Below are 227,823 nucleotides of genomic sequence, written 5' to 3'. Positions count from 1 at the left end.
CGGCCACGTCCAATCCGTTCGCCGGCCTCGGGGCGCTGCTCAAGCGCGACGGTTGAATCAGCCGCGGCGCGGTCGGCCGGCCGCGTCGACCACCAGCCGCGCGCGCCGGGTGCCAAGGTAGAAACTCGCGCGATAGAGCCCGGCGTCCTCGCCGGTGCCGCGCTCGCACAGCACCGAGATCTTCCCGTCCGCCATGAGCTGGCGGAATGCCTCGACCTCGAGCTCCAGTTCACGCGCAACGAGCGCGGCATCGATCTCGACGGATGGATGGCTCATGGTCCGTCACTCGCTTGGGGTGTACAGTCTCGCGCAGGTGGCGCGCATCCGCCTTGACCACGATCAGGCCGGGGCGACCGGCTGCTAAGGTGCCGGCATGTCCGTCCACAAGCCGAATGCATGCTCATGACCACATCTCCCTATCCCATCGGTACTCCCGGCGAGCCCTGGGGCGACCGTGAAAAAGCCGCGTGGCGCCAGCGACAGCAGGTCGTGCGCAGCTACGCCGGGGACGTGGCCACCGCCATCGATCGCCTCCGCGACCGCTTCGACGTGGAGCAGTACGGCACCCTGGACTACCGGGCCGATGGCCGGTATCCGCTGTTCGCCGTGCGCAGCCGCGACTGGGACGAGGCGCTGCCCGTCATGCTGGTCACCGGCGGCGTGCATGGTTACGAGACCAGCGGCGTGCAGGGCGCACTGCAGTTCCTGCAGCAACGCGCCGCGGATTACACAGGCCGCGCCAACCTGCTGGTGGTGCCGTGCGTCAGCCCCTGGGGTTACGAGCGCGTGCAACGCTGGAATGCCGATGCCATCGATCCCAATCGCTCATTCCGCGTCGACAGCCCGGCGCAGGAATCCGCGGCGCTGGTCGCGCTGCTGGCGCCGCTGCGCGACCGGGTACTGATGCACATCGACCTGCACGAGACCACGGACAGCGACGAAAGCGAGTTCCGTCCAGCGCTGGCCGCCCGCGACGGCAAGCCGTTCGAACCCGGCGGTATCCCGGACGGTTTCTACCTGGTGGACGACAGCGTGGAGCCGCAGCCGGCGTTCCAGCAGGCGGTGATCGATGCCGTGGCGCAGGTCACCCATATCGCGCCCGCCGATGACAACGGGGAAATCATCGGCTCGCCGGTGGTGGCGCCCGGTGTCATCCGCTACCCGCTCGCGTCGCTGGGGCTGTGCGCCGGCATCACCGACGCACGCTATACGACGACCACCGAGGTCTATCCCGACAGCCCGACCGCCACGCCGGCGCAGTGCAACGCTGCCCAGGTGGCGGCGGTGTGCGCGGCGATCGGATTCGCGTTGTCGCACGCAGGCTGACCGCGAGCCGTGCCCCCGGGCGCACGGCGCGGGGGCAGGCTAGCGTCCGGCGGCGTCCAGCTTGGCGATGGCATCGGCCGGCAGCCACAGCGTGGCGGCACCCATCAACTCGTCGAGCTGCGCCACGCTGGTGGCGCTGGCGATGGGCGCGGTGATGGCCGGGCGGCCCATCACCCAGGCCAGCGCGACCTGTGCCGGCGTGGCGCCCAGGTCGCCGGCGACTTCGCGCAGCACGTCCAGCAGCTTCAGGCCGCGCGCGTCGAAATAGCCCTGCAGGAACCCGGCCCGCGCGCTGCCCTGGAGATCCTCGACAGTGCGGTACTTGCCGGTCAGGAAGCCGCTGGCCAGCGAGAAGTAGCTCACCACGCCCAGTGCGTGCTCGGTGGCCAGACCGGCCAGCCCGGACTCGAAGTCGCTGCGGTCGTAGAGGTTGTAGTTCGGCTGCACCACTTCGTAGCGCGGCAGCCCCTGCGCCTCCGAAACCGCCAGCGCCTGCGCCAGGCGCCCGGCGCTGTAGTTGGAGGCACCGATGGCGCGCACCTTGCCGGCCTGCACCAGCCTGGCGAACGCGCCCAGCGTTTCTTCCAGCGGCACGTTCGCGTCGTCCATGTGCGCGAAGTACACGTCGAGATAGTCGGTACGCAGGCGCCGGAGCGAATCGTCCACGGCCCCCTCGATGTTGGCCGCCGACAGTCCCTCGCGCGGCGCCCACTTGCCGACCTTGGTCATCAGCACGATGTCGTCGCGGCGCCCGCGCCGGGCCAGCCAGTTGCCGAGCACGGTTTCCGATTCGCCGCCGGTCAGGCCCGGGCCCCAGGACGAATAGACATCAGCGGTGTCGATGGCGTTGAAGCCGCGTTCGACGAAGCGGTCGAGCAGCGCGAACGACGTCGGCTCGTCGGCGGTCCAGCCGAAGACATTGCCGCCGAACACGAGCGGGGCGATTTCAAGGCCGGAACGACCCAGTTGACGCATTTGCATGATGGTTTCCTTGTACGGGTCTGGTCGCGGTGCGCGCGGCGGCCTCAGGCGATGCTTTCGACGATGCCGCCTTCGACCCGCAGCGCCGCGCCGCTGGTGGCGCTGGCCTGCGCGGACGCGGCGTAGACGCACATGTTGGCGACTTCCTCGGGCGTGGCGAAGCGCTTGAGCAGGCTGGACGGGCGGTTCTCGGCGAGGAACAGCGCTTCCATCTCCGATGCCGGCACGCCGCGTTCGGCGGCCAGGTCGGCCATCATCGCGATCGCGCCCTCGGTGCGCGTGGGCCCCGGCAGGATGGTGTTCACGGTGACTCCGGTGCCGGCCAGCACCTTGGCCAGCCCGCGAGACAGGCCCTGCAGCGCGGCCTTGCTCACGCCGTAATGCACCATCTCGGTGGGGATGTTGAGCGCAGACTCGCTGGAGATGAACTGGATCCGCCCCCAGCCGCGGTCGCGCATGCCGGCGGCGTAATGGCGCGCCAGGCGCACGCCGCTGAGCACGTTGACTTCGAAGAACTCGCTCCACAGCGCGTCGTCGATGGCGAAGAATTCCTGCGCGCCATAGATGCCGAGGTTGTTGACCAGGATGTCGGCGTCCGGCCGCGCGGCGATCAGCGTCGCACAGCCGTCCGCCGTGCCGACGTCGGCGACAACGCCGCTCACTTCGGCACCGCCGGCGTGCGCGCGCAGCGTGGCCAGTGCGTCATCCACGCGTGCCTGCGTGCGGCCGACGATGGTGACGCGCGCACCGGCGCCCGCCAGGCCGCTGGCGATGGCCAGGCCGATGCCGCCGGTGGACCCGGTGACGATGGCTGACTTGCCGGAAAGTTCGATCTTCATTGCATGCTCCTCGTGTGCCGCGGCGATGCTCAGCCGAAGCGGAATGCGGAAATGGTGGTGGCCATGACGGTCTCCGAATAGACCTTGCGGCCTTCGGAGCCGGCCGCCGCGCCGGCAGCAACCAGCAGCGGAAGCAGGTGCTCCTCGGCGCGGGGCGGATGGCACAGCCGCGCGTGCGGCGCCTGCGTCCAGTCGGCGAGCAGCGCGTCGCGCTGCGCGGGTGCCTGTTCGACCGCCGCGGTCAGCCAGTGGTCGAATTCGGCGGAGATGGGCGTGAAGCGCGGATCGCCATAGCCGCGCATGTTGTGGAAGCTCATGCCGCTGCCGATGATCAGCACGCCTTCGTCGCGGAGCGCCGCCAGCGTGCGGCCCGCCTCGAGGTGGGCGCGCGGATCCAGGTCGGCGCGCAGCGACAGCTGGATCACCGGGATGTCCGCCGCGGGAAACATCAGCTTGAGCGGAATGAACACGCCGTGGTCGAAGCCGCGGTCGCCGTCCACCCGCGCCGCGGCGCCGTCCTGGCCAAGCAGCCGCGCGATCTGTTCGGCCAGCGCGGGGCTGCCCGGTGCGGGATACGCCAGCTCGTAGGTGTGCGGCGGAAAGCCGGAATAGTCGTAGATGAGCGGCGGGCGGGCGCTGCCGGTGACGCTGAAGCCCGGCTCCAGCCAGTGGCCGGAAACCAGCACGATGGCCTTGGGCCGCGCCGGCAGCGTCGCGGACACGCCCTTGAGGAAGGCGGCCATTCGCGTCCAGGTATCGGCCGGATTCCAGTCCATGAAGAAGCACGGGCCGGCGCCATGCGGAATGAAAAACACCGGCATCCGGGCGTGCTTGCCGGCATCCGGGCGGTTGTCAGTGGTCATCGTGGGTACCTTCGCCTGAGTCATGACGCCAGTATGGGTCGCGACTTGATGGTGGAGAACAGGCTAGGATCGACCAAGACTTCATACCAAGGGTAGGAGCTGGAATGGATCGCATCACCAGCATGCGGGTGTTCGTCCGCGCCGCCAGCGCCGGCAGCCTGTCCGCAGCGGGGCGCCAGCTGGGCATGTCGGCCGCCATGGCAACCAAGCATGTCAACGCGCTGGAGGCGCGGCTCGGCGTCAAGCTGTTCCACCGCACCACGCGCCGCCTCGGGCTGAGCGAGGCGGGCAGCACTTACCTCGAGGCCTGCCAGCGCATCCTTGCCGAGATCGACGAGGCCGAAGCCGAGGCCGCATCGCAACGCGTCAAGGCCAGCGGCCTGCTGCGCATGAACGTGCCGCTGTCGTTCGGCAGCCGCTTCATCGCGCCGCTGATGCCGGCGTTCGCGCGGCTGCATCCCGAGGTGCGGGTCGAACTCGGGCTGAGCGATGCGCAGCTCGACGTGATCGCCGACAACTGGGACCTGGCGATCCGCATCGGCCGGCTCGCGGACAGTCCGCTGCAGGCGCGGCGCCTGGCCGGTTGCGCGATGCGGGTCTGCGCCGCTCCGGCCTACCTCGATCGCCGCGGCGTGCCGCGTCGCGTCGCGGAACTGGCGCAGCACAATTGCCTGAGCTACACGCTGTCGGCCATGCAGGACGGCAGGCAGTGGGCGTTCGGCGCACGCGGCGAATTCCGCGTGGCTGCGTCGGGCGACCTGCTGGCCAACAACGGCGACGCGCTGCTGGCGGCGGCGGTGGGCGGGCAGGGCATCATCTACCAGCCGGATTTCATCGTCGCCACGGCGCTGGAGCGCGGCGAGCTCGTAGTGCTCGAACTGGACCGGCCTGTCGTCGAGCTTGGCGGCATCAACGTGCTGTATCCGCCGGACCGGCGCCCGCCGGCCAAGGTGCGGGTGATGATCGACTACCTGGTCGAGGCGTTCGCCCAGGCCCCGCGCTGAAGGGTCTGGCGGGAAGTCAGCCTGCGTCCCGTACCGTCAGGGTGCCGGGCGTGTTCGCGCCGGTATCGAGGGTCAGCCCGAGCAGTTCGAAGCCGAGGCCCGCGGCATGGAAGTCGTTGGCGACGACCTGGAATACCGCGTCGGGCGTGTCGGCCAGCGCCAGCCGCTCGATGAAGTTGGTGCCGCCCATGTCCTGCGATTCCAGCGCTTCCAGCCGCTGGCTGCGGTAGTCGTCGCCCTGCATGAACTCGCGCGCATTGGCGCGCAGCGCCATCAGCTGGCTTTCGGTGAACTCCAGGCGCACGTGCTGGTCGCCATCGAAGCGCGCCTGCTGCACGTCCTGCAGGTTGTCGGCATCGATCCGGTAGCTGTCCTGCAGCGAGCCCGCCGATGACGCGTCGTAGTTCGCGAGCACCAGGCCATAGTTCAGGCTTCCGGGCACGCGCTCGCCGGACGGATCGGTGGACCAGCTCACCTGGGCATGGTGGTCGTCGCCCATCTGCGCGGAATTGGTGAACTCGGCGCTGCCGTCGGCCCAGCGGGTCTCGACCAGGTTGAAGCCGCTGCTGTTGAGTTCGGTGCCCCAGCTGAAGCCGCCGAGCTCCACGCCGATGCGCGCGCTGTGGTCGCCGCTGAGGACCTGCGTGGTGCCCGACTGCGACACGCCCGGCGGCGACCAGCCCGGCACCTGGCCGGTGCTGATGAACGCCTGGTAGGCGGCCTGGCCCTCGGCGGTGCGCAGGTCGATGCGCGCCACCGACATCGAGCGGTCCTCGAGGCTCTTGTCGACGCTCACGCCCACCGAGGCCATGCCGCGGTAGCCGAGGCCGGCGAACATGTCGTTCTCGACCGTGTCGATGTCGCCCGCCACCACCTCCACGGTGTGCGCGTCGATGCGCTGCACGCCGAAGCCCTGGCCCTGCAGGTCGCGCGATTCGCCGCTGAGGTGGAACGCCTTGTAGTTGGCCTCGAACTGGCTGCCGGTAAGCGCCTGGCCGCGGATCAACACGCCCGTGCCGACGTCCATCGCCATCGGGTCGAGCGGGTCCGGCGCGGCCGACAGGTCACCGGCGGCGATGCGCGTGCCCTGTTCGGGCGAAACCACGGCTTCATAGGTGAGTCGGGTGCCGGCGAACTCGCTGTAGCTGCCGGCCACCGGGATCGGCAGGCCCTTCACCACGTTGCGCAGCAGCGGAGAGCCGTTGACCATGTCCTGCGCGCCCTGCGCCAGCGCGCCGAGCTTGCCGGCCCATTCGTACATGCGGTTGAGCGGGGTGCGGCCGAACGCCGCGGTGGCGGCCGACTGCAGCTCCACCGACATCTCGAAGGTCTGCGTCTGCGCGAAGTCCATGCCGGTCTGCACCCCGGACATGTCCACCTCGCCGATGACGCGGATGTCGGCGCTGCCGCGCACCGGCGTGGGCAGGGTGGCCACGCCGGCCAGCGGCGTCTCGAAGCGCACCTGCTGGCCTGGGTTGATGGCCCAGGCAAACACGCCGTCGGGCAGGGTGCCGAGGATGTCGTAGCCCGCCTGCACCTGCCCGGCGGTTGGATTGGCCGGAAGCTCCACGCCGAGCACCGCCAGCGCGTCGCTCACCTGTCCGAGGTCGAGCCGCGCCGCATCCTGCGCCACGCCGCCACCCGACGCCAGGTAGGCGGGCAGCACCTGCGGCGAGGTCGTGGCCTCGTCGACGACGCGGCGCAGCTCCTGCACGTAGGGATCGTTGTTGAAACCGCTCAGCGCATCGCGATGCTCCATCGACGCGGTGGCGCCATTGAGCGACGCGAAGTCGGACAGCTGCGGCTGCATGCGGTCGAGCACCGCCTGCGCCTGGGCCGCGCGGCGCTCGTTGAAGCCTTCGACGCGCGCGCTGAAGATGTCGGTGCGGTCGGAATCCGGCAGCCCCCGCGGCAGGTCGCCCGAGGTGGGCAGCGGAAGCGAATGGATCGCGTCGACCGCCTGTGCCGGCGTTTCGGCGTTGGCGAACGTCAGTGCCTCGGGCGCTTCCGCGGCCGGGGCGGGCGCTTCGGGTTCGGCCTGGGTCTCTTCAAAGCTCGCGCGCACCGCCTGCTGGTCTTCCGGCGGCAGGCTGCGATAGGTCTGCGCGTTGATGCCGTAGATCTCGGACATGGGAGTGCCTTGCAGGTGACCGGTGCGGTCACGTTAGCCACTCCCTCTTGCTGGCGGCACCCGGGCGCGCCCTAGGTCACCGCGACGCCGTCCCTGGCGCCGCGGAGAACGCACGCGCGTCAGCCGACGCTGATCGTGCCCTTCATCATTGCCGCATGCCCCGGGAAGCTGCAGAAGAACACGTATGGCCCACCGCTCTGGAGCTTGGCCACCGGGAACGTGACGGACGTGCTCTGGCCGCCGCCGACCATCTCGGTGGCTGCGATCACCCGCGTGTCGCCGGCCTTGATGTAGTGCGCCCCCGCCCCCGCGGCAATGCCATCCGCGTTCACGCCCTGCATGTCGGACTGGCTGCTGATCACCACGTTGTGGCCCATGGCGGCGATCGGCAGCTTGCCGACGTGATTGAGGGTGATGGTGAATTCGCTGCACGAGGACGGTACGGCGATCGAGCCGACGTTGTACTGCATGGCGTCGTTGCCTTCGATCGTGGTCTTGCAGTTTTCCACCATGGCTGCCGGCTTGCCGCTCGTGTCCGCCGCGGCAGGCGCATCGGATGCAGCCGGCGGCATGTCACTGCCGTAGGTCCCGGCGTCGGTCGCCGCCGGGGGCGTTTCGGCCGGAGTGGGTGCGGGCTCAGTCGATGCGGGCGCGGGTGACGGGCTCGGCGTCGCGGTGGAATCCATGGCCGGTTCGTTGTTGCCGCACGCGGCCAGCGACAGGACGCAGGCGGCGGCGAGCAGGGCGATCGGAGTCTTCATGTTCATCCTCGTTGGCGTACAGGTGTGCGAATGGTCCCCCCGCGCGTGGACAATGCGTGTGAAGGAACTTGCGGGCCCGGACACGGCAGATCGCCCGGGTCGCCCCGGCGCGTGAAACGGTGGGTTCCGGGCGCGCGTCGGGGGCGGTGTACCTTTGTTGGCCCCCATTTCCGGAGCACGCGGATGTCCGACACGATGACCGCCATTGCCATCCCCGGCGGCTCGGGCCCCGCCGAGGCCCTGCATGCGGTGACGGTGGCGCGCCCGCGGCCACGCGAAGGCGAGTTGCTGCTGCGCGTGCGCGCGGCCGGCGTGAACCGCCCGGACGTGCTGCAGCGCGGCGGGCGCTATCCGCCACCGCCGGGTGCGCCCGACACGCTCGGGCTGGAGGTCGCCGGCGAGGTGGAGGAAGCCGCTGGACGCTGGAAGGTGGGCGACCGCGTCTGCGCCCTGCTGGGTGGCGGCGGCTACGCCGGGTATGCGGTGGTGGACGCGCGCCACGCCCTGCCGATCCCGGCCGGGCTGGATTTCGTGCAGGCCGCGGCGCTGCCGGAAACGGTATTCACCGTTTACGCGAACGTGTTCGAGCACGGCGCGCTGCAGCCCGGCGAGACGCTGCTGGTGCACGGCGCGACATCCGGCATTGGCGTGGCCGCGATCCAGATGGCGAAGGCCGCCGGCGCGCGCGTCGTCGCCACCGCGCGTGGAGCGGAGAAAGCCGCCGCGGCGCGCAAGCTTGGCGCCGACATCGCGGTGGACACCAGTCGCGAGGAATTCGGCGCGGCGGCGGTGGCCGCGGGCGGCATCGACGTGGCCGTGGACATGGTCGGCGCGCCGTACTTCGCCGCGACCCTCGACGCACTCAACACCGGCGGCCGCATCGTCTATATCGCCGCCCAGGCCGGCAACGAGCTGCACGTGCCGGTGGCCACGCTGATGCGCAAGCGCGCGGTGATCACCGGGTCCATGCTCCGCCCGCGCAGCGCCGACGAAAAGGCGCGGCTGGCGAGCGAAGTGGAGCGCGTCGCGTGGCCGTGGATCGAGGCCGGGCGCGTGCGCGCGGTGGTCGACCGGACGTTCCCGCTGGAGCAGGCGGCCGAGGCGCATGCCTGGCTGGAGAGTGGTCGGCACACCGGCAAGCTGGTACTGGTGGTGGCGTGATCGTCGTCGACACCCTGTGTCCGGCGTGACGCCCGCATTGTCGGACGACGTGGCCGCTAGCCGGCTGCAGCTTCCGCCAGGTCCCTGGACGACGGTGCTCGACGCCCTGTGCGACCGGTTTCCCGCGATCGATCGCACGACCTGGGTGGACCGGTTCGCGCGCGGCCGCGTACTCGATGTCGACGGCCAGCCGCTTGCGGCGACCGCGCCGTACCGGACCGGGGCCGAGATCCGCTACTTCCGCGAAGTCGTCGACGAGCTGCGCATCCCGTTCACCGAGACGGTCCTGCATGTCGATGCGCACCTGGTAGTCGCCGACAAGCCGCACTTCCTGCCGGTCGCACCTGCCGGCGCCTACGTGCGCGAAACGCTGCTGGGGCGGCTGGTGCGGCGGCTCGGAAACCCGGATCTGGTGCCCCTGCACAGGATCGATCGCCTGACCGCGGGGCTGGTGCTGTTTTCGGCCAGCCGCGACAGCCGCGCGCGCTACCAGGCGCTGTTCCGCGAGCGGTGCATCGACAAGGAGTACCTGGCCGTCGCGCCGCCGCTGCCGGCGCTGGCGTTTCCGCTGGTGCGTTGCAGCCGCCTGGAACGTGGCGAGCCGTTCTTCCGCATGCGCGAGGTCGCCGGCGAGGCCAACAGCGAAACCTGGCTCGACGTGGTTGAACGCGGCGAGCATGCGTGGCGTTACCGGCTGCGCCCGGTCAGCGGCCGCAAGCACCAGCTGCGCGTGCACATGGCCGCGCTCGGTGCGCCGATCCTCAATGACGCGTTGTATCCGGAGCTGCGGGATGCCACGGCCGACGACCACGCACGGCCCCTGCAGCTGCTCGCACACGCGCTTGCGTTCGATGATCCGCTCGATGGCCGGCGCCGCGAATTCAGGAGCGCGCTGGCGCTCGCCGACCAGGGATTCACGCGCTGACGGCCACGGCCCGGCTACCTTCACGGCATGCCAGGTGACGCACCATCTGACGACGCCGCCACGATCTGGACGATCGGCCATTCGACGCTGGCGTTCGATGACTTCGTGGCGCTGCTTGCGCGTCACCGCATGGGGGCGATCCTCGACGTGCGGCGCTTTCCTGGCTCGCGCCGCTATCCCTGGTTCGCGCGTGAGGCGCTCGCCGCGAACCTGCCGGCGCACGGCATCGAATACGCCTGGTTGCCGCAACTGGGCGGGCGCCGGCGGGCGCGTGCGGGATCGCCCAACACCGGCTGGCGGAATGCCTCGTTCCAGGGCTACGCGGACCACCTCGAGAGTATCGAGTTCGCCGAAGGCCTGGCGGCCACGCTGGCGATGGCGTCGCGCCGGCGCAGCGCGCTGATGTGCGCCGAATCGCTGTGGTGGCGCTGCCACCGCGCGCTGGTGGCGGACGTGCTCAAACTGCGCGGCATCCAGGTCCTGCACATCCTCGGCGCCGGCGCACCCACGCCGCATCCGTGGACTTCGCCCGCGCGGGTGGTGGATGGACGCCTGGCGTATCCGCCGGCGCAGGAATCGTTGTTCGGGGAAGGTGGGTGAGGGGGAAGCCCATCGCCGGCCGTCACTCCCCCGGCTTGCGCGCGATCGGCAGCTGCCATCCGCGCCTGATCGCGATGAAGCGCAGTACGAAGCACAGCGCCGCGCCGACCACCATGGCGGGGCCCGGCCGAAGGCCCAGCGCCACGCCCACCACCACGCAGGCTGCGCCGAGCACCGCGGCCACGGCATACAGTTCGCGGTGCAGCACCGCGGGGACTTCGGCCACCAGCACGTCGCGCACGATGCCGCCGCCGATGCCCGACATCATGCCCAGCAGTACCGCGCCCGTGCCGCCAAGCCCGAAGGCGAGCGCCTTGGCCGCGCCGGTGACCGCGAACAGCGCCAGGCCGACGGCATCGAACAGCTGCACCGGGTTGCGCATGCGCTCCACCTGCTCATAGCCGAAGAACACGGTCACGCCCGCCACCGCCGACACCGCCAGATAGCGCCAGTCGGCGAGCGCGATGGGCGGGGTGGCGCCGAGCAGGGTGTCGCGCGCGATGCCGCCTGCGGTGGCGGCGGCAAACGCCAGCACCATCACGCCGAAGAAATCCAGCCGCTTGCGCACGCCCATCGTGGCGCCGCTGATGGCGAATGCAAAGGTGCCAAGCAGGTCCAGCAGTACCACCAGCCACGGCGTCATCGCGCGCCTCCGTTGTCCCCTGGCGCACATCATGCCCCAGCCCGCAGCGTGCGAAGGGCGCGTGGCGATGGCGGCCGGAACGCCATGGCACGATGGCACCCCTGATGCCACGCCAACCGCCCACGACGTGCCCGGCATGACGCGCCTGCCACGGAGCTTCTTCGATCGCGATGTCCTCGACGTGGCGCCGGAGCTGGTGCACCGGGTACTGCGCGTGGCCGACGGCCGCGCCGGCCGCATCGTCGAGGTCGAGGCCTATCGCGGGCGCGACGATCCGGCGGCGCATTCTTTCCGAGGCCCCACGAAGCGCAACGCCACGATGTTCGGCCCGCCGGGCCACCTGTATGTGTATTTCAGCTACGGCATCCACTGGTGCTGCAACGCGACCTGTGGCAACGGCTCGGGCGTGCTGATGCGCGGACTGCTGCCGCTGGCCGGCATCGAGGCGATGCGTGCGGCGCGGCCACGCGCGTCACGCGATGCCGATCTCGCCAACGGGCCCGGCAAGCTGACCCAGGCGCTGGGCATCGACGGCACGTTCGACGGCGAGGACCTGGTGGCCAGCGCGCGCGTGGGCATCTTCGACGACGGCTTTCGTGGCGAGGCGCCACCCCGGGCCACTGCGCGGATCGGCATCTCCAAGGCCGTGGACCTGCCATGGCGCTGGCTGGCGCGCTGAGTGCATGGTGCGGCGCCGCGCGCAGGTCAGGCAGGTGAATCACCGAAACGCGAAGGGCACCGCTGACGCGGTGCCCTTGCGTATTGCGGACTGTGCGGAAGTGACCGATCAGCGGGCTGCCGGCATCGACAGGTCGGTATCCGGACGGATCGGGCCCGTCCTGGCCGGCTGCGTCATCAGGTCGTGATCCCAGCGGTCACCCGCGACCTGCACGTGTCCCGCCGCACCCAGTTCCACCGCCTCGATCAGGTTGTGGTTGAGGTACACGTGCAGCCCCGGCTGCAGGAACGTGTACAGCGCCGCGCCCGCCGAGCCGCCGCGGATGAACCAGGTCTCGAGATCCTTCATCGGCGCGTTGTCGAACTTGCCTTCCTCCCAGACGTAGTCGCCGTGGCCGCCGATCAGGTGCGGACGCGTGTCGCGGTTGGCCTGCGAGTGCACGAACAACACCGTTTCACCGACTTTCGACGTCATCGCGTTCTTGCCCGTCAGCGCGCCGACCGCGCCGTTGAACACGATGTGCGAGGGCGTGAGCGTGCGCATCGTGGCGAGCGTGTCGGGCAGCGATTCCGCGGGGCTGGCATAGGAGCGGAAGTTGCCGTCGGCGTCGCGCGGGATGTAGAAGTCGGTCTCGCCGACGTAATAGGCGCGGTCGTAGCGCAGCGGCTTGCCGTCGCCGTCCTTCAGGCCGTCGCGCGGCAGCACCATGATCGTGCCGTGCATGCCCTGCACCACGTGCCACGGCGTCATCGAGCCACCCGGGGCGCAGTGGTAGATGAAGGTGCCGGAGCGCGTCGCCTTCCAGCGCAGCGTGACTTCCTCGCCCGGGGCGACGACGGTGAAGTCGCCGCCGCCCAGCGCGCCGGTCGCGGCATGGAAATCGATGTTGTGCGGCATGCTGTTGCTGGCCAGGTTGATCAGCTTGAGTTCGACGTAGTCGCCCTCGTGCACCACCATCATCGGGCCGGGGATCGAGCCGCCGAAGGTCATCGCATGCATGCGCGTGCCCTTGTCGTCGATGACGATTTCCTTTTCCTCGATCGGCAGGGTGAACTTCACCAGCCGCGGGGCGCCGGGCGCGACCTGGTCGTGCTCGTGCACGAACGGCGGCCGCACCAGCTGCACCTTGTGCTCGGCGAGCGCCGACAGGTCGGGCGCCTGGTCGACGGTGGACTGCATGAGTTCAAGCGCATCCACGGCGTAGGCCGGCGGGGCGGCGAATGCGCCGCAGGCAAGTGCGATGGCCGCAGAGATCAGCGTGGTCTTCAGGACATTCATTTCCAGCTCCATGGGGGCCTTTCCCCCGTTGCCGAAAATTTTGCATGTGCCGCGACGCGCACGCCTTGACGCCAATCAAGTGTTTGAATGCATATCGTGGAAGGATCCTCGACACGCAAACAAACATGCCGGCGCGAGGCCGGCATGTCCGTTGTGGAGCGAAGCGCGTGCGGTCAGGGCTTGACCACCAGCTTGCCGCGCATCAGCGCCGAGTGGCCCGGGAACGAGCAGAAGAACGCGTAGTCGCCACCGGCCTTGAGCGTGCGGCCCGGGAAGGTGATCTTGGTGCTCTCGCCGCCGCCCAGCATCTTGGTGGCGGCGATGATGCGCTTGTCGCCGGCGGGCACGTAGCCGTTCGCGGCCCCTGCCTTCACCGCGGCCTGCGCCACCGGCGTGGCGTCGGCTTCGGTGGTGATCACCACGTTGTGGCCCATCGCCGTCTTCGGCAGCTTGCCGCTGTGCTTGAGTTCGACGGTCACCGTCGCGCAACCGGCCGATACTTCGATGCTCTTCTGGTCGTACTGCATGCGGTCGTTGCTGTCGAGCACGATGCTGCAGTTGGCGGCGCTGGCCAGCCCGCCCGCGGACAGGAGTGCGAGGCCGACAAGGACGGGGATGGACTTCTTCATGACGATCTCCAGTGACGTGGTTTTTCGTGATGCGTGCAGTGTGCCCGGCACGCGCCGGTGCCTCCTTGACCTGCGTCATCCGGCGCCACGAAAAACGGTCGGGTCCACTTCCGGCTCATTCGCGGGTGGCGTGGCGGAGCGCCACCGCCGCGGCCCGCGTATCATCGTGGCGGCATCATGCAAGGGCACCGACATGCGCAATCCACTGCAGGAACAGCTGCTCAAGGCCGGACTGGCGAAGAAGTCCAGGGTCGACCAGGTGGCGCGCGAACAGACGCGCCAGCGCCATGCGAAATCACCGCCGCCCGTCGATGAAAGTAAGGCCGCGCTGGAACGCGCACGGTTGGAGAAGATCGAGCGCGACCGCGCGCTGTCCGCCGAACGCAACGAGCAGGCGAGGGCGCAGGAGCTGCGCGCGCAGGTGCGGCAGATCGTGGAGCAGAACCGGCTGGCCGTGGACGGCACGATGGACTACCGGTTTACCCATGCTGGCGTGATCCGCAGCCTGCTGGTGACCGATGCCGTGCGTCGCCAGCTCGCGTCCGGCAGCCTGGTGGTCGCCTGCCACGACGCCGGCTACGCCATCATCCCGCGCGCCGCCGCGGAGAAGGTCGAAGCCCGTGATCCCGCGATGATCGCGCTGGACCATGCGCGTAGCGCGCCGCCGCAATCCGATGCCGCCGACGATGACTGGTACGGCCGCTTCAAGGTGCCCGACGACCTGGTCTGGTAGGCGTTCATGGCCGGCGACCGGGTAATGCGAGAATGGCCGGCTTCGGCGCCATCCCGCGCCACGTCCCCAGGAACTGAATGAGAACCCCAGCCCCGCTGCAGGCGCTGATAGACGACGGCGTCATCGACGAGGTCGTGCGCCCCCTCAAGAGCGGCAAGGAGGCAGCGGTGTACGTGGTGCGCGCCGGCGGCGAACTGCGCTGCGCGAAGGTCTACAAGGACATGGCGCAGCGCAGCTTCCAGCAGCGCGTGCAGTACCAGGAAGGACGCAAGGTGCGCGGCAGCCGCGAGGCGCGCGCGATCGGCAAGGCTTCCCGCTACGGCCGCCGGCAGCAGGAAGAGGCGTGGAAGAACACCGAGGTCGATGCGCTGTACCAGCTGCGCGACGCCGGCGTGCGCGTCCCCGAGCCGCACGGCTTCCACCATGGCGTGCTGGTCATGGAAATGGTCACCGACGCCGACGGATTCGTGGCGTCACGGCTGGGCGAGGTCGAGCTCACCGCGGAGCAGGCGCGCGCCTACCACGCGGTGCTCGTGCGCCAGGTGGTGCTGATGCTGTGCTGCGGGCTGATCCACGGCGACCTGTCGCCGTACAACGTGCTGGTCGGCCCGGACGGCCCGGTGGTCATCGACTTCCCGCAGGTGGTCAGTGCGGGCGGCAACAATGCCGCGCGCACCATGCTGCTGCGCGACGTCAACAACCTCACCGCGGGCCTGGGCCACTGGGCGCCCGAGCTGCTGGATACCTGGTACGGCGAGGAGATGTGGGCGCTGTTCGAGGCCGGCGAGTTGCAGCCGGACTCCGTGCTCACCGGCACCTTCGTGCACGATGAGCGCGTTGCCGACCTGGACAGCGTGCGCGAGGCGATCAACGACGCGCGCGAGGAAGCCCTGATCCGCCAGCAGGGTCGCGAGGCGGCCGCCGAAGTCGACTGACCCGGCGCGGGCGCTCGGCCGTCAGCCGGCCGATTTCTTGGTGGCGGAAGGCGCGGCCGCGGCCGCGGCGCGCTTCGGCGTGCTCTTGGCGGCGCTCTTGGCAGTAGTGCTCTTGGAGCGGAACGCCGGGCCCTGGGCCTGCGTGCGGAGCGGGGTGGTGCCGAGGACCTCGATGCGGCCCCCGTGGGTCTTGAAGGCCGCGATATCGGCCGCGATGGTGTCGCTGCTGAGGCTGGCGTTCTGTGCACCGCGGGAGCTGGCGGCGAACACGCGTGAAGGGGTCGTTGGCTTGACTGCGGTCGGGGTGGGCTTGCTGGACATGCGTCTCCTCGTGCTGGTGGGTCCGCGTGGTGCAGACGTGCGGCCACGCCCCGTGAGGAGTGGCGGCGGCGGAAGGAGCGGCATTATACGATAACTGGTGGGAAACCGCCAGTTACGCCGCCGAAGTTCGGCCAACGTGCAGTGTTTGAACGTGGCTTGCTGGTAATTCGCGGGGTGCGAGGTGGCTGTCGCCGTTGCGTCGGCCACTTTGCGGGACCGCTTCCAGCGCAGACATCTGTTTGCGCGCGCGCTTGTTAGCATGCGGTGGCCATCGCCAACACCGGAGACCGCCATGTCCGCTCCGCGCAAGACCGCAGCCGACTTCCATCCCGCCGTACTCGGGCTGTTCGACCGCTACGTGCATGGCGACATCGACCGCCGCGCGTTCCTGGCTGGCGCCGCGCGCTTCACTGCGGGCGCCACCACGGCGGCTGGCCTGCTCGCGGCGCTGGCGCCGCAGTTCGCCCTGGCGCAGCAGGTCAAGCCCGACGACGCCCGGCTCGCCGCGCGCCTTCTCGAGTTCGATTCACCGCAGGGCTATGGCCGCGCCCGCGGCTATCTGGTGCGCCCGGCGGGTGCCGCAGGACCGCTGCCCGCCGTGTTGGTGGTGCACGAGAACCGCGGGCTCAACCCGCACATCGAGGACGTCGCCCGGCGCCTGGCGCTGGCGGGGTATATCGCGTTCGCGCCGGACGCGCTGTTTCCGCTTGGCGGCTATCCCGGCGACGAGGACGCCGCGCGCGCGCTGTTCCAGGGCCTTGACCAGGCGAAGACGCGCCAGGACTTCATTGCCGCGGCGAAGCTTCTCGATGGCATCGAGGGTGGCAACGGCCGGATCGGCGTGGTCGGCTTCTGTTACGGCGGCGGCATGGCCAACTACCTGGCGACGCAGCTGCCGGAGCTCGCCGCCGCCGTGCCGTTCTATGGCAGTGCGCCGGCGCTGGAGGACGTTCCGAAGATCCGCGCCGAGTTGCTGGTCGTGCTTGCCTCCGAGGACGAGCGGATCAACGCCGCGTGGCCGGCATACGAGCAAGCGCTGAAGGCGGCCAACGTGCGCCATGCGCTCTACCAGCCCCCCGGCACCCAGCACGGCTTCAACAACGACACCACGCCCCGCTACGATGAAGCGGCTGCCAGAGAGGCGTGGGCGCGGATGCTGGCCTTGTTCCAGCGCACGCTGCGGCAGGCCGCTTGAGTCGCCCGGACTCGCAGGTGGAGGCGCCGTGGGATTGCATCGTCGTGGGGGCGGGGCCGTCGGGATGGTCGGCTGCGCTGTACCTGGCGCGCTTCCGGCGCCGCGTGCTCGTGGTGCATGACGGACGCTCGCGCGCCGCGCGCATTCCGCGGACCCACAATGCACCGGGATTTCCCGACGGCGTAGCCGGTCCCGAACTGCTGCAGCGCATGCAGGCGCATGCCGAACGCTACGGTGCCGAGGTCCTCGAGGCCGAGGTCGTGGCGGCCGGGCACCAGGGCGAAGGCCGGGGGCAGGGATTCACGCTGGCACTGAAGGACGGCCGGTCCCTTCACGCACGCACGCTGGTGCTCGCGACCGGGCTGCGCCTGGAGCAGATCCCGCTGCCGGATGATGTCCACGAGGCTGCGATCGCGGCCGGGGTGCTGCGCTATTGCCCGGTCTGCGACGGCTACGAGCACATCGGCCACCGCGTGGCGGTGATCGGCTGCGACGGGCAGGGCGCGGCGGAAGCGCTGTTCCTGCGCACGTTCAGCGACGACATCACCCTGCTGCCGCGCAGGTACGACGAACTCACCGATGACGAGCGCACGCAGCTCGCCGCCGCCGGGATCACCATCGTGGACCGGCCCGTGGTGCGGTATGACCCCTCACCGGGCCGCTTCGACATCCATGTCGAAGGCGTCGAATCGCCCCTGGCGTTCGACGTGGTCTACCCGGCGCTGGGTTGCCGCCAGCGTACCGAGCTTGCGGTGATGCTGGGGCTGGAGGTCGACGAGAACGGCAGCACCGACGTGCGTTCACCGTTCGGGACGCAGGTCCCGGGGCTCTACTGCGTCGGTGACATCGTCGATGGCCTCGACCAGATCAGCGTGGCCATGGGCCACGGTGCGATCGCAGCTACCCGCGCCCACAACTGGCTGCGCGAGCGGGATGGCAGCAGCCTCGACTGACCGGGATCGCTCGCCTCAGGTCGACTCGGGCGGTGCGTCTTCCGCAGACTGCTCCGGGGCGTCCGGCGCCTGCGGCTTGGCCGCCTCGCGCGCGGCGCGCTTGCGGGCGTCCTTCTCGTCCTGGGCTTTCTTCTTCGCCAGCTCGCGCTGGCGCTTTTCGAACGAATAGTTTGGCTTGGCCAAGGGATTTCCTTTTGCTGGGATTCCCGACAGTGTAAGCCCTGGCGCGTGCGGCTACCTGCCGTCGAGCGCGGCCACCGCCGCCAGCGTCTCCGCAACGTGCCGGTTCGGGTTGGAGTCCGAGTAGGCGTGGACGATCTCGCCGGATTTTGAGATCACATAGGACGTGCGGCTGGACATGTCCGGCCTGCTGTCCATCACGGCGTCGTACTTCGCGGCGATCACCGCGCCCTGGTCGGCGGCAACCGGGAACTTGCCGGCGCAGGTTTCAGTGTCCGCCGAGAAACCCGCCAGCTGCTCGATATTGCCGGCGGTGACGCCGATCACCGTGGCGTGGTGCGCCGCGAAACGATCGATCGCCTTCGAGAACAGGCTTGCCTCCAGGTTGCAGCCGGGTGTGCGCGCGGCCGGGAAGAAGTACACGACCACCGGGCCCTTGCGCAGCGCATCGGCCAGCTTGAAGGTGAACGGCTCGCCGGCCATGAATGCCGGCGCGGTGAAGTCGGGGGCCGGATCACCAGCCTTGAGCGCGGCCATCGACGGCGCGGCCAGCAGCACGGTGGCCGCGAGTGCAAAGGCAGCCAGCCTGGACAATGCGTTCATTGCGCCGCTCCTGAAGATGTGGGGACCTGCGTTATACACCGCAGGCGCCGGCGGCGCGCTCAGGCCTTGCCGCGGCGCGGGGGCTTCACGGCGGGCGGGTCGGCCACGACGGCGGCCGGGGCGGCATCGCCGCCGATGCGCGTGAGCAGGCGGGTCGTGCCAAGCACTTCGATGTGCCCGCCGGTGGCGTGGAATTCGGCCATGTCGGACGCGATGCGCTCGCGCGTCATGCTGGCGCCGCGATCGCCCGCCTTCGGCGTCTTGCCGACGGCGAAGATGCGGCTGGTGGCCGAGCTGGAAGAAGGTGGTGGCTTGCTGGACATGCGTGGCTCCGGTTTCAGTACATGACCAGGGGAATGCCCTGCGCCCTGCTCGCACTGTAATCCTCGCGGATCGCGCTGCAGTACGGGGCGCCCATGACGAAGCGACGGCACACCTCCGGTCGCGTTTCGTAGATCGAGCAATGCATGTGCGCGGGATCCACGGCCACGCACCAGCCTTCCTCGTCGCGGGCCATCACGTGCAGGCCAGCGCTGGTAGTGGCGGTGAGGTAGGCGGGTATGCGGTCTTCCGGCTGCAGCACGACCGTCAGGCGGCAGCAGACCGCGTCGCAGCGGGCACAGTCGTCGTCGCGCGCGCTCATGCGGCGCGCCGCGACGCGAGGGTGCGCCGGAAATGCAGCAGGCGACAGCCGGGCGTGCCGTCCCCGTCCCCGGTGGCGGCAGGTTCGTCGCCGGCCGTGGGCAGGAATCCGAGCGCGCCGAGCGCGCGGGTAAACGCGGCACCGTGGCCGCGGCCGGCATCGCTGACGATCACTTCGGCCTCGGGGAGCGTGTGCCGCGCGACCACTTCGGACAGCAGCGTGGCGTGGCCGCGCTCGTAGAGCACGTCACTGGCGATGATCAGGTCGAACATGCCGAGCGACGGCAGCGGCTCATCCCAGCGCATGTGACGGTAGTGCACGGCGGGCAGGGCGTTCAGCGCGGCGTTGTAGGCCAGGAACGCATCGGCCAGCGGGTGGATGTCGGAGGCGACCACATCGGCGCCGCGACGTTGCAGCACCAGGCTCGCCAGGCCTATGCCGCAGCCGAGCTCGAGGATGCGACGGCCGGCGATGTCGACATGCTGCATGGCGCCTGCCAGCAGGCGGCCGGCCGGCCAGAGGTGGCCGAACAGGCTCCATTGCGCGGAGGAAATGCCGAGCGCGTCGGCATGGCCGTCGGGATCGGCGTATTGCTGGAGGTCGCTGAGCACGCGCAGCTGGAATGCCACGCCATCGACGTGGGTCACGAGATTGCGTGTGAGGTATCCGGGCACGGGCGCATCCATGGGGCGTCGCTCCGGGAGCGGAGCGGTGACGCGTGAGGGAGCGAGGCGGGCGACCGGGAGTCGCGCGGGACGCGCGTGCGGCGCAGGTTGGCCGATGCCGGCATCTTAGCAGGCGGCAGGCACGGGGCCCTGAACGGCCCGTGCCTGCCGCTGCGGTTCAGCGCTTGGCGAGTCGCGTGACCAGGTCGACGAAACCGTCCACGTAGGCCTGCAGGAAGGCGCGCGTGCCCGGATCGGTGAAGTCGCCGTCGGCGCCGATGAGGTCGGGCTTGAACTGGATGTAGGCCTCGCCGCCCTGGACCACGGCGCCGAGGATGCCGAGGATCTGGCGCAGGTGCTGCTGGCCGACCGCGGTGCCGATCGCGCCCGGCGTGGTGCCGGTGATCGAGGTGGCCTTGCCGCGCCAGACGTTGGCGTCCATCGGCTTGGAGCCCCAGTCGATCGCGTTCTTCAGCACCGCCGGGAGCGAACGGTTGTGTTCCGGCATGACGACGGCGACGGCATCGGCGGCGGCGACTTCGTCGGTGAAGCGCGTCACCGACGCGGGGCGCCCGCCTTCGAGGTCCATGTTGTACATGGGCAGGTCGTCGATGCGCGGATAGCTGACTTCGAAGTTGGCGGGCAGCAGCCGCGCCATGGCTTCGGCGAGCTTGCGGTTGATAGATTCGCGACGGTTGCTGCCGACGATGATGGCGAGGCGGTAGGTGCTCAAGGGACGTCCTGCTATTGGCTGGGGAGGAAGGAACTGGTGCGAGAGTAGCGATGCTTCAAGCAACGGGAAGGCGCTGCCGCCGTTTTCGCGCGGAACGATGCATCCCGACGCCATTGCACGAACGAAGCGTCCCATCGCCATGCCCGGAGCGGCACGTTGGCGGCCCATGGCAAGATGCGCGCATGCGCCTCATCCATTCGCCGGCGGTCCGCATCGGCCTCTCGATCGCCTTCGCCACCGGCTTGTACGGCCTGTCGTTCGGAGCACTCGGCGTCGCCGCGGGCCTCGACCCGTGGCAGGTCGTCGCGTTGAGCACGCTGATGTTCACCGGCGGCTCGCAGTTCGCGTTCATCGGTGTGCTGGCTGGCGGCGGCAGCGGCTCGGCGGCGTTCGGTGCGGCCACCCTGCTCGGTGTCCGCAACGCGGTCTATGGCATGCAGATCAACCGCATGCTGCGTCCGCGCGGCTGGCGGCGCTGGCTTGCGGCGCAGGTCACCATCGACGAATCGGCGGCAACGGCCGCGGGTCAGGTCGAGCCGGACGAGCAGCGCCGCGGATTCTGGACCGCAGGCCTCGGCGTGTACGTGCTTTGGACGCTGTTCACCGTCGCAGGTGCGCTGCTTGGCGATGCGCTTGGCGATCCGCGCCGCTGGGGACTGGATGGCGCGGCCGTGGCCGCGTTCCTCGCGCTGCTGTGGCCGCGGCTGTCGGCGCGCGAACCGGTTGCACTCGCCGTGGTCTGCGCGCTGGCCACGGTGCTGGCGGTGCCCGTGGCCCCGCCGGGTGTGCCGATCCTGGTCGCTGCGCTGGTCGCCGCGCTCTGGGGATGGTTCAGCCGTGGGCCGGCTGACGAGGGCCTCGAGCCTGATGTCGATCCAGCCGCGCATGCCGACGGCGCGCCACGGGGCATGTCGACGGGGGAGTCGCGCTGATGTCGATGTGGGCGTGGATCCTGCTGGCGAGCCTGGCCGCCTACGCGATCAAGCTTTCGGGCTACCTGGTGCCGGCGCGCTGGCTGGAAGCGCCGCGCATGCGGCGCGTCGCCGGCACGCTCACGATCGGCCTGCTGGCGTCGCTGACGGCGATGAACGCCTTCGCCAGCGGCCAGGTGCTGGCCTTCGATGCGCGCCTGGCAGCGCTGGCCGCGGCCGGCCTGGCGCTGCTGCTGCGCCTGCCGTTCCTGGTGGTGGTGCTGGTGGGTGCCGCGGCGCCGGCCCTGCTGCGCGCCTGGCTGCAGTAGCCCGCACGCCGGTCACGGTGCAGGCACGCTGGCTCCGGACCGGTGTCAGTCGTCGAGTTCGCGCTCGCGGCGGGGCCGTCGCATCGACCACTTCAGGCGTTCGTCTTCGCTGCGCCAGCGGCGCACGGTGCGCTGGAAGAACAGGCTGTTGGGGACGCGCAGCACGCTGCCCTGCGGCTCGCCGTCATCTCCGGTTTCCAGCAGGGTGGTGTAGACCAGGTTGATGTCGGTGACGCGGCCGCCGAGACCGGGCTTGTCGCCGCCTTCCAGCACTTCGATGTGGTCGTGCAGGCGGAACGGCCGGGTGGCCAGGATCAGCATCGCGCAGAAGATGTTCGAGAGCACGCTCCACGCTGCGAAGAACGCCACCGCGGCGACCGCGGCGAAGCCCGTGAACGCGGTCCACAGCACCATGCCGGACACGCCGAAGCGCTCCAGGATCAACAGGAACGCGGCCGAGGAGATCAGCAACGTGATCACGCGCCGCGCACCGATGGCGAGCTCGGCCGGCGCGTTGTAGCGGGCGCAGATGCGCTCGGTCACGCGTCGCGCGAGCATTCGCAGCAGCGCGGCGACGAGCACGATCAGCACCACCTGGCCGATCGGCACGATCAGTCCCAGCCAGTCCTGCATCCAGGGAGGAAATCGTTCCTTCATGCGGACCCCGTCCCGGCACCGCGCCGGATCCGCGGGAAGTGTGTCAGATCGCGGTGTTCGAAGCGCTTGCACGCCAACGCGTGCGCCGGGCCGCGGCGGCGTGCGCGCGCGGCTTTCCGATGTGTCTTCATGACTTGCGGGTGAGCGCTGTCGAGACGTCCCACAGCCGCCGCGCCATGGCCGCGTCGCGCTGGTGCACGCCTTGTGCTGCCGCGCGGAAATCACGGAGGTAAGCGCCGCTGACGCCGGTCATCGCCGGATGTACGGCCGCATAGCACGGCGTGGCCGCGCCCACCTGCGCGGTGCGCGCGTCGTCGCGGTAGGCATTGCCGACGTGGCGCAGGATGTTGGTGTGGGTATGTCCCGGCGTCACGCAGTTGGCGGTGGCGGACGTGCCGCGCAGGCGGCGCGCGAGTTCCAGCGAGAACAGGCCATTGGCGAGCTTGGAGTGGCTGTAGCGCCCATCCCAGCCCGCCCCGGACAGATCGTCGAACTGGATGCCGCCCGCTGGTGCACGCTCATGGTCGCCGCTGCCGAGCACCACCACGCGCCCTTGCGGCGCCGCGCGCACCTGCGCCAGCAGTTCATTGACCAGCAGGAAGTGGCCGAGATGGTTGACCACGAACTGCTTCTCGAGTCCGCGCACCTGCTCGAGCCGATCCAGCACGATCCCGGCATTGCAGACCAGTGCGTCCAGCCGCGGTGCCAGCGCGCGGACCTGCGCGGCGCAGGCGCGTACCGAATCGAAATCCGCCAGGTCGAGGACCACCGGAGTGATGCGTCCACGCATGCCCTGGCGCGCGGCCTCACCCTTGTCGCGCGAGCGTGCGGTGGCGATGACATGCGCGCCGCGCAGGGCGAGCACGCGCATGGTCTCCATGCCGATGCCGGACGTCGCGCCGGTGACGAGCACGGTCCTGCCTGCGAGGTCGAGCCCACGGGTGGCCGCTGCGGCCGTGGTGGAGGTGCCGAAGCCGGCGGGTGGTTCAGGCACGACGTCCGCAGCGTTGGCGATCGCACGGGCGGGACTCAACGCCGGTGCCAGCAGGGCAAAGCCGACGGCCTGCACGATGTGGCGGCGCGAAAGGTCGATTCGCATCGAGGAACATTCCGATGGCAGGCGGGCCGTGGATGGTCCAGCCCTCGCCAACCATGCGCAAGCGGCGGTTGCGGGGACGTGGCGGCACACCGTCCGTCACGGCTTCGCAATGCCTGTTCGGGCAGTCTGCCGCCAGCTTCAGGGAGGACACGACATGCCCGGAGAGACCATGCTGACCGGCGAGGTTTCCAACAGCAAAGTGGTCGCCGTGTTCGCCAGTGCGACCGCCGCCCGCGAGGCTGCGGCGAGCGTGCAGGCCACGCTTGGCCTGCAGCCGACCCAGGTGGATCTGCTGCTGCCCGGCGAAGCCCACCCGCGGCGCAAGCTCGAGCCGGAAAGCCAGGGAATCTGGAAGACCATCGTGCGTGCGCACATCCGCCTGGGCATCGTCGGCGCGGTGCTCGGCGTGGTGGCGTTCGCCGTGCTCTATTTCGCCGGCCTGCAGTTCGTCGTGCGCTCGCCGGTCGCCTCGGTGCTGGTGCTGCTGTTCTTCGGCACGACGGCGGGGTTGATGCTGGGCGGTCTGGTGGCGCTGCGGCCCGACCACGACCGCTTCGTGCAGCATGCGGTCACCGCGCTGGACGAGGGGCGCTCATCGGTCGTGGTGCATGCCTTCTCGTCCGAGCAGCGCGCGCTGGCGGCGCAGGCGCTCGAGGCGCTCGGCGGCGAGACGACATCCACGCTGTAACCCGGTTGACGGAATTTCCTGCTACCCCTTCCCCGCGGCCGGGTTCCGTGGCGTAATCGGGCGCTCGCAGAGCGCGAAGGGGACGGCATGAGGTCGGAAGCGATCAGCCAGGAGTTCGGCATCACCGAGGAGCGGGCAAGGGAGATCATCGGTAGCGAGACGCGGAGGGCTCTGCTGCGGCGCTGGCAGGCCTGGGCGTGGTTGCTGGTGATGCTCGGCGCGGCCGCCGCGCTGTACGTGTGGCAGCCGGGCAATGCGCCGGGCGCCGTGGTCATCGGTGGCGGCGCGCTGCTGGTGTGGTACCAGATCGGCCGCTATTTCGCGGACCCGGCGGTACGCGTGGCGGCCCGCGCCACGTCCCCGATTCACGACGGGCGCACGCCGCATGCGTGAACCTGCTTGTGCCGCATCCGCGGCGTGCAGGGAGTCGACATGATCAAGTGGGCCATCATCCTGGCCGTCATCGGCCTGATCGCCGGCGCGCTGGGATTCAGCGGTGTTGCCGGCGCCGCGATGGGCATCGCCAAGTTCCTGTTCTGGGCCGCGATCATCATTGCCGTGGTGCTGCTGGTCCTCGGCCTGACCGTGTTCAAAGCGGTCACCTGAGCGCCGCCCGCGCAGGCGAACCTGTGGCGTGCCAGGGCAGGGCACGGTGGGGCGGGCGGCTACAATGGGCGGCCCCGACGCATCATGGAGCGCCCCATGCCAGCCATCCCAGCCTGCCCGCAATGCGGCCTCGAGAACACCTATGCCGATGGCGCGCTGTGGACCTGCGCCGACTGCGGCCATGAGTGGGCCGCCGGCGACGCCGACGGCGGCGTGACCGCGCTGGTGGTGCGCGACAGCAACGGCAACGTGCTTGTTGCCGGCGACACGGTGGTGGTGATCAAGGACCTGAAGGTGAAAGGGTCGTCGATCCCGCTCAAGCAGGGTTCGGTGATCCGCAACATCCGCCTGGTCGAGGACGACGCCGAACATATCGAGGGCCACTCGGACAAGATCCGCGATCTGGTGCTCAAGACCTGTTTCCTGCGCAAGGCCTGACGGCGGCATGTGTCCGCAACCGGCAGCCGCGGACACGCCGGCAATCCGCCGCGTGGCCGTGGTGGGAGGCGGCCCCGCCGGACTGATGGCGGCGGAAGTGCTGCGCGCGGCGGGCGCGGACGTGGACGTGTTCGAGGCCAAGGGCTCGGTTGGCCGCAAGTTCCTGATCGCGGGCAAGGGCGGCCTGAACCTCACCCATTCCGATTCCCCCGCGGTGTTCGCCGGGCGCTATGGCGCACGCGCCGAAGAGGTCGCGCGCTGGCTCGCGACGTTCGATGCCGACGCGCTGCGCGAGTGGGCGCGCGGCCTCGGCGTGGAGACCTTCGTCGGATCGTCCGGACGCGTGTTCCCGGCCGACCTCAAGGCCGCGCCCCTGTTGCGCGGCTGGGTGCGGCGGCTGCGTACCCAGGGCGTGGCATTCCATGTCCAGCACCGCTGGTGCGGATGGGATGCGGACGGCGCGCTGCGCTTCGAAACGCCGGATGGCGCGCGCGCGATCAATGCGCACGCCGCGGTGCTGGCCCTTGGCGGCGGCAGTTGGCCGCAGCTCGGCTCCGACGGCGCCTGGCAGGACGTGCTGCGGGCGGCCGGCGTGGCGCTGGCGCCACTGCAGCCATCCAACTGCGGCTTCGACATCGCCTGGTCCGCGCATTTCAGCGACCGCCACGCCGGAGCGCCGCTGAAGCCGCTGGTCCTGCATTGGCTGGACCTGGACGGCACGCCGCGTGCGCTGCAGGGCGAAGCCGTGGTCTCGGCCCACGGCATCGAGGGCAGCGTGGTGTATGCCGCTTCGGCCACGCTGCGCGACCTTATCGCGCGCGATGGCCGTGCAACCGTCCACCTCGACCTGACGCCCGACCGCGACGAAGCACGGCTTCTGCAGGAACTGTCGCGCCCGCGCGGCAAGCGCAGCATCGGCGAACACCTGCGCCGCACGGTCGGCATCACCGGTGCCAAGGCCGGGCTGCTGCGCGAAGTGCTGGGCGCCGACGCCATGCACGACGCTGTCGTGCTGGCCGCGGCGATCAAGCGCCTGCCGCTCGTGTTGCGATCGGCGCGCCCGCTGGAGGAAGCGATCAGCAGTGCCGGCGGCGTGCGCCTGGAGGCGGTGGATGCGGCATTGATGCTGGATGCGCGCCCGGGCACGTTTGTCGCCGGCGAGATGCTCGACTGGGAGGCGCCGACCGGCGGCTACCTGCTGACAGCGTGTTTCGCGAGCGGGCTGCTCGCCGCACAGGGTGCGCTGCATTGGCTGGGGATGGGCGCCGCGGAGCCTGCTTCCTGATCACGCGACGGGGCCGGGCTTCATGGCATGGTGCCGGCGACGTCCGAGGCGCGCGCCGGTCACGCGGGTGCCGGGACCTACCGGAAGGCATCTCGCCATGAACAACCGATTCCTGCCGCTGCTCCTGGTGTTGGCGCTGCCCGCGGCCTGTGACCGCCCGGCGGTGCCGCCGGCTCCCCCGGAGGTGCCCGACGCGCCCGAGGCGCCACCGGCGCCGGTCGTCTCCGACGCGTCGGCGGGGTCCGCACCCGACGCCGCCGGTGCGGGCCGGGGCGGGTCGACCGTCACTGGCGCTGACGCGGACCAGGGCCTGCCGGACGCCTTCGTGGTTTCGACCAACGAGCCGTTCTGGAATGCGCGGGTCGAGTCGGGGCACGTCGTGCTCAACGGTCCGGATGTGTCCGACCGCCGCTTCACCGTGGCTGGCGAGGAGAATTCGTCCGACGCACGCGCAGTGCGCGCCCGCGACGACGCGGGGCGCACGATCGAAGTGCGCATCGCCGCAGGGCGCTGCGAGGATTCGATGTCGGGGGCGGTGTTTCCCTATCGCGGGTCGGTCGCGGTGGAAGGCGGCGCCGCGGCCAGCGGATGCGCGCGCCCCGCCGGCATGCCGGCGCCGGTCCCGAGCGGCCAGTAACGGCATCGTGGGGCCGGGGCCCGACCAGCTGTCGCTGTCTCTTCCGCGGGGCATCGGTGGACAGGTCCTGGAGCGTTTGTGATGTGCCGGCCGCTCCAGCGTCGTACGGACCGGTCAGGGCCGGCGTGGCTCGATCAGGATGCTGTCGCCCCAGCCCTCCGGGAACACGATGGCGACCGCGCTGCCGGTCGCGGTGGCATCGCCCAGCGCCACGGCGTGAGCGGCCATCATCGCCTTGAAGCGGCTGTTGAACGTTTCATCGAAGCTTGACCCGCGGACGTGGAAGCCTGCGTCTACCAGCGTGATCTCGACCAAGGTCCTGCTCCGGCGGAAGGGTGCCCCGGCCCAGCTTTACGACTTGCTCAAGGTCGCGGCCATTCCTCTGCTGAGCGGCATCCGTGACCGGTGCAAGGCCGTGCTGCCGGGGCAGCGGCAATCTTGCCGGTCCAGGCCCGGCCCGGCCGTCGGTGGGGACCTTGCACCTTTGTAGGATTCGACCCACCCACCGCCGGCAGACGGCTCGCGTGGGCGGCCGCGCTCAGGTCGTCGCCGGGCGCTCGTCGGTGATCAGGTCTTCGTCGGCGTGCGCGAGCTGCTCCGCGGCCACCTGTGCGTCGATGTCGCGATTGACTGAGGTGTCCGCCGGCAGGCTGGTCGAGCCGGCCACCGGCATCGCAGCATCCTGCGGAAGCGGGCCCACGTAATACACGGTGCGCGGGCCTTCGATGCCGGCCTCGGCCAGCGCGGTGCGCACCACGTGGAGCGCTTCGCTGCGCACCTTGCCCGGATCGGCCTCGCGCTGGTCGACCCAGGCGAAGAATCGCAACGTGAGGCCGGAGGCGTCGTAGCTGCTGACCGTCCACGACGGCGCCGGATCTTCCAGCACGCCCGGGACCACACAGAGTGCATCCATGGCCACCTGCTGGGCGGTGCGGATCGACTCGCTCCCGTCCAGCGGGATGGTGAAATCGATCCGCCGGCGCGGGTTGCGGGTGTAGTTGAGCACCACCGACTTGAACACCAGTGCGTTGGGCAGGGTGAGCCGGTTGCCGTCGAGCGTCACCAGGACCGTCGCCCGCGAGGTCAGCGCCGCGACCTTGCCCTCGTAGCTGTCGATGCGCAGCATGTCACCGGGTGCGAAGGGCCGCCGCAGGCTGAGGAGGATGCCGGCTACGTAGTTCTCCGCGATGTCCTTGAACGCGAAGCCCAGCACCAGGCCGACCACGCCAGCCGAGCCCAGCACCGCCCCGACCAGCGCCGAGGCGCCGAGCAGGTCCAGCGCCACCAGCAGCCCGGCGAGCAGGGTCAGCCACTGCGCGAGACGCTGCACGAGGCTGGCGAAATACGGATTGTCGCTCCGCCACTGGCGGCGGCCGAAGCGGGCACCCACCAGCTTGCCCAGCCACCACGACAGCATCACCACCGCGATCGCGACCACCAGCAGCGGCAGCGCCGCCACCAGCCGCATCAGCTTGTCGACCGCGAGCCGGGTGGCGGTGTCGAAGCGGTCGGACAGCCGCGTGCTGAGCGCAAGCTGGTTGTCGACGGCGGAGATCCCGTCCTGCTGCCCGGCCACCTGTTCGGCGAGCGTGCGGTCGCCGAGGTCGATCACATCGCCCTGCAGCCGCGCCACGCCGCCGCTGACGGTGACCGTGACGTCCTGCAGGCCGTCGACTTCGCGCAGGCGCTGCGCCAGGCGCCTGCTGGCGACAAGATCGGCACCGGCGCCTGGCGTGCCTGCGGTCGCGTCCGCCGGGGTCGCATCCTGAGTGCCGGCAGCGTGGCTCGGGGCGATGGTGAGAAGGAGCGCCAGCACCAGGCTGGCAAGCAATGAGGGGGGCGAGGGGCGGCCGTGCATGCCGCAATCCTCGCATGGCGCAGTGGCGACGGCGCATGCAGAGGCGCTGCGATTTCGGGCATGGCGCGGATCTGCGCCGGCCCGGGTCAGCGCGTGAATCCCGGCGCCACCGTGCCCGAGTGCAGCACCCGCGCGCAGTCCTCGCCGACGTCGGCGGGCGCGGCGCCCGCGAGCAGCGCCTGGACCCCGGTGCGGTCGGGGTGGGGCCCGGGCACCACGCCCACCCAGGCATCCTTGGTGCCGCGCTTGGCGGCATACAGGCAACGGTCGGCAAGGCCAACGCAGGCTTCCCAGTCGCCGACATCCGGGCACTCCGGCGCGAACGGCCACGGCGCGAAGCCGATCGAGCAGGTGAGCGGCAACACCAGCCCGGGTGCGACCCGGATCGGCTGGCCGGCGATCGCCTCGCGGATGCGCTCGGCAAGCTGGGCGGCATCGGCGACGCGGGTGAAGCGGGTGATCAGCAGGAACTCCTCGCCGCCCCAGCGCACCAGCAGGTCGTAGTCGCGGCTGAGCAGCCGCAGCCGGTCCGCGAAGTGCACCAGCACTTCGTCGCCGGCCTGGTGGCCATGGCGGTCGTTGACCTGCTTGAAGTCGTCGATGTCGATCATGAAGAACACCAGCCGCTCAAGCGGGCCGCCGGCCTGTTCGATCGCGGTACGCAGCGCACCAGCCTCGCGGCCAAGCCAGTCCTGCAGGTCGCGGCGGTTGGAGATGCGGGTCAGCGGGTCGCGGCGGGTGGCGATGTCGAGCTGGGCGTTGGTGGTGCTCAGGCGCAGGTTGGCCTCCTGCAGCTGCGCGGTGCGCTCGGCCACGGTGCGCTCAAGCAGCTCGACCTGGCGGCGCTCGCGACGCACCGCCGAGCCGGCGCGGCGCGCCACCAGGGCGGCCAGCAGCAGCGCCGCCAGCACGTAGCCGGCGTAGGCGAACGGGTGGCGCCACCAAGGCGGCGCCATGTGCAGGTCGAGGCGCCGCGTATCGCCATAGCGGCCATCACGCCCGGCCGCCTCGACCTCGAGCACGTAGTCGCCGGGCGGCAGGCGGCTCACCGAGAACTCGGCGCGTGGTGCGCGCGGATAGACCCAGGCCTCGTGCAGCCCGCGCATCCGGTAGCGCAGCTGCGCCACTTCGGCGGCGCCGAAGTCGATCGACGTCATGGCGATCGAGAAGACCCTGTCGCGCCACGCCAGCGACACGCTGTCCGCATACACGATGTCCGATTCCACCGGCCCGGATTCGTCGCCGTTGGATTCGCCAGGCGAGAGGCTCAGCGTGGTCAGCACCGCGCGCGCCGCCGGGCTCTGCAGGGGCAGCTTGTCGGGATCCAGCACGTCCAGGCCACGCGTGCCGCCGAAGTACAGCAGGCCGTCCTGGTCGCGGAACGCCGAGCCGCTGTTGTATTCGCGGTTCTGCAGGCCGTCGCGCGGGCCCAGCACCTGGATGGAATCTTCGCCCGGGGCGAGCACGGACAGCCCGTTGTTGGTGCTCAGCCACAGGCGCCCGACGCTGTCGCCGAGGATGGCGTAGACGACGTTGTTGCCCAGCCCGTCGCGGTCGCTGTAGTTGCGGATGGCGCCGCTGTCGCGGTCGATCCGGTACAGGCCATGGCTGTAGCTGCCCACCCACAGCGCCTGGTCGTCGGCTGTCAGCGACCAGAGCGAATGGTGCAGGCCGGTGTGTTCCGATGGCGCGGCGTCCGCGCCCGCGTCGAGCCGCCAGAGACCGGCGGCGTTGGTCGCGATCCACAGCGGGCCGTCGCGGTCACGCAGCAGCGCGGTGACCTGGCGGCCCGCCAATGGTGCGAGTGTCGGGTCCGCCACCAGCTTTCCGTTGCTGACGCGTGCCAGGCCACCGCGGGTCGCGACCCACACGGTGCCGCCCTCGACCAGCATGGCGTCGATGCGCGGGTCGGGCAGGCCGGGGATGCGCCTGGGCGCGCCGGTGCCCGGCCAGTGCCAGAGGCCGTCCTGGGTGCCGATCCACCAGCCGCGATCCTCCGCACGGGCGATGGCGCGCACCGACTGGCCTTCGAAACCGGCGACCTCCGTCCAGTCGCGGCCGGCCGTGCGTCGCTCCATGAGGCCGTTGTCGGTGCCGGCCAGCAAGTGCTCGCCGGCGCGCCAGAGTGCACGCATGCTGACGCTCGGCCAGCCTTCCATGCGCCCGGCGTCGGAACGGCCGAAGCGGATGACGTCCGACAGCGGACGTGCGAAGTACAGGCCCGACGTGTACGTGCCGATCCACAGCGCGCCGGACGCGCCTTCGTACAGGGTCACGACCGGATTGCCGAGGTCGCGATCGAGGTGCAGTGGGGCGGGCGTGGCGCCCGCGGCAGCCAGCCGCGTCACGGAGCCGTTGCCGAAGCCGGCCAGCACGCTGCCGTCGCGCCTGCGCAGCAGGGCGGTGAGCACGCTGGCATCGGGCTGCAGTTCGCTGATCGCGTACCTGCGCAGCAGGCGCCCGTCGGCGGCATCCACCAGAGCCAGGCCGCCGCGTTCACTGGCGACCCACGCACCCTCGGGTCCGGATTGCAGTGCGATGCAGGCGCTGCCGTTGTCGCCGCCGCGCCGTGGCAGGGCCGTCATCGCCTCGCGCGTGGCGTGCCACAGGCGGCAATCGCGGCCCAGCGCGAGCGCGCCGCCCTGCGGCAGCGGTGCCAGGCCGACGATCTCGCCGCCGCCCAGCTTGCGCACATGGCGCGGTGCGATGCCGACGTGGTCGAGTCCGCCCGCGGTCCCGATCCATGCACCGCCCTCGGGGTCGACTAGGATCGCTGTGGTGCGGTCGTCGGACAGCCCGTCGCCGCGGTCGAGGCGGATCCGTTCCCAGCTCGGAAGATGGATGATTTCAACGCCGGTGTCGTCGGTGCCAAGCCAGAGCCTGGTCGCGGCGCGATCGAAGGCGAGGGCGTCGATGCTGCTGCTGGCAAGGCCCAGGTCGTTTCCGCGTTCGCGCCGCCACGACTGGAAACGATGGCCGTCGAAGCGCGCCAGTCCGTCCTGCGTGGCGACCCACAGGAAGCCCTGGTCGTCGCCGGCAAGCGCATTCACAGTCGATTGCGGCAGGCCCTCGTCCGGGCCGAACGCTTCCAGGCGCTGCGGGGTGGACGTGTAGGCCGCCAGTGCGGGCCATGTGCACAGCAGCAACAGGAGGCCCGCGATGGCGTTCGTGCTCAGGCTGGTGGCTGGTCGCGGCATTCCCTGTGGGCATGCAAGATGCGTGCCACTGTGGCTGCCGCCACTGCGTCTTGCTTGACCGCGATCAAGGCCGGCGCCGCCTGCACGGCCGACGATGGCCGCATGGCGCGATGGGCGCCTGCGACTGGACAAGACCATGGAATACGAAATCGCGCTGCGCGGCCGGGTGGCCAACCTGGCGGCCGTCAACGAGGCACTGCGAGCCGCCGATCCAGCGGCACTGGCCGACCTGCACGCCAGCGGCTCGCCGCTGCGGGTCTCCACGTCCCTGGGCGTCGCCGAAGTGGCCGCCCTGGTGAGTTCCGCCGGCCTGGAAACGGCCGCGGCTGCCGTCGAGCAGCAGCCTTCGACCTGCTGCGGCGGCTGCGGCGGCTGACTGCCGCGGGGGGCTTGCGTTAAGGCACGCCGTCCCGATAACTCCCGGGACGGCAACCACGACGCGGGGCACGACCATGGCCACAGGCTGGGCTGGAGACGGAGCGGTGCAGGACCAGATCGATGCCACCGTGAAGGATGGCATCGAACGGGCGCGCAGCCGGTTGCCGCAGGGCCCGGGCCTGGCGCACTGCGAGGAGTGCGAGGCGGCCATCCCGGATGCGCGCCGGAAGGCCGTGCCCGGGGTGCGGCTGTGCGTGGCATGCCAGTCCGCGCACGACGAGGAAGACAGTGCGCAGGGTGGCTACAACCGCCGTGGCAGCAAGGACAGCCAGCTGCGCTGACGCAGCCGGATCAGTGGATCTGCTGCAGTACGAGGATCGTCGTCAGCACCGCCGCCAGGATCAGGTAGTCGCCGTCGTCGCCGCGGCGGCCGTAACGGCTGCGGTCGTAATAGCCATCTTCGTAGCCGCGTCGGAAGCCCTCGCGGAAGTAATAGCTGTACTCGTCCCGGTCGACATACCAGCCGTTGTACCCGTAGCTGGCATCCTCGTAGGCGTAGCTGTTGCGGTAGTCGGGCCGCCAGCCATCGTCGCTGTCCGCGCGTCCGGCGCGCCGGCCTTCGCGGTAGCCCAGGTCCACCGCCTGCTGCAGGAGGTCCGCAGCGTAGCGGCTTACCTGGTGGTACCGGCCATCGCGGTAGTAGCGGTGGCTGAGCGGCGCGCCGTACCACGCGTTGGTGTTGCGATACCCCTGTGCCTGCCACACGAGGTGCTGCTGCTGCAGGCGGCGGTGGTAGTCACGCATGTAGCGCTGCTGCTGGGCGCGCTGCTGCTGCACCAGGCGCTGCTCGTGGCGGCGCTCGATGGCGCGCAGTTGCGCCTGGTGGCGCGCGTAGTCGGCTTCACGGCGGCGCTGGTCCTGCATCCGCTGCTCGCGCAGCCCGGCCTGGCGGCCGTCGTCGCGGAAGCGATCCTCGCGGATGCGCTCGCGTGCCTGCGACGGCCCAGGATTGCTGGCTTGGCGTCGGTCGTCCCGCAGGCGTCGTTCGCTGTCGCGGACGCTTGCCTGCTCGCGCGCCGTGCGCGCGCGCGCTTCCGCCTGGATGCGCGCGCTGTCATCGCGTTGCCGCTGCAGGCGCTCCCGGGTCTGGCGCTGCACGTCATCGCCCCGTTGCCGGGCCTGGCGCCGCACGTCGTCGCCCCGTTCCCGGGCCTGGCGCTGCACGTCATCGCCCCGATTCCGATCCCGCAGCGCCGACCGGGATTCCGGCCGGGGTTGCTGCTCGCTACGCGGCTGACGCACTTGCGCCTCGCGGGGGCGCGACAGCTCCTCCATGCGCGGCCGGACCCTTGACCGGGGCTGCTGCTCCTGGCGTTGCCCGGCCAGCTCCCGAGGCTGTTGCTCCCGAGGCGGCCGGGCCTGTGGGCGGTCCTGCCGGCGTTGCCCCTGCCGCGCCTCTCGATGCTGCTCGTCGCGCTGGGTGCGCTGGTCGCGCTCGGTGCGCGTCGCGTCGTCTTCGTCACGCTGCTGGCGCGATTCGCCGCGCGGACCACGTTCCTGGGCATGGCCCGCGACCGGAGCGAGCAGGCTGGCCGCGAGGAGGATCGAAGCGACAAGGTGGAATCGGCGCAGGCTCATGGCAGGCTCGTCGGAAGTCGGTACATGCGCACTTCAAACGATGGCGGCTTAACCGGTTCTGAGAATTCCGAGGGTGGCGACGGGACGTTCAGCAGGCGGTGTACGTCGCATCGGTGCTGACTGGTGAACCACTGCTGCGCTAGGCTGCCCGCGTCTTCGCAGGTGGAACGTGCGTGCAGTTGGATGACGGCCGATTCGGGCAGCGGATTGCGACCTGGCTTGCCGGTCTGCGGCGCCGCGTGCGTCCACTTGACCCGACCGGGCTGCCGCTGCGTCCGGCCCGGCTGCGGCAGGTCGGCGATTACACCGCGCTGCAGTTCACCCGCGGCCAGACGCAGAGCCGGATGCTGGGGGGTTCCCCGGACCAGCTGCTGATCGACTACACCCGCACCATGCTTGCGGCGTTGCTGTGGCAACCGCGGCCGGGTTCGATCTGCATGGTCGGGCTGGGCGGCGGATCGCAGGCGAAGTTCATCCACCGGCACCTGCCGGAGGCGCGGCTGGAGGTCGTGGAGAACCATCCCGGCGTGATCGCGCTGCGCCGGGAGTTCCGCATTCCCGACGACGACGCCCGCCTGCAGGTCGTGCTGGATGACGGCGCGCGGTTCGTGGCGGCGCGCACCGCGCGCTACGACATGCTGCTGGTGGACGGCTATGACGCCGGCGGCATACCCGCGGCGCTGTCCACGCCGGCCTTCCACGATGCCTGCCGCGACGCGCTGCGCCCCGGCGGGGTGCTCGCCACCAACCTGTTCTGTGCCGATCCCGCGCCGCATGTCGAGCGGCTGCGACGCAGTTTCGGCGCGGGCAACGTGCTGGTGGTGGAGGAGGCGCGAATGAGCAACCTGGTCGTGTTCGCGTGGACCGGCGCGGCACCTGCCGGCGACGAGGCGAGCCTTGCGCGCGTGCGCGCGTCCCTGCCGGCCGCGGCGCAGGCGGCGCTGTCGGCGTCGTTCGAGCGCGTCGCGCACGCCCTTCGCCTGCGCAAGGGGCACGGCGATGCATGAGCGCGTGCCGCTGCCTCCGGGGCAACTCGACGCGCTTCGCGCCGCGTACGCCACTCCACCACGCGCTTATCACGGCTTTGACCACGTCGAAGCGGTGCTCGCGCGTTTCGACGAAGTGGCCGACGGCCCCGGCTGGCATCGCCCGCGCGAGGCCTGGTTGGCCGTCCTGTACCACGACGCGATCTACGAGGCCGGCCGCAGCGACAACGAGTCGCGCTCGGCCGTGCTCGCCATCGACGCGATCGCGCGCTGGATGGCGGATGCGGGCATCGATGGCGCTCGCGTCGCCAGGCTGATCGAACTCACCGCGCGCCACGGGCACCTCGCGCCCGCGGACCTCGGTGACGGAGACGATGCCGACGACGCCCGGCATTTCCTCGACTGCGACATGGCCGTCCTGGGCGCGGCGCCCGCGGACTTCGATGCCTACGACCGCGGGATTGCCGAGGAGTACCGGGGAAGGGTGCCCGGATGGATGTTTCGCCGCGGGCGCAGGAAGTTCCTGGAGTCGCTGCTCGCCAGCGAGCGCATCTTCCTGAGTGACTATTTCCATGCGCGCCTCGACGCGCAGGCACGCGCGAACCTGCAGCGCGTGCTGGCCGGGCGGCGCTGAGTGCGGCTTGCCGCGCCTGTGGTCGCTGGGACGCCGCTGCGGGTGCTGCAGGCACGGGATGAAGCGTTGTATTGCGCGCTGTATGGCGATCCTGAAGCGATGCGCCACGTCGGCGCGGTGCTCACCGTCGAGCGTGCGCGCGCGGCGTTTGCACGCGTCATGGACCAGCTCGCCGCGCGTCCGCCGCGAGTCGCGTACTGGCTGCTTCCGCGGCGCGTCGATGCCGGCGTCGACGTGCCGCCCGCGGGACTCCTGGCGCTGCAGGCCGGCCCGGACGCTGACGACCACGCCGAAGTTGGCGTCCTGCTGCCGCGCGACGCACAGGGGGCCGGCGTTGCCAGCGCCGGCATCGCCGCATTGGCGGACGTGGTGTTCACCTCCACCGCGCTGCCGGCGTTGTGGACGCGCCATGCGCGAGGCAACGCGGCGGCGGGTGCGCTGATGCGGCGCCTGGGGTTCCAGGTCGCAGTGCAGGACATTGCCGGAGAATGCCGCTGGCAGCTGACGCGGGCGCGCTGGGCGCAGCTGCGTGGGAACCCGGCGGTGCAGGCCGGACGGGCGACTGGTACGGGGCGCGGGATGCAGGAGACGTGGTGATGTCGAAACGGGGAAGCCTGGCCTGCGTCGGCATCGGGATGATGCTGGGCGCCCACATCGGCGCGCGCGCGCGCGCCACGATCGAGCGTGCGGACGTGGTGTTCATGGCGGTGTCCGATCCGCTGGTCGAACTCTGGCTGCAGGGCATGCACCGCGACGTGCGCAGCCTGCAGCCCTGCTACGGCGGTGGCCGTTCGCGGCGCCAGGCCTATGCGGAGATGGTCGCGCTGCTGCTGTCCGAAGTACGTGCCGGGCATCGCGTATGCGCCGCGTTCTACGGGCATCCGGGCGTGTTCGCCGTGGCGCCGCACCAGGCCATCGCCCAGGCACGTGCCGAGGGTTACGAGGCGCACATGGAGCCCGGCATCTCCGCCGAGGATTGCCTGTATGCCGATCTCGGGCTGGATCCTGGCGCGACCGGTTGCCAGCATTTCGAAGCCGGGCAGTTCCTGCAGTACCGGCGCCACGTGGACCGCGGCGCATTGCTGGTGCTCTGGCAGGTGGGCATGGCCGTTTCCGGCCCCGGAGGACGTCAACTCCCCATGGGCGCGTGGCAGCGCCTGCTCTTGCAGCGCCTGCTCCAGGACTACCCGGCGGACCATACCGTGACGCTTTACGAAGCTGCTACGCTCGCCATTGCACGGCCGCGCATCGAGGGGATGCGGCTGTCCGGCCTCGAGGGAGCGGGGCTGCGTCCGCAGACGACGCTGGTGCTGCCGCCTTGCGCGGCGCTGCAGCCCGATCGCGCGATTCTGGAAGAGATCGCCGCGAGCGAACCCGCCGAGTCACGTTGCGCCACCATCAAATCCACTGTGTGAGGGGACCCACCGATGTCGAATGCGATCCGTATCCTCGAGGCGCTGGGCGAGTGCCCGGTGGCCATGGCCGCCGATGAGCTTGCACGCGTGTCCACGTCGGGCCTCGGCCCCGCCGAGCGTGCCCTGCTGCTGTCCGGCGACGGCACGGGCCTGGCCGTCTTGCTTGGCGCCCCCGAGCACGTGATGATGCAGCTCTGGTCACCCCAGGAAGACACGCCGGCGCAGCCGCAGCGCGATCGTCCGGACGACGACGACAAGCGCGACCCCCCGGACGAGTCACCCGAAAGCTAACTCCCACATACGGGGTCGGCGCAACGATGCGCACGCAGTGGCTGATGGTCTGCCTGTTGGCGAGTCTCCTGTCGGGAGGGCTGGTGGCGAACGTCGCCCATGCCGCACCGGCGGCAACCTTCGATGCCCTGCTCGAACAGGCAGACACGCTCCGCAGCGCCAATCCGGCCAGGTTCCGCGAGCTCCTCGCCGGACTCAACGCCAATACGCCCGACGACCTGACCGTGGGGCAGGGCGAGCGCCTCGACTACCTCAACGCGTACGCGCTCGCGCTCGGCGGTCGCTACGAGGAGAGCATCGCCGCGGCGACCGCGCTGTTCGAGCGCGCGCAGGGTGCGAACATGAAGGTCCGCGCCGGCGCGCTCGTGGTCAATACGCGCGCCATCACCCGCGATTTCGCTGGCGGCCTGCGCATGCTCGGCAAGGTGCTGCCGTTCACACGCGACGACATCGACGAGGCCAATCGCGAGCACGTGTTCGGCGTGGCGGCGGTGATCCACAACCAGGCCGGGCAGTACCGGATCGGGCGCGAGTACGCCGAGCGCGTGCTGGCCATCACCGAGGCGCCGCGCGCCCGGTGCTTTGCGGGCCAGACCCGCCTGCAGGCGATGCAGGAGTTGAAACAGGTCCCTTCCGAGGACCGCGAGTTCAACCTGCTGATCGACGGGTGCGACGCAGAGCGCGAGCCGGTGGTGGCCAACCTGGTGCGCGCCATGCTTGCGCGCAAATGGGCGGGCGAGGGCAGCCGGTCGCGGGCGGTCGCGCTCCTCGAACGTCATCTCCCCGAGGTCGAGCGCACCGGCTACCCGCCGCTGCTCGGCGAGTTCCACTCGCTGCTGGCGGAGTACAAGCTGGCCGCCGGCGACCCCGCCGGGGCCGATGCCCACGCGCTGGCCACGATCGATCGCGGCGGTGGCGATTTCACCAAGCCGCTCGTCGCTGCATACCGCATCCGCTACCTCGTGGCCGAGGCCCGCAACGACCCCGTCCAGGCGCTGGCCCACCACCGCCTCTACGCCGAAGCAGACAAGGCGCAACTCGACGAAGTGAAGGCGCGCGAACTGGCCTATCAGATCGTCAGCCACGAGACGCTGCAGCAGACCCAGCAGATCGAGTTGCTCAACCGCCAGAACGAAGTGCTGCAGCTGCAGCAGCGCGTCCAGGAGCAGTCGGCGCAGAATTCACGCCTGCTGGTGCTGATGCTGCTGTTGCTGCTGGCCTCGATCGCGTTCTGGGCCTACAAGACCAAGCGCGTGCAGGTTTCGCTGCGGCGCCTGGCCGAAACCGATGCCCTGACCGGCATCAGCAACCGCCACCACTTCAACGAGCGCGCAGCGGCCACGCTGGCGCGCAGTGCGCGCATGGGCGAGGACGTCGCGCTGGTGATGTTCGACCTCGACCGGTTCAAGTCGATCAACGACCACTACGGGCATGGCGTCGGTGACTGGGTACTCCAGCGCGTGGTCGAGGCCTGCGCCACGTCGCGCCGCGACGTCGACTGGTTCGGGCGCCTGGGTGGCGAGGAGTTCGCGCTGCTGGTGGCCGGCGCGGACGGCGCCGAGGCGGTGCGTGTCGCAGACGAGTGCCGGCGCTGCATCGCTGCCATCGACAGCCGTGAAAGCGGGCACGCCTTCACCATCACCGCGAGCTTCGGCATCAGCACCACCGCGCTTTCCGGATACGACCTGACGCGCCTGCTGACCCACGCCGACCGCATGCTCTATCGCGCCAAGCGCGGCGGTCGCAACCGCGTCTGCCTGTACGAGATCCCCGTGCCCGCCGCGCTGCAGGTGGCCGACGCCCACCTGGCGCCAGCGCACCTGGACGCCCCCGTGTCGATGCGTGCCGGCGAGAGACGCCGCGTGACCGCGTTCTGAGACATCCGCGCCGGGTATCCTTGCGCCCATGGCCAAGCTGCTCCTCAACATGCGGATGGTGCCCGACGACGAAGCCGACGACGTGCGCGCGTTCCTCGAGGCGCACGCGATCGCGTTCCACGAAACACTGCCCAGCCGCTGGGGGATTTCGTACGGCGGCATCTGGGTCAGCGACGACGCCGACTTTCCGAAGGCGCGACGGCTCATGGACGAATACCAGGCGCGGCGCCAGGCGCAGGCGCGGGAAGCGCGCGCGCTGGAGCTTCGCGAAGGCCGTGCGGAGACGCTCCGCGACGTCGCACGCGCCGAGCCGCTGCGCGTGCTGGTGACCGCGATCGGCATCGTCCTGTTGCTCGCGCTGGTCGCCCTGCCGGTGATGTTGCTGTGGCGCGCCTGGACGTGAGCGGCAAGGCGTCCCGGCAGCCACATTGGCCGGATCGCGCCGCCCACCAGCGCCGGCGCCGTGCCCGCAAGGTGTTCTGGGTGGTCGTGGTCCTGCTGGTGGTGCTGCCGTGGCTCGGCTACCGCAGCGTGCGCGACTGGATCGGGCCGGGAGCCGCCGATCCACCGGCTGCGCCGGTGGCATCCGTGCCCTTCGCATCACCCGTTGCCGTCGCGCCGTTTCCGGCCCCGCCGCACGCGACGGCGGACGTCGCCGCTGCCGCCGAGCCGATCGCCACGATCGGTGGTGGCGCCGGACCCGGCAACGATGGCCAGGACGTGGCGAGGCGTGCCGACCTCGATGCCGGTTCGCACCGCGACGCGATCCTGGCCGACCGCGGCAGTGCGATCCGCCGCGAGGCCGCGCGGCGCGAGGTTGAAGCGATCCCCGGGGTGCGCGCGGCAGGCTGGGTGGATCGGATGAGCATGGTGGTGGTGACGTCCGGCGCCGGCATGAGCGGCTACCAGACGATTTCCGAGGCCTGTCGCCGGCTTGGCGCCCATGGTGATGTCACAGGCGTGGCGATCACCGTGCAGGACGTCGCGGCCGGCGGCGGCCGCCCGGCATCGCCACTCGCTGCCGAGTGTGCGGCCAACGTGCCGGGCGACGCGTTACTGCAGGCCGCCGGCGGCAGGGTGCTGCCGGGACGCGCCCTGCACCCGGCCGCCGTCGCGGACGCGACGGACGCGGCGGAGCTGGAACAGCGCCGCATCCGCCAGGCTGAAAGCCTGCGCATCCTCAGCGAAAGCACGCCCGCGCTGCCCGAGGCGCAATAGCGGCAGGTGCGCAACTAACGCGAGTCGAACGCCACGCGTTTATGATCGGGCGTCGCTTCCCGCTCCCTGGCATCTCCTTGAATCCACGACCCACGTTCGCCCTCGCGCTGATCGCGCTCGCCCTGGTCGCCTGCGGCGGCAGCGAAGCCCCCGTCACCACCGCCGGCCAGCCTCCCGCGACCAGCGCGCCGCCGCCCGTGCCGCGCGAAGCCCTCGAGCCCGACACCGCCAACGCCACCATCGAGCGCGCCGCGCCGCCCACCCTGCGGCCGTTGGCGCTGGGCAGGTTCGAGCCCGGCAACCCGGTGGCCGAGGCCATGACCGGCGTTGTCGAGATCGAGGACGGCCGCATCACCGGGGCCAATGGCGCGAGCTTCCTCACCGAACGCGTGGCGATCGTGCGCGGCGGCGACGAGTTCGCCGCCGGCCAGCGCTATGCGGACGTGATGATGATGGACGCCGGCCAGCCCGTGGAGCTGCGCCGGGTGATCGACGAATCCCGCCCGACCACGCGGCCGGACAACGCGTTCTGCGGCCGCAACGCGACCGGCTACCTTGCGCTGGCCAGCTACATCGAAGGCGACTACCGGCTGGTCAAGCTGCTGGCGCTGGAAGGCGGCGGCATCCCGGCCGCCACCGCCACCGATACGGCGCTGTGCGCCTCCACGTTCTACCTCGCCAAGCCCTGAGGCCGGGTCAGGCGACCTCGCCGGCTGCGTGTCCTGACGCCCACGCCCACTGGAAGTTGTAGCCGCCCAGCCAGCCGGTGACGTCGACCACCTCGCCGACGAAGAACAGGCCGGGCACGGTGCGCGACATCATTGTCGATGACGACAGTCCGTCGGTGTCCACGCCGCCCAAGGTGACCTCGGCGGTGCGGTAGCCCTCGGTGCCGCTGGCGACGATCGGCCAGTTCGCCAGCGTTGCCGCCAATGTGGCCAGTTCGCGATCGCTGTACTGGCGCAGTGGCCGGCTCTCCATCCAGTGCTCGCACAGCCGCTGCGCGAAGCGCCGCGGCAGGTGTTCGGACAGCAGCGTGCGCAGTTCGGTCGCAGGCCGCTCGGCGCGCGCGGTGCGCAGCAGGGCGGGTGCGTCGACTCCCGGCAGCAGGTCGATGGCCAGCGCCCCGCCGGGCTCCCAGTACGACGATACCTGCAGCATCGACGGCCCGCTGAGGCCGCGATGGGTAATCAGCATGGCATTGCGGAAGGCCTGTCCGCGGCTCGCCGCCTCGACCGGCAGCGAGAGGCCGCTCAGGCCATCGAGGCGTTCGGCGTGCACGCCACTGAGCGTCAGCGGCACCAGGCCGGCGCGCGTGGGCAACACCGCATGGCCGAACTGGCGCGCCAGCGTGTACCCGAAGCCGCTGCCGCCAAGGCTCGGGATCGACAGCGCGCCGCTGGCCACGACCAGCGACTGCGCGGTGATCCGGCCGCGATCGGTCTCGACCACGAAGCCGTCGCCCGCGCGCTGTACGGCATGCACGTCGCAGCCCACGTCCATCGCCACGCCGGCCTGCGCGCACTCGTCCAGCAACATCGCCACGATGAGCTTCGAGGACTCGTCGCAGAACAGCTGGCCGAGTTCCTTCTCGTGCCAGGCGATGCCATGGCGGTCGACCAGGGCGATGAAATCCGCCGGCGTGTAGCGCGCCAGCGCCGACTTGCAGAAGTGCGGGTTGGCCGAGAGAAAATTGGCCGGGGTGGTGCCGGTGTTGGTGAAATTGCAGCGCCCGCCGCCCGACATCAGGATCTTCTTGCCGACCTTGTTGGCGCGCTCGACCACGCGCACGCGGCGGCCGCGCTGGCCGGCAGTGGCCGCGCACATCAGGCCGGCGGCGCCGGCGCCGATCACCAGCACGTCGCAGGCGTCGCTCATGCCGCGCGCAGCCGGTGAGGGTGGATGGTGTGTCGGATCGCGTCGCCGTCGACGCTGGCGCGGTGGCCCGGGAAGCTGCTCATTGCGGCAAAGGATAGCTTGGCGAACGTAGAATGCCGCGATGTATACGAGCATTGCCGCCTATCACTTCGTTGCCATCGACGACCCTTGCGTGGTCGCCGACCGCGTGCGCGCGCGCGCGATTTCCGATGGCCTGCTCGGGACCGTGCTGGTCGCGGGCGAGGGCATCAACCTGTTCCTTGCCGGCGCCGGAGGCGCGGTCGATGCCTTCCTCGGCGCGCTTCGCGAGGACCCGCGTTTCGCCGCGCTGCACGCCAAGCGCAGCCACAGCGCGGACGCGCCGTTCGCGCGCCTGAAGGTCAAGGTGAAGCCGGAGATCATCAGTTTCCGCCGCGAGGATGCCTCGCCGCTGGATGGGCGCGCGCCCTCGGTCGCGCCGCACACGCTCGCGCGCTGGCTGGATGCGGGGTGCGACGACGCCGGTCGCCGCGTGGTGCTGCTCGATACGCGCAATCGCGAAGAGGTCGGCCACGGCAGCTTCAGAGGCGCGCTCGCGCTGCCGATCGACAACTTCACCGACCTGCCGCAGGCCCTGGATGCGCATCGCGATGCGCTCGCCGACGCCACCGTGGTCGGCTTCTGCACAGGCGGCATCCGCTGCGAGAAGGCGGTGCCGTGGATGCGCGCGAACGGTTTCGCGCATGCGGTGCAGCTGGAGGGCGGGATCCTGGGGTATTTCGACGAAGTCGGCGGCCACGGCTACGACGGCAACTGTTTCGTGTTCGACGCACGCATCGCGCTGGATCCTGCGCTGCGGCCCATGAAGGCCACCGCATGAGCTGGCTTGGCCTGATGGCCGTGATCATCGGCCTCTACCTGCTGTTCAAGGTGGTCGGCGTGGTGATGAAGATCGTGCTGTGGATCGTGGTGGTGGTGGCGGCGTACTGGTTCCTGGCGCCGCTGTTCGGCTGGCCGGAGCTGGCCGAAGTGATCCACGTCCTGGGCCCCTGAGCCGCCCGCCGACGCGCGGCAGGCCACGCGTCGCCGGGTGCGGGCAAACCGCCCGCCGAACTCAGCCTTCGCCGCGCGGCGGACCCTTGCGGTGCGGAGTGCGCGGCGGGAACGGCGGGCGCGGGCCGCGCGCGCCGGCAGGCCGCGGACGGTCACCCGGCGGACGCGGCGAGAACGGGCGCTTGCCCGGACGGCCTGCGTTGCCACCGGCGGAATCGGCGGGCTCGGCACGGCGGATCTTCAGCGGCTGCCCGCCCACGTACACCTTTTTCAGATGTTCCATCAGCTCGTGCGGCATGCCCTGCGGCAGGTCGACCAGGCTGTAGTCGTCGCGGATGTCGATGCGGCCGATGTAGCGGCTCTCGAGGTCGGCCTCGTTGGCGATCGCGCCGACGATGTTGCCCGGCTGCACGCCATGGCTGTGGCCCACCTCGATGCGGAAGGTCTCCATGCCGACGTCGGGCGCATCGCGCGGCGGGCGCGGTGCGCGGTCGAAAGAGGCCGCGCCGGGCTCGCCGCCGGCGGCGGAATGCGGGGCACGCTCATGACGAGGCGCCTGCTCGCGGCCACGCGGCGCGTAGCTGTCGTCGCGCGGCGGGCGCGGGCCCTGCGAACGCTCGTGTTGCGGGCGCTCGTACTGGGCGCGCTCGGGCGGGGCCACCAGCAGCAGCGGCGTGTCGCCCTGCACCATCTTGGCCAGCGCCGCGGCGATCTCCACCATCGGCACGTTGTGTTCGCTTTCGTAGCGTTCCACCAGGCCGCGGTACATCGCCAGGTCGGCGTCGGACTCCAGCGCCTCGCCGATGCGGCCGAGGAAACGCGCGACGCGCTGGTCGTTGACCATGGCCACGCTGGGCAGCTGCATCGGCTCGATCTTCTGCCGCGTGGCGCGCTCGATCGCGCCCAGCATGCCGCGCTCGCGCGGCGCCACGAACAGGATCGCCTCGCCGCTGCGCCCGGCCCGACCGGTGCGGCCGATGCGGTGCACGTAACTTTCGGTGTCGTAGGGAATGTCGTAGTTCAGCACGTGGCTGATGCGGTCGACGTCGAGCCCGCGCGCGGCGACGTCGGTCGCCACCAGGATGTCGATGCGCCCGTCCTTCAGCGACTGCACCATCTTCTCGCGCTGCTTCTGCTCCACGTCGCCGTGGATCGCGGCCGCGGACAGGCCGCGCGCCGCGAGCTTCTCGGCCAGTTCCTGGGTGCCGAGCTTGGTGCGCGCGAACACCAGCATGCCGTCGAAGGGTTCGGCTTCGAGGATGCGGGTGAGCGCATCGAGCTTGTTGGTGCCGCTGACCATCCAGTAGCGCTGGCGGATATTGGCCGCGGTGGTGGTGGTCGCCTTGATGGCGATCTCCACCGGGTCCTTCAGGTAGGTCTGCGCGATGCGCCGGATCTGCTGCGGCATGGTGGCCGAGAACAGCGCCACCTGGCGCGTCTCCGGGGTCTTCTTCAGCACGGCCTCGACGTCGTCGATGAAGCCCATGCGCAGCATCTCGTCGGCTTCGTCCAGCACCAGGCAGCGCAGCTCGGACAGGTCCAGCGATCCACGGTTGAGGTGGTCGATGACGCGGCCGGGCGTGCCGACGATCACCTGCACGCCGCGCTTCAGCGCCGACAGCTGCGGTGCATAGCCTTGGCCGCCGTAGATCGGCAGGACCTGGAAGCCGGGCAGGTGCGCGGCGTACTTCTGGAACGCCTCGGCCACCTGGATCGCCAGTTCGCGGGTCGGCGCCAGCACCAGGACCTGCGGCTTGCGCTGCGCGGGGTCGATGCGCGCCAGCGCGGGCAGCGCGAACGCGGCGGTCTTGCCGGTGCCGGTCTGCGCCTGGCCAAGCACGTCGCGGCCGGCCAGCAGCGGCGGGATGGTGGCCGCCTGGATGGGCGAGGGCGTCTCGTAGCCGACTGCGGTCAGTGCCTGCAGCAGCGAGCCGGGCAGGCCGAGGTCGGAGAATGTGGGGGTAGCGGGGGTAGCGGCGTCGGTGCTCATCAGTCGGCCTTGGGCGGGGCCGGGACGGCCTTGCAGGGGGCGCATTCTACGCGCCCTGCAGCGAGCCTGAGTAATGCCGTCGCGAAGGAGCCTTCAGTCGAGGCGCGTCGCCAGGCGCTCGCCAAGCCGCACGGGGCCTTCCGGAACCAGCCCGGGGGCGAGTTCCGCCACGCCCGGCGGCAGCAGCACGATCACCGTGGAGCCGTAGTTGAAGCGCGCCATTTCCTCGAACCGGCGCAACTCCACCGCCTTGCCGCCGTATTCCTTGCTGGTGACGGCGTGGCCATAGGCCGGGATCTCCTCGCCGCTCCAGACGGTCTCCACGCCCGACACCAGCAGCGCGCCGACCATCACCACCGCCATCGGCCCGAAGTCGGTGTCGAAGTGGCAGACCAGGCGCTCGTTGCGCGCGAACAGGCGCGGTACGTGCGCGACCGCGGCCGGGCCGACGCTGAACAACCGGCCGGGCACGTGCACGGTGCGCATCAGGCGCCCGCTCCAGGGCATGTGCACGCGGTGGTAGTCGCGCGGCGACAGGTACACGGTGGCGAACAGGCCGTCGCGGTAGGGCGCGGCCGCCACGGCATCGCCCAGCAGCTCGGCGGCGGTGAACGACTGCCCCTTGGCCTGGAAGATGCGGCCGCCCTCGATGGCGCCGCACTGGCTGATGCGGCCATCCGCCGGCATCACCAGCGCCGCCGGGTCGGGATCGGCCACGCGCACGCCCGGGCGCAGGGCCCGCGTAAAGAATGCGTTGAAGGTCGGGTAGGCGGCCGGGTCGGGCTGCGCCGCTTCATCCAGGTCGACCTTGAAGCGCTCGACCACGGTGTCGATCAGCCAGCGGCTGACGCGCGGGTGGTCGGAGTACGCCAGGCGGCGCGCCAACGACGACGCCAGGCGGTGGGGAAGCAGGTAGGTGAGCCGCGTGAAGAGGCTCATCGCGCCTGCGCGCCGGTCAGGGCGGCGAGGTCGGCGGCGATCGCGGCCGGGTCGAACGGCGGCTGCACCACGCCGGCCATGCGGCCTTCGGCGTCGAGCACGGCCATCGCAGCGGAGTGGTCGATGCTGTACTGGTCGGCCGGCGCGCCGTCGGCCACGGGCGCCTTCATGAACACCAGCGACAGCGACCGCGCGAACGCTTCCAGTGCGGGGATGTCGGCGGTCGCGGCCAGCGTGTCGCGATGGAAATGGTGCGCGTACTCGCCGATCCGGTCGGGCGTGTCGCGCTCCGGGTCCACCGACACGAACAGCACCCGCGGGCGCACGCCGTCCGGCAGCACTTCCCACTCGGCCTGCGCACGCGCCAGCTCCGCCAGGGTCGTGGGGCAGACATCCGGGCAATGGGTGAAGCCGAGGAACACCAGCGTCCAGTGGCCGTTGAGTTCGCCCGGTACCAGCTGCGTGCCGTCGGACTGCTGCAGCGCGAACGCCGGCAGCTCACGCGGCTGCGGGAACATGCGCACGGCCTGCAGCTCGGGGCCGGCGACCGGTTTGGGCGCGCCTGCAAACCAGAGCTGCGACGCGAGCAGGCCGAGACCGGCGGCAAGCGCGACGGCCAGCACGAGGAGGGTGGTGCGATTGAACATGGAGGACCGACACGGAAACCCGGGGGCCGCCATCATAGCCGGCCCTTGGCGGAGCATCCCGGGCCACGCCCGCGGGTGCCGCGGAAGCTTCGCCTATACTGCGAAACCGCGCCGAAAGCGCCGTGACCACGCACCATGACGACCCAACAGCTCCAGACCATCATCGACCTGATCCGCTATGGCGCCAGCCGCTTCAACGCGGCCGGGCTGACCTTTGGCCACAGCTACGACAACGCCCTCGACGAAGCCACGCACCTGACCCTGCATGCGCTGCACCTGCCGCACGATCTGAGCCCGGTGTATGGCCAGGCGCGGGTGACCGAAGCCGAGAAGGAAGACGTGCTGGAACTCTTCATCCGCCGGATCGAAGAGCGCACGCCGGTCGCGTACCTCACCGGCGAGGCCTGGTTCGCGGGGCTGAGCTTCAAGTCCGATCCGCGCGCACTGGTTCCGCGCTCGCCGATCGCCGAGCTGATCGAAGGCGGCTTCGAGCCCTGGCTGGGTGGCCGCGATGTCCACCGCGCCCTGGACCTGTGCACCGGCTCCGGTTGCATCGCGCTGGCGATGGCGCACTACAACCCCGAGTGGCACGTCGACGGCGTGGACCTGAGCGACGACGCGCTGGCGCTGGCCGCCGAAAACGAGAAGCGCCTGCTGGTGCGCAACGCGCGCTTGCTGAAGTCGGATCTGTTCTCGGCCCTGCAGGGCGAACACTACGACCTGATCGTCAGCAACCCGCCGTACGTGACCAACGCCGAGACCGATGCCCTGCCACGCGAGTACGCGCACGAGCCCGAGCTCGGCCTGCGTGCCGGCGATGACGGCCTGGACCTGGTGCTGCGCATCCTGCGCGACGCGCCGCTGCACCTCACCGACGACGGCGTACTGGTCTGCGAGGTCGGCGAAGCCGAGCACGCCCTCGCCGCGCTGCTGCCCGAGCTGCCGCTGATGTGGGTGGAGTTCAAGGTGGGGCAGATGGGCGTGTTCGTGGTCGAGCGCCACGACCTGGTCACCCACAATGCGCGGATCCGCGTGCTGGCCGATGCGCGTGGTTAAGATGCTCCAGCAACCCGGTTGAACCTGCGTCGCCAGCGCGTGGGGACGATCTTGCCGACGACCTGGGCCAAAACGGAGCGAGCGACGCCAATGAGCCGCAACGAAGTCATCCTCTCGATGGTGGACAGGCGCGGCAATGGCCTGGAGATCGGCCCGTCACACAGTCCGGTCGCGCCAAAGCGCGACGGGTTCAATGTCCAGGTGGTCGACCACGCCGACCGTGCCGGCCTGGTCGAGAAATACCGGGCGCATGGCGTCGACCTCGACAGGATCGAAGAGGTCGACTTCGTCTGGAATGGCACCAGTTACCTCGAGCTGACCGGCAAGCCGAACCACTACGACTGGATCATCGCGTCGCACGTCATCGAACACGTGCCTGACATGGTGGGCTTCATCAGGGGCTGCGATTCGGTGCTGCGCCATGGTGGCGTGCTCGCGCTGGCGGTACCGGACAAGCGTTATTGCTTCGACCGCTTCCGTTCGATCACCGGCATCCACAGCCTGGTCGATGCGCACCTGGAGGGCAGGCGGAACCATTCCCCCGGACGGGTCGCCGACTATTTCCTCAACGTGGTGACGCTGTCGGGCGTGATCGGATGGGCGCCCGAACACGCGCGCAACCGGTCGATGGCGGATGTCAGCTTCGTGCACGGCCTGCAAGACGCAAAATCAGGCATGCAGGCGGTCGTGGAAGCGGATGCCTACCTGGATATCCATGCCTGGTGTTTCACCCCGAGTTCGTTCCGGCTGCTGGTCGAGGACCTCTACCAGTTGGGCTTGAGTCCGCTGCGCGAAGCGCGGTTCCAGGGCACCGGCGGCAGCGAATTCTTCGTCGCGCTGTCGCGCGAGGGCACGGGGCCGGGCATCGACCGCTTCGCGCTGCTGCACGCGATCGACGAGGAACTGGCCGACGTCAGGCTGGCGCTCGCCGGTTGAAGTCCCACCAACGCTGAGGCGCGAGGTTCCATGGCTGGCAATTCGTTTGGCGCACTGTTCCGCGTCACCACCTTTGGCGAGTCGCACGGGCCGGCGATCGGCTGCGTGGTCGACGGCTGCCCGCCCGGGATCGCGCTGGCGGCGGATGATTTCGCCGTCGACCTCGCGCGCCGTGCCACCGGGCGCACGCGTCATACCTCGGCGCGGCGCGAAGACGACGCGGTCGAGGTGCTGTCCGGCGTGTACGAGGGCGTCACCACCGGCACCCCGGTCGCATTGCTGGTGCGCAATACCGATGCGCGCAGCAAGGACTACGAACGCATCGCGACGCAGTTCCGGCCGGGGCACGCCGACTACACCTACTGGCAGAAGTACGGCATCCGCGATCCGCGCGGCGGCGGGCGTTCGTCGGCGCGCGAAACCACCATGCGCGTCGCCGCCGCGGTGATCGCGAAGAAGTGGCTCGCGGCTCGCCACGGCGTGCGCGTGCGCGGTTTTCTTGCACAGATCGGCGAGGTGGTGCCGCGTGGCCACGACTGGAGCGCGGTCGACGCCAACCCCTTCTCCTGGCCCGATGCCTCGCAGGTCGGCGAGCTCGAGGCGTACATGGACGCGTTGCGCAAGTCGGGCGACTCGGTCGGCGCGCGCGTCACCGTGGTCGCCGAGGGCGTGCCGCCGGGGTGGGGCGAGCCGGTGTACGGAAAGCTCGACGCCGAACTCGCCGCGGCGATGATGTCGATCAACGCCGCCAAGGGCGTCGAGGTCGGCGCGGGCTTCGCCAGCATCGTCCAACCCGGCAGCGTGCATCGCGACGTGATGACGCCGGAGGGCTTCCTGTCCAACCACGCCGGCGGCATCCTCGGCGGCATCAGCACCGGCCAGGACGTGGTGGTCTCGGTGGCGTTCAAGCCGACCTCGAGCCTGCGCCTGCCGGTGCAGGGCGTCGATGTCGACGGCAATTCGGTCGAGGTGGTGACCACCGGCCGCCACGACCCCTGCGTCGGCATCCGCGCCGCGCCGATCTGCGAGGCGATGCTGGCGCTGGTGCTGATGGACCAGGCCCTGCGCCACCGCGCGCAGTGCGGCGACGTCGGCGCGGTGTCACCGCGCATTCCTGCCAGGGTGCCCGGCGACGGCCATGGCTGAGCGGCGCCCGAAGGTCTGGGTCTCGCAGCCGCTGTTCGACGACATCGTGGCGCAGCTGGACGCGTGGTTCGACGTTACCCGGGTGCCGGAGATCAGCGACCACGCACCTTCGGCCATCGCGGCGGCGCTCGGTGCAGTGGATGGCGCGCTGGTCACGCTCAATGACCGCATCGGCGAGGCCGAGGTCGCGGGGGCGACGCGCCTGCGGGCAGTTGCCAGCGTCGGCGTCGGCTACGACAACCTGGATGTCGACGCGCTGCGTGCCCGCGGCATCGTCGCCACCAATACCCCGGGCGTGCTCACCGAAACGACCGCCGATTTCGGCTTCGCGCTGATGATGGCCGCGGCGCGACGCATCACCGAGGCCGAGCACTGGCTGCGCGCCGGCCAGTGGCAGGGGTGGGGATTCCACAAGCTGCTCGGCGCCGAGATCCACGGCACCACGCTGGGCATCCTCGGGATGGGCCGGATCGGGCAGGGCATCGCCCGGCGCGCGCGCGGCTTCGGCATGCGCGTGCTCTACCACAACCGCAGCCGCTTGCCGGGCGACGTCGAGCGTGACTGCGCCGCGACATATGTCGACCGCGACACGCTGCTGGCGCGCTCCGATCACCTCGTGCTGGTGTTGCCGTACTCGGCCGCCAGCCACCACGTCATCGATGCGGACGCGCTGGCCCGCATGAAACCCGGCGCCACGCTCACCAACATCGCCCGCGGCGGACTGATCGACGAGGACGCGCTGGCGGACGCGCTCGGCGCGGGCCGGCTGGCCGCCGCGGGGCTGGATGTGTTCGAGGGCGAGCCGGCGGTCAACCCGAGACTGCTGGCCTGCCGCAACGTGGTGCTGACTCCGCACGTCGCCAGCGCCAGCCTGGCCACGCGGCGCGCGATGGTGGCCCTGGCAGTCGAGAACCTGGTTGCCGCGCTGGGCCGGGGGCCCGACGCGGGCCGGCCGCCGACGCCGATCGCGCCACCACCGGACGCAGGCCGCCACCGACTGCGATAATCCCCGGCCCCGCGGCCCGGTCGCGGGACACACGTGGAGCGACAATGGGCAGGCAGTACAAGGTGGCAGTGGTCGGCGCGACCGGCGTCGTGGGCGAAGCGATGCTGGCGCTCCTGGCGGAGCGCGGGTTCCCGGTGGGCGAACTGGTGGCGCTGGCCAGCGAACGCTCGGCGGGTGGCACGATCGATTTCGGCGACGACGAAGTGGTCATCCGCGATCTCGCGGGCTTCGATCCGGCGGGCGTGGACATCGCACTGTTCGCCGCCGGCGGCGCGGTGTCGCGCGAGTTCGCCCCGCGATTCGCCGCGGCGGGCGCGGTGGTGGTCGACAACAGCTCGGCGTTCCGCCTGGACGACGACGTGCCGCTGGTGGTAGCCGAAGTCAATCCGGAAGCGGTCAAGCAGCGCCCGCGCGGCATCATCGCCAACCCCAACTGCTCGACCATGCAGATGCTGGTGGCGCTGGCGCCGATCCATCGCAGCGTCGGCATCGAGCGCATCAACGTGGCGACCTACCAGTCGGTGTCGGGCGCCGGACGTGGCGCGCTCGAGGAACTTGGCCGGCAGACCGCCGGACTGCTCGGCTTCCAGGAAGCCGATCCGCAGCGCTTCCCGGTGCAGATCGCGTTCAACCTGATCCCGCACATCGACGAGTTCATGGACAACGGCTATACCCGCGAGGAGATGAAGCTGGTCTGGGAGACGCGCAAGATCCTCGGCGACGCCTCCATCCAGGTGAACGCGACCGCGGTGCGGGTGCCGGTGTTCTACGGCCATTCCGAGGCCCTGCACATCGAGACCCGCGGGCACATCAGCGCCGCAGACGCGCGGGCGCTGCTGGAAGCCGCCCCGGGCGTGGTGGTGGTGGACGAGCGCGAGGCAGGTGGCTATCCGACGCCGGTCACGCACGCCTCCGGTCGCGACGGCGTGTTCGTCGGCCGCATCCGCGAGGACATCTCGCATCCGCGCGGGCTGGACCTGTGGGTGGTGTCGGACAACATCCGCAAGGGCGCGGCGCTGAATGCCGTGCAGATCGCCGAGCTGGTCGCATCGGAAGGGTGAGGCCGCACGTGGCCATCGTCGGCGCTGCACGGCGTTTCGAGACCACGCGCATTGCCAATCGCGCCTCCGCGCGGCTAGAGTCGACGCGGATTTGCCGGGGAAACGCGTGACCACGAAGCTGCGAACAAGAAGTCCGATCGCGTGGGCGGTGGCATTGGGGCTGGTGCTGGCGATGTTCGCCAGCCAGGCGCTGGCGCTCGGGCTCGGCCGCATCGAGGTCAAGTCGCAGCGCGACCAGCCGCTGCTCGCCGAAATCCAGGTCATCTCCAGCGACCCGGCCGAGCTTGACCGCCTTCAGGCGCGACTCGCCTCGCCCGACACCTTCGCCCGTATCGGGCTCGAACCGCCGCGCGGGGTCGTGTCCGACCTGCAGTTTGCGGTCGCGCTCGACGCCCGCGGCAATCCGGTGATCCGGGTCACCAGCCGCGCGCCGGTGACGGAGTCGCTGCTGACATTCCTGGTGGAAGTGGACTGGGGGCAGGGCCGGCTGGTCCGCGAGTACTCGGCTCTGGTCGACGCGCCAAGCACGGTCTCCGCTCCGGCACAGCCGGTGATCCAGGCGCCGAGTGCCGCGCGCACGGACACCATCGTGCGACCCGCCGAGGTGCCTGTCGCCCAGGCCGCGGAGCCTGCCGACCCAGAGCCCGCCGACACTGCACAGGTTGCCGGGGAAGACGCGGAGCCCGCGCCCGTCGCGGCGGCACCGGCCCCCGCAACCCGGGTGGCCCGCGCCTCGGCGCAGGCATCGCCGGGCGAATACGGGCCGGTCCAGGCCGGCGAGACGCTGGGCGTGATCGCCCAGGTGCTGGTGGGTGATGGTGTCAGCCGCGAGCAGGCGATCGTCGCGCTGTTCCGCGCCAATCCCGCTGCGTTCATCGGCGGGAACCTCAACCTGATCCGCAAGGGCGCCGTGCTGCGCATGCCGTCGCGCGACGAGGTCGCCGGGCAGGACATGGCGGAGGCGCGCGCGGTGTTGCGCGAGCAGGTGGCGCAATGGCGCGACATGCGTCGCCCCGCGCCGCAGCCCGTTGCCGCCGCGGCGGATGCCGCGCCCGTCGCCGCGCAGGCGCCAGGCGAAGGCGCGGACGCGTCCGCGACCCGCACCGCGGCCGCGCAGGCGCCGGGTGCCAGGCTTGAAATCGTGCCGCCGGCCGCCTCGGGCGGCCAGCAGGCAGGCGTACGATCCGGCATCCAGGCCGGTGGCGAGGGCGAGATGCTGCGACAGGAACTGCAACAGGAAGTGCTCCAGGGCCGAGAGACGCTGGCCGCGCGCGAGGCCGAAGTGGCCGAACTCAAGGCCCGGGTCGCCGACCTCGAGCGCCTGCAGGCGCAGCAGCAGCAGCTGATCAGCCTGAAGGACAGCGAGCTCGCGGCAGCCCAGGACCGGCTTGCCGGCTCCAACGCCGAGCCCGGCACAACCACCAGTACCGCGGTTGACGGCGCTGCGCCGGCCCAGCCCCCGCAGGGTGGCGGAATGCCCTGGGCCTGGATCGGCCTTGGCCTGCTGGCGGCGGCGGTCATCGCCTGGCTGCTGGCCCGCCGCCGGCCCGCGCCGGCGAAGCGTCCGCGCTTTGTCATGGCGCCGCCAGTTGCCTCGCCGGAACCGGTTGTCTCGCCGGAAAGCGCCGGGGCGCCAGTCGGCGCCGCACCCGCGTCGATCGTGCAGGCGGGCCGTGCCGACCGCGGGATCGAGACGGCGACCGAGGCCAGGACACCGGCCGGAGCGCCGACGTGGCACGCCGGCAGTTCCCCGGGCCCGCGCAATGATGTGGATGGCTCCCGCCCCGAGGCGTCGGAACCGTCCGCGGGCGGCGTGGAACGCCTTGAGCTGGCTCGTGCCTACCTCGATCTGGGCGACGTGGATACCGCGCGCGGCCTGCTGCACGAGGTCGCCAGCGGCGGCGAATCCGCGCACCGCGCCGAGGCGCTGCGCCTGCTGGACGGGATCGCCTGACGCCGTCTCCGCCGCCGCGGCCTGCCGCGGCGCGGGTCGGTCACCGCACGCCATGCGCTACGCCTTGGGCATCGAATACGACGGCAGCGGGTTTTCCGGCTGGCAGCGGCTGAGCCGCGCCGGCATTGAAAGCACCCCGACCCTGCAGGGGGCGCTGGAAAAGGCACTCTCGCGGGTGGCGGACGCACCGGTCTCCACTGTCTGCGCCGGACGTACCGATGCCGGCGTGCACGCGCAATGCCAGGTGGTCCATTTCGACAGCGCTGCCGAACGCGACCCGCGCAACTGGGTGCTGGGCACCAGTGCGCTGCTGCCGCCAGCGATCTGCGTGCGCTGGTGCCGGCCGGTGGCCGACGACTTCAGCGCGCGGTTCTCCGCGCGCGCGCGGCACTACCGCTACAGCATCCTCAACCGCGCGGTGCGTCCGGCGCTGGGGCGCCAATACCTGTCATGGGTGCGGCGCCCGCTCGACGCCGACGCCATGCACCGCGCCGCGCAGGCGCTGGTCGGCGAGTTCGACTTTTCCGCGTTCCGAACAGTGCACTGCCAGGCGCCGCATGCGCGGCGCGATCTGCAGGCGATCCGCGTCCGGCGCGAAGGCGAGCAGGTGGTGGTGGAGGTGCGCGCCAACGCGTTCCTTCATCATATGGTGCGCAACATCGTCGGCTCGCTGCTCGAAGTCGGCCATGGCGCCCGCCCGGAGGCCTGGATTGCCGAGCTGCTGGCCGGCGCCGACCGCAGCGTCGCCGGCGCCACCGCGCCGCCCGACGGCCTGCTGTTCCTCGGCCCGCTGTACCCGGCCGAGTGCGGCCTGCCGGCCGAGGTCACGCTGCAACCCGCCCCCGAGGCGCATGCTGTCCCCCTGTATTGATAAAGCGAATGACATGTCCCGCACCCTGTACCGCACCCGCATCAAGTTCTGCGGCCTGACCCGCGCCGGCGACGTCCGCCTGGCCAGCGAACTTGGCGTCGACGCCATCGGCTTCATGTTTGCCCACGGCAGCCCGCGCCAGCTGCACCACGCCGAGGCGCGCGCATTGCGCCAGGCACTGGCGCCGCTGGTCGACGCCGTCGCCGTGTTCCGCGACAACCCCGCCGACGAGGTGCGCGAGATCGTCAAGCAGGTGCGGCCGAGCCTGCTGCAGTTCCACGGCGACGAGGATGACGCGTTCTGCCGCAGCTTCGGCGTGCCTTACATCAAGGCCGTGCCGATGGGCGGTGGCGCGACGCTCGACCCGCGCGCCATCGAGGGGGGGCATCCGGCTGCGATAGCGTTCCTGTTCGACAGCCATGGCGGCGGCCACACCGGTGGCAGCGGCCGCACGTTCGACTGGACGCTGCTGCCGCGCATCGGCAAGCCGGCCCTGGTGTCGGGCGGGCTGCATCCCGGCAACGTCTTCGATGCGGTCCTGGCAACCCTGCCCTGGGGCGTGGACGCCAGCACCGGCATCGAGTCGGCGCCTGGCATCAAGGACGGCGAACGCATGCGCGCCTTCGTCGAAGAAGTGCGCCGCGCCGACTGCCACGTGGATCCGGACAAGGACGCCGTGGCCCGGGAGGCCGCGCGATGATCGACATGCCCGATGATTTCCACGCCTTCCCCGACGCGAAGGGTCACTTCGGACGCTACGGCGGCCGCTTCGTGGCCGAGACCCTGGTCGGCCCGCTGGAGGAACTGGCCGCGGCCTACGATGCGGCACGCGTGGACCCGGCGTTCATCGCCGCGTTCGAGGACGACCTGCGCAACTACGTCGGGCGCCCCAGCCCGATCTACGAGGCCACGCGCCTGGCACGCCACGTCGGCGGCGCGCGCATCCTGCTCAAGCGCGAGGACCTGAACCACACCGGCGCGCACAAGATCAACAACACCATCGGCCAGGCGCTGCTGGCCAGCCGCATGGGCAAGACGCGGATCATCGCCGAGACCGGCGCCGGCCAGCACGGCGTCGCCAGCGCCACCGTGGCCGCGCGCCTCGGCCTGGAATGCGTGGTCTACATGGGCGCCACCGACATCGAGCGGCAGAAGATCAACGTCTACCGCATGAAGCTGCTCGGCGCTTCGGTGGTACCGGTGCACAGCGGCTCGGCGACGCTCAAGGACGCGCTCAACGAGGCGATGCGCGACTGGGTGACCAACGTGCGCGACACCTTCTACATCATCGGCACGGTGGCCGGCCCGGACCCGTATCCGCGCATGGTGCGCGATTTCAACGCCGTCGTCGGTCGCGAGGCGCGCGCGCAGATGCTCGCGGGCCACGGCCGCCTGCCGGACGCGATCACCGCCTGCGTCGGCGGCGGCAGCAACGCGATCGGCATCTTCCATGAATTCCTCAACGACCGCGGCGTGCGCCTGGTCGGCGCCGAAGCGGCAGGGGACGGCATCGACACCGGCCGCCATGCCGCGTCGATCGCCGCCGGCCGCCCGGGCGTGCTGCACGGCAACCGCACCTACCTGCTGTGCGACGACGACGGCCAGGTGATCGAGACGCACTCGATCTCCGCCGGGCTCGACTATCCCGGCGTCGGGCCCGAACACGCCTTCCTTGCCGACACCGGCCGCGCGGAGTACGTCGGCGTGACCGACGACGAGGCGCTGGAAGCGTTCCACCTGCTGGCGCGCACCGAGGGCATCCTGGCTGCGCTGGAATCCAGCCACGCGGTCGCCCAGGCCATGAAGCTTGCGCGCTCAATGCCCAAGGACGCGATCGTGCTGTGCAACCTGTCCGGTCGAGGCGACAAGGACGTGCACACCATCGCCGCGCGCGAAGGAGTGGAGGTTTGAACGCCGGCCTCGTCGGCATCGCGCGCATCGACGCGCGCTTCGCGGCGCTGCGCCAGGCGGGCCGCAAGGCGCTGATCCCGTTCATCACCGCCGGCGATCCCGGCCTGGCCGACACCGCGCCGGTGATGCATGCGCTGGTTGCGGCCGGCGCCGACGTGATCGAGGTCGGCGTGCCGTTCTCCGACCCGATGGCGGATGGACCCACCATCCAGCGCAGCTCGGAGCGCGCACTCGCGCGCGGCGCGGGCATGGCGTGGGTGCTGGAGCGGGTGCGCGAGTTCCGCGAGGTCGACACCGCGACGCCCGTGGTCCTGATGGGCTACCTCAATCCGGTCGAGGTGCGTGGGCCCGAGGTGTTTGCCGCCGCGGCGGCTGCGGCGGGCGTCGACGGGATGCTGCTGGTCGACCTGCCGCCAGAAGAGGCTGCCGACGTACGCGCCGGCTTCGCCGCGCATGGCGTGGCGCTGGTGCTGCTGGCGTCACCCACCACGGCGCCGGCGCGTGTGGAGCTGCTTTGCGCACAGGCGCAGGGCTACCTGTATTACGTCAGTTTCGCCGGCGTGACCGGCGATTCGGCGCGCCTCGATGCCGATGCCGCCTCGCGCCAGCTGCGCGCCATTCGCGCCGGAAGCACGGTGCCGGTGGTGGTGGGGTTCGGCATCCACGACGCCGACAGTGCCGTGGCCATGGGCCGCGATGCCGACGGCGTCGTGGTCGGCAGCGCACTGGTCCAGGCCATGGCCTCGGCGGGCGAGGGTCGTGGTGCCGAAGCGGCCTCCGCCTTCCTCGCGCCGCTGCGCCGGGCGCTTGACGCGGCGGGCAGCAGCGGGACGCTGCGCTAAACTCCCCGGCTTGTCGCGGCATGGCCGCAAAGGATTCGAGTAGCAAATGTCCTGGCTGAAGAAACTCACGCCCGCCCGCATCCGCACCGACAGCGGCCCGGCGCGCAAGCGCAGCGTCCCGGAGGGGCTCTGGGAAAAATGCGACAGCTGTGGCGCGGTGCTGTACCGCCCCGAGCTCGAGGAGAACCTCGAGGTCTGCCCGAAGTGCGCGCACCACATGGCGATCCGCGCCCGCGCGCGCCTGGCCTCTCTGCTTGACGCCGGCAGCGGCCGCGAGATCGGCGCCGCGCTCGGCCCGATCGACGTGCTGCGCTTCCGCGACCAGAAGAAATACTCCGACCGCATCAAGGCGGCGCAGAAAGCCACAGGCGAGCGCGACGCGCTGATCGCGCTGGAAGGCACGCTGAAGGGCCATCCGCTCGTCGCCAGCGCCTTCGACTTCGCCTTCATGGGCGGGTCTATGGGCTCGGTGGTGGGCGAGCGCTTCGCGCTGGCGGCCGAGCGCGCGCTGGCGATCGGCTCGCCGTTCGTGAACTTCTCCGCGAGCGGCGGCGCGCGCATGCAGGAAAGCCTGTATTCGCTGCTGCAGATGGCCAAGACCTCGGCCGCGCTCGGGCGCCTGCGCGCCGCGGGCCTGCCGTATATCTCGGTGATGACGCACCCGACCACCGGTGGCGTGTCGGCGTCGTTCGCCATGCTCGGCGACATCAACCTGGCCGAGCCGAAGGCACTGATCGGCTTCGCCGGCCCGCGCGTCATCGAACAGACGGTGCGCGAAACCCTGCCCGAAGGCTTCCAGCGCTCGGAGTTCCTGCTCGAGCACGGTGCGGTCGACCAGATCTGCGACCGCCGCGAGTTGCGCGACCGGATCGCGACGCTGGTCGCGTTGATGATGCGATACCCGCAGGCAGCGGACGAGGACACCGCGACGGCATGAACACCGCGAACACACCTGTGGTGGATGGCGGCACCGCCGGCGCGAAGCGCCGCTGGTTCGGCACCGACGGCATCCGCGGCCGCGTCGGCGAAGGCCCGATCTCGGCCGATTTCGTGCTCCGCCTCGGCAATGCCTATGGCCACGCGCTGGTCGCGGCGGTCAAGGCCGGCGACGAGTGGCGCAAGCCGCTGGTGCTGATCGGCAAGGACACGCGGATCTCGAACTACATGTTCGAGGCGGCACTGGAGGCCGGCCTGGTCGCCGCCGGCGTCGACGTGCAGCTGATGGGACCGATGCCCACGCCGGCGGTGGCGCACCTCACCCACGCCATGCGCGCCGATGGCGGCATCGTCATCTCCGCCTCGCACAACCCGCACCACGACAATGGCATCAAGTTCTTCTCCGCGCAGGGCGAGAAGCTCGACGACGCCACCGAACTCGCCATCGAAGCCTCGCTGGAGCAGCCGTTCCGCACCGTGGCCTCGGACATGCTGGGCAAGGCGCTGCGCACCCGCGACGCCGTAGGCCGCTACCTCGAGGCCTGCAAGGGCACGGTGCCGCGCAGCTTCGACCTGGACGGCATGCGCATCGTGGTCGACTGCGCGCACGGCGCGACCTACCAGGTCGGCCCGATGGTGTTGCGCGAACTCGGTGCGCGGGTCGATGTCATCGGCGCCGAGCCCAACGGCCTGAACATCAACGACGGCGTCGGCTCCACGCATCCGCAGGCCCTGGTGGAGCGCGTGCGCGCCAGTGGCGCGGAACTCGGCATCGCCTTCGACGGTGATGGCGACCGCGTGCTGTTCGTCGACGACGCCGGCACCGTCCGCGACGGCGACGACCTGGTTTACCTGCTGGCCTGCGACTGGCAGCGGACCGGCCGCCTGCGCGGCCCGGTGGTCGGCACGCTGATGACCAACTACGCGCTGGAGCAGGCGCTGGCCGCGCGCGGCATCGCCTTCATGCGCACCAAGGTCGGTGATCGCCACGTGCACCAGGCGCTGGTGGAGCATGGCGGCATCCTCGGCGGAGAGGCTTCCGGGCACCTGATGTGCCTGGACCGCGCCACCACCGGCGACGGCATCGTCAGCGCCCTGCAGGTGCTGGAAGTGCTGGCGCGCACCGGAGTGTCGCTGCGCGAGGCGCTGCGCGAGCTGCGCAAGGCGCCGCAGCACACGATCAACGTGCGTTGCGGCAACGGCTCCCGGCCCGCCGAGGCGGCCAGCGTGCAGCTGGCGCTCGCCGAGGCCCAGCAGGCCGTGGCCGGCCGGGGCAGGGCGTTCCTGCGGCCTTCCGGCACCGAGCCGGTAGTGCGGGTGACCGTGGAGGCCGACGACGAGGCGCTGGTGCAGGCCACCGTCGAGCGTCTTGCCGAGGCCGTGCGCGCCGCCGCCTGAGCCGGGGACTCCGCGGCGGTATCATGTACGGCCTGCGCCCGCGATCCTGCGGGCGCGTTGCCACAGAGACCCGTCATGGCCGCGCAGATACCCACCCTCGACATCCGCCGTTTCACCCAGCCGACCAGCGCCGAAGACCGCCAGGCTTTCATCGACGAGCTCGGCGCCGCGTACCGCGAGTGGGGCTTTGCCGGCATCCGCAACCACGGCATCGGCCAGCCGCTGATCGATGACGCCTACGCCGCGTTCAAGGCGTTCTTCGCGCTGCCCGACGACGTCAAGAAGCGCTACCACGTGGCCGGCGGCGGCGGTGCCCGCGGTTACACGCCGTTCGGCGTGGAGACCGCCAAGGACTCCAAGCACTTCGACCTCAAGGAGTTCTGGCACATCGGCCGCGAGATCCCGGACGACTCGCCGTATCGCGAGGTCATGGACGCCAACGTCTGGCCGGCGGAAGTGCCTGGGTTCCGCGCCGCGGGCTACGCGCTGTACCAGGCGCTGGACGAGCTCGGTTCGCAGGTGCTGCGCGCGCTGGCGCTGCACATCGACCTGCCCGAGACCTACTTCGCCGACAAGACCGATTCCGGCAACTCGATCCTGCGGCCGATCCATTACCCGCCGATCACCGCCGACGACATCCCCAACGTGCGCGCCGGCGCGCATGGCGACATCAACCTGATCACGCTGCTGGTCGGCGCAAGCGCCGCGGGGCTCGAAGTGCTGTCGCACAACGGCGAGTGGGTGCCGTTCACCTCGGACGCCGACACCATCGTGGTCAACATCGGCGACATGCTGCAGCGCCTGACCAACCACGTGTATCCGTCGACGATCCACCGCGTGGTCAATCCGCCGGGCGAACTGGCGCGCCAGCCGCGCTACTCGGTGCCGTTCTTCCTGCACCCCAATCCGGACTTCCTGATCGACGTGCTGCCGTCGTGCGTGACCGCTGACAATCCGAGCCGCTATCCCGAGCCGATCACCGCGCAGGGATACCTCGAGGAGCGGCTGCGCGAGATCAAGCTGAAGTAGGCGGCTACCCCTTCGGCGGCCGGACGGCCTAGAATCTCCGGCCCGTCCGTCCCCCGAGGTCCGCAATGCGCCAACGCATCGTCGCCGGCAACTGGAAGCTGCATGGCAGCCGCGATTTCGCCAGCGGGCTGGTCGCCCGCATTGCCGATGGCCTCGATGGCGCGGCGGTCGAGGTCGTGGTGCTGCCGCCGCTGCCGTACCTGGGCGGGCTGGCCACGGAGTTCGCCGGGCGCGGGCTTGCGTTCGGCGCGCAAGACGTCGGCGTCCATCCCGAGGGCGCGTACACCGGCGAGGTTTCAGCGGCGATGCTTGCGGACGTCGGCGCGCGCTACGTGCTGGTCGGCCATTCCGAGCGCCGCGAGTACCATCGCGAGGACAGTGCGCTGGTTGCCGAGAAGTTCAAGGCAGCGCTGGCGGCGGGCCTGAAGCCGATCCTCTGTGTCGGTGAGTCGCTGCAGCAGCGCGAATCCGGGGCGGCCGAGGAGGCCATCGCCGCGCAGCTGCGCCCGGTGCTCGACCTGGTCGGCGCCGAAGGTTTCGCCAATGCCGTGGTCGCCTACGAGCCTGTCTGGGCGATCGGAACCGGCCTGACCGCCACGCCAGGGCAGGCGCAGGCGATCCATGCATTCATCCGTAGCGAGGTCGCCTCGCGGGATGCTAGAATTGCGAATTCCCTGCCAGTCCTTTACGGCGGCAGCGTGAAGCCCGCCAATGCCGCCGAGCTGTTCTCCCAGCCCGACGTCGATGGAGGCCTGATCGGCGGTGCATCGCTGGTCGCCACGGACTTCCTGGCCATTGTTGCAGCGGCTGCCGCGTAAGCGGCGCACAAGAGAGTCGAGAACATGCTTCCCCTCATCCTCAACGTGGTCTTCGTGCTCATCGCCATCGCGATGATCGCCCTGATCCTGATGCAGCGCGGCGCTGGCGCCCAGGCCGGCTCCGGCTTCGGCGGCGGCGCTTCGGCGACGGTGTTCGGTTCGCGCGGCGCATCCAATTTCCTGTCCAAGTCCACCAAGTGGCTGGCCATCTCCTTCTTCGCAATCACGCTGTTCATGGCGTGGCAGGCAACGAATTCGGCGCGCCAGCAGGGCGCCACGCAGGTCGACCTGGGCGTGATGTCCGAGGTTCCGGCGGCACCCGCGCCTGTCGCGGCGCCGCAGGGTGCGGTCCCGGCCGCGCCGACGACCGTTCCAGAGCAGTCTCCGGTGCCCTCGGCACCCGACGCGCAGCCTCCGGCTGATGCGCCCGCGCAGCCCGTTCCGGCGCAGGAGGGTCCGCAGGGCGGCTGATAGCGATTACAATGTCGCGGTCCCGCAGCGCTGCTGCGCGGGCGAGGCGGACACAGAAGATTTGCCCAGGTGGCGGAATTGGTAGACGCACTACCTTGAGGTGGTAGCGGCTTAGGTCGTGGGGGTTCGAGTCCCCCCTTGGGCACCACACACATCGCGAAACGCGGCCAGGCTGACTGGTCGCGCATCGCGGTAGAAAGAGCAACGGCCGCCCTCGCGGCCGGTAGCCGAGAGAACACACGTGCTGGCCGAATATCTGCCGACCCTATTGTTCCTGATCGTCGCCACGGGGATCGGCATCGCCCTGATCCTGGTCGGCAACCTCCTCGGGCCCAAGCGCCCGACAGTCGAAAAGCTCTCCGCCTACGAATGCGGCTATGCGCCCTTCGAAGACGCGCGCATGCCGTTCGACGTGCGCTACTACCTGATCGCGATCCAGTTCATCGTCTTCGACCTGGAAATCATCTTCATCGTGCCGTGGGCCACCGTGTTCCGTGAGCTCGGCGTGCTCGGCCTCATCGAGATGGGCATCTTCGTGGGCATGTTGCTGCTCGGTTTCATCTATGTCTGGAAGAAGGGAGCGCTGGAATGGGAGTGACCCGGGCGATCCGCGCGCTTGCGGACTCCGCGAGCAACCCGCTGTCGGAAGGCCGCGTCGACGACATCCTGCGTCCGGCCGGTGACAACCCGCTGCTTGAGCAGGGATTCGTCACCACCAGCTCGGACATCCTGCTCAACTGGGCGCGCACCGGCTCCATGTGGCCGGTCACGTTCGGCCTGGCCTGCTGCGCGGTCGAAATGATGCATGCAGGCGCCGCGCGCCTCGACATGGACCGCTACGGCGTGATCTTCCGCCCGTCGCCGCGCCAGTCCGACGTGATGATCGTGGCCGGCACCCTGGTCAACAAGATGGCCCCGGCGCTGCGCAAGGTCTACGACCAGATGCCCGAGCCCAAGTGGGTGATCTCGATGGGCAGCTGCGCCAATGGCGGCGGCTACTACCACTACTCGTATTCCGTGGTCCGCGGCTGCGACCGCGTGGTGCCGGTGGACATCTATGTCCCGGGCTGCCCGCCGACCGCGGAAGCGCTGGTGCACGGCATCCTGCAGCTGCAGAAGAAGATCCGCCGCTCCACGAATTTCGGCGAAAACAAGGTGGGCCAGCGCAATGGCTGAGTCCGCGACCGCGTTCGCCGCGCGCCTGCGCACGCGCTTCGCCGATGCCACGGTCCACGTTGCGCTCCCGCGTGGCGAGGTCGGCATGGTCGTCGCGCCGGCTGACTGGCACGCGAGCTGCCAGGCGCTGCGCGACGAGTTCGGCTTCGAGATGCTGATCGACCTGTGCGGCATGGACTACCTCGGCCACGGCAGCGACGAGTGGGACACCGACGTCTCCTCGGAGGGCTTCAGCCGCGGCGTGGAGGGCAAGGGGGCAGGGCGCTTCGGCTTCGGCGAGCAGCACAGCCAGCAGCTCGCGCAGCCTGACGGCGAAGGCGCGATCGCGGTTCCCGCGCAGCGTTTCGCGGTGGTCGTGCAGCTGCTGTCGATCGCCAACAACCGCCGCGTGCAGGTGAAGTGCTTCGCGGCCGACGACGCGCTGCCGGTCGTGGCTTCGGTCAACGACCTGTGGCCGGGCGTGAACTGGTTCGAGCGCGAGGCGTTCGACCTGTTCGGCATCATGTTTGCCGGGCATCCCGACCTGCGCCGCATCCTCACCGACTACGGTTTCATCGGCCACCCGTTCCGCAAGGACTTCCCGCTGATCGGCAACGTCGAAGTCCGCTACGACGCGGAGAAGCAGCGCGTGGTGTACGAGCCGGTGACCTCGGTCGAGCCCCGCGTGGGCGTGCCGCGCGTCATCCGCGACGACGCACGTTATGCAACCGCCGCCGGCGAGGACCGCGACCTGAAGGTCGGCGGTGTCCGCACCGGCGCAGGAGAGGCGAAATGAGCGCGCATCCGCACGCCGCCGGAAGCGGCTTCGCCAGCAATCCGGTCGAAGCACGCCAGGAAATCCGCAACTACACGATGAACTTCGGCCCGCAGCATCCGGCCGCGCACGGCGTGCTGCGCCTGATCCTGGAGATGGACGGCGAGACCGTGGTGCGCGCCGACCCGCACGTCGGGCTGCTGCACCGTGGCACCGAGAAGCTTGCCGAGTCCAAGCCGTTCAATCATTCGATCGGCTACATGGACCGCCTCGACTACGTGTCGATGATGTGCAACGAACACGCCTACGTGCGCGCCATCGAGTCCCTGATGGGCATCGAGGCTCCCGAGCGCGCGCAGTGGATCCGCACGATGTTCGACGAGATCACGCGGATCCTGAACCACCTGATGTGGATCGGCTCCAACGGTCTCGACCTCGGCGCGATGGCGGTGATGCTGTACTCGTTCCGCGAGCGCGAAGAGCTGATGGACGTCTACGAGGCGGTCAGCGGCGCGCGCATGCACGCGGCGTATTACCGTCCTGGTGGCGTGTATCGCGACCTGCCCGATCGCATGTCGAAGTACCGCGAGTCGCCGTGGCGCAAGGGCGCGAAGCTGAAGCGCTTCAACGAGTCGCGCGAAGGCTCGATGCTCGATTTCCTCGAAGCGTTCACCCGTGAATTCCCGGGCCGCGTCGACGAGTACGAGACCCTGCTCACCGACAACCGCATCTGGAAGCAGCGCACCGTCGGCATCGGCGTGGTCAGCCCCGAGAAGGCGATGGCCTGGGGCATGACCGGTGCGATGCTTCGTGGCTCGGGCGTCGAGTGGGACCTGCGCAAGAAGCAGCCCTACGCGCGCTACGACAAGGTCGATTTCGACATCCCGGTCGGCACCAACGGCGACTGCTACGACCGCTACCTGGTGCGCGTCGCCGAGATGCGCCAGTCCAACCGCATCATCGCCCAGTGCGTGGAATGGCTGAAGGCCAACCCCGGCCCGGTGATGGTCGACAACTTCAAGGTCGCGCCTCCCTCCCGCGAGGAGATGAAGGACGACATGGAAGCCCTGATCCACCACTTCAAGCTGTTTTCCGAAGGCTATTGCGTGCCGGCCGGCGAGACCTACTGTGCGGTCGAGGCGCCCAAGGGCGAGTTCGGCTGCTACCTGGTCAGCGACGGCGCCAACAAGCCTTTCCGCGTGCACCTGCGCGCGCCCGGCTTCGCGCACCTGTCGTCGATGGACGCGGTGGTGAAGGGGCACATGCTGTCCGACGTCGTGGCGATGATCGGCACCTATGACATCGTTTTCGGGGAAGTAGACCGATGAGAGCCACCGGCAACTTCGAGAACGCGCGCAACGTCGACCCGATGGTCGCGTTGAACGACGACACGCGCGCGCACATCGACCACTGGCTGACCAAGTTCCCGGCCGACCGCAAGCGTTCGGCGGTGCTGCAGGGACTGTTCGCGGTGCAGCAGCAGAACAACGGGTTCCTGACCGACGAGCTGATCGCGGCCGTGGCCAAGTACCTGGACCTGCCGCCGGTGTGGGCGTACGAGGTCGCCACCTTCTATTCGATGTTCGAGACGAAGCCCGTCGGCCGCAACAACGTCGCCATCTGCACCAACATCAGCTGCTGGCTCAACGGCGCCGAAGACCTGGTCGCGCATGCCGAAAGGAAACTCGGCTGCAAGCTTGGCGAATCGACCGCCGACGGCCGCGTCTATCTGAAGCGTGAGGAAGAGTGCGTCGCGGCATGCTGCGGCGCCCCGGTGGTCGTGATCAACGGCCATTACCACGAGAAGCTCGACGCCGCGAAGGTCGACGAGCTGCTCGACGGACTGAAGTGAGGCTGGACACCGGCATGGCGCACCACCACCACCACGTCTCCGAAGGCTACGGCCCCGTCGGCCCTGCGCCGAAGGAGCACCAGGCCGTCTACACCACGCTGCATTTCGACAAGCCGTGGTCGTACGAGAACTACCTCAAGACCGGCGGCTACAGCGCGTTGCGCCGGATCCTGGAAGAAAAGATCGAGCCGACCACCGTCATCGAGATGGTCAAGCAGTCGGGCCTGCGCGGCCGCGGCGGCGCGGGCTTCCCGACCGGCCTGAAGTGGAGCTTCATGCCCAAGGGCAGCGGCATGCAGAAGTACATCCTCTGCAACTCCGACGAGTCGGAGCCGGGCACCTGCAAGGACCGCGACATCCTGCGCTACAACCCGCACTCGGTGATCGAGGGCATGGCGATCGCCTGCTACGCCACCGGCAGCACGATCGGCTACAACTACCTGCGCGGCGAGTTCCACCACGAGCCCTTCGAGCACCTCGAGGAAGCCACCGCCGAGGCCTATGCCAATGGCTGGCTGGGCCGCGACATCCTCGGTTCGGGCACCGACATCGAGATCCACAACGTGCTCGGCGCCGGCGCCTACATCTGCGGCGAAGAGACCGCGCTGATGGAGTCGCTGGAAGGCAAGAAGGGCCAGCCGCGGTTCAAGCCGCCGTTCCCGGCCAACTTCGGCCTGTACGGCAAGCCGACCACCATCAACAACACCGAGACCTTCGCCTCGGTGCCGGCGATCCTGCGCAACGGCCCGGAGTGGTTCGCCAACCTCGGCAAGCCCAACAACGGTGGCTGCAAGATCTTCTCGGTCTCGGGCCAGGTCACGCGCCCGGGCAACTACGAGATCCGCCTCGGTACACCCTTCAGCGAACTGCTGGAAATGGCCGGCGGCATGCACCCCGGGCGTCGCCTCAAGGCGGTGATCCCCGGTGGTTCGTCGATGCCGGTGCTGCCGGGCGACACCATGATGGGCCTCACCATGGATTACGACGCGCTGCAGAAGGCCGGTTCCGGCCTCGGCTCGGGCGCCGTGATCGTGATGGACGACACCGCCTGCATGGTCCGCGCCTGCCAGCGCATCGCGCGCTTCTATTTCCAGGAATCCTGCGGCCAGTGCACGCCCTGCCGCGAAGGCACGGGCTGGATGTATCGCATGATCACGCGCATCGTCGAGCGCCAGGGCACGCTGTCCGACCTCGAGATGCTGCGCGCCGCGGCCGGCCAGATCGAAGGCCACACCATTTGCGCCTTCGGGGAAGCGGCGGCGTGGCCGGTGCAGGGCTTCCTGCGCCATTACTGGGACGAGTTCGAGTACGCGATCGTCAACAGGCGTTTCCTGGTCGACGACCAGCGGGACGGCACCGTCGTGCAGAAGGTGGCCGCATGAGCGCCCAGCCGGTGAATCCGAACCTCGCGCCCGACCAGGTCACCGTCTTCATCGACGGCGTGGAGATGGCCGCGCCCAAGGGCTCGATGATCATCCATGCCGCCGACAAGGCCGGCATCCCGATCCCGCGGTTCTGCTACCACGACAAGCTCGCCATCGCCGCCAACTGCCGCATGTGCCTGGTCGACGTGGAGAAGATGGGCAAGCCCGCGCCTGCCTGTGCCACGCCGGTGATGGACGGCATGCGCGTGCAGACGCGCAGCGAAAAGGCGCTCAAGTCGCAGCGCAACGTGATGGAATTCCTGCTCATCAACCACCCGCTCGACTGCCCGGTCTGCGACCAGGGCGGCGAGTGCGAGCTGCAGGACCTGTCGCTCGGCTACGGCCGTTCGGTCAGCCGCTTCAGCGAACGCAAGCGCGTGGTGGCCGACGAGGACATGGGCCCGCTGGTCGCCACCGACATGACGCGCTGCATCCAGTGCACGCGCTGCATCCGCTTCACCGCGGAAATCGCCGGCACCTACGAACTCGGCGGCATGCAGCGCGGCGAAAGCCTGCAGATCGGCACCTACGACGGCAAGCCGCTGACCACCGAGCTGTCCGGCAACGTGATCGACGTGTGCCCGGTTGGCGCGCTCACCAACAAGGTGTTCCGCTTCCGCGCGCGCCCGTGGGAGCTGATCGCACGCGAGTCGCTGGGCTACCACGACGCCCTCGGCAGCAACCTGTTCCTGCATTCGCGCCGCGGCGAGGTGATGCGCGCGGTTCCGCGCGACAACGAGGCCGTCAACGAGTGCTGGATCTCGGACCGTGACCGCTATTCGCACCAGGGCCTGTACGCCGACGACCGCGCAACCCGGCCGCTGCTGCGCGTCGCCAGCAATGGCGATGAAGGCGACTGGCGCGAGGCATCGTGGGACGAGGCGCTGGCGCGTGCCGCGCAGATCCTGCGCGACAACGCCGCCGACGACCTCGGCATCCTGGTGCATCCGGCAACCTCCAACGAGGAGGGCGCGCTGCTGGCGCGCCTGGCCGAGGCACTTGGCACCGGCAACCTGGACCACCGCATTTCCCAGCGCGACCTGTCCGACGCCGCGGTGGCCGAGCCGTTCGCCATGCCGGTCGAGGACATCGAGCAGGCCGACGCGATCGTCATCGTCGGCAGCCACCTGCGCTTCGAGTTGCCGCTGCTGCACCAGCGCGTGCGCAAGGCCTGGGTACGCGGCGCCCGCGTGCACGTGGTCAATCCGGTCGACTTCGAGTTCGCCTTCGACATCGCGTCGAAGACGATCGTTGCGCCTTCCGGCATCGCCGCCGCGCTTGGCGCCACGGAGCTTGCCGCTGCGCTGAAGGACAGCGCGAGGATGGTCGTCATCGTGGGCGGCGTGGCCGAGAACGGCGCGCACGCCGCGGACATCCGCGCCGCCGCCGCCGCGCTCGCCACCGCCGGCAACGCCGCGCTGTGCCGCATCCCGCAGGGCGCGAATGCGCTCGGCCTGGCGCGCAACGGCGTGCTGCCCGCGTCGCGCGACGCCAGCGCCATGCTCGCGCAGCCGCGCAGCGGCTACGTGATGTACGGCATCGAGCCGGGCCTCGACTTCGCCGACCAGGCGAACGCGATGTCCGCACTCGGCGGCGCGCAGGTCGTGGCCTTCAGCCACTTCGCCTGCGCGTCGACGCGCCGCATTGCCGACGTGATCCTGCCGATCGGCCTGCTGCCCGAAATCGACGCCACCCTCACCAACCTCGATGGTCGCGAGCAGCGCGCCGTCGCCGCCGGCAAGTTGCCGGACGAAGCGCGCCCGGGGTGGAAGGCACTGCGTGCACTCGGTGGGCTGCTGGCGCTGCCGGGCTTCGAGTTCGTCGACCTCGCCGAGGTGCGCGCCGGCATGGCGCCGCGCGGCGTCGTGGTGTCGGCATCCGCGGCCACGGTGGGCGAGGGCGAAGGCTTCGAGCTGGCCGTGTCGCAGGCGATCTATCGCACCGACGGCGTGACGCGTCGCGCCGCCGCACTGCAGGCACATCCGCTCACCGCCGGTCCGCGCATCACGCTTCATCCCGACGATGCGTCGGCGGCAGGCGTGGCCGATGGCGCGATGGCCAAGGTCTCCAACCATGCCGGCACGGCCACCCTCCAGGTGGTCGCCAGCGATCGCGTCGCGCGCGGCGCGGCGTGGATCGAATCCGGCTACGGCGCCACGGCGGCACTCGCCGGCGGCCGCGCACGGGTGGTGGCGGCATGAGCACGACCAATACCGCAAGCCTCGTGCTCGACGCCGTCGCGCCGTTCCGCGAGTGGCTGGATGCGCTCGGACCCATCGGCACCGTGCTCTGGCTGGTGCTGCTGATCCTGTGCATCGCCATGCCGGTGATCATCGCCGTGGCGTTCTACGTGGTCTGGGAGCGCAAGCTGATCGGCTGGATGCACATCCGCCACGGGCCGATGTATGTCGGCTGGGGCGTGCTGCAGGCGTTCGCCGACGTGTTCAAGCTGCTGTTCAAGGAGGTCATCCAGCCGACACGCGCGCATCCGGTGCTGTACGTGCTGGCGCCGATGATCACCCTGGTGCCGGCGCTGGCCGCCTGGGCGGTGGTGCCGTTCGACGCGCGGATGGTGCTGTCCAACGCCAACGCCGGCCTGCTGTACCTGCTGGCGGTGGTCTCGCTGGGCGTGTACGGCATCATCATCGCCGGCTGGGCGTCCAACTCGAAGTACGCGTTCCTTGGCGCCATGCGCGCCGCGGCGCAGATGGTGAGCTACGAGATCGCCATGGGCTTCGCGCTGGTCGGCGTGATGGTCGCCTCGGGCAGCCTCAACCTGAGCGCGATCGTGATGGCGCAGGCGGGCAACGCGGGCTTCCTGGAGTGGTTCTGGCTGCCGCTGCTGCCGCTGTTCGTCATCTACTTCATCTCCGGCGTGGCCGAGACCAACCGCTCGCCGTTCGACGTGGTGGAAGGCGAGTCCGAGATCGTCGCCGGGCACATGGTGGAGTACTCCGGTTCGGTGTTCGCGCTGTTCTTCCTGGCCGAGTACGCCAACATGATCCTGGTGAGCGTGCTCACGGCGATCTTCTTCCTCGGCGGCTGGCTGTCTCCGTTCCAGGGCTGGTTCGCCGGCGTGCCGGTGCTCGAGTGGCTGGCGGTCGACGGCTGGTGGTGGCTGATCGCCAAGGCGTTCTTCTTCGCCAGCTGCTTCGTGTGGTTCCGCGCCACGTTCCCGCGCTACCGCTATGACCAGATCATGCGCCTGGGCTGGAAGGTGTTCATCCCGCTGGCGATCGCGTGGATCGCGGTTACCGCGTTGATGGCGTATTTCGGCGTGTTCGAGGCAGGTGCGTGATGGGCAAGATCCTTTCCTGGGCGAAGAGCCTGCTGCTGCTGGAGATGCTGGCCGGCATGTGGCTGACGCTCCGCTACCTGTTCCGTCCCAAGTACACGATCATGTACCCGATGGAAAAGACCCCGCAGTCGCCGCGCTTCCGGGGGCTGCACGCGCTGCGCCGCTATCCCAACGGCGAAGAGCGCTGCATCGCCTGCAAGCTGTGCGAGGCGGTGTGCCCGGCGCTGGCGATCACCATCGATTCCGAGCAGCGCGAGGACGGCACGCGCCGGACCACGCGCTACGACATCGACCTGTTCAAGTGCATCTTCTGCGGATTCTGCGAGGAGTCCTGCCCGGTTGATTCGATCGTGGAAACGCACATCCACGAGTACCACTTCGAGAACCGTGGCGAGAACATCGTCAACAAGCAGCAGTTGCTGGCCATCGGTGACCGGCTCGAGGCCGAGATCGCCGAACGCCGCACCGCCGACGCCGGATACAGGTAAACCATGGACTTCGCCCTTCTCGCTTTCCTGGCATTCGCCTCGGTCACCGTGGTGTCGGCCGTGGCCGTGATCAGCGTCCGCAACCCGGTGCACGCCGCGCTGTTCCTGGTGCTGACCTTCTTCACCGTGGCCTGCACCTGGATCATCGCCGGCGCCGAGTTCCTGGGCGTCGCGCTGGTGCTGGTGTACGTGGGCGCGGTGATGGTGCTGTTCCTGTTCGTGGTGATGATGCTCGACATCGACGAAGAACAGATGCACCAGGGCTTCGTGCGCCACCTGCCGGTCGGCCTGCTGGTCGCGGTGGTGATGCTGGTCGAGATCCTCACCCTGATCGGCGTCAAGGCGTTCGTTGCCACCCCGTTCGCCGCGGATCCCGCGGTGGACAGCGTGGAGGTGTCCAACACCGTCTGGATCGCGCGCCGCCTGTTCACCGACTTCCTGCTGCCGTTCGAGGTCGCCGCGGTGATCCTGACCGTGGCCGTGATCGCCGCGGTCACCCTGACGCTGCGCCGCCGCGAGGGGACCAAGCACCAGAATCCCGCGCAGCAGGCGCGCGTGCGTGCCGGCGATCGCCTGCGCATGGTCAAGATGTCGTCCTCGGTGCACGTGGCCGACGACACCCCGGCGCCCGACGCCGGCGGGGAGGAGAAGTAATGGAGTTCATGGGACAGGGCCTGGCCCTCGGCCACTACCTGGCGCTCGGTGCGGTGCTGTTCTGCATCAGCGTTGCCGGCATCTACCTCAACCGCAAGAACGTGATCGTGCTGCTGATGTCGCTCGAGCTGATGCTGCTCGCGGTGAACATCAATTTCGTCGCGTTCTCGCGTGAGATGAACGACGCGGCGGGGCAGGTGTTCGTGTTCTTCATCCTCACCGTGGCCGCGGCCGAGGCCGCCATCGGCCTGGCCATCCTGGTCACCCTGTTCCGCAACCGGCGCACCATCAACGTCGCCGAACTCGACACGTTGAAGGGCTGACCGATGCCTGTCACGGAAATCCTGATCTCGAAGACGGTGCTGCTGGCGATCGTGCTGGCTCCGCTGCTGGGCGCCATCCTCGCCGGCCTGTTCGGCCGCCAGGTGGGTCGCGCCGGCTCGCACACCATCACCATCCTCGGCGTCGCCGTGAGCTGCGCGCTGTCGGGCCATGTGCTCTGGCAGCTCGCGGGGCAGGGCGCCTCGCCGTTCAACGAGAACATCTACACCTGGTTCCAGGTGGCGGGCTACGAAGCGCACGTCGGCTTCATGGTCGACAAGCTGACCGCGATGATGATGGTCGTGGTGACCTTCGTGTCGCTGCTGGTGCATGTCTACACCATCGGCTACATGGCCGAGGACCCGGGCTACCAGCGCTTCTTCAGCTACATCAGCCTGTTCACGTTCTCGATGCTGACGCTGGTGATGTCGAACAACTTCTTCCAGCTGTTCTTCGGCTGGGAAGCGGTGGGCTTGGTCTCGTACCTGCTGATCGGATTCTGGTTCAAGCGCCCGTCGGCGATCTTCGCCAACATGAAGGCGTTCGTGGTCAACCGCGTCGGCGACTTCGGCTTCCTGCTCGGCATCGCCGGCGTGCTGTACTGGTTCGGCACCCTCGATTACGCCACGGTGTTCGCCAACGCCAGCGACCGCATCGGCGGTGGCCAGGTGATCGAGATCTTCGACGGCCACGCCTGGTCGGCGGCCACGGTCGTATGCATCTGCCTGTTCGTGGGCGCGATGGGCAAGTCGGCGCAGGTGCCGCTGCACGTGTGGCTCCCGGACTCGATGGAAGGCCCGACCCCGATCTCGGCGCTGATCCACGCCGCGACCATGGTCACCGCCGGCATCTTCATGGTGGCGCGCATGTCGCCGCTGTTCGAGCTGTCGGAGACCGCGCTGCAGTTCGTGCTGTTCATCGGCGCCACCACCGCGTTCTTCACCGGCCTGATCGGCATCGTGCAGAACGACATCAAGCGCGTGATCGCGTACTCCACGCTGTCGCAGCTTGGCTACATGACCGTGGCGCTGGGCGTGTCGGCGTACTCGGCGGCGGTGTTCCACCTGATGACCCACGCCTTCTTCAAGGCGCTGCTGTTCCTCGGCGCGGGCTCGGTGATCATCGCGCTGCACCACGAGCAGGACATGCGCCGCATGGGCGGCCTGCGCAAGTACATGCCGGTCACCTTCTGGACGATGCTGCTCGGCACGCTGGCCCTGATCGGCACGCCGTTCTTCAGCGGCTTCTACTCGAAGGACACCATCATCGAAGCGGCCAAGCACGCCTCCGCGAGCATGGGCTGGGTGGGTACCTACGGCTACTGGGCCGTGCTGGCCGGCGCGTTCGTGACCTCGTTCTACAGCTTCCGCCTGCTGTACCTGACGTTCTTCGGCCGCGAACGCTTCCGCGACGCGCCGGCCGACGACCACGGCCATGACGCGGCCCACCACGATGACGACCACGCGCATCACGGCCCGGTCGAACCGCGCGAATCGCCGTGGGTGGTCACGCTGCCGCTGGTGCTGCTGGCGATTCCGTCGGTGCTGATCGGCTTCTTCACCGCGGGCCCGATGCTGTTCGGCACCGACTGGAGCGGCCACCACGAGGTGCTCCCGTTCTTCCTCGGCGCGATCGACGTCGCCGCCGCGCGCGACACGGTGGCGATGGTGGGCGAAGCGATGTGGCACGGGCCGGTGGCCTTCGCCACGCACGGCTTCATGGCGCCTGCTTTCGTGCTGACCGTGGCCGGCTTCGTGCTCGCGACCGTCATGTACTGGTGGAAGCCGGAGCTCGCGACCAGGGCGCGCCGCGTGTTCGCGCTGCCGGTCAAGGTGCTGGAGAAGAAGTACTGGGCCGACGACCTGTGGATCGGTGGCCTGGCTGGCGGCAGCGTGCTGCTGGGCGAGGCTTCCAACCTTGTCGATCGCCGCGTGATCGACGGGGCCATTGTCAACGGCTCCGCGAACAGCGTCGGCCTGGCAGCGCGCGTGCTGCGCAAGCTGCAGACCGGGCGCCTGCCCGACTATGCATTCGCGATGATCCTCGGCCTGATCGTGCTCCTGGCCGTTGTCATCCACTACTGGACCTGACGGAAGACGATACGTGTCGAACTGGCCTCTCCTCAGCATCCTCATCTGGCTGCCGATCCTCGGTGGCGCGCTGGTGCTCGCGCTCGGCAACAGCCGCGCCAACGCCGCCCGCTGGCTGTCGCTGGCGATCGCGCTGGTGGCGTTCGCCATCAGCATCCCGCTCTTCACGGGCTTCGACCCCGCCGTGGTCGGCATGCAGTTCGTCGAGGCGCGCGAGTGGATCCCCGCCTACGACATCCAGTACCACCTGGGCGGCGATGGCATCTCGGTCGCGCTGATCATCCTCACCACGCTGGTCACCGCGCTGGTGCTGGTGGGCGCGTGGACTTCGATCGACAAGCGTGTCAGCCAGTACTACGCGGCGATGCTGATCCTCGAGGGCCTGATGATCGGCGTGTTCTCGGCGGTCGACGCCATGCTCTTCTATGTGTTCTTCGAAGGCATGCTGATCCCGATGTTCATCATCATCGGCGTGTGGGGCGGGCCGCGGCGCGTGTACGCGTCGGTCAAGTTCTTCCTGTACACCTTCCTCGGCTCGGTGTTCATGCTGGTCGGGCTGATCTACCTCTACCTGAAGGCCGGCAGCTGGCAGTTGCCCGACCTGTACGCGCTTCCGCTCGATGCCACCGAGCAGGCCTGGCTGTTCTTCGCGTTCCTGATCGCGTTCGCGGTCAAGGTGCCGATGTTCCCGGTACACACGTGGTTGCCGGACGCGCACGTCGAGGCGCCGACCGGCGGCTCGGTGATCCTGGCGGCGATCATGCTGAAGATCGGCGGCTACGGCTTCCTGCGCTTCAGCCTGCCGATCGTGCCCGACGCCGGCCACGAGTGGGCCTGGCTGATGATCGCGCTGTCGCTGATCGCCGTGGTCTACGTGGGCATGGTGGCGCTGGTGCAGGACGACATGAAGAAGCTCATCGCCTATTCGTCGGTCGCGCACATGGGCTTCGTGACGCTGGGTACCTTCATCGCCTTCGCGCTGGTGCGCGATGTCGGCAACACCGATGCGGCGCGGCTCGGCCTGCAGGGTGCGATGGTGCAGATGGTGTCGCACGGGTTCATCTCGGGCGCCATGTTCAGCTGCGTCGGCGTGCTCTACGACCGCATGCACACGCGCATGATCCGCGACTACGGCGGCGTGGCCAACGTGATGCCGTGGTTCGCCGTGCTGTTCGTGTTCTTCGGCATGGCCAACGCCGGCCTGCCGGGCACGTCCGGCTTCGTGGGCGAATTCATGATCGTGCTGGCGTCGTTCCAGCACCACCCGCTGATCGCCTTCACCGCCGCGCTGACGCTCATCATCAGTGCCGGTTACACGCTGTGGCTGGTCAAGCGCGTGCTGTACGGCGAGATCGGCAATGCCCATGTCGCCGAGATGAAGGACATCAACGGCCGCGAGATCCTGGTGCTGGGCGTGTTCGCCGCCGGCGTGCTGCTCATCGGCGTGTGGCCCAAGCCCCTGATCGACCTGATGGAACCGTCCATCGCGCAACTGGCGACCATGCTCGCCAACAGCAAGCTTTGAGGAAGACCCCGCGATGATGCCTGGAGCAATGACCCCGCCCATCCGGACGCTGGCCGACATCGCGCCGCTGGCGCCCGAGTTCGTGGTGGTGCTTGGCGCGTTTGCGCTGCTGATGCTCGACCTGTTCATCGGCGAGCGCCGCCGTGTGGTGACCCACGTGCTGGCCGTGCTGGTGCTGGTGGCCGCCGCGGTGCTGGCGTTCACCGGCGTCGGCGGGCAGGGCACCGTGCTCGGCGGCATGTTCGTGCGCGACCCGGTCGCCGACGTGCTGAAGACCGTGCTGGTGCTGCTGAGTGCCGCGTCGCTGGTCTATGCCTGGTCGTTCATGCGCGAACGCGACCTCTACAAGGGCGAACTGCCGGTGCTGGTGATGTTCGCCACCGCCGGCATGATGCTGCTGGTCTCGGCCGGCAACCTGACCCTGGTCTACGTCGGCCTGGAGCTGCTGGCCCTGTGCCAGTACGCGCTGGTGGCGATCGACCGCGACAGCCCGGTCGCGTCCGAGGCGGGCATGAAGTACTTCGTGCTCGGCGCGCTGGCATCCGGCCTGCTGCTGTACGGCATGTCGCTGGTCTACGGCGCCACCGGCACCTTGGACCTGGCGACCCTGCGCGAAACGGCGATGGGTCTCGAAGGCGGCACGGCTACCCTGCTGCTCACCGGCACCGCGTTTATGGTGGTCGGCATCTGCTTCAAGTTCGGCGCCGCGCCATTCCACATGTGGCTGCCCGACGCGTACCACGGTGCGCCCACGCCGATCACCCTGTTCATCGGCTCGGCGCCCAAGCTCGCCGTGTTCGGCATGGCCTACCGCCTGCTCGAGGACGGCCTTGGCGGCGGTGCGCTGCAGGACCAGTGGCAGCTGCTGCTGGCCGGCATCGCCGCGCTGTCGCTGGTGGTCGGCAACCTGTTCGCGATCGCGCAGGCCAACCTGAAGCGGATGCTGGCGTACTCCACCGTGTCGCACGTCGGCTTCCTGCTGCTCGGCTTCGCCGGCGGCGGGGTGGAAGGCTACGCGGCGGCGATGTTCTATGCGATCAGCTACGCGCTCATGGCGGCGGCGGCGTTTGGCGCGATCATCGTGCTGTCCAACCGCGGCTTCGAGGCCGACCGGATCGACGACTTCCGCGGCCTGAATGCGCGCAGTCCGTGGATGGCCGGGCTGGTGCTCTGCATCATGGCCTCGATGGCCGGCGTGCCGCCGTTCCTCGGGTTCTGGGCCAAGCTCGCCGTGCTGCGCGCGGCACTGCAGGGCGACCTGATGTGGCTGGCGATCGTCGGCATCGTGTTCGCTGTGGTGGGTGCGTTCTATTACCTGCGCGTCATCAAGGTCATGTACTTCGACGAGCCGGTGGGTGCCCCCTTGAAGGCCCGCGACGACGCACCGCTGCGCGCCCTGTTCGCGGTCAATGCCTTGTCGCTGCTGGCGCTGGGCGTGTTCTGGAACCCGGTGATGGCCTGGTGCCAGGCGGCGTTCGCCGCCTGACCGCCCGGGAACGTCCGAGGGCTTGCATTGCCCGGGACGTTCCTTCATAATTCCGCTTCTGCTGCGGGGTGGAGCAGTCTGGCAGCTCGTCGGGCTCATAACCCGAAGGTCGCAGGTTCAAATCCTGCCCCCGCTACCAGCTTTTCGCGGTCGACGAAAAGCCTCCAAGGAGGCTTTTTTGATTACGGAGAGTTTGGGCTCGTCCGGTGCGCAATGAGGCGCGCCGGCACCGGATCCAGCAGTATCGGACAAGGGCCCATTGGGCCCTTTGTTTTTTTTTGCGCCCCCAAAGCGCGACGGCATCCGGAAGAGGAGGAGGCAAACGTGACGGACAAATCAACCGACATCGCCAACCTGCTGTCTCCGACCGTGGCCGCGTTGGGGCTGGAACTGCTGGGCGTGGAATACCTGTCGGCGCCCGGCAGTGCCGTGGTGCGCCTCTACATCGAGCGTCCCGGCGCCGAAACGTCAGCGGAAACGCAGGGCGTGGGGATCGAGGACTGCGAGGCCGTGAGCCGCGAGGTCTCGGCCCAGCTCGACGTCGAGGATCCGATCAGCGGCAACTACACGCTTGAAGTGTCGTCGCCGGGCGTGGACCGCCTGCTGTTCAAGTCGGCACACTTCGCGCGGTTCCTTGGCGAGCAGGCCAAGGTCACCCTGCAGCTGCCGCAGGAAGGCCGTCGCCGCCTGACGGGGCGGATCGCGGCGGTGGAAGGCGAGACCATCACATTTGAAGTCGACGGCCAGCCGATCGCGGTGGCCGCCGGCAATATCGACAAGGCGCGGCTGGTACCCGACTGGGTCGCCCTCGGCTACGGGCCGGCGAAGGACGCCTCCGGGCGTGACGACCGCCCCGGCAAGGGCACGCCGCACAACAGACAAACCAACAAGCCGGCGGCCTCCAAGCCGTCCCGTGCGGAGTGATACAGAGATGAGCAAGGAACTGTTGCTGGTCGTCGACGCCGTCGCCAATGAAAAGGGCGTGCCGGAGTCGGTCATCCTTGAGGCCATCGAGGCCGCACTGGCCACCGCGGCCAAGAAGCGCTACCTCGAGCAGGACGTGCTGACGCGCGTGACCATCGATTCCAAGGACGGCAACTACGAAACGTTCCGCCGCTGGGAAGTGGTGGCCGACGACGTGGTGATGGAGTCCCCGGACCGCCAGATCCGCCTGATGGACGCGATCGACGAGGCCGAGGGCGTCGAGGTCGGCGACTACATCGAGGAGCAGATCGAGAACGTCGACTTCGGTCGCATCGCGGCGCAGGCGGCCAAGCAGGTGATCGTGCAGCGCGTGCGCGAGGCCGAGCGGCAGCAGGTCGTGGATGCCTGGAAGGACCGTGTCGGCGAGCTGGTCACCGGCGTGGTCAAGCGCGTCGAGCGCGGCAACGTCTTCGTCGACCTCGGTGGCAACGCCGAAGCCTTCATCCCCAAGGACAAGGCGATCCCGCGCGACGTCGTGCGCGCCGGCGACCGCATCCGCGGCTACCTGTACGACGTGCGCAGCGAGCCGCGCGGCCCGCAGCTGTTCATCAGCCGCGCCGCGCCTGAATTCATGATGGAACTGTTCAAGCTCGAAGTGCCGGAAGTCGGCCAGGGCCTGGTGGAAATCAAGGCCTGCGCGCGTGATCCCGGCGACCGCGCCAAGATCGCCGTCGTGGCCTATGACACCCGCACCGATCCGATCGGCGCCTGCATCGGCATGCGCGGTTCGCGCGTGCAGGCCGTGAGCAACGAGCTCAACGGCGAGCGCGTCGACATCGTGCTGTGGTCGGACAACCCGGCGCAGTTCGTGATCAATGCCATGGCGCCGGCGGAAGTGCAGTCGATCGTGGTCGACGAGGACAAGCACTCGATGGACCTCGCGGTGGCCGAAGACCGCCTCGCGCAGGCGATCGGCAAGGGCGGCCAGAACGTGCGCCTCGCCAGCCGCCTGTCGGGCTGGCAGCTCAACGTGATGACCCAGGACCAGGTGGCCGCGAAGTCCGATGCCGAGCAGGCCACGGCGCGCGCCCTGTTCCAGGAGAAGCTCGAGGTCGACGAGGAAATCGCCACGATCCTGGTCACCGAAGGCTTCAGCACGGTCGAGGAAATCGCCTACGTGCCGGTCGGCGAGCTGCTGGCGGTGGAGGGCTTCGACGAGGACATCGTCGAGGAACTGCGCGCCCGCGCCCGCGACGCGCTGCTCAACGACGCGCTGGCTGTCGCCGAAGAGCTCGACGAGAACGCGCCGGCGGACGACCTGCTGCAGCTCGAAGGCATGGACGACGAGACCGCGTTCGCGCTGGCGTCGCACGGCGTGCGCACCAGCGAGGACCTGTCCGACCTGGCCGCCGACGAAGTGCTGGAGTTCGGCATCGAGGGCCTCGGGCTCGAGCGTGCCGCCGCCCTGATCCTCGCCGCGCGCGCCGAAGAGATCGCGCGTTTGGAAAGCGAGGGCTGACAGTCAGGGGTCCAGGCCCCCGACCAGAAAGCACCCAGAATTGATCCATCTCCATAGCGCGGCACATGCCGACGCCAAAGGAACCGGAAGCCGAATGTCGCAGCAAACCACCATCCGCAAGCTGGCCGAACTGGTGAACACGCCGGTCGAGAAACTGCTTGAGCAGCTGTCCGAAGCGGGCATGTCGTTCAGCAATCCCGACCAGGTCGTGACCAGCACCGAGAAGGTGAAGCTCCTCGGCTTCCTGCGCCGGACCCATGGCCGCACCGAAGTGGTGGCCGAGGATCCGGTCGCGCCGAAGAAGATCACCCTCAACCGCAAGAGCACGCTCACCGTGGGCGGCGGCAAGAACAAGCCGACCGTCGACGTCGTCGTGCGCAAGAAGGTCACGCTGGTGAAGCCCGGTACGGGCCCGCAGGGCATGACCGAGGACGAGGAGCGCGCCGACATCCTGCGCAAGCTCGAGGAGTCGCGCCAGCGCAACCGGGACGAGCAGGAGCGCCTGGCCGCCGACGACCGCCGTCGCGCCGAAGAGATCGAGGAGCGCAAGCGCGCTGCAGCCGATGCCGAGGCCGCGCGCCTGCGCGCCGCGGCAGCGCCCGTCGCGCCCGAGGCCGGCGACGGCGATGCCGTCCGCAAGCCCGCAGCGACCCACGGCCATGGCCATCCCAAGCCGGCCGCGCCGCGCAGCGATGACCGCGGTGCCGCCAAGCCCAAGGGCGCACGCGGTTCGCACCAGGCACCCGCCGGTGGCGAGGACGACGACAGCGCCGCGCGCTTCGCCGGCAAGATGCATCTTTCCGCCGCCGATCGTGCGCGCCGCAGCACCGCGCGCCCGAAGGCGCGCCCGCAGCGTGGCAGCAACCGCGACCAGAGCCGCACCGGCACCGGCTTCACCCGGCCGATCGCGCCGGTCGTGCGCGAAGTCGCGATCGGTGAAGCGATCACCGTCGCCGACCTCGCGCAGAAGCTGGCGATGAAGGGCGGCGAGGTGGTCAAGGCGCTGTTCAAGATGGGCGTGATGGCCACCATCACCCAGTCCATCGACCACGACACCGCGATGCTGGTCGTCGAGGAGCTCGGCCACACCGCCGTTCGCGCAGACGCCGACGACGCCGAGAGCGAGCTGCTCGCGCATGGCGAAGGCATCCAGGGCGACAAGGTGGCGCGTCCGCCGGTGGTCACCATCATGGGCCACGTCGACCACGGCAAGACCTCGCTGCTCGACTACATCCGCCGCACCAAGGTTGCCACCGGTGAAGCCGGCGGCATCACCCAGCACATCGGCGCATACCACGTCGATACGCCGAAGGGCGTCATCAGCTTCCTCGACACGCCCGGCCACGCCGCGTTCAGTTCGATGCGTTCGCGCGGCGCCAAGCTCACCGACATCGTGGTGCTGGTGGTTGCGGCCGACGATGGCGTGATGCCGCAGACCATCGAGGCGATCCAGCACGCCAGGGCCGCCAAGGTCCCGCTGATCATCGCCATCAACAAGATCGACAAGTCCGAAGCCGACCCGCAGCGGATCAAGAACGAACTGCTGACCCACGAGATCGTCGCCGAGGAATTCGGCGGCGACACGCAGATGGTCGAGCTGTCGGCCAAGACCGGCGACGGCGTGGACGACCTGCTGGATGCGATCGGCCTGCAGGCCGAGGTGCTCGAGCTGAGCGCGGTCGCCGACGGCCGTGCCGCGGGCGTGGTGATCGAGTCCTCGCTGGACAAGGGTCGCGGCCCGGTGGCCACGGTGCTGGTGCAGCAGGGCATGCTCAACAAGGGCGACTACCTGGTGTGCGGCATCGAGTACGGCCGCGTGCGTGCGCTGTTCAACGAGAGCGGCGTGCAGGTCGACGGCGCCGGCCCGTCCATCCCGGTGCAGGTGCTGGGCCTTTCGGGCGTGCCCGATGCCGGCGACGATTTCGTGGTGGTCGAGGACGAGCGCCTCGCCAAGGACGTGGCCCAGCAGCGCGAGACCAAGCGCCGCGAGCAGCGCCTGGTGCAGGCCGCGGGCAACCGCATGGAAGACATCATGGCGCAGATGGGCGGCGGCCAGCAGCTCGAGCTGCCGCTGGTGGTCAAGGCCGACGTGCAGGGCTCGGTGGAAGCACTGCGCCAGGCGCTCACCGCGCTCTCCAACGACGAGATCCGGGTCAACATCATCCGCTCGGGCGTGGGTGCGATCACCGAGTCCGATGCCAACTCCGCGGCCGCCTCCAAGGCCACGATCATCGGCTTCAACGTCCGCGCCGATGCGTCGGCACGCAAGCTGATCGAATCCACCGGCCTCGACCTGCGCTACTTCTCGATCATCTATGACGTGATCGACCAGGTGAAGCAGGTGGCGTCGGGCATCCTCGGCGTCGAGATCCGCGAGGACATCATCGGCACCGCCGAGGTGCGCGAGGTGTTCCGCAGCTCCAAGTTCGGCGCGGTCGCCGGCAGCATGGTCATCGAGGGCGTGGTCAAGCGCCACAAGCCGATCCGCGTGCTGCGCGACGAGACGGTCATCTTCGAGGGCGAGCTGGAATCGCTGCGCCGCTTCAAGGAGAACGTCGACGAGGTCCGCGTCCATACCGAGTGCGGCATCGGCGTGAAGGCGTACAACGACGTCAAGCCGGGCGACAAGATCGAGTGCTTCGAGCGCGTCGAGGTCCAGCGCACGCTGTGAAGAAGTCCTTCCACAGAACCGACCGCGTGTCCGCCCAGCTCCGACGCGAGCTGGGCACCCTCGTGCGCGACGCCGTCGCCGAGCACGGCCTGCCGTCGCTCAGCGTTTCCGACGTCGAGATCACCCGCGACATGGCGCATGCCAAGGTCTTCGTGACCGCGCTCGACCCCGAGCGCGCCGCCGAGGCCATGAAGGGCCTGAAGGCGGTGGCGTACGAGGTCCGCTACCGGCTCGCGCATAGCGTGAAGATGCGCCACGTGCCGGAGCTGCATTTCCATTACGACGACTCCGTCGACCGCGGCGAGCGCATCGAAAACCTCCTGCGCGAAGCGGGTGAGCTTGGCGACCTCGATGACTCCGGCGAGCCCGGCAGCGGGGACTGATCCCCCGCGATGACTGCCAAGCCACGTACGCGCTTCCGCAAGCTCGACGGCATCCTGCTGCTCGACAAGCCGCGCGGGCTGAGTTCCAACCAGGCGCTGCAGCGCGTCCGCCACATGTTCCGCGCCGAGAAGGGCGGCCATACCGGCAGCCTCGACCCGCTGGCCACCGGCCTGCTGCCGGTGTGCTTCGGCGAAGCCACCAAGATCGCCGGGGGCCTGCTCGGCGCGCGCAAGGCCTACGACGTGGTCGCACGCCTGGGCCAGGTCACCGATACCGACGACGCCGACGGCCAGCTCCTGCGCGAGCGCCCGGTGCCGCTGCTCGACGTCGCCACCCTCGATGCCGCGCTGGCGGCGTTGACCGGCCACATCCAGCAGCGGCCCCCGATCTACTCGGCGCTGAAGCGCGGCGGTGAGCCGCTTTACGCCAAGGCCAGGCGCGGGGAGCTGGTGGAAGTCGAGCCGCGCCCGGTCGACGTGCACGCATTCACGTTGCTGTCCGCCGCCGATCTCCTCGACGTGCCCGGCGACGGCCGTCCGCCGCACATCCTGCGCCTGCGCGTGGAATGCGGCTCCGGTACCTACGTGCGCAGCCTGGTCCGCGACCTAGGCGAAGCGCTGGGCTGCGGGGCGCACGTGGCCGAACTGCGGCGCCTGTGGGTGGACCCGTTCCGTGACCCGCGGATGTGGACGCTCGACGATCTCGCCGCGCTGGCCGCGCGCGGCGAGCATTGCCTCGAATCCTGCCTGCTGCCCATCGAGGCCGGGATGGACGCCTGGCCGCGGGTGTCCGTCGGTGCGGCCGACGCCGCGCGCCTGTCGTACGGGCAGCGCGCGGTCGGGCCATTCAGCCCGCAGGGCGAAGTGGCGATCCATGGCCCCGACGCGCGCGTGCTCGGCCTGGGCGAAGTGGATGCCGATGGCGCGTTGCGGCCGCGCCGCATGTTCGCCTGGGCCTGTGCCCAACCGACAGGCGGTGCCGCCCAGGCCTGAGCCTGCCTTGTCCGGAGGGTGCCCGCAGGCTACAATCTTCCGGCTTTTTCGAGTCAAATCCGGCGCTTCCGCGCCGATCACGTTCCATCGCTCGCGGCGGGTCACGTGGTGCCCGTTCATGCCAACCGGCATGCAACGGCGTTCCTGCGGTCCACGCATCACCAGAAGGTTCCACAGCATGTCCATCGACACCGGCAAGATCATTGAAGACAACAAGCGCGGCGACGCCGACACCGGCTCCCCGGAAGTCCAGGTCGCCCTGCTCACCGCGCGCATCGTGCACCTGACCGAACACTTCAAGGCGCACAAGCAGGACCACCACAGCCGCCGCGGCCTGCTGATGATGGTCAACCGCCGTCGCAGCCTGCTCGACTACCTGCACCGCAAGGACAGCGCGCGCTACAAGGCGCTGATCGAGAAGCTCGGCCTGCGTCGCTGATACAACCCCACCGCGGCGCAGAAATGCGCCGCGGTTTTATTTCGGCGCGCCGGCAGTGCGCGCCACCCGGCACGGGGCAAGGGTCCCGTCCGGTTCATCGCAAGAGTCATCGAGGAATCACCAACGTGGCAAAAGTCATCAAGAGCTTCGAGTACGGCAACCGCACGGTCACCATCGAGACCGGTGAGATCGCCCGCCAGGCAGGCGGCGCGGTCATGGTCTCGTGCGAGGGCACCATGCTGCTGGTCAGCGCGGTCGCCAACAAGACCGCGCGCGAAGGGCAGGACTTCTTCCCGCTCACCGTCGACTACCAGGAGAAGTTCTACGCCGGTGGCCGCATCCCGGGTGGTTTCTTCAAGCGCGAGGGCCGTCAGACCGAGAAGGAAACGCTGATCTCGCGCCTGATCGACCGCCCGATCCGCCCGCTGTTCCCGGACGGCTTCCGCAACGAAGTGCAGATCATCGCCACGGTGATGTCGATGAACCCCGAGGTCGACGGCGACATCCTCGCCCTGATCGGTGCCTCGGCCGCGCTGTCGCTGTCGGGCGCGCCGTTCGACGGCCCGATCGGCGCCGCCAAGGTCGGCTACAAGGACGGCCAGTACCTGCTCAACCCGACCATCTCCGAGCTGAAGGATTCCGAGCTCGAGCTGGTCGTCGCCGGTACCGCCAATGCGGTGCTGATGGTCGAGTCCGAAGCCAAGGAGCTGTCGGAAGACGTGATGCTCGGCGCGGTGATGTTCGGCCACCAGCAGATGCAGGTCGCGATCGAGACCATCAACGCCCTGGTTGCCGAGGCCGGCAGGCCGAAGTGGAGCTGGACCGCGCCGGCTGCGGACGAAGGCATCGTGCACGCCATCCGCACCGCGATCGGCGACCAGCTCGCCTCCGCGTTCCAGGTGCGTGACAAGCTCGAGCGCAAGGACGCCATCTCGACCGTCAAGAAGGCCATCCTGAACGCGCTTGCGCCGCATGCCGAGGCCAATGCCTGGGCGGCCGGCGACCTCCACAAGGAGTTCAGCGAGCAGGAATACCAGACCATGCGCAACTCGGTCCTCAAGACCAGGGTCCGCATCGATGGCCGCGCGCTCGACACCGTCCGCCCGATCGCCAGCCGCGTCGGCATCCTGCCGCGCGTGCACGGCTCGTCGCTGTTCACCCGTGGTGAAACGCAGGCGATCGTCGCCGTCACGCTGGGCACCGCCCGCGACGGCCAGATCATCGACGCCGTGTCCGGCGAGTACAAGGAACACTTCCTGTTCCACTACAACTTCCCCCCGTATTCGGTGGGCGAAGCCGGCCGCATGATGGGCCCGAAGCGTCGCGAGATCGGCCACGGCCGCCTTGCCAAGCGCGGCGTGCTTGCCGTGATGCCGACGATGGAAGAGTTCCCGTACACCATCCGCGTCGTGTCCGAGATCACCGAATCGAACGGCTCCTCGTCGATGGCGTCGGTCTGCGGCTCGTCGCTGGCGCTGATGGACGCGGGCGTGCCGATCAAGGCGCCGGTCGCGGGTATCGCGATGGGCCTGGTGAAGGAAGGCGACGACTATGTCGTGCTGTCCGACATCCTCGGTGACGAGGACCACCTCGGCGACATGGACTTCAAGGTTGCCGGCACCACCAACGGCATCTCGGCGCTGCAGATGGACATCAAGATCCAGGGCATCACCGAGGAGATCATGAAGGTCGCGCTGGCCCAGGCCAAGCAGGGCCGCCTCCACATCCTCAAGGAAATGGAAGCCGCGCTGACCGCGCCGCGTTCGGAACTGAGCGAGTTCGCGCCGCGCCTGATCACCATCAAGATCCACCCCGACAAGATCCGCGAAGTGATTGGCAAGGGCGGTTCGGTGATCCAGGCGATTACCAAGGAAACCGGCACGCAGATCGACATCCAGGACGACGGCACGATCACGATCGCATCGGTCGACGCCGCCGCTGGCCGCGCCGCCAAGGAGCGCATCGAGCAGATCACCTCCGACGTCGAGCCGGGCCGGATCTACGAGGGCAAGGTCGTCAAGCTGATGGACTTCGGTGCGTTCGTCACCATCTCCCCCGGCAAGGACGGCCTGGTCCACGTGTCGCAGATCTCCAACGAGCGTGTCGAGAAGGTCGGCGACGTGCTCAAGGAAGGCGACATGGTCAAGGTCAAGGTGCTGGAAGTCGACAAGCAGGGCCGCATCCGCCTGTCGATGAAGGCGGTCGAGGAAGGCGAGGGCGTGGTCGGCGAGTAAGCCGCACGCGTCACTGCCCGGTTAACTCCGGACACAAGAAGAGCGGGCTCAGGCCCGCTCTTTTTTTTCGTTAACCGGTACCGGAGAAACGTCCCTGGGGAACGACTGCTTGTTCGCCGCTGTTGGCCTGGAGGCCCCGGTGGTGGCCGTGAGGCCTTCGCGGCTCATGTCCCCCGGATCCGCCTGGCGGCGGATGCCTCCTCCTTGACTTCCCCGCGAAGGCCTCCCGGCCACTCCGGGGCTCCGCGTAGCCCGCGGGTACCGAAGAGCAGCCGCCCGATCGCGAGGCGTGCCTGTGCTCTTCAAAGCACCGCGGATTGCTGCATACCGGGTGCCAAAGCCCTTGAGGGCGAAGTCAAGGAGGAGGCGATGGCCCAAGGCCATCGCCGGGGGACATGAGTCCTCAAGGGCTTTGGTACCCGGCACTGCGCGTCAAATCCGCCTCCCCTGGAATATGAGAAGATCTTGCACGTCCCGCCGTCGCGCCGATCGCGGCACAACAGTGGCTGACGGGACTCAGGACGCCAGGCGGGTGAGCATGCGCTGCACGCGCATCCTCGCGCGCACCGCGTTGCGACGCAGGGCGCTGAGGCCGCGTGCCAGGCGGTTTGCACCCGTGTCCGCGGTGGAGTGGGCCGTGCCTTGGATCGACTCGCCGTAAACCGGCTGGCGATGGCGCGCCAGCGCCCTCAGGCGTGTGCGCGAGGAGGGAGGCGTACCGTATTCGGGCGGCAGGTCGCTGCCCTGGAACAGCCCCAGCGGCACGTAGCCGGTATAGGCCGGGAACACCTGCCCGAGGCGGTTGTTGCCCATCCGCCGGATGAGCAGTTCCGACAGGATCTGGCGGTAGTCGGTGGCGACCGGGATGTCGCCGAAGTAGGGCGACAGCACCTCGGGATCCAGCCCCATCCACTGGCCGTAGAAGCGACGCCCGTTGACCGGGCCGCCGAGCACCAGCATCGGGTTGCCGTAGCCGTGGTCGGTGCCGCCGCTGCCGTTCTGGCGCACCCGGCGGCCGAACTCGGACTGCACCACCACCGTCACCCGCGACGCCTCGCCCCCGGCGGCCATTTCGACGTAGAACGCGGTGAGCGCCTGCGACAGCTCGGCGATCTTGTTCTGGTAGTAGTGATAGCCGCTGCCGGCGGTGCCCTGGCCTTCGTGGGTGTCCCAACCGCCCAGGTCCACCGCCGCGTAGCGCAGGCCGACGCCGAAGCGGATCGACTGCGCCACCGTCCACAGCTGGCGCGCGAAGGTGCTGGTGGGCCAGCCGACGGGCAGGGTGGCGCTGTAGGGCTGCGCACGCACCATCCGCAGCGACTGTTCGGCAAGCGCGGCCTGGCGTTCGACCGCGCTGCGCCCGGCGAGGTATTCCGCCAGCAGGTCGTTGACGCCCAGCACCCCGGCGGCACGTCCACCACCACCCTCGCGCCACTGCCAGGGCCCGGCATTGAGTGCGAAATCGGTGGGCGCGCCCATCGACAGCGCATCGGTGCCGCCCAGCATGTTCGCGGGCTGCCGGCTGTTGACCGCGAGCATCGGCAGGGCCGCGCCGCCCGCGGCGCCCGGATCGCTGCTCCAGGCGCGCGTCAGCCAGCCGCTGCCACCGCCCTGTTGCCCGGGCGTGCCGAGGTCGCAGTACAGCTGGGCATCGAAATGGCTGCGGGTGACCGTGGTCTGCATGCCGCAGCCATGCACGATCGCAAGCTTCGACTCGCTCCAGAGTTCGTGCAGCCCGATGGCCGACGGATGCAGCCCGAAGCCGGTTGCGGCGCCGCCGGCGAGGCTGAGCGGCAGCGCCGCGTATGGCCCGGTGGCGGCGATGGCCAGCGAGGGGCGGGCCTGCTCGTAGTGGATGCGGTCCCCGCCGGCGGTCGGCACCACCAGGTTCAGGCCGTCGATGCCGCCGCGCAGGAACACATGCACGAGGGTGTCATGCGGAGTGCCCGCGAACGCCGGACGCGAATACAGCAGCGCGGGCGCGGCGCCGGCGATGGCCGCGGTGGCGCAGCAGCCCTTGAGGAAGTCGCGGCGCGAAAGCTCGATGTCGACCATGCCTGCGTCCTCAGCGGTTTGAGAATTCTGGCGACATCAACAGCATGGACACCATGCTGCGCAGCCGGTCGTGGTTGTAATGTCCCTTGAGGTCGCTGCCGCGCCACGCGTTGTCATCGAGGATGACGGTGTTGTCGATGCTGCCGTTCTGCGCCATGAACCGGTAGAGCATCTGCAGGCGCGCCGCGGCGGGGGCATGGCCGAGGACGCGCTGGCACCAGAAGTCGACCAGCGCTCGCGGCGTCCACTGCGCGACCGCGGCGCGCGACGTCTCCACGATCGGCATCAGCCGCTGCGTGCCGTCGCTGGCTTCCGTCAGCCAGCCGAGCATCTTCCAGGTCATCGCGAAACTGTTGGCGCCGGACCAGGCCATGGCCGTGTCGGGATAGCCATTGGGCGCCGGCCAGTCGTAGGGCGAGTGGCCGGTCGCACCCAGGCGCCACATGAAATCGTTGCTGCGGTCGTGGTCGGGCCGCAGGGTCCAGTCGGCGCCCGCGGCGCGCATCGCAGCTGCGACCACTTCGGACGGCCGGCGGCGTTTGCCGTCCCAGCCTTCGCGCGCCACTTCGGAGCGAAGGATATGGCGCAGCACCAGGCGGAGCTGATCCGGGCTCTGCCACTGCGCGCGGAAAATCGCCGCGGCGCTGTTCACCAGCGACTGCGGCGGCATGTCGGTGGCGAAGTGTCGGATCAGCTTGCGGCAGATGAACTTCGCGACGCATGGGTGGCTGGCGATGCGGTCCAGCACGTCGCGGCCATCCTTCAGCGCGGCCTGCTCGGGCAGCAGGTACATGCCGAGCACCATTTTCGGCCCGGTGTCATGGTCGCTGGCGTTGTAGACGAACGTGCCGTCGCCGCCGGCGCCGGTACGCACGCTCCAGCCGGTGAATGCGGCCGCGGTTTCGTACACGTCGATGTCGGTGTAGCCGATCGGGTAGGTCGGGTCCTCCGGGCACGGCGGCACCGCGGATGGATTCACGAAGCCGAGGTAGTTCTCCGCACCGAAGGTGTGCAGCTCCAGCAGTTCGCGCGCGAAATTCTCGTTGGGGCCCGAACGCCGGTTGGTGCGGTTGTCGAGGAAGAACATCATCGCCGTGCTGCGCGCCATCGCCTCCAGCATGGCGCGGAAGTTGCCCATCGCGTGGCTGCGCATCACATCGCGGTTGTAGTGCACGTACACCGGGCCGGCGTCGTAGTCGCTGAGCATCACGTTGAAGTGGTCGTGCCAGAACGTGGTCACGCGCTCATGCAGCTGGCGGCGCGAGAACACCGCGCGCACCAGCGAGGCGCGCTGCACCTCCCACGCCGGGAGCATCCGCACCTCGTAGGCCGGCCCGCTGGCGACGTGGTCGGCCCACAGCTGGGGCAGGGTCTTGGCGAGGGTGCTGTAGCCGGCGGCGGCGAGGCGTGCGTCCAGCGCCGAGTCGCTGATCGACTCCCAGGCCAGCTGCTGCTCCAGCATCGCCTCGTAACGGGCGACATCGTTGTTGCCGAGGGCGTCGAACTCCTGCTTCGCGGTCGGCGTGATGCCGTACCCGAGGCGGTGCCATGCGCGCACCCACGCCGGTGGACGGGCAAGCGTTTCCTGCGGAGGCCGGAAACGGGGATCAGGCGCGCCGGGTGGCGGCGGAGGCGCCGGCGGGATGTCGCGGGGCGGGCGCGTGGCCGCCTCGATCGAGTATCCGCCATGGCGCCGCGCCGGCACGTTGTCCATTGCGCGGCGGCGGCTTGCCACCTTGGTGTCGGCCATCTTGTATCCCCGGTCAGGTCGGACGCAGTCCCTCGATGACTATTGCGGATTTGCTCCGCTCGGGATGTGACCCACTGCCGGGATCATGCACCAGCGCGCGGGCCCGCCCGCGCGCCGGCTCGCCGGGTCAGACCCAGCCGGTGAGATAGAACGTGGCGATGATGAAGAACACCGCCAGCGTCTTGATGATGGTGATCGCGAAGATGTCCTTGTAGGCCTGCCGGTGGGTCAGGCCGGTCACCGCGAGCAGCGTGATCACCGCGCCGTTGTGGGGCAGGGTGTCCATGCCGCCCGAGGCCATCGAGGCGACGCGGTGCAGCACCTCCATCGGGATGCCGGCGGCATTGGCGTTGGCGATGAAGCTGTCGGCCATCGCCGCGAGCGCGATCGACATGCCGCCCGACGCGGAGCCGGTGATGCCGGCCAGCGCGGTCACCGTGACCGCCTCGTTGACCAGCGGATCGGGGATCGAACCGAGCGCGTTGGCCACCACCAGGAAGCCGGGCAGCGCCGCGATCACCGCGCCGAAGCCGTATTCGGACGCGGTGTTCATCGACGCCAGCAACGCGCCGCCGATCGCGGACTTCGTGCCTTCCGCGAACTGCGTGAACACCGTGCGCCAGGCGAACACCAGCACCGTGGCGATGCCGATCAGCAGCGCACCCTGCACGGCCCAGATCGCCGAGATCTTGGCGACTTCCTGGACCACCGGCGCCGGGTTGCCGACCACCGCGGGGATGAAGCTGTGGCTGGCGCCGTACACGCCGGGCAGCAGCCGCGTCAGCACGAGGTTGGACACGCCCACCATCACCAGTGGCAGCAGCGCGACCAGCGGATTGGCGAGCTTGCCGCCGACGAACTCGACGGGTTCGTTGAGGAGCGTCGCCGGATCGCCGTAGCCTTCGCCGGCGCGGTGCGCCACGCGCCGGCGCCACTCCAGGTACAGCATGCCGAGGATGATGATGAACACCCCGCCCAGCGTGCCCAGCACCGGCGCGGCCCAGGTATCGGTGCCGAAGAACGCGGTCGGGATGATGTTCTGGATCTGTGGCGTGCCGGGCAGCGCGTCCATGGTGAAAGTGAACGCGCCGAGCGCGATGGTGCCGGGGATCAGGCGCTTGGGGATGTCGCTCTGGCGGAAGAGCTCGGCCGCGAACGGGTACACCGCGAACACCACCACGAACAGCGACACGCCGCCGTAGGTAAGCAGCGCGCAGACGATCACGATCGACAGCATCGCCCGCTGCGCGCCGACCACGCGGATGGTCGCGGCCACGATGGATTTGGAGAAGCCCGAGATCTCGATCAGCTTGCCGAACACCGCGCCCAGCAGGAACACCGGGAAGTACAGCTTCAGGAAGCCGACCATCTTGTCCATGAACAGGCCGGTGAACATCGGCGCGACCAGCGACGGGTCGATCAGCAGCACCGCGCCCATGGCGGCGATGGGGGCGAACAGGATGACGCTGTAGCCGCGGTAGGCCACCAGCATCAGGAAACACAGTGCCGCGAGCACGATCAGGAACGACATCGACGGGTCCTTGCGATCGTGCCACGCACGATTCCACGGACGACAGTGTCGTCAGCGCCCGGCATCGCGGCCCATTGTCCGAAGGTACGATGCCCAGTCCGCAGCGTGATCCCTAGGCTTGTCATCAAGGCGGCATTCGGCCGCACGTACATGCATATTCCTAGGGGAACACGATGAAGCGAGCCAAGATCCCGCACACCGCACTGAGCCTGGCGATCGCCCTCGGGCTCTCGTCGCCGGTGGCCTTCGCACAGGACACCGCTGCCGGTACGCCGGAGCAGCAGGCGGCCAGCAGGAGCGCCACCACGCTGGGTGGCATCACGGTGACCGCGCGCAAGCGTGAGGAAACCCTGCAGGACGTGCCGGTTGCGGTCACCGCATTCACCCCCGACGTGCTGGACAAGCTCAACATCCGGGACATCGGCGACCTCGATGCGCAGGTCCCCAACCTCACCATCTACGCAGCGCGCGGCTCGAGCAGTGCCGCGACCGCCTACATCCGCGGCGTCGGTCAGTCCGATACGTTGTGGGGCGTCGATCCGGGCGTGGGCATCTACCTCGACGACGTCTATATCGCACGTCCCCAGGGCGCGCTGCTCGACGTGTTCGACGTCGGCCGCGTCGAGGTGCTGCGCGGCCCGCAGGGCACGCTGTACGGCAAGAACACCATCGGCGGTGCGATCAGGTACATCGGCCGCGAGCTGCCGAAGGAACTCGACGGATATGCGTCGGTGACCGTGGGCAACCACAACCAGCTCGACGTCAAGGGCGGAATCGGTGGCCCCATCGGCGGCACCGAGGCGCTGCGCGCGCGCCTGTCGGTTGCGAGCATGAACCGCGACGGGTACGGCACCAATCTTCTCAATGGCCAGGACGTGAGCGACAAGGAGATCAACGCGATGCGCTTCCAGCTCGGCGCGTTCGCGAGCGAATCGTTCGACGTGCAGTTCGCGCTTGATTACCTGGATGACCAGTCCGGCGTGCGCGGCGCGAAGATGCTGGCGGTGAACAACAATCCGCTGATCCCGGTGTCCGGCGTGGCGCCGCTCGACAGCCGCTACGACATCCGCAGCGGAATGCCCAACGTCAACGACACGGAGATGAAGGGCGGCTCGGTCACGGTCAACTGGCGTCCCAACGAAGACTGGGCGGTCAAGTACATCGCTGCCAAGCGCGAGTCCGATACCGAGACCAACATCGACTTCGACACGCTGCCGGAGAAGATCGCCGACGTGAAGGCGTTCTACAGCGACGAGCAGATCAGCAACGAGCTGCAGGTGAACTACGACGCCGGTGGACGCGCCCGTGGCGTCGTGGGCCTGTATGCCTTCGACGGTGATGCCGGTGGCCAGGTGCTCAACAACTTCTTCAACCTGTCGTTCGGCGACACGCAGGGCACGGTCAACACCAAGAGCATCGCGGTTTACACCGACTGGTCGTTCGACCTGACCGAGCGCCTGAACCTCGACGTCGGCGCGCGCTACACCGACGAGGACAAGCACGCGGTCGCCTACAATATCGGTTACACCGACGCGACCTTCACCGTTCCCAGCGGCGCCGTGGCCGCCAACTTCGACAAGACGGTGAACTTCAAGAACGTGTCGCCGAAGCTGGCCCTGAGCTACGAGGTCACTCCGGACGTGATGGTCTACGGAACGGCGTCGCGCGGGTTCAAGTCGGGCGGGTTCAACATCCGCGCCAACACCACCGCCGTGCCGCGCTCGGGCGACCCCTTCGACGACGAGAAGGTCGACAGCCTCGAAGTCGGCAGCAAGATGTCGATGCTGGACGAGCGCCTGTTCCTGAACCTGGCCTACTTCCACAACAAGTACGAGGACATCCAGCTGTCGGTGTTCACCGCGCTGCCGGGCGGGGGCTTCTTCGGTGACTTCACCAACGCGGGCAAGGGCACGGTCCAGGGCGTGGAGGTCGAGTACCAGTACCTGCCGACCGAGAACTGGGTGATCAGCGGCAACCTGGCCTGGCTGGACGCCGAGTACGACGAGTTCATCACCGGTGGCGTCAACGTCGCCGACAGCCAGCGCTTCACCAATGCACCCGAGTTCTCCGGGGCCTTCAACGTCGAGTACCGCACCGACCTTGCCAATGGCGGCAACATCTCGGCGCGCGTGGGCTACTCGTACCAGTCCGAGGTCTGGCCGACCACCGACCTGAGCCCGGTGATCAGGCAGGACGGCTACGGCCTGGTCGGCGCCGGCGTGACCTGGCGCGTCAACGACTCCTGGTCGTTCTCGCTCCAGGGCAGCAACCTGGCCGACAAGGAGTACCGCACCACCGGCTACAACCTGGTCAGCTCCGGGCTTGGCGTGTTGACCGGCTTCTACGGTCCGCCGCGCCAGTACGGCCTGACGGCGCGCTACGACTTCTGAGCCGCGCCTGCAGGATGACGACTTCGGCGACCGGGGAAACCCGGTCGCCGTTTTTCATGGCGGTGCGGCTGTCTTATGCTGCGGCGGTGAACGGAAGGCCGGCGGGCATGCGCGCGAGCAAGTGGGAACGATGATGGAGGGCCGGGAGGAATGCTGAGCGTCGGCGTGGTGGTCGCGGCCGCGACGCTCTGGCTGGTCCTGCTGTTCGGCGTGGCGGTCTATGCCGAGCGTCGCCCCGGTGCGCTCGCCCGCCACTGGCACCACGTGTATGCGCTGTCGCTGGCCGTGCACTGCACGTCCTGGACCTTCTATGGCACGGTCACCCAGGCGGCGCGCTACGGCTGGCCGCTGCCGCCGACGTTCCTGGGCGCGATCCTTTTCTATGCGCTGGCCGTGGGTTTGATGCTGCGCCTGGTTCGACTGGCGCGCGAGAGCAACGCGACGTCCATTGCCGACCTGATCGCTACCCGGCTTGGGAAGGATCCCTGGCTGGCCGCCGTGGTCACCCTGGTCGCCTTGCTGGGCATGGTGCCGTACATCGCGCTGCAGCTTAAGGCGGTAACGATGAGCTTTGACACGCTGACCCGCCACGGCGGCGCGGTCGACGTCGTTGCACCGTGGCGCGACGGTGCACTGTATGTCGCGCTGGCGATGGCGGGATTCGCGATGGCGTTCGGCACCCGGCGCGCGAGCGCCACGGAGCACAACCGTGGCCTGGTGCTGGCGATGGCCTTCGAGTCGCTGTTCAAACTGGCCGCGATGCTGGCCCTCGGGGCGCTGGTCTGGTTCGGGCTGGGCGATTTCGATGTCGCTGCGCCGCCGTCACCGCCGGAACCGGTAGGTGGCTTCATGCCGCTGGTCCTGCTCGGCGCGCTTGCCATGTTCATCCTGCCGCATCAGTTCCATGTCGGCGTGGTCGAGTGCCGCGATGAACGTCATGTACGGACCGCGCGCTGGCAGTTCCCGCTCTATCTGGTGCTGATCGCATTGCCGACCCTGTTGCTGGCCCGTGCCGGAACGGCGCTGCTGGGCGACAGCGTGCCCTCGGACATGTACGCGCTGGCGTTGCCGGCCGCATTGGGCCATCACGGCCTGGCGCTGTTCGCGTTCCTTGGCGGGTTGAGCGCGGCGACGGGCATGGTGGTGGTAAGCACGCTGGCACTGAGCCTGATGATCGGCAACCACTGGTTCACGCCTGGCCTTCTGCGGGGGGCCTGGGCCGTGGGCCGCGGTGGCAGCGACGACCATCGCGGCGCACTGCTGGCGCTGCGGCGTGCCGGCATCCTGGCCGTGATGCTGCTGGCGTGGGCCTACAGCCGCGTGATCGGCGGAAGCGAGGCGCTCGCCGACGTCGGGGGTGTTTCGTTCTCGGCGCTGGCCACCCTTGCACCTGCACTGTTCTGTGCCGTGTGGCGGACGCGCACGCCGGCATCGGCGGCAACCTGGGGCGTGGTGGCGGCCTTCTTCGTGTGGGCCTGGGTGACGCTGTCACCGATGCTGGTCGATCTTTCCGGTGGCGACGGGGCCTGGTTGGCGGATGGCCCCTGGGGCATCGCGATGCTGGCGCCAGACACATTGTTTGGCCTGACCAGCTGGAGCCGGCTCGGCCGCGCGGTGGGCGCCAGCCTGTTTGTCGGCATCGCCACCACGCTGGCGTTGGCCGCCTGGCTGTCGACTCCTGATCGCGACGTGGCGCGCGGCTCCGACCGGCGCACGCTGCGCGAGGCCGGGCGGCGCTTCCTGCCGGTGCGCACGGTGGACGACCTGCTGCGCGGCGCGCCGGGGAGCGGCGCGGTGCCGGCAATGATCGAGGCGCGCCTCGAGCGCGAGCTGGCAGCGGTGCTCGGCAGCGCCTCGGCGCGCCTGTTGCTGGATGCCGCGCGCCGGGAGGCGGGCCCCGACCTCGACACCGTCGCCGCCATCGTCGGCGAGGCCTCGCAGGACCTGCGCTTCAACCAGCGTCTCCTCGAAGCCGCCATGGAGAACATGAGCCAGGGCATCAGCGTGGTCGATCGCGAGCTGCGGCTGGTGGCGTGGAACAGCCGCTACGCCGAACTGTTCGGCTACCCGTCCGGCCTGCTGCGCGTCGGCGTGCCGGTCGCCGAACTTGTCGCGCACAATCTGCGCAGCGGGCTGGTCGGCCGGGTGGGCGGGAGCGTCGAGTCCGAAGCGGGCAAGCGCCTGCGCCACATGCAGGCCGGCACGCCCTACGTCAGCGAGCGGGTGTTCCCGGATGGCGGCATCGTCGAGATCCGCGGCAACCCGATGCCCGGCGGCGGATTCGTCGCCACCTTCAGCGACGTGACCGCGTTCCGGCGCACCGAAGCCGAGCTCAAGCGCAGCAACGAGACCCTGGAGCAGCGCGTCGACGAGCGCACCGCGAGCCTCGACCAGGCGCGGCGCGAGGCCGAGCGCGCCAACGAGGCGAAGAGCCGCTTCCTCACCGCGGTGGGCCATGACCTGCTGCAGCCGCTGCATGCCGCGCAGCTGTTCACCGATGCGCTGGCATCGCAGCTCGATGGTGCGCCGCGCACGTCACTCGGCCAGATCCGCGGCGCGCTCGACTCCACCACCGACCTCCTCACCGGCCTGTTCGACATGGCGCGCCTGGAGGCTGGCGGACTCGTCCCGCAGCCGCGCGCGTTTCCGCTGTCCGACGTGCTCGAGCCGCTGGCCTCGGAATTCCAGGCGCTGGCCGAAGAGCGCGGCCTCGCCTTCACGCTGGTTGCGACGTCCGCCTGGACCGACAGCGACCCGCAGCTGCTGCGCCGCGTGCTGCAGAACTTCCTGGCCAATGCGGTGCGCTACGCCGACCGCGGACGCATCCTGCTCGGCGTGCGCCATGTCGGCGGCGCGTTGCGCATCGAGGTGCACGACACCGGGCCGGGTATCGCGCCTTCCCAGCAGCAGCTGATCTTCGAGGAATTCCGTCGCGGCGATGGCGTGCCCGGGCAGGGCCTGGGCCTCGGTCTTGCGATTGCCGACCGTATCGCCGGGCTGCTTGGCACTGGCATCGTGTTGCGCAGCACTGTGGGCAAGGGCACGGCGTTCTCGATCACGCTGCCGCGGGTCGCGGGCACGCCGCAGTCGGCACTGGTGCCGCGCCTGCGTCCGGGGCTGGCCGCCGCTCGCGTGCTGGTGGTCGACAATGATCCGCTGGCGCTCGACGCCCTGCGCACGCTGCTTGCAGGCTGGGGCGCGGAGGTGGTCGCGGTGGCCGATGGTGCCGGCGCGGAGGCGGCGCTGGCCGCGCAGCCCGCGGCCCTGTGGCTGCTCGACTATCACCTCGACGATGGCGACACCGGCATCGACCTGCAGCTGCGCCTGGCCGCGCGGTTCGGCGCCGCGCCCTCGCTGGTGCTCAGCGCCGATGCCACCGACCTGGTGCGTCGCCAGGTGGCCGAACACGGCCTCGGGCTGCTGCAGAAGCCGGTGCGGCCGCTGGCGCTGAAGTCGATGCTCGGGAGGCTGCTGGCGATGCGCACGGCGCTGGACCGCGAGCCGGCGGTGGAAACAACCCTGGAAGAGTGATCACGCGGCGCGTGCGTCACGGCCCGCCGTTGGCGACGCCTTACAATTGTCGAAATTTCCGCGCGATCAAGAAATGCCCTATACCCCCATCCTTGCCACCCTCGGCTACATCCTTTCGCCCGACCGTCGCCAGGTGTTGCTGGTGCACCGCAATGCGCGCGACGACGACCAGCACCTGGGCAAGTACAACGGCCTGGGCGGCAAGCTCGAAGCCGACGAGGACGTGGTGGCCGGCATGCGCCGCGAGATCATGGAAGAGGCGGGCATCGACTGCAGCGACCTGCAGCTGCGCGGCACAATCAGCTGGCCGGGATTCGGCAAGCAGGGCGAGGACTGGTTCGGTTTCGTGTTCCTGATTACCGGATTCACCGGAACGCCGCTGGTGTCGAACCCGGAGGGCACGCTGGAGTGGATCGATGTCGAGCGCATCCTCGAACTGCCGCTGTGGGATGGCGACCGCCAGTTCCTGCCGCTGGTGTTCGACGCCGACCCGCGCGCGTTCCACGGCGTGATGCCGTATCGCGACGGCAAGATGGTGTCGTGGGCGGTGTCGCGGATCTAGGCGGGTCGCCGCCGGCCTTCAGCCGTCGTCCTGCACCTGGCGCGACGGGTCGCTGAGTTCCAGTTCGCGCAGGATCACGCCGGCCTGGGTGCGGTTGCGTGCGCCGAGCTTGTCGAAGATCGCCGACAGGTGCGCCTTCACGGTGCGCTCCTGCACGTCCAGGCGGTCGGCGATCTGCTTGTTGAGCAGGCCTTCGGCGACCAGCACCAGCACGCGGAACTGCTGCGGCGTGAGGCTGGCAAGGCGCGCGGCGAGATCGGCATCGCGCGGCGCGGAATGTGCGCGCGCCACGGCGCCGCGCAGCGCGGGCGGCAGCCATTCCTCGCAGGCCAGCACGGTGGCGATGGCCTCGCGCATCTCGTCCAGGCCCGCGCTCTTGGGGATGTAGCCGGCGGCGCCGTGGTCGATCGCGCGGCGCACGACGTGCGGGTCCTCGTTGGCCGACACCAGCACCACGGCGACCGCCGGGAACTGCGCGCGGATCGCGGCCAGGCCGGCAAGCCCGTGGTTGCCGGGCATGTGCAGGTCGAGCAGCACCAGGTCGATGTCGGCGCGCGCCTCGAGGGCGGCGATGGTCTCGTCGAGCGTGCCGGACTCGAGCGTCTCGATGCCGTCGGCAGCCTCGCGCGCGGCGCCGCGCAGCGCGGCGCGGAACAGCGGGTGGTCGTCGGCGATCAGCAGGGTGGGCATGGTGGTGCGCGTCCGTTGCGCTCGGCGGGCTACTGCGCCGACCAGCCGCCGTCGACCGGGAATGCGGCGCCGGTGACGTTGTGCGCCTCGCGGCGGCACAGCCAGGTGGCGAGTGCGCCGATCTCCGCGGGCAGGGTCATGCGCAGGCTCGGCTGCTTCTCCGCGAGCAGCGCGCGCACGCCGTCGTCGCGGCTGCCGCCGTCGCGGCGCGCTTCGATCTGCGGCTCGATCAGCGGCGTCTCCACCCAGCCGGGGCAGATGGCATTGACGGTCACGCCGCCGCTGTCGCGGCTGCCGGCCGCGGCATATTCAAGCGCCGCCACCTTCCCCAGGCCGAGCACGCCGTGCTTGCTCGCGACGTACGGTGCCTTGTTCACCGAACCCACCAGGCCATGCACCGACGCGACGTTGATGACCCGGCCGAAGCCGCGCGCGGCCATGCCCGGCATCGCCAGGCGCATGGTGTGGAAGGTCGCGCTGAGGTTGATGGCGATGATGTCGTCCCACTTGCCGACCGGCATTTCTGCCAGCGGCACCGCGTGCTGGATTCCGGCGTTGTTGACCAGCACGTCGAGCGGCGACCATGCATCGATCTCCGCCATCATGGTTTCGATCGCGGCAGGGTCGCGCAGGTCGGCGTTGAAATGGCGGACGTCCGCCGCGCCGGCGTCGCGCACCGCAGCGAGTGCCGCATCCACCTGCGCCTGGTCGCCGAGGCCGTTGATCGCGACGCGTGCACCCGCGGCCGCCAGGGCCTGCGCGATGCCGAGCCCGATGCCGGAGGTGCTGCCTGTCACCAGGGCGGTGCGGCCGGAGAGGAAGGTGTCGGTCATGGGGTGGCATCGCGGAGGGGCAAGGCGGCCAAGTTAGCAAATCCGCTCCTGCCGCCGCGGCGTACAAAGGTACGATGCCGCCGGCGCGCGCGGCTGCTACGGTGCGGCATGCCCCTTTTTCCTCCAAGGATCGCGCCCGTGCGCAAGCCCATTGCTGTTTCCCGGCGCGTCGCTTCGCGCATCATCGTGTACGGCGCGGGTTCGCTCGCGCTTGCGGCGATCCTTGCCGGCTGCGCGTCCGGCGCCGAACGCATGGCGGCCACGGAGAAGACCATGTTCGATCATCCGCGCAACACCACGCACCGCGATGGCGACGATCTCCTGAGCGCCGGGCTCGGGCTCGACAGCCTGCGCCTGATGGTGCCGCCGGCGTTTGCCGACGCCGTGGCCCCGACCGCCGGGGAACTGCGCCGCCGCGCGATCTGGAGCAGCTGGCGCGGCATCGCCGACCTGACGCCCGCAGGCGGCTACGGCAGCCTGTACGGCAGCGTGGCCAGCGTTCCCGGCCGCGAGTTCTCGGCCTATGCGCGCGTGCCGGGCGCAGCGCACCCGCACCGCGTGCTGGTGCAGGTGCCGGACGCGTTCGACGCGGCGAAGCGCTGCGTGGTGGTGACCGCGTCGTCCGGCTCGCGCGGTATCTACGGCTCGATTTCCGTAGCGGGCGCCTGGGGGCTGCCGAAGGGCTGCGCGGTGGCCTACACCGACAAGGGCGCCGGCAGCGACTACTTCGACCTCGACGCGCGCGCGGGCGCCACGGCCGACGGCCGCGTGTCGGGCGCGGGCGAGGCCGACGACCTGGCGTTCGTGCCGGAGGCGGCGGAAGGCGCATCCGGCGTTGCGTTCAAGCATGCGCATTCCAAGGACAACCCCGAGGCCGACTGGGGCCTGCACGTGAAGCAGGCGGCCGAGTTCGCTCTGCACGCGCTCGACGAGGCGCTGCCGGCGGCGGCACCGTTCACCTTCGCCAACACGCGCGTGATCGCGGTCGGCATCTCCAACGGCGGCGGCGCGGTGCTGCGCGCGGCCGAGCTGGAAGGCGACTGGCTTGACGCGGTGGTGGCGGGCGAGCCGAGCGTCTATTCCAGCGGCGCGGGCAGCCGCGCGCTCTACGACTACACCACCGAAGCGGCGCTGTTGATGCCCTGCGCGCTGCTGCACATGCAGGACCTGCCGCAGCCGCCGGTGACGGCGCAGGTGGCGCCGTTCTGGACCGCACGCTGCGCATCGCTGAAGGCGGCGGGATTGGTGACGGGCGACGACACGGCTGCGCAGGCGCGATCGGCATACGACACGATGCGCGGCGCCGGCTGGACCGACGCCGCCCTGCGCGCCGGCGCGCTGTCGGCCGGCTTCGACCTGTGGCGCGCCGTGGCGGCGACCTATGCGTCCGCCTACGGCCGCCATGGCGTGGGCGAGGGCCCGTGCGGCTTCAGCTTCTCCGCGCAGGGCACGGACATGGTGCCGCGCGCCGCGACCGCCGCCGAGCGCGCGGCCTGGTGGTCGGATGCCAGCGGCATCCCGCCGGGTGCGGGCGTGGGGCTGGTCGATGCCGGCATCGCGCCGCCCGACCTGACGCTCGCAGGCCTGCAGTGCCTGCGCGCGCTGTGGACGGGTGATGGCGAAGACGCGGTCCGCGTCCGCGACGGCATTGCCGCGACGCGCGCCGCGCCGCCGCGCGCAGGGCTTCCGGTGATCGTGGTGCACGGCGCCGACGACGGCCTGATCCCGATGGCGTTCAGCAGCGCGCCCTACGTCGCCAATGCGCGCGCGGCGGGTCGCGACGTGCGCTTCTGGCAGGTGCGCAACGCGCAGCACTTCGACGCCTTCCTGATGCTGCCCGATTACGGCTCGCGCTACCTGCCGCTGCTGCCGTACGTGTATGCCGCGCTGGATCGCGTCAGCGCGCATCTCGACAGCGGCGCTGCGCTGCCCGCGGACGCCGACATCGAGACCCGCGTGCGCCCGTCGGGCACCGCGCTGGAGGCGGCGCACCTCGCGATCCCGCGCTGAGGGCCGCGCCGCGACGGCGCTGGCCGGATTTGGCATGCTGGAGGTCCCGCAGTGCACGGAACGCCCATGCCACGCCAGCGCCATTTCTCGATGCTCCGCGACTTCCATCTCGCGGACTGGTTCACCCTCGCCAACGCCATCTGCGGCACCGGCGCGATCTTCGCGGCCATGCGCTACCTGCAGGAGGGCGCGGCCGAAGGCGGCATCCGCGACCTGATGCTGGGCATGGCGCTGATCCCGCTGGCGTTCGTCTTCGACGCGCTGGACGGCCGCATCGCCCGCTGGCGCAAGGTGTCGTCGACGCTCGGCCGCGAACTCGACTCGCTCGCCGACGTCATTTCGTTCGGCGTCGCGCCGGCCGCGCTCGCCTATGCCTGCGGGCTGCAGGGCGGCTGGGACTGGGTGGTGCTGAGCTGGTTCGTCGCCTGTGGCGTGAGCCGCCTGGCGCGCTACAACGTCACCGCGGAGACGCTGGCCGACGGCGGCGACAAGGTGAAGTATTTCGAGGGCACGCCGATCCCGAGCAGCGTGGTGATCGTGCTGCTGCTGGCGGTGGCCGCCTGGCAGGGTGCGATTGGCGATGCGCTGTGGTTCGGAAGCGTGCAGCTCGGCCCCTGGCAGCTGCATCCGCTGGTGCTGGTGTATGCGCTGTCGGGCTCGCTGATGATCAGCAAGACGCTGCGCATTCCGAAGCCCTGATCACGCTGGCGCGGTCGCCGGCGGTTGCTATGATCGGGCGACACGACGGAAGCGGGCGATGCCGGTGAACCAGCAGGACGATCTCGAGGCGCTGTCGCGCCGCTATTGGGCCGCATGGGGCGAGGCGCTGCGCGGCGCTGCGTCGCCCGCGGGCGGCATGCCCGGCATGTCGGATGCAGCGGGGTTGGCCGGCATGCCCGGAATGTCCGGGTTTGCGGGGTTGAACGGCATGCCGGGCATGGCCGGTTTTCCGGGTCTCGGCGGCATTCCCGGCATGGGTGGCATGGGTGGCATGGGCGGCGCGCCGAATGTCCCCGGCGCGCACGGTCTGCACGAAGCGATCGACTGGTGGTCGCGCGTCGCCCATGGCGGGCGCGGCCAGGTCGACGACGCGGTCGAGCGATTCAACACGCAGGCACGGCAGTGGTATGGGCAGATGCAGCAGGTCGCCAGCCGGTTTGCCGGGCAGGATGCCAGCGCCGCTGATGTCGCGCGGGCATGGAAGGAAGCGCTGGGAGCGGCCGGTGAGAACCCGTTCCCCGAGATGCTGCGCACCATGCGCGGCCATGGCATGCAGGGGTTGGACCAGTGGGTCGAAGACGCCTCGCCGTGGCTGCATTCGATGCGCAGCGAGGCTGGCGCACTGCTGCGCATGCCCACCTTCGGTTTTGCACGCGAGCAGCAGGAGCGCCAGCAGGAGCTGCTCCGCGCGCATCTCGAATACCAGCACGCGAACGCCGCCTACAACGCGCTGATGATGAAGGCGTCCCAGGAGGCCTACGAGATCTTCGAAGCGCGGCTCGAAGCCCACCAGGAGCCGGGTCGGCAGATCCAGTCGGCGCGTGCGCTGTTCGACACCTGGATCGATGCCGCCGAGGAGGCCTATGCGCGCATCGCCCTTTCGCCCGAGTTCCGGGAGGTCTACGGCGAGATGGTGAACGCGCAGATGCGCCTGCGCGCCTGCGTGCAGCGTGCTGTCGAGGACGCGTGCGCCCAGGTCGGGATGCCGACGCGCAGTGAGCTCGACGGCGCGCACCGCAAGCTCGCCCAGCTCGAGCGCGAGGTCCGCAAGCTGCGTGATGCCGTGGCGCAGGGGCAGGGCGATCGCGCACCCGCGACCGCGCCACGCCCGCACGCAGGCGCGCCACTGGAACCGGCTGCCCGGCCTGTGGCGAAGGCAAGCGGGACCGCGAAGCCTGTCCGTGCGTCGAAGCCTGCGGGCACGGGCGCGGCGAAGGACGCGGCGAGCCACGTTGCCAGGAAGGCCACCGGGAAAGCGACGAAAGTTGCGAAGAGCGCGGTAAAGAAGAGCGCTCCAAAGAAGACCGTGAAGAAGGCTGTGAAGAAGGCTGTGAAGAAGGCTGTGAAGAAGGCTGTGAAGAAGGCTGTGAAGAAGTCCGCGGCGAAGCCTGCTACCGCCGGAGCGCGCGTGTCGCGCGCGGCCGCCCCCAGGGCATCGCGCTCGAAGGCGGAAGCCTTCGGCAGCATGATCGCGAACGCGATCCCGCAGGCGCCGCGGCCGTTGTCTCCACGCGGCGGCAAGTCGCCGGCCAAGAGGAAGCGCTGACATGCATGGTCCGCTCGATATCACCCCGGCCGGCCTGGCTGCCGAGTTCGCGCGCCTGCACCAGAAGCTGGGCGCGGGACTGCAGACACTGCGCAACGTCGATGACGTCGACTTCGGCGCAACGCCACGGCAGGAAGTGTGGCGCGACGGCAAGGTCGTGCTGTACCGCTTCATCGGCGCACAGGCACCGACCGCGCGGGTGCCGCTGCTGATCGCCTATGCGCTGGTCAACCGCCCGTACATGGTCGACCTGCAGGACGACAAGTCGCTGGTGCGCCAGTTGCTCGCGCGCGGCGAAGACGTCTACATCATCGACTGGGGTTATCCGGACCGTTCGGACCGGTTCCTCACCCTCGAGGACTACATCGAGCGCTTCATCGGCGGCGCGGTTGACCACCTGCGCGCCACGCACGGCCTGGATGCCATCAACCTCCTCGGCATCTGCCAGGGCGGGGCGTTCTCGCTGAGCTATGCCGCACTCAATCCCGCCAAGGTGCGCAACCTGATCACCATGGTGACGCCGGTGGATTTCCACACCGACGACAACATGCTGGGCAACTGGACGCGCGGCATCGACGTGGACCTGTTCGTCGACACGCTCGGCAACGTGCCTGCCGACATGATGAACCTGTGCTACCTGACGCTCAAGCCCTGGCGGCTGTTCGTGCAGAAGTACGTGGGCCTGGCGGACATCCTCGACGACAAGGCGGCGCTGGAGGATTTCCTGCGCATGGAGAAGTGGATCTTCGACTCGCCCGACCAGGCCGGGGAGGCGTTCCGCCAGTTCATCAAGCAGTACTACCAGGGCAACGGATTCGTCAATGGCGGCATCGTCATCGGTGACCGCGAGGTGCACCTGGGCATGGTGGAAATGCCGGTGCTCAACATCTACGCCGAGCAGGACCACCTGGTGCCTCCGTCGGCATCGCGGCCGCTGGGTGGCCTGGTCGGTACCAACGACTATTCGGAACTGTCGTTCCGCGGTGGGCATATCGGCATCTACGTCTCCGGGCGAGCCCAGAAACTGGTGCCGGACGCTATCCACAGCTGGCTGAGCGAACGATGAGCTCCCGTCCCACCCTCAGCCGTTCGCGCGACGACCGCGTGCTTGCCGGTGTCATCGGCGGCATTGCGCGCCGCTTCGGATGGAACTCGACGCTGCTGCGGGTGATCTACGTGCTGGTGTCGGCGGCGTCGATCGCGTTCCCCGGCATCCTGGTCTACCTGATCCTGTGGCTGCTGCTGCCCGAGGACGATTGAACGTGGCGCGGGCGCTGCGCCCGCTGGCGCATGCGCTCGGCATCGCGTGGGCGCTGCCGTACACGCTCGCCGGCGCCATCACGGGGCTTGCGGCACTGCCATTCGGCGCGCGCCTGTCACTGCGACCGCGCGACCTCGCACTGGTATTCGATCGCGTGCCCTGGGGTCCCGGTGGCGCGTTGACGCTCGGCAACGTCATCCTGCACACCGGCGACACGCTCGACTGCGCCTGCCACACGTACGCGCACCGCGCGGGACTGTGCGAGGAACCGTCCATCGCGCTCGCCGACCACGAGCGAGCCCACGTGCTGCAGTACATGGTGCTTGGCGTCCTGTTCCTTCCTCTGTATTTCCTGTGCGGCGGGATCAGCGTGCGCAATCGCTTCGAACGGGCGGCGGACCGCTACGCGCAGACCGGTCGCGGATGGTGGCCTTGGCCGGGCGTTCGGACCAACGGTCGACGCGATTGACGTCCGCGTAACACGCGCCGCGATACCCTGCTCGCGTCGAAGAAAAAGCGGAAGGCGCAAGCCGGACGCAATCGCTTCGGCAACGGAAGGCTCAGCCCGCCGGGGAAACCCGACAGACTGGGCCTTTCATTTTTGCGGCGTCGTGACGCCGCGGCGCGGACTGATGCGGGCTGCCGTCTGCACGTCCGGCAGCCGCAGGCCGTGGATCCATCCCGCAACCAGCGCGTGGTATCCGTCCGGGTTGCGCAGATCGACGCGCTCGCCGTCGACGTCGGTGAATTCGTAGATTCCGTGGTCGGTGCCCGGGTAGAGCACGATGTCGATCGGTCGCTGTTGTGCCTGCAGTTCCTGGAGCCGCGCGAGCGTGTTCGCCGGAGGCGCTACGCGATCTTCGCCTGCAAGTACCCACAGCTGCGGCACGTCGAGCCCAGCCAGCACCGGCAGCGGGTCGTGGTGCCATGGCGTGCCCACGTCGCGGCCCCGCGCCATGCTGCGCACCATCCATTGCGGCAGCCAGGCCGGGATCCGCAGCAGTTCGCCGCTGAACTCGCCCTCCACGTCGTCCAGCCAGGCCTCGCCTGCGTAGCGCTCGCGCACCGCCGCCAGCTGGTCGAAGCCGCGCGTGAAGCCGGACGCCATGATCTCGCCGGTGGCGTCGGTGAGTTCGCGCGCCTTGCGCAGCACGTCGTCGCCATGACCGCGCGCGCGCAGCATGGCCATCACCTCTTCGCGGTCCTCGGCGAGCGGACTTTCGGCCAGCCCGTACAGCGCCACCACGTAGTCGGACTTGCCGCGCGATGCCGCCAGCGGCGCCACCCAGCCGGCCTGGCTGCCGCCGACGAAGCCGGCATGCGAGAACTTGCTGCCGGCCATGCGCCGCGCCTCGGCGAGCGCCGCGACCGCGTCATCGGCCAGCACCTCGAAGTCCTGCGTGTAGCTCCCCTGCGACGCGCCCGTGCCGCGCTTGTCGTACACGAACGTCGCCACGCCCTGCGCCGGCAGCAGGTACTGCAACGCCTGCATGTCCACCGCCGACCACGACTCCGAGCCATGCACCAGCACCGCCAGCGGCAGCGGCGAACGGGTGGGCAGGGGCAGCACGAGGCGCCCGCGCAATTCGATCCCGTTGCTGCGGAACCGGACCTCGCGAACCTCCTGTGGCATGCGCGTGGCGGTGGACGCGGGCTCGTTGCCGAACGCGACCTGCATGCGGCCCCTGCGGCAGGGCTCGAACACCGCGGTGGCGGCGACGGGGCCACCTTCGCGCCAGCCCTCCGACGCCTCCAACATGTCGCCGAGCGCCTGGCGGCCGATGTTGAACCTGCCGGTGCGCCCGTCCATCAGGCGATAACGCAGGCCGCCTTCCACCGGTGACAGCACGAACACTGCGCCGGCGTCGTTGCGCCATGCACCGGCCTGGCAGCTGAAATCCGCAGACAGGGGTGCGGACACGGGCGCTGCCGGTTGCGGTGAGCAGGCGGCCAGCAGACAGAGCGCGGTCACGACAATCGCAGCGCGGTTCACGCGCATGGAGGCATTGGGCATCGATCTTCAGTGGCGGGCAGCTGCCCGTCGTCGGGAAAGGCGCTAGTCTCTCGCGAAACCGGAGCCCAAGCACATGCGTCCAACCAGCCTGCGTGACGATGCCGCCCCCTGGTCGTTCTTCCTGCCGGTCATGCTGGCCGTAGCGGTGGGCATGCTGCTGGCCGGCGCAGTGCAGTTCGCGTTGAAGACGGTGTTCGCGCCCGGACCTTCAGACATCCATGCCGCGCCTGTCGCCGTCGTGGCCAGCGGCGATCCGGATGGAGATGTCGTCGCGACGGCGGACGAAGCAGAAGCCGCGCTGGTCGCGGTCGGTGCCGCGCAGGGCGGCGACGTGGTGCTGCTGCCAGGCCCGATCACGTCGATGCGCGAAGGTTCGGATCGCGCCTGCATCAACGACACGATCGCGCTGCGTCGCCCGAATGGCTGGGAGCAGGGACTCGAGAACGACGCGCCTCTGCGCTGCAGGGCGAGTTCGCCCTGACAGCGTGTCCAGGTTCTTTCAGCGTTCCGGCACGCGCGGAATCAGCGTGATGCCGTGGCCGGCCTGCACGCCGTCTGGTCCGTAGCGACGCTCGGCGAACACGATCCGTGCTTCGCCGAACAGGACCACGCTGCTGCAGCGCGTGCCATAGCGCGGGCCGCGCACGAACGGCGGCGACAGCGCCCGCTCCAGTTCCAGGCCGACACCGGTGTCGGGCAGCGCGGCGTCCGGCGCGCGGGATTCATCGGCAAGCGCGAGGAAAAGCGGATCCAGCGACTCCGGCGATGCCATGGGGTCGGCCAGTGCCAACGGCGAGTCCAGCCACGCGGCCAGCGCGCGGGTGGCCAACGTGCTCTTCGGCCAAGGGGCGTCGAACGCGCCATTGGACATCGCATGCACGCCCGGCGACACAGTCGCGGGCGGCTGGCGCGGCCGGTTGCTGGCATGGATGAGCGCCTCGCCGTCGCAGAACACCCCGTTGAACGGTCCGTAGTCGGCTCCGCCCGCCTGCGCTGTGGCGAACGCATGGGCGCTGTCGTTGCCGCGCACGAAGTCGCGCACCAGCCAGCCGCGCGAGCGCGGTGCGGGCATCGAATCGGCGTGTCCGTCGCGGACGTTGGTGACGGCGGCCAGGCGGCCATGCGCGGACACCTGCAGCCACCCGCCTCCCTGCACCAGGTCGCGGCCGCCGTAGACCGATGGCGCGTCCGGATCCATCGCCGCCGCGGCCGTCGGACGCGCGTGGAACTCGTCGCGATTGGCGGCGATGGCCAGCAGGTGGCGCGGATGATGGCGCCAGGCGAGGGCGATCAGGCACATGCCGCAATGGTAGCCGCGGCGCGACCGCGTGGCCGCGGCGTCAAGCGCGAGACGGTCAGCCGTTGGCCTGGACCATCACGGATTCACCTTCACCCAACGCCAGCGCGACGCCCGTCGGCGTGCCGGTGACGACGTAGCGGCGATAGGCATGATCGGAGGCAGCGCGGACGGCATCGTCCGGCGATGTGTGGTGGTCAAGCAGGAGGCGGTGACAGCTGACGTCCCAGCCGGCATCGTCGGCTGGCTCCACGTTGAGCAGGATCCGCGTCATGGCAGTCACCCGGAAGCGGGGAGCGGTTACCGGCCCAGCACCACGACCTGATCCTGGTCGTGGCCGATCATCCATGAATGGCGGCGTCCCCGTCCGTTGGGGCGCTGTGCTGCCGGAGCGCTCAGGTTCCCAGAACGGCTGCCGCGCTGGCATCGGCCCTTGACGGCAAATGCTGTCAGATTTTTCCTACAACGCTGGTGCCGGAAGTGGGACTCGAACCCACACGCTTTTAAGGGCGGCGGATTTTGAGTCCGCTGCGTCTACCGATTCCGCCATTCCGGCGCGGTCGCGAAGTATATCGTCCGCCGCGCGCGCTGTGAGCGTCGCGATCGCCGGCGGTCAGGCGGCGTCCGTCTGCAGGGTGTTGTCGACGCGCAAATACCACTCGCCCGACTGCGGCTCGAAACGCGAGCAGCACTCCAGCGGCGCTTCGTAGATATGCAGTGACACGGCAACGACGTCGGGGCTGGCGTTGCGGATCGTGTGGTACTCGTGCGGCGGGATCAGGCTTCCGGCGCTGCCGGGTCCCGCCTGGATGCCGCCGGCGGCGCGGAAGCGGACGCGGTCACCGTCGCGTTCGAGCAGCTCGTACTGGGTGATCTCGAGCTCGCCGTTCCACACGCCTTCCACGCACCAGCAGCCCGCGTGGTCGTGGATCGGCGTGCCCTGGCCCGGGCCCCAGGTCATCGCCACCACGCTGTAGCCGTGCTCGGCGCTGCGATACAGCTCGCGGCGCGCGTAGTGCCCGGTGATAGGTGCGTGCACGCACTCCGGCAGCCTGACTTCGGGGTCGCGGATCAGCGCGCACAGCGCGGTGCGCAGCGCGGCGGTGACCGCGTGGCAGTCACCTTGGGCAATGGCCGTATCGATGGCGGCGAGCATGCGCTGGCGGCCCGGGAACGCGACGTCCGGTTCCGGGAGTGCGATGGTGTTGGCAGTTGCAGTCATGCTGCGAGTGTACGACGCCGACCGCGAGGTCGCCGGTGCGTCTGTGTTGCATCGCACCAACGCGGAGCGGCTACAGCGCCCCCAGGAACCCGCCGACCGCCGGCGTAAAGCGCTCGAAATCGACGAGGAACGCGTCATGGCCCTGTGGCGAGGGGAGTGCCAGGAACTCGGCCTGCACGCCGCCGGCGCGCAGGCCGTCGGCGATCTGTTCCTGCTGCTGCAGCGGGAACAGGATGTCGGTGCCGACGCCGATCGCCAGGGCACGCTCCACCTGGATCGCGGCCAGACCGGCTTCGGTGGTGCCGGCACAGCTCTCGCCCAGGTCGAACCAGTCCATCGAGCGGCTGAGATAGAGATAGCAGTTGGGATCGAAGTTGCGCACGAAGCGCCGCGCATGGGCTTCGAGATAGCTCTCCACCTCGAACTCAAGGCCGAACGGGTCCTCGCCGTCGCGGCGGTCGGAATCGAGGCGCACGCGCCCGAAACGTCCGTCCCACTCCAGCGCCGAGCGGTAGGTGATCACGCCGAGCTTGCGCGCCATGCGCATGCCGCTTTCGGGATAGTGCGCCTCGTCGTAGTCGCCGTTGTTCCAGTTCGGATCAAGGCGGATCGCTTCACGCTGCAGGGAGCGGATGGCGATCGAGAACGGCAATGCGCGCGCCGCGCCCGAAATGTTGACGTGGCTGCGCGCGATGCCGGAGTGGCGCGCCAGCAGCGCCAGCGCAGACATGCCGCCCATCGAGTTGCCGATTACGCAGGCGAGTTTCGCAATGCCGAGCGCGCGCACCACGTGTGCGGCGGCGTCGGCGATGTCCTCGATCGACAGCTCCGGGAATGCAAGGCGCCAGGGCGCGCCGGTCGCGGGGTCGATCGATGCCGGGCCGCTCGAACCCTTGCAGCTGCCCAGCGTGTTGACGCACACCACGTACCAGCGGTCGGTGTCGATCGCCTTGCCCGGACCCACCATCGCTTCCCACCAGCCGGGAGAAGGATCGGCTTCACTGGCCGCGGCATGGGCGTCCGGCGACAGTCCGGTCAGGATGAGCACGGCGTTGCCGCGCGCCGGGTCCAGCTGGCCCCAGGTCTCATAGGCGACGCGGCCCGACACCAGCGCGCCGCCGCGCTTGATGGCGAAGGGCGAAGGCAGGTCGATCCAGCGCGTGCCGGGGGGGATGAATTCGGTCATGACGGCAAGTCTAGACTGCGACGCCGCCGCGGCTGTGGCGACGGCAGCACTTCACTTCTTCGCGGCACCGATCACGAGCTCGACGGTGTCGTCCGTCGGCAGCGTGACCCGTACCTGCGCCGATTCGATGTCGTCGGCGCTGCGGTCCGCGGTGCCACTGGCGGACAGGCGCGCGGTCACCACCACCTCGCGCAGCTGCGACAGCTTGCTGGTGGGCATGGGGCTGTCGGCGTCGTCGAGCACGATGTCGAGCGGCAGGTCCTGGATGGCGTGACGCTCGGCAGCCACCGGCATCGGCGGGCCATCCGGCGCGCGCGCCATGACGAACACCGTGGCGTCGCCGCGCAGGCGGACGCGCGCGGCGAAGTCGGGATCGAGGCTGACCTTGACGCGCAGGCCGGGCGACGCCGCTCCCGCCGTCGACGGCGCACCTGCGCTCGGCGCAGCACCGCCAGCGCTGGCGGTATCGCCCGGTGCAGCACCGGCGGCCTTGCGCGCGATGTCGATCTGAGCGCGCAGGCTCAACGCGGTGGCGGCGTCGACGTCGGGCAGCAGTGCCTCCCAGGTGGCGGCGGCTTCGGCGTCCAGGCCGCGCTGGCGCTGGGCGATGCCGATGAACCAGCGCGCGCGCTGGTCGCGCGGCTGGTGGGCGACCGCGCGCTGCAGCAGGGCGAACGCGGCATCGTCGAACAGCTTGCGGGGGTGCGCTTCGGCGCGCGCCTGTGCGGCCTCCACCAGCAGGGCCGGATCATCGGGGACGAGGTCCAGCGCCTTTGCGTAGGCGGCGTTGGCGCCCTCCGCATCGCCCTGCGCCTTGAGCGAGCGCGCCAGCAGCTGCCAGCCTTCGGGCTGGTCGGGATCGCGCTCGAGCGCTTCGCGAAGCTCGGCAACCGCCGCCTGGAACGCAGCCGGATCGACCGCTTCCGTGGCGCCGGCAGGTGCCGCTGCCACGCTGCGCGCCGGGGCTTCGAGCGCCGCCGGGTTGCCGAGGATCTGGTACAGCGCCAGCGCGAGCACCGGCACCACGGCCACCACGCCTGCGTACGCGCGGGGCGAGGCCCTGCGCAGCGGCAGAGCCACGAAGCCCGTCGCGACCAGCGCGACCAGCAGCAGCGTGAGCATGAACGCGATGGCCATCACCACTCCTGCCTGTCGTCATCGGGTGCGAGACGGTTCGCGCCGGCGCGCTTGCGCACCACGTGGACCAGCGCGGCTGCGCCCAGCAGCAGGACGATGCCCGGGCCGAACCACAGCAGCCAGGTACCGCCGCCAAGCTGCGGGCGATACAGCACGAACTCGCCGTAGCGTTCGACGAGGAACGTCTTGATCTCCGCATCGCTGCGGCCCTCGCGCATCAGGTCGAAGACCTCGCGGCGCAGGTCGTGGGCGATCGCCGCGTCGGAATCGGCCAGCGACTGGTTCTGGCACATCACGCAGCGCAGCTCGGACACCAGCGCGTGGAAGCGGCGCTCCTCTTCGCGGTCGCGGAACTCCAGCGGCGCCACGTCCTGCACCACCTGCGCCATGGCTGGGGCCGGCGGCAGCAGCGCGAGCAGCAGGCACGCAAGCAACGCGAGCAGTGCGGTGCGCGCCATCATCCTTCCTTCGCCATGGCGTCCACCATCGGGGCCAGCACCTCGTCGACGATCTCGTCGGTCAGCGGGCCGACGTGCTTCCAGCGGATGATGCCCTCGGCGTCGACCAGGAACGTCTCCGGCGCGCCATAGATGCCCCACTGGATTGCCGTGCGGCCTTCGTAGTCGGCGATCACCACCCAGTAGGGGTTGCCGAACTGTTCCAGCCAGCGCAGCGCATCCGCCGGCTCGTCCTTCCAGTTGTAGCCGACGACGCGGATGCGCTTGGTCTCGGCGTACTTCGCCAGCACCGGATGCTCGTCGCGGCAGGCCGGGCACCAGCTTCCCCAGATGTTGAGCAGGTAGGGCTGGCCGCGCAGGTCGGCGCTGCCGACGCGGTAGCTGGCATCGTGCAGGACCGGCAGCGAGAACTCCGGTGCCGCCCGCCCGATCAGCGGTGACGGCAATGACTCGCGGTCGGCGCGGTCGGACTGGCGGACGCCGTAATAGAGCAGCGCGACCAGGACGATGAAACCGGCAGCGATGGCGAGGGCAAGGAGGCGGCGACCGCGGCTTGCGGGTGCGGGCGTGTTCATTGCGCCTCCCTTGGCGGCAGCTTGAAGCGCCGGTCGGTGGCGGTCACGAATCCGCCCAGCGCCATCAGCAGCGCGCCAGCCCAGATCCAGCGCACGAACGGTTTGACGTGCAGGCGCACCGCCCAGGCGTCGCCGCCCAGTGGCTCGCCAAGCGCCACGAAAACGTCGGCGCGCACGCCGGCGTGGATGCCGGCATCGGTCATCACCTGGCCACCGCTCGCGTACGCACGCTTTTCCGGATGCAGCAGCGTCAGCGGCTTGTCGTCGCGGAATACCTGCACCGTGCCACGCTCGGCCATGTAGTTGGGACCCGGCACGCGCTCCACGCCGTCGAAGCGGAACGCGTAGCGGCCGATCTCATGTGTTTGCCCGGGCATCATCGGCAGTTCGCGCAGCACGTTCTGCGCCTCCACCAGCAGCGCGCCCATCACGAATACCGCCACCCCCACGTGCGCCAGGGTCATGCCCAGCATCTCGGCGGTGAGGCGGCCGCCCTGTGCACGGAAGCGCGTCCACACGAAGCGCAGCGTGCCGAACGCGACCCACGCGGCACCGCCCACGCCGGCCGCGGTCTTCGCCGCGCCCTGCGGCGCCGTGAACCAGGCGATGACAGCGAGCGCCAACGCCAGCGCGAACCACGGCGCCAGCATCGCCAGCGGCCGCGACGGCTGCTCCTGCTGCCAACGGGTGAGTGGTCCGAACGGAATCAGCAGCACCAGCGGCGCCATGAGCACCAGGAACAGCGTGCCGAAGTAGGGCGGGCCGACCGAGATCTTGCCGAGGTCGAGCGCGTCGGCGATCAGCGGGTACAGCGTGCCGAGCAGCACCATCGCGCAGGCCGAGGCCAGCAGCAGGTTGTTGACCAGCAGCAGGGTCTCGCGCGAGCTCGCGGCGAACGGCTTGCCGTCCTGCATCTTCGGCGCGCGCAGCACGTACACCAGCAGCGCGGCGCCGATCACGACGCCCAGGAAGACCAGGATGAACAACCCCCGCGACGGGTCGGCCGCAAACGAATGCACGCTGGTCAGCACGCCCGAACGCACCAGGAACGCGCCCAGCAGAGACAGCGAGAACGCGGCGATCGCCAGCAGGATCGTCCAGCTGTTGAAGCTGCCGCGCTTCTCGCTGACCGCCTGCGAATGCAGCAGCGCCGCGCCCACAAGCCACGGCATGAAGCTCGCGTTCTCCACCGGGTCCCAGAACCACCAGCCGCCCCAGCCAAGCTCGTAGTAGGCCCACCAGCTGCCCAGCGCGATGCCGAGCGTCAGGAAGCCCCAGGCGACGTTGGTCCACGGCCGCGTCCAGCGCAGCCAGCGCTTGTCGAGATCGCCCTCGAGCAGCGCGGCGATGGAGAACGCGAACGGCACCACGAAGCCGATGTAGCCGATGTAGAGCATCGGTGGATGGATGATCATCCCCGGGTCTTGCAGCAGCGGGTTGAGGTCGTGGCCTTCCAGGGCCGCCGGAAGCAGGCGTTCGAACGGGTTGGATGTGAACAGCAGGAACGACAGGAAACCCACCGCGACCAGGCCGATCACCCCGAGCGCGCGTGCGCTGAAATGCAGCGGCATGCGCCCCGAGGTCAGCGCCACAGCAGCGTTCCAGGCGGCAAGCATCAGCGACCAGAGCAGCAGCGAGCCCTCGTGTGAGCCCCACACCGCGGTGTAGCGGTAGACCATCGGCAACAGCGAGTTGGAGTTGTCGGCCACGTAGCGGACCGAGAAGTCCTGGCCGACGAACGCCGCGGTCAGCGCCGCGTATGCCGCGGCCATCAGGACGAGCTGGGCGATCGCGGCGGGGCGCGCCACCGCCATCCAGGCCGCATGCCCGCGACTGGCGCCGGCCAGCGGCAACACGCCCTGCAGCAGTGCGAACAGCAGCGCGAGGACCAGCGCGGCCTGGCCGAGCTCCGGCAACACCTAGCGTTCGCCCGGTGCCGGCGCGGCGGGCAGGGCGACGTCGTGCTTCTGGTGCGCCAGGCCCATCTTGTCGGCGACCTCCTTGGGCACGTAGGTCTCGTCGTGCTTGGCCAGCACCTGCTCGGCGACGAAGGTGCCGTCGTCGCGCATGCGGCCGGTCGCCACCACCGCCTGCTTCTCACGGAACAGGTCCGGGAGGATGCCGGCGAACACCACCGGCATCTCCGCGTCGCCGTCGGTGACGCGGAAGTGCGCCTCCATCGAACCCGCCTCGCGGCGGAACGAATCGCCCGCCACCATGCCCCCGAGCCGGAAACGGGTTGCGCCCGAGGCGACTTCGGTGCCGGCGCGTCCGTCGAGGATTTCCGCTGGCGTGTACAGGTAGGCCACGTTGCGCTGCAGTGCCGCGGCGACCAGCACGGCGACCAGGCTTGCGGCCACGACCAGCGCGACCACGAACCACAGGCGCCGGCGTCGGGTGGGATTCATCGCTTCAATTCTCCAGTGGTGTCGGTGCGTCGTGGCGCCTGCCGCGCGGACTGCCGCCGCACGATGCGCAGCTGCCGCGCGATGCGCAGCCGCGGTATGACGAAATCCCAGGCCAGCATGGCCACGAACACGGCGTACGCGGCGATCACGTATTCGCGGTAGCTCATGTCCGCGCCTCCAGCTGCTTGCGCACCCAGTCCTTGCCGGCTTCGCGCTGCAGGTTGTCGGCGCGCGCGCGCGCCAGCAACGAGCCGGCGAACCACAGCTTGGTGCCGACCAGCATCCAGACCAGCGGCGGCAGCATGCTTGCGTCCATCGACGATTCGCCGAACAGGCGGATGGTCTGGCCCTGGTGCAGCGAGTTCCACCACACCACCGAGTAGCGGATCACCGGCAGCATCACCACGCCGACCACGGCGAGCAGGCCGGCGGCGCGCGCCGCGGCGCGGCGGTCGTCGATGGCGTGGTACAGCCCGATCACGCCGAGGTACAGGAATAGCAGCACGAGTTCCGTCGTCAGGCGCGGGTCCCAGTCCCACCAGGTGCCCCACATCGGCTTGCCCCAGATCGAGCCGGTCAGCAGGGTCACCAGCGTGAACGCGGCGCCGACCGGCGCGCAGGCCATCGCCAGGATCTCGCAAAGCTTGATCCGCCAGACCAGCGCGATCGCGGCGTACAGCGCCATCAGCCCGAACACCGCCAGGCTCATCCAGGCCGCCGGCACGTGGATGTAGAGGATGCGGAAGCTGTCGCCCTGCTGATAGTCGGCGGGTACCTGGAACAACGCGCCATACGCGCCGACCGCCATCACCAGCAGGCCCACGCCATACCCCCACGGCGCCCAGCGCGCTGCGAAGCGGTCGAAGTAGGGGGGCGACCCGAGCTGGTGGAACCAGCGGATCACCGGGTGCATCTGCGACATCAGGTTCTCGCCAGGCGGAGGGGGCAGGGCCCCACAGGGCAGGGAGCGTGCCGTATTGTCGGACATGTCCCGCTGGCCGGCCATTTTTTCAGGTTTCACGCGTCGGGCCAAGCACGATGGCCGGGACGGTTCAGCCCAGCGCGATGCGGATTGCCGCCGCCGCGGCCAGCGGCGCCAGCACCAGCGCCGCCACCAGGCCCGCGGCCAGCAGCAGCAGCCCGCCGACCGGATCGAAGCCCTGCGCGGCCGCGGTGACCGCGCCGGCACCGAACACCAGCACCGGCACGTACAGCGGCAGCGCGAGCAGCGCGACCAGGATCCCGGAGCGGCGCATGCCGACGGTAAGCGCGGCCACCACTGCGCCGAGCAGCGCCAGCAGCGGCGTGCCCAGCGCCATCGAGACCATCAGTACCGGCAGGTGCGCGCGCGGCAAGCCCATCAGTTCAGCCAGCAGCGGCATCACCACCAGCAGCGGCAGCGAGGTCGTCAGCCAGTGCGTGACCACCCGCACGAGCACCAGCCAGGCCAGCGGTACGGGCGCGAGCAGCCATTGCTCCAGCGAACCATCGTCGGCATCGCCGCGGAACAGTGTGTCCAGCGCCAGCAACCCTGACAGCAGCACCGCCACCCACAGCGCGCCCGGCGCCACCCGCGCCAGCATCACCGGCTCGTTGCCCAAGGCGAGCGCGAACAGCACCAGCACCAGCAGCGCGAACAGCGCCGGCTGCAGGGCATCGCCGCGCCGCCGCCACAGCAGGCGCAGGTCGCGCACGACCAGCGCGCGGGCGGCCGGCCACATCACGACGGCCGCTCCAGCGTCAGCAGGCGCGTGCGCACCGGCGGTGCCGCGTAGGCGCCGTGGGTGGTGACCAGCGCCGCGCCGCCCTCGCGCAGGTGCGCCTGGACCATGCGGTTGACCAGTTCGATGCCGTCCAGGTCGAGATTCGCGTAGGGCTCGTCGAGCAGCCACAGCGGCGCCGGCGACAGCCACAGGCGCGCCAGCGACAGGCGTTTGCGCTGGCCGGCCGACAGCTGGCGGGCCAGCGCGTCCTCGTAGCCGGCAAGGCCCACGGTGGCCATCGCATCTTCGAGCGACATGCCGGGGCGCTTGCCGTGCAGGCCGCACAGGAACTCCAGGTTCTCGAGCGCGCCCAGGTCCGCCTTTTGCGCCGCCTGGTGGCCGAGGTAAGCCACCAGGCGCGCGCGCAGGGCAGGGGCCGCTGGCTGTCCCTGCAGCCGGAGCTCGCCGCCATCGGCGTGCAGCAGGCCTGCCAGTACGCGCAGCAGGGTGGTCTTGCCGGCGCCGTTGTCGCCCTGCACCAGCAGCGCCTCGCCTGCGGCCACGTCGAAATCGACCGGCCCGAACACCGGCAGCTCGTTGCGGGCGAAGCGCAGGCCGCGCGCGGACAGCAGCGGCGTTGGTGGCGGGTCAGGGGTCTCGGGCATCGTGCGGCCGCGGCCGCGACGGCGACCAGGTGGCCGTCATTCTAGCCAGTCGACCGCTTCATCGCGCTCGAAGCCCACCGGCCGGGCCGCGTACATGCGCAGGCGCACCACGCCGCCGCGCGGCCACCACAGCGTGCCGAGCTGCTCGAAACGCCGTGCGAGCGCATCGAACTCGTTGACGGCCATGTCCATCACCAGCCACCCCGGCTCACGCCAGCTGCGGTTGACCGCGGACGCGAAGGCGGGCAGGTGCGGCGTGCCGCCGGCCAGCAGCGTGTCCTGCAGGACGGCATCCTGTTCGCGGTTGACGGCTTCCTCGCGCGGCACGGAGTCCGGATCCCAGGCCGACAGGAGTCCGAAGCTCGCGGCCGCCGGGTAGGCCAGATCGAGCGCCGGCATCGGCAGGCCGATGCGCACGTCGTGCCAGTCGCCGTCCAGCCCCCAGCGGTACTCGGCATCGAGGTAGGCATGTGCCAGCCGCGCCAGTGCTTGGGCATCCATGGGCGGCGGGGCGTGCATGCCGGAGATTTAACCTGTTGCCGCCGCTTCCGTAAACTCCATCGTTTCCCGGCGCGGTGCCGGGATGGAGGAATTGCGATGCCCGGCACCAAACTGCCCAAGGTCGGCACCACCATCTTCAGCGTGATGTCGCAGCTCGCGGCCGAGCACGGCGCGGTCAACCTGGGCCAGGGGTTCCCGGATTTCGACGTGCCCATGCGACTGGTCGATGCACTGGACCGCGCGATGCGTGCGGGCCACAACCAGTACGCGCCGATGACCGGCATCCCGGCGCTGCGCGAGGCGATCGCCGACAAGACCGCCGCGCTGTACGGGCATCGCCCGGATCCGGACACCGAGGTCACGGTCACCAGCGGTGCCACCGAAGCGATCTTCAACGCCATCCACGCCGTGGTCCGCGCCGGCGACGAGGTGGTGGTGCTGGATCCGGCCTACGACTGCTACGAGCCGGCGATCGACCTGGCCGGGGCGCGCACGGTGCACGTGCCGCTCGACCCGGCGACGTTCGCGCCCGACTGGCAGCGCGTGCGCGACGCCATCGGCCCGCGCACGCGCATGCTGATCATCAATTCGCCGCACAACCCCTCGGGCGCGATGCTGTCGGAGGCCGACATGGACGAGGTGGCCGCGATCGTCGCCGGGACCGGCATCTGGCTGCTGTCCGACGAGGTCTACGAGCACATCGTCTTCGATGGCGCGCGCCATGAATCGGCGCTGCGCCATCCGGCGCTGCGCGAGCGTACGTTCGTGGTCTCGAGCTTCGGCAAGACCTACCACTGCACCGGCTGGAAGGTCGGCTACTGCATCGCGCCGCCCGGGTTGTCCGTCGAGTTCCGCAAGGTCCACCAGTACAACGTGTTCTGCACGTTCGCGCCGGCGCAGCACGCCTTCGCGGAGATGCTGCGCGAGGAGCCGGAGCACCATCTCGGCCTTGGCGCGTTCTACGAAGCCAAGCGCGACGCCTTCCGCGCCCGGTTGCTTGAAACGCGGCTGCTGCCGCTGCCGGTGCCGGGCGGCTACTTCCAGCTGGTCGACTATTCCGGCGTCAGCGACCTCGACGATGCCGCGTTCTGCCGCTGGCTGACCGTGGAGCATGGCGTCGCGGCCATTCCGCTGTCGCCGTTCTACGAGACGCCGCCGGCCGGCCAGCGCCTGGCACGGCTGTGTTTCGCCAAGAACGAGGCCACGCTGGACGCCGCGATCGAGCGGCTGCGGCTGCTCTGACCGCGGGCGATGCGCAACCGTGCCGCGACCGATTAAGATCGTGGCATGGACAATCTGCGCATCTCCCTGGTGCAGGGCGACACGCTCTGGCACGACCCCGCCGGCAACCGCGACTACTACGGTGAGCTGATCGCGCCGCTGCGCGGCACCACCGACCTGGTGCTGCTGCCGGAAACCTTCACCAGCGGCTTCAGCAACGATGCCATCGACCAGGCCGAAGGCATGGACGGGCCGACTGTCGCGTGGATGCGCCAGCACGCCAAGGCGATCGGCGCGGTCGTGACCGGCAGCGTGCAGCTGCGCGAAGGCGACCAGGTGTTCAACCGCCTGCTCTGGGTCGACCCGCGTGGCGACGTGCTGCATTACGACAAGCGCCACCTGTTCCGCTATGCCGGCGAGCACAAGCGCTACGCCGCGGGCCACGCGCGGCTGGTTGTCGAACTGAAAGGCTGGCGGATCAATCCGCTGGTCTGCTACGACCTGCGTTTCCCGGTGTTCGCGCGCAACCGCCAGGACGTGGACGGGCGCCCGGATTTCGACCTGCAGTTCTACATCGCCAACTGGCCGGCGGCGCGCGCCCACGCGTGGAAAACGCTGCTCCGCGCGCGCGCCATCGAGAACCTGTGCTACGTGGCCGGCCTGAACCGCGTCGGCCGCGACGGCAACGGGCTGGCATATGACGGCGACAGCGCGGTGATCGACTTCATGGGCACGGCGCTGAGCGAATGCACCGACGAGGAGGTGGTGGTCACCACGACCTTGCTGGCCGACGAGCTCGCAGCCCATCGCGCGCGGTTCCCTGCGCTGCTCGACGGCGACGCCTTCAGCCTCGACGGGATCTGATCGCGCGCCGTTGACGATCGCCGGGGCACGATGGCGTCATCACCGCGCCAGGAGCCGGCCATGGGCCAGGTCGCCCCGAGGGTACTCACCCGTAACGAGGACATCCGTGCGATCGAGGCGCGCAGCACCCTGCTGCCCGACGAGGCGATCGTGGCAGTGACCATGCGCGACGGCAGCCTGGTGCAGGGCACCGTCGCCATGCGGCCGATCGTGCAGGTGTTCATGGACACGGACGGGCACGAAGGGCTGAACGCGGTGGTCCGCATCGACGACGCGCACGATCCAACGCAGAGCCACTACCTGTGGCTGGACGCCATCAGCGCGATCCGCCAGCTCGGCACCGCCTAGGCACGGCCCCCGCGCATGCGGGGAGCCGTGCAACGCATTTCGAAGTCAGGCGCCGCGACGTCCGCCGCCGCCGCCGCCGCCACCGGGACCGCGCGGGCCGCGGTTGCCACCCGCCGGGCGACTGCCACCGGGGCGATTGCCGCCGGGCTTGCCTGCGCCGGGGTTGCCACCGGGACGACCGCCGGGACGGCCGGGGCCGGCACTGGCGCCCGGGCGCCCACCACCCGGACGCGCGCCCGCCGGGCGTGCGCCGCGTGGACGTTCCTGCGCCGCATACCCGCCGGCGTGATCGGAGGGGAACGAGGGCGCATTGCCGGGATGGCCGTACGGGCGCGCCGCACGCTGGGGCTTGCCGCCACCCGGGCCGCCGCCGGCACCGCCGGGACGCCCCTGACCGCCGCCGGGGCGGCCCTGGCCGCCACCCGGCCCGGCCTTGCGCGCGCCATACGGCTTCGGCGCGCCCGGTCCAGCGTTGCGGTGGCCGCTCGGGCCGGTCTCGACGCCGTCGGGCACGTACCAGCTGCGGAACGCGGCGGGGTTGCCTTCGGGCAGCGCGCGCTGGTCGCGGCGCTGCTTGAGCGGATTGTGCGACTGGCGCGCCGCAGCCTCGCCGGTGACGGTCAGGCCGCCGGAGGGGCGGTGCTGGCCGCGACGGCCGCGATCCTCGCGGACGTTGTCGAAGCGACGCAGTTCGCGGCCTTCGTCGGCGGTGCTGTGGCCGCCGACGTAGCCGGCGGAACGCGGGCGGTCGCCGACGTGCACGGTGGACTTGGACGCCCTGCGCTGGCCGATCACCGGCAGCAGGGTGAGCGCCGCGGGGGCGCCGTCATCGAGCTTGAGTTCGCGGCGCAGGGCCTCGACCTTGTCGGCCGCCAGCTCCTGCGACTGCCCGCGCAGCAGCGGCTGCGGCAGCTCCACCGCGCCGTAGCGGATGCGCTTGAGGCGGCTGACCTGGCAGCCCTGCGACTCCCACAGCCGGCGGACCTCGCGGTTGCGGCCTTCCTTCAGCAGCACCTGGAACCATTCGTTGGAATCGGTGCCGCCGATGCGCTTGATCTCGTCGAACTTCGCCGGACCGTCCTCGAGCGCGACACCGCGACGCAGGCGGTCGATGATCTTCTCGTCCACGCTCTCCTCGCCTTCGGGTGCGCGCACGCGGCACACGTACTCGCGCGCGACCTCGAACGACGGATGCATCATCGCGTTGGCGATCTCGCCGTCGGTGGTCAGCAGCAGCAGGCCGGTGGTGTTGATGTCGAGGCGGCCGATGGCGATCCAGCGCGCGCCCTTGAGCGTCGGCAGCGAGTCGAAGATGGTCGGGCGGCCTTCGGGATCCTCGCGCGTGGTGACCTCGCCTTCGGGCTTGTTGTAGATCAGCACGCGCGCGGGTTCGGTCAGCGCGCTGGCCACGAAGCTGCGGCCGTCGAGCTCGACGCGGTCGCCGCCGCGGATGCTCATGCCGGTCTGCGCGACTTCGCCGTTCACCTTCACCAGGCCGTCGGCGATGCGCTGCTCGAGCGCGCGCCGCGAACCCAGCCCGGCCTGCGCGAGCACCTTGTGCAGGCGTTCTTCCATGCGCGGGGTGGCGGCCTCGGGGACGCCGTTGGCGTCGGTGCCGCGCTTGAGCGACAGCTTGCGGCCGCCCTTCTTGTCTTCAGTCATTCTCTGCTCCGGTGCTGTCGCCTTCTACGGCGAGGGCATCTGTGTATGCCGCGTCCTGCGGCTGGGTTGTATCGAGATCCGGCGCGGCGGTGTCCGCGGCGTCCGGGGTTGTGTGGTCTGGCGCCGTGTCCGCGGTGCCATCGGTGTCGTCCATTTCGCTGTCGTCGTCGCCGATGTCATCGAGCTCGTCGAGCCCGTCGATCGCGACACCGCCGACGGGCATCGCGCCGTCGGCCGGAACGCGGTCGAACACCAGCTGCGGTTCCAGCTCGCCGAAGTCCTTGAGTTCGGACAGCGGCGGCAGTTCGTCCAGGCGCTTGAGCCCGAAATAATCGAGGAAGCCCTTGGTGGTCCCCAGCAGCTCGGGGCGGCCCGGCACGTCGCGGTGGCCGACGACGCGGATCCATTCGCGTTCTTCGAGCGCCTTGATGATGTTGCTGCTGGTGGCCACGCCGCGCACCTGCTCGATCTCGCCGCGGGTGATCGGCTGCCGGTAGGCGATCAGCGCCAGGGTCTCCAGCGTGGCGCGCGTGTACTTCGTCTGGCGCTCGGTCCACAGCCGCGCGACCCAGGCGTGCACGTCGGCCTTCACCTGGTAGCGCCAGCCGGAGGCCACTTCGACCAGTTCCACGCCGCGCTGCGCGCATTCGGCCTGCAGCGCCTCGAGCGCCTGGGCGACGGCGTCATCGGGCGCCGGCTCGTCGAGCGGGAACAGCGCGTCGAGCTGGGCGACCGTCAGCGGCTGGCTGCTTGCCAGCAGCGCGGCTTCGACGATGCGTTTGGTCAGGTCTTGATCCATGGAGGTCCCGTGGCGGACGAGGCGCGTCAGTGCGCCGCGTCGTCGGTGGTGGTATCGCCGATGTCGTCGTCGAATTCGCTGGCGAACTCCAGCGGCGCGTCCTCGTCGCGGCCGATGGCCAGCGACTTGACGTAGATCGGCGCCAGGGGCGCCTCCTGCACGATCTCGAGCAGGCGTTCCTTGGCCAGCTCGAGGATCGACAGGAACGTGACGATGATGCCCAGCCGCCCTTCGCGCGCTTCGAACAGCTGTTCGAAGCGGTGGAAGGCGCCGTCCTCGAGACGGGTCAGCAGCTCGCCCATGCGCTGGCGGACGCTGAGCGCGTCGCGCCGGATGGCGTGCCCGGTGAACAACTCGGCACGCTTGAGCACGTCGTGCAGCGCCACCAGCATCTCGCGCAGGTCAACGGGCGGCGGCAGGCGTACCGAGGCGCGCTCGGGTACGTGCGCGCTGGCCACGGTGGTGTCGCGGTCGATGCGGGGCAGGGTGTCGATGTCCTCGGCGGCCTGCTTGAAGCGCTCGTACTCCTGCAGGCGGCGGACCAGGTCCGCGCGCGGATCGTCCTCCAGACCTTCCTCGCTCGGCGGCCGCGGCAGCAGCATCCGCGACTTGATCTCGGCCAGGATCGCGGCCATCACCAGGTATTCGGCGGCCAGTTCGAAACGCAGGTCCTGCATCACTCCGATGTAGGTCACGTACTGGCGGGTGATCTCCGCCACGGGGATGTCGAGGATGTCGAGGTTCTGGCGGCGGATCAGGTACAGCAGCAGGTCGAGCGGTCCTTCGAACGCCTCCAGGATGACCTCGAGCGCGTCCGGCGGGATGTACAGGTCCTGCGGGATCTGCAGCACCGCCTGGCCGTGCACCACCGCCAGCGGCATCTCCTGCTGCTGCGGACGCCCGTCGCCGGCCCGCGGGGCGGGAACGTCGGCGTCTGGCACGTCGGCTGCGTTGGTGGCGGCTCGGGTCATCGGTGTTGCAGCCCCTCCGGGCCACTGGAACAAGAGGGAAGCGCACGCGGTGCGCTGCCTGGTGCCTCGGGTAAAAAGTCTTTGCGGCGGAAGCCGCGGCCTTGCTTCCGGACTCATGGCAGCTGCGCGCTACAACGCTGGGGCGTCGGCGGCGGTGGCCGGGTCGTCATCGGCGGGCCGGGAGGGGACAGGACGGGCGCGCTTGACGCCTCCGCTGTGTTCCGGCCTCGGAACTGGGCTTTAGGGTACGGGTAGCCGCGGTGGCTTGTCCAGCGCACCGATGAACCGCTTGCCGGGCGGAGCGCCGCGCTAGCATGCACGCATCCCTCTACAGCCCCGGAGCCTGGACCATGTGGTACGCCATCGAAGGGCGCGACGGGCCCGATGTCCTCGCCAAGCGCAACGCCGCGCGCGCCGACCACCTGGTGCGCCTCGAGCAGCTGCGTGACGAAGGCCGGCTGCTGCTGGCAGGTCCGTGCCCGGCGATCGACGCCGAGGATCCGGGCCCGGCAGGGTTCAGCGGCAGCATCGTGGTCGCGCGTTTCGCATCGCTGGACGATGCGCGCGCCTGGGCGGATGCCGATCCCTACGTCGCGGCCGGCGTCTACGTCAGCGTCGAGGTCAGGCCGTTCCGCAAAGTCCTGCCTTGAGTCCGCGCGGCGCCGCACGGGCGCCGTGATCGTGCCGTTGGCTGTTGCGTCGCAGCATCGAGAGTCTTTGCCGGCGTTCCTGTAAACGCTTACATTCGCCTGTAATCCCAGCAGCACTGGATCCGATGGCCGTCACCATCAAGGATGTCGCCCGCGAGGCGGGGGTATCGGTCGCCACGGTGTCGCGGGCGCTCAACGGGCAGCCCAACGTCACCGCCCCGGTGCGCGCGCGCGTGCTGCAGGTCGCGAATGACCTCCGCTACAGCCCGCATCACGCGGCGCGCGCGCTCAGCAGCCGGCGCAGCCACACCATCGGCGTGGTGCTGCCGGACCTGCACGGCGAATTCTTCTCCGAACTGATCCGTGGCATCGGCCAGGCGGCACGAGCCCATGGCCTGCACCTGCTGCTGTCCAGCGACCATGGCGACGCGGGCGGGCAGGGTGCGGCCCTGCTGGCCATGCGCGGCCGGGTGGATGGCGTGCTGGTGATGGCGCCAACCGACGGCGGCACCCGGTTCCTCGCCGACTACCTGGCGCCGACGCTGCCCGCCGTGCTGATCAATACCCGCGATCCCGAGGGCGTACGGCCGTGGGTGGGCGTCGACAACAATGGCGGCGCGCGCGCCATGGTCAGCCACCTTGTGGACGCGGGTCGTCGGCGCATCGCGTTCATTGCAGGACCGGTGGAAAACCACGACGCGCGTGAGCGCCTGCGCGGCTACCGCGACCAGCTCGCGGCCAGCCTTCCCGATGCCATCCCGATGGTGGTGGAGGGCGACTTCGACGAAGCCTCCGGCGCGCGCGCGGCGGCCAGCCTGCTCGCGCAAGACCCGCGACCGGATGCCGTGTTCGCGGCCAACGACGCCATGGCCATCGGATGCCTGCGCGCCTTCGTCGATGCCGGCGTGGAGGTGCCGGGCGAGATCGCGCTGGCGGGATTCGACGACATCCCGCTGGCCCGCCACGTGCACCCCGCACTCACCACCATGCGGGTAGATATCGCCGAGCTTGGGGCGTGCGCACTGCGCGTACTGTTGCAGGCACGGTCGGGGGGCGATGCTGGAGATGCCGGCGTGGAGGACGATGTGCGGCCGATCATGCCGCAGCTCGTGGTCCGCGGGAGCAGCGTGCGTGCCGATGCCGGCGCACGCCCCCGGACCTGACCGGTGACGCCCACTCCACACGAAGCATTCCTGCCACGCCCCGCGCGGCAGCCAAAACCGGAACGACCGCCCTGGGAGGGGAGACAGATGACGCGATTCCGCACCAGTTCCAGCATGTCCCAGCGTTCGTTGCTGGCGGCCGCGCTTGCCACTGCACTGCTGCTTGGCGCCCCCGCGGCGTTCGCGCAGTCCACCGCGGCGACGATCCGCGGCCAGGTCATGCTCGATTCCGCACCCGCCGCGGACGCCGAGGTCACCGCCACCAACCTTGCCACGGGGCTGCGCCGCACGGTGCGCGCCAGCGCTGGCCGCTACAGCGTGGCCGGCCTGCCGCCGGGGGCCTATCGCGTCGACGTGACCGCCAACGGCCAGACCAGCAGCCGTGATGTGACGGTGCTGGTGGGCCAGACCGTCACGCTGGACATGGGCGTGGGCGGCATGGCGGAAACCGCACCGGCGGGTGATGCGACCAACCTGGACACGATGACCGTCACCGCACCGATGCTGGTGGAAACCCGGACCTCCGAGGTCGCCACCTATGTCACCCAGAAACAGATCCAGGCGTTGCCGCAGGGCACGCGCAACTTCCTCGCCTTCGCCGACATCGTCCCGGGCATGCAGTTCACGCAAGGAGGCGATGGTTCCACGCGCCTGCGCTCGGGAGCCCAGGACGCCAGCGCGATCAACGTGTTCATCGACGGCGTGGGACAGAAGAACTACGTGCTGCCCGGCGGCGTGAGCGGGCAGGACTCGACGCGCGGCAACCCGTTCCCGCAGTCGGCGATCGGCGAGTACAAGGTGATCTCGTCCAACTACAAGGCCGAATACGACCAGCTGAGCAGCGCGGCGATCACCGCGGTGACGCGCTCCGGCAGCAACGAGTTCGGCGGCAGCTTCTTCTGGGACCGGACCTCGACGGACTGGCGCTCCGCCACTGAGGGCGAAGAAGTGAGCGGCGACAAGGCCGAGTTCAAGGAGGAGCAGTACGGCGCGACGTTCGAGGGCCCGATCATCCGCGACCGCCTGCAGTTCTTCCTCGCCTACGAGGCAAAGGAATACATTTCGCCGCGAACGGTGGTTCCGGGACAGGGGTTCAACAGCAGGCCCGGTGACCTGCCCGCGGAGCTGCAGCCGCTCATCGGCACCTTCAGCGCACCGTTCAAGCAGGACATGTATTTCGGCAAGCTGACCTGGACCCCGGGAGACGCGCACCTGGTCGAACTGACCGGCAAGTTCCGCGAAGAGACGGAGTTCAGCAACTTCGACGGCACCCGCACGCTGATGTACGGCAGCCGCAAGGACAACGACGACACGCGCGTCGACCTGCGCTACCAGTTCAGTGGCGAGGGCTTCCTCAACGACTTCCACATCACCTACGAAGACGCGTCCTGGCGGCCGCGCGCCGCCACCATCGCGCCGGGCTACGTGCTCACGCTCGATGATCCGGGCGAGGTGATCCTGGAGGCGGGCGGCGGGCCCGACTACCAGGACAAGGGCCAGAAGGGCTATTCGCTGCAGGACGACCTGACGTTCAGCGCGTTCGAATGGGCCGGAAGCCATACCGTCAAGATGGGCGTGAAGTACAAGGACGTGGACATCACCGCCCTCGAGCAGAACCCGTACAACGCCCAGTACTACTACGACCTCGACCAGGACCTCGCGGTGCCCTACCAGGTGCGCTTCGGTGCGCCGCTGGGCGGGGTGGGCACGGGCAGCCTGACCACCTCGGGCAAGCAGTTCGGGATCTACCTGCAGGACGACTGGGAGGTCAACGACCGCCTGACGCTCAACCTCGGCCTGCGCTGGGACTACGAGACCAATCCCGCCTATACCGACTACGCGACGCCCGGCGACTTCGTGGACGCACTGCGCGCCTGGGACAACATCAACGCGGCGGGTTCCGGCATCGACATCGATGACTACATCAGCACGGGATCCGAGCGCGACGACTTCAAGGATGCCTGGCAGCCGCGGCTGGGCTTTTCATACGACATGAGCGGCGATGAGCGCCACGTGCTGTTCGGCGGCGCCGGGCGCTCGTACGATCGCAACCTGTTCACGCAGCTGGCGCTGGAGTCCACCAAGCACAGCTTCCCGCCGTATACCTACCGCTTCGATACGCCGGGCCATGCCTGCGACCAGGCGACGCCGACCTGCCTGCCGTGGGATGAAAGTTTCTTCGACCCTGCGGTGCTGCAGGCGCTGGTCGGCGCCAATCCGAACCTCGGCGCCGAGCGCTACGTCCTGAACAACGACATCAAGACGCCGTATTCGGACCAGTTCAGCCTGGGCATGCGCAACCTGTATGGCGCATGGATCACGGAGGTCACGCTGTCGCACATCAAGAGCAACGACGGACTGGTGTTCCACCTGGGCAACCGGCGGCCGGGTGGTGATTTCTTTGCGCCCGGCACGACGTGGGGGCCGCCGTGGGACGACGCGGCCTTCGGCGTTCCCGGCTACGGCCGCCTCATCATCGGCACCAACGGTCTGGAAACCCGCGCCAACAGCCTGGCGCTGAAGATCGACAAGCCCTACACGGCCGCTTCCGGCTGGGGCGTCACCGTTGCCTACACGTTCACCGATGCCGAGCAGAACGCCAATACCACCTCGGGTGGCGCGTTCGACTATCCGGACCTGTCGGGCTTCGGCTGGCTGGCCACCACCGGCGTACCGGAGCACCGCATGGTGGCCACCGGCATCTACGACGCACCGGGGGGCATCACGCTTTCAGCCAAGCTCACCCTCGCAACCCCAAGCCCGCGCCAGGGCACCAACTGCCTCGCCGGCTGGAACGATTGCATCATCGATTACTACACGCCTGATGGCACGCTGGGCTTCAAGCAGTTCGACCTGGCCGCGTCGCGTACGTGGAAGGCGGGGGACAGCTTCAGCTTCTTCGTGCGCGGCGACCTGCTGAACGCCTTCAACTGGGTCAACTACGACGGTCGCGATGACTGGTTCGGGGCGCCGGGCGAGCCCAACCCGAATCTCGGGCGCCCCACCAGCCAGCTGCTGCCGACGCGCACCTTCAAGCTGTCGATGGGGTTCAACTGGTGAGCGGCGCCAGCGGCCGTAACCCCGTCTGCGCGGTGCGAAGGAGATCCCCGGATTGATGCGGACGCAATGGCCATCGTCGTTCCGGGCGCTTTGCCTGGCGGCTTGCGGACTGCTGCTCGTCGCGTGTGGCCGCGAGCAGCAGGAGGTGGAGCCGCCGCGCCCGGGCCCGATCGAAGAAGTCGTGGTGGTTGCGCCGGCGGATCCACGCGCGGTGGGCCCGCCGGAGCTGACGCCGCTGTTCGGCGACATCGAGAAGCGCACGTTCCAGTTCTTCTGGGACACCACCAACGAAGCCAACGGCATGACGCCGGACCGCTTCCCGTCGCGGCCGTTCGCCAGCGTCGCAGCAATCGGTTTCGCGCTGACGGCCTATCCGGTAGGCATCGAAAACGGCTGGATCAGCCGCCAGCAGGCCGTGGACCGCACACTGCTCACTCTGCGGTTCCTGCGTGACGCGCGGCAGGGGCCGGGTGCGCGCGGAACCATCGGCCACAAGGGATTCTTCTACCATTTCCTCGACATGCAGAGCGGGCATCGGTACGAGCCGTGGGTGGAGCTCTCGAGCGTCGACACCGGGCTGATGATGATGGGCGTGCTGTTCGCGCAGAGCTATTACGATGGCGACGACGCGCGCGAACGCGAGATCCGCGAGCTCGCCGAAGCGCTGTACCTGCGTGTCGAATGGCCCTGGCTGCAGCAGCGTCCGCCATTGATCTCGATGGGCTGGTACCCGGAGCGCGGTTTCATCGAACACGACTGGACCGGTTACGACGAGGCCATGCTGGTCTATATCCTGGCGCTGGCGTCGCCCACGCACCCGGTGGAGCCGGAGGCCTGGACGCAGTGGGCGTCGACCTACGACGACAGCTGGGGCGTCTACCAGGGCCAGGAATACCTGAGCTTCGCGCCGCAGTTCGGCCACCAGTACAGCCACGTCTGGGTCGATTTCCGCGGCATCCGCGACGCCTACATGCGCGGGCGTGGCATCGACTATTTCGAGAATTCGCGTCGCGCGACCTATGCGCAGCGCTCGTACGCCATCGAGAACCCGATGGGATGGGCGGGATACGGCGCCGACATCTGGGGCCTGACCGCCAGCGACGGCCCGCAGCGCACCGAACAGGTCTATGACGGCACGCCGCGCGAGTTCCGCCACTACTCCGCGCGCGGCGCCGGCATCGCGGTGGCCTTCGATGACGGCACCATCGCGCCCACGGCGGCGATCGGCTCGCTGCCGTTCGCGCCCGAACTGGTGATCCCGGCCACCGAGGCGTTGCACGCGAAGCATGGCGAGTACCTGTATTCCAGCTACGGGTTCCTCGACTCGTTCAATCCCAGCTTCAACTACGACGTGCCGCTCAAGACCGGGCGCATCGTGCCCGGCAAGGGCTGGGTGGCGAGCGACTACATCGGCATCGACCAGGGGCCGATCCTGCTGATGATCGCCAATTACCGCAACGGCTTCGTCTGGGAGGTCATGAAGCGCAATGCGCATATCCGCCGCGGGCTGGAGCGCGCGGGCTTCACCGGCGGCTGGCTGGGCGAGGCGCAGGCGCAAAGCGGCGCCCCGGCGCAAGCCGGCGGCAAGGGCACGACCGAAGCAGAACGCGCCGGCGCGCCGGAAGATGAAGAAGACGAAGCCGAGCTCGAGCCGGCGACGCCCTGATCCGCAATGACCGTATGGCTCAGGTGTTTCCGTGTTCTGCCAGCCGCAAGGGTCGCGGTGTTGCTGGCGGCCGTGCTCGCCGCGGGCTGCGCGCGCCGCGACGACGACGTGCTGCGCTTCTGGGCGATGGGCCGCGAGGCCGAGGTGGTCACCGAGCTGATCGCCGACTTCGAGCGTGAGCACCCCGGTATCCGCGTGGAGGTGCAGCACATCCCGTGGTCGGCGGCGCACGAGAAGCTGCTCACCGCATTCGCCGGCGACGGGCTTCCGGACATCTGCCAGCTCGGCAATACTTGGATGCCGGAGTTTGCCGCGCTCGGCGTGCTGGAGCCGCTGCAGGACCGCGTGGACGCCTCGGCGGTGGTGCGCGAGGACGATTATTTCCCCGGCATCTGGGGCACCAACGTCATCGACGGCACGCTGCTCGGCGTGCCCTGGTACGTGGACACGCGCCTGCTGTACTACCGCAAGGACATCCTGCGCGCGGCCGGCGTCGACCGGCTGCCGGTGACGTGGGAAGAATGGCGCGCGGCCATGGCCGCCGTGCAGCGCGAGGTCGGGCCGGGGCGGCACGCGATCCTGATGCCGCTCAACGAGTTCGAACCGCAGGTGTCGCTGGCCCTGCAGCAGGACGCGCCGATGCTGCGCGACGACAACGGGCGCGGCAATTTCAGCTCGCCCGGCATCGGCCGCGCGCTGGCGTTCTACGTCGACATGTTCGCGCAGGGCTGGGCGCCGGCGGTGTCGGAAACCCAGATCTCCAATGTCTGGGACGAATTCTTCAAGGGCAGCTTCGCGTTCTACCTGTCCGGCCCTTGGAACATCCGTGAGTTCCGACGCCGCGAGCCGCCGGAACTCGCAGGCGAGTGGGGCACCATGGCCCTGCCGGGTCCGGACGGTCCGGGCGCGGGCATCGCGGGTGGCACCAGCCTGGTGCTGTTCCGCGAATCGCCGCGCAAGGAGGCGGCGTGGAAACTGGTCGAGTATCTTTCCCGCCCCGACGTGCAGAAGCGCTTCCACGCGATGATCGGCAACCTGCCGCCGCGGCGGAGTACCTGGGAGGATCCGGCGCTGGCCAACGACGAACTCGCGCGGGCGTTCCGCGACCAGCTGGAGCGGGTCGAGCCCACGCCGCAGGTGCTGGAATGGGAGCGCATCGCGCAGGAGCTGCGGCTGGCCACGGAGCGCGTGGTGCGCGGGCGAGAATCGCAGCCGGAGGCCATGCGCCGGCTCGACGCCAAGGTCGACGACATCCTCGCCAAGCGGCGCTGGGTGCGCGCGCGCAAGGCGGAGGCCGCGCCATGAACCGCGCGGCGCTTGCCGGGTGGCTGTTCGCGGCGCCGGCGCTGCTGGTGCTCGGCGTGTTCTTCGCGCTGCCGGTGCTGTCGGCGCTGCTGCTCAGCCTCACCGACTTCGATCTGTACACGCTGGCCGAGCCGGGCAACCTGCGTTTCGTGGCGTTCGGCAACTACATCGACCTGCTGCAGACGCCGCTGTTCTGGAAGGCACTGTGGAACACCAGCTATTTCGTGGTGGTGGGCGTGCCGCTGTCGGTGGCGGTCTCGCTGGGCGCGGCGCTGCTGCTGAACTCCGGACTGGCGCGCGCCAAGGCGTTCTTCCGCACCGCGCTGTTCGCGCCGGTGGTGACCACGCTGGTAGCGGTGGCGGTGATCTGGCGCTACCTGTTCCATTCCAGCTACGGTCTGGTGAACTGGGCGCTCGGCCATGTCGGCATCGGACCGGTCGACTGGCTGGGCGATCCGGCCTGGGCCATGCCGACCATCATCGGGTTCGCCGTGTGGAAGAACTTCGGCTACAACATGGTGATCTTCATCGCCGGCCTGCAGGCGATCCCGGTGGACCTGTACGAGGCCGCACGCATCGACGGCGCCTCGCGCTGGCGCCAGTTCCTGCACATCACGTTGCCGATGCTGGGCCCGGTGCTGCTGGTGGTCGGGGTGATCACCGTGTCCGGCTACTTCCAGCTGTTCGCCGAGCCTTACGTGATGACCCGCGGCGACCCGCTGCAGTCGACGGTCAGCGTGCTGTATTTCATGTTCGAGGAAGGCTTCAAGTGGTGGAACCTCGGGCGCGCGTCGGCGGTGGCGTTCATGCTGTTCCTGGTGATCCTGGCCGTGACGACCTTGATGTTGCGCATCGGGCGCAGACGGGGGCTGGTATGAGCCGCGGCGTGGGCGAAGCGCGCAGCGCAGTGCTGCTGGTGAATGGCGCGCTCGCCGTGATGGCGCTGCTCAGCCTGGCGCCGCTGGCGTGGATGGCGTCGGTGTCGTTCATGCCGGCCGGCGAGGCCAGCGGGTTCCCGCCGCCGCTCGTGCCATCGCAGGCGACGCTGGCGAACTACCACGCGCTGTTCGCGCGCACCGGCATGGCGCGCAACTTCGCCAACAGCCTGCTGGTGTCGCTGGCGATCACCCTGGGTTCGCTGCTGGTCAACACCATGGCCGGCTATGCCTTCGCCAAGCTGCGCTTCCGCGGCCGCGAGCGCATGTTCCAGGTGCTGCTGGCGGCGCTGGTGGTGCCGGCGCAGGTGGCGATGCTGCCGCTGTTCCTGCTGATGAAGGAGCTGGGCCTGGTCAACAGCTTCGGTGGGGTGATCGTGCCGGCGCTGGCCTCGGTGTTCGGCATTTTCCTGGTCAGGCAGTACGCGCGGTCGATCCCGGACGAGCTGCTTGAAGCCGCGCGCATCGACGGCGCCGGCGAGATGCGGATCTTCTTCCAGGTGGTGCTGCCGATGCTCAAGCCGGTGCTGGTGACGTTGGCCATCTTCACCTTCATGGGCTCCTGGAACGACTTCATGTGGCCGCTGATCGTGCTCACCGACCAGGCCAACTACACGCTGCCGGTGGCGCTGGCGTCGCTGTCGCGCGAGCACATCATGGACGTGGAGATGATGATGGCCGGCGCGGTGGTGACGGTGCTGCCGGTGCTGCTGCTGTTCCTGGCGCTGCAGCGTTACTACATCCAGGGCCTGCTGCTGGGCAGTGTGAAGGGGTGATCGTGGGACTGAACAGGTGGCTGTCGGGTGCGGTGCTGGCCATGGCCGGCATGGCCGCGCTGCCGGCGGTGGCGCAGGAGGTGCTGTCCACGCGTGTGCTGGACGATTTTTCCGATCCCGCCGCATGGCGCGTGGTCACCTCCAACCAGGTAAGCGGCGCGATCCGCCAGGTCGACGGCGCCGACGGCGCGGCGCTGTGCCTGGACTACGACTTCAACGGCGTTTCCGGCTATGCCGGCATCCAGCGCAACCTGGCCATCACCTATCCCGGCAACTACCGCTTCGACCTGCAGCTGCGCGGCAACGCGCCGGCCAACGACCTGCAGTTCAAGCTGGTGGACGCCAGCGGCGACAACGTGTGGTGGGTGAACCAGCCGAAATACGCGCTTCCGAAGCGCTGGACCGCGGTGCGCCACAAGACACGCCACGTGGTACGCGCCTGGGGGCCGGATCCCGACCCGGTGCTGCGCGCCAGCAGCCGGCTCGAGTTCACCGTGTACAACAACGTCGGCGGACGCGGCTCGGTGTGCTTCGACGCGCTCACCTTCAGCGAACTGGCGCCGGTCGATGCCAGCCCGCTGTCTGTCAGTGCATCGGCCACCGCGGGCGATGCCGCGGCCGCGGTCGACGGGAATAGCGAGACGGCATGGCGTGCCGCCAACGTCGCGCCGGCGGGGCAGCGGCTGGTGCTGGATCTCGGCAGCGTCCGCGAGTTCGGCGGGCTGGTGCTCGACTGGCTGCCCGGTGCGCACGCCTCGCGCTACGACGTCCAGCTGTCCGACGACGGCCTGGCCTGCCGCGACGTGCGCAGCGTGACGGGCGGCAACGGTGGGCGTGACTGGATCGCGCTGTCGGAGGCGGAAGCCCGCTATCTGGCGCTCGACCTCCGCGCGGGGCCAGGCGACAGCTTCGCGCTGGCCGCGGCACGGCTGCAGCCCTTGGCCTTCTCGGCCCACGCCAACGACTTCGTGAAAGCGGTGGCCGCCGACGCGCCGCGCGGCTGGTTTCCACGCGGCTTCAGCGGCGAGCAGCCGTACTGGACGATGCTGGGGACCGATGGCGGTCTGCAGCAGGGCCTGATCGGCGAAGACGGCGCGATCGAAGTGGGCAAGGGTGGGTTCAGTCTCGAGCCGTTCGTGACCGTGGACGGCAAGCTGGTGAGCTGGGCGGACGCGGCGCCGCGGCAGTCGCTGCAGGACGGCTACCTGCCGGTGCCGAGCGTCGACTGGCGGCACGGCGACATGGCGCTGCGCATCACCGCATTCGCGCAAGGGACGCCTGCCGCGTCGCAGCTGGTGGCGCGCTACCGGCTTGCCAACAGCGGCGCCCGCGCCCGCGAATTCACTCTGGCGTTGGCCGCGCGTCCGCTGCAGGTCAATCCGCCGGCGCAGTTCCTCAACACCCTGGGCGGTGTGAGCCCGATCGATTCGATCGCCGTGGACGGCGGCACCATCAGCGTCGCCGGCGTGCCGCGCGTGTTCGCCAAGCAGGTGCCGACTGCCGCGTTCGCGACCTCGTTCGACGCCGGCATGGCCGTCGCCCATCTCGCGAGCGGCAACTTGCCCGCCACGACGCGCGTGGAGCGTGATTCCACCGGGCTGGCGTCGGCGGCGCTGGTCTACCGCATGCGCCTGGCGCCGGGCGAAGTGCGCAGCATCGAGGTGATGGTGCCGCTGACCGGCGGCAGCGGACCGGCGCGGCGCTGGTGGGATGCCGACGCGCTGCAGCGCGAGGTCGCCGGCGACTGGCGCGGCAAGCTCGACCAGGTGCGCCTGGACCTGCCGCCGCAGGGCCAGGTGCTGGCCGACACCCTGCGCACCGCGCTGGCGCACATGCTGGTCAGCCGCGTCGGGCCGCGCCTGCAGCCCGGCACGCGCGCCTATGCGCGCAGCTGGATCCGCGACGGCGCGATGATCGCCGAAGGGCTGCTGCGGCTGGGCCGCGATGACGCGGTACGCGAATACCTCGAGTGGTACGCGCCGCACCAGTTCGACGACGGCATGGTGCCGTGCTGCGTCGACGACCGCGGCAGCGACCCGGTGCCCGAGAACGACAGTCACGGCGAGCTGGTCTTCACCATCGCCGAGTACTGGCGCTACAGCGGCGACCGCGCGTTCCTGGAGCGCATGTGGCCGCACGTGCGTGGCGCGTTCGACTACATGGAACGCCTGCGCGCGAGCGAGCGCACCGAGGCCAACCGCGCGCGCAACCCGGCCTTCTACGGAATGATGCCGGCGTCGATCAGCCACGAAGGCTATTCGGCGAAGCCGATGCACTCGTACTGGGACAACTTCTGGGCGCTGCGCGGTTACAAGGACGCGGTGGTGGTGGCGGAGGCGCTCGGACACGTGGACGACGCGGCACGCATGGCCGCCGCACGCGACCAGTTCCGCGGCGACCTGGACGCCTCGCTGCGCGCCGCAGCCCGGCTTCACGGCGTCGACTACCTGCCGGGTGCCGCCGAGCTCGGTGACTTCGATGCCACCTCGACCACCATCGCGCTTGCGCCGGGCGGCGAGCAGGGGCGCCTGCCCGCCGACCTGCTGCACAACACCTTCGAGCGCTACTGGCGCGAGTTCAGCGAGCGCCGCGACGGCACGCGCGCGTGGACCGCGTACACGCCGTACGAATGGCGCAACGTCGGCGCCTTCGTGCGCCTCGGCTGGCGCGGGCGCGCGCAGGAAGCGGCGCAGTGGTTCCTCGCCGACCGCGCGCCCCCGGCCTGGAACCAGTGGGCCGAGGTGGTCACGCCCACGCCACGCACGCCGTTCTTCCTCGGCGACCTGCCGCATGCGTGGGTGGCGTCGGACTTCGTCCGCTCCGCGCTGGACATGTTCGCCTACGTGCGCGAGGTCGATGACAGCATCGTGCTGGCCGCCGGTGTTCCCGAGGACTGGCTGGCGCATGGCGTCGCCGTCGATGGCTTGCGCATGCCGCAGGGCACGCTGCGCTATTCGCTGCGAGGCGATGGCGGCGCGCTTGTGCTGGAGGTCAGGGAGGGCCTGGTGCCGCCGGCGGGCGGACTTGTCCTGCCCTGGCCCTATCGCGGGTCCGCACCCGGTGCGACGACCATCAACGGCGTGCCGGCTGCCTGGCAGGGCGGCGAACTGCGCCTCGCAGAGCTGCCGGCGCGCGTCGAGGTGTCGCTGCGCTGACGGCCGCGGCCACATCCCGATCACGTCGCGGCGGATAGAACAGGCGCTGCCGCGGCTGTCGCGGCGCGCGCCCGTGGAGCCCGCCCTGACTGCCGTCGAACCGTCCATGACAATGCCGCCTGCCGCCGCCTGGTGGACGCTGCAGCGCGCGGATGACGCCGTGTTCGCGACCGCCATCCATGACGGGCATGCGCTGCGCCCCGAAGTCGCCGCGGCGATGCGGCTGCCGGATGCCGAGCGCCTGCGCGAAGAGGATCCATTCACGGGACAGGCGATAGCCGGCGTTCCCGGCCGTGTGGTCGTGCACCGCTCGCGGTTCGAGGTCGACCTCAACCGGGCCGCCGACCAAGCCGTGTATCGCGTGCCGGAGCAATGTTGGGGCCTGCACCTGTGGGACGCACCGCCGGACGAGGCCTTCGTGCAGCATTCGCTGCGCCTGCACCACGCCTTCTATCGCACCCTCGCCACCGTGTTCGACGACCTGGTGCGCCACCACGGCCGGTTCGTGGTGTTCGACGTGCACAGCTACAACCATCGGCGCGACGGCCCGACCGCTGCGGCGACGCCGGCGGAGGATGCGCCCGAGGTCAACATCGGCACTTGGTCGATGCCGCGCGGGCGCTGGGCCGGCCTGCTCGACCCACTCATGGACACCATGCGCGCGGTCGACTTCAACGGGCGCCACGCCGACGTGCGCGAGAACATCGCCTTCCAGGGGCGTGGCGAGCTTGCGCGCTTCGTGCATGCGCGCTACCCGGAGACCGGCTGCGCGATCGCGCTGGAATTCAAGAAGACCTTCATGGACGAATGGACGGGAGTGCCGGACCCCGCGGAGCTCGCGGCCATGCGCCGCCTGGTCGATGCCGCGGCGGCCCATGCCCGCGAGTGGCTCGCGCATGCCTGAACCCGTTCGCCCCGGTCCCCGCGTGCAGAAGCCGCCGGCGCCGGACTTCGGTCTTGGCGCATGGCGCCGCGAGCTCGACGCCGGCGGTCGCGTGCACATCGACCGGCCGCTGCCGTTCCTGGTGCTCAACCGCTATGCCGACGAGGCCGCGAGCATCGCGCGCCGCCTCGCGACCATCAGCGCGGCACACCTGGTGTGGCCGGCGGGCGGGGACGCGGACGCGGGGGCCATCACGCGCCTCGATTCCGTGCTGGCCCACCAGGCGCGGGACTTTCCGAGCTACCTGCTGCTGTGGCTGCACGACCTGCCACGCGACGCTTCGATCGCCGAGGACAGCCCGCGCCTGGAGCCGTTCCGGTTCACCGTGGCCGCAAGCGGCGGCGCACCCGCCCATGCGGCCGCGCGGCGCCTGCGCGACGCGCTGGCCGGGGCGTGCATCGAGCTTCGCGAAGCGGCGATCGAGGATGCCGGCGCGCCCGACCTGCCGGCGGCGCTCGCCGCGCTGGTGGAAGGCAGCGCAGGCATCGGCGTGCTGTCGTTGGGGCTGCCGCGCATCTACCTCGCCCCGGGCAGCGATGCGGTGTACCCGCAGGTGTTCCACGAACTGGAAACGCTGGCGTTCGATGCCTTGTTGCAGGCGCTGGCCGCGTTCGTCGAAGCCGCCACGCCGGACATCCGCGTCCCGCACCGCACGCTGGGGCGGAGCCGCTTCATCAAGGCCGCGGTCGCCGTCGACCGCGACCTGGCGGCAATCAGCGCCTCGTTCGATTTCCTGCTCTCGGTGTCGCCGATCAATACCGTCGAGGCGATGGAGCGCTTCCACGCGGCCGGAAGCGACAAGGCGCCGGAGTTCCGCTACCGGCCGTTGACCGTCAGTCCGGAGCTCTCCAAGCGTGCGCTGTACTCGATCGACGTCCGCGCCGTGGAAGATCCCGTCCTGGAACAGCTGTTCCTGCAGAAGCAGCGCGAGCTCGACCAGCAGCTGACCATGCTCCAGGGCCGCAACACCCCGGCGTTCAAGTACGCCTCGGTCATCCAGTACGGTGCGGTCGAAGCGTCGCTGCTGGGCGAGGCGCGCGGGATCCTCGCGCGCGAGGACGCCGCCGCCGGCAACGAAGACACGGCCTGTGTCGATTGCCACGCCGTGCGCGAGGCGGCGGAAGCGCTGATCGCCCGCTACCGCCACAAGGCGCCGCTGTTCCAGGCCGAGGTCTGCCTGCGCGACGACATCGCCCCCGGGCTGATGGTCTCCGGGCGCTCGGTGCTGGTTTCCACCGCCACGCGCATGCGCCGCTGGCGGCTGGATGCGCTGCTGCAGCACGAGGTCGGGGTACACGTGCTCACCTGCGTCAACGGCAGCGCGCAGGGGCTGTCGATATTCGGCAGCGGCCTGGCCGGCTACGAGGGCATCCAGGAAGGGCTCGGCGTGTTCGCGGAATACCTGGTGGGCGGCCTGGGGCGGTCGCGCCTGCGGCTGCTCGCGGCCCGTGTCGTCGTGGTCGATGCGATGCTCGACGGCGCGGAATTCGTCGACTGCGATCGCATGCTGCGCCGCGACCATGGCTTCACGCCGCGCGCCGCGTTCAACATCGTCGCCCGCGTGTTCCGTTCCGGCGGCCTCGCCAAGGATGCGATCTACCTGCGCGGGCTGAAGGAAGTCTTTGCGTGGGTTGCGGGCGGCCGGCCGCTGGACGCCTTCTGGACCGGCAAGATCGCCGCGTCCCACGTGCCCGTGGTCGACGAACTGCGTGCGCGCGGAATCCTGCGCGAGCCGGCGGTGCTGCCCGAATTCCTCTCGCGGCCGGAGGCGCGCGCGCGGCTGGCGCGCGTGCGTGGCGGCGAACCCTTCCTCGAACTTGTCCAGGCCTGAAACCATGCTGATCGCCTTCTATGTCAACGACCTCGAAACCGAGTACGCCGGCTACACCACAACCGTGCTCGCGCACGAGGCGTCGCGCCGCGGCCACCACGTCTGCTACATGACGCCGGGCGATTTCGTGCTGGGCACGGACGACCGCATGCGCGCGCACGTGCACATGGTGCCGCCGCTGAAATCCGGCAAGCGCACGCAGGAAAAGTTCTTCGCCGACCTCCAGGCGGTCACCCGCAAGAAGCTGGTCGACATCACCGACATCGACGTGCTGATGCTGCGCAGCGACCCGTCGAACGATGCGGCCACGCGCCCGTGGGCCGAGTCGGTGGGTGTCCAGTTCGGCCGCCTGGCCGCGATGCGCGGCTGCCTGGTGCTCAACGACCCGGACGCGCTGGCCAAGGCCGCCAACAAGCTGTATTTCCAGTCGTTTCCGCGCGCGGTGCGGGCCGAGACCCTGATCAGCCGCCAGGCCTCCGACATCAAGGCCTTCGCCAAACAGCATGCCGGCAATATCGTGCTCAAGCCGCTGCAGGGCTCGGGCGGGCAGGGCGTGTTCCTGGTGGACCAGAAGTCCGGCGGCAACCTCAACCAGATGATCGAGGCGATCGGCCGCGACGGTTACATCATTGCCCAGGCGTGGGTACCGGAGGCGGAGAAGGGCGACATCCGCCTGTTCCTGATGAACGGCGTACCGCTCGAGATCGACGGCAAGTACGCGGCGATGCGCCGCGTCGGCGCCAAGGAGGACATCCGCAGCAACATCCACGCCGGCGGCAAGGCCAAGCCGGTGCGCATCACCGAACGCGAGTTGCGCGTCGCCGAGCTGATCCGGCCGAAGCTGGTGCGCGATGGCATGTTCCTGGTCGGCATCGACATCATCGGCGACACCATCCTCGAGGTGAACGTGTTCTCGCCCGGCAACCTCGGCTCGTGCAGCGCGCTCGCTGGGGTCAATTTCGCGGACAAGATCCTGGGGTCGATCGAGCGCAAGCTGGAAGTGGCTGCCGGTTTCCCGGGGCATTTCGACAACCGCGCGCTCGCGGTGTTGTAGGCCATCGCCGGCCGCGGCCGGCAGCGATCAAGGGCACCACAGGATGCGCAGTGGCGCTCCGGGCGTCAGGAAGGCGATGCGAATCGGGAACTCCGCGGGGTCGTCGCCGGCGAGCACGCGCTCGAGCAGCGCGCGCTTGTGCAGGCCGCGGATCAGCAGGAACCGGCTGTGGGCCGGCGCGATGCCGGCCGGCGTGAGGCTGATGCGGCGCGGCCATTGCTCGGCGCCCGGGCAGCCGCGCGCATCCACCGCGACGTAGGGGCGCGTCGAGGCGAATGCGTCGTCGAGCCCGCGCATGCCCGGGAACAGCGATGCGGTGTGCCCATCGTCGCCCATGCCCAGCACGACCACGCCCGCGGCCTGTCGGGCGTGCATGTTGGCTGTGGTCACCGCCTCTTCGATGCTGCGCCCGGCACGGGTGATCGCCTCGAAGCGCGCGCGCGCGGCATGGTTGCGCAGCAGGGATTCGCGCACCAGGCGGGCGTTGCTGTCGACGTCGTCGGGGAGCAGCCAGCGTTCGTCGACAAGCGCGACATCGACGCGCTCCCACTCGATCGGTGCCCGGGACAGGGCCTCGTAAGCCGCTCCCGGGGTGTTGCCCCCCGAAAGCAGCAGGCGTGCGCGCGGCTGCTGCTCCAGGTCGCGCTTGAGCGCCGCCGAGACCGACACCGCGGCCGCCCACGCCCACTGCGTGGCGTCCTGGAAGGCCTCGAACTGCACGCGGCCGTCGAGCAGGGTGTCACCGACGTGCGCGGCGCCGCGTCCGGTCACGCGGCGGGCCGGCGCGCTGTGGGGTGGGCACCGGCGTCGTCGTGCGAGGCGGTGTATGCGTTGGCGCCGGACAGCAGGTGCGTGTCGTGCATGTCGGCGCTGTCCCGGGTCAGTAAGGCAGGGGGTCGGCGAGGGCGCGCCCGTTGCTGGCGATCACCCCGGAGTACCAGTGCGCACTGTCCTTCGGCGTGCGCTGCTGGGTGCCGTAGTCGACGTGCACGATGCCGAAGCGCTTGGAATAGCCGAGTGACCATTCCAGGTTGTCGAGCAGCGACCAGGCCATGTAGCCGCGCACGTCGACGCCCGCGGTGATGGCGTCGTGCACGGCCGTGATGTGCTTGCGCAGGTAGTCGATGCGCAGCGGGTCGCGCACGCGGCCGCCCTCGGCCACCGGCGGGTCGAAGAACGCCGCGCCGTTCTCGGTGATGTACAGCGGCAGGTCGCCGTAGGTGTCCTTGAACCACAGCAGCAGTTCGGTCAGCGCCTTCGGGAACACTTCCCAGCCGGTCTCGGTATAGGTCGCGCCCGGCTGGCGCACGCCGCCGGCGCGCAGCGGGTAGCTGGCGTCGGCCCGCGTCACGCTGCGCGTGTAGTAGTTGATGCCGACGAAATCCAGCGGCTGGCGGATCAGGTCGAAGTCGACGGGGTCGATCTCCGGCCAGGCGTCGCCGAACACCTCGGCCAGCTCCGGCGGATAGCGGCCGAGCAGGGCGGGGTGCAGGTATTGCTCGTTCATGTAGGCGTGGGCGCGCTTCACCGCTGCCTCGTCTTCGGCCGAGTCGCTGGCCGCATGCTTGGGCTCGATGTTCACCACCAGGCCGATCTCGTGCTTGCCCTCGGCGCGATACGCCTGCACCGCGGCTCCGTGCGCGCGCATCAGGTTGTGCGACGCGATGGGTGCCTCGTAACGGCTGCGGTGGCCGGGCGCCAGCGCGCCGTGCAGGTAGCCACCATCGGTGATCACCCACGGCTCGTTGAGCGTCACCCACTTCTTCACCCGGCCATCGAGCGCGCGGTACAGCGTGGTGCCGTACTCGGCGAACCAGTCGGCGCAGTCGCGGTTGAGCCAGCCGCCCTTGTCGTCGAGCGCTGCCGGCAGGTCCCAGTGGAACAGCGTGAGCAGCGGCTCGATGTCGTTGGCCAGCAGTTCGTCCACCAGGCGTGAGTAGAAGTCCACGCCGGCCTGGTTGACACGGCCGATGCCCTCGGGATGGATCCGCGACCACGACACGCTGAAGCGGTACGCCTTCAGCCCGAGCTCGCGCATCAGCGCGACGTCGTCCTTCCAGCGGTTGTAGTGGTCGCAGGCGATGTCGCCGGTGTCGCCGTTCAAGGTCATGCCCGGCGTATGCGCGAAACGCGTCCAGATGCTCGGGCCGGCGCCGTCCGCCATGGGCGATCCCTCGATCTGGTGCGCGGCGGTGGCGGCGCCCCAGAGGAAGCCCTCCGGGAAGCGCAGGTCGCGAGTCGGGGAAGCGTCGGTCGGCATCGGTGAGGGGTCCGGGAGTCGTGAAGGCTGGAAGCGGTTACATGCCAGAATAGCGGAAGCCGTCCGGCGCGTTGTCAACGCCGGTCGCGGCGCGCGGCGCTGCTTCGCGCGCATGTTTCCACGCATGGGAGATGGCATGGCGCAGGTGCGGCTCGACCACGTCCGCAAGGTCTACCCCGACGGCTTCGTCGCGGTGTCCGATGCCGGTTTCGAAGTGGCCGATGGCGAACTGCTGGTGCTGGTTGGCCCATCGGGCTGCGGCAAGTCCACCCTGCTGCGGATGATCGCCGGGCTGGAGGCGGTGAGCGGCGGCACCATCACCATCGGCGACAGGATCGTCAACGATGTCGCCCCGCGCGACCGCGACATCGCCATGGTGTTCCAGAGCTACGCGCTGTATCCGCACATGAGCGTCGCCGGCAACCTGGCGTTCGGCCTGAAGCTGCGCGGGCACGACAAGGCCACGATTGCCGCGCGCGTGGGCGAAGCCGCGCGCATGCTGGGCATCGAGGACCTGCTGGAGCGCAAGCCGGCGGCGCTGTCGGGCGGTCAGCGGCAGCGCGTTGCCCTGGGGCGTGCGCTGGTGCGCCAGCCGCAGGTCTTCCTGCTCGATGAGCCGTTGTCCAACCTCGATGCGCGGCTGCGCGCGGCGATGCGGGTGGAGATCGCGCGCCTGCATCGCAGCCTCGGCGCGACCATGGTCTACGTCACCCACGACCAGGTCGAGGCCATGACCCTGGGGCAGCGCATCGTGGTGCTTGACGGAGGCCGCATCCGCCAGATCGACACGCCGATGGCCCTCTACGAACGCCCGGCCGACGTGTTCGTGGCGACTTTCCTGGGCAGCCCGGCGATGAACGTGATCGCCGGTCGGCTCGACGCGGATCGCGCCGGCTTTGTCGCCAGCGACGGCATGCGGATTCCACTGCCGGGGTTGCATGCGTCTAGCGAATGGTCCGGACGGCCGCTGCTGCTTGGCGTGCGCCCCGAGCACCTGCTGCGTGCGGAGCGGGGCGACGCCGCGGGCGGCGCGTTCGACGCGCTGGTGGAAGTGGTGGAGCCGGTGGGCAACGAAGTCTTCGTCAATCTCCGGCTCGGCGACCACACGCTGGTGGCGCGGCTGCCGCCGGGCGCGCTGCCGCGTCCTGGTGAATCCATCTCGCTGCGCGTGGCAGTCGAACACGTGCATGTCTTCGATGGTGCGCCCGGCGCTGATGGCGCCCGGTTGGAGGCGGATGGAGGAGGCTGACGCGGTCTGGTCTGCACACTGCGGCCTGCCGGAAGCGTGTGCGCGGTGTGGGAGTTCGAGCCTGGCGCTGCGCTGCAGTGGGCGTTGCGGCACTCGGCGCCGGGGGGCGCAATCGGGTCAACGCTGCCCCGGCGCGTCCTCGGGCGTGCGGATGCGCAGGAAGCGTGCGAAACGCGGTAGCCCGGTGCCGGTGTAGCCGTTGTAGCGGTAGGTGACGAGACTGCCCACGGGCGGCGGGGTGGCGCGTTCGGCATCGCTCAGGCCACTGCCCAGCCGGAAGCGTGTGCCGTCGGCCCGTTCCACCAGCAGCGCTCCCAGCATGCCGGCGTACTTGCCGTTGCCGGGCAGGTGCGCCACGACCCGGGCCTCGGCATCGTCGTGCGGCTTGAGCTTGCGCAGTCCATCGCTGCGGCCCGCCGTGTACAGCGCGGTGCCGTGGTGGAGCATCAGTCCTTCGCCGCCCGCGGACAGCACCGCCGCCAGCCGCGCCTGCAGGCCCGCGGCATCGGCCACCCGCGATTGCGCCACGGCGCGCAGCCACGGCGGCGCGCCGACGCCCGACAGCGTGCGCATGGCCGCGACGCGCGCCGCGAACGGGCCGCCGTGTTCGGGCAGGTCGAACACCAGGAAGCGGACCGCGCGCCAGGCGTCATCGTTGCGGCTGCGGCGGAGCAGGGCGGCGACCTCGTCGAAGCGCCCACGGCCCAGCCAGAGCTCACCGTCCATGGCGTGTTGCGGCCAGCCGGCGGTGAACCAGTCGGGCGGGTCGATGGCATGCCCCGCCCGCGTCCACAGGCGGCGGCCGTCCCAGCGGCCGCGGACGCCGTCGAGCTTTTCGCTGACCCAGTAGCCGGCGACATCGCCTGGAAGAGCATCCGCAGGCGCGCCTGCCGTGGCGGCGGCGTGCATCAGGCCGGGCTGGGCAGTCAGCGCCACCGGCGCGGCAAACGTGCAGGCACAGGCCCAGGCCAGCGCGGCGGCGCGGAGGGCCGTGACGTTGGCGGGAAGGCGGCATGTCATGGCGTACCTCGTGCGTGTGGCGTCGGGCCAGCCTGCGGCGCCATCGGCGAGGCGCGTATCGGCTGCCGGCGCGGTCTGCGGTCAGGGTGTCCCGCACCGCCGGGCCGGCCATCCCGGGGCCCGACGGGGGCCGGGGCGGACTCGCGCCGCGGAGGTGCCGCTATACTCGAGTCGTTGCGGCCTGCCGCCGCCGAGGCTCCCAGACCGCCGCATGCGCCTGTCCACGATCAAGCTTTCCGGCTTCAAATCCTTCGTCGATCCCACCACGCTGCACCTGCCGACCAACATGACCGGCGTGGTCGGTCCCAACGGCTGCGGCAAGTCGAACATCATCGACGCCGTGCGCTGGGTGATGGGCGAGAGTTCGGCCAGCCGCCTGCGCGGCGACTCGCTGACCGACGTGATCTTCTCCGGTTCCACCGCCCGCAAGCCGGTCTCGCAGGCCACCGTCGAGCTGGTCTTCGACAACAGCGACCACACCATCACCGGCGAGTTCGCCGCCTTCAACGAGATCTCGGTGAAGCGCCTGGTCTCGCGCGACGGCCAGAGCAGCTATTACCTGAATGGGGCCAAGTGCCGCCGGCGCGACATCACCGACCTGTTCCTCGGCACGGGTCTCGGGCCGCGCAGCTACTCGATCATCGAGCAGGGGATGATCAGCCAGATCATCGAGGCCAAGCCCGAGGACCTGCGCGTGTACCTGGAAGAGGCCGCCGGCATCTCCAAGTACAAGGAGCGCCGCAAGGAAACCGAGACCCGCATCCGCCACACCCGCGAAAACCTGGACCGCCTCGGTGACCTGCGCGAGGAAGTCGGCAAGCAGCTTGGCCACTTGGCGCGCCAGGCGCGCCAGGCCGAGCAGTACACCGCCATCCAGGCCGAGCGCCGGATCCGCGACGCCGAGTGGAAGGCGCTGGAATACCGCGCGCTGGACGCGAAGCTGTCCCGCCTGCGCGAAGGGCTGTCGCAGGAAGAGACCCGCCTGCAGCAGCTGATCGCCGAACAGCGCGAGGCCGAGCGCGAGATCGAGACCGGGCGCGTGCGGCGCGAGGAGGCCATGGAGGCGCTCAACGCGGCGCAGGCGGCCGGCTACGAGGTCGGCGGCATGCTGGCGCGCGTGGAGCAGCAGATCGCGCACCAGCGCGAGCTGTCGCAGCGCCTGCTGCGCGCCCGCGAAGAGGCCGAGGACGCGTTGGCCGAGATCGGCCAGCACATCAGCGGCGACGAGGAGCGGCTTGCGATCCTGGCCGAGTCGGTGGCCGAGGCCGAACCCGCGCTGGAGATGCTGCGCGAGGACGACAGCGCCCGCCAGGACGCGCTGCGCGACGCCGAAGCCGCGCTGGCCGGCTGGCAGGAGCGCTGGGACGCGCACAGCCGCGGCCAGTCCGAGGCCGCGCGTGCCGGCGATGTCGAGCGCACCCGTGTCGACTATCTGGACCGCCAGTCGCTCGAAGCCGACCGCCGTCGCGAACAGCTCGCCACCGAGCGCGCCGCGCTCGATCTCGACGCGCTGGCCGAGGCGTTCGCCGCGGCCGCCGCGCAACACGAAACACAGTCCATCGCGATCGAGGCGCTGGGTGAAGGCCTGGAGGCGCGCAAGCAGGCCGCGCTCGATCTCCAGGACCAGCAGCGCGCCGGGCAGCAGGCGCTGTCGGACGTGCGCAAGGAGGCGCAGGAAGCGCGCGGCCGGCTGTCCTCGCTGGAGACCCTGCAGCACGCCGCGCTCGGCCAGGAGCAGGGCGCGGCGATGGCCTGGCTGCGCCAGCACGGCCTGGATTCCGGCACCCGCGTCGGCGAGGCGCTGCAGGTCGAGGCCGGCTGGGAGAACGCGGTCGAGGGCGCGCTCGGGCAGATGATCGAGGGCGTGCTGGTCGACAGCCCCGAGTCGCTGGTCGAGGCGCTCGCCGATCTTGGCGACGGCCGCATCGCGCTGGTGTCGTCCGCGGCCGGCGATGCCGACTTCGCGCCGACTTCGCTTGCCGCCCGCGTACGCGGCCCACTGGCGATCCGTCGCCTGCTGTCGCGCCTGCACGTCGCCGAGTCGCTTGACGAGGCGCGCGTGCTGCAGGCGCGACTGGACCCCGCCGACTCGGTGATCACCCGCGACGGCGAGCGCCTCGGCGCCGGCTGGCTGCGCGTGCTGCGCTCGGGCGCCGCGCGCCAGGGCGCACTGCTGCGCGAGCGCGAGATCCAGGGCCTGCGCGAACGCATCGAAGAGCTGCAGGCGCGCGAGGCCGAACTCGAGGCAGCGCAGGGCAGCGGGCGTGAGCGCCTGCTGGCCGCCGAACAGGCGCGCGAGGACGTGCAGCGCCAGATGTACCAGGCGCATCGCGCGGTGTCCGAGCTCGCCGGCCAGATGCAGGGCCAGCAGGGCCGCCTGGACGCCGCGCGCAACCGCATCGAGAAGATCGATGTCGAACTCGCGCAGCTCGCCGAGACGCTCGCAACCAGTGGCGAACAGGCGCGCGACGCCCGTGGCCGCCTGGAAGACGCGGTCACCCGCATGGGCGACCTGGAAACCACGCGACGCGAGCTCGACGCCGAGCGCGCCCGCCTGACCGAAGCACGCGATGCCGCGCGCAGCGCAGCCCGCGAGTCACGCGAGCAGGCCCACGCGCTGGCGCTCCAGCTGGAATCGCAGCGCACCCAGGTGACCGCGCTGCGCCAGGCGCTGTCGCGCATGGGCGGCCAGCGTGGCCAGCTTGATACCCGCCTGGGCGAGATCGCCGCGCAGCTCGCCGAAGGCGATACGCCGGTGGAAACGCTCGAGCAGCAGCGCCAGCTGGCGCTCGCCGAGCGCGTCCGCGCCGAACAGACGCTGGGGCAGGCGCGCAGCGCGCTGGAAGGCGTCGATGCCGGCCTGCGCGAATACGAACAGGTCCGCCACCAGCGCGACGAACAGGCCATCGCCCAGCGCGAAGCCATCGCACAGCGCCGGCTCGACCAGCAGGCCCTGGTGATCCACGCCGAGCAGCTGGCCGCTTCGGTGGTCGAGGCCGGCTTCGTGCTCGACGACGTGGTGGCCGGCCTTGCCGAAGACGCCGAGGTCACCGCCTGGGGCAAGCAGGTGCAGGACTTCGACAACCGCCTGCGCCGGCTGGAGCCGGTCAACCTGGCCGCGATCCAGGAGCATGCCGAAGCCGCGCAGCGCAAGGAGTACCTGGACAGCCAGGACGCCGATCTCACCTCGGCGCTCGACACCCTCGAGGACGCGATCCGCAAGATCGACCGCGAGACGCGTGGCCGCTTCAAGGACACCTTCGACCGCGTCAACTCCGGCGTGCAGGAAATCTATCCGCGCCTGTTCGGTGGCGGGCACGCCTACCTGGAGCTCACCGGAGAGGACCTGCTGGACACAGGCGTGGCGATCATGGCGCGGCCCCCGGGCAAGCGCGTGTCGAACATCTCGCTGCTGTCCGGCGGCGAGAAGGCGATGACCGCGGTCGCGCTGGTGTTCGCGATCTTCCAGCTCAATCCCGCGCCGTTCTGCCTGCTCGACGAAGTCGACGCGCCGCTGGACGAAGCCAACGTCGGCCGCTTCACGGCGATGGTGTCGGAAATGAGCCAGAAGGTGCAGTTCCTGTTCGTCACCCACAACAAGGCGACCATGGAGGCCGCGACGCAGCTGTCGGGCGTTACCATGCGTGAGCCTGGTGTGAGCCGGCTGGTGTCGGTCGACCTCGCCGAGGCGGCCCGCCTGGCCGGCGCCGCCTGAACCTGTAACGGAGAGCACGATGAGCGATGTATGGCTGTTGCGTCTGGGGATCCTGGTGGCAGGCGCCCTGCTGTTCGCGGCCATGTGGTACATCGGCACGCGTCCGCGCACCGGCCAGGGCCGGCGCGTGGAAAACCGCACGCCGCGTGACACGCGCATGGAACCCACGCTGGGCGCGCAGCTTGAGCGCGAGCTTGGCGATGGCGGGCAGGCGCCCGGGGACGCCGCCGTGCAGAGCGAGATGGAACTGCTGGATGGCGCGGTCGGCGGCACCGCCGGCGCCACCGTCAGCGAGTACGGCCGCCGCGTCAGCGACGAGTTCGACAAGATCGTGACCCTGTACATCGCGGCGCGCGCCGGCCAGGTGCTGCGCGGCCCGGACATCGTGGTCGCGGCCGAAAAGGCCGGCCTGACCTACGGCCACATGAACGTCTTCCACCGCCTGGTCGACGGCCACCCGGAGCGTGGTCCGGTCTTCAGCGTGGCCAACATCCGCAAGCCCGGCAGCTTCGAGATGGCCGAGATCCAGGCCATGGAAACCCCGGCGATCGCGTTCTTCCTCACGCTGCCCGCGCCGCTGCGCGCGCTGGACGCCTGGGACGCGATGCTGCCCACCGCCGAGCGCATGGCCGAGCTGCTGGACGGGGTGCTGCTGGACGAGCAGCGCAACGCCCTGGGACGGCAGCGCATCGCGCACCTGCGCGAGGAACTGCGCGCCTACGACCGCGAGCAGGAAGCACCGATCAGCCGCAGCCCGGGCTGGTAATCCGGGCGGGGCCGCCGCGCGCGGCAAGCCTTACAATCCGTCGATGCCCGAGAACGCCCCGCAGCGCGCCGCCGAACTGCGCCGACTGATCGACGACGCCAACCACCGCTACCACGTGCTCGACGATCCCGCGATCGCCGACGCCGACTACGACCGCCTGCTGCGCGAGCTGGTCGCGCTTGAAGAAGCGCATCCGCAACTGGCCACGCCCGACTCACCGACGCGGCGGGTGGGCGACGCGCCCTCCGGCAAGTTCGCCGAGGTCCGCCACGCGGTGCCGATGCTGTCGCTGGCCAATGCGTTCAGCGACGACGAGGTGGCGGAATTCGTAGCCCGCATCGTGCGCGAGACCCGTGACCAGGACCCGGTGTTCTCGGTCGAGCCCAAGTTCGATGGACTGGCGATCAGCCTGCGCTACGAAGCGGGGCTTTTCGTGCGTGGCGCCACGCGTGGCGATGGCGCGAGCGGCGAGGACGTCACCGCCAACCTGCGCACCGTCAAGGCCGTGCCGCTGCGCCTGCGCGAGCCAGGCGGGCCGGGCCCGGGCGTGCCCGAGGTGCTCGAGGTGCGCGGCGAGATATATATGCCGCGCGCCGGTTTCGATGCCTATAACCAATGGGCGCTGGCCAACGGCGCCAAGCCGCTCGCCAATCCGCGCAACGGCGCAGCGGGTTCGCTGCGCCAGCTTGATCCCGCTGTCAGCGCGCGCCGGCCGCTGGCGTTCTTCGCCTATTCGCTGGGCGTGGTGGAAGGCGTCGAGCTGCCCGATACGCATTCGCAGGCGCTGGCCTGGCTGCGTGCGCTGGGCTTCCCGGTGTCGCCGCTGGTGGAGGTGGCGCGCGGCCTCGATGGCGTGCTGGCCTACTACCGCCGCATCGGCGAGGCGCGCGACACGCTGCCCTACGACATCGACGGCGTCGTCTACAAGCTCGACCGCAGCGACCAGCAGGAGGCGATGGGTTTCGTGTCGCGCGCGCCGCGCTGGGCGATCGCGCACAAATTCGCGGCGCAGGAGGAATCCACGGTGGTCGAGGCCATCGAGGTCAATGTCGGCCGTACCGGCGCGGTGACCCCGTGGGTGCTGATGCGGCCGGTGCACGTGGGCGGCGTGACCGTCACCCGTGCCACGCTGCACAACGCCGACCAGGTCGCGCGGCTGGACGTGCGCGTGGGCGACACGGTGATCGTGCGCCGTGCGGGTGACGTGATCCCGGAGGTGCTGCGCGTGGTCGCCGAGCAGCGGCCGCCGGGCACCACGCCGTGGCGCATGCCCACCGCGTGCCCGGCCTGCGGTTCTGAGATCGTGCGCGAGGAAGGCGAGGTGGTGGCGCGCTGCAGCGGCGAGCTGGTGTGCCCGTCACAGCGCGTGCAGGGCCTGTTCCACTTCGCCTCGCGCCGGGCGATGGACATCGACGGCCTCGGCGAGCGCCTGATCCAGGCGCTGGTGGACTTCGGCTACGGCGACAGCGTGGCCGACCTGTACCGGCTCACGGTCGAGGACTTCGTGGAGATGCGGCGCCGCGCCGACGAGCGCGATCGCACCACGCCGGAAACCGTGCGCGCCGGCAAGGTCGCCACGCGCTGGGCGGAGAACCTGGTGGCGGCGATCGACCACAGCCGCGAGACCACGCTCGAGCGTTTCCTGTTCGCGCTCGGCATCGAGCACGTCGGCGAGAGCACGGCCAAGGCGCTGGCCGCCTGGTTCGGCGATCTCGAGCGCATCCGCCGCGCACCCTGGCCGCTGTTCAAGCGCGTGCCCGACGTGGGCGACGAGGTCGCGCGCGCGCTCGGCCATTTCCTCGACCAGCCGGGCAACCAGCAGGTCATCGACGCGCTGCTGGCGCGCGGCGTGCGCATCACCGACGCGCATCCGCCGTCGCCGAAGCTGCGCCAGGGCCTGGACCTCGCGACGCTGCTGGCCGACATCGGCATTCCGCGGCTGACGCCGCTGCGCGCGCGCCAATTGGCGGATGCCTTCCCCGACGTGCGCAGGCTGCTGGCTGCGGACCGCCACAACATGGTGATCGCCGGCCTGCCTGAAGAAGCCGCGGCTGCGTTCGCAGCATGGCGGACCGACCCGGCGAACGTCCGGCTGCTCGAGGCCGCGGTGGCGATGCAGGCCGACCTGCTGGCGGCCATGCCCGCGGCCGATGCAGCGGCCGGTCCGCTCGAGGGCGTCACCGCGGTGATCACCGGCACGCTGGAGTCGATGGGCCGCGATGAAGCCAAGTCACGGCTGGAAGCGCTGGGCGCGAAGGTGGCCGGCAGCGTGTCGAAGAAGACCGGCTTCGTGGTTGCCGGTGCCGAGGCGGGCTCCAAGCTGGCGAAGGCCGAAGAGCTGGGCGTGGAAGTCTGGGACGAAGCGCGGCTGCTGGCGTTCCTGGCGTCGCACGCATGAGACGGCTGGATGCACTGCGCCTGCGTGCGCGCCTCAATGCCCTGCTGCGCGAGTTCTTCGCCACGCGTGGCGTGCTCGAAGTGGAGACGCCGGTGATGTCGCGCGCCGGCAATACCGATCCCAACATCGCGTCGTTCGCGCTGCAGTTCGGTGGCCGCACCGACGGCGCGCCGCGCACCCGCTGGCTGCGCACGTCGGCCGAGTACCCGATGAAGCGCCTGCTCGCCGCCGGCGTCGGTGACTGCTACGAACTCGGCCGCGTGTTCCGCGATGGCGAAGCCGGCGGCCGCCACAATCCCGAGTTCACCATGCTCGAGTGGTACCGCGTCGGCTGGATGCTCGATCCGTTGATCGACGAGACCGCGGCGCTGGTGCAGGCGGCGCTGGCGCTGGTCGGGCGCGAGGCCACGCTGCGCAAGCTGTCGTATCGCGATGTGTACCGCGAGGCGCTCGGCCTCGACCCGATGACCGCGTCGATGGCCGAACTGCAGTCGGCGTTCGCCGGCCAGGTCGATCCCGAGGGCCTGACCCGCGACGACTGGCTCGACCTGCTGATGACGCACCACATCCAGCCGTCGTTCGCGCCCGGGCAGTTGCTGGCCATGGACGACTACCCGGCGTCGCAGTGCGCGCTGGCGAAGGTCGTGCGTCGTGACGACGTGGATGTCGCCGAGCGCTTCGAGCTGTACCTGGGCCCGCTGGAACTGGCCAACGGCTACCACGAGCTCACCGATGCCGGCGAACAGCGCGCTCGCTTCGCGCGCGACCATGCTGTTCGTGACGCCCGTGGCGCCGTGCTGCCGCCGGTCGATGAGGCGCTGCTCGGCGCGCTGGCTGACGGCCTGCCGGACTGTTCGGGCGTGGCGCTCGGCGTCGACCGCCTGCTGATGGCGATGCTCGGCAGCAATGCGATTGCCGACGTCCTAGCCTTCGATTTCGCGCACGCCTAGCGTCGCGCCGCAGCCGCTAGACTGGCCGCATGGACACCACGATCGATTACGCCCGCTACGACCGCATCCGCCCGATCCGCTGGACCGGCACCGCGCTGGACCTCCTTGACCAGCGCAAGCTGCCGCTGGTGGTCGAGTACCTGACCTGTGCCGACAGCGACGCGGTCGCCGCCGCCATCCATGCGCTCGCCGTGCGCGGCGCGCCGGCGATCGGCATCGCCGCGGCCTGGGGCGTGGTGCTCGCCGCCCGGCAGGTCGAGGCAAGCGACGGTGTCGCCGCCGCCGCCGCGCTGGCGCCGGCGATGCAGCGCCTCAACGCCGCGCGGCCGACCGCGGTCAACCTGGCGTGGGCGCTGGCGCGCATGCGCGGCGCGCTCGTGCGCGCGGGATCCGACTGGCGAGAAGTACTTGAGCATGAGGCGCGCGCCATCGAGACCGAGGACCTCGCCGCCAACCGGCGCATGGGCGCGCTGGGCGCCGCGCTCATCGCGCCCGGCAGCGGCGTGCTGACCCATTGCAACACCGGCTCGCTGGCGACCGCCGGCTTCGGCACGGCGCTGGGCGTGATCCGCGCGGGCGTGGCGCAGGGGCGCATCGAACGCGTGTTCGCCGACGAGACCCGGCCGTGGATGCAGGGCTCGCGGCTGACCGCTTGGGAGCTGCAGGAAGACGGCATCGATGCCACCCTCATTGCCGACGCGGCGGCCTCGCACCTGCTGAAGGGCGGCGAGGTGGACTGGGTGGTCGTCGGCGCCGACCGCATCTGCGCCAACGGCGATGTGGCCAACAAGATCGGCACCTACCAGCTGGCGATCTCGGCGCGCTTCCATGGCCGCAGGTTCATGGTGGTGGCGCCGGCGTCCACGGTCGACATGGCCACGCCGTCGGGCGACCGCATCGAGATCGAGGAGCGCGATCCCGAGGAACTGCTTGGCGTCGCCGGCGGTCGCGTGGCCGCCGCGGGCGTCAAGGCGTGGAACCCGGTGTTCGATGTCACGCCCGCCGCGCTGATCGATGCCATCGTGACCGAGAAGGGTGTTGTCGAGCGTCCGGACGAGGCGTCGATGCGCGCTCTGTTCGGGGGCTGACGGGCAGGGCGTCTCGCGGTTGCCAGGGCCCCTGTGGTGGCCGTGAGGCCTTCGCGGCTCATGTCCCCCGGCATCCGCCTGCGGCGGATACCTCCTCCTTTACTTCCCCGCGAAGGCCTCCCGGCCACTTCGGGGCTTCGCGCAAGCCGCACTGCGTGACGGCGCGCGAAGATTGCGGGCTGTGGCTGTGGCTGTGGCTGTGGCTGTGGCTGTGGCTGTGGCTGTGGCGTTGCTTTGCCCTCAAGCCAAAGCGTACTGCGGCGGACCGGGTGCCAATGCCCTCGAGGGCGAAGTCAAGGAGGAGGCAATGGCCGCGAGGCCATTGCCGGGGGACATGAGTCCTCGAGGGCATTGGCACCCGGCACCGGCGGCGCGGCACCGGCGCGCCTTTCCAACGTGCGGTGTCCTGCTGCAAGTGGTTGTTTCGGCGGGAGAAACAAGGGCAGGGCGGGGCCCGTTCGTGATACAATCCCGAGGTTCCGCGAACCGCTCGCGGAAGGCGTCGCGCGCCGTGCGCGGGGCTGGTCGGACATGCAGGGAACAACCGCCTGATGGCAGAGCTCGCGAAGGAAATCATCCCCGTCAACCTCGAGGACGAGATGCGCCGCAGTTACCTCGATTACGCCATGAGCGTGATCGTGGGGCGCGCACTCCCCGATGTCCGCGACGGCCTCAAGCCGGTGCACCGCCGCGTGCTGTTCGCGATGACCGAGCTCGGCGCGCACAGCAACAAGCCGTATTTCAAGTCGGCGCGCATCGTCGGTGACGTGATCGGTAAATACCATCCGCACGGCGACCAGTCGGTGTACGACACTCTCGTTCGCATGGCACAGCCGTTCTCGCTGCGCTACATGCTGGTCGACGGCCAGGGCAACTTCGGTTCGGTCGACGGCGATCCGGCCGCGGCGATGCGTTACACCGAGGCGCGCATGTCGCGCCTGGCGCACGAACTGATGGCCGACATCGACAAGGACACCGTCGATTTCCAGCCCAACTACGACGAGAAGGAACACGAGCCGACGGTCATGCCGACCCGGTTCCCGAACCTGCTGGTCAACGGTTCCACCGGCATCGCCGTGGGCATGGCCACCAACATCCCGCCGCACAACCTCAACGAAGTGATCAACGCCCTGATCGCGCTGATCGACGATCCGGCGATCGACATCGACGGGTTGATGGAATACATCCCCGGCCCCGACTTCCCCACCGGCGGCATCATCAACGGCGTGAGCGGCATCCACCTGGGCTACCGCACCGGTCGTGGCCGCGTGCGCATGCGCGCCAAGGCCGATATCGAGGTCGCCGACAACGGCCGCGAGGCGATCGCGGTCACCGAAATCCCGTACCAGGTCAACAAGGCACGGCTGATCGAGAAGATCGCCGAGCTGGTCAAGGAAAAGAAGCTCGAAGGCATCAGCGAACTGCGCGACGAGTCCGACAAGGACGGCATGCGCATCTACATCGAGATCAAGCGCGGCGAGTCGGCCGAGGTGGTCCTCAACAACCTCTACCAGCAGACCCAGATGGAGTCGGTGTTCGGCATCAACATGGTGGCGCTGGTCGACGGCCGGCCGCGGGTGCTGAACCTCAAGGACTTCCTCGAAGCGTTCGTGCGCCACCGTCGCGAGGTGGTCACCCGCCGCACCATCTTCGAACTGCGCAAGGCGCGCGCCCGCGCCCACGTGCTCGAAGGCCTGACGGTCGCGCTCGCCAACATCGACGAGATGATCGAGCTCATCAAGACGTCGGACAATCCGCAGGTCGCCAAGGAGCGCATGCTCGGGCGCGTCTGGCAGCCGGGCCTGGTGGGCACGCTGCTCGCCGCGGCGGGTGCCGAAGCCTCGCGCCCGGATGACCTGCCCAAGGGCGTGGGCCTGCTCGCCGACGGCTACCAGCTGACCGATGTCCAGGCGCAGCAGATCCTCGAGATGCGCCTGCACCGCCTGACCGGGCTGGAGCAGGAAAAGCTGACCGACGAATATCGCGTGCTGCTGGAAGCCATCCGGGGCCTGATCGAGATCCTCGAGAACCCGGACGTGCTGCTCGACGTCATCCGCACCGAACTGCGCAACATCCAGGAAGAGTACGGCGACGCGCGCCGCAGCGAGATCCGCGCCAGCGAGGAAGACCTCGACATCCTCGACCTGATCGCCCCTGAAGAAGTGGTGGTGACGCTGTCGCGCGCCGGCTACGCCAAGCGCCAGCCGGTCAGTGCCTACCGCGCGCAGAAGCGCGGCGGACGCGGCCGCAACGCGGCGGCCACCAAGGACGAGGATTCCATCGACCAGCTGTGGCTGGTCAACACCCATGACACGCTGCTGACGTTCACCAGTGCGGGCCGCGTGTTCTGGCTGTCGGTGTACCAGCTGCCGGAAGCGGGGCCCAACGCCCGCGGCCGCCCGATCATCAACTGGATCCCGCTGGAGGAAGGCGAGCGCGTGCAGGCGGTACTGCCGGTGCGCGAGTACCGCGACGACCAGTACGTGTTTTTCGCGACGCGCAACGGCACCGTCAAGAAGACCCCGCTGACCGAGTTCGCCTATCGCCTGCAGCGCGGCAAGATCGCGATCAACCTCGACGACGGCGACGCGCTGATCGGCGCCGAACTCACCGACGGCCAGCGCGACATCATGCTGTTCGCATCCAACGGCAAGACGGTGCGCTTCGACGAGGCGGCCGTGCGTTCGATGGGTCGCACCGCCACCGGCGTGCGCGGCATCCGCCTGGCGGGCGGCGAGTCGGTGGTCAGCCTGATCGTGACCGAGAGCGCGGGTGACGCCATCGAGCACGAGGGCGATGACGTCGCGGTCGCCGTCGACAGCGCTGAGGTCGTCGACAACGCGATCGTGCTCGACGACGAAGCCGATGCGTACATCCTGACCGCCACCGAGAACGGCTACGGCAAGCGCACGCGCCTGGCCGAGTACCCGCGCAAGGGCCGCGGCACGCAGGGCGTGATCGGCATCCAGACCACCGACCGCAACGGCCAGCTGGTGGCGGCCGTGCTGCTGTCGCGCGGCGACGAAGTGCTGCTGATTTCCGACGGCGGCACGTTGGTGCGCACGCGTGCGGCCGAGATCTCGGTGGTCAGCCGGAACACCCAGGGCGTGACCCTGATCCGCCTGGCCGAGGACGAGCGCCTGCAGGCGATCGAGCGCGTCGACGCCACGATCGGTGAGGACGGGGACGACCTCGGCGACGTGGCCGATGGCGGGTTGCCGGCCATCGACGCGCCGGTCGATGACAGCGCTTCCAGCGAGGCCGCGCCGGGCGACGACGCCTGACCGCAGGCCGTGCCGCGCGACACGCGGCACGGCCATGTCGACCCTCTTCCGTGCCCCCGCGCGTTGGCGTGCGGGATGCCGGCGCTGTCTATACTGCCGGCAACTCCGGGAGGTGACATGCGCAACGGTAAGGACACCCTGCGACCGCGCCGCGGCGTGCTGCACGCGCTCGCGATCGTGGCCGCATTGGCGCTGCTGGCGCTCGGCGGCTGCAAGCGTGACGAAAGCGGACAGCTGCCGGCTCCCGGCGGCGAAGCCATCCAGGCCGAACGAGCGGAGGTCGAAGGTTTCGGCCTGGTGCGCGCATGGCCGGACCAGTCCGAAGGATCGCTGTCGCTGGCGGTGGAGTTCTCCCGGCCGCTGGTCGGCACCCAGGATTTCGATCGCCTGCTGACGTTCGCCGAGCCGGTAGCCGGCGACAGCAGCTGGAGCCTGGACGACGACGGCCGCGTGCTGCGTTTTCCGTTCGCCGAAGCCGATCGCGAATACACCTTGCGCATCTCCGGTGCGTTGACGGCCGCCGACGGCAGCACGCTCGGCCAGGACATCGAACGCAAGGTGTCCACGGGTGAACTGAAGCCGGTCGTCGGCTTCGCTTCGCAGGGCAGCGTGCTGCCGGCGCGCGAGTCGCGCGGCCTGCCGGTGGTGTCGGTGAACGTCGAGGAGGTCGACGTCGAATTCCTGCGCGTGCCGGAGGCATCGCTGCCGCGCTTCTATGCCGAATACCAGCGCGGCGGCCGCCGCAGCGGCTGGGAGCTCGACAACGACTACCGCCAGGGAAAGTCCGTCGCGAGGCTCGCCGAGCCGGTGTACGTCAACCGCTTCGTGCTCGGCGGCGAGCGCAACGAGCGACTGCTGACCTACCTGCCGATCCAGTCGATCCCCGAGCTGCAGCAGCCGGGACTGTACTTCGCGGTCATGAAGAAGGCCGGCAGCTTCGGCGACATGTTCGAGACCGCGTTCTTCACCGTCAGCGACATCGGCCTGCACCTGCGTGCCTACAAGGACCAGCTGTTCGTGCACACCGCATCGCTGCAGACCGGTGCCGCGCTCGGCGGAGTGGACCTGCGCGTGCTGGGCGCGAACGGCGAGGCGGTGTTCAAGTCGACGACCGACGGCAACGGCAACGCCGTGCTCGACCACAAGCTGGTCGCGGCGCAGGTGCTGGTCGCCACCCGTGGCAAGGACGTGTCGCTGCTGCCGTTCAACCAGCCCGCACTGGACCTGTCGGAGTTCGCGGTCGCCGGTCGCGGCAATGCCTGGTTCGACGTGTTCGCCTGGTCCGGCCGCGACCTGTACCGCCCGGGTGAGACCGTGCGCGTCTCGGCGCTGCTGCGCGACGCCGACGGCAAGCCCGTGCCGGCCGCGAAGGACGGCAAGGCCCAGCCGCTGTTCGCACGCCTCAAGCAGCCCGATGGCAAGACGTTCATCGAGTCGCGGCTGGAGGCCGGCGCGCAGGGCTATTACCGCTTCGAACGCGAGATCCCGGTGGAAGCCGCGACCGGGCGCTGGCAGCTGGAATTCCGCACCGATCCCGCCAGCCGCGAAGCGGTGCAGGGCATCGCGCTGCGCATCGAGGAATTCCTTCCCGAGCGCATGAAGCTCGAGCTCGACAGCGCCCAGGTGCTGCTGAAGCCTGGCGAGCCGCTGCGCCTGAGCGCCAGCGGCGCCTATCTGTACGGCGCGCCCGCCGCCGGCAACCGCTTCACCGCGAAGATGTCCGTGGCCGTGGAGCAGCACCCGCTCGAAGGCCTGCCGGGCTACTTCTTCGGCGATCCCACGGTGCAGCTGCCGCGCGATGCGCGCGACGTGGTCGATGCCAGCCTCGACGCCAGGGGCGTGCTGGCGCAGGACATCGCGCTTCCCGCAGAGGTGGTCGCGACGACGCCGGTCGCGGTGGTCGTGGCCGGCAGCCTGTACGAAAGCGGCGGACGCAGCGTCAACCGCAGCCTCAAGCGCGTGCTGTGGCCCGCCGATGCGCTGGTCGGCGTGCGCCCGCTGTTCGATGACAAGGAGGGCAGTGACGCGAATGCGAGTGCGCGCTTCGAGCTGGTGCGCGTGGGTAGCGACGGCAAGCCGCGTCCTGCGAAGGGGCTCGAGCTGAGCCTGGTGCGCGAGCACCGCGACTACCACTGGAACTTCAACGACGACGGCGGCTGGAACTACGACTTCACGCGGCGCTTCGAGGTGGTGGAGAAACGCGGCATCGACGCGGGCGCGACCGCCGCGCGCTTCGATGTCCCGGTGGAGTGGGGCGAGTACCGCGTCGAGGTGCGTGACCCGGCGACCGGTCTGGTGACGCGCTATCCGTTCCGCGCCGGCTGGAGTTGGGGCGACGAGAACCGCGGTCCCGACGCGCGCCCCGACAAGGTCAAGCTCTCGCTCGACAAGACCGGCTACCGCGCAGGTGACACGCTCGAGGTCACGGTCACGCCCCCGCACGCCGGCAAGGGCCTGCTGCTGGTGGAGAGCGACCGGCTGCTGTACGTGCAGGCGATCGACGCCAGGGCCGGCAGCACGTTCCGCATTCCGGTGGGCGAGGACTGGGAGCGCCACGACGTGTACGTGACCGCGCTGGTGTTCCGCGGCGGCAGCGCGACCAGCAAGGTCACCCCGGCGCGCGCGGTGGGCGTGGCGCACGTGCCGATGGCGCGCGGCGACCGTCGCGCCGCCGTCGGCATGTCGTTGCCGACCAAGGCCGTGCCCGGTGAGGTGTTGAAGGTAACCGTGAGCGCGCCGGCGCTGGCCGGACAGCTGGCGCATGCCACGGTGTCGGCGGTGGACGTCGGCATCCTCAACATCACCCGCTATGCCGTGCCGGACGCCAACCGCCATTTCTTCGCCCAGCGCCGGCTGGGCACCGATGCCTACGACATCTACGGCCGCGTGATCGAGAGCTTCGACGGCGGCAGCGCACGGCTCCGGTTCGGCGGCGACGTGGGGCTGGCGGCCCTGCCGCAGGCGCGGCGACCGACCGCGCGGGTGCAGACCGTGGACCTGTTCTCCGGCCCGGTGCGCCTGGATGCGAAAGGAAACGCGCGCGTCGAATTCACCATGCCCGACTTCAACGGCACGCTGCGGGTCTCGACGCTGGTCTATGGCGACACGCAGTACGGCAATCGCGACGCCGAACTGCTGGTACGCGCGCCGCTGGTCGCCGAAGCCGGCATGCCGCGGGTGATGGCACCGGGCGATGCCGCCACGGTGACGCTCGACCTGACCAACTTCACCGGCAAGCCCGGCACGTTCCGCGTGCGCGTGGAGGGCGAAGGCCCGCTCGATGTCGGCGACGGCACGCGCGATGTCGCGCTGGCCGCGGAGGGCAAGACCACGCTGTCGTTCCCGTTGAGCGCGCGGGACGGCCATGCCGTCGCCAGGGTGCGCGTGCGCGTCGACGGCCCTGGGGTGAAGGTCGACCGCCGCCATGACCTGCCGGTGCGCGCGCCGTGGCCGCAGGTGGTGCGGACCCGCGCCATGACCCTCGATCCGCTGGCGCCGGTGGTGCTGGGCACCGACCTTGCCGAAGGGCTTCTTCCTGGCTCGGTCCAGGCGCGCTTGGGCGTCGGCGCGTTGCCGCCGATTCCGTTCGCCAGCGCCCTGCAGGGCGCGCTCGACTATCCCTACGGTTGCGCCGAGCAGACCACCAGCAAGGGCTACGCGGCCCTGGTGCTCGATGCCTCCACCGCCGCGACCTACGGCATGACCCCGCTGCCCGCCAACGACCGCACCAGGCGCATGGAAGGCGCGCTCGGCAGGCTTGCGGCGCTGCAGTCATCCTCGGGGCACTTCTCGATGTGGGGCGGTGCCGACGGCAGCGATGCGATGCTCACCCCGTACGCGGCGGAGTTCATGCTCGACGCGCGCGAGGCCGGCTTCGACGTGCCCGAGGCGATGCTGCAGAAGGCGCTGTCGCGGCTGTCCGAGGATCTGTTGTCCGACGGCCAGCAGTTCTACGGACGCGACAACCGCGAGCACCTGCGCTTCGCCTACAAGGCACACGCAGGCTACGTGCTTGCGCGCGTCAGCCGCGCGCCACTGGGCACGCTGCGCGCGATGTACGACAACGAGCGCAAGGTGTTGCGTGGACCGATGCCGCTGGCGCACCTCGGCCTGGCGCTGTCGCTGCAGGGCGACAAGGTGCGCGGGCAGAAGGCGCTCGACGAAGCCTTCGTCTCATCCGGCCAGCGTCCAGGCTATCTCGGCGACTACGGCACGCCACTGCGCGATGCCGCGCTGATGCTCGGGCTGGCGCGCGCCCACGGCCTCGCGCCGAAGCGCTGGGACGCGCGGCTGGTGGCGCTGGGTCGCGAACTGGAGGCGCGGCGCAAGGCGCGCTGGTTCCACCTCAGCACGCAGGAACAGGCCGCGATTGCACGCCTGGGCAAGACGCTTGCAACCGGGCCGGGCCGCGAGGTGTCGGGCACGCTCACCGAGGGTGGCGTGGACGAGGCGATCACGCCGACGCGGTATTTCTCGCGCGGCTACGGCCACGAGGCGTTGGCCAAGGGCGTGCGCTTCGTGCCGCAGGGCACGCCGCCGCTGTACGCCAGCATCGAGGTCGCCGGCATCCCGCGCAGCGCCCCGGAGCCCGACGCGAGTGCGATCCGCGTGGAGCGCGCCTGGTTCGCCACCGACGGCAAGCCGTGGACGCCGCGTCCGCTGAAGGAAGGTGAAGCCCTGGTCGCGAGGGTGTCCATCACCGCCGACCGCGACATGCCCGACGCCCTGCTCACCGACCTGCTGCCGGCGGGGCTCGAGGTCGAGAACATGAACCTCGGCGACGCCGGGCAGTGGGCCGAGGTGGTGATCGACGGCATCTCGCTGTCGGAGCGGGCCAACGCGGCGGAGCTGCGCCACGAGGAGTTCCGCGACGACCGCTACGTGGCCGCACTGTCGCTCGACGCCGGCAACGCCGCGCACGTGTTCTACCTGGTGCGCGCGGTCACCCCCGGCCGCTACACCGTGCCGCCGCCGCTGGTCGAGGACATGTACCGGCCGGAGCTGCGCGGCGTGGGCCATGCGCGCCCGGCGCAGATGACGGTGGTGCAGCCGTGAGCGGGCAGCGTGGACGCGTGCCTGCTGCCTGACGTCCGCGCACCGGTGCATGGACATGGCTGACGCGCGCGCGCGCGGTTGGCGACGCGTGCTGCGGTGGCTGCGCTGGGGCACGGTGGCGCTGCTGCTCACGCTGCTCCTGCTGGACCAGCTGTTCCCGACGCCGCTGCCACGCGCGCGCGACACCAGCACGCTGGTCACCGCGCGCGACGGCACGCCGCTGCGCGCCTTCGCCGACGGCGACGGCATCTGGCGGCACCCGGCCACGCCGGAATCGGTCTCGCCGCTGTACCTGGAGGCGCTTCTCGCCTACGAGGACCGCTGGTTCTGGCGGCATCCCGGCGTGAACCCGGTGGCGCTGCTGCGCGCCGGCTGGCAGATGGCCGGCAACCGCCGCATCGTCTCGGGCGGCTCCACCCTGACCATGCAGGTGGCGCGCATCCTCGACCCGCACCCGCGCACGCTGCCCGGCAAGCTGCGGCAACTGCTGCGCGCACTGCAGCTCGAAGCGCATCTGTCCAAGCGCGAGATCCTTGCGCTGTACCTGGAACGCGCGCCGTTCGGCGGCACCATCGAGGGCGTCGAGGCCGCCAGCTGGGCCTACCTGGGCAAGCCCGCCGCGCGCCTGTCACACGCCGAAGCCGCACTGCTGGCTGTGCTGCCGCAGGCGCCCACGCGGCTGCGCCCGGATCGCGAACCGGACGCGGCGCGCCGCGCGCGCGACAAGGTGCTGGCGCGGATGGTGGCGCTGGGCCACTGGGACCAGGCGCTGGTGGACGACGCCATGGTCGAGCCCGTCGTCGCGCGCGCGCTGCGCCCGCCATTGCTGGCCGCGCTGCTCGCGCAGCGGCTGCGCAGCGCGAACCCGGGGGAGGAGCGCATCACCTCGGCCATCGACGCCGCCCTGCAGCGCACGCTGGAAGAGCGCGTGACCGCGTATTTCGCCAACCTGCCCGAGCGCACGTCGGCCGCCCTGCTGGTGGTCGACAACGCCACCATGGAAGCGCAGGCCTACGTGGGCTCGGCGGCGTTCGGAGACTCGGCGCGGCTGGGCCACGTCGACATGGTGCAGGCGTGGCGCTCGCCGGGTTCCACGCTCAAGCCGTTCCTGTACGGCATGGCGCTCGACGACGGCATCGTGCATTCGGAAAGCCTGCTGCTCGACGCACCGCAGTCGTTCGACGGCTACCGGCCGGGCAACTTCGATGCCGCGTTCAACGGCCCGGTCGGGCTGGCCACGGCGCTGCGCCTGTCGCTCAACGTGCCGGCGGTGGACCTGCTCGACCACGTCGGCGCCACGCGCTTCGCGGCGCGGCTCGACCACGCCGGGATCGCGCTGCGGTTCCCGCGCGGAGCGCAGCCCAACCTGTCGTTGATCCTCGGCGGCACGGGCGCGCGGCTCGAGGACCTGGTCGGCGCGCACGCATCGCTGGCACGTGGCGGCATCGCCGGCCGCGTGCGTTACGTGCCCGATGCGCCGCAGGTCGAGCGCCGCCTGCTGTCACCCGGTGCGGCGTGGATCGTCAACGAGATACTTGCCGCCAATCCGCGCCCGGGCGAACGCGTGGACACGTTCGATACCGGCCAGCGGCCGCGGGTGGCATGGAAGACCGGCACGAGCTACGGGTTTCGCGACGCGTGGGCGCTGGGCTCCACGCGCCGGCACACGGTGGGCGTGTGGGTGGGGCGCCCGGACGGCACGCCGCTGCCGGGCCAGTACGGCGCGGTCACCGCGTTGCCGCTGATGTTCGAGGTGATCGACAGCCTGCCGCGGCGCCCCGGCGACGGCGCGCGTCTGTCGCCGCCGCCTGGCGTTGGCCGGGAGACGGTGTGCTGGCCGCTGGGTACGGCGGCCAGCGCGCAGCCTGAGGCCACCTGCCAGCGCAAGCTGGAGGCGTGGGTGCTGGATGGCGCGGTGCCGCCGACGCTCCCGGAACGCGAAGCGCGCGCGTGGGCGGGCGGGCTGGAACGCTTCGAGATCGATGCCGCAAGCGGGCAGCGCCTGTCGGCTGATTGCACGCAGGCGCACCGGCGCGAGACGCAGGTGCTGGCACGCTGGCCGGCGCTGGCCACGCCATGGCTCACGGCGTCCGAACGCGCGCGCTCGCGGCTGCCGCCGTTGGCCGCGGATTGCCGCGACGACGGCCGGGAGGCCGTGGCGTCGCTGCGCATCGAGGGCGTCAATGACGGAGCGCTGCTGGTGCGCCCGCCGGGTGCCGCGCGTCCGCCAGGCCTTGCGCTGCGCGCGGTCGGCGCCGGTGGCCGCGTGCAGTGGCTGCTCAACGGCCGCTGGATCGGCGAGACGCGCGCGGGCCAAGTGCTGCAGCGCGAGTTCGGCGTGCCGGGCCGCCAGGAACTGACCGCGCTCGCCGACAGCGGCGCGTGGGCGAGCCTGGCGTTCGACGTCGGCCGCTGACGCTCAGCCGATCGCGTCGAGCACGTGCTCGGCGGCCGAGACCTTGAATTCACCCGGTGCCTCGACGAACAGCGCCTTGACCACGCGGTCCTCGGCATAGAGCGCGAAGCGCTTGCTGCGCGTGCCCATGCCGAACGCTGAGGCGTCCATCTCCAGGCCGAGCGCGCGCGCGAAGTCGCCGTTGCCGTCGGAGAGCATGCGCAGCCCGTCCGGGACGTGCTGGCTTGCGCCCCAGGCCTGCATTACGAAGGGATCGTTCACCGCCATGCACGCGACTTCGATCCCGCGCTCGCGGAACCGGTCGAAGCACTGCACGAAACCGGGCAGGTGGTGGTCGGAGCAGGTCGGGGTGAACGCTCCCGGGACGGCGAACAGCACCACCTTCTTGTTCGCGAACAGGGTCGGGGTGTCGATGGTCTGCACGCCGTCGTTGATGTGCTTGAGGGTGACTTCGGGAATGGTGTCACCAGGCTGGATGGACATGTGCGTGCTCCTGTGGGGATGGCGGCGGCGCTGCCGCATGCGCACAGGATGCCACGACGGCGCACACCGATCTTGGTAACCTGCCGCCGGCCGTGTCCCCCTCGCGGCCTGGCGTTCCCGGAGCAGCGATGCAGTTCAAGGATTACTACGACACCCTCGGCGTGGAGCCCACGGCCGGCGAGGCCGAGCTCAAGACCGCGTACCGGCGGCTGGCGCGCAAGTACCACCCGGACGTGAGCAAGGAGCGCGACGCAGAGGCGCGCTTCAAGGCCGTCAACGAGGCCTACGAGGCGCTGCGCGACCCGGAGCGCCGCAAGGCCTACGACCAGCTGCGCGCGCGCGGCTACCGCCCCGGCGACGAGGTGCAGGCGCCCCCGGGTGGCTTTGGCGGCGGCGGCGGGCAGGGATTCGACTACGAAGAGGTGTTCGGCGGCGGCGGCGGTGGCGGCGGTTTCAGCGACTTCTTCGAAAGCATGTTCCGGCGCCAGGGGCAGCGCGGCGGTCCCGGTTATTCGGCGCCGCCGCGTGGCGATGTCCGCGCGCGGCTGGCGGTGCCGCTGGACGTCGTGCACCGCGGCGATGCGATGCGTATTTCCGTCGGCGGGCGCACGCTGCAGGTGAGGGTGCCGCGCGGCATCCGCCCGGGGCAGGTGATCCGCCTGGCCGGGCAGGGCGAACGCGGTGGCAACCTGCTGCTCGAGGTCGAATACGCCACCGACCCCCGCTTCGAGGTCGATGGCCGCAACATCATCTATGCCCTGCAGGTCGCGCCGTGGGAGGCCGCGCTGGGTGCCAGCGTCAGCGTGCCGACGCTCGGCGGCACGGTGGAGCTGAAGGTGCCGGCAGGCTCCGAGGCGGGTCGCCGCCTGCGCCTGCGCGGGCGCGGCCTGCCGGGCAGCGGCGGCCAGGGCGATGGCGACCAGATCGTCGAGATCGAGATCCAGGCGCCGGCGCCGCGCGGCGAAGACCAGCGCCGGGCCTACGAGGCCCTGCGTGATGCGTTCGCGGGTGAGTGAGTCGCGGCGCGAATAGCGCCGCGTGGTGCGCTTAGGCCGCGGTGGGCGGCGCGGGCTCGGGCGCGATCACGCTGGTGATCGCCTCGGCCAGCTCGGACTCGGAAAACGGCTTGGTGAGATAGGCGCGCGCGCCCTGGCGCATGCCCCAGACCTTGTCGGTTTCCTGGTCCTTGGTGGTCACAAGGATCACCGGGATGTGGCGCGTTGTCGGCTCACGGGTGATCGAACGCGTGGCCTGGAACCCGTTGAGGTTCGGCATCACAACGTCCATCAGCACGAGGTCGGGCAGTTCACGCTTGGCGGCCTCGAAGCCGGCCGCGCCGTCCTCGGCGGTCAGCGCTTCATGCCCCAGCTTCTCGACGATGCGACGGATGCCCATCAGCTGCGACGGCGAATCGTCGACGATCAGGATGCGCGCCATGTTGTCCCCCGGTGTGTGCCCGCGATTGTAGCCGTCGCGGTGTTACCTGCAAGCCATCCCGCGCCGGTTCCTCAGAACGCAACCAGCGTGCGCCCGTGCGAACCGCCGGCCAGCATGGCGTCGAACACCTCGGGCAGCTGCTCCATGCGCACCTCGCGCGTGCAGATGCGGTCGAGGTGGTGCGGCTTCCAGTCGGACGCGAGGCGGCGCCAGACTTCTTCGCGGATGTCGCGCGCGGGGCTGGTCGACGCCACGCCGAGCAGCGATACGCCGCGCAGGATGAAGGGCATCACGGTTGCCGTCAGCTCGTGGCTGGCGGCAAGCCCGGCGCTGGCGACGTTGCCGTACGACACGGTCTGCGCGAGCAGGCTGGCGAGCATGCTGCCACCGACGTTGTCGAGGCCGCCACCGAAGCGTTCGGACTCCAGCGGACGCGTGGTGGCAAGCGCGTCTCGGCCGATCACCTTGCGCGCGCCGATCGCCTCGAGATACCCGGTCTGTTCCGGTTTGCCGCTGACCGCGTGCACTTCGTAACCGGCGGATGAAAAGATGTCGACCGCGAGCGAGCCGACGCCACCGCTTGCGCCGGTGACCGCGATCGGGCCGAGGCCCGGATGCTGGCGGTTCTCGCTCATGCGCAGCAGCGCCAGCGCCGCAGTGAAGCCGGCGGTGCCGAGCACCATCGCGTCGCGCAGCGACAGCCCCGCCGGCAGCGCGATGGTCGTCGCCGACTGGATGCGCGCGTACTCGCTGTAGCCGCCGTCGCGGGTCTCGCCCAGGCCACCGCCGGTGACCAGCACCGCGTCGCCTTCCTTGAAAGCCGCATCGCTGGAGGCGACCACGTGGCCGGCGACGTCGATGCCGCCGACCAGCGGGAAGCGGCGCAGGATCTTGCCCTTGCCGGTGCCGGCCAGCGCGTCCTTGAAGTTGACCGAGGAGTACGCCGTACGGATGACGATCTCGCCGTCGGCCAGGTCGTCGATGGCGACCTGCTCGATGCCGCTGCGGTAGCCCGCGTCGTCGTTGTGGATGCGGAAGGCGTCGAAGCGGGCGGGAATCGTCATGCTGTCGTCCTCAGCGCAGTTCGCGGCTGCGTTTTTCGTCCAGCCACTTGGTGGCGTGCGCGGGCTGGTAGGCGTGCATCCACGCGAACATCGCGTCGATGTCGGTGCCGGTCCACAGGTCCTCGCGCTGGCCGGGGTGCAGGAACCGCTCCGCCACCATGCGGTCCATCATCGCGATCAGCGGCTGGTAATAGCCATCGACGTCGAGGATCGCGCAGGGCTTTTCGCTGATCCCGAGCTGGCGCCAGGTCAGCATCTCGACGATCTCTTCCAGTGTGCCGAAGCCGCCGGGCAGGGCGACGAAGGCATCCGCCAGGTCGAACATCCGCGACTTGCGCTCATGCATCGAGGCCACGACTTCCAGCTCGGTGAGGCCGAGGTGCGCCACTTCCATGTCGACCAGCTGCTTCGGGATCACGCCCACCACCTCGCCGCCGGCGGCGAGGACCGTGTCGGCCACCGCACCCATCAGGCCGATGTTGCCCCCGCCATACACCAGGCGGATGCCGTCGCGGGCCATGCGCGTGCCCAGCGCGACCGCCTGCGCGAGGTAGGCCGGGCTGGCGCCGGTGTTGGAACCGCAGTACACGCAAAGGCTTTTCATGGGCGCTGCTTCTGTATGGGCTGGAAAGGACGACGCCGGGCAGGGCCCGGCGCGCGTTGCAGCTGGCTGCGGCGCGGTGGCTCTCGGCCACCTGCCGCTGGTTTCAGTTCGCCTTGTGGATGGCGCGCTTGTCGACCGCCATGGCCGCGTCGTGGATCGCTTCGGACAGACTCGGGTGCGCATGGCAGATGCGCGCCAGGTCATCGGCGGAGCCCTTGAACTCCATCGTCAGCACGCCTTCGTGGACGAGCTCGGAGACGTTCGCGCCGACCAGGTGCATGCCGAGCACGCGGTCGGTCTCGGCATGCGCCAGGACCTTCACGAAGCCCGCCGGCTCGATCATCGCCACGGCGCGGCCGTTGGCGGCGAACGGGAAGCTGCCGGCCTTGTACGGGACGCCTTCTTCCTTGAGCTGCTGCTCGGTCTTGCCGACCCAGGCGAGTTCCGGCTCGGTGTAGATGACCCACGGAATGGTGTCGAAGTTGACATGGCCCGGCAGGCCCGCGATCAGCTCGGCCACGGCGATGCCTTCCTCGAAGCCCTTGTGCGCAAGCATCGGCCCGCGCACGCAGTCGCCCACGGCCCAGACGCCGTCGACGCCGGTGTGGCAATGCTCGTCGACCTCGATCTGGCCGCGGTCGGTGAGCTTCACGCCAGAACCTTCCGCCAGCAGGCCCTTCGACGCGGCGCGGCGGCCCACGGCCACCAGCAGCTTGTCGACGGTGATCGTCTGCTCGCCGTTCTTGTCGGCGTAGGTGACCTGGACTTCCTTCTTCTTGCCCTTGGCGGTGACTTCGGCCTTCGACACCTTGGCGCCGAGCTTGATGTCCAGGCCCTGCTTCTTGAATTCGCGCGCGGCGAGCTTCGACACTTCGGCATCGGCAACTGCGAGGAAGTCGGGCAGGGCTTCGAGGATGGTGACTTCGGCGCCGAGGCGCTTCCACACGCTGCCAAGCTCCAGGCCAATCACGCCGGCGCCGATCACCGCCAGGCGCTTGGGCACCTCGGCGAAGTCCAGGCCGCCGACGTTGTCGACGATCGCGTCGCCGTCGAACTTCGCGAACGGCAGTTCGATGGAATCCGAACCCGCGGCGATGATCACGTTGGTGCCGGTGAACTCGACCTCGCTGCCGTCGTGCTGCTTCACCTTGACCAGGCGATCAGCGTGCAGGGTGGCGAAGCCGTAGTACGGCGCGACCTTGTTGGCCTTGAACAGCTGCGCGATGCCGCCGGTGAACTGCTTCACGATGGCGTCCTTGCGGCCGACCATCGTGCCGACGTCGATCTTCGGATCGGTCGCGGTGATGCCGTGCTGGCTGAAGATGTGCTGCAGGTTGTGGAACTGCCGCGACGAATCCAGCAGCGCCTTCGACGGGATGCAACCCACGCGCAGGCAGGTGCCGCCGAGCGCGGGCTTGCCGTCCTTGCCCAGCCCGGCGTCGATGCAGGCGACCTTCATGCCGAGCTGCGCGGCGCGGATCGCGGCGTGGTAGCCGGCGGGGCCCGCACCGATGACGACAACATCAAACTGTTCAGCCATGTCCGTTCCTTTTCCTTACATGCCCAACAGCATGCGATGCGGGTTTTCCAGCTGGTCCTTGATGTCCACCAGGAACAGCACGGCTTCCTTGCCGTCGATGATGCGGTGGTCGTAGCTGAGCGCGATGTACATCATCGGCGCGGCAACCACGGCACCGTTCTCGACGATCGCGCGCTCCTTGATGGCGTGCATGCCGAGGATCGCCGACTGCGGCGGGTTGACGATCGGCGTCGACATCAGCGAACCGAAGGTGCCGCCGTTGGTGATCGTGAAGGTGCCGCCCTGCAGGTCGTCCAGCGACAGCTTGCCGTCGCGCGCCTTCCTGGCGAAATCGCCGATCTGCAGTTCGATGTCGGCGAAGCCCATGCGCTCGACGTTGCGCAGCACGGGGGTCACCAGGCCCTTCTCGGTCGACACCGCGATCGAGATGTCGGAGTAGCCGTGGTAGATGATGTCGTCGCCGTCGACCGAGGCGTTGACCACCGGGTACTTCTGCAGCGCGTTGGCGGCGGCCTTGGCGAAGAAGCTCATGAAGCCGAGTTTCACGCCGTACTGCTTCTGGAACGCTTCGCCCAGCTCCTTGCGCATGGCCATCACCTTGCCCAGGTTGACTTCGTTGAACGAGGTCAGCATGGCGGTGGAGTTCTTGGACTGCATCAGGCGCTCGGCGATGCGCTTGCGGATGCGCGTCATCGGCACGCGCTCCTCGGGGCGCGCGCCGCCGGAGACACCCGCACCCTTGCCCGATGCGTAGTTGACCAGGTCTTCCTTGGTCACCGCGCCACGGCGGCCGGTGCCTTCGACCTGCGACGGATCGATGCCGTCCTTGACCGCGGTGAAGCGCGCGCCCGGGGGCAGGGCATCGGTGCCACCGGCCGGCGCGGGACGCGTGGAGGCGGGCGCCTTGGCCTCGAGCTTCGCGGCCGCGGCCTTGGGCATGACTTCCTGCGCGCCGGCGGCGGGCTCGGCCTTGGCGGCGCCGGCAGCGGGCGCGGCGTCGGGCTTCGCGGCGGCAGCGCCTTCCTCGATGATCGCGATCACCTGCTGGCTGTTGACCGTGGCGCCCTCTTCGAACTTGAGCTCCCTGATCACGCCGTCAACGGTGGAGGGCACTTCGAGGACGACCTTGTCGGTCTCCAGGTCGACGATGTTCTCGTCGCGCGCGACGGCGTCGCCCACCTTCTTGTGCCAGGTGGCGATGGTCGCGTCGGAAACGGATTCGGGGAGTACCGGTACCTTGATTTCGGTGGCCATGGTCTGGGTGCGTCCTGGTCTTGGCGTGTGGCGTGTAGGGGGTCAGTCGGCTGCGAAAACGCTGCCGGCGGGTTCGATGAGGGCGTCGGCGACCAGCTTCTGCTGCTCGACCACGTGGTCGGCGAAGTGTCCGGCGGCCGGCGACGGCGAACGCGGGCGCCCGGCGTAGTGCAGCTCCTGGCCGGATGCCAGGCACGCCTGCAGGTGGTGGCGGATCTGGTACCACGCGCCCTGGTTCTGCGGCTCTTCCTGGCACCAGACCACGGTGGTGGCCTTGCCGTACTTTTCCAGTTCCGCGCCCAGCGCGACGCGCGGGAACGGATACAGCTGCTCGACGCGGACGATGGCGACATCGTCCTGGCCGCGCTTGGCCTGGTCCTCGATCAGGTCGTAGTAGACCTTGCCCGAGCACAGCACCACGCGCTTCGTCTTGGCCGGCTTGGCCGTGGCATCGCCGATGAGGTGCTGGAACTCGCCGCCCGCCATCTCGTCGAGCGTCGACACCGCGAGCTTGTGGCGCAGCAGCGACTTCGGCGACATCACCACCAGCGGCTTGCGCGTGGTCATGAGCATCTGGCGGCGCAGCATGTGGAACGCCTGCGCCGGCGTGGACGGCACGCAGACCAGCATGTTGTCGAGCGCGCACAGCTGCAGGAAGCGCTCCAGGCGCGCCGAGCTGTGCTCGGGGCCTTGGCCTTCGTAGCCGTGCGGCAGCAGCAGGGTCAGGCCGGTGATGCGGCCCCACTTGGCTTCGCCGGAGGCGATGAACTGGTCGATCACCACCTGCGCGCCGTTGGCGAAGTCGCCGAACTGCCCTTCCCAGATGCACAGGGTGTTGGGGTCGGTGGTGGAGAACCCGTACTCGTAGGCCATGACCGCTTCTTCGCTGAGCAGCGAGTCGATGATCCTGGCGCGCTCCGGCGACGTGGCCAGCTTGGCCAGCGGCAGGTAGTACGCGTCGGTCTTCTGGTCGTGGAGGATCGCGTGGCGGTGTGTGAACGTGCCGCGGCCGACGTCCTGGCCCACCAGACGCAGCCCGTAGCCTTCGTCGAGGATGGTGGCGTAGGCGAGGTTCTCGGCGAAGCCCCAGTCGGCGGGCACTTCGCCAGCGGCCATCTTGCGGCGCTCTTCGTACACCTTGGCGACGCGCGAATGCAGCTCCACCTCGTCCGGGATCGTGGTGATGGACGCGGCCAGCGTGCGCAGGCGCTCGCCGTCGATCGCGGTGCTGATCTCGTCCGACAGCGCGCCGGCCAGGTACTTGCCCCAGTCGACGAACATCGCGCTGCCCGGCGGGGTCTTCTCGACCGGTGCCAGTTCGGTGGTGACTTCGCCGGCATCGAGCCGGTCGCGGAAACCGTCCACCAGCGCCTTGCCGCCGTCGGCCGGCAGCACGCCCTCGGCCTCGAGGCGCGCGGCATACAGCTCGCGGGTGGTCTTGTGCTTGCGGATCACCTGGTACATCACCGGCTGGGTGATGGCGGGCTCGTCGGCCTCGTTGTGGCCCCAGCGGCGGTAGCAGACGAGGTCGATCACCACGTCCTTGCTGAACTGCTGGCGGAAGTCGTAGGCCAGGCGCGCGGCGAACGCGACCGCTTCCGGGTCGTCGGCGTTCACGTGCAGCACCGGCGCGCCGATCATCTTGGCGACGTCGGTGCAGTACAGCGTGGAGCGCGCGTCCTCGCGGTGGCTGGTGGTGAAGCCGACCTGGTTGTTGATGACGATGTGCAGGGTGCCGCCGACGGCGAAACCGCGCGCCTGCGACATCTGGAACAGCTCCATCACCACGCCCTGGCCGGCAAACGCCGCGTCGCCGTGGATCAGGATGGGCATCACCTGCTTGCGCGCGGTGTCGCCACGGCGCTCCTGGCGCGAGCGCACCGAGCCGGCGACTACCGGGTCGACGATCTCGAGGTGCGAAGGATTGAACGCCAGCGCGAGGTGCACCGGGCCACCGGGCGTGACCACGTCGGCGGAGAAGCCCATGTGGTACTTCACGTCGCCGGCGTGCGCGCGGTCGTGGTGCTCGAACTTGCCTTCGAACTCGTCGAACAGCTTGCGCGGGCTCTTGCCGAGCGTATTGACCAGCACGTTGAGGCGGCCGCGGTGGGCCATGCCGATCACCACGTCCTTGACGCCGTCGGACCCGGCGTTCTGGATCACGGTGTCGAGCAGCGGGATGAGCGAGTCGCCGCCTTCCAGCGAGAAGCGCTTCTGGCCGACGTACTTGGTGTGCAGGTAGCGTTCAAGGCCCTCGGCCGCGGTCAGGCGCTCGAGGATCCGGCGCTGCTCGTCGGCGGCATGGTTGAAGCGGCCACTCGCGGTTTCCATGCGCTCGTACATCCAGCGCCGCTGGTCGGCTTCCGGGATGTGCATGAACTCGGCGCCGATCGGGCCGGTATAGGTGGCGCGCAGCATGCCCAGCAGGTCGCGCAGGCGCATCCGCGCCGCGCCGCCGAAGGTGCTGGTGGCGTTGCCGCCCGGGCCGGTGGCGAACTCGGTGTCGAGGTCGGCGTCGGACAGGCCGTGGAACGGCAGCTCGAGATCCGGTGCTTCCGGCTTGGTGGCCATCGCCAGCGGATCGGTTTCGGCGCGCAGGTGGCCGCGCGAACGGTACGCGGTGATCAGCTTGAGCACCGAACCCTGCTTGCGCTGCGCCTCCATGTCGACCGGGCTGGCGACGCTGTGCGTGCCGGCGGCGGCCTCGCGGCCGGCGCGGGCGACCGCGTCGATCACCACCGAGTGGGGGATGTCCCCCGCCTCACGCCCCTTGAAGGCGTCGAACCAGGCCTTCCATTTGTCGCCGACGACGTCGGGGTCCACGAGATACTGCTCGTACAGGTCCTCGATATAGGCGGCATTGGCGCCAAGCTGGGAGGACTGCGCAAACTGCTTCAGTAGACTGTCCACGTCTGGTCTTGTCAGGCTCTTTTCGGGGGATTGGCCGCGCCTGGCACGCACCATGTGGTGCGGTAATGGCGCAGGGCATGTGAAGGACGGCAATTATAGCCGCAGCGGCTGCCGCGGCGCATCACGCGTTGGGTCCGACCGTTCCATTGCCAACGCTGGCAACGCGTTCGACCATGCTGGCGGCATCTGTCTTCAGAGCCCCAGCGCGCGCAACTCGCCGCAGGGCCGCGAGCGTTCCCACACCGGGTCGAAGGCTTCGGCCAGCTGGCGGGCACGGCCCGCGCCTTCGCGTTGCGCCTCGCCGTCGAAGCGGTGGCCCAGTCCGCGGTGGTAGTAGCCGCCGGCGTCGTTGACGATGAACGCATCGGCACGGGCGCGGTCCACCGGATCCTCGAGCTCGCGGAACGCGAACACGCTCGGCAGGCGCTGGGCCAAGGCGAGCAGCGGGGAATGGGCGCGCTGCGCGGCCCCGGCATCGAACAGCAGCACCTGCACCTCGACGCCGCTGGTGCCGGTGGCCAGGCTGCGCAGCGCGGCCAGCACGCGCGGGTCGTCGTACAGCCCGGGGTCGAGCGCGCGGGTGAGGATGCGCAGGCGCCGGCGCGCCGAAGCCACCAGCACCGAGGTGATCGCCACGGCTCCCTCGCGGTCGCTGATCGACTGCGCGTGGTCGAACGCCAGGCGCATGGTCTGATGCGTGATGCCGGCCTCGGTGAAGCGCGGGCCCTCGGCCGTGAAGCCGTTGCGCTGGTAGAACGGCGCCGCATCGACCTGGGCGTGCAGGAACACGTCGCCGCGCCCGGCGCTGCGCGCCTGGCGGAGCAGCGCCTGCAGCATGGCGTTGCCCACGCCGCGGTCGCGCCACGCGGGGAGCACGGCCATGCGCCCGATCCGGCCATCCGGGTCCAGCCGCCCCGCACCGATGGTGCAGCCGTGCTGGTCGCGCGCCTGCACATGCCAGCAGCGCGCGTCCTGGCCATCGTTCTCGAGCTCCGCGGCAATGCCCAGTTCGTCGACGAATACGGCGCTGCGGACGCCCGAGAGCGCGGCGCCGGCGTCATCCCAGCCGACGATGTCGACGCGGAATATCGATGTCCCGCTCAAGGCGTGTCCCCGTCATCGTCCATGTCCAGGCGGTAATGCCCTTCGGTGACCAGCGCCATGACGCAGTCGCGCGCGGCCTCGGACAATGCAGCGTAGGTGGTGGCGTCGAGCACCGCGGCCGCGGACAGGCGCTGCGCGTCGCGCACCGGCAGCGCGTGGCAGTGTCCGGCGATATAGAGGCTGGCGCCGCGCCTGGCGCGCCGCCATGCCACGCGCGTCCACGGATGGCGCACCAGTACCGCACCCTGCTGCAGGTCCCATTCCACCTCGATCCGCGAGCGCGCAGGCGACTCGGGCAGGCCCGGGCCTGCCGCGCTGCGGTAGGTGGTGATGAAGCGCCCGAACCAGTCGCCGAGCGCATCGGCGTCGGCCATGCGGATCGCGTTCAGCGCCTCGACCACGCGTCCCATCGCCGTGGCGTCGATCTCGTTGGCGTCACGCGGCGGGGCAAGGTCGGGATCGGTGTAGCGCAGCGACTCGTCGGCCTCGGCGGCGAGGGTATCGATGTAATCCCCCATCAGCTCGGCGGTGGCCGGCGCGCGCATGCCGAGCGAGAAGGTCAGGCAGGGATCCTCGGCCACGCCGTTGTGCGGCACGTTCGGCGGCAGGTAGAGCATGTCGCCGGGTGCCAGCACCCAGTCGTGGGTGGGCACGAACTCGCGCAGCAGCTTCAACTCGACGTCGTCGCGGAATGCCATCGCCGGCACGCCGTGGCCCATCGCGTCGCCGGCGTCGATCTGCCAGCGGCGATGGCCCTGGGCCTGCAGCAGGAACACGTCGTACTGGTCGACGTGCGCGCCGACCGAGCCGCCGGTGGCGGCGAAGCTGACCATCACGTCGTCGATCCGCCAGCGCGGCAGGAAATCGAAGGCATCGACCAGCGCGGCGATGTCCGGATCCCACTTGTCCATGTCCTGCACCAGCAGGGTCCAGTCGCGATCGCCGAGGCCCGGGAACAGTTCTTCGGGGAAAGGTCCGCTGCGCACGGTCCAGCCGTCACTGGCGCGGTCGTGCTGGATCAGGCGCGCGAGCACGCCGTCCTCGCAGGCCAGTCCGGCGAGGTCGTCGGGCTCGACCGGCGAGGTGTAGCCGGGGAACGCGCCGCGGATCAGCAGCGGGCGTTTCTGCCAGTAGTCGCGCAGGAACGCGCGGGGGGGCATGCCCAGCAGGCGGCCGGGCTTGCCATGGACTTCGAAAGGGAGGGGTTTGGCGCGGGATGCGGCCATGTGTGCGGGCTCCGTGGAGGCGGGGCGTGCGGTCGGGTTCAGACCGCGCGCGCCTGGTCGGCGGCAAGGCCGGTGTAGCTGCCCGGGGTCATGTCGAGCAGGCGGCGGCGGTCGTCTTCGGGCAGGTCGAGGCTGGCGATGAACGCGCGCATCGACGCGGCATTGATCCCCTGGCCGCGGGTCAGCGCCTTGAGTTGTTCGTAGGGGCTGGGAAGGCCATGGCGGCGCATGACCGTCTGCACGGCTTCGGCCAGCACTTCCCAGGCGCCATCGAGGTCGGCGGCGAGGCGCTCGGGATTGGCGCTGAGCTTGCCAAGGCCGCGGCCGAGGGCGTCGAATCCGACCAGTGCATGGCCGAACGCGGTGCCCAGCGCGCGCAGCACCGTGGAATCGGTGAGGTCGCGCTGCCAGCGGCTGACCGGCAGCTTGGCGGCGAAGTGCTCCAGCAGCGCCACGCTGATGCCGAAGTTGCCCTCGGCGTTCTCGAAATCGATCGGGTTGACCTTGTGCGGCATGGTCGAGCTGCCGACTTCGCCGGCCTTGACCGCCTGCCTGAAGTAGCCGAGCGAGATGTAGCCCCACACGTCGCGGCACAGGTCGATGCAGATGGTGGCGATGCGCTTCTGCGCGTCGGCGATCTCGGCGATGCAGTCGTGCGGTTCGATCTGCGTGGTGTACGGGTTGAAGTCCAGCCCCAGCGATTCCACGAAGCGGCGCGAGAACGCCGGCCAGTCGACGTCGGGATAGGCCGCCACGTGCGCGTTGTAGTTGCCGACCGCGCCGTTGGCCTTGCCGCTCAGGGACACCGCCGCGAGCTGCGCCGCCTGGCGGTCGAGGCGCGCCACGACGTTCGCCAGTTCCTTGCCCACCGTGGTCGGTGACGCGGTCTGGCCGTGGGTGCGCGACAGCATCGGCAGGTCGGCGTGGGCGTGGGCCATGTCGCGCAGCGTGGCGGTGACCGCGGCCAGCGCCGGCAGCAGCACGTCGCTGCGGGCCTGGCGCAGCATCAGCGCGTAGGACAGGTTGTTGATGTCCTCGCTGGTGCAGGCGAAATGCACGAACTCGAGCGCCGGTCCCAGCGCGGCGTCATCGCCGAGACGCTCCTTGATGAAGTATTCGACCGCCTTGACGTCGTGGTTGGTGGTGCGTTCGATGTCCTTGACCCGCGCGGCGTCGGCGACCGAGAACCTGTCGGCCAGCGCGCGCAGGCGCGCGGCCGCGGCGGCATCGAACGCAGGCAGCTCGGTGATGCCCGGCTCGGCGGCCAGCGCCAGCAGCCACTCCACTTCGACCCGCACGCGGGCGTGGATCAGCCCGAACTCGGAGAAGATCGGGCGCAGCGCGTCGACCTTGCCGGCGTAGCGGCCGTCGAGCGGGGACAGGGCAAGCAGGGGGTCGAGGGCGGGCATGGCGGCTGCAAGCGGGCGAGGGCGCACATTCTACCCGCCGCGCCGCTCCGCGGCCCTGCAGCACGGCGTGTGCTGGACGCGGGCATCGCGAGGCGCGGCGTATGCTCGCGCGACCACACCGGCAGCGGGTCACCACCATGGCGCGACACGAGTCCAGGACCGAGCACGACAGCATGGGCGAGCTGCAGGTGCCCGCCGACGCCCTGTGGGGCGCGCAGACGCAGCGCGCGGTCGACAATTTCCCGATCAGCGGACGGCCGATGCCGCGCGGCTTCATCCGCGCGCTCGGGCTGGTGAAGGGCGCCGCGGCGGAGGTGAATGCCGGCTTCGGGCTGCTGCCGAAGGGCATCGCCCGCGGTATCGCGCGCGCCGCCAGGGAGGTCGCCGCCGGGCAACACGACGCCCACTTCCCGGTCGACATCTACCAGACCGGCTCCGGCACCTCGTCGAACATGAATGCCAACGAGGTGATCGCCACCCTGGCCGGGCGCGCGCTCGGTCGCGCCGTGCACGCCAACGACCAGGTGAACCTCGGTCAGAGTTCCAATGACGTGATCCCGACCGCGCTGCGTGTGAGCGCGCAGCTGGCGGTGGTGGAGGACCTGCTGCCGGCGGTCGCGCACCTGCGGCGCACCATCGACCGGCGCGGCCGGGCGCTCGGCAAGGTCGTCAAGACCGGGCGCACGCACCTCATGGACGCCATGCCGCTGACCTTCGCGCAGGAATTCGGCGCCTGGTCGGCGCAGCTCGCGTCCGCGGAGGCGCGGCTGAAGGATTGCCTCGCACGCCTGCGCCGGCTGCCCATTGGCGGCACCGCGATCGGCACCGGCATCAACGCCGATCCGCGCTTCGGGCGCGAGATGGCCAAGGCCTTGTCGCAGGCGACGAAGACGAAGTTCGAGTCCGCCGCCGACAAGTTCGAAGGCATCGCGTCCCAGGACGACGCGGTGGAGCTGTCCGGCCAGCTCAACGCGCTGGCGGTGGCGCTGATGAAGATCGCAAACGACCTGCGCTGGATGAATGCCGGGCCGCTGGCCGGACTGGGCGAGATCGAGCTGCCGGCGCTGCAGCCGGGCAGTTCGATCATGCCCGGCAAGGTCAACCCGGTGCTCGCCGAAGCGACGGTGATGGTCTGCGCGCAGGTGATGGGCCATCACGTCGCGATCTCGATTGCCGGGCAGACCGGCAACTTCCAGTTGAACGTCACCCTGCCGCTGGTGGCGAGCAACCTGCTTGAGTCGATCGGCCTGCTGGCCAACGTGTCGCGGCTGCTGGCGGATCGCAGCATCGCCGGGCTCAAGGTGCGTCGCGACGTGGTCGATGCCGCCCTTGGCCGCAATCCCATCCTGGTGACCGCCCTCAACCCGGTGATCGGGTATGAAAAGGCCGCGGCCATCGCAAAACAGGCCTACCGCGAGGGCAGGCCTGTGCTGGAGGTGGCGATCGAAGCCACCGGGATGCCGGAAGCGCGCCTGCGCGCGCTGCTCGATCCGCTGGCCCTCACCCGTGGCGGCATCCACGGCAACGAATGAGGGCGCAGCGGCCGTCGATCAGCCGTCGTCGCGCCAGCGGCGCAGGCGGGTGGCGGCGTACAGCATCGCGATGCCCGCCGCGGCGCCGATCCACATGGAGGGTGACAGCAGGTTGGAATACACCTGGGGCACGCCAAGCAGCAGCGACATGCCGCCGGGGCCATCGAGATCCGCGCCGTCCAGCCGGGCGATGTCCATCGGCGTGAGCGGCACCACGCCCAGCAGCATGCGTGCCACCACGTGGCCCCAGAACCAGCTGGCGTCGGCGTTGAACAGGCGCATCACGCCGAACATGGAGACAAAGGTGCCGGACAGGACCGGGACCATCAGCGCCCACAGGAACGGCTTGCTGCGCGACCACACGGAACACAGCATCAGCCAGCCGATGGTCGGCAGCGCCCACACCGCGTAGACCGGGATTGCCGCCAGCAGCTGGACCGCGATCAGGGCGGGACTGCCCGGCCCCCAGATCAGCTCCCAGGCGTTGCCGCCGTGGAACATCACCACCACGCTCAGCATGGCGAGGAAGGCGAGCATCGTGGCGATCGCGGCGAGCGTGGCCAGCAGCGGCGCCACCAGCGCCACGCTGACGACCTTCGACAGCACCGTCTCGCCATCCGACACCGGCAGCGACTTCCAGAACAGCACGCTGCGGTCCTTGCGCTCGTCGTACAGCGCGCCCAGGCAGTAGAAGAACATCACGAACGCCAGCACGATGAACGGCCAGCTGGACGACAGCAGCATGGTCACGTCGATGCCGTTGGCGAGCTGCAGCTTGTCCTGCGCGCTCAATTGCGATGTCAGGACCCCAAGGTCCAGGCCGTTGATCGACATCGAGGACCCGTCGTCGAGCATGATCCTGGCGTCGGACGAGGTCCGGTTCGCGGCGACGTGGGCGATGACGATGAACACCATCGTCAGCAGCAGCGAGATCGCGCCGGCGATGAACGGCGCCCAGAGGAACCCGCCCTTGTGCTCCCAGAACTCGCGGCGCAGCAGGAGGGCGAAACGATGGGTGCGATGGGCCGGGGTGCGCGCCACCGGCAGGGTGTCGGCGTGGGCGTTCATGCGTAGGTTCCTTTCATGGTGGCCACGAACAGGTCGGCCAGGCCGGGGGTGCGGGTCTCGCCGAAGGCGGTGAGCGAAGCGCGCGGGACGCCGTCGAACAGCATCACCGTCTTGCCGAAGGGCAGGGCGCGCTCCTCGATGGGGGCGACGGCGCGGGCGGCGTCGAGCTGGCCGGCATCCACCAGCACCTCGGTGAAGCGCTCGGCGAGCGCGTCCATCGGCGCGTCCACGACGATCCGGCCGTCGCGGATGAACAGCACGTCGGTGAGGATGTGCTCGATCTCCTCCACCTGGTGGGTGGTGACGATGATGGTCTTCTCCTCGTCGAAGTAGTCCTCCAGGAGGCGCTGGTAGAACTCCTTGCGGTAGAGGATGTCGAGGCCGAGCGTGGGCTCGTCGAGCACCAGCAGGCGCGCGTCGATCGCCATCACCAGGGCCAGGTGCAGCTGCACGATCATGCCCTTGGACATCTCGCGCACCCGCATCTTCGGGTCGAGTTTGGTGTTGGCCAGGAAGCGCTCGCAGCGGGCCCGATCGAAGCGCGGGTGCACGCCCTCGACGAAGGCGATGGCCTCGCGCACGCGCATCCAACGCGGCAGCACGGCGACGTCGGCGATGAAGCAGACGTCGTTCATGAGCGCGTCGCGGTCGTGGCGCGGGTCACGCCCGAGGACCTTGAGGTCGCCCTCGAAGCCGACCAAGCCCAGCATCGCCTTGAGGGCGGTGGTCTTGCCGGCGCCGTTGGGACCGATCAGGCCGACGATGCGGCCGGGGGCGACGCTGAAGCTGGTGCCGTCCAGCGCCGGCTTGCCGCGGTAGGACTTGCGCAGGCCGCGGGCTTCGATGACAGGTGTGTCGACGGCATTCATGCGTTGTCTCCCTGGGGCAGCAGGTCGCTGGCGGCGAGGCCGAGACGCTGGATCCGCTCCAGGACCAGCGGCCACTCTTCCGTGAGGAAGCGTTCGCGTTCGTTTTTCAGCAGCTTCTTTGACGCTTCTTCGGTGACGTACATGCCAAGCCCCCTGCGTTTTTCGACAAGCGCTTCGTCGGCGAGCTCCTGGTAGGCGCGCGAGACCGTGATCGGGTTGAGCTGGTATTCGGCGGCGACCTGGCGCACCGAAGGCAGCGCGTCGCCAGGCTTGAGCAGGCCGTCGAGCATCATGGCGATGACCTTTTCCTTCAGCTGGCGGTAGATGGGAGCGCCGTCGCTCCATTGGATGGCGGTCATGGTTCAGCTCCTGCCGCGGCGCGTGTTCTGCGCGAACGAAAAGTAGGGCAGCGCGAACTTGCGATGACCGGAGGCGCGCCGGCGCGGCGCTTCGTGTCGCAGGCCCGGCAGCAGGGCGTGGTCGGCGCCGGTCTCGGCACCTTCCGTCCAGTTGGCGGCGTCGGCGAGCTTGGCGGCGTCGGCGAGCTTGGCGGACGCGGAGCGATGGGGGTCGACGGGTTGCGGATTGCCCGCCAGCAGGCCGACGACCAGCAACAGGCCGGAGGTGGACAGGGCGATCAGGGTGTCGCGGAGCTTGCGGTTCATGGCGAACGTCCTGCTCTGGGTAGTCGGTGTTGTATGTAACTATAACACCAGATCACGTGCCGTCAAGCACCGCCGAAGCTCGGCCCCCCAACTGACGACAGGGGTCCGTCCGCGGCATCCGGGAGATTGCCCGGGCGGCCCCGGGCCGTGACAATGGGGGCTTCGTGTCGCGCGTTGCGCGCCAAAGTCCCCAGGAGTTTCCCCGGATGAATTCCATGCTGCGCGGCCTGGCTGCGCTGTCCATTGCCGCGGTGCTGTCACAGGCACCCGCACACGCCCAGGAGAAGACGGTGCCGTCGAACGAGCGCGAGAAGAACAGCTATCTGATCGGCATGGACGTCGGTCGCTCGATCGAACAGGTCGGCCCCGATCTCGACCGCGCCGCGTTCCGCCGCGCCATCGACAACGCGTTCGCCGGCGGCAAGCCGCTGGTGACCGAAGCCGAGGCCGCCGAAATCGGCCCGGCGCTGATGCAGCGCGTCGCCGTGCGCAGCGGCCAGCCGATGCAGGGCGTCGCCCCGGGCACGGAGCCGCCCAAGGTGGCCAAGGACAAGGTGGGCCTGCTGGTCGGCGCCGACGTCGGCCGCTCGCTGGCGCCGATCAAGGACGAGGTCGACCTCGCCATGTTCGAACAGGGCCTGGCGGTCATGCTCGACGGCGGCACGCCGGTGATTCCCGAGGCCGAACAGGCATCGCTGCGCGAAGCCTTCGGCAAGCGCATGCAGGAACGCATGCGCCTGGAATCCGAGGCCGCGGCGCAGAAGGGCGCCGCCGAGGGCGCGGCGTTCCTCGCCACCAACAAGGCCGCCAAGGGCGTGGTGAGCACCGCATCGGGGCTGCAGTACATGGTGCTGCGCCAGGGCTCGGGCCAGCGGCCGATGGCCGACTCGCGTGTGCGCGTGCATTACCAGGGCACGCTGCTCGACGGCACCGTGTTCGACAGCTCCTACAAGCGCAACGATCCGGCCACTTTCGGCCTCAACCAGGTCATCGCCGGCTGGACCGAGGGCCTGCAGCTGATGCCGGTGGGTGCCAAGTACCGCTTCTGGATTCCGGCCGAACTCGCCTATGGCCGCAACGGCTCGCCTGGCGCGATTCCGCCGAATTCCGCGCTGGTGTTCGACGTCGAGCTGCTGCAGGTACTCTGAGCGACCGCGTCGCCAGACCCATTTCCCGCATCCCCCGAACTCTCCGAGGAAACATCGAATGAACCACGCCGTACGCGTCGCCGCGACCAGCCTGCTGGCCGCTTCGCTCCTGGTCGCACTGGGTGCCTGCAAGAAGATCGACAAGGACGCGGCCGCCACTGACGGCGCGACCGCCGCAGCCGATGCCGCGCCGGCCGCGCTCGACATCAAGGGGCTGAAGACCGAGAAGCAGCAGGCCGGCTATGCGATCGGCCTGCAGGTCGGCGCGTCGCTCGAGGAGATCAAGGACGAGATCGATTTCGATTCCATGGTCAAGGCCATGCGCAGCAAGGTCGACGGCACGGATCCGCTGATGACGGAAGAGCAGGCACGCACGGTGTTCGAGGCCTTCGGCCAGCGCATGCAGGCGAAGATGGTGGCCGAGGCGGCCAAGAAGGCCACCACCAACCTGGCCGAGGGCGAGGCGTTCCTGGCCGGCAATGCCAAGGTCGAGGGCGTGCAGGTCACGGCGTCGGGCCTGCAGTACCAGGTGCTGCAGCCGGGCACGGGCGCGAAGCCGGGTCCCGAAGACCGCGTGAGCGTGCATTACAAGGGCGCGCTGCTCGACGGCACCACTTTCGACAGCTCCTACGATCGCGGCGAGCCGGCCACGTTCCAGCTGTCGCAGGTCGTCCCCGGCTGGCAGGAAGGCCTGCAGCTGATGCAGGTGGGCAGCAAGTACAAGCTGTGGATCCCGGCATCGCTGGGCTACGGCGAAGCCGGCACCCCCGGCGGCCCGATCGCCCCGAACAGCACCCTGGTGTTCGAGGTCGAGCTGCTCGAGATCCTCGGCGCCCCGGCGGAGTAAACCGGCATGCGCGTCAGCATCTTCGGCACCGGCTATGTCGGCCTGGTCACGGGTACGTGTCTTGCCGAGGTGGGCCACGACGTGGTGTGCGTGGATGTCGACGCCGGCAAGGTCGAGCGCCTGGAGCGGGGTGTCATCCCGATCTACGAGCCCGGCCTGGAGCCGCTGGTGCGGTCCAACCACGCGTCGGGCCGGCTGCGCTTCACCACCGATGCCGAACTCGCGGTCGCGCATGGCGAGGTGGTGTTGATCGCGGTCGGCACGCCGCCGGACGAGGACGGCAGCGCCGACCTGCAGTACGTGCTGGCCGTGGCGCGGACCATCGGCCAGTACCTGGAACGCCCGGCCGTGGTGGTCGGCAAGTCGACGGTGCCGGTGGGCACCGCCGACCGCGTCCGTGAAACGATCGCCGCGGCGCTCGCCGCGCGCGGCGCCGACATCGCGTTCGACGTGGTCTCCAATCCCGAGTTCCTGAAGGAGGGCGCCGCGGTCGAGGACTGCATGCGTCCCGATCGCATCGTCCTGGGCGTCGACAACCCGGCCGCGGCAAAGACGCTCAAGCGCCTGTATGCGCCGTTCAACCGCAACCGCGACCGCTTCGTGGTCATGGACGTGCGCTCGGCCGAGCTGACCAAGTACGCCGCGAACGCGATGCTGGCGACCAAGATCAGCTTCATGAACGAGATCGCCAACATCGCCGAGCAGGTCGGTGCCGACGTGGAGATGGTGCGCAAGGGCATCGGCTCGGATCCGCGCATCGGCTGGCACTTCATCTATCCCGGCGCCGGTTACGGCGGTTCCTGCTTCCCCAAGGACGTGCAGGCGCTGGCGCGCACCGCGCAGCAGCACGGCCATGCGCCGCTGCTGCTGGACGCCGTGGAAGCGGTCAACGAGCGCCAGAAGGGCCACCTGCACGAACTCGTCCAGCGCCACTACGGCGCAGGCGGCATCGCCGGCAAGACGTTTGCGGTGTGGGGGCTGGCGTTCAAGCCCGACACCGACGACATGCGCGAGGCCTCGAGCCGGCGCCTGCTGGCGCAGCTCTGGGCGTCGGGAGCGCGCGTGCGCGCCTACGACCCGGAGGCCAGCGACGAGGCGCGGCGGATCTTCGGCGAGCGCGAGGACCTGGTGCTGTGCGCATCGGCCGGTGAGGCGCTCGAAGGTGCCGATGCGCTGGTCGTGGTCACCGAGTGGAAGCAGTTCCGCGGTGCCGATTTCGACACCCTGCATGCGCAGCTCGCCGACCGCGTGCTGTTCGACGGCCGCAACCTCTACCAGCCCGATGCCGTCGAAGATGCCGGCATCGCCTACTACGGCATCGGTCGCGGCCGTTCGCTGCGCGTGGGCTGAGACGTGTCGCACGATCTGGAAGCACGCGTGGTGGAGCTGGAGACGCGCGTGGCGTTCCAGGAGCACGCGTTGAACGAACTCAACGACGCGCTCTCCGCAGCGCGCATCGAACTGTCACGTACCAGCGAGACGCTGCGCGGGGCGCTGGAAGAGCTGCGGGCCTCGCGCCCCGGTTCCGGCGGCGATCCCGGCATCGAGCCGCCTCCACCGCATTACTGAGCCAGCATGACCGATTCCCTGCGAGACCAGCTGCTGGGCCTGGGCTTCAAGCCCGCGCCCGAACCCGTCCGTCCGAAGCACACCGGCCCGCGCAGCGAACGCCCGGGCGCGGGAGCGCAGCCGCGTGGCGGCAAGCCTGCTGCGGGAGGCCGTCCAGGCGATGCGGGCCGGGGCGAGCGTCGCGGCCAGCCGGGCGCGCGGAACGAGGCCCGGCCCGGCCAGCAGCCGCGTTCGGGGCGACCGCCGGGTGCCAGGCCAGGCCAGAACGACGCCGCGAAACCGCGTGGCAACCGCGCCCAGGGCGACATCGACCTGGCCAAGGCCTATGCCATCCGCGCGCAGCGCGAGAAGGACGAACGCATCGAGGCCGAGCGCCAGAAGCAGGAAGCCGCACGCCTGCGCCGCGAGGCGCTGGCGAAGCTTGCAGCCATGCTCGAGGGCAAGGCGCTGAATGCCGCCGACGCCGACCACGTCCGCCATTTCGACTACGGCGGCAAGATCAAGCGCGTCCACGTCACCGCGGAACAGCTGCGGGCACTCAATGCCGGCGAGCTCGGCGTGCTGCAGCTCAACGGCCGCTACGTGCTGGTCGACATCGCGGTAATGGCCGAAGCGGAAGCGATCTACCCGGCCGCGGTCGCGCTCAAGGTCGACCCGGCTGCGCCGGCGGGCGACGATCCCTATGCCGACCCGCGCTACCAGGTGCCCGACGACCTGGTCTGGTAACCGGCGCGCCGCGCAGCGGCGCCTTCGCGGTCAGCGCCTTGCATCGCGGCGCGGCACCAGCCACCACCAGGCGATGACCGTGCCCGCCAGCGCGAACGCGCCGGCGGCGAGGAACGCCACGCGGCCGTCGCCGAAGCGCCACAGCTGGCCGGCGATGAGCGCGCCGAGCACGCCACCGAGTCCCGACGAGAAGCCGTAGAACAGCCCCTGGGCATGGCCGTTGAGCTTGCCCGGGAAGAAACGCGCCAGCAGCTGCATCGCCGCGGCGAAGAACGCCGCGAAGCTCAACGCGTGCGTGGCCTGTGCGACCAGCATCACCGCCATGTCGCCCGGCCAGAGTGCGGTGGCCCACCAGCGCAGCACCGCGCTGGCCATCGACAGCAGCAGCAGCCAGCTCGCGTCCCAGCGCCGGAAAAACCCGGCGATGGAGAAGAACACCGCGACCTCGAACACCACGCCGACCGTCCACAGCAACCCCAGCGTCGAGGTCGCGTAGCCGTTGGCGTCCATGTAGACCGAAAAGAACGTGTAGTAGGGGCCGAACGACAGCTGTTCGAGGAATGCAGCGGCGAAGAACGCCAGTACCTGCGGCTGGCGCACGATGCGCCAGAAGCCACTTCCGGCCTCGCTGTGCACGTGGACGAGGTGCGGCTGGCGGTTGGCAAAGGCGCTGGCGGCCATCAGCGCGAACAGCGGCAGCATCAGCCAGGGCAGATTCCCGGCGCCGTGGCGTTCGATCAGCCAGCCGAAGCTGGCGGTCACCAGGATGAAGCCGATCGAGCCCCAGACCCGGATCGTGCCGTAGCGATGGCTGTCATCACCCAGGTGGCCGAGGGTGATCGCCTCGAACTGCGGCATCACTGCGTTGTAGAAGAAGCAGAACGCCACCATCACCACGAACATCGCCCAGGTGGGCTGCCCAGGCAGGAAGCAGGCAAACGCCAGCACCGTCAGCACGCAGCCGGCGCGCAGCCAGCGGATCGGGCGCGGCGACGCGGCGGCGAGCGTGGCCCAGGTGCTGGGCGCGACCACGCGGGTGGCGTACCACAGGCTCATCATCACGCTGATCGCGGTGATGCCCATGCCGCGCGACTGCAGGTACAGGCTCCAGTACGGGGTGAACGCGCCGAGGGCTGCGTAATAGAAGAAATAGAAGCTCGACAGCCTCGCGATCGGCAATCCATTCAAGCGCGCGGTTTCACTCGGGGTCGTAGTCGAGGTTCGACGCCAGCCAGCGTTCGGCCTGCGCCAGCGGCACGCCCTTGCGCCGGGCATAGTCCGCCACCTGCTCCTTGGTCAACCGGCCGACCACGAAATACTGGCTGTCGGGATGGCTGAAGTAGTAACCGGACACCGCCGCGGTCGGCAGCATCGCGAAGCCGTCGGTCAGCTCCATGCCTGCGTTGGCGTTGGCATCCAGCAGGCGGAACAGCGCCACCTTCTCGCTGTGGTCGGGGCAGGCCGGATAGCCCGGCGCCGGGCGCACGCCGCGGTAGCGCTCGGCGATCAACGCGTCGTTGTCCAGCGCCTCGTCGGCGGCGTAGCCCCAGTGTTCCGTGCGCACGCGGCGATGCAGGTGCTCGGCCAGCGCTTCGGCCAGGCGGTCGGCGAGCGACTTCAGCAGGATGCTGCGGTAGTCGTCATGTCCGGCGGCGAAGCGTTCCAGGTGCGGCTCGATGCCGATGCCGGCGGTGACGGCGAACATGCCCATCCAGTCCTGCACGCCGCTGTGCTTGGGCGCGATGAAGTCGGCGAGGCAGAAGTCCGGGCGTTCGACCGGCTTGTCGACCTGCTGGCGGAGGAAATGCAGCATGGTGGTCTCGCCGGGCGCCACCTGCAGCTCGACGTCGTCGCCGATGCTGCTCGCCGGCCACAGGCCGAACACCGCCTTCGCGGTCAACCACTTCTCGCGGATGATCGTGTCGAGCATCTCGCGGGCATCGCGGTACAGCTCACTCGCGGCTTCGCCCACGACCTCGTCGGTGAGGATGGCCGGGTAGCGTCCGGCCAGCTCCCAGGCCTGGAAGAACGGCGTCCAGTCGATGATGTCGACCAGCTCGGCGAGCGGGTAGTCGTCCAGCACAGTCAGGCCGGGTTTGGCCGGCGCCGGCGGCACGTAGCTGTCCCAGCCGCCGTCGAAGCGCTGCGCGCGCGCCTTGTCCAGCGACACCAGGCGCTTGGCGTCGCCGCGGTTGCGGTGGCGCTCGCGGATCTCGGCGTAGTCGGCCTCGTTGGCGGCGACGAACGCCTGGCGCAGCTCGCCGGAGATCAGCGACTGCGCCACGCCCACCGCGCGCGAGGCGTCCTTCACCCAGATCGTCGGCGACTTGTAGAACGGGTCGATCTTCAGCGCGGTATGCGCGCGCGAAGTGGTGGCGCCGCCGATCATCAGCGGGATGGTCATGCCCTGGCGCTGCATTTCGCGCGCCACGTGGCCCATCTCCTCGAGCGACGGCGTGATCAGGCCGGAAACGCCGATCAGGTCGGCGTTCTCCGCGATCGCGGTGTCGAGGATCTTCTGCGCCGGCACCATCACGCCAAGGTCGATGACCTCGAAGTTGTTGCAGGCCAGCACTACGCCGACGATGTTCTTGCCGATGTCGTGGACGTCGCCCTTGACCGTGGCCATCACGATCTTGCCGTTGTTCTTGCCGGTATCGCCGGTGCGCAGCTTCTCGGCTTCGATGAACGGCAGCAGGTAGGCAACGGCCTTCTTCATCACCCGCGCCGACTTCACCACCTGCGGCAGGAACATCTTGCCGGCGCCGAACAGGTCGCCGACCACGTTCATGCCGTCCATCAGCGGGCCTTCGATCACCTCCAGCGGACGCGTGGACAGCAGGCGCGCTTCCTCGGTGTCGATCTCGACGTACTGGTCGATGCCGTGCACCAGCGCGTGGCTGAGGCGCGCGCGCACGTCCTTGCCGCGCCAGGCGAGGTCTTGCGCCTTGCTCTGGCCCTTGCTGCCCTTGTAGCGCTCGGCCAGCGCCAGCAGGCGTTCGGTGGAATCCGGGCGGCGGTTGAGGATCACGTCCTCGACGTGCTCGCGCAGTTCGGGGTCGAGGTCATCGTAGATCGGCAGCGCGCCGGCGTTGACGATGCCCATGTCCATGCCGGCGGCGATCGCGTGGTACAGGAACGCGCTGTGGATGGCCTGGCGCACCGTTTCGTTGCCGCGGAACGAGAACGAGACGTTGGACACGCCGCCCGACACGTGGCAATGCGGCAGCGTCGCCTTGATGATCCGCGTCGCCTCGATGAAGTCGACCGCGTAGTTGTCGTGCTCCTCGAGACCCGTGGCGATGGCGAAGATGTTGGGGTCGAAGATGATGTCCTCGGGCGGAAACCCGACCTGGTCCACCAGGATCCGGTAGGCGCGCGTGCAGATGGCGACCTTGCGCGCGCAGGTGTCGGCCTGGCCATCCTCGTCGAAGGCCATGACCACGGCGGCGGCGCCGTAGCGCACCACCTTGCGGGCGTGGTCGATGAACGCCTGCTCGCCCTCCTTGAGCGAGATCGAGTTCACCACGCCCTTGCCCTGCAGGCACTTGAGCCCGGCCTCGATCACCTCCCACTTCGAGGAGTCGACCATCACCGGGATGCGCGCGATGTCGGGCTCGGACGCGATCAGGGTGAGGAAGCGCGTCATCGCCTTGGCCGAGTCGATCAGGCCCTCGTCCATGTTGACGTCGAGGATCTGCGCGCCGCTGGCAACCTGCTGGCGGGCGACCTCCACGGCCTCCTCGTAGCGGTCGTCCTTGATGAGCTTCTTGAACTGCGCGCTGCCGGTGACGTTGGTGCGCTCGCCGACGTTGACGAACAGCAGCTCGGGCGTGATCACCAGCGGCTCGAGGCCGGACAGTCGCGTGTAGCGGGGCGTGTTCATGCCGCCTGCTCCTGCAACGCGGGGATGCGGCGCGGTGGCAATCCGGCCACGGCGTCGGCGATCGCGCGGATGTGCGCCGGCGTGGTGCCGCAGCAGCCGCCGACCAGATTGAGCAGCCCGGCGCCGGCGAATTCCGCCAGCATCGCCGCGGTCTCCTCGGGTGTCTCGTCGTACTCGGCGAATGCGTTCGGCAGGCCGGCGTTGGGGTGCGCGCTGACCAGGCAGTCGGCGACGGTGGCCAGCGTCTCGATGTGCGGACGCAGTTCCTTCGCGCCGAGCGCGCAGTTCAGGCCGATCGACAGCGGCCGCGCGTGCGCGACCGAGATGTGGAAGGCCTCGGCGGTCTGCCCGGACAGCGTGCGCCCGGAGGCGTCGGTGATGGTCCCGGAGATCATCACCGGCAGGCGCGCGCCGCGGGCGTCGAACGCTTCCTCGATCGCATACAGCGCGGCCTTGGCGTTGAGCGTGTCGAAGATGGTCTCGACCATCAGCGCGTCCGCGCCGCCATCGATCAGGCCGTCGATCGCGTCGCGGTACGTTTCGCGCAGGCCGTCGAAGCTGGTGTTGCGGAACCCGGGGTCGTTGACATCGGGGCTGATCGACGCGGTGCGGCTGGTCGGCCCGAGCACGCCGATGACGAAACGCGGCTTGTCGGGCGTTGCCGCCTCGGCCGCGTCGCAGCATGCGCGGGCCAGGCGCGCGCCCTCTCGGTTCAATTCGTGCACGAGGTGCTGCAGGTGGTAGTCGGCCTGGCTGACCGCGGTGGCGTTGAAGGTGTTGGTCTCGACCAGGTCGGCGCCAGCCTCCAGGTACGCCTGGTGCACGCCGGCGACGATGTCGGGGCGGGTCAGCGTGAGCAGGTCGTTGTTGCCTTTCAGGTCGTGGCTGGCGCCGTCGCCGGGATGCAGGCGGTCGAAGCCGTCGGCGAAGCGCTCGCCGCGGTAGTCGGCTTCCTCCAGGCGATGGCGCTGGATCATGGTGCCCATCGCGCCGTCGATGACCAGGATGCGCTTGGCGAGCGCGGACTCGAGCAGCGCGACGCGTTCGGGGTGGAGCCAGGGGAGGGTGTTCATGGCTTGCCTGCGATGAGCGAGATGACTTCGAAATGCGGCGGGCGCTTTTCGCGGGTGACGGTTTCGCAGGACTGCAGCGACAGGCCGGCCTTGTCGACGAAGCGCTTCAGCTCCTTGTCGGTGAAGCCGAGGTTGACGTGGCCGAAGGCGTCGACCGCGCCGCGGTGCTCATGGCGCGCGAGACTGGTCAGCAGCAGCCGCCCGCCCTTGCGCAGCACGCGCGCGGATTCCGCGACCGCCGCCGCCGGCTTGCCGGCATAGGTGAGGGCATGCATCAGCACCACCAGGTCGAAGCTGCCGTCATCGAACGGCAGCGCGTGCATGTCGGCCTCGCTCACCTCCACGTTGCGGTAGCGGCGCAGGCGCTCGCGCGCCGCGGCGACCACCCGCGGGCTGGCGTCGATGCACACGTAGCGCTTGGCGTGCGGCGCCAGCAACTCGGCAAGCACGCCGTCACCGGAGGCGATGTCGAGCACGTCGCCGGTCTCGAGCAGGGGCAGTGCCGCGCGGGCCATCGCTTCCCAGGTGCGGCCCGGCGAGTAGTGGCGCTCCATGTCGCCGGCCACCGAATCCGCCCAGTTCTGGTCGGCGGCGCGCATCGCCAGTACGCCAGCCACGCGCTCCGCGTCCTGTCGCAGCAGCGGGTCGTCGCTGCCGTCGCGCAGCGTGCCCCAGAGCGCGCGCTGCGCGGGATCCAGGCGCTCCTCGTCGAAGCGGTAATAGGCGGACACGCCGGCGCGCCGGTCGCGCACCAGTCCGGCTTCCTTGAGGCGGGCGAGGTGGGTGGACACGCGCGGCTGCGCCAGCTGGGTGATCGCGGACAATTCGGCCACGGTCATCTCGTCGCCATCGAGCAGGGCCAGCAGCCGCACCCGGGTGGGGTCGGCGAGCACTTTCAGGTGGCTCGACCAGGCTTCCAGATCCACGGTATCTCCCCATCGCGATATAGCGATGCATTGTCTGCGGCGCCGCGCACAGGGTCAAGTTGAGGGCGCGTTGATCGTGGGTGCGGCAGGGGATGTCAGAGCGAGCGGCTCACGCGCGCGAGTTCGATGGCCGCGGCCGGACGGGCTGGCTAGAATGCGCACCGGAGCGACCGCTGCATTCGCGCGGCGCATAGCAGGAGCGGAGCGTGGATTTCAGCCTTACCGAAGAGCAGTTGATGATCCAGGACGTGGCCCGGCGCATCGCGAAGGAAAAGATCGCGCCGAGCGCCGAGGGTTTCGACCACAGCGGCGAGTTCCCGCTCGACAACATGCGCCTGCTCGGCGAGAACGGCCTGATGGGCATCGAGGTGCCGGGCGAGTACGGCGGCGCGGGCATGGACCCGGTGGCCTACGTGCTGGCGATGATCGAGATCGCCGCCGCCGATGCCGCGCACTCCACCATCATGTCGGTCAACAACTCGCTGTTCTGCAACGGCATCCTGACCCACGGTACCGAAGCGCAGAAGCAGCTGTACGTGCGGGCGATCGCCGAGGGCCGCGAGATCGGCGCGTTCGCGCTCACCGAGCCGCAGTCGGGCTCCGACGCCACCGCGATGCGCTGCCGCGCCGTGAAGCAGGCCGACGGCAGCTACGTGATCAACGGCAAGAAGAGCTGGATCACGTCCGGCCCGGTGGCGAAGTACTTCGTGCTGTTCGCCATGACCGACCCTGACAAGGGCGCGCGCGGCATCACCGCGTTCATGGTCGACGGCGACCGCGCCGGTTTCCATCGCGGCAAGACCGAGCCCAAGCTCGGCATCCGCGCCTCGGCCACCTGCGAGATCGAGTTCCAGGACTACGTGGCGGGCGCCGACGACGTGCTCGGCGAGGAAGGCCACGGATTCAAGATCGCCATGGGGGTGCTCGACGCCGGCCGCATCGGCATCGCCTCGCAGGCGATCGGCATCGGGCGTGCCGCCTACGAGGCGACGCTGGAATACGTGAAGGAGCGCAAGGCGTTCGGCCAGCCCATCGGCGCGTTCCAGATGACCCAGGCCAAGATCGCCGACATGAAGTGCAAGCTCGACGCGTCGCTGCTGCTCACGCTGCGCGCGGCTTGGCTGAAGGGCCAGGGCAAGCGCTTCACCACCGAGGCCGCGGTGGCCAAGCTCACCGCCTCCGAGGCTGCGATGTGGATCGCCCATCAGGCCGTGCAGATCCACGGTGGCATGGGGTATTCCAAGGAGATGCCGCTCGAGCGCTATTTCCGCGATGCAAAGATCACTGAAATCTACGAGGGCACCAGCGAGATCCAGCGGCTGGTGATCGCAAGGCAAGAAACCGGGCTGCGCTGACACAACGTCGCGCTGCCGAACCCGCCACCCTGGCCCGCGCGAGAGCGCGGGCTTCATTGCATCCAGATACCCACATGACCACTTCGAAGACCGCCATGACCCGCAAATCCGCCGCCCCCGGCAAGCGCACCGCTGGCCGCGACGAGCGCTCGCTGCTTGATCCGATCTTCGCCGCGATCCGCACGCGCGCCGGGAAGGCCAACGCCGATGACGCCAGCGCCTTCGCAAACGCGTTCTACCTGCGCCTGACCGAGGACGAGCTGCCACTGCACGATGCCGACGGCTGGGCCGCGCTGGCCAACGACTTCCTGGACTTCGCGCGCAAGCGCAAGCCGGGCACGGCCAGCGTGCGGATGTTCAACCCGACCCTGGCGCAGCATGGCTGGGAGTCCGCGCACACCGTGCTGCAGGTCGTGAACGACGACATGCCGTTCCTGGTGGATTCGGTGACCATGGCGCTGGCCGACCTCGGCGTGGGCGTGCACGTGCTCGGCCACCCGGTCCTGCAGGTGCGTCGCGACAAGACGGGCAAGCTGCTGTCGCTGGGCGAGGGCGCCGCGGAGTCGGTGATGCACCTGGAAATCGACCGCCAGGGCGCGGGCGACACCGCGCGCATCGAAGCGGCGGTGCGCGCCGTGCTCGAGGATGTGCGCGCGATCGTGGCCGACTGGGTGCCGATGCGCGAGCGCATGCGCGAGGTCGCCGACGACCTGTGCAAGCGCGCGTTGCCGATCACGCCGGAGGAGTGCGCCGAAGCGCAGGATTTCCTGCGCTGGGCCGCCGACGACCATTTCACGTTCTTCGGCTGCCGCGAATACAAGGTGGTGAAGAAGGGTGGGGAAGATGTGCTGCAGGCGGTCGAAGGCAGCGGCCTGGGGCTGCTGCGCAGCCGTGACGTGGGCAAGCCGCGCCTGTTGAAGTCGCTTGCCGCGGCCCGACTGCCGCAGTCCGGCGCGGTGGACGCGCTGATCCTGACCAAGACCAACGCGCGCTCGACCCTGCACCGCCCCGGCTACATGGACTACGTCGGCGTGCTGGGCTTCGACAAGGCCGGCAAGCCGGTGTCGGAGCAGCGCTTCCTCGGCCTGTACACGTCCAGCGCCTACAGCTCGCGGCCCTGGGACATCCCGCTGGTCCGTGAGCGCCACGACCATGTCATGCGCGCCTCGGGCCTGGAGCCCGACGGCCACAGCGGCAAGGCGCTCAAGCACATCCTGGAAACGCTGCCGCGCGACGAGCTGTTCCAGTCCTCCGCCGACGAGCTGTACCGGCTGGCGACCGGCATCCTCGGCCTGCAGGAGCGCGTGCGCAGCCGCATGTTCATGCGTCGCGACCGCTATGGCCGCTATTACTCCGCGCTGGTATATATCCCGCGCGACCGCTTCAACACCGAGGTCCGCCTGCGCATCGAAGCGATGCTCAAGGACGCGCTGCACACCGACCACATCGACACCAGCGTCTCGGTGGGGCAGTCGCCGCTGGCGCAGCTGCACATGCTGGTGCGGCCGCGCTCGGGCGAGGCCATCGATGTCGACCTGGCTGCCCTCGAGGGCCGCCTGGCGATGATCGTGCGCAACTGGCAGGACGACCTGCGCGAGACCCTGGTCGGCCGACTTGGCGAGGCCGAGGGCCTGGCCCTGGCCTCCGCCTTCGGCCGCGCGTTGCCGGCGGCGTACATCGAGCGCGCGACGCCCGAGGTGGCCGCCGATGACGCCGAGCACCTGGCCGCGCTGACCGCGCCGGACGACCTGCGCCTGAGCCTGGCGCACGCCCTGCACAGCCAGCCTGGAGAGGGCCAGCTGCGGCTCAAGCTGTACCGCCAGGATGCCGACATCCCGCTGTCCGACGTGCTTCCGGTGATGGAGAACATGGGGCTGCGCGTGATCGCCGAGCATCCCCACCGCTTCGAGATCGCGGCGACCGAAGGCCGCGGTGCGCGTGCCTTCTACGTGCAGGACTTCGAGGTCGATGCCGGGGCCCAGCAGGGCGGCGCTGCGCTGCGTTCCGCCGATTTCGAGGACGCGTTCGCGCGGATCTGGCGCGGAAGCGCCGAGAACGACGGTTTCAATCGCCTGGTGCTCGGTGCCGGCCTGGCCTGGCGCCAGGTCGCCATGCTGCGCGCGTACTGCAAGTACCTGCTGCAGGTCGGCGTACCGTTCTCGCAGACCTATGTCGAAGAGACCCTGGGCCGCTATCCGCTGCTCGCGCGCCTGCTGGTCGAACTGTTCGAAGCACGCTTCCATCCTGCCACCGGCAGCGAGGGCAAGGCCGAGGTGGCTGCCGGCATCGAGCGCCTGGGCGGCGACTTCGACGTGCTGTGCGGTACGGATGGCGAAGCCCGCAAGCTCGTGCAGCCGGTGCTCGACGCGCGCAGGAAGGATCGCGACAGCCAGTACGCGGCGACCCTGTCGGCGCTGAAGGTCCTGCTCGACCGCGTCGCGAGCCTGGACGAGGACCGCATCCTGCGCAGCTTCATGGGCGTGATCGACGCCACCCTGCGCACCAGCTACTACCAGGTCGATGCCGCCGGCGAGGCCAAGGACTACGTCGCGTTCAAGTTCGACTGCGCGCGCGTCCCGGACCTGCCCAAGCCGCGCCCGTACCGCGAGATCTTCGTCTACGGCCCGCGCGTGGAGGGCATCCACCTGCGCTATGGCCCGGTGGCCCGCGGCGGCCTGCGCTGGTCCGACCGCCGCGAGGACTTCCGCACCGAGGTGCTGGGCCTGGTGAAGGCGCAGATGGTCAAGAACACGGTCATCGTGCCGGTCGGTTCGAAGGGCGGCTTCATCGCCAAGCGTCCTCCGGTGGGCGGTGATCGCGACGCGATCCAGGCCGAGGGCGTCGCCTGCTACAAGCAGTTCATCAACGGCCTGCTCGACGTCACCGACAACCTGGTCGAAGGCAAGGTGGTGCCGCCGGTGGACGTGGTGCGCCATGACGGCGACGACGCCTATCTCGTGGTCGCGGCCGACAAGGGCACGGCCACGTTCTCCGACATCGCCAACGGCATCGCGCGCGAGCACGGGTTCTGGCTCGACGACGCGTTCGCCTCCGGCGGCTCCGTCGGCTACGACCACAAGGGCATGGGCATCACCGCGCGCGGCGCCTGGGAGTCGGTCAAGCGCCACTTCCGCGCGCTCGGGCATGACACCCAGTCGCAGGGCTTCACGGTAGCCGGCATCGGCGACATGTCGGGCGACGTGTTCGGCAACGGCATGCTGCTGTCGAAGCACATCCGCTTGGTGGCGGCGATGGACCATCGCCACATCTTCGTGGACCCGGATCCGGACGCCGCGGGTTCGTACAAGGAGCGCCAGCGCCTGTTCAAGGTGCCGCGCTCGAGCTGGGACGATTACGACAAGTCGCTGATCAGCAAGGGTGGCGGCGTGTTCGCGCGCAGCCTGAAGTCGATCCCGGTATCGCCGGAGATGCGCACCGCGCTGGGCCTTGCCGAAGGCGTCACCGCGATGAGTCCGAACGAGCTGATGTCGGCGGTGCTGAAGGCCCCGGTCGACCTGCTCTGGAACGGCGGCATCGGCACCTACGTCAAGGGCGCCACCGAGACCCACGCCGACGTCGGCGACCGCGCCAACAACGCCATCCGCGTCAACGGCGGCGAGCTGCGCTGCCGCGTGGTGGGCGAGGGCGGCAACCTCGGCATGACCCAGCGCGGTCGCATCGAGGCGGCCCAGGCGGGCGTCATCCTCAACACCGACTTCATCGACAACTCGGCGGGCGTGGACACCTCGGACCACGAGGTGAACATCAAGATCCTGCTCAACGCGCAGGTGCAGGCCGGCAAGCTCAAGATCGCCGACCGCAACACGCTGCTCAAGGCGATGACCGATGAGGTCGCCGGCCTGGTGCTGCACGACAACTACCGCCAGAACCAGGCACTGAGCCTGATGGAACGGATGAGCGTGCCGCGCCTGGGATCCAAGCAGCACTTCATCCGCACCCTCGAGTCGCAGGGCCTCCTCGACCGCCAGATCGAGTTCCTGCCCAGCGATGCCGAGATCGCCGAGCGCAAGGCGCGCAACCAGGGCTTGACCCGCCCGGAGCTGGCCATCCTGCTGTCGTACTCCAAGCTGGTTGCCTTCGAGCAGTTGCTGGATTCCGACATTCCCGAGGATCCCTACCTGTCGCGCGAACTGCAGCGCTACTTCCCGCAGCCGCTGCAGGCCAAGTACGCCAAGGCCATGGAGCAGCACCGCCTGAAGCGCGAGATCATCGCCACCGCGGTCACCAACTCGACCATCAACCGCATGGGCGCCACCTTCCTGCTGCGCATGCAGGAAGACAGCGGGCGCACGCCGGCCGAGGTCGCGAAGGCGTTCACCGTGACCCGCGAGACCATCGAGGCGCGCTCGCTGTGGGCGCAGATCGACGCGCTCGACGGCAAGGTGGCCGAGTCGGTGCAGATCGACGCCCTGCAGGTGATCTGGGCGCTGCAGCGTTCCTTCACCCGCTGGCTGCTGGCGCGGCCGGGTGCGCTGCCGACCATCACCAGCGCAGTCGAGCGTTACCACGACGGCTTCCAGGCGATCTACGCCGGCGAGGACATCCTCACCGCCGCGCAGCGCCCGGCCTATGAGCAGTCGCTGGCCGACTGGCGCGCCAAGGGCGTGCCTGCCGAGCTCGGCGGCAAGCTCGCGGCCCTGCCGTACCTGGAGGCCAGCCCCGACATCATCGAGCTGGCGCGCGAGCGCAAGCGCAAGCCGGTGGAGGTCGCCCGCGTGCACTTCCGCCTCGCCGATGCACTCGACCTGCCGTGGCTGGTCAAGCAGATCGACGCCCTGGTCGTGGATGGCCGCTGGCACGCGGTGGCCCACGGCGCGCTGCGCGACGAGCTGGCGACCCAGCACCGCGCGCTGGTGGGCCAGGTGTTGTCGATGCCCGCCCGCGACGCCGACGCCAAGGTCGCGCAGTGGCTGGCCCGCGACGATGCGGCGTTGAAGTTCACGCTGGGCATGCTGTCCGAACTGGCGGCGCAGAAGACGCTGGATTATCCGACCGCCTCGGTCGCGGTCCGGAGGCTTGCCCAGCTGGCGAGCGCCGGCTGAGGCCAGTGCGGATCTCCCTCCCCCGCAACGTGGGGGAGGGAGGGCATTCGCGTTTCCATGCGAGGCGGGCGGTATGCTTGAGGCATGACCGGAACGCCCCGCATCGCCTTTCTCGCCAGCCAGACGGCCGACGCACAGCAGGCCCTGGCGCAGCTGACCTCACGGCACGGGCAACATGCGCCCGACGAAGCCGACATCATCTGCGCGCTCGGCGGCGACGGCTTCATGCTGCAGACGCTGCATCGCCATGGTGCGCTGGGCAAGCCGGTGTACGGCTTGAAGCTCGGCAGCGTCGGCTTCCTGATGAACCACCATCACGGCAACGATGGCGTCGTGCCCGACCTGATGGTCCGCCTGCAGGCTGCGGAACCGGCCGTCCTGAGGCCGCTGGAAATGGTGGCCGCCACCGAATCCGGCGCAAACGTCGGCTCACTGGCCTACAACGAGGTGTCGTTGCTGCGCCAGACGCGCCAGGCGGCGCACGTCGCCATCGAGCTCAACGGCCAGGTGCGGCTGGACGAGCTGGTCTGCGACGGCGTGATGGTCGCGACGCCCGCCGGCAGCACCGCCTACAACTATTCCGCGCACGGGCCCATCCTCCCGCTTGGCTCGAGCGTGGTGGCGCTCACGCCGATCGCGCCGTTCCGGCCGCGGCGCTGGCGCGGTGCATTGCTCAAGGCCGACACCCTGGTGCGCTTCCGCGTGCTTGACCCCTACAAGCGCCCGGTCAGCGCCACCGCGGATTCGCACGAGGTGCGCGACGTGGTCGAGGTCACCATCCAGGAATCGCGCGAGCGCACGGTGACCCTGCTGTTCGATCCCGAGCACAACCTGGAAGAACGCATCCTCAGCGAGCAGTTCGAGGCCTGAGCGCGGGCGTCGCGCGCGGCCCGCGGTGCCCGGTCTCGCGTCCTGCGACCGCGCTCGCGCATACTGCCGGCATGCCATCCAACGTGCTTCCGCCGCTCACCGTCGCCATTTCCTCGCGCGCCCTGTTCGACCTGGAGGACAGCCACGCGCTGTTCGAGCGCGACGGCATCGAGGCCTACGCCGAACACCAGCGCGCCAACGAGGACGAGATCCTCGAGCCCGGCATCGCCTTCCCGCTGGTGCGCAAGCTGCTGGGGCTCAACGAGGGCGTGGCGCCGGACGCGCCGCGGGTCGAGGTGATCCTGCTCTCGCGCAACTCCGCCGATACCGGCCTGCGCATCTTCAACGCCATCCAGCACCACGGCCTGGCGATCTCGCGCGCCACGTTCACCTCGGGGGAGCCCACCTGGCCCTACATCCGCCCGTTCGGCGCGCAGCTGTTCCTGTCGGCCAATCCCGATTCGGTGCGCGCGGCGCTGGAAAACGGCGTGGCCGCGGCGACCATCCTCCCGGCCAAGGCGCCGGCACACCGCCACGACCAGCTGCGCATCGCCTTCGATGGCGACGCGGTGATCTTCGGCGACGAGGGCGAGCGCGTGTCGCGCGAGGGGGGCATCGAGGCCTTCCACCGGCACGAGCAGGAGCGTGCACGCGAGGCGCTGTCGGGCGGGCCGTTCCGCGGCTTCCTCGATGCGCTGCACCACCTGCAGGCGGCGTATCCGCCTGGAGAAGCCTCGCCGATCCGCACCGCGCTGGTCACCGCGCGCTCCGCGCCCGCGCATGAGCGCGTGATCCGCACGCTGCGCGAGTGGGGCGTGCGCCTGGACGAGGCGCTGTTCCTGGGCGGTCGCGCCAAGGGTCCGTTCCTGGACGTGTTCGGCGCTGACATCTTCTTCGATGACTCGCAGCACAACATCGAGTCGGCGCGCCAGCACGTCACCACCGGGCACGTGCCGCACGGGGTTTCCAACGCCTGACGTGTTCAGGCCTGTCGCGGGAGGCTCACTCCGGCAGGCGGATATCCGACAGCTTCCACTGCAGCCCCTGCCGTGTCAGCACGAACACCACATCGTTTCCGTCCGCGCCGGCCACGGTGGCGGTGAAGCGCGATGGCGACTCGAAGCGGTGGCGCGGGTCGGGCAGCGGCTCCGATTGCCCCGCGGTATCGCGGCGCGACGGCGGCGCGATGCCGCTGGCGCGGTTCCAGGTCTTGCGGCCTTCCATCAACGCGCCCAGCCCGGCCGGCGTGACCATGGCATCGACCAGGCCACCGGCGAGGCCGGTGGCGATGCGCAGCCCGAATGCTCCGAACGGATCGGCCTGCATGCCCGCGCCCGCCTCGCGGACGATGCGGTCCTGCAGCTGCAGCTTCAGGCTGGCGCGCAGCGCCGGAAAATCGACCTGGCGCGCCAATGCGCCGGCGTCCTCGGTCTTCACCGCGTCGCGGATCGCGGCGATCGTGCGGTAGGGCCCGCTGGCCACCCATGCCAGCAGCGCGGCCAGCACCACGCACACGAGGATGATCCAGCGGCTGTTGGTCTTCGCCATGTTCAGAACTCCAGGTCCAGGGACGCGCACAGGTAGTCGACGAACGGGGCCAGCGCCTGCAGGTCCTTCGCCAGCACCGAGCGCAGGCGCGGACCGGTCATGGTGGCGTCGTCGATCGCCCGCGAGGCCACGAAGTTCTTGTGGCGCAGGTCGTCGAGGAACGGGAAATCGTCGGGGAAGCCACGCGGCGGGCGCACCAGCATGTCCTCTTCCTCGAGCGCGAAGCGGCGCTTGAACGCCGGTGCGTGCGCGGCGGCCTCCCAGCTGCCGGGATTGTCGACGATGAACTGGCGGATGCGGCGCAGGGTTGCGGTTTCCGGGTGCCACAGGCCGGCGCCGATGAAACTGTTGCCCGGCTGCAGGTGCAGGTAGAACGAGGGCGCGGCGGTCTCGCGGCTGCGCGCATGGAACAGGCGCGCGCCCTGCCAGCCCTTGTAGGGCGACTTGTCGTTGGCAAAGCGCGTGTCGCGCTGGATGCGGAACAGCGAGCCATCGACCGCGCGCGGCTCGGCGCGGTAGTGCGCGCTGACCGTCAGCAGGTCGGGCTGCAGGTCCACCAGGAGGCGGCGGAACGGGTCGCGCACCTCGGCCTCGTACACGTGCTTGTTGGCCTGGAACCAGGTGCGCTCGTTGTGGCGCGCCAGGTTGCGCAGGAAGCGCAGGCTCTTGTCGCTGAAATAGCTGGCCATCGTCGGTCCTCAGGCGGCGGGCAGGGTGGCGGCGATGTCACGGCCCCAGGCGTCGAGCTGGTCGAGCAGGCCCAGGTCGCGGGCGTTGCCGGCGCGCTCGACGCGCAGGCGCGCGATCTCGGCCGCGAACTGCGCCAGGTTGACCTCGCCCAGCCCGGCGTCGTCGAACAGTCGCCGGCGCCGGTAGTCGTCCCAGCGCGCGCGCTCACCGGCGTCCAGCGTCTCCGGCCAGTTACGGGCCCGGTAGCGGAACAGCAGCTCCGCCAGGCGCGGGTCCTGGAAGCCGAAGTCGCGCGCACCCAGCGCCGCGGGGGGCGTGGCGCGCACATCGCCGCAGCGGCGCTTGTCGCCATCGCCCATGAAGCCGTCGTAGATCGCGGCGTCGACGTCGGTCGGCGCGTACGCGCGTTCGCGGGCATACACCTGGCGGACCTTCTCGGCGATCGCCGGGCCGTGGGCGCGGATGCGCGCGGCGCGCGCTTCCACCGTCGCCGGGTCGATCGCCAGGCGCGTGAAGTCGGCAGTGCGCAGGTGGTCCCACTGCACCAGCGCCGGGCAGCGGTTGAGGTGGACTTCCTTCAGCGGAACGCGCGCGATGCCTTCGGGCAAATCGGCGGCACGCACGTACAGGCGCTCGGCGATGGTGTCCGGGTCGAGGTCGAGCAGGGCGTCCGGCTCGGAGTCGAGGTCGAACACGATCACCCGGCTGTCGATCTGCGGGTGGCGCGCGAGTGGCAGCACCGCGGCGGCGCACAGGCGGGTTGCCGGATAGCGTTGTGACACATGCAGCACCGGCGTCATCGCGAAGGTATCGAGCAGGGTCGCGACATGGCGCTTGTCGCGCAGGCGCAGCGCGTAATCCCACAGTCGCGGCTGCGCACTACGGAACAGGCGCGCGATGCCGATCAATGCGCGCACGTCGGACAGCGCTTCGTGGGCGTCGCCGACGCGCACGTCGTTGGCCGCGGCCAGGTGTTCGAGGCGGAAGGACGTGGCGCCGTCCTCGCGTGCCGGCCACTGCAGTCCGTCCGGGCGCAGGGCATGCCACAGGCGCATCACGTCCAGCAGGTCCCAGCGCGAATTGCCGCCGCGCCATTCGCGCTCATAGGGATCGTGGAAGTTGCGATACAGGCCGCAGCGGATGAACTCGTCGTCGAAGCGCAGCGAGTTGTAGCCCAGCGTGCAGGTCCCCGGCCGCGCCATCTCGTCCATGATCCGCGAGAAGGCTTCGGCCTCCGGCAACCCGGCCTGCAGCGCGTGCTGCGGCGTGATGCCGGTGACGAGCGTGGCGCCGGGCGACGGCAGCAGGTCGTCGGCGGGGCGCACCATGATGTCGATCGGGTCCTCGATCTGCTCCAGCGCTTCGTTGGTGCGGATCGCCGCGAACTGCGCGATGCGCGTGCGCCGCGGGTCGGTGCCGAAGGTTTCCAGGTCGTAGAACAGGAAGCTGGCCGCCATCAGGCCGCGTCCTCCAGCGGCTCGAGCAGCGCCAGCACGGCGGTGTCCGCCGCGGCCCAGTCGATGCCGTCGAGGGAGGCGTGGCCACGCGTGGCCGCCTCCAGGATGCCGCGCTGGACTTCGCTGCGCGCCAGCGCCAGCGAGTAGGGGATGCGCATGAACGTCACCATGGCGTAGTGCGGGATGAAGCGCTGCGGATGGCGCGCCTGCAGCGCCAGTTCGAGCTGGCGCTGCAACAGGAAGTCCGGATCGTCGACCAGGTCGCGCATCTCGATGTAGTTGTCCAGCGCCATGCGCTGGATCGCGGTCGCGTCCGGCTTGCGGCCGGCTTCGAACGTCGCGTACGCGGTGGACAGGTTCGCATCGGCGTCGAGCGCCTGCGCGAGCGCCACGCAGTCCTCGAACGCGCAGTTCATGCCCTGGCCGTGGAACGGCACCATGGCGTGCGCGGCATCGCCGATCAGCACGGCGTCACCACCCAGGTGCCAGCGGTCGAGGTACAGCGTGCCCAGCGTGCCGACCGGGTTGGCCTCGAAATCGTGTTCCAGCGCGGGGATCAGCGGCAGCGTGTCGGCGAAGTCGCGCGCGAACAGCGCACGCGCATCGGCCGCGGTGGCCACGCTGTCGAAATCGGGGTCGCCGCTGCCGTCGGCGTGCAACGCCATGAACAGGGTCACCGTGAAGGTGCGCTCGTCATTGGGCAGGGCGATGCACATGTAGCGGCCGCGCGGCCAGATGTGCAGCGCATTGGGCTCGATGCGGAAACCGCCGTCGGCGGCCGGCGGGATTTCCAGCTCCTTGTAGCCGTGGCCGAGCCATTCGGTGCGTTCGCCAAGCGCGCGTCGCGCGTCCATCAGGCCACGCAGCGTCGAGCCGGCGCCGTCGCAGCCGATGAGCGTGTGGAAGGGGTGGCGGTGCTCGGCGAGGTCGCCGCGATAGGTCGCCACGCGCGCGTCGAAATCCACGCTGTCGAGGCGGCGGTCGAAGTGCAGCACGGCACCGGCGGCTTCGGCGGCATCGATCAACGTGATGTTGAGCTCGCCGCGGCTCACTGACCAGATCACCTCGCTGTCGTCGCGGCCGTAGCGCTGCAGCTGCGGCTCGCCCTCGAGCGGATGGACCATGCGGCCCCGCATCATCACCGCCTGGCGCAGCACCGCGCCGTCGGCGTCGGCCGCGCGCAGCGCGTGCAGGCCGCGTTCGGCCAGCGCCAGGTTGATCGAGCGCCCGCCGGCGAATCCGTGCACGCGCGGATCGCCGCGACGCTCGAACACCTCCACGCGCCAGCCGCGCTGGGCGAGCAGGGTGGCCATCAGCGCGCCGGCAAGGCCCGCGCCGATGATCGTGGCTTGCCTGGCGGCGTTCACGCCGTCGCCTCCCGCCACTCCACCACCTCGCGGACGAAGCGCAGCACGTCGGCGTGGGTGTTGTACATCGGCGCCGGCGAAATGCGGATGACGTCCGGCTCGCGCCAGTCGCCGACCACGCCGTTGGCGGACAGGTGCTCGAACAGCGAACGTCCGGCGTCGCGGCCCTGCATGCCGCGGCCCTGGAGCACGCGCAGCGACAGCTGCGCACCGCGGCGTTCCGGTTCGCGCGGCGTGGCGATGCACAGCGTATCGGCGAGCTGCGCGTCGATCAGCGCCTCCAGGTAACCGGTGAGCGCTTCGGACTTCGCGCGCAGCGCCTCCATCCCGGCGCGATCGAACAGCTCCAGCGAGCCGCGCAGCGGCGCCAGGCCGAGGATCGGCGGATTGCTGAGCTGCCAGCCGTCGGCGCCGGGCGTGGGCTTGAATTCGGGCGCCATGCGGAAGCGCGAGGCTTCCTCGTGGCCCCACCAGCCGGCAAAGCGCGGGCGGTCGGTCTCGGCGTGGCGTGCGTGCACGAAGCACCCGGCAACCGCGCCTGGCCCGGCGTTGAGGTATTTGTAATGGCACCAGACCGCGAAGTCGGCGCCGCTGTCGTGCAGCTGCAGCGGCAGGTTGCCGGCGGCATGCGCGAGGTCGAAGCCCACCACCGCGCCGGCGGCGTGGCCGAGCCGCGTGATCTCGGCGAGGTCGAAGGCCTGGCCGCTGCGGTACTGCACGCCCGGCCACAGCACCAGCGCGAGCCGCGGGCCATGTTCGGTGATGGCGCGTTCGATGGCCGCCATCGAGAAGCGGCCCTCCGGCTCGTCCGGCGCCAGCTCGATCAGGTCGCGCGCCGGGACGAAGCCGTGGAAACGCAGCTGTGACTCAAGCGCGTAGCGATCCGACGGAAACGCCCCGGCCTCCATCAGGATCGCGGGACGCTCGCGCGTCGGCCGGTAGAAGCTCACCAGCATCAGGTGCAGGTTGGCAGTGAGCGAGTTCATCGCCACCACCTCGGACGGCTCAGCGCCGACCACCCGCGCCAGGCCGTCTCGCACCAGCGCGTGGTAGGGCATCCACTGCGTGGTGCCGGTGAAATGCGCCTCCACCGCCTCGGCGGCCCACTTGTCGAGCACGTCCAGCACATGGCCCCGCGCCGCCTTCGGCTGCAGGCCCAGTGAATTGCCACAGAAGTACGCCTGCTCGCGCCCGTCGTGGCGCGGGATCATGAACTCGTCGCGCAGCGCACGCAGCGGGTCTGCCTCATCGAGCGCAAACGCATGGTCGTCGGTGTACAGGTCCGTCATGGATAGGAAAGCCTTTTTTTTCTCGGAGTCGCGCGGATAAGCGCAGGCAGGTCAGTGGCCGGGAATGCTCTTCATGCAAACCGCGACGCAGGCAGGCCGAGCCATTCGAGCGCGGTGCCGCTGAACAGCCGCGCCTTGCCCGCGGCGTCGAGGTCGAGGGCGTCGATGCCGGCGCCGGGCACCTGTTCGCCGAGCGGGAAGGGGTAGTCGGTGCCCAGCATCACGCGGTCGACGCCGCAGGTGTCGAGCAGGTACTGCAGCGCGCGGCTGTCGGCGACCCAGGAATCGAAATAGAGCCGCGACAGGTACTCGCGCGGATTGCGCGGATTGTCGGTGGCGACGAGATCGGGGCGCATGTTGAAGCCGTGCTCGATGCGGCCGATGGTGTACGGGAAGCTGCCCCCGCCGTGCGCCATGCAGATCTTCAGCTTCGGCAGCCGCTCCAGCACGCCGCCGAACACCAGCGAGCAGGCCGCACGCGACTGTTCCGCCGGCATGCCCACCAGCCACGGCAGCCAGTACTTGGGCATGGTGTCGGTGCCCATCATGTCCCAGGGATGCACCAGGATCGCCGCACCCAGGTCGGCGGCGGCCTCGAAGAACGGGAACAGCTCCGGCGCGTCCAGGTTCCAGTGCGTGCCGTCGGCCAGCTGGATGTGCGAGCCGATCTGCACGCCCTGCAGGCCGAGCTCGTCCATGCAGCGCTCGAGCTCCTGCACCGCCAGCCGCGGCGACTGCAGCGGCACCGTGCCGATGCCGGCGTAGTGGCGCGGGTGCGCGCGGCAGGTCGCGGCCATGTGGTCGTTGAGCGCCATGTGCAGTTCCAGCGCCTGGTTGGGCTTCGCCCAGTAGCTGAACATCATCGGCACCGTGCTGATCACCTGCACCTGCACGCCGAAGCGCGCGTAGTCGTCGATGCGCTCCTGCGCGTCCCAGGTCTTCGACCAGATCTCGCGGAAGAAGCGCCCGTCCTTGTAGATGCGGTGGCGGCCGTCATCGGTATGGTGGAGCACCGGGAAGCGCTCGTCGCCGTACTTGCGCGCGAGGTCCGGCCAGTCGCGCGGCAGGTAGTGGGCGTGGATGTCGATCTTCAGCATCGCGCGCGCCTCACGTGATGTCGGCCTGCGAATCGGCCTGCATCTCGTAGCGCGTCGGCCGCGGGTTGAGATGCCCGCAGGCCTTGCAGGTGCGCAGCGCCTCGCTGCGGTAGAAGGTCTCGAACACGCGGAAAAAATCCTGTTCGATGTCCTCGAGATGGAAGAACTCCTCGTAGACCTTCTCGTTGCACTGTTCGCAGAACCACATGAGGCCGTCGTCCTCGTGTGGCAGGCGCTTGCGCTCGATCACCAGGCCGATCGAGCCCTCCGCCCGCTGCGGGGAGTGTGGCACGCGCGGCGGCAGCAGGAAGGTCTCGCCCGCGCGGATCGGGATGTCGCGCACGCGGCCGTCCTCCTGGATGCGCAGCACCATCTCGCCTTCCAGCTGGTGGAACCACTCCGGGCCATCCTCGAAGTGGTAATCGGTGCGTGCATTCGGACCGCCCACCACCATCACGATGAAGTCGCCGTCGTAGATGCACTTGTTGCCGACGGGCGGCTTCAGCAGGTGGCGGTTGTCCTCGATCCACTGCCTGAAGTTGAGCGGTGCGGGAATCATGGCCGGGCTCCCTGGCTGGCGGCGACGCATTTCAGTTCGATCGCGATCGGCGTCGGCAGCGCGGTGATGCCGAGCGTGGTGCGGCACGGGGCGGTGGCCGGGTCCGGGAAGTGCTCGGCCCATACCGCGTTGTAGGCCTTGAAGTCGCGCGCCATGTCGGTGAGGTAGACGGTGACGTCGACCAGGTCCTCCCAGCGCGTACCGCTGGCCTCGAGCACGGCGCGCACGTTGGCGAACACGGCGCGTGCCTGCGCCGCGATGTCGTAGCTGCGCACGCGTCCATCGGCGAAATAGTCGTTGCCGGGGATGGCGTCGCTCGCCGGGTCGCGCGGGCCGATGCCGGACAGGAACAGCAACCCACCGACGCGCCGCGCATGCGGATACGCGCCGACCGGCTTCGGCGCGGCGTCGGTGTGGACGGTGGTGCCGCCCACCTCAGCGGTCCTCGCGATCGTCGCGGATGCGCTCGACCGCCGGGTCGTACTGCTCGGGCAGCGCCGTGGGCGAGTCGATCGACAGGCCGAGATCATGCACGCGCCCGTTGCGCAGCGAGTACACCCAGGCGTGCAGCGCGAGCTTCTGGCCGCGGGCCCAGGCTTCGCGCACCACGGTCGATTCGGCGACGTTGATCATCTGCTCCAGCGCGTTGAGTTCGCACAGGCGGTCGTGGCGGATGGCGTGGTCGTCGAGGTCCTCGATGATCGCGCGGTGCTTGTGCTTGACGTCCTTGACGTGGCGGATCCAGTTGTCGGCCAGGCCTACCCGTTGGCCGTCGAGCGCGGCGCCCACGCCGGCGCAGCCGTAGTGGCCGACCACCAGGATGTGCTCCACCCCGAGCACGTCGATGGCGTACTGGATCACCGACAGGCAGTTGAGGTCGGTGTGCACCACCACGTTGGCCACGTTGCGGTGCACGAACACCTCGCCCGGCGCCATGTCGATGATCTGGTTGGCCGGCACCCGCGAGTCGGAGCAGCCGATCCACAGGTACTTGGGCTTCTGGATCTTCGACAGGCGGGTGAAGAAGCCGGGGTCCTCGGCCTCGACGCGTTCGGCCCAGACGCGGTTGCGTTCGAGGAGGTCGTGCATTCTGTGCATGGCGGTTCCGTGGTGCTGTGTCGTGTGTCGGGTCAGCGCGCGATGCAGACGTTGCGCGCTTCGGTGAAGAAGCGCATGGCCTCGTCGCCGCCTTCGCGCCCGAAGCCGGACTGGCCCATGCCGCCGAACGGCGTGCGCAGGTCGCGCATCAGCCAGGTGTTGATCCAGACGATGCCGCAGCGCAGCTCGGCGCCGAAGCGGTGCGCGCGCGCGAGGTCGCGCGTCCAGACCGACGCGGCCAGGCCATAGTCGCCGGCATTGGCCAGCGCCAGCGCCTGGTCGTCGCTGTCGAACGGTTGCAGCGTGGCGACGGGTCCGAAGATCTCCTCGCGGTTGCTGGCGCAGTCGGGGCCGAGGCCTTCGACCAGGGTCGGCGCCACGAACCAGCCGGGCCGGTCGAGCGCGCCGCCACCGCAAAGCACGCGGCCGCCTTCTTCGCGCGCGCGTTCGAGCGCCGCGACCACCTTGTCGAAGTGCGCCTGCGACACCAGCGGGCCGATGCGCGCATCGCTGTCCATCGGGTCGCCGACGCGCAGCGCGAGCACGCGCTCCAGCAGCGCGTCGCGGAACGCCGCGTAGATCGGTCGCTCCACCAGGATGCGCGAGCCGCACAGGCAGATCTGCCCGCTGTTCTGGAACGCCGAACGCACGATGGTGTCGAGCTGGTCCTGCCAGTCGCTGTCGGCGAACACCAGCGTCGGGTTCTTGCCGCCGAGCTCCAGCGAGAGCTTCTTCAGCAGTGGCGCGGCGATGCCGGCGATGCGCCGGCCGACCGCGGTGCTGCCGGTGAACGACACCGCCTTGACCGCGGGATGGCCGACGATGGCTTCGCCGACCGCCGGTCCCAGGCCATGCACCACGTTGAGCACGCCGGCCGGAAAACCGATCTCCGCCGCCAATTCGCCGAGCATGGTCGCCGTGGCAGGCGTCACCTCCGAGGGTTTGGCGACCACGGTGTTGCCGGCGGCCATCGCCGGCGCGATCTTCCAGGTGAACAGGTACAGCGGCAGGTTCCAGGGCGAGATGGTGCCGACCACGCCCAGCGGCTGGCGCAGCGTGTAGTTCAGCCCGGCTTCGCCGTGGTGGGACTCGCTGCCGAATTGCGTGGCCGCGTGTGCGAAGAAGCGCAGGTTGGACACGGCACGCGGTATCTCGGCATCGCGTGCCAGCGCGAACGGCTTGCCTCCGTCACGCGCTTCGGCGTGGGCGAAGTCGTCGAGCCGCGCTTCAAGCGCGTCGGCCAGCCGCTCCAGCCAGCGCGAGCGCTCGCTGTTGCGCAGCGCCGCCCAGGCGGGGAATGCCGCGCTGGCCGCGGCCACGGCGGCGTCCACGTCGGCGGTGTCACCATCGGCGACCTCGGCGTAGGCCTGGGCTGTCGCAGGCTCGAAGACCTGGCGCCAGGCACCGCTGGCGGCCGCGCGCGTGGCGCCGTTGATGACGTGTCCGAAGCGTCGCATCCGCCAAGCTTAACCGCCGGCCGGTCGATCGTCAGTGTTGGCAGCGTGGACAGAGGTACAGCCGCCGCGCGCCCGCCTCGATGCGCGTGATCGCGCCGCCGCAGGTGGGGCAGGGCTGGTCCTGGCGGTCGAAGACACGGAAGCGGAAGCCTTCGGGCGAGTCGGTGAGGTAATCGTCGCGCATGCCGCGCGCCGGCTCGATGCCGCGGGTGGCGTAGCTCAGGCGCGGGATCGCCAGCAGCGCATCGGCAAGGCGCATGAGCGCGGCGGCGTCGAGATCACGCGGCCGCCGCGACGGATGGAGGCCCGCGGCAAACAGCACCTCGGAGCGCAGGTAGTTGCCCATGCCGGCCAGGAAGCCCTGGTCGAGCAGCAGGCCGCCGAGTGCACGGCCCTGGAACGGCTGCGAGCCGAGGCGCGCGGCGACGGTGGCGGCATCGAGCGTCGGGTCGAGGACATCCGGCCCGAGGCTGCGCAGGAACGGATGCGATTCGATGGCGTCGCTGCGCCACATCGACACGTCTGACGCCGAGTACAGGAGGATCGCCCGGTCGGCGGTCTCCAGGGCCACGCGCAGCGAGCGGCGGGTGTCCGGCCGTTCGCCGGCGGCGACCACCTTCCATACGCCGTACAGCTGGTTGTGGCTGTACAGCGTCCAGCCGTGGTCGAAGCGCGTGAGCAGGGCCTTTCCGCGGGGCTCGATGGATGCGATGCACTGCCCGGGCAGCGCGGCTTCGAAGTACTTCAGTGCCGGGAACGCAAACCAGACATGCACCAGTGGTGCGCCGGCGACCGCCGCGGCCAGTCGATCGGCGGCGCGGCGGATCTCCGGGCCTTCCGGCATGGCCTCAGATGGACGCCATGCGGCCGCCGTCCACGGCAAGGCTGACGCCGTTGACGTAGGCGGCCGCCGGCGAGCACAGGAAGGCGATCACGCCGCCGGTCTCGTCGGCGGTGGCGAAGCGGCGCGCCGGGATGGCGCCCTCCATCTCGCGGCGGATGGCGTCCTCGTCGCGGCCTTCATTGGCGGCGCGGTCGCGCACGATCTGGCGGATGCGCCCGGTCTCGGTGAAACCCGGCAGCACGTTGTTCACGGTGATGCCCTCGGGCGCGAGCTCGCGCGACAGGGTCTTGGCCCACGACGCCACGGCGCCGCGGGTGGTGTTGGACACGCCCAGCCCGGCGATCGGCTCGCGCACCGAGGTCGAGACCACGTTGACGATGCGGCCCCAGCGCGCCGCGCGCATGCCGGGAAGGACGGCCTGCAACAGCACCTGGTTGGCGAGCACGTGGCGGCGGAAGGCGTCCTCGAGCGCGTCCAGCGCGGCGGCCTGCAGCGGTCCGCCCGGCGGGCCGCCGGTGTTGTTGACCAGGATGTGCACCGGGCGCGTCGCGACCACGGAGGCCACGGCAGTGCGCAGGCCTTCGGTATCGGCGCTATCGGCCACGACCAGCCCATGGCTGCGGCCGTCGCCACCGGCCAGCGCGCCGACGACCTCGCGCAGTGCGTCTTCGCGACGGGCGAGCACCGTCACGCTGGCCCCCAGCGCCGCCAGCTCGATCGCCGTCGCGCGGCCAATGCCTTCGGAGGCGCCGCAGACCAGTGCGTGGCGGCCGTTGAGGTTCAGGTCCATGGCGGTGGCTCCTTGTGGCTGGGGTGGAGTGGTGCGCTCAGGCGCGGCCGCCGCCGAGCTGCTGCACCATGCGCGGGCGCAGGACCTCGTCGCTGTCGCCCTGCGGAGGCTCGATCGCATCGAGCATGAAGCCGCGCTCGGCGGCATCGTCGGCATCGAGGCCATCGAACGCGACGAACTCGGCGTCCATCAGCATCGCGCGCGCGGTGTCCTCGCTGTCGTACACCAGCGTGTTGCCGTCGCTGTCGAACACTTCCGCGGTACCGGCGGCGCGCACGCGCAGGCGTGCCCAGACCACGGTGTGGCCGAGCGTCGCCAGCCACCATTCCTGGTGGGTGAATCCGTGGCCACCGGTGTCGTGTTCCATGCTGTCCCCGCTCATGACAGCGCCACCGACCACAGCCACAACAGGGCCGCGGCGACGAGGCTGCCGATCAGTGTCATCAGCGACACCCGAGCCGGCGTGGCCAGGCCGCTGAAGCGGTGGTCGCCCGCTTCGCGGTAGCCACCGTTGAGCAGCCACCACAGCACCTTCGGCTTCAGGAACGCGCCTTCGCCGAGGCGCTCGCGCAGCGCAGGGTGGCGGTCGCGCAGGTGCACCAGCGACAGCGGCCAGAAGATGATGAACGCGGACACGGCGGCGATCGCCACGCCCACGCTGCACAGGGCCAGGAACAGGAGCACGGCCTCAGTACTCCGCGTGGCCGGGCGCGCGCGGGTAGGGGATCGCGTCGCGGATGTTGGACAGGCCGCAGACGTAGACGATCAGGCGCTCGAAGCCGAGTCCGAAGCCCGCATGCGGCACCGTGCCGTAGCGGCGGAAGTCGCGGTACCAGCCGTAGTGCTCGCGGTCGAGGCCGAACTGGTCCATGCGCGCGTCGAGCACGTCCAGGCGCTCCTCGCGCTGCGAGCCGCCGATGATCTCGCCGATGCCCGGCGCCAGCACGTCCATCGCCGCCACCGTCTTCCCGTCGTCGTTGAGGCGCATGTAGAACGCCTTGATGTGCTCGGGGTAATTGGTCACCACCACCGGGCGGCCGACGTGCTGTTCGGTCAGCCAGCGTTCGTGCTCGGTCTGCAGGTCCAGGCCCCATTCGACCGGGAAGTCGAACTTGTGGCCCGACGCCTGCAGCAGCTTGATCGCGTCGCCGTATTCGATGCGCTCGAACGGCGCGTTGATGAAGCCCTCAAGCCGCGTGATGGCATCCTTCTGCACGCGCTCGGCGATGAACGCCATGTCGTCGCCGCGTTCGTCCAGCACCGCGCGGAACAGGTACTTGAGGAACTCTTCGGCGATGCGCGCGGTTTCGGAGAGGTCGGCGAACGCGATCTCCGGCTCGATCATCCAGAACTCGGCCAGGTGGCGCGTGGTGTTGGAGTTCTCGGCGCGGAAGGTCGGGCCGAAGGTGTAGACCTTGCTCAGCGCCAGGCAGAAGGCCTCGACGTTGAGCTGGCCGGACACCGTGAGGAAGGTTTCCTTGCCGAAGAAGTCGCGGCCGAAATCCACGGCGCCCTTGGCATCGCGCGGCAGGTTGGCCATGTCGAGCGTGGACACGCGGAACATCTGGCCCGCGCCTTCGGCATCGGACGTGGTCACGATCGGCGTGTTGACCCAGAAATAGCCCTGCTCGTGGAAATAGCGGTGCACCGCCTGCGCCAGGCAGTGGCGGATGCGGGTGACCGCGCCGAACAGGTTGGTGCGCGGGCGCAGGTGGGCGACCTCGCGCAGGAATTCCAGCGAGTGCGCCTTGGGCTGGATCGGATAGGTCTCGGGGTCTTCCACCCAGCCCACCACTTCGATCTCCTTGGCCTGGATCTCGAAGCTCTGGCCCTGGCCCTGCGACGCGACCAGCGTGCCGCGCGCGACGATGGAGCAGCCCGCCGACAGGCGCTTCACCTCGTCCTCGTAGTTCGCGAGCGTGCTGGGCGCGACCACCTGGATCGGCGCGAAGCACGAGCCGTCGCTGACGTTGACGAAAGAGAGGCCGGCCTTGGAATCGCGGCGCGTGCGCACCCAGCCGCGAACCGTGACTTCACCACCGGCGGGAATCCCGCCTGCGAGCGCATGCTCGACGCTGACCACCGTCATGCCTTGAATCCTTGGGGGATGGACCGAGATAGGACGGGCAGTTTACCGGACCCGCGCGACGCAACGGAGTAGAATCAACACCATGGCCATAATCCTCGCTCCCGCCGCCCTTGAAAGGGTGAAGGAATTCCTCGCCGGCGCCCCCGACGCGCTCGGCGTGCGTTTTGGCGTGCACCGCACCGGATGCTCCGGTTGGGGCTATGCCGTGGACCTCGCCCGCGACGCGCGCGAGGGCGACACCGTGTTCGAGCAGGACGGCGTGCGCATCTACGTCACCGCCGACAGCCTCGAGCTCGTGGACGGCACCGAGATGGACTTCACGAAGAACGGCTTGAACGAGCAGTTCGTGTTCCGCAATCCGAACGTCGCCGCCGAGTGCGGCTGCGGCGAAAGCTTCACCACCGACGCCGACAAGGCCGCCTGACGCGGCGCTGCCTGCGTCGTGGCGCAGGGCAGGGGCCCGGCGTGCGACCGCCGCGCGCCCGCGGTTAGACTCGATGGCCTTGCCCGTTTTTCCGGACCCGCCATGTCGCGCGTGCTGATGCTGTTGCTGCTGTCTCTCGCTTTCACCACGGTGGCGACTGCCGCCGACGCCCCGGCGTCTCCCTCGGCCCAGTCCGGTACCGCATCCGCCGACCTGCATCGCTTCTTCGACGAGGAGTGGGAGCGCAGCCTGCGCGAGTCCCCGGAAACGGCCAGCTACCGTGGCGATACCCGCTACAACGACCGCTGGACCGACCTGTCACCTGCGGCGATCTCGGCCCGCCAGGCGGCCGATCGTGATGCGCTGGCGCGCCTGCGCGGTATCGACCGCGCCGCGCTCCCGGCGCAGGACCAGCTCAGCCATGACGTCATGGCCTGGCAGCTGGAGAAGGCCGTCGAGCGCCAGCAGTACCGCGAGTACCAGCGCGCGGTCAGCCAGCGCGGTGGCGTGCAGACCGCGGAAGGCATCGCCGAGGTCCTGCCGTTCGCGACCGTCAAGGACTACCGCGACTGGCTGGCGCGCATGCGCGGCATTCCGGCGCAGGTGGACGCCACCATTGTGTTGCTGCGCGAGGGGATGGCGGCAGGCAATGTCCCGCCGCGCGTGCTGATGGAGCGCATCCCCGGGCAGATTGCCGCGCAGGTCGTGGCGGATCCGGCGCAGAGCCCGTTCTACCGCCCGTTCTCGCGCTTCCGCGACGGCGTGCCGGCGGCGGCGCGCGCGGAGCTCGAGGCCGAGGCCCGCGCAGTCGTGGCCGGCGATATCGTGCCGGCCTACCGGCGTTTCGCCGAATTCTTCGAAGCCGAGTACCTGCCCGCGACGCGCGAGACCATCGCCGCGGCCGACCTGCCCGGCGGCAGCGCCTACTACGACTTCCTCGCGCGCCAGTTCACCACCACCGAGCTCGGTGCCGAGGAGATCCATTCCATCGGCCTGCGCGAAGTGGCGCGCATCCGCGGCGAGATGGAGCGGGTCAAGGGCGAGGTTGGGTTCAAGGGTGACCTCGCGGCATTTTTCGAGCACCTGCGCACCGATCCGGCGTACTTCCACGACACACCCGAGGCGCTGTTCGCCGCCTACCAGGCGATCTCCAAGCGGATCGATCCGGAGCTGGTGAAGATCGCGCGCACCATCCCGCGGCTGCCCTACGGCGTGCGCGCGATTCCCGACAACATCGCGCCTGACACCACCACCGCCTACTACCAGCCCGGCGCCACCGACGGCAGCCGCGCCGGCTACTACTACGTCAACCTGTATCGGCCCGAGGTGCGTCCGACCTGGGAAATGATGGCCCTCTCGCTGCACGAAGCCGTGCCCGGCCACCACTTCCAGTTCGCGCGCGGCCTGGAGCTGCCCGGCGTGCCCACCTTCCGCCGGGTCGGCTACTTCACCGCCTACGGCGAAGGCTGGGGCCTGTATGCCGAGCGCCTCGGCTACGACATGGGGCTCTACGACGACCCCCTCGACCGCATGGGCCAGCTGGCCTACGACATGTGGCGCGCCGTGCGGCTGGTGGTCGACACCGGCATGCATGCCAAGGGCTGGAGCCGGCAGCAGGCGATCGACTATTTCATGGACAACTCGCCCAAGACGCTCCAGGACGTCACCAACGAGATCGACCGCTACATCGGCTGGCCCGGCCAGGCGCTGGCCTACAAGATCGGCCAGCTGAAGATCTCCGAGCTGCGCGCGCGCGCCGAGGCGGCCCTCGGGCCTGCGTTCGACCTGCGCGACTTCAACGACGCCGTGCTGGTCACCGGCTCAGTGCCGCTGGAGACGCTCGAGCAGCACATCGACGCCTGGATTGCCGGGCAGCAGGCTGGCAAGGCCGCGATCGGGGGCTGAGGAGGCCCCGCGACGGTCCCGTTGGCCGGGCCTGAAGGCCGGCCAGGCCGCGATTTGCGCCAGCGGCTACCCGGCTGCCATACTTGCCGGCTCCCGTTCACCGGGAGACCTTGCCCCACGGCCGTCTGTTCCATTGCCGGGGGCTATCCGGGCCTGCGACACGCGTCGCGGCCGATATCCACAAGGAAATACGCATGCGTCACTATGAGATCGTGTTCCTGGTCCATCCGGACCAGAGCGAGCAGGTGCCTGCCATGGTCGAGCGTTACAAGACGCTCATCGAAGGCAGCGAAGGCAAGATCCACCGCCTGGAAGACTGGGGCCGCCGCCAGCTGGCGTACCCCATCGACAACCTGGTCAAGGCCCACTACGTGCTGCTCAACATCGAAGTCGGCCAGGCCGTCCTCGACGAGCTGGCCGAAGGCTTCCGCTTCAACGACGCCATCCTGCGCCACCTGGTGATCCGTCGCGAAGAGGCCGACACCGAACAGTCCCTGATCATGAAGAACAAGGACGAGAAGCCGGAGAAGACCGACCGTCCCGACCGCGGCGACCGTCCCGAGCGCGGCGAACGCCGCCCGCGTGACGACCAGGGTGAAGGCGAGGGCGACAAGCCCGAGCCGGACACCGACACCACCGAAGCCGCCTGAGGAGCACGCACATGTCCAAGTTCTTCCGCCGCCGCAAGTTCTGCAAGTTCACCGCCGAGGGTGTCAAGGAGATCGACTACAAGGATCTCAACACCCTGCGCCAGAACGTGACCGAGAACGGCAAGATCGTTCCGAGCCGCATCACCGGCACCAAGTCGAAGTACCAGCGCCAGCTGGCCACGGCCGTCAAGCGCGCGCGTTTCCTCGCGCTGATCCCGTACACCGACAACCACAACCTGTGATCGCGCGCGCCTCCCTTCCCGGGAGGCGCGTCCGCCCCACACCGTCCGTTCGGACAGCCATAGTTGCGGCGCGATGCGCCGCTAACGAATACGGAGCTCCACCATGCAACTGATCCTCCTGCAGAAGGTCGTGAACCTCGGCAACCTCGGCGACAAGGTCGACGTGAAGCCGGGCTACGGCCGCAATTTCCTGGTGCCGCAGGGCAAGGCGGTTCCCGCCACCGCGTCCAACCTGGCCGACTTCGAGGCGCGCCGCGCCGAGTACGAAGCCAAGGCCGTGGCCACGCACGACGAGGCCAACAAGCGCCTGGCGTCGCTCGAGGGCGTCAGCGTCACGATCTACGCCAACGCCTCGACCGAAGGCAAGCTGTACGGCTCGGTCGGCCCGCGCGATATCGCCGAGGCACTGACCAAGGCCGGCCATCCGGTCGAGAAGTCCGAAGTGGTGCTGGGCGAGGGCGCGTTCCGCGCGACCGGCCAGTACGAGGTCGTGCTGCACCTGCACGCCGACATCGACACCACGGTCACCGTGGTGGTGGCGCCCGAAGCCGCCTGATCCGGCTTCACGCGTTTCCGTCGACGGGCGCCGAAAGGCGCCCGTCTTCGTTTCCCGCCGTCTCACGCCGTGCGATGCCCACCGGTTATCCACAGTGTTATCTGCAGCGCTTTCCGGCGACGGGGGCTACGATGGCAATCCGACAAAGAAGAAGGGGCCGCGGCGACGGTCCCACCAGGGGAGTCCTGATACCGATGAGCGCACGACCGGGCTTCCAGCACGAAGGCCCCGCCTTCCAGGGGCGTGGCGATGCCCGGATCGAACAGCTGCGCATCCCGCCGCAGTCGGTCGAAGCCGAGCAGGCGGTGCTGGGCGGCCTGATGCTCTCGCCTGAAGCCTACGACCGCGTTGGCGACCAGCTCGACCAGACGGACTTCTACCGCCGCGACCACCAGCTGATCTTCCGCGCCATCAAGGAGCTCGCCGAGCGCAACCGTCCCTACGACGCGGTAACCCTGGGCGAGTGGTTCGAGTCGCAGGGGCAGTCGGAGATGGTGGCGGGTGGCGCGTATCTCGTCGAACTGGCCAGCACCACGCCGTCGGCCGCCAACATCGTCGCCTACGCCGAGATCGTGCGCGACAAGGCGGTCCTGCGGCAGCTGATCGAAGTCGGCACCGGCATCGTCAACGACGGCTTCCAGCCGGGTGGCCGCGAGAGCTCCGAGCTGCTGGCCAAGGCCGAGCAGGAGGTGTTCGCAATTGCCGAGGCCGGCAACCGCGGCCGCACCGACTTCACGCCGGTCAACAAGGCCATGGCCGAAGCCTTCGACGTGCTGCAGACCCGCTACGCCAACGGCGGCGGGATCACCGGCCTGCCGACCGGCTACGTCGATTTCGACGAGATGACCGCCGGCCTGCAGCCCACCGACCTGGTGATCCTGGCCGCGCGCCCGGCGATGGGCAAGACCACGCTGGCGCTCAACATGGCCGAGTACGCCGCCATGAAGACCAAGAAGGCGGTCGCGGTGTTCTCCATGGAAATGTCGGCCAGCCAGCTGGCGTTGCGCCTGATCTCGTCCGTAGGCCGCGTCAACGCCACCCGCCTGCGCACCGGCCTGCTCGAGGACGAGGACTGGAGCCGCGTGTCCAGCGCGATCCGCCTGCTCAAGGAAACCAAGATCTTCATCGACGACACCCCGGCGCTGTCGCCGGACTCGTTGCGCGCCAAGGCGCGGCGCCTCAAGCGCGAGCACGACCTCGGGCTGATCGTCATCGACTACCTGCAGCTCATGGCGGTGCCGGGCAACAGCGAGAACCGCGCCACCGAGATCTCCGAGATCTCGCGCTCGCTGAAGAGCCTGGCCAAGGAGCTCAACGTGCCGGTGGTGGCGCTGTCGCAGCTCAACCGCTCGCTGGAAACGCGTGCCGACAAGCGCCCGGTGATGGCCGACCTGCGCGAGTCCGGCGCCATCGAGCAGGACGCCGACGTGATCATCTTCATTTACCGCGACGACTACTACAACAAGGAAAATTCGCCGGACAAGGGCCTCGCCGAAGTCATCATCGGCAAGCAGCGAAACGGCCCGACGGGCTCGGTGAAGCTGAAGTTCTTCGGCGAGTACACGCGCTTCGACAACCTCGCCCACGATTCGGTGGGCAGCTTCGAGTAGTGCCGTGAGCCTGCATGCCGTCGAGCGTCCGACGCGGATCCTGGTCGACCTCGACCGCATCGCCGGCAACCTGCGCGCCATCCGCACACACGCCGGCGTGCCGGTGATGGCGATCGTCAAGGCCAACGCCTATGGCCACGGCCTGGTGGAGGTGGCGCGCCACCTGCAGGCGCAGGGCGTGGAGCACCTGGGCGTGGCATTCCCCGAAGAGGGCATCGCGCTGCGGCGCGCCGGCATCACCGTGCCGATACTGGTGCTCGGTGGCATCTACGGGCCGCAGGTGGCGCAATACCTGGTCCACGACCTCGAGATCACCGTGTCGTCGCTGGAGAAGCTGCGCCAGGTCGAAGCCGCGGCCGAATCACTGGGCCAGCGCGCAACGGTGCACCTGAAGATCGATACCGGCATGGAGCGCATCGGCGTGCACGCCTGGAGCGCCGGGCCGTTCATCGAGGCCGCCGTGGCGTCGCGCTGGATCGAGTTGGCCGGGATCTACTCGCACCTGGCCTGTTCGGACGAACCCGACTCGCCGATGACGGCGCTGCAACTGGCGCGGTTCGATGAGGCCTGCGCGCATTTCGGGCGGATCGGCGCGCCGGTGCCGCCGCGCCACATCGCCAACTCCGGCGGCGTGCTGCATTTCCCCGAGACGCGGCTGGACATGGTGCGCCCGGGGATCCTGCTGTACGGCGTGCTGCCGGGCGCGGATGCGCGGCCCACGGTGGCGGTGCAGCCGGCGCTTTCGCTGGTCTCGCGCGTGGTCTATTTCAAGGTGGTGCGGGCCGGCCACACGGTCAGCTATGGCGGCACCTGGGCGCCCGCCGCGGACACGCGCGTGGTCACCGTGCCGATCGGCTACGGCGACGGCTATCCGCGTGCGTTGTCCTCGCGTGGCACCGTGCTGCTGCGCGGTCGCGAGTATCCGATCGTCGGGCGTGTGTGCATGGACCAGTTCATGGTCGACATCGATGGCGACAGCGCGTGGAACGAGGACGAGGTGGTGCTGGTCGGCCGGCAGGGCGACGCGGAGCTGCGCGTCGAGCAGGTGGCGGCGGCGGCCGGCATGATTCCGTACGAAGTGCTGGTGGGATTGAACGACCGCATTCCGCGCGTGTACCGCAGTGGGCTATCTGAGAGCTGAATAGCCTCCGCCCCATCACCCTGCGCGGACGCGATCGCAGGTAGCGTGAGCCCCGTTCATTCTTCCCCCACCCCGGACGCTCGCCGTCCGACCCAGGAGTCCGCCATGCGTAAAGCCCCCCGAATCCTCTTCGCCACCGCGGCAGCGGGTGCCGTCCTCCTCTCGAGCTGCGCCACGTATACCGGGCAGACCAGCGATCCCAACGACCCGAACCGCACCCGCAACAACGCGTTGATCGGCGCCGGGATCGGCGCGGTCGCCGGCCTGCTGAGCGGTTCCGACGCCACCGAACGACGCCAGCGCGCGCTGGTTGGTGCCGGCGTGGGTGGCCTTGCCGGCGGCGCCGTAGGCGTCTACCAGGATCGCCAGGAAGCTGAACTGCGCCGCCAGACCGCGGGTACCGGCATCGTCGTCGACCGCGACGGCGACGTCATCAAGCTCAACCTGCCGGACGGCGTGACCTTCGACTTCAACAAGACCAACCTGAAGCCGCAGTTCTATCCGGCGCTCAACAACGTCGCCCGCACCTTGGCCGAATACAACCAGACGATCGTTGAAGTGGCCGGCCACACCGACAACATCGGCGGCGATGCGGTCAACCAGCGCATCTCCGAGCAGCGCGCCTCGGCGGTGGGCAACTACCTCATCGGCCAGGGCCTGCAGCGCGAACGCTTCGAGATCGTCGGCTTCGGCAAGAGCATGCCGATCGCCGACAACGCCACCGAACAGGGCCGCGCGCTCAATCGCCGCGTCGAGATCCGCGTGGTGCCGCTGCGGACCTGACGATCCGTGGTGTGAGTGGCAAGGAGAAGGGCCGCCAACGCGGCCCTTCTCCGTTTGACGGGTTGTGGATGCACCTGGTGCGATCCCCGGAGCGCGCGCATGCCCAAGGACCTGTATGTACCCATCACCGCCACGCCGGGCGACGAGGCCGCAATCTCCGCGGCGCTGGCCCTGGCCCGGCGATTCGGTGCGCGGTTGACGGTCCTGGAGATCGTCAATCTCCCGGTGCCGGCATCCAATCCATGGGGATTGATGCCCGATGTCGCGATCGGCGACGTGCATGACCGTTTGCGCGCCCAGGGCCAGGCCAACGTCGAGCGCCGGCGCGCCGCACTTGCGGACAGCGGGGTGCCGTTCTCGGTCCACCTGGTCGAGGCGCTGTTCGCGGAGCCGCCGCGCCTGTCCGTCGACATGGCGCATCACGCAGATCTCTCGGTGGTCACGGGGCCGGTGAATGACGGCGTGGAAGGCAGCGTTGCGCATGACTTCGTCGCCTCGCTGCTGCTCGGTTCGGGACGCCCGGTGCTGGTCATTCCGCCAGGCGCCACCGCGCCGGAGGAGGGCGGTGCGATCCTGGTTGCGTGGCGGCCGGGGGCCGAGGCCGCGCGCGCCCTGCACGATGCCCTGCCGCTCCTGCGCGGCGCGTCGCGCGTCGACGTGCTCGCGATCGATCCGTCCCCCGGCGCCGAAGGCGGACTGGCGCTTGACGACGTCGGCGCCCACCTGGCGCGGCACGGAGTGCAGGCAAACGTGGTCGTGCAAAGCGCCCGCGGCCGCGCGGTGAGCGCGATCCTGCTCGAGCATGCGCGTGAAATGCCGGCGCAGCTGATCGTGGCAGGAGGCTATGGCCATTCGCGCTTGCGCGAGTGGGTGATGGGAGGCGTGACCCGCGAACTGCTGCTGGGCTCGCCCGTGCCGCTGCTGCTCTCGCATTGACCGCACGCAGCGGCGGTTACAAACCGTTACCAACGGTTACCTGCGGCTGCCTGTCGGGCGCACACGGCCCATTAGATTGCATCGCATCGCAATCCAGTGGAAATCATGATGCTCCAGCCCGCCCTGTCCAGTCCCTTGGAACGTCCCAGCCGCGGCGTCAGCGGCGCGTGGTCGGCCGATCGCCAGGCGCACGTCGTTCCGACGCTGGAGGCCTTGCTGCTGCGCTGGCCGCCGCGCGTGCACCGCCTGTCCGCGCGCCAGGCACTGTTCCACGCGGGCCAGCCGCGGCAGTCGCTGTACTACGTGCGGTCGGGATGTTTCCGCACCAGCGTGCTGAGCGAGGACGGGCGCGAAAAGATCACCGGTTTCCGCATGCGCGGCGACCTGCTCGGGCTTGATGCAGTGGACATGCCGGCGCACGCGTGCGATGCGGTGGCGCTCGACGCCGCGGAAGTGTGGGAACTGCCGTGCGCGCGCCCGGACGACCTGATGCCCGAAATCCAGCAGCGGCTGACCTCGATGCTCGCCGCGGAGATCCGCCGGGACTGGCGCTGGATGCTGGCCGTCGGCACGCTTGGAGCGGACCAGCGCGTGGTGGCGTTCCTGCTCGACCTCTCCGCGCGCTTCGCGGCCATGGGGCTCGACCCGCAGCTGCTGCAACTGCGCATGACGCGCGCCGAGCTCGGCAACTTCCTCGCCATCACCCTGGAAACCGTGACCCGCGCGCTGTCGCGCCTGCAGGCGCGCGGCATGATCGCGGTGGACGGCCGGCGGATCGGCATCGTCGACGAAGCCGGGCTGCGTGCGGTGCTGGCGGGCGAGGATCGCTGCCACTAGGCGCGTGTCTGGCGCCGGGCTTGGTGCTCAGCGTGCCTGCAGTTCCCGGCGCACCGCTTCGGCGAGATGCTCGCGGCGCCACGGCTTGCGCAGCAGGCGCAGGCCTTGCGCACCGTCGGCGTCGGCCGCGTGCTCCTCGTCGCCTGACGTCAGCAGCACGGCAAGGCCCGGGCGCAGCGCCAGCGCCTCGCGCGCCAGCGCCTTGCCGTCGATCCCCGGGCCAAGCATGACGTCGCTGAAGAGCAGGGCGATCGCGGGGTCGTCGCGCAATGCCTGCAGCGCGGCCTCGCCATTGGCCACGGCCTGCACCCGGTAGCCGGCGCCCTGCAGGAACGCCTCCGCGATATCGCGCACCGCGGGATCGTCTTCCACGACCAGCACGACCTCGCCCCGGCCGCCGTCGCCGGGACTGGCGGCAGCCTCGACATCGTGGACCGCGTTCCGCGCCACCGGGACGTAGAGACGGACCTCGGTGCCGCGCCCCGGCACGCTGTCGATGGCCAGGTCGCCGCCGCTCTGGCGCGCGAAGCCGTACACCATGCTCAGCCCCAGGCCGCTGCCGCGTTCGCGGCCCTTGGTGGTGAAGAACGGTTCCATCGCATGCGCCAGGGTGTCGGGCGCCATGCCGCAGCCCGTGTCGTGCACGCCGAGGCGCAGATAGTGGCCCGCCGGCATCTCGACGCCGGCCGCTCCACCCACCTGCTCGTCGGCGACATGCTCCTCGGCCGCGGAGAACAGGATCTCGCCGCCGCGGCCCAGCGCGTCACGCGCGTTGAGCGCGAGGTTGAGCAACGCCGCTTCAAGCTGGCCGGCATCCACGTAGGCGCGCGGCAGGCGGGGTTCGACCTGCACGCGCAGGCGCACGGCATCGCCCAGCGTGCGCCGCAGCACCTGTTCCAGGTCGTGCAGCAGCCGCGGTACGTCGACCGCGCTCGGCTGCAGGCGCTGCCGGCGTGCGAATGCCAGCAGCTTGGCGGTGAGCTCGGCGCCGCGGCCCACCGAGCGCAGCGCGCTGGCCAGCAGCGCCTGGCCGTCGGCGCTCACGACTTCCGGCTCAAGCAGCTGCAGGCTGCCGGACATCACCGTGAGCAGGTTGTTGAAATCATGTGCCACGCCGCCGGTGAGCTGGCCGATCGCGTCCAGGCGCTGCGCATGCGCGAGGTGCTCCTCGGCGCGGCGCTGTTGCACGTAGGTGGACAGCGTGGTGGCGGCCGTCTGCAGCAGGTGGCAGGCGTCGTGGTCGAAGCGGCGCGGCTCGCGCGATGCCGCCAGCAGGGCGCCCGAGACGCGGCGGTGCTCGAATACCGGCACCAGCACCGCGCTGCCGTAGGGCGGCAGCGGCAGCGGGAACAATCCGGCCGCGGACGGATCGGCGGCGATGTCACCGATGATCCAGACCTCCTGGTGCTGCCCGGCGAACGGCCTCGGCACGGTGCTGCCCGCCTGCCAGCCCGGGCCAGATGCACCGCGCACGGCGGCCGCCTGCTGACCGGATGCGGCCGAGACGATTGCCACCGACTCCACGCCGAGCGCTTCCGCCAGCAGCGGCGGCAACTCTTCGATCAGGTTGGACTCCGCCGGTGCCTGCAGCGCGAGCTGGCCGATGCGCGCCGCGATCGCGTCGTAGCGGGCACGGGCCAGTGCCTGCTGCACGCGCTGGCTCCCGGAGATGTCGCGCACCGACGCGAGGAAGCGCTTGCCTTCCGCGCTGTCGAGCGGGCTGAGCGCGATCTCGATCTGGAACCGGCTGCCGTCGCTGCGCAGGCCGACCAGCGTCTGCCCGGTGGCGCCCATCGGCCGCACGTGCGGGGCCGCCATGTAGCGGTCGCGATAGACACGGTGGCGCGCGCGCGCGCTTTCCGGCACGAGGTCTTCGATCTCGAGGCCCGCCATCGCGCCGCGCGCGTGTCCGAACAGGACTTCGGCGTGCGCGTTGGCGCGCACCACGCGGCCTTCGCCGTCGACCACGAGCAGCGCGTCCGGGACGGCCTCGAACAGGCCCGGAATGGGAGCCCCGGCGCTCATGCCGGGCTGACGTCGGCGGCGAACAGGTAGCCGGCGCCGCGCACCGAGCGGATCAGTTCGGGCGCGGTCGGGTCGCGCTCGATCTTGCGCCGCAGCCGTGCGATGCCGACGTCGATGGCGCGGTCGAACGGGCCGGCCTCGCGGCCGTGCAGGGTGCTCATCAGCTGGTCGCGGCTGCGGACTTCGTTGGGGTTCCGCAGCAGGGCGCGCAGCAGGTCGAACTCGCCGGTGGTCAGCGGGATGTCGCGGCCTTCGGCATCGGCGAGCCGGCGCGCGCCGAGGTCGAGCACCATGCCTTCGAATGCGAGGCGTCGGGCCGGGGCGGCCACCTGGGCCTGTGCGCGCAGGTCGGCCGCCGCGGGCGCGCGCCGAAGCACCGAGCGCACGCGTGCCAGCAGCTCGCGGAAATCGAAGGGCTTGGCGACGTAGTCGTCGGCGCCGAGTTCCAGCCCGACCACGCGTTCCACCGCTTCGCCGCGGCCGCTGACCACGATCACCGGCACTCGCCACTGCTGGCGCAGGTGCTGCAGCAGCGCCAGGCCGTCCTCGTCGGGCAGGCCCAGGTCGAGGAGCACCAGGTCCGGCAGCGTGCCGGTCATGGCCCGGCGCAGGTCGGCGCCGCTGGCGGCGCTGGAGACCGCGAATCCGTTGCCGCCGAGGTAGCGCGACAGCAGGTCGACGATGTCGGCGTCGTCGTCGACGACAAGCACGCGCGGGCGGGCGTCGCCGGTCGCGAGGGAGTCGGTGGTCATGCGGCCAGGCAACGCTGGAAAGGAGGCGCGTCCATGGTGCATAGGATCGCACAGGCCTTGGTTGCAGCGCCCGGAGCACGCGTGCATGCGCCGGGCTCCAGAACGAAAAAACCCGACCGTGTGGGGTCGGGTTCGTTCGTGGATGGTGGAGGTGGGGGGAATCGAACCCCCGTCCGAAGGCACTCCATCCCCGGCACTACATGCTTAGCTCACCGTTGGGTCTCGTCCTGCGGCAGCACAGTGGGCGAAGCGCACCCCAGGACCAGCCTGTTTTTGTTAAGCCGCGGTTGACAGGCAACCACCGCAGCCGGTTCCGTGATAATGACCCTACATCCACGAGCACGGGCACAAGTGGGTTCGGGGCTTACGCCTTAAGCGGCGAGAGCGTAGTTGTCGTCGTTGGCAACTAGAGTTTTGCAGCTGGATTTACGAGGAAAGCTACCCCCTCGGCATGCGCCAGGCGATTTCGCGACCCCCGTCGAAGCCAGTGCACCCCCATTGATCGGGAAAGCTGGCATCTGCCGGAAGGCAGTGAAACTGCGAGACAGGTGAAGTATAGGGTCGCGCGGGCCCGGTGCAAGGTCGGCTCCGGAACGGGCGCGCAGCGTCGTTCAGCCGGATGCGGCTGCGCGCAGCCGGTATGCTCGTGCCGATGGCAGCCAATGACGCCCTGTTGTCACCCGACGCCCTGCCATCGCGCCACGGCTACCTGCTCGCCGCGGTGGTGCTGGTGGCCTCTCTCGCGCTGGTGGCCATCTATGCCACCGGCGCAGGCACGCGCGAGCGCGAGCTGGCGCAGGCGCGCCTGGCGGGCGAAGCCGAGCAGGTGGTGGCGCGGCTTCGCCAGCAGCTCCTGACCTACGAGCTGATCACCCGGGGCGGCGTATCGCTGTTCGCCACCGTGCAGGCGCCAAGCCCGCAGCAGTGGCGCCATTACACCGATGGCCTCGAGCTGGACCGCAGGTTTCCGGCCATGCTCGGGCTCTGCTACGCCGAGTCGCTGTCGCCGGCGGCCCTGCAGGAGCTGCAGCTGAAGCGTCGCGCAGCTGGACTGGGGCTGTTCCGGGTCGATCCGCCGGGCGCGCGCGTGCAGTACGGCCCGGTGGTGATGCTGGAGCCGCGCACCATCGGCAACATCAACACCATCGGTTTCGACATGCTCCACGAGCCCGCGCGCGCGGCGGCGATGCTGGCCGCGCGCGACAGCGGCGCCGCACGCATCACCGCGCCGCTGCAGTTGGTGCAGGCGGGCGCGGGCCGCGGCCTGGTGATCTATGCGCCGGTGTACCGCGCGGGCATCGTGCCGTCCAATCCGTCGGCGCGCG

At 69.9% G+C, this 227,823-nt stretch carries 209 protein-coding genes, 3 tRNA genes, 1 other RNA gene and 1 pseudogene (2 of these 214 running past the window's edge); 125 read left to right on the top strand and 89 right to left on the bottom strand.

All coding sequences use genetic code 11. The features are described from left to right. A protein-coding gene (locus tag JGR64_RS08245) for a YajD family HNH nuclease (RefSeq protein ID WP_199372889.1) crosses the window boundary here: on the top strand, positions 1-56 show its 3' end. Its footprint begins 319 nt before the window's first position; only the last 56 of its 375 coding nucleotides appear in the window; its start codon lies off the left edge, out of view; its stop codon occupies positions 54-56. Between the two features lies 1 nt (position 57). Here JGR64_RS08245 and JGR64_RS08240 read toward each other — a convergent pair whose 3' ends face one another. Continuing rightward, positions 58-276, bottom strand: a complete 219-nt coding sequence (locus tag JGR64_RS08240) for a DUF6522 family protein (protein ID WP_199372888.1) — start codon at positions 274-276, stop codon at positions 58-60. Positions 277-402: 126 nt separating this feature from the next. Between JGR64_RS08240 and JGR64_RS08235 the strand changes: the two genes are divergently transcribed. Then, positions 403-1,326 carry a M14 family metallocarboxypeptidase gene (locus tag JGR64_RS08235; RefSeq protein WP_199372887.1) on the top strand — a complete coding sequence of 308 codons (924 nt, stop codon included), beginning with the start codon at positions 403-405 and terminating at the stop codon, positions 1,324-1,326. A 39-nt stretch (positions 1,327-1,365) separates the two neighbouring features. Here JGR64_RS08235 and JGR64_RS08230 read toward each other — a convergent pair whose 3' ends face one another. Genes JGR64_RS08230 through JGR64_RS08220 form a run of 3 tightly spaced genes read right to left on the bottom strand, consistent with a single transcriptional unit; the run spans position 1,366 to position 4,009 of the window. Further along, the gene (locus JGR64_RS08230; RefSeq protein ID WP_199373242.1) at positions 1,366-2,310 is read right to left on the bottom strand and encodes an aldo/keto reductase; all 945 of its coding nucleotides are present in this window, start codon (positions 2,308-2,310) and stop codon (positions 1,366-1,368) included. Positions 2,311-2,351: 41 nt separating this feature from the next. After that, positions 2,352-3,146, bottom strand: a complete 795-nt coding sequence (locus JGR64_RS08225; RefSeq protein WP_199372886.1) for an SDR family oxidoreductase — start codon at positions 3,144-3,146, stop codon at positions 2,352-2,354. Positions 3,147-3,175: 29 nt separating this feature from the next. Next, complete coding sequence (locus tag JGR64_RS08220) at positions 3,176-4,009, bottom strand: class III extradiol ring-cleavage dioxygenase (protein WP_199372885.1); 834 nt, start codon at positions 4,007-4,009, stop codon at positions 3,176-3,178. A gap of 104 nt (positions 4,010-4,113) precedes the next feature. Between JGR64_RS08220 and JGR64_RS08215 the strand changes: the two genes are divergently transcribed. After that, a complete protein-coding gene (locus tag JGR64_RS08215) occupies positions 4,114-5,013 on the top strand; it encodes a LysR family transcriptional regulator (protein ID WP_199372884.1) in 900 nt (299 codons plus the stop codon). Positions 5,014-5,029: 16 nt separating this feature from the next. Here the strand turns inward: JGR64_RS08215 and JGR64_RS08210 are convergent, their stop codons facing one another. Both JGR64_RS08210 and azu (JGR64_RS13885) read right to left on the bottom strand, forming a co-directional pair. Further along, on the bottom strand, positions 5,030-7,144 hold the full coding sequence (locus JGR64_RS08210; protein ID WP_199372883.1) for a hypothetical protein: 2,115 nt from the start codon (positions 7,142-7,144) through the stop codon (positions 5,030-5,032). Between the two features lie 119 nt (positions 7,145-7,263). Next, positions 7,264-7,905 carry an azurin gene (gene azu / locus JGR64_RS13885; RefSeq protein ID WP_233348015.1) on the bottom strand — a complete coding sequence of 214 codons (642 nt, stop codon included), beginning with the start codon at positions 7,903-7,905 and terminating at the stop codon, positions 7,264-7,266. A gap of 183 nt (positions 7,906-8,088) precedes the next feature. Between azu (JGR64_RS13885) and JGR64_RS08200 the strand changes: the two genes are divergently transcribed. The 3 genes from JGR64_RS08200 to JGR64_RS08190 are packed head-to-tail and all read left to right on the top strand — an operon-like array spanning position 8,089 to position 10,591. Beyond that, entirely contained in the window at positions 8,089-9,066 is a 978-nt protein-coding gene (locus tag JGR64_RS08200) for an NAD(P)H-quinone oxidoreductase (protein ID WP_199372882.1), read from the top strand. A 16-nt stretch (positions 9,067-9,082) separates the two neighbouring features. Next, positions 9,083-9,991, top strand: a complete 909-nt coding sequence (locus JGR64_RS08195; RefSeq protein ID WP_234446933.1) for a pseudouridine synthase — start codon at positions 9,083-9,085, stop codon at positions 9,989-9,991. A gap of 27 nt (positions 9,992-10,018) precedes the next feature. After that, complete coding sequence (locus tag JGR64_RS08190; protein WP_199372880.1) at positions 10,019-10,591, top strand: DUF488 domain-containing protein; 573 nt, start codon at positions 10,019-10,021, stop codon at positions 10,589-10,591. Between the two features lie 22 nt (positions 10,592-10,613). On the opposite strand, the gene JGR64_RS08185 is transcribed toward JGR64_RS08190, so the two are convergent. After that, positions 10,614-11,234 (bottom strand): trimeric intracellular cation channel family protein, encoded by a 621-nt coding sequence (locus tag JGR64_RS08185; protein ID WP_199372879.1) that lies wholly within the window; start codon positions 11,232-11,234, stop codon positions 10,614-10,616. A gap of 31 nt (positions 11,235-11,265) precedes the next feature. Here JGR64_RS08185 and JGR64_RS08180 point away from each other — a divergent pair, with 31 nt between their 5' ends. Further along, entirely contained in the window at positions 11,266-11,913 is a 648-nt protein-coding gene (locus JGR64_RS08180) for a DNA-3-methyladenine glycosylase (RefSeq protein ID WP_233348013.1), read from the top strand. 108 nt (positions 11,914-12,021) lie between these two features. On the opposite strand, the gene nirK is transcribed toward JGR64_RS08180, so the two are convergent. Both nirK and azu (JGR64_RS08170) read right to left on the bottom strand, forming a co-directional pair. Next, positions 12,022-13,191 (bottom strand): copper-containing nitrite reductase, encoded by a 1,170-nt coding sequence (gene nirK, locus JGR64_RS08175; protein WP_199372878.1) that lies wholly within the window; start codon positions 13,189-13,191, stop codon positions 12,022-12,024. 173 nt (positions 13,192-13,364) lie between these two features. Further along, positions 13,365-13,820 carry an azurin gene (gene azu / locus JGR64_RS08170; RefSeq protein WP_199372877.1) on the bottom strand — a complete coding sequence of 152 codons (456 nt, stop codon included), beginning with the start codon at positions 13,818-13,820 and terminating at the stop codon, positions 13,365-13,367. A 193-nt stretch (positions 13,821-14,013) separates the two neighbouring features. Here azu (JGR64_RS08170) and JGR64_RS08165 point away from each other — a divergent pair, with 193 nt between their 5' ends. Together JGR64_RS08165 and JGR64_RS08160 are read left to right on the top strand one after the other, a co-directional pair. Then, positions 14,014-14,553 carry a DUF2058 domain-containing protein gene (locus tag JGR64_RS08165; RefSeq protein WP_199372876.1) on the top strand — a complete coding sequence of 180 codons (540 nt, stop codon included), beginning with the start codon at positions 14,014-14,016 and terminating at the stop codon, positions 14,551-14,553. Positions 14,554-14,630: 77 nt separating this feature from the next. After that, positions 14,631-15,488, top strand: coding sequence for a PA4780 family RIO1-like protein kinase (locus JGR64_RS08160; protein WP_199372875.1), 858 nt, complete (start codon positions 14,631-14,633; stop codon positions 15,486-15,488). Between the two features lie 21 nt (positions 15,489-15,509). Here JGR64_RS08160 and JGR64_RS08155 read toward each other — a convergent pair whose 3' ends face one another. Further along, positions 15,510-15,809: a hypothetical protein gene (locus tag JGR64_RS08155; RefSeq protein WP_233348012.1), complete on the bottom strand. Its 300-nt coding sequence runs from the start codon at positions 15,807-15,809 to the stop codon at positions 15,510-15,512. Positions 15,810-16,101: 292 nt separating this feature from the next. Here JGR64_RS08155 and JGR64_RS08150 point away from each other — a divergent pair, with 292 nt between their 5' ends. Together JGR64_RS08150 and JGR64_RS08145 are read left to right on the top strand one after the other, a co-directional pair. After that, positions 16,102-17,004: a dienelactone hydrolase family protein gene (locus JGR64_RS08150; RefSeq protein ID WP_199372874.1), complete on the top strand. Its 903-nt coding sequence runs from the start codon at positions 16,102-16,104 to the stop codon at positions 17,002-17,004. Then, positions 17,001-17,957 (top strand): NAD(P)/FAD-dependent oxidoreductase, encoded by a 957-nt coding sequence (locus tag JGR64_RS08145; RefSeq protein ID WP_199372873.1) that lies wholly within the window; start codon positions 17,001-17,003, stop codon positions 17,955-17,957. The genes JGR64_RS08150 and JGR64_RS08145 overlap by 4 nt, the downstream gene beginning before the upstream one ends. A gap of 15 nt (positions 17,958-17,972) precedes the next feature. On the opposite strand, the gene JGR64_RS08140 is transcribed toward JGR64_RS08145, so the two are convergent. The 6 genes from JGR64_RS08140 to JGR64_RS08115 all read right to left on the bottom strand — a co-directional run bounded on the left by JGR64_RS08140 (position 17,973) and on the right by JGR64_RS08115 (position 20,781). Next, on the bottom strand, positions 17,973-18,140 hold the full coding sequence (locus JGR64_RS08140) for a hypothetical protein (protein ID WP_199372872.1): 168 nt from the start codon (positions 18,138-18,140) through the stop codon (positions 17,973-17,975). A gap of 51 nt (positions 18,141-18,191) precedes the next feature. Next, a complete protein-coding gene (locus JGR64_RS08135) occupies positions 18,192-18,740 on the bottom strand; it encodes a redoxin domain-containing protein (protein ID WP_199372871.1) in 549 nt (182 codons plus the stop codon). A 59-nt stretch (positions 18,741-18,799) separates the two neighbouring features. Further along, the gene (locus JGR64_RS08130) at positions 18,800-19,063 is read right to left on the bottom strand and encodes a hypothetical protein (protein WP_199372870.1); all 264 of its coding nucleotides are present in this window, start codon (positions 19,061-19,063) and stop codon (positions 18,800-18,802) included. A 14-nt stretch (positions 19,064-19,077) separates the two neighbouring features. Continuing rightward, on the bottom strand, positions 19,078-19,383 hold the full coding sequence (locus tag JGR64_RS08125; protein ID WP_199372869.1) for a YkgJ family cysteine cluster protein: 306 nt from the start codon (positions 19,381-19,383) through the stop codon (positions 19,078-19,080). Continuing rightward, on the bottom strand, positions 19,380-20,069 hold the full coding sequence (locus tag JGR64_RS08120; protein WP_199372868.1) for a methyltransferase domain-containing protein: 690 nt from the start codon (positions 20,067-20,069) through the stop codon (positions 19,380-19,382). Before JGR64_RS08120 ends, JGR64_RS08125 begins: the two co-directional genes overlap by 4 nt. A gap of 157 nt (positions 20,070-20,226) precedes the next feature. Beyond that, positions 20,227-20,781: an NADPH-dependent FMN reductase gene (locus JGR64_RS08115; RefSeq protein ID WP_199372867.1), complete on the bottom strand. Its 555-nt coding sequence runs from the start codon at positions 20,779-20,781 to the stop codon at positions 20,227-20,229. 182 nt (positions 20,782-20,963) lie between these two features. Here JGR64_RS08115 and JGR64_RS08110 point away from each other — a divergent pair, with 182 nt between their 5' ends. Both JGR64_RS08110 and JGR64_RS08105 read left to right on the top strand, forming a co-directional pair. Then, positions 20,964-21,713, top strand: coding sequence for an AzlC family ABC transporter permease (locus JGR64_RS08110; RefSeq protein ID WP_199372866.1), 750 nt, complete (start codon positions 20,964-20,966; stop codon positions 21,711-21,713). Beyond that, positions 21,713-22,021, top strand: a complete 309-nt coding sequence (locus JGR64_RS08105) for an AzlD domain-containing protein (protein ID WP_199372865.1) — start codon at positions 21,713-21,715, stop codon at positions 22,019-22,021. The genes JGR64_RS08110 and JGR64_RS08105 overlap by 1 nt, the downstream gene beginning before the upstream one ends. 45 nt (positions 22,022-22,066) lie before the next feature. Here the strand turns inward: JGR64_RS08105 and JGR64_RS08100 are convergent, their stop codons facing one another. Next, positions 22,067-22,678, bottom strand: a complete 612-nt coding sequence (locus JGR64_RS08100) for a mechanosensitive ion channel family protein (protein WP_199372864.1) — start codon at positions 22,676-22,678, stop codon at positions 22,067-22,069. A 127-nt stretch (positions 22,679-22,805) separates the two neighbouring features. Continuing rightward, a complete protein-coding gene (locus JGR64_RS08095) occupies positions 22,806-23,777 on the bottom strand; it encodes an SDR family NAD(P)-dependent oxidoreductase (RefSeq protein WP_199372863.1) in 972 nt (323 codons plus the stop codon). Between the two features lie 154 nt (positions 23,778-23,931). Here JGR64_RS08095 and JGR64_RS08090 point away from each other — a divergent pair, with 154 nt between their 5' ends. The 6 genes from JGR64_RS08090 to JGR64_RS08065 all read left to right on the top strand — a co-directional run bounded on the left by JGR64_RS08090 (position 23,932) and on the right by JGR64_RS08065 (position 27,431). Further along, positions 23,932-24,465 carry a hypothetical protein gene (locus tag JGR64_RS08090; RefSeq protein WP_199372862.1) on the top strand — a complete coding sequence of 178 codons (534 nt, stop codon included), beginning with the start codon at positions 23,932-23,934 and terminating at the stop codon, positions 24,463-24,465. A gap of 87 nt (positions 24,466-24,552) precedes the next feature. Next, the gene (locus JGR64_RS08085) at positions 24,553-24,858 is read left to right on the top strand and encodes a hypothetical protein (protein WP_199372861.1); all 306 of its coding nucleotides are present in this window, start codon (positions 24,553-24,555) and stop codon (positions 24,856-24,858) included. A 39-nt stretch (positions 24,859-24,897) separates the two neighbouring features. Further along, positions 24,898-25,071, top strand: coding sequence for a DUF1328 domain-containing protein (locus JGR64_RS08080; protein ID WP_199372860.1), 174 nt, complete (start codon positions 24,898-24,900; stop codon positions 25,069-25,071). Between the two features lie 96 nt (positions 25,072-25,167). After that, positions 25,168-25,509: a zinc ribbon domain-containing protein YjdM gene (locus JGR64_RS08075; protein ID WP_199372859.1), complete on the top strand. Its 342-nt coding sequence runs from the start codon at positions 25,168-25,170 to the stop codon at positions 25,507-25,509. Between the two features lie 7 nt (positions 25,510-25,516). Next, positions 25,517-26,794 (top strand): TIGR03862 family flavoprotein, encoded by a 1,278-nt coding sequence (locus tag JGR64_RS08070; RefSeq protein ID WP_199372858.1) that lies wholly within the window; start codon positions 25,517-25,519, stop codon positions 26,792-26,794. 97 nt (positions 26,795-26,891) lie between these two features. Beyond that, positions 26,892-27,431, top strand: coding sequence for a hypothetical protein (locus JGR64_RS08065; RefSeq protein WP_199372857.1), 540 nt, complete (start codon positions 26,892-26,894; stop codon positions 27,429-27,431). Between the two features lie 114 nt (positions 27,432-27,545). On the opposite strand, the gene JGR64_RS08060 is transcribed toward JGR64_RS08065, so the two are convergent. The 3 genes from JGR64_RS08060 to JGR64_RS08050 all read right to left on the bottom strand — a co-directional run bounded on the left by JGR64_RS08060 (position 27,546) and on the right by JGR64_RS08050 (position 32,486). After that, positions 27,546-27,746: a hypothetical protein gene (locus JGR64_RS08060; protein ID WP_199372856.1), complete on the bottom strand. Its 201-nt coding sequence runs from the start codon at positions 27,744-27,746 to the stop codon at positions 27,546-27,548. Between the two features lie 223 nt (positions 27,747-27,969). After that, positions 27,970-29,289 (bottom strand): mechanosensitive ion channel domain-containing protein, encoded by a 1,320-nt coding sequence (locus JGR64_RS08055; RefSeq protein WP_199372855.1) that lies wholly within the window; start codon positions 29,287-29,289, stop codon positions 27,970-27,972. Between the two features lie 86 nt (positions 29,290-29,375). Then, positions 29,376-32,486 carry a ligand-binding sensor domain-containing diguanylate cyclase gene (locus JGR64_RS08050; protein ID WP_199372854.1) on the bottom strand — a complete coding sequence of 1,037 codons (3,111 nt, stop codon included), beginning with the start codon at positions 32,484-32,486 and terminating at the stop codon, positions 29,376-29,378. 94 nt (positions 32,487-32,580) lie between these two features. On the opposite strand from JGR64_RS08050, the gene JGR64_RS08045 reads away from it, so the two are divergent. Continuing rightward, positions 32,581-32,862: a hypothetical protein gene (locus JGR64_RS08045; protein WP_199372853.1), complete on the top strand. Its 282-nt coding sequence runs from the start codon at positions 32,581-32,583 to the stop codon at positions 32,860-32,862. A gap of 76 nt (positions 32,863-32,938) precedes the next feature. Then, the gene (locus JGR64_RS08040) at positions 32,939-33,205 is read left to right on the top strand and encodes a DksA/TraR family C4-type zinc finger protein (RefSeq protein WP_199372852.1); all 267 of its coding nucleotides are present in this window, start codon (positions 32,939-32,941) and stop codon (positions 33,203-33,205) included. A gap of 10 nt (positions 33,206-33,215) precedes the next feature. Here the strand turns inward: JGR64_RS08040 and JGR64_RS08035 are convergent, their stop codons facing one another. Beyond that, positions 33,216-34,502: a hypothetical protein gene (locus JGR64_RS08035; protein ID WP_199372851.1), complete on the bottom strand. Its 1,287-nt coding sequence runs from the start codon at positions 34,500-34,502 to the stop codon at positions 33,216-33,218. A 239-nt stretch (positions 34,503-34,741) separates the two neighbouring features. On the opposite strand from JGR64_RS08035, the gene JGR64_RS08030 reads away from it, so the two are divergent. The 9 genes from JGR64_RS08030 (at position 34,742) to JGR64_RS07990 (ending at position 41,612) form a co-directional block, all read left to right on the top strand. Then, the gene (locus JGR64_RS08030) at positions 34,742-35,509 is read left to right on the top strand and encodes a transferase (RefSeq protein ID WP_199372850.1); all 768 of its coding nucleotides are present in this window, start codon (positions 34,742-34,744) and stop codon (positions 35,507-35,509) included. Further along, positions 35,502-36,122 carry a hypothetical protein gene (locus JGR64_RS08025; protein ID WP_199372849.1) on the top strand — a complete coding sequence of 207 codons (621 nt, stop codon included), beginning with the start codon at positions 35,502-35,504 and terminating at the stop codon, positions 36,120-36,122. The genes JGR64_RS08030 and JGR64_RS08025 overlap by 8 nt, the downstream gene beginning before the upstream one ends. Beyond that, on the top strand, positions 36,123-36,719 hold the full coding sequence (locus tag JGR64_RS08020; RefSeq protein ID WP_343225139.1) for a GNAT family N-acetyltransferase: 597 nt from the start codon (positions 36,123-36,125) through the stop codon (positions 36,717-36,719). Next, positions 36,719-37,537: an SAM-dependent methyltransferase gene (locus JGR64_RS08015; protein WP_199372847.1), complete on the top strand. Its 819-nt coding sequence runs from the start codon at positions 36,719-36,721 to the stop codon at positions 37,535-37,537. The genes JGR64_RS08020 and JGR64_RS08015 overlap by 1 nt, the downstream gene beginning before the upstream one ends. Positions 37,538-37,549: 12 nt before the next feature. Further along, positions 37,550-37,828, top strand: coding sequence for a hypothetical protein (locus tag JGR64_RS08010; protein ID WP_199372846.1), 279 nt, complete (start codon positions 37,550-37,552; stop codon positions 37,826-37,828). Between the two features lie 26 nt (positions 37,829-37,854). Further along, positions 37,855-39,705: a GGDEF domain-containing protein gene (locus tag JGR64_RS08005; RefSeq protein ID WP_199372845.1), complete on the top strand. Its 1,851-nt coding sequence runs from the start codon at positions 37,855-37,857 to the stop codon at positions 39,703-39,705. A gap of 28 nt (positions 39,706-39,733) precedes the next feature. Then, positions 39,734-40,108: a DUF6164 family protein gene (locus JGR64_RS08000; protein ID WP_199372844.1), complete on the top strand. Its 375-nt coding sequence runs from the start codon at positions 39,734-39,736 to the stop codon at positions 40,106-40,108. 80 nt (positions 40,109-40,188) lie between these two features. Next, positions 40,189-40,923, top strand: coding sequence for a hypothetical protein (locus tag JGR64_RS07995; protein WP_199372843.1), 735 nt, complete (start codon positions 40,189-40,191; stop codon positions 40,921-40,923). Between the two features lie 77 nt (positions 40,924-41,000). Beyond that, positions 41,001-41,612 carry a hypothetical protein gene (locus tag JGR64_RS07990; protein ID WP_199372842.1) on the top strand — a complete coding sequence of 204 codons (612 nt, stop codon included), beginning with the start codon at positions 41,001-41,003 and terminating at the stop codon, positions 41,610-41,612. Positions 41,613-41,619: 7 nt separating this feature from the next. Here the strand turns inward: JGR64_RS07990 and JGR64_RS07985 are convergent, their stop codons facing one another. Beyond that, on the bottom strand, positions 41,620-42,801 hold the full coding sequence (locus JGR64_RS07985; protein WP_199372841.1) for an NAD(P)/FAD-dependent oxidoreductase: 1,182 nt from the start codon (positions 42,799-42,801) through the stop codon (positions 41,620-41,622). Between the two features lie 121 nt (positions 42,802-42,922). Between JGR64_RS07985 and JGR64_RS07980 the strand changes: the two genes are divergently transcribed. Then, positions 42,923-43,660 (top strand): sulfurtransferase, encoded by a 738-nt coding sequence (locus JGR64_RS07980; protein ID WP_199372840.1) that lies wholly within the window; start codon positions 42,923-42,925, stop codon positions 43,658-43,660. Next, positions 43,657-43,833, top strand: coding sequence for a hypothetical protein (locus JGR64_RS07975; protein WP_199372839.1), 177 nt, complete (start codon positions 43,657-43,659; stop codon positions 43,831-43,833). The genes JGR64_RS07980 and JGR64_RS07975 overlap by 4 nt, the downstream gene beginning before the upstream one ends. A gap of 61 nt (positions 43,834-43,894) precedes the next feature. Here JGR64_RS07975 and JGR64_RS07970 read toward each other — a convergent pair whose 3' ends face one another. The 3 genes from JGR64_RS07970 to JGR64_RS07960 all read right to left on the bottom strand — a co-directional run bounded on the left by JGR64_RS07970 (position 43,895) and on the right by JGR64_RS07960 (position 47,409). Continuing rightward, positions 43,895-45,823 (bottom strand): DEAD/DEAH box helicase, encoded by a 1,929-nt coding sequence (locus tag JGR64_RS07970; protein WP_199372838.1) that lies wholly within the window; start codon positions 45,821-45,823, stop codon positions 43,895-43,897. Positions 45,824-45,916: 93 nt separating this feature from the next. Beyond that, entirely contained in the window at positions 45,917-46,762 is an 846-nt protein-coding gene (gene asd, locus JGR64_RS07965; RefSeq protein ID WP_199372837.1) for an archaetidylserine decarboxylase, read from the bottom strand. Further along, positions 46,759-47,409, bottom strand: coding sequence for an SCO family protein (locus JGR64_RS07960; protein WP_199372836.1), 651 nt, complete (start codon positions 47,407-47,409; stop codon positions 46,759-46,761). Before JGR64_RS07960 ends, asd begins: the two co-directional genes overlap by 4 nt. A gap of 135 nt (positions 47,410-47,544) precedes the next feature. Here JGR64_RS07960 and prmB point away from each other — a divergent pair, with 135 nt between their 5' ends. The 38 genes from prmB to pnp all read left to right on the top strand — a co-directional run bounded on the left by prmB (position 47,545) and on the right by pnp (position 87,075). Further along, a complete protein-coding gene (gene prmB / locus JGR64_RS07955) occupies positions 47,545-48,465 on the top strand; it encodes a 50S ribosomal protein L3 N(5)-glutamine methyltransferase (protein ID WP_199372835.1) in 921 nt (306 codons plus the stop codon). A 90-nt stretch (positions 48,466-48,555) separates the two neighbouring features. After that, positions 48,556-49,401, top strand: a complete 846-nt coding sequence (locus JGR64_RS07950; RefSeq protein WP_199372834.1) for a methyltransferase domain-containing protein — start codon at positions 48,556-48,558, stop codon at positions 49,399-49,401. A 30-nt stretch (positions 49,402-49,431) separates the two neighbouring features. Next, complete coding sequence (gene aroC / locus JGR64_RS07945; protein WP_199372833.1) at positions 49,432-50,547, top strand: chorismate synthase; 1,116 nt, start codon at positions 49,432-49,434, stop codon at positions 50,545-50,547. Then, the gene (locus JGR64_RS07940) at positions 50,540-51,553 is read left to right on the top strand and encodes a D-glycerate dehydrogenase (protein ID WP_199372832.1); all 1,014 of its coding nucleotides are present in this window, start codon (positions 50,540-50,542) and stop codon (positions 51,551-51,553) included. Before aroC ends, JGR64_RS07940 begins: the two co-directional genes overlap by 8 nt. Before the next feature lie 44 nt (positions 51,554-51,597). Beyond that, positions 51,598-52,614, top strand: a complete 1,017-nt coding sequence (locus JGR64_RS07935) for an aspartate-semialdehyde dehydrogenase (protein WP_199372831.1) — start codon at positions 51,598-51,600, stop codon at positions 52,612-52,614. 106 nt (positions 52,615-52,720) lie between these two features. Beyond that, positions 52,721-54,568 (top strand): FimV/HubP family polar landmark protein, encoded by a 1,848-nt coding sequence (locus JGR64_RS07930; protein WP_343225138.1) that lies wholly within the window; start codon positions 52,721-52,723, stop codon positions 54,566-54,568. Positions 54,569-54,620: 52 nt separating this feature from the next. Next, positions 54,621-55,439 carry a tRNA pseudouridine(38-40) synthase TruA gene (truA, locus tag JGR64_RS07925; protein ID WP_199372830.1) on the top strand — a complete coding sequence of 273 codons (819 nt, stop codon included), beginning with the start codon at positions 54,621-54,623 and terminating at the stop codon, positions 55,437-55,439. 13 nt (positions 55,440-55,452) lie between these two features. After that, positions 55,453-56,139: a phosphoribosylanthranilate isomerase gene (locus JGR64_RS07920; protein WP_199372829.1), complete on the top strand. Its 687-nt coding sequence runs from the start codon at positions 55,453-55,455 to the stop codon at positions 56,137-56,139. Further along, positions 56,136-57,350 (top strand): tryptophan synthase subunit beta, encoded by a 1,215-nt coding sequence (gene trpB / locus JGR64_RS07915; protein WP_199372828.1) that lies wholly within the window; start codon positions 56,136-56,138, stop codon positions 57,348-57,350. Before JGR64_RS07920 ends, trpB begins: the two co-directional genes overlap by 4 nt. 17 nt (positions 57,351-57,367) lie before the next feature. Beyond that, positions 57,368-58,192, top strand: coding sequence for a tryptophan synthase subunit alpha (gene trpA, locus JGR64_RS07910; protein WP_199373237.1), 825 nt, complete (start codon positions 57,368-57,370; stop codon positions 58,190-58,192). A 46-nt stretch (positions 58,193-58,238) separates the two neighbouring features. Beyond that, positions 58,239-59,129 (top strand): acetyl-CoA carboxylase, carboxyltransferase subunit beta, encoded by an 891-nt coding sequence (gene accD / locus JGR64_RS07905; protein ID WP_199372827.1) that lies wholly within the window; start codon positions 58,239-58,241, stop codon positions 59,127-59,129. Further along, on the top strand, positions 59,126-60,526 hold the full coding sequence (gene glmM, locus JGR64_RS07900) for a phosphoglucosamine mutase (RefSeq protein WP_199372826.1): 1,401 nt from the start codon (positions 59,126-59,128) through the stop codon (positions 60,524-60,526). Before accD ends, glmM begins: the two co-directional genes overlap by 4 nt. A gap of 75 nt (positions 60,527-60,601) precedes the next feature. After that, positions 60,602-61,555 carry an isopenicillin N synthase family oxygenase gene (locus JGR64_RS07895; RefSeq protein WP_199372825.1) on the top strand — a complete coding sequence of 318 codons (954 nt, stop codon included), beginning with the start codon at positions 60,602-60,604 and terminating at the stop codon, positions 61,553-61,555. 65 nt (positions 61,556-61,620) lie between these two features. Then, complete coding sequence (tpiA, locus tag JGR64_RS07890; RefSeq protein WP_199372824.1) at positions 61,621-62,373, top strand: triose-phosphate isomerase; 753 nt, start codon at positions 61,621-61,623, stop codon at positions 62,371-62,373. 24 nt (positions 62,374-62,397) lie between these two features. Next, the gene (secG, locus tag JGR64_RS07885; RefSeq protein ID WP_199372823.1) at positions 62,398-62,844 is read left to right on the top strand and encodes a preprotein translocase subunit SecG; all 447 of its coding nucleotides are present in this window, start codon (positions 62,398-62,400) and stop codon (positions 62,842-62,844) included. Positions 62,845-62,907: 63 nt separating this feature from the next. Beyond that, positions 62,908-62,992 (top strand) — tRNA-Leu (locus JGR64_RS07880). Between the two features lie 93 nt (positions 62,993-63,085). Further along, positions 63,086-63,442 carry an NADH-quinone oxidoreductase subunit A gene (locus JGR64_RS07875; RefSeq protein WP_199372822.1) on the top strand — a complete coding sequence of 119 codons (357 nt, stop codon included), beginning with the start codon at positions 63,086-63,088 and terminating at the stop codon, positions 63,440-63,442. Further along, positions 63,433-64,020, top strand: coding sequence for an NADH-quinone oxidoreductase subunit B (locus JGR64_RS07870; protein WP_199372821.1), 588 nt, complete (start codon positions 63,433-63,435; stop codon positions 64,018-64,020). Before JGR64_RS07875 ends, JGR64_RS07870 begins: the two co-directional genes overlap by 10 nt. Further along, positions 64,013-64,795, top strand: a complete 783-nt coding sequence (locus JGR64_RS07865) for an NADH-quinone oxidoreductase subunit C (protein ID WP_199372820.1) — start codon at positions 64,013-64,015, stop codon at positions 64,793-64,795. Before JGR64_RS07870 ends, JGR64_RS07865 begins: the two co-directional genes overlap by 8 nt. Continuing rightward, positions 64,792-66,102, top strand: coding sequence for an NADH-quinone oxidoreductase subunit D (locus JGR64_RS07860; protein WP_199372819.1), 1,311 nt, complete (start codon positions 64,792-64,794; stop codon positions 66,100-66,102). The genes JGR64_RS07865 and JGR64_RS07860 overlap by 4 nt, the downstream gene beginning before the upstream one ends. Next, a complete protein-coding gene (gene nuoE, locus JGR64_RS07855) occupies positions 66,099-66,626 on the top strand; it encodes an NADH-quinone oxidoreductase subunit NuoE (RefSeq protein ID WP_199372818.1) in 528 nt (175 codons plus the stop codon). The genes JGR64_RS07860 and nuoE overlap by 4 nt, the downstream gene beginning before the upstream one ends. Before the next feature lie 14 nt (positions 66,627-66,640). Then, a complete protein-coding gene (gene nuoF / locus JGR64_RS07850; protein WP_199373236.1) occupies positions 66,641-68,008 on the top strand; it encodes an NADH-quinone oxidoreductase subunit NuoF in 1,368 nt (455 codons plus the stop codon). Continuing rightward, entirely contained in the window at positions 68,005-70,251 is a 2,247-nt protein-coding gene (gene nuoG, locus JGR64_RS07845; RefSeq protein ID WP_199372817.1) for an NADH-quinone oxidoreductase subunit NuoG, read from the top strand. The genes nuoF and nuoG overlap by 4 nt, the downstream gene beginning before the upstream one ends. Then, positions 70,248-71,348, top strand: a complete 1,101-nt coding sequence (nuoH, locus tag JGR64_RS07840; protein WP_199372816.1) for an NADH-quinone oxidoreductase subunit NuoH — start codon at positions 70,248-70,250, stop codon at positions 71,346-71,348. The genes nuoG and nuoH overlap by 4 nt, the downstream gene beginning before the upstream one ends. Beyond that, positions 71,348-71,836, top strand: a complete 489-nt coding sequence (nuoI, locus tag JGR64_RS07835; RefSeq protein ID WP_199372815.1) for an NADH-quinone oxidoreductase subunit NuoI — start codon at positions 71,348-71,350, stop codon at positions 71,834-71,836. Before nuoH ends, nuoI begins: the two co-directional genes overlap by 1 nt. A 3-nt stretch (positions 71,837-71,839) precedes the next feature. Then, complete coding sequence (locus JGR64_RS07830; RefSeq protein WP_199372814.1) at positions 71,840-72,490, top strand: NADH-quinone oxidoreductase subunit J; 651 nt, start codon at positions 71,840-71,842, stop codon at positions 72,488-72,490. Between the two features lie 8 nt (positions 72,491-72,498). Then, positions 72,499-72,813 (top strand): NADH-quinone oxidoreductase subunit NuoK, encoded by a 315-nt coding sequence (gene nuoK, locus JGR64_RS07825; RefSeq protein WP_199373235.1) that lies wholly within the window; start codon positions 72,499-72,501, stop codon positions 72,811-72,813. 3 nt (positions 72,814-72,816) lie between these two features. Beyond that, positions 72,817-74,901 (top strand): NADH-quinone oxidoreductase subunit L, encoded by a 2,085-nt coding sequence (gene nuoL, locus JGR64_RS07820; protein ID WP_199372813.1) that lies wholly within the window; start codon positions 72,817-72,819, stop codon positions 74,899-74,901. A 13-nt stretch (positions 74,902-74,914) separates the two neighbouring features. Continuing rightward, a complete protein-coding gene (locus tag JGR64_RS07815; protein WP_199372812.1) occupies positions 74,915-76,426 on the top strand; it encodes an NADH-quinone oxidoreductase subunit M in 1,512 nt (503 codons plus the stop codon). Positions 76,427-76,454: 28 nt separating this feature from the next. Beyond that, positions 76,455-77,912: an NADH-quinone oxidoreductase subunit NuoN gene (gene nuoN / locus JGR64_RS07810; protein ID WP_199372811.1), complete on the top strand. Its 1,458-nt coding sequence runs from the start codon at positions 76,455-76,457 to the stop codon at positions 77,910-77,912. 62 nt (positions 77,913-77,974) lie between these two features. Further along, positions 77,975-78,051, top strand: a tRNA-Met gene (locus JGR64_RS07805). 185 nt (positions 78,052-78,236) lie between these two features. Further along, positions 78,237-78,836 carry a ribosome maturation factor RimP gene (rimP, locus tag JGR64_RS07800; RefSeq protein ID WP_199372810.1) on the top strand — a complete coding sequence of 200 codons (600 nt, stop codon included), beginning with the start codon at positions 78,237-78,239 and terminating at the stop codon, positions 78,834-78,836. Positions 78,837-78,843: 7 nt separating this feature from the next. Beyond that, on the top strand, positions 78,844-80,355 hold the full coding sequence (nusA, locus tag JGR64_RS07795) for a transcription termination factor NusA (protein WP_199372809.1): 1,512 nt from the start codon (positions 78,844-78,846) through the stop codon (positions 80,353-80,355). A gap of 94 nt (positions 80,356-80,449) precedes the next feature. Beyond that, the gene (gene infB, locus JGR64_RS07790) at positions 80,450-83,026 is read left to right on the top strand and encodes a translation initiation factor IF-2 (RefSeq protein WP_199372808.1); all 2,577 of its coding nucleotides are present in this window, start codon (positions 80,450-80,452) and stop codon (positions 83,024-83,026) included. Continuing rightward, positions 83,023-83,409, top strand: a complete 387-nt coding sequence (rbfA, locus tag JGR64_RS07785) for a 30S ribosome-binding factor RbfA (RefSeq protein ID WP_199372807.1) — start codon at positions 83,023-83,025, stop codon at positions 83,407-83,409. The genes infB and rbfA overlap by 4 nt, the downstream gene beginning before the upstream one ends. 9 nt (positions 83,410-83,418) lie before the next feature. Further along, the gene (gene truB, locus JGR64_RS07780; RefSeq protein ID WP_199372806.1) at positions 83,419-84,402 is read left to right on the top strand and encodes a tRNA pseudouridine(55) synthase TruB; all 984 of its coding nucleotides are present in this window, start codon (positions 83,419-83,421) and stop codon (positions 84,400-84,402) included. A gap of 178 nt (positions 84,403-84,580) precedes the next feature. Then, the gene (rpsO, locus tag JGR64_RS07775; protein ID WP_199372805.1) at positions 84,581-84,841 is read left to right on the top strand and encodes a 30S ribosomal protein S15; all 261 of its coding nucleotides are present in this window, start codon (positions 84,581-84,583) and stop codon (positions 84,839-84,841) included. Between the two features lie 125 nt (positions 84,842-84,966). Continuing rightward, positions 84,967-87,075: a polyribonucleotide nucleotidyltransferase gene (gene pnp / locus JGR64_RS07770; RefSeq protein WP_199372804.1), complete on the top strand. Its 2,109-nt coding sequence runs from the start codon at positions 84,967-84,969 to the stop codon at positions 87,073-87,075. A 516-nt stretch (positions 87,076-87,591) separates the two neighbouring features. Here pnp and JGR64_RS07765 read toward each other — a convergent pair. The 3 genes from JGR64_RS07765 to JGR64_RS07755 all read right to left on the bottom strand — a co-directional run bounded on the left by JGR64_RS07765 (position 87,592) and on the right by JGR64_RS07755 (position 92,411). Further along, positions 87,592-89,130: a DUF1501 domain-containing protein gene (locus JGR64_RS07765; protein ID WP_199372803.1), complete on the bottom strand. Its 1,539-nt coding sequence runs from the start codon at positions 89,128-89,130 to the stop codon at positions 87,592-87,594. A gap of 10 nt (positions 89,131-89,140) precedes the next feature. Next, complete coding sequence (locus JGR64_RS07760) at positions 89,141-90,880, bottom strand: DUF1800 domain-containing protein (protein WP_199372802.1); 1,740 nt, start codon at positions 90,878-90,880, stop codon at positions 89,141-89,143. Positions 90,881-91,007: 127 nt separating this feature from the next. Beyond that, a complete protein-coding gene (locus JGR64_RS07755) occupies positions 91,008-92,411 on the bottom strand; it encodes a GntP family permease (protein ID WP_199372801.1) in 1,404 nt (467 codons plus the stop codon). 173 nt (positions 92,412-92,584) lie between these two features. Here JGR64_RS07755 and JGR64_RS07750 point away from each other — a divergent pair, with 173 nt between their 5' ends. The 3 genes from JGR64_RS07750 to JGR64_RS07740 all read left to right on the top strand — a co-directional run bounded on the left by JGR64_RS07750 (position 92,585) and on the right by JGR64_RS07740 (position 98,894). Next, entirely contained in the window at positions 92,585-94,801 is a 2,217-nt protein-coding gene (locus JGR64_RS07750; protein ID WP_199372800.1) for a TonB-dependent receptor, read from the top strand. A gap of 150 nt (positions 94,802-94,951) precedes the next feature. Further along, positions 94,952-98,332, top strand: coding sequence for a PAS-domain containing protein (locus JGR64_RS07745; protein ID WP_199372799.1), 3,381 nt, complete (start codon positions 94,952-94,954; stop codon positions 98,330-98,332). Between the two features lie 73 nt (positions 98,333-98,405). Further along, a complete protein-coding gene (locus tag JGR64_RS07740) occupies positions 98,406-98,894 on the top strand; it encodes an 8-oxo-dGTP diphosphatase (protein WP_199372798.1) in 489 nt (162 codons plus the stop codon). 18 nt (positions 98,895-98,912) lie between these two features. Here the strand turns inward: JGR64_RS07740 and JGR64_RS07735 are convergent, their stop codons facing one another. Together JGR64_RS07735 and JGR64_RS07730 are read right to left on the bottom strand one after the other, a co-directional pair. Continuing rightward, positions 98,913-99,584, bottom strand: a complete 672-nt coding sequence (locus JGR64_RS07735; RefSeq protein WP_199372797.1) for a response regulator transcription factor — start codon at positions 99,582-99,584, stop codon at positions 98,913-98,915. 29 nt (positions 99,585-99,613) lie between these two features. After that, on the bottom strand, positions 99,614-100,417 hold the full coding sequence (locus JGR64_RS07730) for a 3-hydroxybutyrate dehydrogenase (RefSeq protein ID WP_199372796.1): 804 nt from the start codon (positions 100,415-100,417) through the stop codon (positions 99,614-99,616). A 138-nt stretch (positions 100,418-100,555) separates the two neighbouring features. Here JGR64_RS07730 and JGR64_RS07725 point away from each other — a divergent pair, with 138 nt between their 5' ends. From JGR64_RS07725 to JGR64_RS07700, 6 genes are all read left to right on the top strand, one after another. Beyond that, positions 100,556-102,427 carry a D-(-)-3-hydroxybutyrate oligomer hydrolase gene (locus JGR64_RS07725; RefSeq protein ID WP_234446932.1) on the top strand — a complete coding sequence of 624 codons (1,872 nt, stop codon included), beginning with the start codon at positions 100,556-100,558 and terminating at the stop codon, positions 102,425-102,427. A 66-nt stretch (positions 102,428-102,493) separates the two neighbouring features. Continuing rightward, positions 102,494-103,126 (top strand): phosphatidylcholine/phosphatidylserine synthase, encoded by a 633-nt coding sequence (locus JGR64_RS07720; protein ID WP_199372795.1) that lies wholly within the window; start codon positions 102,494-102,496, stop codon positions 103,124-103,126. A 193-nt stretch (positions 103,127-103,319) separates the two neighbouring features. Continuing rightward, positions 103,320-104,693 (top strand): class III poly(R)-hydroxyalkanoic acid synthase subunit PhaE, encoded by a 1,374-nt coding sequence (phaE, locus tag JGR64_RS07715; RefSeq protein WP_233348114.1) that lies wholly within the window; start codon positions 103,320-103,322, stop codon positions 104,691-104,693. 1 nt (position 104,694) lies between these two features. After that, positions 104,695-105,759, top strand: a complete 1,065-nt coding sequence (locus JGR64_RS07710; RefSeq protein ID WP_199372793.1) for a class III poly(R)-hydroxyalkanoic acid synthase subunit PhaC — start codon at positions 104,695-104,697, stop codon at positions 105,757-105,759. Further along, positions 105,756-105,953, top strand: coding sequence for a PspC domain-containing protein (locus JGR64_RS07705; RefSeq protein WP_199372792.1), 198 nt, complete (start codon positions 105,756-105,758; stop codon positions 105,951-105,953). Before JGR64_RS07710 ends, JGR64_RS07705 begins: the two co-directional genes overlap by 4 nt. Positions 105,954-105,955: 2 nt before the next feature. Next, complete coding sequence (locus JGR64_RS07700) at positions 105,956-106,423, top strand: hypothetical protein (protein WP_234446931.1); 468 nt, start codon at positions 105,956-105,958, stop codon at positions 106,421-106,423. 126 nt (positions 106,424-106,549) lie between these two features. On the opposite strand, the gene JGR64_RS07695 is transcribed toward JGR64_RS07700, so the two are convergent. Then, the gene (locus JGR64_RS07695) at positions 106,550-107,875 is read right to left on the bottom strand and encodes an alpha/beta hydrolase (protein ID WP_199372790.1); all 1,326 of its coding nucleotides are present in this window, start codon (positions 107,873-107,875) and stop codon (positions 106,550-106,552) included. Between the two features lie 166 nt (positions 107,876-108,041). Between JGR64_RS07695 and JGR64_RS07690 the strand changes: the two genes are divergently transcribed. Next, the gene (locus JGR64_RS07690; RefSeq protein ID WP_199372789.1) at positions 108,042-108,449 is read left to right on the top strand and encodes a hypothetical protein; all 408 of its coding nucleotides are present in this window, start codon (positions 108,042-108,044) and stop codon (positions 108,447-108,449) included. An 18-nt stretch (positions 108,450-108,467) separates the two neighbouring features. Here the strand turns inward: JGR64_RS07690 and JGR64_RS07685 are convergent, their stop codons facing one another. The 15 genes from JGR64_RS07685 to JGR64_RS07615 form a co-directional block, all read right to left on the bottom strand. Continuing rightward, positions 108,468-109,268 (bottom strand): NRDE family protein, encoded by an 801-nt coding sequence (locus JGR64_RS07685; protein ID WP_199372788.1) that lies wholly within the window; start codon positions 109,266-109,268, stop codon positions 108,468-108,470. A gap of 55 nt (positions 109,269-109,323) precedes the next feature. Then, positions 109,324-109,539, bottom strand: a complete 216-nt coding sequence (locus JGR64_RS07680) for a hypothetical protein (protein WP_199372787.1) — start codon at positions 109,537-109,539, stop codon at positions 109,324-109,326. A gap of 195 nt (positions 109,540-109,734) precedes the next feature. Further along, positions 109,735-109,821 (bottom strand) — tRNA-Leu (locus JGR64_RS07675). Between the two features lie 57 nt (positions 109,822-109,878). After that, complete coding sequence (locus JGR64_RS07670) at positions 109,879-110,487, bottom strand: cysteine dioxygenase family protein (protein WP_199372786.1); 609 nt, start codon at positions 110,485-110,487, stop codon at positions 109,879-109,881. A 70-nt stretch (positions 110,488-110,557) separates the two neighbouring features. Next, entirely contained in the window at positions 110,558-111,673 is a 1,116-nt protein-coding gene (locus JGR64_RS07665; protein ID WP_199372785.1) for a homoserine O-acetyltransferase, read from the bottom strand. A 51-nt stretch (positions 111,674-111,724) separates the two neighbouring features. Beyond that, the gene (locus JGR64_RS07660) at positions 111,725-112,810 is read right to left on the bottom strand and encodes a tetratricopeptide repeat protein (RefSeq protein WP_199372784.1); all 1,086 of its coding nucleotides are present in this window, start codon (positions 112,808-112,810) and stop codon (positions 111,725-111,727) included. After that, positions 112,810-113,268, bottom strand: coding sequence for a cytochrome c-type biogenesis protein (locus tag JGR64_RS07655; protein ID WP_199372783.1), 459 nt, complete (start codon positions 113,266-113,268; stop codon positions 112,810-112,812). The genes JGR64_RS07660 and JGR64_RS07655 overlap by 1 nt, the downstream gene beginning before the upstream one ends. After that, positions 113,268-113,843 carry a DsbE family thiol:disulfide interchange protein gene (locus tag JGR64_RS07650; RefSeq protein ID WP_199372782.1) on the bottom strand — a complete coding sequence of 192 codons (576 nt, stop codon included), beginning with the start codon at positions 113,841-113,843 and terminating at the stop codon, positions 113,268-113,270. The genes JGR64_RS07655 and JGR64_RS07650 overlap by 1 nt, the downstream gene beginning before the upstream one ends. Next, positions 113,840-115,762, bottom strand: a complete 1,923-nt coding sequence (locus JGR64_RS07645) for a heme lyase CcmF/NrfE family subunit (protein ID WP_199372781.1) — start codon at positions 115,760-115,762, stop codon at positions 113,840-113,842. Before JGR64_RS07645 ends, JGR64_RS07650 begins: the two co-directional genes overlap by 4 nt. After that, complete coding sequence (gene ccmE / locus JGR64_RS07640; RefSeq protein WP_199372780.1) at positions 115,763-116,251, bottom strand: cytochrome c maturation protein CcmE; 489 nt, start codon at positions 116,249-116,251, stop codon at positions 115,763-115,765. Further along, positions 116,248-116,418, bottom strand: a complete 171-nt coding sequence (ccmD, locus tag JGR64_RS07635; RefSeq protein WP_199372779.1) for a heme exporter protein CcmD — start codon at positions 116,416-116,418, stop codon at positions 116,248-116,250. Before ccmD ends, ccmE begins: the two co-directional genes overlap by 4 nt. Then, entirely contained in the window at positions 116,415-117,164 is a 750-nt protein-coding gene (locus JGR64_RS07630; RefSeq protein WP_199373233.1) for a heme ABC transporter permease, read from the bottom strand. The genes ccmD and JGR64_RS07630 overlap by 4 nt, the downstream gene beginning before the upstream one ends. Positions 117,165-117,303: 139 nt before the next feature. Then, positions 117,304-117,972 (bottom strand): heme exporter protein CcmB, encoded by a 669-nt coding sequence (gene ccmB / locus JGR64_RS07625; RefSeq protein ID WP_199372778.1) that lies wholly within the window; start codon positions 117,970-117,972, stop codon positions 117,304-117,306. Next, complete coding sequence (ccmA, locus tag JGR64_RS07620) at positions 117,972-118,619, bottom strand: heme ABC exporter ATP-binding protein CcmA (RefSeq protein WP_199372777.1); 648 nt, start codon at positions 118,617-118,619, stop codon at positions 117,972-117,974. Before ccmA ends, ccmB begins: the two co-directional genes overlap by 1 nt. 36 nt (positions 118,620-118,655) lie before the next feature. Then, positions 118,656-119,120, bottom strand: a complete 465-nt coding sequence (locus JGR64_RS07615) for a DUF3293 domain-containing protein (RefSeq protein WP_199372776.1) — start codon at positions 119,118-119,120, stop codon at positions 118,656-118,658. Positions 119,121-119,216: 96 nt separating this feature from the next. On the opposite strand from JGR64_RS07615, the gene JGR64_RS07610 reads away from it, so the two are divergent. Genes JGR64_RS07610 through JGR64_RS07600 form a run of 3 tightly spaced genes read left to right on the top strand, consistent with a single transcriptional unit; the run spans position 119,217 to position 121,553 of the window. Beyond that, complete coding sequence (locus tag JGR64_RS07610) at positions 119,217-120,362, top strand: pyridoxal phosphate-dependent aminotransferase (protein WP_199372775.1); 1,146 nt, start codon at positions 119,217-119,219, stop codon at positions 120,360-120,362. Positions 120,363-120,407: 45 nt separating this feature from the next. Beyond that, entirely contained in the window at positions 120,408-121,205 is a 798-nt protein-coding gene (locus JGR64_RS07605; protein WP_199372774.1) for an amidohydrolase, read from the top strand. Positions 121,206-121,265: 60 nt separating this feature from the next. Then, entirely contained in the window at positions 121,266-121,553 is a 288-nt protein-coding gene (locus JGR64_RS07600) for a DUF3247 family protein (protein ID WP_199372773.1), read from the top strand. 45 nt (positions 121,554-121,598) lie between these two features. Here JGR64_RS07600 and JGR64_RS07595 read toward each other — a convergent pair whose 3' ends face one another. From JGR64_RS07595 to JGR64_RS07585, 3 genes and pseudogenes are all read right to left on the bottom strand, one after another. Beyond that, positions 121,599-123,215, bottom strand: a complete 1,617-nt coding sequence (locus JGR64_RS07595; protein WP_199372772.1) for a pseudouridine synthase — start codon at positions 123,213-123,215, stop codon at positions 121,599-121,601. Positions 123,216-123,432: 217 nt separating this feature from the next. Then, positions 123,433-124,014: pseudogene (scpB, locus tag JGR64_RS07590) on the bottom strand (SMC-Scp complex subunit ScpB); the annotation flags it as partial. Positions 124,015-124,040: 26 nt separating this feature from the next. Further along, positions 124,041-124,985: a ScpA family protein gene (locus tag JGR64_RS07585; RefSeq protein WP_199372770.1), complete on the bottom strand. Its 945-nt coding sequence runs from the start codon at positions 124,983-124,985 to the stop codon at positions 124,041-124,043. A 350-nt stretch (positions 124,986-125,335) separates the two neighbouring features. Here JGR64_RS07585 and JGR64_RS07580 point away from each other — a divergent pair, with 350 nt between their 5' ends. The 11 genes from JGR64_RS07580 to JGR64_RS07530 all read left to right on the top strand — a co-directional run bounded on the left by JGR64_RS07580 (position 125,336) and on the right by JGR64_RS07530 (position 141,523). Beyond that, positions 125,336-125,635, top strand: coding sequence for a YciI family protein (locus tag JGR64_RS07580; RefSeq protein ID WP_199373232.1), 300 nt, complete (start codon positions 125,336-125,338; stop codon positions 125,633-125,635). Positions 125,636-125,751: 116 nt separating this feature from the next. Then, positions 125,752-126,798: a LacI family DNA-binding transcriptional regulator gene (locus tag JGR64_RS07575; protein ID WP_199373231.1), complete on the top strand. Its 1,047-nt coding sequence runs from the start codon at positions 125,752-125,754 to the stop codon at positions 126,796-126,798. 87 nt (positions 126,799-126,885) lie between these two features. Then, positions 126,886-129,858 (top strand): TonB-dependent receptor, encoded by a 2,973-nt coding sequence (locus JGR64_RS07570; protein WP_234446930.1) that lies wholly within the window; start codon positions 126,886-126,888, stop codon positions 129,856-129,858. Between the two features lie 55 nt (positions 129,859-129,913). Continuing rightward, positions 129,914-131,524 carry a glucoamylase family protein gene (locus JGR64_RS07565; protein WP_199372768.1) on the top strand — a complete coding sequence of 537 codons (1,611 nt, stop codon included), beginning with the start codon at positions 129,914-129,916 and terminating at the stop codon, positions 131,522-131,524. Positions 131,525-131,530: 6 nt separating this feature from the next. Then, complete coding sequence (locus JGR64_RS07560; RefSeq protein WP_199372767.1) at positions 131,531-132,829, top strand: sugar ABC transporter substrate-binding protein; 1,299 nt, start codon at positions 131,531-131,533, stop codon at positions 132,827-132,829. Then, the gene (locus tag JGR64_RS07555; protein ID WP_199372766.1) at positions 132,826-133,707 is read left to right on the top strand and encodes a sugar ABC transporter permease; all 882 of its coding nucleotides are present in this window, start codon (positions 132,826-132,828) and stop codon (positions 133,705-133,707) included. The genes JGR64_RS07560 and JGR64_RS07555 overlap by 4 nt, the downstream gene beginning before the upstream one ends. Then, the gene (locus JGR64_RS07550) at positions 133,704-134,540 is read left to right on the top strand and encodes a carbohydrate ABC transporter permease (protein WP_199372765.1); all 837 of its coding nucleotides are present in this window, start codon (positions 133,704-133,706) and stop codon (positions 134,538-134,540) included. The genes JGR64_RS07555 and JGR64_RS07550 overlap by 4 nt, the downstream gene beginning before the upstream one ends. Before the next feature lie 50 nt (positions 134,541-134,590). Further along, entirely contained in the window at positions 134,591-137,695 is a 3,105-nt protein-coding gene (locus JGR64_RS07545) for a discoidin domain-containing protein (RefSeq protein ID WP_199373230.1), read from the top strand. A gap of 106 nt (positions 137,696-137,801) precedes the next feature. Beyond that, on the top strand, positions 137,802-138,599 hold the full coding sequence (locus tag JGR64_RS07540) for an N-formylglutamate amidohydrolase (RefSeq protein WP_199372764.1): 798 nt from the start codon (positions 137,802-137,804) through the stop codon (positions 138,597-138,599). After that, a complete protein-coding gene (locus JGR64_RS07535) occupies positions 138,592-140,469 on the top strand; it encodes a flavohemoglobin expression-modulating QEGLA motif protein (RefSeq protein WP_199372763.1) in 1,878 nt (625 codons plus the stop codon). The genes JGR64_RS07540 and JGR64_RS07535 overlap by 8 nt, the downstream gene beginning before the upstream one ends. Before the next feature lie 4 nt (positions 140,470-140,473). Continuing rightward, on the top strand, positions 140,474-141,523 hold the full coding sequence (locus JGR64_RS07530) for a glutathione synthetase (RefSeq protein WP_199372762.1): 1,050 nt from the start codon (positions 140,474-140,476) through the stop codon (positions 141,521-141,523). 27 nt (positions 141,524-141,550) lie between these two features. Here JGR64_RS07530 and pgl read toward each other — a convergent pair whose 3' ends face one another. Both pgl and JGR64_RS07520 read right to left on the bottom strand, forming a co-directional pair. Then, the gene (pgl, locus tag JGR64_RS07525) at positions 141,551-142,294 is read right to left on the bottom strand and encodes a 6-phosphogluconolactonase (RefSeq protein WP_234446929.1); all 744 of its coding nucleotides are present in this window, start codon (positions 142,292-142,294) and stop codon (positions 141,551-141,553) included. Positions 142,295-142,403: 109 nt separating this feature from the next. Next, on the bottom strand, positions 142,404-143,783 hold the full coding sequence (locus tag JGR64_RS07520) for a GH1 family beta-glucosidase (protein WP_199372761.1): 1,380 nt from the start codon (positions 143,781-143,783) through the stop codon (positions 142,404-142,406). A gap of 136 nt (positions 143,784-143,919) precedes the next feature. Here JGR64_RS07520 and ugpC point away from each other — a divergent pair, with 136 nt between their 5' ends. Then, positions 143,920-145,032 carry a sn-glycerol-3-phosphate ABC transporter ATP-binding protein UgpC gene (gene ugpC / locus JGR64_RS07515; protein ID WP_199372760.1) on the top strand — a complete coding sequence of 371 codons (1,113 nt, stop codon included), beginning with the start codon at positions 143,920-143,922 and terminating at the stop codon, positions 145,030-145,032. Positions 145,033-145,149: 117 nt separating this feature from the next. Here ugpC and JGR64_RS07510 read toward each other — a convergent pair whose 3' ends face one another. Further along, positions 145,150-146,052 (bottom strand): DNA ligase, encoded by a 903-nt coding sequence (locus tag JGR64_RS07510; RefSeq protein ID WP_199372759.1) that lies wholly within the window; start codon positions 146,050-146,052, stop codon positions 145,150-145,152. A 211-nt stretch (positions 146,053-146,263) separates the two neighbouring features. On the opposite strand from JGR64_RS07510, the gene smc reads away from it, so the two are divergent. From smc to pbpC, 8 genes are all read left to right on the top strand, one after another. After that, positions 146,264-149,767 carry a chromosome segregation protein SMC gene (smc, locus tag JGR64_RS07505; RefSeq protein WP_199372758.1) on the top strand — a complete coding sequence of 1,168 codons (3,504 nt, stop codon included), beginning with the start codon at positions 146,264-146,266 and terminating at the stop codon, positions 149,765-149,767. Positions 149,768-149,786: 19 nt separating this feature from the next. Beyond that, the gene (gene zipA / locus JGR64_RS07500; RefSeq protein WP_199372757.1) at positions 149,787-150,533 is read left to right on the top strand and encodes a cell division protein ZipA; all 747 of its coding nucleotides are present in this window, start codon (positions 149,787-149,789) and stop codon (positions 150,531-150,533) included. 43 nt (positions 150,534-150,576) lie between these two features. Next, positions 150,577-152,931, top strand: coding sequence for an NAD-dependent DNA ligase LigA (gene ligA, locus JGR64_RS07495; protein ID WP_199372756.1), 2,355 nt, complete (start codon positions 150,577-150,579; stop codon positions 152,929-152,931). Further along, positions 152,928-153,881 carry an EF-P lysine aminoacylase EpmA gene (gene epmA, locus JGR64_RS07490; RefSeq protein WP_199372755.1) on the top strand — a complete coding sequence of 318 codons (954 nt, stop codon included), beginning with the start codon at positions 152,928-152,930 and terminating at the stop codon, positions 153,879-153,881. The genes ligA and epmA overlap by 4 nt, the downstream gene beginning before the upstream one ends. 29 nt (positions 153,882-153,910) lie before the next feature. Then, positions 153,911-154,969, top strand: coding sequence for an S-methyl-5-thioribose-1-phosphate isomerase (mtnA, locus tag JGR64_RS07485; protein ID WP_199372754.1), 1,059 nt, complete (start codon positions 153,911-153,913; stop codon positions 154,967-154,969). Positions 154,970-155,520: 551 nt separating this feature from the next. Continuing rightward, a complete protein-coding gene (gene gyrA / locus JGR64_RS07480) occupies positions 155,521-158,253 on the top strand; it encodes a DNA gyrase subunit A (protein ID WP_199372753.1) in 2,733 nt (910 codons plus the stop codon). A gap of 117 nt (positions 158,254-158,370) precedes the next feature. Continuing rightward, complete coding sequence (locus JGR64_RS07475; protein ID WP_199372752.1) at positions 158,371-163,308, top strand: alpha-2-macroglobulin; 4,938 nt, start codon at positions 158,371-158,373, stop codon at positions 163,306-163,308. Positions 163,309-163,363: 55 nt separating this feature from the next. Beyond that, complete coding sequence (pbpC, locus tag JGR64_RS07470) at positions 163,364-165,724, top strand: penicillin-binding protein 1C (protein WP_233348006.1); 2,361 nt, start codon at positions 163,364-163,366, stop codon at positions 165,722-165,724. Positions 165,725-165,727: 3 nt separating this feature from the next. Here pbpC and JGR64_RS07465 read toward each other — a convergent pair whose 3' ends face one another. Next, positions 165,728-166,207: a peroxiredoxin gene (locus JGR64_RS07465; protein WP_199372750.1), complete on the bottom strand. Its 480-nt coding sequence runs from the start codon at positions 166,205-166,207 to the stop codon at positions 165,728-165,730. A 128-nt stretch (positions 166,208-166,335) separates the two neighbouring features. Between JGR64_RS07465 and JGR64_RS07460 the strand changes: the two genes are divergently transcribed. Beyond that, positions 166,336-167,223: a DnaJ C-terminal domain-containing protein gene (locus JGR64_RS07460; RefSeq protein WP_199372749.1), complete on the top strand. Its 888-nt coding sequence runs from the start codon at positions 166,336-166,338 to the stop codon at positions 167,221-167,223. Between the two features lie 31 nt (positions 167,224-167,254). On the opposite strand, the gene pilH is transcribed toward JGR64_RS07460, so the two are convergent. From pilH to purB, 9 genes are all read right to left on the bottom strand, one after another. Continuing rightward, positions 167,255-167,644, bottom strand: coding sequence for a twitching motility response regulator PilH (gene pilH, locus JGR64_RS07455; protein ID WP_199372748.1), 390 nt, complete (start codon positions 167,642-167,644; stop codon positions 167,255-167,257). A gap of 71 nt (positions 167,645-167,715) precedes the next feature. Further along, positions 167,716-168,708, bottom strand: a complete 993-nt coding sequence (locus tag JGR64_RS07450; RefSeq protein WP_199372747.1) for a YhdH/YhfP family quinone oxidoreductase — start codon at positions 168,706-168,708, stop codon at positions 167,716-167,718. Positions 168,709-168,718: 10 nt separating this feature from the next. Then, entirely contained in the window at positions 168,719-169,312 is a 594-nt protein-coding gene (locus tag JGR64_RS07445) for a TIGR00730 family Rossman fold protein (RefSeq protein ID WP_199372746.1), read from the bottom strand. 103 nt (positions 169,313-169,415) lie between these two features. Beyond that, the gene (gene lpdA, locus JGR64_RS07440) at positions 169,416-170,852 is read right to left on the bottom strand and encodes a dihydrolipoyl dehydrogenase (protein ID WP_199372745.1); all 1,437 of its coding nucleotides are present in this window, start codon (positions 170,850-170,852) and stop codon (positions 169,416-169,418) included. Between the two features lie 15 nt (positions 170,853-170,867). Next, complete coding sequence (gene sucB, locus JGR64_RS07435; RefSeq protein ID WP_199372744.1) at positions 170,868-172,106, bottom strand: dihydrolipoyllysine-residue succinyltransferase; 1,239 nt, start codon at positions 172,104-172,106, stop codon at positions 170,868-170,870. A gap of 42 nt (positions 172,107-172,148) precedes the next feature. Further along, entirely contained in the window at positions 172,149-175,016 is a 2,868-nt protein-coding gene (locus tag JGR64_RS07430; RefSeq protein WP_199372743.1) for a 2-oxoglutarate dehydrogenase E1 component, read from the bottom strand. Between the two features lie 192 nt (positions 175,017-175,208). After that, positions 175,209-176,120 (bottom strand): GNAT family N-acetyltransferase, encoded by a 912-nt coding sequence (locus JGR64_RS07425; RefSeq protein WP_199372742.1) that lies wholly within the window; start codon positions 176,118-176,120, stop codon positions 175,209-175,211. Further along, entirely contained in the window at positions 176,117-177,346 is a 1,230-nt protein-coding gene (locus tag JGR64_RS07420; RefSeq protein WP_199372741.1) for a cupin domain-containing protein, read from the bottom strand. Before JGR64_RS07420 ends, JGR64_RS07425 begins: the two co-directional genes overlap by 4 nt. Before the next feature lie 38 nt (positions 177,347-177,384). After that, positions 177,385-178,755 carry an adenylosuccinate lyase gene (gene purB, locus JGR64_RS07415; RefSeq protein WP_199372740.1) on the bottom strand — a complete coding sequence of 457 codons (1,371 nt, stop codon included), beginning with the start codon at positions 178,753-178,755 and terminating at the stop codon, positions 177,385-177,387. A 137-nt stretch (positions 178,756-178,892) separates the two neighbouring features. On the opposite strand from purB, the gene JGR64_RS07410 reads away from it, so the two are divergent. Then, positions 178,893-180,287, top strand: coding sequence for a class II fumarate hydratase (locus JGR64_RS07410; protein ID WP_199372739.1), 1,395 nt, complete (start codon positions 178,893-178,895; stop codon positions 180,285-180,287). 18 nt (positions 180,288-180,305) lie between these two features. On the opposite strand, the gene JGR64_RS07405 is transcribed toward JGR64_RS07410, so the two are convergent. From JGR64_RS07405 to JGR64_RS07390, 4 genes are read right to left on the bottom strand one after another with little or no spacing between them, the layout of a single operon-like run. Further along, positions 180,306-181,355, bottom strand: a complete 1,050-nt coding sequence (locus JGR64_RS07405) for a hypothetical protein (RefSeq protein WP_233348004.1) — start codon at positions 181,353-181,355, stop codon at positions 180,306-180,308. Further along, positions 181,352-182,224: an ABC transporter ATP-binding protein gene (locus tag JGR64_RS07400; protein WP_199372738.1), complete on the bottom strand. Its 873-nt coding sequence runs from the start codon at positions 182,222-182,224 to the stop codon at positions 181,352-181,354. Before JGR64_RS07400 ends, JGR64_RS07405 begins: the two co-directional genes overlap by 4 nt. Continuing rightward, positions 182,221-182,583 (bottom strand): GntR family transcriptional regulator, encoded by a 363-nt coding sequence (locus JGR64_RS07395; protein WP_199372737.1) that lies wholly within the window; start codon positions 182,581-182,583, stop codon positions 182,221-182,223. Before JGR64_RS07395 ends, JGR64_RS07400 begins: the two co-directional genes overlap by 4 nt. 3 nt (positions 182,584-182,586) lie before the next feature. Beyond that, positions 182,587-182,889: a hypothetical protein gene (locus JGR64_RS07390; RefSeq protein ID WP_199372736.1), complete on the bottom strand. Its 303-nt coding sequence runs from the start codon at positions 182,887-182,889 to the stop codon at positions 182,587-182,589. 206 nt (positions 182,890-183,095) lie between these two features. Between JGR64_RS07390 and JGR64_RS07385 the strand changes: the two genes are divergently transcribed. From JGR64_RS07385 to JGR64_RS07365, 5 genes are read left to right on the top strand one after another with little or no spacing between them, the layout of a single operon-like run. Beyond that, positions 183,096-184,037, top strand: coding sequence for an FKBP-type peptidyl-prolyl cis-trans isomerase (locus JGR64_RS07385; protein WP_199372735.1), 942 nt, complete (start codon positions 183,096-183,098; stop codon positions 184,035-184,037). Positions 184,038-184,095: 58 nt separating this feature from the next. After that, a complete protein-coding gene (locus JGR64_RS07380; RefSeq protein ID WP_199372734.1) occupies positions 184,096-184,884 on the top strand; it encodes an FKBP-type peptidyl-prolyl cis-trans isomerase in 789 nt (262 codons plus the stop codon). 6 nt (positions 184,885-184,890) lie between these two features. After that, positions 184,891-186,234 carry a UDP-glucose/GDP-mannose dehydrogenase family protein gene (locus tag JGR64_RS07375; RefSeq protein ID WP_199372733.1) on the top strand — a complete coding sequence of 448 codons (1,344 nt, stop codon included), beginning with the start codon at positions 184,891-184,893 and terminating at the stop codon, positions 186,232-186,234. A gap of 3 nt (positions 186,235-186,237) precedes the next feature. Continuing rightward, a complete protein-coding gene (locus JGR64_RS07370) occupies positions 186,238-186,453 on the top strand; it encodes a SlyX family protein (protein WP_199372732.1) in 216 nt (71 codons plus the stop codon). Positions 186,454-186,459: 6 nt separating this feature from the next. Next, complete coding sequence (locus JGR64_RS07365) at positions 186,460-187,179, top strand: DUF2058 family protein (RefSeq protein ID WP_199372731.1); 720 nt, start codon at positions 186,460-186,462, stop codon at positions 187,177-187,179. A 30-nt stretch (positions 187,180-187,209) separates the two neighbouring features. Here the strand turns inward: JGR64_RS07365 and JGR64_RS07360 are convergent, their stop codons facing one another. The 4 genes from JGR64_RS07360 to JGR64_RS07345 are packed head-to-tail and all read right to left on the bottom strand — an operon-like array spanning position 187,210 to position 193,064. Beyond that, positions 187,210-188,367 carry an MFS transporter gene (locus tag JGR64_RS07360; protein ID WP_233348003.1) on the bottom strand — a complete coding sequence of 386 codons (1,158 nt, stop codon included), beginning with the start codon at positions 188,365-188,367 and terminating at the stop codon, positions 187,210-187,212. Positions 188,368-188,377: 10 nt separating this feature from the next. Then, positions 188,378-191,065: a methionine synthase gene (gene metH, locus JGR64_RS07355; protein WP_199372729.1), complete on the bottom strand. Its 2,688-nt coding sequence runs from the start codon at positions 191,063-191,065 to the stop codon at positions 188,378-188,380. After that, positions 191,062-192,138 carry a homocysteine S-methyltransferase family protein gene (locus tag JGR64_RS07350; RefSeq protein WP_199372728.1) on the bottom strand — a complete coding sequence of 359 codons (1,077 nt, stop codon included), beginning with the start codon at positions 192,136-192,138 and terminating at the stop codon, positions 191,062-191,064. The genes metH and JGR64_RS07350 overlap by 4 nt, the downstream gene beginning before the upstream one ends. After that, positions 192,135-193,064: a metalloregulator ArsR/SmtB family transcription factor gene (locus JGR64_RS07345; RefSeq protein ID WP_199372727.1), complete on the bottom strand. Its 930-nt coding sequence runs from the start codon at positions 193,062-193,064 to the stop codon at positions 192,135-192,137. Before JGR64_RS07345 ends, JGR64_RS07350 begins: the two co-directional genes overlap by 4 nt. A 206-nt stretch (positions 193,065-193,270) precedes the next feature. On the opposite strand from JGR64_RS07345, the gene JGR64_RS07340 reads away from it, so the two are divergent. The 4 genes from JGR64_RS07340 to JGR64_RS07325 all read left to right on the top strand — a co-directional run bounded on the left by JGR64_RS07340 (position 193,271) and on the right by JGR64_RS07325 (position 201,329). Continuing rightward, entirely contained in the window at positions 193,271-194,419 is a 1,149-nt protein-coding gene (locus tag JGR64_RS07340; RefSeq protein ID WP_199372726.1) for an acyl-CoA dehydrogenase family protein, read from the top strand. 95 nt (positions 194,420-194,514) lie between these two features. Then, complete coding sequence (locus JGR64_RS07335) at positions 194,515-199,482, top strand: NAD-glutamate dehydrogenase domain-containing protein (RefSeq protein WP_233348105.1); 4,968 nt, start codon at positions 194,515-194,517, stop codon at positions 199,480-199,482. A gap of 84 nt (positions 199,483-199,566) precedes the next feature. Next, on the top strand, positions 199,567-200,352 hold the full coding sequence (locus JGR64_RS07330) for an NAD kinase (RefSeq protein WP_199372724.1): 786 nt from the start codon (positions 199,567-199,569) through the stop codon (positions 200,350-200,352). Between the two features lie 71 nt (positions 200,353-200,423). Then, entirely contained in the window at positions 200,424-201,329 is a 906-nt protein-coding gene (locus JGR64_RS07325; protein WP_199372723.1) for a 5'-nucleotidase, read from the top strand. Between the two features lie 25 nt (positions 201,330-201,354). Here JGR64_RS07325 and JGR64_RS07320 read toward each other — a convergent pair whose 3' ends face one another. From JGR64_RS07320 to asnS, 15 genes are all read right to left on the bottom strand, one after another. Next, positions 201,355-201,900: a DUF2939 domain-containing protein gene (locus JGR64_RS07320; RefSeq protein ID WP_199372722.1), complete on the bottom strand. Its 546-nt coding sequence runs from the start codon at positions 201,898-201,900 to the stop codon at positions 201,355-201,357. A 2-nt stretch (positions 201,901-201,902) separates the two neighbouring features. Further along, positions 201,903-202,589, bottom strand: a complete 687-nt coding sequence (locus tag JGR64_RS07315; RefSeq protein WP_199372721.1) for a DUF2461 domain-containing protein — start codon at positions 202,587-202,589, stop codon at positions 201,903-201,905. Between the two features lie 9 nt (positions 202,590-202,598). Then, the gene (gene sbcB, locus JGR64_RS07310; protein WP_199372720.1) at positions 202,599-204,047 is read right to left on the bottom strand and encodes an exodeoxyribonuclease I; all 1,449 of its coding nucleotides are present in this window, start codon (positions 204,045-204,047) and stop codon (positions 202,599-202,601) included. Further along, positions 204,047-205,414: an NAD(P)/FAD-dependent oxidoreductase gene (locus JGR64_RS07305; RefSeq protein ID WP_255531421.1), complete on the bottom strand. Its 1,368-nt coding sequence runs from the start codon at positions 205,412-205,414 to the stop codon at positions 204,047-204,049. The genes sbcB and JGR64_RS07305 overlap by 1 nt, the downstream gene beginning before the upstream one ends. After that, positions 205,411-206,703: a kynureninase gene (kynU, locus tag JGR64_RS07300; RefSeq protein WP_199372719.1), complete on the bottom strand. Its 1,293-nt coding sequence runs from the start codon at positions 206,701-206,703 to the stop codon at positions 205,411-205,413. The genes JGR64_RS07305 and kynU overlap by 4 nt, the downstream gene beginning before the upstream one ends. Before the next feature lie 71 nt (positions 206,704-206,774). Continuing rightward, positions 206,775-207,800, bottom strand: coding sequence for an amidohydrolase family protein (locus JGR64_RS07295; protein WP_199372718.1), 1,026 nt, complete (start codon positions 207,798-207,800; stop codon positions 206,775-206,777). Positions 207,801-207,810: 10 nt separating this feature from the next. After that, positions 207,811-208,359, bottom strand: a complete 549-nt coding sequence (locus JGR64_RS07290) for a 3-hydroxyanthranilate 3,4-dioxygenase (protein ID WP_199372717.1) — start codon at positions 208,357-208,359, stop codon at positions 207,811-207,813. Further along, positions 208,356-208,793, bottom strand: coding sequence for a RidA family protein (locus tag JGR64_RS07285; protein WP_234446928.1), 438 nt, complete (start codon positions 208,791-208,793; stop codon positions 208,356-208,358). The genes JGR64_RS07290 and JGR64_RS07285 overlap by 4 nt, the downstream gene beginning before the upstream one ends. A gap of 1 nt (position 208,794) precedes the next feature. Continuing rightward, positions 208,795-209,457, bottom strand: coding sequence for a carbonate dehydratase (can, locus tag JGR64_RS07280; protein ID WP_199372715.1), 663 nt, complete (start codon positions 209,455-209,457; stop codon positions 208,795-208,797). A gap of 32 nt (positions 209,458-209,489) precedes the next feature. Beyond that, a complete protein-coding gene (locus JGR64_RS07275; RefSeq protein WP_199372714.1) occupies positions 209,490-210,914 on the bottom strand; it encodes an aldehyde dehydrogenase in 1,425 nt (474 codons plus the stop codon). A gap of 31 nt (positions 210,915-210,945) precedes the next feature. Further along, the gene (gene nei, locus JGR64_RS07270; RefSeq protein WP_199372713.1) at positions 210,946-211,758 is read right to left on the bottom strand and encodes an endonuclease VIII; all 813 of its coding nucleotides are present in this window, start codon (positions 211,756-211,758) and stop codon (positions 210,946-210,948) included. A 4-nt stretch (positions 211,759-211,762) separates the two neighbouring features. After that, the gene (locus tag JGR64_RS07265) at positions 211,763-212,548 is read right to left on the bottom strand and encodes an SDR family oxidoreductase (protein WP_199372712.1); all 786 of its coding nucleotides are present in this window, start codon (positions 212,546-212,548) and stop codon (positions 211,763-211,765) included. Between the two features lie 37 nt (positions 212,549-212,585). Further along, complete coding sequence (locus JGR64_RS07260) at positions 212,586-212,915, bottom strand: hypothetical protein (RefSeq protein ID WP_199373226.1); 330 nt, start codon at positions 212,913-212,915, stop codon at positions 212,586-212,588. An 11-nt stretch (positions 212,916-212,926) separates the two neighbouring features. Next, the gene (locus JGR64_RS07255) at positions 212,927-213,232 is read right to left on the bottom strand and encodes a hypothetical protein (protein WP_199372711.1); all 306 of its coding nucleotides are present in this window, start codon (positions 213,230-213,232) and stop codon (positions 212,927-212,929) included. Positions 213,233-213,236: 4 nt separating this feature from the next. After that, a complete protein-coding gene (asnS, locus tag JGR64_RS07250; protein WP_199372710.1) occupies positions 213,237-214,637 on the bottom strand; it encodes an asparagine--tRNA ligase in 1,401 nt (466 codons plus the stop codon). 82 nt (positions 214,638-214,719) lie between these two features. On the opposite strand from asnS, the gene JGR64_RS07245 reads away from it, so the two are divergent. From JGR64_RS07245 to JGR64_RS07200, 10 genes are all read left to right on the top strand, one after another. Then, complete coding sequence (locus JGR64_RS07245; protein WP_199372709.1) at positions 214,720-215,061, top strand: iron-sulfur cluster assembly accessory protein; 342 nt, start codon at positions 214,720-214,722, stop codon at positions 215,059-215,061. Between the two features lie 102 nt (positions 215,062-215,163). Continuing rightward, positions 215,164-216,966, top strand: a complete 1,803-nt coding sequence (locus tag JGR64_RS07240) for a DUF885 domain-containing protein (protein WP_199372708.1) — start codon at positions 215,164-215,166, stop codon at positions 216,964-216,966. A 194-nt stretch (positions 216,967-217,160) separates the two neighbouring features. Then, positions 217,161-217,616, top strand: a complete 456-nt coding sequence (rpsF, locus tag JGR64_RS07235) for a 30S ribosomal protein S6 (protein WP_199372707.1) — start codon at positions 217,161-217,163, stop codon at positions 217,614-217,616. Between the two features lie 11 nt (positions 217,617-217,627). Beyond that, positions 217,628-217,858 carry a 30S ribosomal protein S18 gene (gene rpsR, locus JGR64_RS07230; RefSeq protein ID WP_199372706.1) on the top strand — a complete coding sequence of 77 codons (231 nt, stop codon included), beginning with the start codon at positions 217,628-217,630 and terminating at the stop codon, positions 217,856-217,858. 103 nt (positions 217,859-217,961) lie between these two features. Beyond that, a complete protein-coding gene (gene rplI, locus JGR64_RS07225) occupies positions 217,962-218,414 on the top strand; it encodes a 50S ribosomal protein L9 (protein ID WP_199372705.1) in 453 nt (150 codons plus the stop codon). A gap of 194 nt (positions 218,415-218,608) precedes the next feature. Beyond that, on the top strand, positions 218,609-220,024 hold the full coding sequence (locus JGR64_RS07220) for a replicative DNA helicase (protein WP_199372704.1): 1,416 nt from the start codon (positions 218,609-218,611) through the stop codon (positions 220,022-220,024). 4 nt (positions 220,025-220,028) lie between these two features. Then, positions 220,029-221,165, top strand: a complete 1,137-nt coding sequence (gene alr / locus JGR64_RS07215) for an alanine racemase (protein ID WP_199372703.1) — start codon at positions 220,029-220,031, stop codon at positions 221,163-221,165. Positions 221,166-221,270: 105 nt separating this feature from the next. Further along, positions 221,271-221,948: an OmpA family protein gene (locus tag JGR64_RS07210; protein ID WP_199372702.1), complete on the top strand. Its 678-nt coding sequence runs from the start codon at positions 221,271-221,273 to the stop codon at positions 221,946-221,948. A 99-nt stretch (positions 221,949-222,047) separates the two neighbouring features. After that, positions 222,048-222,884 (top strand): universal stress protein, encoded by an 837-nt coding sequence (locus JGR64_RS07205; protein ID WP_199372701.1) that lies wholly within the window; start codon positions 222,048-222,050, stop codon positions 222,882-222,884. 108 nt (positions 222,885-222,992) lie between these two features. Continuing rightward, the gene (locus JGR64_RS07200; protein ID WP_199372700.1) at positions 222,993-223,721 is read left to right on the top strand and encodes a helix-turn-helix domain-containing protein; all 729 of its coding nucleotides are present in this window, start codon (positions 222,993-222,995) and stop codon (positions 223,719-223,721) included. 27 nt (positions 223,722-223,748) lie between these two features. Here the strand turns inward: JGR64_RS07200 and JGR64_RS07195 are convergent, their stop codons facing one another. The 3 genes from JGR64_RS07195 to ssrA all read right to left on the bottom strand — a co-directional run bounded on the left by JGR64_RS07195 (position 223,749) and on the right by ssrA (position 226,995). Continuing rightward, positions 223,749-225,746: an ATP-binding protein gene (locus JGR64_RS07195; RefSeq protein ID WP_199372699.1), complete on the bottom strand. Its 1,998-nt coding sequence runs from the start codon at positions 225,744-225,746 to the stop codon at positions 223,749-223,751. After that, a complete protein-coding gene (locus JGR64_RS07190) occupies positions 225,743-226,498 on the bottom strand; it encodes a response regulator (protein ID WP_199372698.1) in 756 nt (251 codons plus the stop codon). Before JGR64_RS07190 ends, JGR64_RS07195 begins: the two co-directional genes overlap by 4 nt. A gap of 143 nt (positions 226,499-226,641) precedes the next feature. Beyond that, positions 226,642-226,995, bottom strand: a transfer-messenger RNA (tmRNA) gene (gene ssrA / locus JGR64_RS07185). A 155-nt stretch (positions 226,996-227,150) separates the two neighbouring features. On the opposite strand from ssrA, the gene JGR64_RS07180 reads away from it, so the two are divergent. Beyond that, on the top strand, positions 227,151-227,823 hold the 5' portion of the coding sequence (locus JGR64_RS07180; RefSeq protein ID WP_199372697.1) for a CHASE domain-containing protein. 1,505 nt of this gene lie beyond the right edge of the window; 673 of the gene's 2,178 nt are visible here — the first part of the coding sequence; the start codon lies at positions 227,151-227,153; its stop codon lies beyond the right edge, outside the window.

The organism is Luteimonas sp. MC1572 (assembly GCF_016615815.1).
Classification (GTDB): domain Bacteria; phylum Pseudomonadota; class Gammaproteobacteria; order Xanthomonadales; family Xanthomonadaceae; genus Luteimonas.
The sequence above is the reverse complement of the archived record's forward strand: the minus strand, read 5'-3'. Positions and strand labels throughout refer to the sequence as shown.

Bases quoted from the DNA above. Each gene is read 5' to 3' on its own strand.
- JGR64_RS07660 (WP_199372784.1), bottom strand. From the start codon at position 112,810: ATGGCCATCGCGTTCATGCTCACGCTGCTGCTGGTCGCGCTGGTCGCG.
- JGR64_RS07545 (WP_199373230.1), top strand. From the start codon at position 134,591: ATGGCCGCGCTGCCGGCGGTGGCGCAGGAGGTGCTGTCCACGCGTGTG.
- JGR64_RS07720 (WP_199372795.1), top strand. From the start codon at position 102,494: ATGCCACGCCAGCGCCATTTCTCGATGCTCCGCGACTTCCATCTCGCG.
- JGR64_RS07895 (WP_199372825.1), top strand. From the start codon at position 60,602: ATGGCCGCGCAGATACCCACCCTCGACATCCGCCGTTTCACCCAGCCG.
- JGR64_RS07935 (WP_199372831.1), top strand. From the start codon at position 51,598: ATGGGCAGGCAGTACAAGGTGGCAGTGGTCGGCGCGACCGGCGTCGTG.
- JGR64_RS07860 (WP_199372819.1), top strand. From the start codon at position 64,792: ATGAGCGCGCATCCGCACGCCGCCGGAAGCGGCTTCGCCAGCAATCCG.
- JGR64_RS07395 (WP_199372737.1), bottom strand. From the start codon at position 182,583: ATGACCGCCATCCAATGGAGCGACGGCGCTCCCATCTACCGCCAGCTG.
- JGR64_RS07765 (WP_199372803.1), bottom strand. From the start codon at position 89,130: ATGGTCGACATCGAGCTTTCGCGCCGCGACTTCCTCAAGGGCTGCTGC.
- zipA (WP_199372757.1), top strand. From the start codon at position 149,787: ATGAGCGATGTATGGCTGTTGCGTCTGGGGATCCTGGTGGCAGGCGCC.
- JGR64_RS07380 (WP_199372734.1), top strand. From the start codon at position 184,096: ATGAACCACGCCGTACGCGTCGCCGCGACCAGCCTGCTGGCCGCTTCG.
- JGR64_RS07535 (WP_199372763.1), top strand. From the start codon at position 138,592: ATGCCTGAACCCGTTCGCCCCGGTCCCCGCGTGCAGAAGCCGCCGGCG.
- metH (WP_199372729.1), bottom strand. From the start codon at position 191,065: ATGAACACGCCCCGCTACACGCGACTGTCCGGCCTCGAGCCGCTGGTG.
- ccmB (WP_199372778.1), bottom strand. From the start codon at position 117,972: ATGTGGCCGGCCGCCCGCGCGCTGGTCGTGCGCGACCTGCGCCTGCTG.
- nuoH (WP_199372816.1), top strand. From the start codon at position 70,248: ATGAGCACGACCAATACCGCAAGCCTCGTGCTCGACGCCGTCGCGCCG.
- JGR64_RS07290 (WP_199372717.1), bottom strand. From the start codon at position 208,359: ATGATTCCCGCACCGCTCAACTTCAGGCAGTGGATCGAGGACAACCGC.
- nuoI (WP_199372815.1), top strand. From the start codon at position 71,348: ATGGGCAAGATCCTTTCCTGGGCGAAGAGCCTGCTGCTGCTGGAGATG.
- JGR64_RS07870 (WP_199372821.1), top strand. From the start codon at position 63,433: ATGGGAGTGACCCGGGCGATCCGCGCGCTTGCGGACTCCGCGAGCAAC.
- ccmE (WP_199372780.1), bottom strand. From the start codon at position 116,251: ATGAATCCCACCCGACGCCGGCGCCTGTGGTTCGTGGTCGCGCTGGTC.
- JGR64_RS07600 (WP_199372773.1), top strand. From the start codon at position 121,266: ATGGGCCAGGTCGCCCCGAGGGTACTCACCCGTAACGAGGACATCCGT.
- JGR64_RS08045 (WP_199372853.1), top strand. From the start codon at position 32,581: ATGGCCGCATGGCGCGATGGGCGCCTGCGACTGGACAAGACCATGGAA.
- JGR64_RS07650 (WP_199372782.1), bottom strand. From the start codon at position 113,843: ATGAACACGCCCGCACCCGCAAGCCGCGGTCGCCGCCTCCTTGCCCTC.
- JGR64_RS07465 (WP_199372750.1), bottom strand. From the start codon at position 166,207: ATGTCCATCCAGCCTGGTGACACCATTCCCGAAGTCACCCTCAAGCAC.
- azu (WP_199372877.1), bottom strand. From the start codon at position 13,820: ATGAAGAAGTCCATCCCCGTCCTTGTCGGCCTCGCACTCCTGTCCGCG.
- nuoK (WP_199373235.1), top strand. From the start codon at position 72,499: ATGGGACAGGGCCTGGCCCTCGGCCACTACCTGGCGCTCGGTGCGGTG.
- purB (WP_199372740.1), bottom strand. From the start codon at position 178,755: ATGCCCGCCCTCGACCCCCTGCTTGCCCTGTCCCCGCTCGACGGCCGC.
- JGR64_RS07570 (WP_234446930.1), top strand. From the start codon at position 126,886: ATGACGCGATTCCGCACCAGTTCCAGCATGTCCCAGCGTTCGTTGCTG.
- JGR64_RS07655 (WP_199372783.1), bottom strand. From the start codon at position 113,268: ATGGCGCGCACCGCACTGCTCGCGTTGCTTGCGTGCCTGCTGCTCGCG.
- JGR64_RS08235 (WP_199372887.1), top strand. From the start codon at position 403: ATGACCACATCTCCCTATCCCATCGGTACTCCCGGCGAGCCCTGGGGC.
- JGR64_RS07630 (WP_199373233.1), bottom strand. From the start codon at position 117,164: ATGCACCCGGTGATCCGCTGGTTCCACCAGCTCGGGTCGCCCCCCTAC.
- JGR64_RS07680 (WP_199372787.1), bottom strand. From the start codon at position 109,539: ATGACGCGGATCCTGCTCAACGTGGAGCCAGCCGACGATGCCGGCTGG.
- JGR64_RS07275 (WP_199372714.1), bottom strand. From the start codon at position 210,914: ATGCGACGCTTCGGACACGTCATCAACGGCGCCACGCGCGCGGCCGCC.
- JGR64_RS08160 (WP_199372875.1), top strand. From the start codon at position 14,631: ATGAGAACCCCAGCCCCGCTGCAGGCGCTGATAGACGACGGCGTCATC.
- aroC (WP_199372833.1), top strand. From the start codon at position 49,432: ATGGCTGGCAATTCGTTTGGCGCACTGTTCCGCGTCACCACCTTTGGC.
- JGR64_RS07560 (WP_199372767.1), top strand. From the start codon at position 131,531: ATGACCGTATGGCTCAGGTGTTTCCGTGTTCTGCCAGCCGCAAGGGTC.
- JGR64_RS07420 (WP_199372741.1), bottom strand. From the start codon at position 177,346: ATGGCCGCATCCCGCGCCAAACCCCTCCCTTTCGAAGTCCATGGCAAG.
- sucB (WP_199372744.1), bottom strand. From the start codon at position 172,106: ATGGCCACCGAAATCAAGGTACCGGTACTCCCCGAATCCGTTTCCGAC.
- pilH (WP_199372748.1), bottom strand. From the start codon at position 167,644: ATGGCGCGCATCCTGATCGTCGACGATTCGCCGTCGCAGCTGATGGGC.
- ccmA (WP_199372777.1), bottom strand. From the start codon at position 118,619: ATGCCCGAGACCCCTGACCCGCCACCAACGCCGCTGCTGTCCGCGCGC.
- nuoF (WP_199373236.1), top strand. From the start codon at position 66,641: ATGGCGCACCACCACCACCACGTCTCCGAAGGCTACGGCCCCGTCGGC.
- JGR64_RS08190 (WP_199372880.1), top strand. From the start codon at position 10,019: ATGCCAGGTGACGCACCATCTGACGACGCCGCCACGATCTGGACGATC.
- JGR64_RS08025 (WP_199372849.1), top strand. From the start codon at position 35,502: ATGCATGAGCGCGTGCCGCTGCCTCCGGGGCAACTCGACGCGCTTCGC.
- JGR64_RS07730 (WP_199372796.1), bottom strand. From the start codon at position 100,417: ATGACCGACACCTTCCTCTCCGGCCGCACCGCCCTGGTGACAGGCAGC.
- JGR64_RS07205 (WP_199372701.1), top strand. From the start codon at position 222,048: ATGCCCAAGGACCTGTATGTACCCATCACCGCCACGCCGGGCGACGAG.
- JGR64_RS07710 (WP_199372793.1), top strand. From the start codon at position 104,695: ATGCATGGTCCGCTCGATATCACCCCGGCCGGCCTGGCTGCCGAGTTC.
- JGR64_RS07555 (WP_199372766.1), top strand. From the start codon at position 132,826: ATGAACCGCGCGGCGCTTGCCGGGTGGCTGTTCGCGGCGCCGGCGCTG.
- JGR64_RS07325 (WP_199372723.1), top strand. From the start codon at position 200,424: ATGCCATCCAACGTGCTTCCGCCGCTCACCGTCGCCATTTCCTCGCGC.
- rpsR (WP_199372706.1), top strand. From the start codon at position 217,628: ATGTCCAAGTTCTTCCGCCGCCGCAAGTTCTGCAAGTTCACCGCCGAG.
- JGR64_RS07750 (WP_199372800.1), top strand. From the start codon at position 92,585: ATGAAGCGAGCCAAGATCCCGCACACCGCACTGAGCCTGGCGATCGCC.
- accD (WP_199372827.1), top strand. From the start codon at position 58,239: ATGTCCTGGCTGAAGAAACTCACGCCCGCCCGCATCCGCACCGACAGC.
- nei (WP_199372713.1), bottom strand. From the start codon at position 211,758: ATGCCGGAAGGCCCGGAGATCCGCCGCGCCGCCGATCGACTGGCCGCG.
- JGR64_RS07460 (WP_199372749.1), top strand. From the start codon at position 166,336: ATGCAGTTCAAGGATTACTACGACACCCTCGGCGTGGAGCCCACGGCC.
- JGR64_RS07190 (WP_199372698.1), bottom strand. From the start codon at position 226,498: ATGACCACCGACTCCCTCGCGACCGGCGACGCCCGCCCGCGCGTGCTT.
- JGR64_RS07315 (WP_199372721.1), bottom strand. From the start codon at position 202,589: ATGGCCAGCTATTTCAGCGACAAGAGCCTGCGCTTCCTGCGCAACCTG.
- JGR64_RS07400 (WP_199372738.1), bottom strand. From the start codon at position 182,224: ATGAATGCCGTCGACACACCTGTCATCGAAGCCCGCGGCCTGCGCAAG.
- JGR64_RS08180 (WP_233348013.1), top strand. From the start codon at position 11,266: ATGCCCCAGCCCGCAGCGTGCGAAGGGCGCGTGGCGATGGCGGCCGGA.
- JGR64_RS08220 (WP_199372885.1), bottom strand. From the start codon at position 4,009: ATGACCACTGACAACCGCCCGGATGCCGGCAAGCACGCCCGGATGCCG.
- sbcB (WP_199372720.1), bottom strand. From the start codon at position 204,047: ATGGCGGCCAGCTTCCTGTTCTACGACCTGGAAACCTTCGGCACCGAC.
- JGR64_RS07375 (WP_199372733.1), top strand. From the start codon at position 184,891: ATGCGCGTCAGCATCTTCGGCACCGGCTATGTCGGCCTGGTCACGGGT.
- JGR64_RS07295 (WP_199372718.1), bottom strand. From the start codon at position 207,800: ATGCTGAAGATCGACATCCACGCCCACTACCTGCCGCGCGACTGGCCG.
- JGR64_RS07960 (WP_199372836.1), bottom strand. From the start codon at position 47,409: ATGTTCAATCGCACCACCCTCCTCGTGCTGGCCGTCGCGCTTGCCGCC.
- JGR64_RS07865 (WP_199372820.1), top strand. From the start codon at position 64,013: ATGGCTGAGTCCGCGACCGCGTTCGCCGCGCGCCTGCGCACGCGCTTC.
- JGR64_RS07445 (WP_199372746.1), bottom strand. From the start codon at position 169,312: ATGAAAAGCCTTTGCGTGTACTGCGGTTCCAACACCGGCGCCAGCCCG.
- JGR64_RS08165 (WP_199372876.1), top strand. From the start codon at position 14,014: ATGCGCAATCCACTGCAGGAACAGCTGCTCAAGGCCGGACTGGCGAAG.
- JGR64_RS07980 (WP_199372840.1), top strand. From the start codon at position 42,923: ATGTATACGAGCATTGCCGCCTATCACTTCGTTGCCATCGACGACCCT.
- JGR64_RS08130 (WP_199372870.1), bottom strand. From the start codon at position 19,063: ATGTCCAGCAAGCCACCACCTTCTTCCAGCTCGGCCACCAGCCGCATC.
- JGR64_RS08135 (WP_199372871.1), bottom strand. From the start codon at position 18,740: ATGAACGCATTGTCCAGGCTGGCTGCCTTTGCACTCGCGGCCACCGTG.
- nirK (WP_199372878.1), bottom strand. From the start codon at position 13,191: ATGAATGTCCTGAAGACCACGCTGATCTCTGCGGCCATCGCACTTGCC.
- JGR64_RS08065 (WP_199372857.1), top strand. From the start codon at position 26,892: ATGAACAACCGATTCCTGCCGCTGCTCCTGGTGTTGGCGCTGCCCGCG.
- rpsF (WP_199372707.1), top strand. From the start codon at position 217,161: ATGCGTCACTATGAGATCGTGTTCCTGGTCCATCCGGACCAGAGCGAG.
- JGR64_RS07405 (WP_233348004.1), bottom strand. From the start codon at position 181,355: ATGAACGCCCACGCCGACACCCTGCCGGTGGCGCGCACCCCGGCCCAT.
- tpiA (WP_199372824.1), top strand. From the start codon at position 61,621: ATGCGCCAACGCATCGTCGCCGGCAACTGGAAGCTGCATGGCAGCCGC.
- JGR64_RS07240 (WP_199372708.1), top strand. From the start codon at position 215,164: ATGTCGCGCGTGCTGATGCTGTTGCTGCTGTCTCTCGCTTTCACCACG.
- JGR64_RS07330 (WP_199372724.1), top strand. From the start codon at position 199,567: ATGACCGGAACGCCCCGCATCGCCTTTCTCGCCAGCCAGACGGCCGAC.
- nuoL (WP_199372813.1), top strand. From the start codon at position 72,817: ATGCCTGTCACGGAAATCCTGATCTCGAAGACGGTGCTGCTGGCGATC.
- JGR64_RS07410 (WP_199372739.1), top strand. From the start codon at position 178,893: ATGGCGCGACACGAGTCCAGGACCGAGCACGACAGCATGGGCGAGCTG.
- JGR64_RS07530 (WP_199372762.1), top strand. From the start codon at position 140,474: ATGCTGATCGCCTTCTATGTCAACGACCTCGAAACCGAGTACGCCGGC.
- gyrA (WP_199372753.1), top strand. From the start codon at position 155,521: ATGGCAGAGCTCGCGAAGGAAATCATCCCCGTCAACCTCGAGGACGAG.
- JGR64_RS08040 (WP_199372852.1), top strand. From the start codon at position 32,939: ATGGCCACAGGCTGGGCTGGAGACGGAGCGGTGCAGGACCAGATCGAT.
- truB (WP_199372806.1), top strand. From the start codon at position 83,419: ATGACTGCCAAGCCACGTACGCGCTTCCGCAAGCTCGACGGCATCCTG.
- JGR64_RS07950 (WP_199372834.1), top strand. From the start codon at position 48,556: ATGAGCCGCAACGAAGTCATCCTCTCGATGGTGGACAGGCGCGGCAAT.
- rpsO (WP_199372805.1), top strand. From the start codon at position 84,581: ATGTCCATCGACACCGGCAAGATCATTGAAGACAACAAGCGCGGCGAC.
- JGR64_RS07385 (WP_199372735.1), top strand. From the start codon at position 183,096: ATGAATTCCATGCTGCGCGGCCTGGCTGCGCTGTCCATTGCCGCGGTG.
- JGR64_RS07450 (WP_199372747.1), bottom strand. From the start codon at position 168,708: ATGACGATTCCCGCCCGCTTCGACGCCTTCCGCATCCACAACGACGAC.
- rplI (WP_199372705.1), top strand. From the start codon at position 217,962: ATGCAACTGATCCTCCTGCAGAAGGTCGTGAACCTCGGCAACCTCGGC.
- JGR64_RS07920 (WP_199372829.1), top strand. From the start codon at position 55,453: ATGTCCCGCACCCTGTACCGCACCCGCATCAAGTTCTGCGGCCTGACC.
- JGR64_RS07220 (WP_199372704.1), top strand. From the start codon at position 218,609: ATGAGCGCACGACCGGGCTTCCAGCACGAAGGCCCCGCCTTCCAGGGG.
- JGR64_RS07195 (WP_199372699.1), bottom strand. From the start codon at position 225,746: ATGAGCGCCGGGGCTCCCATTCCGGGCCTGTTCGAGGCCGTCCCGGAC.
- JGR64_RS07690 (WP_199372789.1), top strand. From the start codon at position 108,042: ATGCGTCCAACCAGCCTGCGTGACGATGCCGCCCCCTGGTCGTTCTTC.
- JGR64_RS08070 (WP_199372858.1), top strand. From the start codon at position 25,517: ATGTGTCCGCAACCGGCAGCCGCGGACACGCCGGCAATCCGCCGCGTG.
- ugpC (WP_199372760.1), top strand. From the start codon at position 143,920: ATGGCGCAGGTGCGGCTCGACCACGTCCGCAAGGTCTACCCCGACGGC.
- trpB (WP_199372828.1), top strand. From the start codon at position 56,136: ATGATCGACATGCCCGATGATTTCCACGCCTTCCCCGACGCGAAGGGT.
- JGR64_RS07475 (WP_199372752.1), top strand. From the start codon at position 158,371: ATGCGCAACGGTAAGGACACCCTGCGACCGCGCCGCGGCGTGCTGCAC.
- JGR64_RS07245 (WP_199372709.1), top strand. From the start codon at position 214,720: ATGGCCATAATCCTCGCTCCCGCCGCCCTTGAAAGGGTGAAGGAATTC.
- asd (WP_199372837.1), bottom strand. From the start codon at position 46,762: ATGAGCCTCTTCACGCGGCTCACCTACCTGCTTCCCCACCGCCTGGCG.
- can (WP_199372715.1), bottom strand. From the start codon at position 209,457: ATGCACAGAATGCACGACCTCCTCGAACGCAACCGCGTCTGGGCCGAA.
- JGR64_RS08005 (WP_199372845.1), top strand. From the start codon at position 37,855: ATGCGCACGCAGTGGCTGATGGTCTGCCTGTTGGCGAGTCTCCTGTCG.
- JGR64_RS07335 (WP_233348105.1), top strand. From the start codon at position 194,515: ATGACCCGCAAATCCGCCGCCCCCGGCAAGCGCACCGCTGGCCGCGAC.
- JGR64_RS08055 (WP_199372855.1), bottom strand. From the start codon at position 29,289: ATGCACGGCCGCCCCTCGCCCCCCTCATTGCTTGCCAGCCTGGTGCTG.
- JGR64_RS08075 (WP_199372859.1), top strand. From the start codon at position 25,168: ATGCCAGCCATCCCAGCCTGCCCGCAATGCGGCCTCGAGAACACCTAT.
- secG (WP_199372823.1), top strand. From the start codon at position 62,398: ATGCTTCCCCTCATCCTCAACGTGGTCTTCGTGCTCATCGCCATCGCG.
- JGR64_RS07320 (WP_199372722.1), bottom strand. From the start codon at position 201,900: ATGGCGAAGACCAACAGCCGCTGGATCATCCTCGTGTGCGTGGTGCTG.
- JGR64_RS07740 (WP_199372798.1), top strand. From the start codon at position 98,406: ATGCCCTATACCCCCATCCTTGCCACCCTCGGCTACATCCTTTCGCCC.
- JGR64_RS08000 (WP_199372844.1), top strand. From the start codon at position 39,734: ATGGCCAAGCTGCTCCTCAACATGCGGATGGTGCCCGACGACGAAGCC.
- JGR64_RS07760 (WP_199372802.1), bottom strand. From the start codon at position 90,880: ATGGCCGACACCAAGGTGGCAAGCCGCCGCCGCGCAATGGACAACGTG.
- JGR64_RS08110 (WP_199372866.1), top strand. From the start codon at position 20,964: ATGCGCCTCATCCATTCGCCGGCGGTCCGCATCGGCCTCTCGATCGCC.
- JGR64_RS08015 (WP_199372847.1), top strand. From the start codon at position 36,719: ATGTCGAAACGGGGAAGCCTGGCCTGCGTCGGCATCGGGATGATGCTG.
- JGR64_RS08210 (WP_199372883.1), bottom strand. From the start codon at position 7,144: ATGTCCGAGATCTACGGCATCAACGCGCAGACCTATCGCAGCCTGCCG.
- JGR64_RS08125 (WP_199372869.1), bottom strand. From the start codon at position 19,383: ATGAGCGCGCGCGACGACGACTGTGCCCGCTGCGACGCGGTCTGCTGC.
- JGR64_RS07615 (WP_199372776.1), bottom strand. From the start codon at position 119,120: ATGGATGCCCAAGCACTGGCGCGGCTGGCACATGCCTACCTCGATGCC.
- JGR64_RS07940 (WP_199372832.1), top strand. From the start codon at position 50,540: ATGGCTGAGCGGCGCCCGAAGGTCTGGGTCTCGCAGCCGCTGTTCGAC.
- JGR64_RS07565 (WP_199372768.1), top strand. From the start codon at position 129,914: ATGCGGACGCAATGGCCATCGTCGTTCCGGGCGCTTTGCCTGGCGGCT.
- nuoE (WP_199372818.1), top strand. From the start codon at position 66,099: ATGAGAGCCACCGGCAACTTCGAGAACGCGCGCAACGTCGACCCGATG.
- glmM (WP_199372826.1), top strand. From the start codon at position 59,126: ATGAACACCGCGAACACACCTGTGGTGGATGGCGGCACCGCCGGCGCG.
- JGR64_RS07745 (WP_199372799.1), top strand. From the start codon at position 94,952: ATGCTGAGCGTCGGCGTGGTGGTCGCGGCCGCGACGCTCTGGCTGGTC.
- nuoN (WP_199372811.1), top strand. From the start codon at position 76,455: ATGACCCCGCCCATCCGGACGCTGGCCGACATCGCGCCGCTGGCGCCC.
- ccmD (WP_199372779.1), bottom strand. From the start codon at position 116,418: ATGAGCTACCGCGAATACGTGATCGCCGCGTACGCCGTGTTCGTGGCC.
- JGR64_RS08100 (WP_199372864.1), bottom strand. From the start codon at position 22,678: ATGAAGGAACGATTTCCTCCCTGGATGCAGGACTGGCTGGGACTGATC.
- JGR64_RS07595 (WP_199372772.1), bottom strand. From the start codon at position 123,215: ATGACTGAAGACAAGAAGGGCGGCCGCAAGCTGTCGCTCAAGCGCGGC.
- JGR64_RS08085 (WP_199372861.1), top strand. From the start codon at position 24,553: ATGAGGTCGGAAGCGATCAGCCAGGAGTTCGGCATCACCGAGGAGCGG.
- nusA (WP_199372809.1), top strand. From the start codon at position 78,844: ATGAGCAAGGAACTGTTGCTGGTCGTCGACGCCGTCGCCAATGAAAAG.
- JGR64_RS07755 (WP_199372801.1), bottom strand. From the start codon at position 92,411: ATGTCGTTCCTGATCGTGCTCGCGGCACTGTGTTTCCTGATGCTGGTG.
- ligA (WP_199372756.1), top strand. From the start codon at position 150,577: ATGCCCGAGAACGCCCCGCAGCGCGCCGCCGAACTGCGCCGACTGATC.
- epmA (WP_199372755.1), top strand. From the start codon at position 152,928: ATGAGACGGCTGGATGCACTGCGCCTGCGTGCGCGCCTCAATGCCCTG.
- phaE (WP_233348114.1), top strand. From the start codon at position 103,320: ATGCCCGGAATGTCCGGGTTTGCGGGGTTGAACGGCATGCCGGGCATG.
- JGR64_RS07550 (WP_199372765.1), top strand. From the start codon at position 133,704: ATGAGCCGCGGCGTGGGCGAAGCGCGCAGCGCAGTGCTGCTGGTGAAT.
- JGR64_RS07265 (WP_199372712.1), bottom strand. From the start codon at position 212,548: ATGGACCTGAACCTCAACGGCCGCCACGCACTGGTCTGCGGCGCCTCC.
- JGR64_RS07735 (WP_199372797.1), bottom strand. From the start codon at position 99,584: ATGCCCACCCTGCTGATCGCCGACGACCACCCGCTGTTCCGCGCCGCG.
- JGR64_RS08010 (WP_199372846.1), top strand. From the start codon at position 37,550: ATGTCGAATGCGATCCGTATCCTCGAGGCGCTGGGCGAGTGCCCGGTG.
- JGR64_RS07610 (WP_199372775.1), top strand. From the start codon at position 119,217: ATGCCCGGCACCAAACTGCCCAAGGTCGGCACCACCATCTTCAGCGTG.
- JGR64_RS07520 (WP_199372761.1), bottom strand. From the start codon at position 143,783: ATGCCGACCGACGCTTCCCCGACTCGCGACCTGCGCTTCCCGGAGGGC.
- JGR64_RS07540 (WP_199372764.1), top strand. From the start codon at position 137,802: ATGACAATGCCGCCTGCCGCCGCCTGGTGGACGCTGCAGCGCGCGGAT.
- JGR64_RS07585 (WP_199372770.1), bottom strand. From the start codon at position 124,985: ATGACCCGAGCCGCCACCAACGCAGCCGACGTGCCAGACGCCGACGTT.
- lpdA (WP_199372745.1), bottom strand. From the start codon at position 170,852: ATGGCTGAACAGTTTGATGTTGTCGTCATCGGTGCGGGCCCCGCCGGC.
- JGR64_RS07975 (WP_199372839.1), top strand. From the start codon at position 43,657: ATGAGCTGGCTTGGCCTGATGGCCGTGATCATCGGCCTCTACCTGCTG.
- asnS (WP_199372710.1), bottom strand. From the start codon at position 214,637: ATGACGGTGGTCAGCGTCGAGCATGCGCTCGCAGGCGGGATTCCCGCC.
- JGR64_RS08035 (WP_199372851.1), bottom strand. From the start codon at position 34,502: ATGAGCCTGCGCCGATTCCACCTTGTCGCTTCGATCCTCCTCGCGGCC.
- infB (WP_199372808.1), top strand. From the start codon at position 80,450: ATGTCGCAGCAAACCACCATCCGCAAGCTGGCCGAACTGGTGAACACG.
- JGR64_RS08155 (WP_233348012.1), bottom strand. From the start codon at position 15,809: ATGTCCAGCAAGCCCACCCCGACCGCAGTCAAGCCAACGACCCCTTCA.
- JGR64_RS07260 (WP_199373226.1), bottom strand. From the start codon at position 212,915: ATGGAACACGACACCGGTGGCCACGGATTCACCCACCAGGAATGGTGG.
- truA (WP_199372830.1), top strand. From the start codon at position 54,621: ATGCGCTACGCCTTGGGCATCGAATACGACGGCAGCGGGTTTTCCGGC.
- pbpC (WP_233348006.1), top strand. From the start codon at position 163,364: ATGGCTGACGCGCGCGCGCGCGGTTGGCGACGCGTGCTGCGGTGGCTG.
- JGR64_RS08105 (WP_199372865.1), top strand. From the start codon at position 21,713: ATGTCGATGTGGGCGTGGATCCTGCTGGCGAGCCTGGCCGCCTACGCG.
- JGR64_RS07350 (WP_199372728.1), bottom strand. From the start codon at position 192,138: ATGAACACCCTCCCCTGGCTCCACCCCGAACGCGTCGCGCTGCTCGAG.
- JGR64_RS07705 (WP_199372792.1), top strand. From the start codon at position 105,756: ATGAGCTCCCGTCCCACCCTCAGCCGTTCGCGCGACGACCGCGTGCTT.
- kynU (WP_199372719.1), bottom strand. From the start codon at position 206,703: ATGACGGACCTGTACACCGACGACCATGCGTTTGCGCTCGATGAGGCA.
- JGR64_RS07390 (WP_199372736.1), bottom strand. From the start codon at position 182,889: ATGAACCGCAAGCTCCGCGACACCCTGATCGCCCTGTCCACCTCCGGC.
- azu (WP_233348015.1), bottom strand. From the start codon at position 7,905: ATGAAGACTCCGATCGCCCTGCTCGCCGCCGCCTGCGTCCTGTCGCTG.
- JGR64_RS07510 (WP_199372759.1), bottom strand. From the start codon at position 146,052: ATGACATGCCGCCTTCCCGCCAACGTCACGGCCCTCCGCGCCGCCGCG.
- JGR64_RS08090 (WP_199372862.1), top strand. From the start codon at position 23,932: ATGCCCGGAGAGACCATGCTGACCGGCGAGGTTTCCAACAGCAAAGTG.
- JGR64_RS08225 (WP_199372886.1), bottom strand. From the start codon at position 3,146: ATGAAGATCGAACTTTCCGGCAAGTCAGCCATCGTCACCGGGTCCACC.
- nuoG (WP_199372817.1), top strand. From the start codon at position 68,005: ATGAGCGCCCAGCCGGTGAATCCGAACCTCGCGCCCGACCAGGTCACC.
- JGR64_RS08200 (WP_199372882.1), top strand. From the start codon at position 8,089: ATGTCCGACACGATGACCGCCATTGCCATCCCCGGCGGCTCGGGCCCC.
- JGR64_RS07210 (WP_199372702.1), top strand. From the start codon at position 221,271: ATGCGTAAAGCCCCCCGAATCCTCTTCGCCACCGCGGCAGCGGGTGCC.
- JGR64_RS08215 (WP_199372884.1), top strand. From the start codon at position 4,114: ATGGATCGCATCACCAGCATGCGGGTGTTCGTCCGCGCCGCCAGCGCC.
- JGR64_RS07985 (WP_199372841.1), bottom strand. From the start codon at position 42,801: ATGAGCGACGCCTGCGACGTGCTGGTGATCGGCGCCGGCGCCGCCGGC.
- smc (WP_199372758.1), top strand. From the start codon at position 146,264: ATGCGCCTGTCCACGATCAAGCTTTCCGGCTTCAAATCCTTCGTCGAT.
- JGR64_RS08150 (WP_199372874.1), top strand. From the start codon at position 16,102: ATGTCCGCTCCGCGCAAGACCGCAGCCGACTTCCATCCCGCCGTACTC.
- prmB (WP_199372835.1), top strand. From the start codon at position 47,545: ATGACGACCCAACAGCTCCAGACCATCATCGACCTGATCCGCTATGGC.
- JGR64_RS07670 (WP_199372786.1), bottom strand. From the start codon at position 110,487: ATGACTGCAACTGCCAACACCATCGCACTCCCGGAACCGGACGTCGCG.
- JGR64_RS08185 (WP_199372879.1), bottom strand. From the start codon at position 11,234: ATGACGCCGTGGCTGGTGGTACTGCTGGACCTGCTTGGCACCTTTGCA.
- mtnA (WP_199372754.1), top strand. From the start codon at position 153,911: ATGGACACCACGATCGATTACGCCCGCTACGACCGCATCCGCCCGATC.
- JGR64_RS08080 (WP_199372860.1), top strand. From the start codon at position 24,898: ATGATCAAGTGGGCCATCATCCTGGCCGTCATCGGCCTGATCGCCGGC.
- JGR64_RS08240 (WP_199372888.1), bottom strand. From the start codon at position 276: ATGAGCCATCCATCCGTCGAGATCGATGCCGCGCTCGTTGCGCGTGAA.
- JGR64_RS07580 (WP_199373232.1), top strand. From the start codon at position 125,336: ATGTGGTACGCCATCGAAGGGCGCGACGGGCCCGATGTCCTCGCCAAG.
- JGR64_RS07200 (WP_199372700.1), top strand. From the start codon at position 222,993: ATGCTCCAGCCCGCCCTGTCCAGTCCCTTGGAACGTCCCAGCCGCGGC.
- JGR64_RS08120 (WP_199372868.1), bottom strand. From the start codon at position 20,069: ATGGATGCGCCCGTGCCCGGATACCTCACACGCAATCTCGTGACCCAC.
- JGR64_RS07605 (WP_199372774.1), top strand. From the start codon at position 120,408: ATGGACAATCTGCGCATCTCCCTGGTGCAGGGCGACACGCTCTGGCAC.
- JGR64_RS07665 (WP_199372785.1), bottom strand. From the start codon at position 111,673: ATGACCGAATTCATCCCCCCCGGCACGCGCTGGATCGACCTGCCTTCG.
- JGR64_RS07830 (WP_199372814.1), top strand. From the start codon at position 71,840: ATGGACTTCGCCCTTCTCGCTTTCCTGGCATTCGCCTCGGTCACCGTG.
- JGR64_RS08095 (WP_199372863.1), bottom strand. From the start codon at position 23,777: ATGCGAATCGACCTTTCGCGCCGCCACATCGTGCAGGCCGTCGGCTTT.
- JGR64_RS07685 (WP_199372788.1), bottom strand. From the start codon at position 109,268: ATGTGCCTGATCGCCCTCGCCTGGCGCCATCATCCGCGCCACCTGCTG.
- JGR64_RS08050 (WP_199372854.1), bottom strand. From the start codon at position 32,486: ATGCCGCGACCAGCCACCAGCCTGAGCACGAACGCCATCGCGGGCCTC.
- JGR64_RS07970 (WP_199372838.1), bottom strand. From the start codon at position 45,823: ATGAGCACCGACGCCGCTACCCCCGCTACCCCCACATTCTCCGACCTC.
- JGR64_RS07365 (WP_199372731.1), top strand. From the start codon at position 186,460: ATGACCGATTCCCTGCGAGACCAGCTGCTGGGCCTGGGCTTCAAGCCC.